We start from the raw sequence: 230,686 nt of genomic DNA, 5'->3' as shown, positions 1-230,686 counted from the left end.
ATGCCGCACTTATCTTTGTCGGTTGCTCGGCCATTATGGCGATGTTCTGCTACTTATTTGTTGTCGGCGATATCAAGCGCTTGGAATTGAAAACAGTTTAATAGAACAAAAACAGGTGCCTCTGATGGGGCACTTGTTATTTAGAATGTATAAGATAAATATTATAAGGGTAATATTATGAGCATGGGTCATAGTCCGGTAGAAAATCCGCTTTATATTAAAGTGCAGGATGCGGATAACGTTGCCATTGTGGTTAATAATAATGGGCTGTGTGCCGGCACCCGGTTTAAATGCGGTCTTGAACTTATTGAGCATGTGCCGCAAGGCCATAAAGTCGCCTTGGTTGATATCCCTAAAGGTGGCGCCATCATTCGCTATGCCGAAGTTATCGGGCTAGCGGTTCGCGATATTGCTCGTGGCGGCTGGATTGATGAGTCATTAGTCGAACTGCCCGCAGCTCCGGCGCTGGAAACCCTCCCTCTTGCCACGGCGGTCCCTGAGCCCCTACCACCACTGGCAGGCTATACTTTCGAGGGCTATCGCAATGCCGATGGCAGTGTCGGCACCAAAAATCTACTCGCGATTACCACCAGCGTGCATTGTGTCGCTGGTGTGGTGGATTATGTGGTCAATATTATTGAGCGCACCCTGCTACCCAAATACCCCAATGTTGATGGTGTGGTCGCCCTGAATCACTTATATGGCTGTGGGGTGGCCATCAATGCACCGGCGGCAGTGGTGCCCATTCGCACCATCCATAATCTGGCACTCAACCCCAATTTTGGCGGTGAAGTGATGGTGGTCGGCCTCGGTTGTGAAAAACTGCAACCCGAGCGGCTGCTGGAAGGCACCCCAGACGTACAAGTTATCTCACTGGATGAGAGCAATATTGTGCGCTTACAGGATGAGAAACACGTCGGCTTCCGCTCCATGGTAGAAGATATTCTGCAAGTGGCTGAAAAGCATTTACAACGCCTAAATCTTCGCCAGCGTGAAACCTGCCCGGCCTCAGAATTGGTGGTCGGAATGCAATGTGGCGGCAGCGATGCTTTCTCTGGCGTGACGGCTAATCCTGCGGTGGGCTATGCCTCTGACTTACTGGTGCGCTGCGGTGCCACTGTCATGTTCTCGGAAGTCACCGAAGTGCGTGATGCCATCCACCTGTTAACCCCACGCGCCATTAATGAGGACGTGGGCAGAAGGCTGCTGGAAGAGATGAAATGGTACGATGACTATCTCGAAACCGGCAAGACTGACCGCAGTGCCAACCCTTCGCCGGGCAACAAAAAAGGCGGGCTGGCTAATGTGGTGGAAAAAGCGCTGGGCTCAATTGCCAAATCAGGTCGCAGCGCCATTGTTGAAGTGTTGTCACCGGGCCAACGCCCCACCAAGCGCGGGTTAATTTTCGCCGCGACACCGGCCAGTGATTTTGTGTGTGGCACCCAACAACTGGCCTCCGGCATTACCGTGCAGGTATTTACCACTGGGCGCGGCACACCTTATGGTCTGGCGGCAGTGCCGGTCATCAAAATGGCAACACGCACTGATCTGGCGAATCGCTGGCATGATTTGATGGATATTGATGCTGGGACGATTGCCACTGGCGATGCCACTATCGAAGAAGTCGGTCAGCAATTATTTGAATTTATTCTGGATATTGCCAGTGACCGCAAACGGACCTGGTCTGATCAATGGGGGCTACGCAATGCGCTGGCAGTGTTTAACCCGGCACCCGTGACCTAAATTATTCTGCATGATTATCAGGCCGGTAATCTACCGGCCTATTTTTCTTCTCTGCGACATCACCCGTGCTATTCCTGCTCACCTAACTGCAAAGCCACATATAGCAACAAGCGATCGTCAAAGTTTGCCAAATCCAACCCTGTCAGCTCAGAAATACGATTTAGCCGATATTCCAAGGTATTGCGATGAATAAACAGTGCTTTTGCCGTAGCGGTGGGCTGCACATTATTACGGAACCAACAGGCCAAGGTGCGGCGCAGCAAACCATTGCTGTCCATCGCCCGCAATTTGGCTAAGGGCAGTGCCAGTTCATTGGCTTGCCAACCGCCGCGTAAACTATCGAGCAAAACCGGTAAAACCAGATCCTGATAATAGTAACTGCGCTGCTCCGGCATTCGCTGTTTCCCCACCGCCATCGTGGTACGGGCGGTGCGATATGAGCGAGCGATGCTGCCGGGGCCGGTGAAAAAATTACCCAAAGAGAGGCGCACCCGCAGGCGACCTCGCTCCGTCATACGCGAAAGCAGCGACTCCATGCGCCGCCGATGATCGACGGCATCCCAACGGCCATGGCTATTCAGTGCCGGTTTCAGCACCACCATTTCAGTCAGGGAGACAATCGCAATCAGATTGTTGCGCTCTGGCGTGGTCAACAAAGTTTGCAGCTCTTGCAATTCCGACATGGCGCTGTCGACACTGAGCTGACCGCTGTCTACGTCCACCACCGCCACAACGCGGGGCTCATTGATATCCACCCCAAGACGCTGCGCCCATTCAATCAGCGCCGGTGATATCTCTTCGGTGCGGATTAGGTTCAAGACTAGCTCTTCGCGCAAGCGGCTATCTTGCGCCAACAAGTGCACCAAGCGCGCCTGTTCCATCATCATTTCCGCCGCCATACACACCAGCTCGCCATACTGACGTAACTGGCCTGGATTCCCCGTCAGACCAATCACTCCGACAATTTCACCCTCAAGGCGCAATGGCAGATTGATACCGGGCTTCACGCCGTGTAATTGGCGCGCGACAGCTTCGTCAATGTCAACAATCCGGCCATGAGACAGTGACAACAGCGCGCCCTCATGTAGCTCACCGAGGCGCTCTTCATCACCGCTGCCAATAATCCGCCCTTTGCCATCCATCACATTAATGTTGGTATCAATGATCTTCATGGTACGAGTGACAATATCCTGGGCTAGCCGGGGGTCGAGATTATAGACGCTCATGAGTAAGACCTCAGTTTAGGCTAATGCACCAGCATATGTGGTCTGTAGTGGGATTACATTGGACAACCGCCCAATTTTGTAGTGCAAGAGAGAGAGTTGAGGCGATGCTCACAAAAATGATAAATCAGGATGAGAATAGCGGGGAAAGAGTGATAACTGGCGGGCATTATCCGCAAACTACCGATAAAGGGATCAGGGCCAGCCAGTGTTAGCCCTGATGGATAAATGACGGTTATAAATAAATGATTATGATTTAGCGGCAGCCATACCAATTGCCAATGTGGCAGCAATATTGCGCGCCGTCATGAATACATTGTCGGCAGCATTATCCAACGCCTGCTCCAAGGTACAAATACTGTAAATCACACTAAATACGGCATCCAGACCATGTTCATACACCACATCCACATCGGCAGTCAGACTACCTGCAATCCCAATCACCGGTTTGTTATAACGTTTGGCTACTCTGGCGACACCGATAGGCACCTTGCCGTGAATGGTTTGGCTATCAATCCGCCCTTCGCCAGTAATCACGAAAGTGGCATCGCGGACTAATGCATCCAGACCAAGGGCATCGGTCACAATATCAATCCCCGGACTTAACGTCGCCCCGCAGAAAGCCAGCAACGCCGCACCTAAGCCCCCAGCCGCTCCCGCACCTTCAACCTGATCAACATCAATATCCAGATAGCGCTTAATAACACTCGCGTAATGCAGCAATCCTTCATCCAGTTGAGTCACCATCGCCGGGGTGGCCCCCTTCTGCCGCCCGAAAATAGCCGAAGCCCCTTCACTGCCGGTCAGTGGATTAGTGACATCACAGGCAACATCGATTTGGCACTGTTTAATCCGCGGATCCAGCCCGGAAATATCAATTGAATCTAGTTCAGATAGCTTCCCGCCGCCGAAACCCATCTGCTTGCCATGCTTGTCTAATAATTTGACACCCAGCGCCTGCACCATCCCCGCGCCACCATCATTGGTCGCACTGCCACCGATTCCGATAATGATATGTTTCACACCCTGATTCAGCGCATTACAAATCAGTTCACCCGTGCCATAAGAGGTGGTTTTCAGTGGGTTGCGTAACTCTGGCGGGACCAGCTCCAGTCCACTGGCCGCAGCCATTTCAATAAATGCAGATTTTTCATCACCGGATATCCCGTAAAAGGCATCAACTTCTTCCCCTAACGGGCCGGTTACATTGACCTTAATGATCCGCCCGGCAGTGGCGGCAACCATAGCTTCTACTGTGCCTTCGCCGCCATCAGCGACCGGCAACTTGATATATTGCGCATCAGGAAACTGGGTACGAAAACCCGCTTCAATCTGCACCGCAACGTCCAACGCGGATAAACTTTCTTTATAAGAGTCCGGAGCGATGACTATTTTCATAAATGATTTAATCTCATGAGCTATCCGATGCCGCACGGGCACCGGCACCACTGATTAACGTGTCACTTCAACTTTAGCCAATTTCTCGTAATAGCAAGCCAATGCACTGTGGTCTGCGGTTCCCAGCCCATCGGCTTTCAATGCTTGCATCATCTCCATGACTGCGGCAGTTAACGGCAATTGTGCGCCGACACCGTGCGAGGTATCCAGGGCGTTAGCCAAATCTTTAATATGCAAATCAATGCGAAAACCCGGTTTGAAGTTACGATCCATCACCATCGGCGCTTTGGCTTCCAGCACGGTACTGCCCGCCAGGCCACCACGGATGGCCTGGAACACCAGATCCGGATTGACACCGGCTTTGGTCGCCAGCACCAAGGCTTCAGACATCGCGGCAATATTCAGCGCCACCACCACCTGATTAGCCAGTTTAGTCACATTACCCGCACCAATATCACCAGTATGAACGACTGAGCCGCCCATGGCTTTCATCACCGCAAAACACTGGTCGAAAACCGCTTTATCGCCACCCACCATCACCGACAAAGTGCCATCGATCGCTTTCGGCTCACCACCACTGACGGGCGCATCCAGCATCGCAATCTGCTTTGCTGCCAGCGCTTCGCTGATTTCGCGGCTGACCAGCGGCGCAATCGAACTCATGTCAATCAGCACCGTACCTGGCTTCGCGCCTTCAATCACGCCATTCTCACCCAATACCACCTCCTTCACATGAGGCGAGTTAGGCAGCATGGTAATAATGATATCGCACTCTGCTGCCAGAGCTTTTGGCGTGGCCGCCGTGCTGGCACCAGCACTGAGCAGCTCATCCAATACCGCCGCATTCCGATCAAGGACAGTTAACGAGTAGCCCGCTTTCAGCAGATTCTTACTCATTGGTTTTCCCATAATTCCTAAACCAATAAAGCCGATTTTCATTTGTCACTCCTCAATTAAGTCGCCAGGCCGTCAATGCGGCGGCACTGAATAGTTAAAACAGGCCGAACATTATTTTTTAAATTTGTCGCACAATGCCTGGGTGGCACTGCGAAATACCCCCAAGTCGCTTCCGACCGCCACAAAAGTTGCGCCCCATTCCAGATAACGGCGAGCATCAGCTTCTACCGGTGCCAGAATGCCGCTCGGCTTACCCTGTGCTTTAGCGCGGTCGAATATATGGCGAATTACTTTTTGCACTTCAGGATGGTTTGGCTGCCCCAAATAACCCAGCGCAGCAGAGAGGTCGCCCGGGCCGACAAAAATGCCATCCACACCATCAACGGCAGCAATAGCATCCAGATTATCCACCCCTTGCTGACTTTCGATTTGCACCAGTACAGTAATGTTGTCGTTAATGGTGGCGAAGTAATCCGGCACAGTGCCGTAATTATTGCCACGATGAGAGACCGAAACACCGCGAATACCTGCTGGCGGATAGCGGGTTGAGGCAACCGCACGAATAGCCTCTTCTTCACTTTCGACAAAAGGAATCAGGAAATTGTAGAAACCGATATCCAGCAACCGCTTGATAATAATGGGTTCATTACAGGGTGCGCGGACAACTGGCGCGCTATTGCTGCCTTTCAGCGCCATTAACTGTGGGATAAATGTCGTGACGTCGTTCGGGGCATGTTCACCATCCAACACTAACCAATCGAAACCCGCCAGACCTAATACCTCGGCGGAAATATGATTTGCCAGCGCGCTCCAGCAACCAATCAAGGTTTGCCCTTGTTGTAGGTTGCGGCGGAACTGATTAGGATAATTTTGGAGACTCATTTTCAATCCTTATTCTACGATTCACGATAATCATTATAGAAACCGCGTTCCAATAAACCATCGGGCAAAAGGACAGGAATAATGAGTTATTAACTTATCGTTATAGGCAAATGCACAATAAAATGCGCCCTGCTTCACAGACTGTGTCATGCTCGTAATGGCATCACTCATTCGGCGCTCTGGATGAGCAAAGGAGTAATGGCAAAGAGTTCACAAAATCTCGCCACAGTAGTGATAAGGTACAGAGTCAGCAGGTGGAGAGTGCTGTGGAGAGTGCTGATGTGTTTTGAGCTATTTGCACAATAGGCTGTGGTCAACCACACTTGCCAGATAAGAAGTTGGAGGAGAGCAACGTGCAACGTGAACAAGTTTTAAGCAGTGCGCTCAATCTGTTAGAGCAGCAAGGGCTGGCAAATACCACGCTGGAGATGCTGGCAAAAGAAGTCTCGGTCGAAGTCAGTGATCTGGCCCGATTTTGGCCTGACCGCGAAGCATTATTGTATGATTGCCTGCGCTATCATGGTCAGCAAATCGATACCTGGCGGCGTCAGTTGCAGTTGGACGAGACATTATCGCCCAAACAGAAGTTGCTAGCGCGCTATCAAACACTGAGTGAGCAAGTGCAAAATCAGCGCTATCCCGGCTGCCTGTTCATTGCTGCGTGCAGTTTCTATCCTGATGATGATCACCCCATTCACCAGTTAGCGGAGCAACAAAAACTCGCTTCATTGCACTATACTGAGGAGCTGTTGCAAGAGATGGATGCTGATGACGCCAGCATGGTGGCACAGCAGATGGAGCTGATTCTGGAAGGTTGCCTGAGTAAGCTGCTGGTTAAGCGCCAATTGGCGGATGTTGAAGTCGCCAAACGCTTGGCTGAAGATGTTTTGGACGTTGCCCAGTGCCGTAAAAATGGTGCGCTAAGCTAGGCTGTGCTGAACAGAGTTTTATGACAATTCCTCGGCATTTTTTCTTTTTTTGCCTGAAAAGAGAGCGATCAGCACAGTTTTAGTGGTTTTAAGCTATAAATCCGTTGACGATCAGCGGCCAATACGGTTTAATGCGCCCCGTTGCCCGGATAGCTCAGTCGGTAGAGCAGGGGATTGAAAATCCCCGTGTCCTTGGTTCGATTCCGAGTCCGGGCACCACATTCAGAGAAACCAGCCTAACAGCTGGTTTTTTGCTTTCTGACGTTTGGACTCTTCATCGAACATGCGTGGTCAAGGGTGGCGAATCTGGAACGCTGCATTCGCTCCCCATGTCGCTACCATCAAGTTGCCATCCGGTGCCAATGCCAAACTCACGGTTCTGCTGCCAGTTGAGCCACGGCTCAACTGATGAAATTCTCGATTCTGATCTATAGTTTAGTCTTCTACACCGACATAAATCTGTACTTCATTCGGGCCTGTGTACAGCTCATAGTCTGATAGATAGCTGCGGGTAATTTCGCTATGCTGTTCAAAATATTTCCACACTCCATCCCAAGCTTCCATAATGGCTTCAGGCATTTCCCCTCTGGCTTCAAAAACCAGATATAAGCCGGGATGTAGAACCACACAACTAAAGTCGGCGTTAGGTCCACTTACCAGCACTCCCGCAGTAGCATCATAATAATCATTCACGTCAGAGGCATAGTTTGAATAAACGCCAACCAGTGGCGTATCAGCCAAACGTCCCGGAATATTATTAGCCAAATTCCTTGTAAAGAAAGTGTTCCATAACTCACCAATTTTTGCCGTTTTTGGTTCGAATTCTTCACTGTTTTGTGTTCTGACACTGATTCCCGACACCAGTTTACGTGAGCAGAGTATTTTTTTAGGTTTCATATTCTTGATCCATTTTTATCATGACTTGAGTTCTTAACAGAAAATACGCGGACGGCGAATTATCTGACCGCCCGCGTGATAATCCATTCAAGCACTACTGAATGAATTATTCCATGTCATCCAGGTACAGGCTTTACTTCTGAAGATTAATAGGGGTTCCAGCCAGGCACTCTTCTATTTTTTCTTCAATAAACTCTTTATTTCGACTCACAAACCAGTGATCCCCATGTACCAGGAACTGCTGGAATGTCGAAGTGGTTTGCTCTTGCCAAGCGGTCATTTCTTCGACTAACGTCACCTCATCCTCAATTGCAGAGAAGACGCTAATCGGACAAGCCAGAGGCTCTCCATCCTTATATTCATAGCTTTCCAACAGCGGCATATCCCGACGCAGACCTGGTAGGATCTGCTTGACGAATTCTAGGTCGTCAATGTAAGTCAGCAAACCGAGGATTTTTTGCTCAGAGTTTGAGGCAATACCACTTTCTCGTAAAGAGTCACGGTTTTTCCAGGTACAGGTTAACTGCGGTGCCATAGTTGCAGAACAGAAGAAATGCACTGGCAACTGTTTGTTGTGAGCTCGCAGTGAACGATAAAGCTCAAACATCACTATCCCACCGAAACTGTGGCCGTAGAAGGCGATATCACCATCCCAGTCCTGCTGCCGCTCATCAACCATCAGACGATCGAAAGCGTCTTCCAGTCCAGTGAGCAACGGCGTCAGATGGGTATGATTTGGTTCTTCCAACCGGTTTTCACGGCCAGGGGATTGAATCGCATATACCTCACAATCCGTTGGCGCGTTATACAGGAAGTGAGCAAACATCGAAGCCCCTGCCCCCATTGGGTGCATCATAAACAACTTGGTTTTCTTCGGTTTTCCCCCGCGATCGCGTTTCAAACGGACGAACCATTCATGGATCACCTCAATATCCTTCTCGGAGGTGATACCAGAAATATCACCGGATGACTGCTGCATTGAGTCGCCTTTTACCAGCTCGTGTCGCAGCTGTTGCGCCAGTTCCAGCAGGCTAGGCCCTTTCACCATCCGCATCAGCGGGTAGTTAATTTCCAGCTTCTGCTGGATCCAGTGACGTAACTGGTTGAGCATCAGTGAATCCAACCCCATGGCTGACAGTGATTTATCCGGCGTCACCTTATCTACAGTGGTACCTAGAATTCGTGCCAGTGCTTCAGTGAGAAGTTGCTTCAGCTCCTGCACTGCCTCACCTTCCGGCATTTCCTGAATTCTTTCTCGTAAACCGGCATGACCATCGCTTTGACCTTTTATTTGCAGCGTCTCATTAGACAATAGATGTGCGAAACGCAGGTCATCGCGCAGGTGATCGAAATGGTCGCGGAAGCGAACCCAGTCAATATTGGCTGCCATGCGAACCACATTGCCATCCAGCAGGATTTGCTCAATTTTCGTCGTGATCTGCTTCACACTCATCGGTACCCATCCCTGTTTCTCCAGCAGGTTCAACAGGGAATCGGCATCTTTCGTCAAGCCTGCAAAGTGGCCCAACACCCCAATATCGATGGCCTGGGCGGTGAGCCCCTGCATTTGACGGTAATGTGTCAATTTATCGACAAAGTTATTCGCTGCGGAATAACAGGTCTGACCGCCAAAGCCAAACACGCCAGCAATGGAAGACAACGACAGGAAGAACTCCAGTTCATCATGCTGCAACGCTTGGTGTAGATTCCAACCACCCAAGGCTTTCGCCGAGAAGGCTGGCATCAGTTCGTCACGCTTTAGATTACCGATCAGCCCGTTTTGCATTACCGCCGCACCGTGAATAACGCCCCCCAAAGGCGCAAACTGCCTGACGTGTTCGACCATATCGCTGACGGCTTGGGCGGAGGAGAGATCCACCTCCGGTAATACCACCTCAACACCTTGTTCACGCAGTTGTTCGATAGCCAGCCGATCTTCTTTGGTTTTCGGACCGCTGCGGCTAGCCAATGCCAGCTTCCGTGCCCCGTGATCTGCCAGCCATTTCGCCAGCACAATCCCCAACCCGCTGGCACCACCGGTGATCAAATAGATTTTCTCCGGAGCCAGTTGTAATTGCAGAGCAGGTAGCGCATCAACTCTGACACCTTCCATTGTCACAACGGTATTTTCCAGTGCGCTGTTTTCCTCCAACGCTGCAGAAAGTTCGGCGATCGGAATGGCAGAATAGATCGGCAACGCCGTCTCGTTGATCAAATGAGTGGTCTCAGCAAAGATTTCTGCGGCTTCATTCGGGCGCTGACTGACAAATGCCTGGATATCCACAGCAAAATAGCTCAGGTTCGATTTTTGGCAACTGATAGTCAGCGCCTCATTTTCCCCTTCGTGTTGGTAATTTAACTGGACAAAACGACCTGTAGATTGCAGGCATCTCAGACTTTGTATCGCACCTTTGCCACTCAGATTGTTCAGCACAATATCGACGCCTAGCTCCTGCGTATCAGCCATAATTTGCTGATAGAAGCCTAGCGTACTGCTGTCATAAATATGCTGGATACCGATGGTGCGTAATTGAGCTCGCCCAACCTCTGTGCTGGCGCTGGCATAGATCTCGGCTTTTGCCCGCTTGGCAAGATGAATACAAGCCAAACCTGTTGGCGTATCGGCTGAATGGATCAGTACCCGCTCACCAGTTTCAACCCGTGCCAAAGTCATTAAGGCGTACCATGCGGTTAAGCTGGCCAGCGGAACTAATGCCGCTTGTTCGAATGATAACGCTACAGGTTTACGCGTCACGTAATGCTCGGCAACCACGGTAACGCCAGCTACGCCATTTGACGTCAGTGCCATCACCTCATCACCTGCCTTAAAGCGACTGACGGCCGAGCCTACTCGGGTAATAACTCCGCTGCATTCCTGACTCAGCGAATGTACTATCGACTCACGATGGCTTAAGGCCGCCGCCTTGATAGCGATTTCAACATCATGATCCTGTAAAGCTGGAGGAGTAAAACGCCGTATTGTAAGTGAACTGATAACGCCAGGAACACTTAACATTGCCTGATAATGCCCGCCGCTGCCTGGCAGCGATTGAGTTGCCTTAGCCTGAGCCTGTTCGGCTTCGACATGCTCCAACCTGCGGCCAAACAGTTTTTCCCCACGAATAGCCAACTCGGTTTCATGGCCGCCGTTATCCGCAGCAGTGATCATCTTGGCAAGAATGCGTAACTCACCTTCGGTAACTTCTCCCAAATCCACCACTTTACAGACAGCGAGCGGATATTCGTTGTTCAGGGTACGGCTCACACCAAAGATCGGCGCCTGTACAAGATTGACCGGTGGGTCTTGCGGAGTAACCCATTCGGAACCACGGTTGATGGTCCAGAGCGTTGGCTGTAACTCGTGCTCAATGATGGCATGATTGATATTGACACTTTTCCAAACTAGCGACTCAATTCGGATAGCTAGATCTTCTTCACCCGACTGGCTCTGCGGCAATAGGTTAACGATGCGTTTCAATGAAGGGTAGCGAGCTTTAATTTCACCAAACGCATTAAGCACCGCCAGCCGTTCATGCAAATCCACTGGCCAGTCGAACGTCGGATTTTCACCTAGCGTAATAACTTTGGCTCCGCACCGTTTCAGCTCATCGGCGAACGCACGATAATGATCCTGACCATCGGCAATCAGCAGAACTTCAGCACCGACCAATGCCGGAGTACTAACCGATTCAACTGGCTGCCAGCGGTATTCATAACAACCACCGTAGGCCATATCTTCTTCATTACGCCGAGAGCCAGCTATATATTTTAATTTAAGCCCAATAATTTGTGCGACAATACTACCCGCCTCATCAAACAGCACCACGTCACATTGCAAATATTTTTCATCAGCTTGATGAATGTTCAGGTAGCTCCATACAACCTCGCCCTGTGCTTTCTGGAAGAAATAATAGCGGTCAATACCCACCGGTAAATAAACGCCCATTTCTTCATCCCCTTCTAAACGTCGAGCGGCAAAAATGGTATGAACTACAGTATCCATCATTGCAGGATGCACATAGTAACGATCGAGGCCGAACTTAAGCATTTCAGGAATGACAATTTTTGCCAATAATTGGCCAGGAGCCGTCCAAATATTTTGGACAGTTTTAAAGGCTGGACCGTAGTTCAACCCACCGCGTTTCGCATTGTTATACATTGGCTGCACAGGCAGGCGATCGGTGATATCCCGCTGTAGATCCGCCAGTAAAATCGCCGGTGCATCAGGCTTTTTATCCAGATAATTCATCACTCCGATGGAGTGTCTGACCCATTCAGCATTAGCTTTATTATCTTGGCTTACCAGCCAATAGCGTCCATTCGTAGCATCCATTTCCAGACTGATTGATAAAGATTCACCCTCCTCCGGTAGGAACAATCCCCTCTCAAACCGGATATCTCTCAGATAGCCAAAGGAATCACCAAATGCTTTATGGCCCGCGGCAAGAGCCAGTTCCAACATGCCAGCACCAGGGAAAAGAACTAAATCGTCCATCCGATGCTCGGTGAGATACGGGTCAGCTTGAGTATCCAGGAATACCTTAAAGGCATGCCAGTTTGGATTGAGGCTAGAGGTATGGTGGCGGATAATATTAGGGTGGATATAGGACTGAAGCCGATGTTCCCTATGCGCTCGACTCTCATTCCAGAAGCTTTTTTCCTGCCAGACATAGTTTGGTAGATCGAAGCCCCGCACCTGGACAAATTTTATACCAGTTCATCGGATAACCGGCAACCTGCAAGGCACCCAATGTTTGTTTCAGGCGTAGCGCTTCATCTTCTTTTCGGCGAATAGACGGGAAAATTTTCGCATTAGAATTCAGTTTGGTGAACAACTCCTGCGCACCGCCGCTCAGAGCAGGGTGTGGCCCAATTTCGATGAAAGTATCGAAACCATCTTCGATCATACGTTGGAGTGCCGGTGAGAAATAAACGGGATCGCGGACGTTTTGGTACCAGTAATCGCTCACCAAATGGAATCCATCCTCCTGCTTGCCGCTAACGGTAGAATAAAGAGAAATCTGTGCTGATGTAGGCTCCAAAGCGTTCAGCGAGGCAATTAACTCTTCTTTAAGCGGTGCCATATGATGGGAGTGGAAAGGTACATCTACCTTCAGGAATCGATGGAAAATATCCTGTTGCCCCAGCTTCTCTGCAATCGCCTCAAGAGGTTCTTTATCGCCAGAAAGCGTGATACTTTCCGGACCGTTAATCGCCGCAATAGAAACTTGCTCCGAAACCTCTGCGATTAATTTTTCTGCCGTCGGCAAATCAACGCCCACGGCCAGCATGACACCTTTACCCGATGCAGCATGTTGCCCACGGCTGCGGTGGAAGATGACCTTCACGGCCTGTTCGAGGGTCAGCGCCCCGGCGGTATAGGCTGCTGCCACTTCGCCAATGGAGTGACCGATAACCCCTTCAGGCTCAACCCCGTTGTGCTTCCATAGTTCGACCAAGGCAATTTGCACCGCAATGATCGCCGGTTGGGCAATACGCGTATCGCTGATGTTCGATTCAGCTTCAGATCGGCTCATTTCTTCTAACAGCGACCAGCCAGCGATATCGACAAAAAGTTTATCGATAGTGGTAATGACATGACGGAATACCGGCTCGGTGTCGATCAATTGACGCCCCATGGCATACCATTGAGGCCCCTGGCCGGTAAAGACAAAGGCCAGGCGTGGTTTGTTGTCCTGAGGTTGTCCGTAAACTACGCCGGACAGTAATTCACCGTTCAGATAAGCGGTAATCTTATCGCTCAAATCCTCTATGCTACGAGTAGCAATGGCAATCCGATGGCGTAAGCTGGAACGGTGTTGACCGGCGTTGAAACAAATATCGTTCAAACTGGCATAAGTGCCGGACAAATAATCCAGGTAGACCTGTAACTGCGCTTTCAGCGCTTCTTCCGTTTGAGCGCTACAGGTAAACAGGTTGACCTCCGGCTGAATATCTTCCGCCTGCCCCAGCCCCAGAATAATCCCGGTATCAGGTACGTACTCTTCCATAACCACGTGGGCATTAGTACCGCCAGCGCCAAAGGAGTTCACACCACCTACGCGCGGGTGGCCGTTTGTTGGTGCAGGCCAACATTGGTTGCAATCCACCACTTTAAGGCGCCAGTTTTCAAAATCGATTTTAGGATTAGGCTTGCTAAAATGCAGGTTTGCCGGGATCTGCTTATGATACAGACTCAGCGCCAGCTTGATAAAACCGGCGACACCTGCGGCCCCCTCAAGGTGCCCAATATTACTTTTTATTGAGCCGATAAGTAACGGTTGTTCCGTTGGGCGTTGGCTAAACATATTAGCAAAGGCTTGGGCTTCCAACGGGTCACCAACGGAGGTACCGGTGCCATGAGCCTCGATATATTGCACCCGTTGCGCAGCTATTCCAGCCTGTTGATAGGCGGTCTGCAACATCGAGGTTTGGGCATCTGGATTAGGTACTGTAAAGCCTGCAGGAGTGAAACCGTCAGAGTTACAGGCAGTCCCACGAACCAAAGCGTAGATTTTGTTGTTGTCAGCTAAGGCTTGGGATAAGGGTTTCAAATAAACCAGACCGACACCTTCGCCACGAACATAGCCGTTACCACTTTCATCAAAGCTTTTACAGGTTCCGTCTGAGCTGAGGAAGTTGCCTTTTGACAGCATCAAGGTCAGTGCTGGATTGATATGAAGGTTAACCCCGCCAGCAATGGCCTGATCGGCTTCCTGATGCCAAATACTCTGGCAAGCCAGATGGATGGCAACCAGAGAGGCCGAGCAGGCAGTATCTAACGATATGCTTGGGCCTTTCAGGTCATAGAAATAGGAGATACGGTTTGCAAGAGAAGTCAACGACGCCCCCATCGCCGACTGTGGACTAATGCGGTAACGGTTATCCGGATCGGCAAGAATATCTCGATAATCGTTGCCGAATAAACCAACATAAACCGCAGTTTTTGAACCACGGAATGTATCCAACCGATCGCCAGAATCCTCTAGTGCCTCAAAAGTCGTCTGTAATAACAAACGTTGCTGCGGATCGATATTCTCCGCTTCCTTAGGAAAAATATTAAAAAACTCATTATCAAATTTATCAATCCCGTTGATAAATCCACCGCGAGCAGTTTTTGTTTTGCCAGTTTTATTGGTATCTGGATCGTAAAATTTATCTTTATTCCAACGTTCGGGAGGAACTTCAGTAATACCATCTACGCCGGTTAATAACATCTCCCATAACTCTCTGTGATTTTTAGTGTTACCCGGCATTCGGCATCCGATTCCGACAATAGCAATAGGTTCTCTCTTCGCAACCATGGTTTAACCTCCCATGAGCAATGTATAGTGTTGATATAATACGGTGATGGTATTATTCAAAGGTTAGTTAGCAAGTAATAGTTAGATTTACAGTTAATTAAAAGCACTGAAATTTAATTATAGATAGTAAAAATAAATCAGCATTATTATTTTCCTTATATTTATACCTTAACTTATTGCATCTTTTTTTAAAAAATATAATTTCACCTATAAATTCAAATAATAAACGTAGTTATGTGAGGTATTTAATGCTTCTGTTAAAAATATAATTTTGCTGTTTATAATAATAGTGATAATTATTAATTTTATATAATAAATGAAACGATTTGATTATATATTATTATTTTATGATGGAAATTAAAATATATAAAAGGTTGAAGTGGTTTACTGAATTTGGCCACCTGAATAGAGGTGATATCATCGCCTCATAGTCGAAACAGGTGACACAATGAACAGAAGTAATAGACGTAATTTTAGCCCTGAGTTCAAACTTGAAGCCAGCTAATTTACTGCATCACTCGGACAGTAATAATGTCGGTTTTCCTCGCGCCTCCCAGACCATGGACAGCGCTTTCGCGGTCAGTGCAGAATCCGGGAAAAATGACATTGCCCAGCCAACCGGTGTACGAGAAAACCGCTCAAGCACAACGGCCAAATAAGCCCAGCGTTTACCCGCCCAGATATCTACACCACGAATGCCATCGAGTCGCTGAACAGCGTGATCCGGCAGGCGATAAAGAAAAGCAAAGTGTTCCCGACTGACGACTCAGTACGAAAAGTCATTTATCTGGTGATCAAATATGTCTCAAAAAATTACGCAGGGATTGAAAATCCCCGTGTCCTTGGTTCGATTATTCGCTCTGCAAGCAGCTCTCACCCCTGCGGGGCCGTCGCCAGCGACGTTCAATCCCGCTGCGTGGGTTGTCCGAGTCCGGGCATCCTATTTAGAGAGACCAGCCTAACAGCTGGTTTTTTGCTTTCTGACGTTTGGACTCTTCATCGAACATGCCTGGTCAGGGGTGGCGAATCTGGAGCACAGCATTCGCTCCCCATGTCGCTACCATCAAGTTGCCATCCGGTGCCAATGCCAAACTCACGGGGCGGCTCAGCAATAGCAGACGGAGTTAAGGAACACGCCATAATGAGAGCAAACCACACAGAATAGAGAGACGTCTTCATAGGCTCGCCTCATGGGAGAAAACTTCTTTTGCTGCGAACAAACCGTTGAGCGCGGCAGGAAAACCCGCATAAACAGCCATTTGGATAATAACTTCAATTATTTCTTGCTGGGAGCAACCAACATTGCGAGCGCCATGAAGATGGACTTTAAGCTGTGGCGTAGCATTCCCCATTGCAGTCAAAGCAGCTACCACCGCAAGCTCTCGGGTTTTGAGGTCGAGCCCTGGCCTTGAATAAATATCACCAAACGGAAACTCAATGAGCAACTGTGCAAAATCAGGGGCGATGTCTTTCAGACTGTTAATCACGCCCTCTCCAGCCTGACCATCTATCTCTTTGAGCTTTGCTAACCCTCGGGTATATCGTTCGTTATTCATGGATTCACTCCTTCAGTTTTTGATGACTGAAGTATATGTTTTGTCCAAAATACTCATCCAATACCATTTATGTGATACCTTTTCGGTATGGATGTGTTTCCTCCACCCCTGATACCAATAGCCGCAGCGTGCCCATCAGCTTGGATTTTCTCGCTTCATGTAAGTGAAATTTACTTTCGCTCCCCATCACCATTTTGTTTGAATGTTGAACTACTCTTAAAAAAAATCAATAAGTAGCACTTTTACACAAGCACGCTATTAACCTATTGGACTAAAACTGTAGATGAGAATCATTTCCATCTAGAGGAGCGATAACATGTCTTTAAATGGTAAAGTGGCGCTGGTGACAGGTGCTGGACAAGGGATCGGTAGAGGGATTGCGCTTCGATTGGCACGTGATGGTGCTGACATTGCATTGGTTGATTTAAAAGATGAAAAAATCAAAGCAGTCGCGGATGAAATTCGCGCGCTAGGGCGCAAAAGCGTGACTTTTAAAGCCGATATTAGTGTACGTGATGAAGTTTTTGCCGCAGTTGACTACGCAGAGAAAGAGCTCGGTGGCTTTGATATCATGGTGAATAACGCCGGTATCAGCCAAACTAAAAACCTGCTGAGTGTTACGCAGGAAGAAGTCGAGAATATATTTAAAATCAACGTTCAAGGTACCCTTTGGGGTATTCAGGCAGCAGCGACAAAATTCAAAGCTCGCCAGCAGAAAGGCAAAATTATCAATGCCTCATCAATTGCCGGTCATGAAGGCTTTGCCCTGCTAGGTATTTATTCTGCTACCAAATTCAGTGTACGAGCACTCACTCAAGCAGCGGCAAAAGAGTTGGCCAGCTTCGGCATTACCGTCAATGCCTATTGTCCCGGAGTGGTCGGGACCGATATGTGGGTGGAGATCGATAAAAGAATGGCCGAAGAAACCGGCGCACCAATTGGCGCAACCTATAAAAAATATGTGGATGGTATTGCACTTGGTCGTGCAGAAACGCCGGAGGATGTCGCAGCCTTTGTTTCATACCTCGCCGGGCCGGATTCTGACTATATGACGGGACAAGCGCCATTAATCGACGGCGGTTTAGTGTTCAGATAATTCAGATCGCATCAGATCATGTTGTGATAAAAACCAGCCATTGGCTGGTTTTTTACGTTTAGCCGCCTACCCCTTCATGGTTAAAAAATGTTCAGCAGCCGCCCGACTATCTGCTAAGTTATCATTTTACGCCCACAGGAAGGAGCATGCCGATGTCCCGTCTTACCGCAAAAGATTTCGCCCCTGAATTGCTCGAACTCTATGACTATTATGCCCACGGCAGGATTACCAAGCGGCAGTTCCTTGAACTCGCGGCAAAATACGCCGTCGGTGGCCTGACAGCCATAACAATTCTGGGCCAACTCAGTCCAAATTATGCGCTGGCTCAGCAAGTTGAGTTCACTGATCCAGATATCATTCCTTCGTATATTACCTACCCCTCACCCAACGGGCACGGTGAAGTACGGGGCTATTTGGTGCGTCCCGCCAAGGCAACTGGCCCTCTTCCTGCGGTGGTCGTTGTCCACGAAAATCGTGGGTTAAATCCGTATATTGAAGATGTAGCCCGCCGCGTAGCGAAAGCTGGCTTTATTGCACTCGCCCCTGATGGGCTCAGTTCTGTAGGTGGCTATCCCGGTAATGATGATAAAGGCCGTGAATTGCAGCAACAGATCGACCCAACCAAACTGATGAATGATTTTTTTGCGGCAATAGAGTTTCTGATGGCGAGTAAAGAAACCACCGGTAAGGTCGGGATTACAGGCTTTTGTTATGGTGGCGGTGTTGCCAATGCCGCCGCAGTGGCTTATCCCGAGCTTGCCGCCGCAGTGCCTTTCTATGGGCGTCAGGCGAAATCAGAAGATGTTCCCCGCATCAAAGCCCCGCTATTACTGCATTACGCCGAATTGGATACCAACATTAATGCCGGTTGGCCCGCTTATGAAGAAGCCCTTAAAGCGGCGGGTAAAACCTATGAAGCCTATATTTATCCGGGGGTAAATCACGGTTTTCACAACGATTCAACGCCGCGCTATGACAAAGCCGCTGCTGACCTTGCTTGGGAGCGCACAATAGCCTGGTTCCAGCATTATTTGGCCTAAACATGAGTTGGGCTGAGCTAGTGTCAATCTCATGGCGTTAGCTCGCCTTTCTGCCGCAGTCAGTATTTTCAATATTAAATGAAGATAATTCCACTTATCGGACGATAAAATTCTACAGAAAACTATCCAATAATCGCCAAACTTGTCAGATTTGAATGTTTTTCATTCTCATTTACTGATGCGGATCAAAATCTCTCATTTTAGCTGTTGATCAAATGATTATTATTATCATTTAATCTATCAACTACAGCTTAATGAGCCGACTATGAATATTGATCTGATGCCGTACCATGCCCGACTAGGGCCGCTGCCTTTTCCCAAGCGCTGGGCAACGATGCCGTGGCGCGACAGCCGACCACTCCCTGCGGAGTCACTCCATGATAGCTGGCAGGCTTTGCTACAAAACGCACTTCCTCGCAATAAACGTTTGCTTTACTTACATATTCCGTTCTGCGCTACTCACTGTACTTTCTGCGGTTTTTACCAAAACCCGCTAAAACCTGACAGTACAGAGCGCTATACAGATTATCTGTTGCGAGAGCTGAGCATGGAGGCCGACAGCCCACTGCTGCAAAGTGGACCGATTCACGCAATCTATTTCGGAGGCGGAACACCAAGCGCACTGTCTGCACAACAATTACATCGAATTATCAGCCAGTTGCGTAAAGCCTTTCCCTTAGCACCCGATTGTGAAATCACCGTTGAAGGGCGAATCTTTAATTTTGACAATGAACGAATTGATGCTTGTCTGGAAGCTGGCGCTAACCGTTTTTCCATTGGAGTTCAAACCTTTAATACTCGAATCCGTCAACGAATGGGGCGTAAAGCAGATCGTGACCAGGCCATTCGCTTTCTGACTGATTTAGCGAGCCGTGATCGCGCAGCCGTCGTCTGTGACCTGATGTTTGGTTTACCTCATCAAACCCCGGAAACCTGGCAGGAAGATTTAGCCATTGTGCGTCAGTTGCCGCTGGATGGCGTTGACCTGTATGCCCTCAACTTGTTGCCAACCACTCCTCTTGCCAAGTCAGTGGAGAATAACCGGGTGGAGCTGCCGACATTGGCACAACAATGTGATTTTTACTGTAGCGGTGCCGATAGCCTTGCACAGGCGGGTTGGCATCAGTTGAGTAACAGCCACTGGGCGCGCACTACCCGTGAGCGCAACCTATATAACTTGTTGATTAAGCAAGGTGCTGATTGCCTCGCACTGGGTAGCGGTGCCGGTGGGTCTTTGCAAGGGCATGCCTATATGCAGCATCGCAGCTTAGATAACTACTACCGATTAATCGATAGCGGGCAAAAGCCCCTGATGATGATGACGCAAGCCAGCGGCGAGCATCCGTGGTGCGCCAAATTACAAAGTGGCATTGAAGTGGGTCGTTTAGATCTGAGCGAATTAGTGGCGAACCCGAATCCTTTGATGCCACTGATCGCGCAGTGGCACCAGTGCCACCTGCTGAAAGATAACAGTTTTTGCTTGCGCCTCACGGATAGTGGGCGTTTTTGGGCCAGCAATATGATGCAGGCACTGCAACACCTTATTCCTTCACTTATCACCGTGGAAAACCACTCATGAATAGCCAATCACCAAATAATAAATTGCCACTCGCCGAGTTCCTTGCCACTCAACCGGACGGCACTCTTGAGCAAATTGCACAGGATTATCAGGTGAGCCCATTGGATGTGGTGCGCGCATTACCGGAACGGATATTGGCTGGAGCAGAGCAGTTTGATCGCGTCTGGGACAGCATGACGGAGTGGGGGGATGTCACCACATTGGTGCATACCGCCGACATTATTCTGGAACACAAAGGCCCATTGCCGAGTGGTTTTCACCGCCATGGCTATTTCAACCTGCGTGATAAGCAAGGCCTCAGCGGCCATATCAGAGCACAAAATTGTCAGGCAATTGCCTTGCTGGAGCGCCCATTTATGGGGATGGCAACCGCATCGGTCCAGTTCTTCAATCAGAAGGGCGAAGTCATGCTGAAAGTGTATGTCGGCCGTGATGAACATCGTCAGCTACGCGCTGATGGACTTGCCGCATTTCATCAATTGGCGCAACAGCTTCAAACAGAGCAACAAGTCGCCGCAAAAACAGCCGAGGAAACACCATGAAACCTTGGCTGATATTCGGCGCCGGTCATGGCGTAGGGGCGCATTTGCTGGCACTGGCAAATCAACATGCCAATGCGCCACTGAATCCTCGTCCCGTCACCCTATTGATACGTCATCCGCAGCACGCTGAAGTGCTGCGCAGTCAGGGTCTGACGGTAGTCTGTGGCGATGCTTGCGATCCGGACGCGGTGCTTGAGGCCTGTAAATTAGCCGGCCCGGAAGCCGCGATTATTTCGACATTGGGTAGCCGCAGTGCCGACTATCAAGGCAATCGGCTGATCATAGATACCGCCGAGAAACTTGGCCTGAAACGCATGCTTTTGGTGACGTCAATTGGCTGCGGTGATAGTTGGCCGACACTCTCTCCTGCGGCCCGGGCTGCTTTCGGTCAGGCGGTGCGTGAAAAATCGCTGGCCGAGAGTTGGTTACAGACCAGTAGCCTGATTTATACCCTGATTCGCCCCGGCGGTTTACTGGATAAGCCCGCGACGGGTAATGCCATCCGTCTGCAAGCTGAGGCTCATGGCATGATCACTCGGGAAGATGTAGCACGTCATATCAGTCAAATGATTGAAGACCCTACAACATATCACCAAATTTACGCGTTAATTGAGCCGGGATTAGCTCGTTAATTAAAAGCAAATTAACAATAAATATGTCTTGATGTAACATTGAGTCATGATTGATAATACTTATCATATTGATAGAGATTATCATTACTGGTTATATGGATAAACAGTTGAATAAGACGCCAATATTGAACGACGAACCTGCTGTCGAGTATCCGACGGCAAGTAAACCTTTGTCTGTCACCAGCGAACAGTTGCTGAGAGGGCATGGTGTGGCCTTTATCGTCCATCAGGGCGAGTGTTATCAACTGCGTCAAACTAAGGCCGGGAAACTGATACTGACTAAATAATACGCATCTAAACCTGAGTGATTGATGTTGCCGTAAACAGCGCATCAAGGCGAGGGGATGATGCTCAATGCAAGCCACCCAGATTCTATAATCAAGGCAGCCAGCAACCTATCTATTTGTTTTTGCATATTAATTTTTGCATAGAAAAATATGGAGAATTGCCGACATGCCTCGTTCCACTTCTGACCGTTTCCGCTGGTCGCCACTCAGTTTGGCAATCGCTTGCGCCCTGCCCCTTGCTGTTCAAGCCGCGGATACTACCACCAGCAGCAAAAAACATGCCACCGACACGATGGTAGTCACTGCTACGGGCAATGAGCGCAGTAGCTTTGAAGCGCCGATGATGGTGACAGTGGTCGAGGCAAACTCACCGACCAGCGAAACCGCCACTTCTGCCGCAGACATGCTACGCAAAATACCGGGACTGACCGTTACCGGAAGTGGCCGTGTTAATGGCCAGGATGTGACCTTGCGCGGCTATGGCAAGCAAGGCGTATTGACGTTGGTTGATGGGATCCGTCAAGGCACTGATACCGGCCATTTGAACTCGACGTTCCTCGATCCCGCGCTAGTCAAACGTGTCGAAGTGGTTCGTGGCCCATCCGCACTGCTCTATGGCAGCGGCGCATTGGGTGGGGTTATTTCTTATGAGACGGTCGATGCTGCGGATTTGCTATCACCGGGCCAAAATACCGGTTATCGCGTATATAGCTCCGCCGCCACGGGCGACCACAGCTTCGGTCTGGGTGCCAGCGCGTTTGGTCGCACTGATGATGTTGATGGCGTTATCTCCTTTGGTACCCGCGATATCGGCAACATCCGCCAGAGTGACGGTTTCAATGCACCCAATGATGAAACCATCAGCAATGTTCTGGCAAAAGGTACCTGGCGCATTGATCAGGTGCAGTCATTGAGCGCAAATCTGCGCTACTACAACAACAATGCGATAGAGCCAAAGAACCCGCAAACCAGCGCGGCGTCTAGCAGCAATGTTCTGACAAACCGCTCAACTATCCAGCGCGATGCACAACTCAGCTACCACCTTAAACCTCTCGATCAAGAATGGTTGAATGCTACGGCGCGGGTTTATTACTCCGAAGTAGAAATCAATGCACGCCCACAAGGTTCCCTTGAAGAGGGGCGCAAGCAGACAACGAAAGGCGGGAAGCTGGAAAACCGTACCCGCCTGTTCACTGACAGTTTTGCCTCACATTTACTGACTTACGGTACTGAAGCCTATAAACAGGAACAGACGCCGGGCGGAGCCACTGAAAGCTTCCCACAAGCAGACATTCGTTTTGGTTCTGGTTGGCTACAAGATGAAATCACTCTGCGCGATCTGCCGGTGTCCATTTTAGCCGGGACTCGCTATGACAACTATCGCGGTAGCAGTGACGGCTACGCTGATGTCGATGCGGATAAATGGTCATCACGCGGTGCGGTTAGCATTATGCCGACTGACTGGTTGATGCTGTTTGGCTCCTACGCCCAAGCATTCCGCGCACCGACCATGGGTGAGATGTATAACGATTCGAAACACTTCTCTATGGGCCCGATGAGGACCAACTATTGGGTGCCAAATCCCAATCTGAAGCCAGAAACCAACGAAACGCAAGAATATGGTTTTGGTTTGCGCTTTAGCAATCTGTTGATGGCCGATGATGACCTGCAATTCAAAGCCAGTTACTTCGATACCAATGCTAAAGACTATATCGATACCAAGGTGAACATGGCAGCCATGACCACCACCTCGGTAAATATCGATCGAGCAAAAATCTGGGGTTGGGATGCCACCATGACTTACCAGACCAGCGTGTTTAGTTGGGATCTGGCCTATAACCGTACCCGCGGAAAAAACCAGAATACCAATGCCTGGCTCGAATCCATTAACCCGGATACCGTCACCAGCACTGTAGATGTTCCGGTGGCCAATAGCGGTTTTGCGGTCGGCTGGATTGCCACCTTTGCTGACCGTTCTCAGCCGTTAAGCACCGGTAAGCGTCAGGCAGGCTATGGCCTCAATGACTTCTATGTCAGCTATAAAGGCCAGGAACAGATGAAAGGTGTGACCACCACCGTGGTACTGGGTAACGCATTTGATAAAGAGTATTACGCGCCACAGGGCGTGCCTCAAGATGGGCGCAACGCTAAGTTTTTCGTGAGTTATCAGTGGTAGTCCAGAGAAAAAAGATAGTCTGAAATATCGCATCCGGTAATCCAATCTGTGGATTACCGGATTATCATTTAACACTGTCACCTGCATATAAAAAATCAATAGAACGAGGAAGTCATTATGAGCAAGTCAATATATGAGCAGTACGTCCAAGCCAAAGCAGATAATCCGGGCAAATATGCGCGCGATTTAGCCACCCTGATGGAGATTTCAGAAGCGGAACTGACCCACAGCCGGGTTGGCCATGATGCTAAACGTTTGCATGCTGATGCTCGCACTCTGCTGGCGGCCTTGGAAGCAGTGGGTGAAGTCAAAGCGATCACCCGCAACACTTATGCAGTACATGAGCAAATGGGCTGCTACGAGAATCAACACCTGAATGGCCATGCCGGATTGATCCTCAACCCGCGTAACCTGGATTTACGTTTGTTCCTCAATCAGTGGGCCAGCGCCTTTACTTTGACAGAAGAAACGCGCCACGGCGTGCGCCATAGCATTCAGTTCTTCGACCATCAGGGTGATGCTTTACATAAAGTGTATGTCACGGAAAAAACTGACATGGCCGCTTGGGATGCACTGCTGGCGAAGTTTATCAGTGCAGAAAACCCAGAATTACAGTTAGAGCCACTGCGTGCCACTGAGGTTACCGAACCGACTGCCACAGATGATGCTGTCGATGCTGAATGGCGTGCCATGACTGATGTGCACCAGTTCTTCCAGTTGCTCAAGCGCAATAATCTGACTCGCCAACAAGCCTTCCGTGCCGTCGGCGATGATCTGGCTTATCAGGTTGATAACAGCTCACTGACGCAACTGCTGCATATCGCACAGCAAGAGCAGAACGAAATCATGATTTTCGTCGGTAACCGCGGTTGTGTGCAAATTTTCACTGGCATGATTGAAAAAGTCACTCCACATCAAGACTGGATTAACGTTTTCAACCAGCGTTTTACGCTACATCTGATCGAAACAGCCATTGCTGAAAGCTGGATTACCCGCAAGCCGACCAAAGACGGATTTGTCACCAGCCTGGAGCTGTTTGCTGCCGATGGCACCCAGTTGGCTCAACTTTATGGTCAGCGTACTGAAGGCCAACCAGAACAAAACCAATGGCGTGAGCAGATTGCTCGCCTAAACAATAAGGATATCGCCGCATGAGACTAAGGTTGCTGTCACTCCCTTTCATTCTGTCACTGAGTGCCTATCTTCTGCCGCTGAATACATTAGCCGCAGAACGTATTGTCACCATTGGTGGCGATGTAACAGAAATCGCCTATGCACTGGGTGCCGGTGGCGAGATTGTGGCCCGTGACAGTACCAGTCTACAACCTCAGGCGGTGCAAAAGCTGCCTGATGTCGGCTATATGCGCATGCTCAATGCCGAAGGGATTCTGGCAATGAAGCCCACCATGCTGCTGGTTAGCGAACTTGCGCAACCTTCACTGGTGCTCAAACAAGTTGCTGACAGTGGTGTGAACGTCGTCACCGTCCCCGGCCAAACAACGCCGGAAAGTGTGGCGGTGAAGATAAATGCAGTTGCCGCGGCACTGCATCAGCAGGAAAAAGGGCAAGAATTGATTAAGGACTATCAGCAACGTTTGGGCGCAGTGAGCAATACGCCGCTGCCAGTCAAAGTGCTGTTCGTCATGAGCCACGGCGGCTTAACGCCAATGGCCGCTGGCCAAAATACCGCCGCCGATGCCATGATCCGTGCTGCGGGGGGCAATAATGCAATGCAAGGCTTCAGCCGCTATCGTCCATTATCGCAAGAAGGTGTTATTGCCAGCGCGCCCGATTTATTGCTGATCACCAGTGACGGCGTGAAAGCACTGGGTGGCAGTGACGGTATCTGGAAATTACCGGGCATGGCTTTAACACCCGCAGGCAAAAATAAACGCCTGTTAGTTGTCGATGATATGGCATTGCTCGGCTTTGGTCTGGAAACACCGCAAGTGCTGGCGCAACTGCGCAAAGGCATGGAACAAGCGCAATGAATTGCCGTGTCCATCCACGCCTGATGCTCGGTATCTTGCTGATGATTCTGATTCTATTAGCGCTCGGCTCGGCCAATATGGGGGCATTAACCCTCTCGTTTCGCACGTTATGGCATGCATCATTAGATGATGCCATGTGGCATATCTGGCTAAATATTCGTCTGCCCCGCGTGCTATTAGCTGTGGTTGTGGGTTGCGCGCTGGCGGTTTCTGGCGCCATCATGCAGGGGTTATTCCGCAACCCGCTGGCCGACCCAGGCCTATTGGGTATTAGCAGCGGCGCGGCCTTGTGTGTCGGGCTGATTATTGTCATGCCATTTAGTCTGCCGCCACTGTTGGCACTTTATAGCCATATGGTGGGAGCCTTTATCGGCAGTCTGGCCATTTCTGCCATTATCTTTACCCTCAGCCGCTGGGGGCATGGCAATTTATCGCGCCTGCTGTTGGCGGGTATCGCGATCAATGCGTTGTGCGGTGCCGCAGTCGGGGTGCTGACTTATATCAGTGATGACCAGCAGTTACGCCAATTCTCCTTATGGAGCATGGGGAGCTTGGGTCAAGCACAATGGTCGACACTTCTGGTCGCCGCATCGTTAATCCTGCCCGCTTGTGTGCTCGGTTTATTACAGGCGCGCCAGTTGAATTTATTGCAGTTAGGGGATGAAGAAGCGCATTACCTTGGCGTCAATGTGCGGCAAGCTAAGCTGCGCTTGCTGTTACTCAGCGCAATATTGATTGGTGCGGCAGTGGCGGTCAGTGGCGTTATCGGTTTTATCGGCCTGGTTGTCCCACATCTTATCCGCATGCGGATTGGCGCTGATCACCGCTGGCTGTTACCCGGTGCTGCACTAGGCGGAGCTTGCTTATTATTGACTGCGGATACATTGGCGCGAACTTTAGTTGCTCCGGCTGAAATGCCTGTCGGGTTGATAACCAGTCTATTGGGTGGGCCTTATTTTCTGTGGCTGATTTTACGTCAGCGGGAGCAACGCAGTGGTTGATATGGCAGGAATGAATAGCGCGGCAATAACATCGACGGCGTTATTAGAAGCAAATCAGCTGTCCTACCAAGTACAGGGGCAAAAGCTGATTAATAACGTTTCACTACAAATTGCCAGCGGTGAAATGGTGGCGATTATCGGGCCAAACGGTGCAGGGAAATCCACATTACTGCGTTTGTTAACCGGCTATCTGACGCCGTCAGATGGCGAGTGTCAGTTGCTGGGGAAAAACCTCAATAGCTGGCAGCCACAAGCATTGGCCCGCACCCGTGCGGTGATGCGCCAATACAGTGATTTGGCGTTTCCATTTAGTGTCAGTGAAGTGATTCAGATGGGACGTGCGCCTTATGGGGCGGCGCAAAACCGGCATGCATTACAAGAAGTGATGGCACAGACGGACTGTTTAGCGCTGGCACAGCGTGACTATCGCGCACTGTCCGGTGGTGAGCAGCAACGAGTACAACTTGCGCGGGTATTAGCACAATTGTGGCAACCCGAACCAACGCCGCGTTGGTTGTTCCTTGACGAACCGACATCCGCATTAGATTTGTATCATCAACAACATACGTTGCGTCTACTGCGTCAGCTCACTCTCCAAGAACCTTTGGCGGTGTGCTGTGTACTGCATGATCTGAATCTGGCGGCACTGTATGCCGATCGTATTTTGTTGCTGGCACAGGGTGAACTCGTTGCCTGCGGCACACCAGAAGAAGTGCTCAACGCCGAAACACTAACCCGCTGGTATCAGGCCGATTTGGGCATTTCACGCCACCCTGAAACTGCCCTGCCACAGATTTATTTGCGCCAATAAATCTGCGTCAAATTAAATGATGCCCAGAGCCAGCCTATGGTTGGTTCTGCTTTTCCAGCACTTGCGGCGATTCAATCTCTGCCAACAGTTCATAAATCGTTTTACCCACTTTTTGCACTGCCCGCTCAATTTCTATCGTCATCGGCTTACTGTAGCTTAAGCGCAAACAATTACGGTATTTTCCCGAGGCCGAACTAATAAGCCCGGCGGCAACCTGCACACCCAGCGGTAACAAGCAGCGATTGAGTCGCTGGCTATCAAATCCGTGCGGCAATTCAACCCATAACATAAAACTCCCCTGCGGCCTGCTCAGGCAAGTATTCGGTGGGAAATATTTCATCACCCAACTGGTCATAATGTCCCGATTACGTTGGTATTGGCGGCGCATCCGGCGCAAGTGCTGCATGTAATGCCCTTGCTTGATAAATTCAGCCATTGCTAATTGAGGCAGAGAGGCGACCCGCCCGGCAGAAATATATTTCATATGCAGCGCTTTATCTAAATAGCGCCCAGGGGCAATCCAACCGATACGCAAACCGGGGGCGACAGTTTTAGAAAAGGAGCTGCACAGCAATACACGCCCATCATCATCAAATGAAGCTATCGTGGGAGGGCGCGGATATTGATACGCCAAAGCACCATAAACATCATCTTCGATAATCGCGATGTCATAGCGCTGGGCGAGTATCAGCAGCGCTTTTTTGCGCTCATCTGGCATATTGTAACCCAGCGGATTATTACATGTCGGTGTAAGCTGAACCGCCTTAATTGGCCATTGATCCAAAGCCATTTCCAACGCTTCCAAACTGATTCCGACCACTGGATCAGTAGGGATCTCAATGACTTTCATACCCATTCCTTTCAAGGTTTGCATCGCACCATGAAAGCTTGGGGAGTCAACAGCAACAATATCACCGGGTTGGCAGACTGCACCCAGTGCCACAGCCAATGCGCCATGGCAGCCAGATGTAATAATGATATTCTCAGCCGATTGATGATTACCACTGTCCAGCATCAAGCGAGCTATTTGCTCACGCAATACCAAGGAGCCATAAATATTGCCATACTCCAGCACTTCTTCACTCTGATGGAGGCTAACGCGGCTTAACAAGCGACTCAGTATTTTAAGCCCCGGAGCAGAAAGATCCGGCGAGCCAGCCCCCAGATAAATAATATTTTCCTGCACACTTCTTTGCAGGAAAGCCAAGGTATTTTCCCACTGAGAGATTTCTACTGGCCGCTGTGCATGGGTGCATGTCGCAGGTAAAGAAGGTAGGTTTGAGCAGCAACGGACGAAATAACCTGATTTCGCTCGCGCTTCGATAAGCAGGCGCTCTTCCAATTGTCGATAAGCCTGCTGGACAGTACTGATGCTGACACCATGTTCGTCACTCAACACTCTGACGGAAGGGAGTCGTTCACCGGCGCTATACAGCCCTTCTTTAATACGCTGACTAAGAATGTCAGCCAGTTGTTGGTAACGAGTCATTGATATCACCTAATCAGTAGTAACCAGTACAGATGGCATTAATTTGCACCATTCAGTTCATATATCTCACATCTGTATGGAAATAATAGTCCTAATTTGCATCTGTAATGTTTTACGCCAAAGCTTCATTCTAATGACTCAGCGACTGACGAGGAGTCATAATGAATAATATAATTGAAAATCAAATAGATGAATGCTGTTCATCAGCCATGCAGGCTGTAAAAAAACGCCGCAATATTTTTATTCGATTGTGGGGAAAAGCATACAGATGTGCATATCAATGGAATGAACGGCGTAAAACAGCCTATACACTGGAGCGATTGAGTTCAGCTCAACTAAAGGACATTGGCCTAAGCCGTGATGACATCAAACGAGATTACAGCCGCCCATTTTGGCGCTAAATGTGACTTGATGGACAAAAACGGGCTGCCCATTCAAATAAAGAGTCTCGTGTTATTACTTTATCCTTAGAGCGGGCAGCTCAGTTTTAAGACTATTATTCCTCATTAGCTTGCCAATATGGTGCTACTGAGGAAGTTGGCTCTAATAAGGTTCAATTTTTTTCTTATCAACTAGATCTGAGAGTGGAAATAGTGAGCACAAATTAATATTGCTTCACTATCTTATTTAGCGCGGATATAAAGAAATCAATATCGTCCAGAGTGTTATACACCGCAAATGAAACTCTGACGGTTTCATTGACGCCAAAGAAAGCCATTAATGGCTGAGCACAATGACGACCGACCTGAACGGCAATTCCGGCCTTATCGAGTGCCAGGCCAATAACTCGCGCGGGAATACCTTCGGCAATAAAACTGACAACTGCGGCTTTTATCGGTGATTGACCTAAAATATAAATAGCAGGCAATAAGGAAAGCTGCTGCGTAAGATAATCTAGTAATTTTTGTTCATGCTGGGCAATAGCTTTAATCCCAAGCTCTTGCAGCCAGGTAATAGCGGCCCCCAATCCGATGATTCCAGCAATATTTGCAGTGCCAGCCTCAAAGCGCCGTGGAGGGTCAACAAAAGTAGATTGTTCAAAGTTAACATCTGCCACCATTCCACCACCACATTGCCATGGCGGCATATTCCGCAGAATATTGCTGCGACCATACAACACGCCAATACCCGTAGGCCCATAAACTTTATGGCCAGAGAAGACATAAAAATCTGAATCTAGCTCTTGCACATCAATGGCGATATGAGGCACTGCCTGGGCACCATCAATCAGTACTATGTTTCTTCTTTTTTGCCCCAATGCCTTTTGTCGTATGCCCTTACTGCTTGAATAATAGCCACTACTGGATTGATGGTACCCAGCACATTTGAGACATGAGAAAGTGCTAAAATCCGCGTGCGATGACTCAGTAATTGTTCAAGAAAACCGGTCTGTAATATCCCATTGTTATCTACCGGCAGAATTTTTAGCTGTGCGCCAATCTCTCGGCATAGCTGTTGCCACGGGATAATATTACTGTGAGGCTCAAGAGCCGAAATCAAGATTTCATCACCTGCATGCAAATATGCCTTCCCCCAACTTGCCGCCACTAAATTAATAGCCTCTGTTGTTCCTTGAGTAAAAACTATTTCATCTACCGACTGAGCATTGAGAAACCCACGGACTTGTTCTCTAACTTGTTCTAACGCTGCGGATACGGGCGGTGAGATCGTATCGTCTCCCCGATGCGTATTTGCATAGTATTCGCTATAATATTTTGTTATTGCATCAATGACCGCCTGTGGTTTTGGACAGGAAGATGCATTATCTAAATAAACTAATGGATGACCATTTAACTGTTGTTTGAGAATGGGAAACTGTCTATAAATAGCATCAACATCCAATATCCCCCCATCTATTTGAGTATTTACCATAAGACACCTCAATATTGTAAATCTGCTTTAATATTTTCACGAAAATCTGTCCTCTCCAATGGATGTGAATTATTATTCATTGTAAAAATGCTAGCTTGATATTAATTAATTTATAGGTACAGAATCATCTTATAATGATTCCAATTATAGTGTTCATTTTTTAATTAGTATGTTTTTATTTTATTTTTTATTTAAATAAAAAATAAAATAAAAACCATCACCAACTATATTATTTAATATAGATAATGATTGTTTAAATAATAAACCCGCTATATAAGCGGGTTGGGTAATTAATGTTTTGATACTAATGCATTAGAAGTCATAACCTACTGTCGCCTGTACCGAGCGCTCTGCCCCCCAGTAGCAGTAAGAAGTGCTGTAACAGGCCGCAACGTATTTCTTATCGGTAATATTATTTACATTCAATTGGACGAATGCCCCCTTCAGTGATGCTGCCCAAGTGCCCAAATCGGCGCGAACCAAAGCATCGCCCAGCGTATAAGAAGGCACACGTAAGGTATTGGCATCATCGGCCCACTGCTTGCCAATATAACGGATACCTGCACCAACATTGATACCGTAGCCCGCCTCATATTGCGCCCACAGTGACGCCGTATTTGACGGCGCTAACACCGGCGTATTGCCATCATTACCATCAATAGCATCTTTGAATTTCACGCGGTTATAGGTGTAGCCCGCAATCACACTTAAACGGTCGTTAATCTGGCTGCGCGCTTCCAACTCCAGCCCCTGTGAATTCACCTTACCTGCTGGCACATAATAGGTCGCCGGAACGGCACGGTTTGCCACATCATTCTGTGTCAGGTCGTATAACGCGGCGGAATAGAGTGAAGAACTGCCCGGCGGCTGATACTTGATACCCACTTCATACTGCTCGCTGGTCATCGGTTTCAGCAGTTTTTGCTGTGCATCTGGGAATAAACTTGGCGTGATGGCTTGGCTGTAACTGACGTAGGGTGAAATGCCGCTATCGAAGCTATACAGTAATGAAGCGCGCCCACTGGCATGTTTATCCGTACGCTCATCACGGGTATTGGCAGTCTTATTAATATTTTCCGTTTTCATCCGATCATAACGACCGGACAAATTCAGATGCCAATTATCCCACTTCATTTCATCTTGCAAATAAATGCCACTCTGCTCATAACGGCGACTTAAATAGGATGAATTGATGCCAGGGGTTGTCAGCAGATAATCGCGGTACAGCGTACTGCCGCCAGAAATACCTGTGTAAGGATTCAATGTGGTGGCAAATGCGCTGTCGCTACGCAGATTATTGCGGAACTTCTGGAAGTCGCCCCCCAACATCACCTTATGCTCGACTGCCGCCGTCGCAAAATTGGCCTGCAATTGGTTATCCACCGCAAATGCATTGAGTGAGGAATCTTCACCAGAGTAATAGCGGTTCATCAGCGTGCGATCGCTATTCCAGCCCCCCTGATAAACCTGTTCTAACTGACTATTAGAGTGGGTATAGCTGGCATTTTGCCGGAAAGACCAGACTTCATCGAACTGGTGCGCAAATTCAGAACTGTAGATTTGCTGCCAACGTTTAAACACATTGTGGTTAGTTTCGCCATCAAAGAAACCGCGACTTAACTTCTGCCCATAAATACTGCCATCCGCAGGAACCGCACTGTGATAACCACCAGAGGGGTCTTTTTGCAAATTTGCGCGTAATAATAATGAGGTATTTTCATCTGGCTGCCACAACAATGACGGAGCAATCGCATAGCGCTCTTCACGCTGATGGTCATACATGGTGTCACTGTTGCGCGTGATACCGGTCAGGCGAAATGCCCAATGCTCGGAAATCGCATCGGTATAATCAAAGGCGACATCTTGCGTATTGTGATTACCCGCCGTCAGACGGAAGTGGCCTTCAGAGGCAAATTGCGGGCGCTTGGATGTCATCATCACTACGCCACCGGGGATACTTTGACCATACAATGCCGAGGACGGGCCTTTGATCACGTCAATGCGCTCAAGAAACCACGGATCGACCTGTAACACATTATAACTGCCGCCATCACTGAGCAGCCGCAGGCCATCAAGGAAGGTATTGTTCACATCCCCGCCATGGAAACCGCGCAAAGCAACAGTGTCATAACGGGTTGCGCCACCAGAAAAACCAGTGAAAACACCGGGCGTATAATTCAGCGCCTGGTTAACCGTCGCCACATTTTGATCATCCATTTGCTGACGGGTAATTACCGACACCGACTGCGCTGTCAGAATTAACGGCTGGTCAGTTTTGGTTGCCCCTTTGGTAGTTTTGGCGGTGTAGCCCGAAGTGGGTAAATCAGCTGCCTGACCGGCTTTGGCCGTGACTTCTATCGTATCGTCAGCCATTGAAGCGAATGGAATAAAAATAGCCAGTGAGCACAAAACAGCAGAACGCTTTATTAAAAAAGCCGAGAACATAGTTATCTTCCCCAGATAATTATCCCCAAAGAACGTGCCGTTATTGGTTGGCGGCAAGTAAGAAGGGTATAGGCATATAAAATAGATGGTGATTAATCAGCGTCCATGCTATTTCCGCAGCGCAAATTCTGTTGTCTGCGAGCCACATATCGTGGGTCCATAAGTGCAGCGCACAATTTATTAAATGAGAGTGTTAATTACAATGATAATTATTATCTTTCTTATTAAATTTAAGATAGTAATTATCAGAGTAAGATTATTCCGTCGCTCAGCGTCTGTGCCACAATAGCTTTCTGCTAGGCTTAACGGCATACCTCTACTTATTAACGGGTTTATTGTGGCACTCACTTTGGGGCTGATAGGTTTTATGGAAAAGAATGGGTACTTGGTTTCACGGCGATATGATCCCCTACAGTTTTTGCTACGAACATGCCCGATACGAGCATCTCTGCGGCTAACATTTCTGCTAATCACACTTATTTTTGCCTCAACAACGGGCGCTGTTTTTGCGGCGACCGCCTCAGATTCCGCGACAGAAAACAGTGACGCACCAGCAAAACCTGCGGTGTCAGTACAATTAATTACCCTGCAAAAACAATTAGATAAACTAAAGCAGAATGTTTCTGTCAGTACATCTGATAACGAGTTGAATGCATTAAAAGAGACATCGTTGGCACTGGTTCGGGATGCCGATATACTGCTTGGGGATCTGAAACCCAAGCGAGAGCAACTGCAAACCCAGTTGGATGTTTTAGGCCCGCCGCCTGCGGCTGGATCATTGGCTGAAACCCCGGTAGTGGCGCAACAGCGCCGAGTATTGAATACCCGTAAAGTCCAGTTGGATGGTCAGAATGACCAAGCTCAGGCCATCAAGACCAATGCAGAGAATCTGGCAACGCAAATTATCGCCTTGCGCCATTCGGCATTAAAGACCCAAATCGCCCTAAACTCCGGCAGTATTCTGGGTGCCAATTTCTGGGCCCCCATCATTAATCCCAATCCAGATGACGATCGGCGGCTGAAAGATTTTATTCAAGAACTGAGTGATGCCTGGAGTGCTGCCTGGGAGCCAGAGTGGCGTTTTGGCACCACAGTATATCTGCTACTGGCGCTGTCTATCAGTGTCTTTGGCTTTAAGTTCCTCGACAGCCTGACCGCCTGGTTCTGTACCAAATGTCTGCCGCCCGGCCCATTGCGCCGCAGTTTTATGGCTTCGGCAACCACGCTTTATACCGTGTTGATTACTGTCACAGTGGCTCAGTGCATCACTCAGACTTTCACCCGCATGCCGGATACATCACCGGTAGTGATGAACTTTTCGCAGGTTTTTGTTCAGTTAATGTTTTTCTCTGCACTGGTGGCCGGTCTTGGGCGAGCATTTTTATCGAATCAGCGCCCCTCATGGCGATTGCCCGCTATTGCTGATGAAGTCGCTGCCTCACTGAAATTATTTCCACCGCTATTAGCCAGCTGCATTATGATTTTTGGTGCGATTGATCAGATGAACAATATGATCAATGTCAGCGTGTCAGGAACCATTTTTGGTAACGGTATATCGGCAATGTTAATGGCACTCACTGCGGCCATTATTCCCTTACGGGCCAACCGAATACGGCGTAATTTGGTGGCAAATGGTGAAAAACCCGAGGCCTATTCCACACTAGCCGGGTTGATTCATTTCGCTATCGGCATGACGGCACTCGCCATATTAGTGTCACTGTTGATGGGCTATATCTCACTGGCAAAATTCTTGAGTTATAAACTGGTATGGAGCTGTTTGGTTCTCTCCTGTTTGTATTTACTGACCCACCTGTGTGTTGATTTAGCCGAGAGTATTTTTTCACCCACCAGCCGTGCCGGTAAGGCGATTAAACAGTCACTGAATATTGACGATCGTCATTTGTCACAAGCCGCCACATTATTATCTGCCACCAGTAAAGTATTGCTGATATCGCTGGCCATTCTTGCTCTGCTTGATGGCACTTTTGGCTCTACCACCCCCATTTCACTGCTACAAAAGGCCGTCGGGCTATTAAGTGGTGAAGGGCTGGAAGAATTGAATATTGTTCCAGCCAATTTACTGAATTCAGTGATTTGTTTGCTGGTCGGATTATATGTGCTGAAAGCGGCGCGCCGTTGGCTAAGTCATGAATTCCTGCCAAAAACCCAGATGGATTCTGGCATAAAAACTTCGGCGGTAACGCTATTCAGTAATATCGGCTATGTGTTGGTCATTCTGTTGACCTTATCGGTGCTGGGTATTCAGTGGAATAAATTAGCCTGGATTGTCAGTGCGCTGTCGGTGGGTATCGGTTTTGGCTTACAAGAGATTGTGAAGAACTTTATTTCCGGCATTATTTTACTGACCGAGCGGCCAGTCAAAGTGGGGGATTTGATCAGTATCAGTGGTGTTGAGGGAGATATTCGCCGCATAAATGTTCGCGCAACCGAAATTCAGCTCAGTGACCGCTCGACAGTCATTGTGCCGAACTCTCAATTAATTTCTCAGAATGTGCGCAACGCCACCATGGCCAATGCCCAAGGGGTGGTGACCATTGCCCTAACCTTCCCGCTGGATTTAGATATTGAACTGGCGCAATCGCTGCTGATAGAGGCTTATAAAGAGCATGAGTCAATATTGGAGACGCCAGAACCGTCGGTGAAATTCAGCCAGTTAAGCCCGGATGGTATTGTGCTCAGTGTCACCGGTTTGGTGCCAAGTCCACGCATGGTCAGCAACACCAAAAGTTCGTTGTTATACAGTATCTTAAAACGCCTCCGCGCATCGGGCGTTTCACTGGCCACCGCAGCACCGGCCCGAGCCACGACGACGGCAAACTAGACTTGAGTGGGCCATCAGTATTATCCGGAAGATAACGCTAATGGCTCCGGTATTATTTATTTGGTTGAACTCGAACTAAACATCTTAGGGTTACGCCCTATCCATTTTAGCGCTGAATCAGATAGCGGATCGTCGGGCCATCCTGCTGAATATCGAGCACGGTATAGCCGTAATTTCGGGCATCCAGCGGGATATTATTGATGGATTGTGGGCAATCACTGATCACTTCCAGAATTTCACCGGGTTTCAATTGCGGCATCGCTTCCAGTGTCGCCACCGCAGGGTATGGGCAAGGTTCGCCCACCATATCCAACCGGTAATCAGGCACAATAGCAGTGCCAGCTGGCGAATGATTAGTCGATGAAATGTTGCTCATGATGGCTCCTTAGCCAGTGTTGATGCGGTTGCTTTCTGTTTGCGGAAGAAGTGCTTTTCCCACCACAACATGGCAGCAAAGGCGATAGCTAGCATCAGGTAAGTCACTAACACCCCCCCCATTGGCCCGAAGGTTTCCAACAGATTAACCTTGTCATAATGGGTCGCCAGCGTTGGGGCAAAATCATCCCAGTAATATGCCAGCAGGGTCGCACCAATAATGTTACCCAACCCTACCCACCAATAGTGAATTTGCCCTTCCACCGCGCGGTACATCCAGCCGGTTTCACAGCCCCCCGCCAGCACAATCCCAAAACCAAACAGCAAACCACCAATGACCGCATTTGGCCCAGCCCATAAAATCTTAGGTGCCACGCCCAGTTGAACATAACTGAAAATGCCAATCGCACTGACCGCCATCCCCAGAATAATGGCCTTGGCCATATGAGTGCGCCCGGTTATCCACAGGTCACGGAACGCGGAGGTAAAGCAAATCTGTGCCCGCTCAATCAGCACGCCAAAACCAATGCCGCACAGCATGGCAATGCCCAGTTTTGGATGGCGGAATAACTCAATCAGTGACCAGCTCAGCGCCAGAACAAATACCACCATGCCGAGACGAAAACGACGCGCCGCCCTGGCGGGATGCTGTGTCAAAGGCGAAGCCGCTGTCACTTTTTGTAATTTCACCGGGATACGAAACAGCGGTAACAGGGTAAATTTGGCGCCAAAGTAGGAGCCCACAGCTGTCGCCAATGCGAAGAACCATGCATGCAGTGAAAATTGCGGAATCCCCGTAAAGAAGGCCGCCAAATTACACCCCATTGCCAGCCGAGCACCAAAACCGGCAATAATACCGCCAACCAGTGCTTGGGCGATGCGAATACCGTGCTGGGGTTTACGCAGCTTCACATTGTTGGCCCACAGCGCAGCAGCAATGCATCCAGCAAACATGCCAATGATCATCATGCCGTCGATGCGATCCAATGGCGTTCCTTCCAGCCCGATAACTTTAAAGTAACCCCACTCCTGCGGATGCGCGCCAAACAGCTGCATCAAATGACCACCCCAGCGAGTAAACTCACCAGTAACAGCCCAAAAAGTGCCGGTCAAACCAAAGTAATAGGTCGATAAAATACCGGCGGCAATGACCGCGGGCAGCGGGGCCCAAAAGCGTATCAAATATTGCGACTTAAACATCTGCCAGCTCACACTGACACCTCCAAAATGTGTGTTGTCACGTGCGATACCGGGGTTTGCGCGGCGACGGGGAAATAGGCCTAATTATAATAAGCCAATTATCTATTCAATGGCGCGAAATGTGTTAATCAAAAGTTAACCAAGGAGGGCCGAATTTACTGCGGATAGCGCTTTGTCGCCTATCATGAGGGTTCATCATCATCTGATGCTTGATAATCCAGCGCCATTGCCATGCGCAAGATGGCAGCAACGGGCTCAAATAAAGGTTCTGGGATGGTATTGCCGCAATCCACATCGCGGTGTAATGCACGCGCCAGCGTAATATTTTCAACCACCGGAATACCCTGCTGCTCCGCCAATTTAACAATCAATGCGGCCCGCTCTCCTTTACCTTTTTCAATCACTATCGGCAGGGGCGCATCGTCAGGATGATAAAACAGGCAAACTGCAAAATGGGTGGGATTACGCACCACGGCAGTGGAACGTTGGACATTTTTAGCGAAGCTGCCACTTTGCACCTCCTGCTGCAACTGCCGCCGTTTCTGTTTGATATGCGGATCGCCATCGCTGTCTTTATGCTCCCTTTTGACTTCTTCATGAGACATTTTTAATTGTTTCATGGTGTTATAGCGCTGAAAGCTATAATCCATCAGAGAAAAAACCACATAACAGGCAATCAATGCCCCCAAAATCCAACTCATTAATGTGGTAAATACCGGGATAGCACAACTACTGCCGCAATAAGCCAAATAACCAAAAGAAGGGGCGTAATGTATTAATAAATAGCCAAAAATCAGGGTTAACACCCCTACTTTCAGTAAAGATTTACTCAGTTCAAATAAACTGTGTAGTGAAAAAAGCTGCTTGGCATTATTGATTGGATTAATGTGCTCGCCTTTAAACTCCACGGCTTTGGTGGCTAATAATGGCCCGACCTGCGCAATACCGGAAAGAATAGTCATTAAAACCAGCGCCCCTCCCAGAATCCCCATAATATGGATAAATACCGCCATACACTGTGTGCCAATCCGCGCTAATGCCATGACAATGGGTTGTTGTAATTGAGCAATGGAACTACGAATGAGTGCTGATGCCTGATCAATTAGCGTATAGCCCGTCAGGAGGAAGTAAGCCACCAGTACCAGCAACTGTATCCCAGAGGTTATCTCCACACTCTTGATTACCTGCCCTTTTTCCCGAGCTTCCTTGAGGCGTTTAGCGGTAGGCTTTTCATTCTTTTCACTGCTCTCTCCGCTCATCAGCAACCTCATTTATCAGTGGGATAAGGGCACTTATCTTCTGTTCGGTCTGATTAATGCCGACCAAATAGTGGTGTAGGGCGTAGGGCAAACTAATCACGAGTAGAAACAGCGCCAATGCACTTTTAATCGGCATCGCCAGAAAGAAAACATTCAGTTGTTGGGACGAGCGATTGATTAATCCTAAAGCTAAATCCGCTAGCACCATCACCAATAGCGCGGGTAATGCAAAATTTAGGCACAGCTCATACATCAGTTGCCATTCACTTTGTAGAAAATGCAGCATTGCTGGTGAGGGCTGAATGCCACTGCCTGCGGGCAAAATGCTATAAGAGCCGTAGAGTGCTGCCAGTACCAGATTGAACCCGCCAGAGATCAGAAACAGTACCGTAAGGAGTTGGGTAAACAACACACCAAAAATCGAGGATTCCATCCCCATACTGGGGTTAAACAGGGTGGACATCGTGGCACCGCGCAAGGTGTCAATCAGGAAGCCCGCCATATCAATGGCCCAAAAAGGTAATGCGGCGACAAAGCCAATCATCACTCCAATCAATAACTCCATGCAAAGTAACCAGAACCATGTGGTGAGACTATCTTGGGGCATCAATGAAGCACTGAAAAACAGCGGTGTGACGGGCAGAGCAATGGCAAAAACCAGGCTATTTCGTAATAGGCCGCTGCCCAAGCTGCGGGCGGTAAACAGAGGCAATATCAATAACATGCCATATGGGCGCATCATCGCCAGCGCCAAAGCACCTAACCAATGCAGAGAATCATGCATATCAAGACCGCATACTGGTGATTTGTAAAAAGGTCTGCTGGGTGTAATTCAGCAATGTCGAGCCCATCCAGTGATAAGTCACCAATAACGTGGCTGATACCGCCAGCAATTTAATCAAAAACTGCAATGTCTGATCTTGTATTTGGGTCAGTGCCTGCAACAAACTGACGACTAACCCGACTACCGATGCCACCAGCACCACTGGCATTGATAGCAGCAAAACAATCCACAAAAGTTGGGTCGCCAGATGAACAACAATGGCATTACTCATTGATGTGCCCTCTGATGATGATTCATAAATAAGATCCCACCAGTTGCCCCAGTAGCAATCCCCAGCCATCAATCAATATAAAAATTAATAACTTAAATGGTAGCGAAATAGTAATGGGGGAGACCATCATCATGCCCATAGCCAGCAAAATATTAGAAACAATCAAATCAATTGCCACAAAAGGCAGATAGAGCAGCAAGCCGATTTTAAAGGCTTCTGTCAGTTGGCTCAGGGTAAACGCAGGCATTAATATCAGCAGTGAATTTGATTTGATGGTATCTCGGTAGCGCTCAGGCCATTTGGTTTGGACTATATCGTTGAAAAAACTGGCCTGTTCGGCATCGGTATTACGTTGTAAAAAATCACGATATGGCCCCAAAGCATGCTCATCAATATGGTGTAGTAAAGGGCCGATTTCAGTCGGTAGTGGCTCATCCTGAAGCCGGGCATGCACATCCAATCCGACCGGAGCCATGATAAAAATGGTCAATACTAACGCCAAACCGTAAATGGCAATATTGGGGGGAACCTGTTGAATACCCAGCGCATTGCGCAGTAATGAAAAGACAATCGATAGCTTGAGAAATGATGTTCCCATTACCATCAGCAGCGGCAGGAGTGACAGAAAGAAAAGCAGGACAATCAATTGAGAGGACGAGTTCAATAGCTCCATAAGCGGTTCCGCAAAAGGCCGGCCTGTTTAGTAAAAAGAATATCGATAGTATTTATCCACTCATCCTTTTCCGCTATCGGGTCATGACCCCAATAACATCAATACCCGTTATCTTTCAAAAATTAAGGAAACAGATTTTGAGTCTTGACCCAAAGTCATGGGGTATGGCTAAACCACTGTTCTATCCTCACCACCAACTCCCCATCACAGTTCAACAAACTGCCACTCCCTACTGGTTGCCCCTGCAACCGAATATTCACTTCGCCGTAGCAGTGAGTTTGGCAGGTCAATGTTTGGCCGACGGCAAGCTGTTTAATATCTCTCAGGGGCAGAGTTAGACGACCAATTTCCATCACCAATGTTTGCGGTAAATCCTCAAGCCTCACTACCTGTGATGCTTGAGGCCTAGCAGCCACATCCAGTTCCAACAGTTGATCAATATCGTCATTAACTTGTTGAATTGTCATTTTATTTCCATCCTCTAACTTGATGTAAATCTGTGGTGACGCCATTTGCCATAGCCAACAGCGCTGTTGGTCTAATTCAGCCGCTGAACTGATTCGGACCCCATCCCCCGGCCTGATTTGCTGCAACTGATGTAGAGACAAACGGCTCCACCCCACCACTAAACCAGCTTGCCACAGTAAGTTATGCTCGGGAGCTGGCTCGCTGCACCAGTGAGACAAAGTTTCGGCTAATGCCGTCAGTGGCCAGCCAAACAACACGCCGCGGAGTTGCTGCCCCTCCAGCTCGAAAGTCAGCACCACCGCCCATTGATTCAATAGCGTCATGGCCCGGGGTGCGGGGTCGTCAATGGTCAGTTCCGGTAGCACGGTTAATAGTGGGCTGGCGGCCCAATGGGCCATGGCGGTCACCAATTCGGGGGCCAGAAAATGGCGGTCATCGGTGGCCAATGAAGATGTCAGCCAGTTATTCCAACAAGATTGGGACAACCAAAAACCGCACTCTGTGGCGGTGTTTCCCGGTGCCCTATAGTGCAATGGTAAATAAACACCCGCCCCATCAACCTGCATCAATGTGACTGAAATATCGGCATTATTTCGCCCGGAACCTATCACTGTACTGAGTTGGCGTAGCTCAGCCGATAACATCCCCAACATGAGTCACCTCCAGTAAACAAGGAAAACCCAATTGATGTAGTTGCCGCTGCCAGCGCGCTTGCATCCGCTGCACACGGTCGATCAGTTCACGGCTGGTATGACTGAGCACAATATGCAAGCCATTGGCGGCTAAACTGACATGGATCTTAGCCCCGCGTAACGGCCCACTGACCAGGTGATATTCCGCCTGCATCAAGCCATCGCCACCGGTACTGGCAACGGCACCGGCCGCCTCCGGCATCGCAGATGAATGAGCCGTCAGGTAGCGAGCAAACTGCTGTTTTTGCTTTTCATTACCTAAGTATTGCGGCTGACTCTCCTTAAAGTAGCGCTCGCCTAGCGGCGGTAATGCTCCCTCAATATCGATTCGTCTCATTTTTTATTAGCATCCGTATTTTTTCCTGTTCCCGCTGATTAATCCTTAACAGCGTCTGTTGTGATTCAATGGCTACCTGCTGTTGCAACTGCTGCTCTGCCAATTCACAGAGTGACTTTTTCAGTTCTCGCTCCGCCTGATAAACCTTATGCTGCAAAGCTCTTTGCTCATTGGCCTGATCAGGAAGTAACTTACCGCGCCAGTCTGTAATCTGTTGTAATTGCAGACATAACTGCTGACGTTGTTGGCGAAAATCGATCATTTGTTGTTGCTGTTGCTGATATATCCGGCGCAGTTCCATCAATTGCCGACGCAACCGGCGCTCTTTGCGTTGCCGCAATATCAACAAGCGCGGCAGCATATCTAGTGCTCGGTTGACGCCCCGAGTACTTGCGCGAGTTGTGCCAATGTATGACCGAGGTCGGCGGGGGTTGTGCACAATGATGAATTCTCCTGTTGCAAGAAGGCACAGATGGCCGGGTAGCGTTGCAGCGCTTCATCAGCGTGTAAGTCTTGCCCTTCCTGATACTCCCCCACCCGCACCAGCAATTCGATCTCCTGATAACAGGCCTGCATTTGGCGCAGTTTTTGTGCCAAAGCCAGATGCGCTGAACTGACAATTTGCGGCATGATACGGCTGACACTGGCGGCAATATCAATGGCCGGATAGTGCCCGGCTCCCGCCAGTTGCCTGGATAACACAATGTGCCCATCCAACAGCGAGCGGGCTTCGTCGGCTACCGGCTCATTCATGTCATCGCCTTCAACCAAAACCGTGTAAAAAGCGGTGATGCTGCCACTGTCACTGTTGCCCGCCCGCTCCAACAATCGAGGCAATGCCGCAAAGACACTGGCGGGGAAACTGCCCATCGCCGGTATCTCACCTGCCGCCAGGCCAATTTCGCGCGCTGCTCTGGCATAGCGCGTCAGAGAGTCGGCCATCAGCAACACTTTTAGCCCACGTTCGCGGAAATACTCCGCTACGGTAGTGGCGGTATAAATACCTTTGAGTCGCTCCAGCGCCGGACGATCCGAGGTTGCCACCACCACCACGGTGCGGGCGCGGGCTTGCGGCGTGAGTACCTGTTCAAGAAATTCCCGCACTTCGCGCCCGCGTTCGCCAATCAAGGCCAACACGGTGATATCTGCGCTACAGCCCGCACATAACATGCTCAGCAAGCTACTTTTCCCCACACCGGCGGCAGCAAAAATACCGATGCGCTGCCCCTCGCCACAACTCAATAGGCCATCAATGGCACGAATACCAGTGGTTAAGAATTGCTGTACCGGCTGACGGGTTAAGGGGTTTGGAGGTGCGGAATCCAGCTCACGCCAATACCCAGCAAGGGGGGGGCCGTCATCGATGGGCACCCCTAAACCATCCAGTACCCTTCCTGCCAAATCAGGACCAACTCTGACGCGGTGGGCATGTCCAAGCGGCGATACCCATTGCCCACATCGCAAACCGGCAGAAGACGCAAATGGGGATAGCAGTGCCGTTTGCTGCTCAATGGCAACCACCTCCGCCAACATATTCGCTGAGGCGATACGGCATAACTCCCCGAGTGCAATACCGGGCAAGTGGGCGCGCAGCAGTGTCGGACCAATATCCAAAATCTGTCCGCGAGACTCCACACCCTCTGGCGGCGAGGAGGTTAAGCACAATTGCTGCTGTAACAGAGGGCCAAGTGTCGCGACATCAGGCAGCTTCATCAAGCTCATCTCCAATAAGCTCAATGGTGCCAGCCACTTTAATGTTCATTTCATCCCCCAGTTCCTGCCATGACAGCACCGGCAGCGCAAAAATATCCCGCTCAATAATTTTGCGCAGAAAGCGCCGCACATCGATGGCGGTCAGCAGGACAGCATCACTGTTTTCAGCATAAGCGCTTTTGATTTTGCCGAGGATCAGCTGCGAGTGCCTATCCCCCAAGGCCGAATAAGTCCCCGCCGATGTCTGGCGAATAGATTCACGAATCAAGTTTTCAGCCCCTTCCCCTAGCCGCAATACCGGCAGCCAAGCTTTGTTTTTACTGAATCGGCCGCACACATGGCGGCGCAGGGCGATTCGCACATATTCAGTCAACATCACACAGTCTTTCTCTTTGGGTGCCCAGGCCACCAGCGCGCCAAAAATGGCGCGTAAATCGCGGATAGAGACATCCTCCTCCACCAGCCGTTGCAGTATTTCCGCCACTTTACCGACCGGCATCTGGCGCTGTAGCTCTTTCACCAGCTCACCGTAGCGCCCTTCCATTGCATCCATCAGATAGCGCGTTTCCTGTACACCGATAAACTCGGCGGTATGCCGCTCAAGCACTCTAGTTAAACAGTGAATGATTCGCTGCTGCCCTTGCGCATAAGGAAGGCCCAAAGTACTGGCATGGCTGCCCTGTTCCGCGGACAACCACTCAAAGGTGCCCATTTTCACCCCCAGAGATTGACTGCGTGTTTCCAGTTGAGCGCTGGGCTGAATCAGCAACAGATCGTCCGGGGGCAATGTCAGTTGCAAGACCTGCTCTTGGTAGACTCGAATCGATAACGTGTTCTCAGCCAATGCCGGATCGCTGCGAACCACCACCTCTGGCAATGGCACCCCCAGATATTCAAACCAGCGCCAGCGCAAGCCATCAATATCGCGGCCCAAGTGGGGATAATGTAAATTGGGGGCGCAATACAGGATTAACGGCACTGCTCCGGGGGTCATGGTATTGGCGGAGGACGATATATTTTCGCCGCTGCTGCTGGCTCCGGCGCTGTACTTCTTTTTGCGATAAAGTAGAAATGCAGGAGCGGCAACCAGTGCCGCCAACGTGATAAAAATCAGGAAAGGGAAACCAGGTAATAGGGCAAAAACAGTCAGAATACCTGCCGCCAGCCACAAGGCATCAGGCTGACGTCCCACCTGCATCACCAAGTCTTTAGCCAAACTCTGTTTATCACTGCCGGGAACGCGGGTCACAATAATCCCAGCCGTAATTGAGATCAGTAACGACGGGATTTGAGCACATAGCCCATCACCGACGGAGAGCACCGCATAAGTGGTCATTGCTTGCTCGGCGGACATATTATGTTGCAGCACGCCGATAGTAATGCCGCCAATAATATTCACCAGAATGACAATTATCCCGGCTATGGCATCCCCTTTAACAAACTTCATTGCCCCGTCCATGGCACCAAATAGACGGCTCTCTTTCTGCACCCGCTCGCGCAATCGGCCCGCTTCGGCTGAGTCAATTACCCCCGCGCGCATATCGCCGTCAATGCTCATCTGCTTGCCGGGCATACCATCCAGTGAAAAGCGCGCGCTCACTTCGGCGACCCGTTCCGAACCTTTGGTAATGACGATAAATTGCACCACAGTGATAATGGTAAAAATAATCAACCCCACCGCCAGATTGCCCCCGACCACAAACTGGCCGAAAGCCTCGACAATCTCGCCAGCATCATGCTGTAGCAGCACTAAGCGCGTGGTACTGATAGTCAGCGCCAACCGATAAAGTGTGGTGATAAGTAATAACGACGGGAAGACTGAGAATTCGAGCGGATCGCGCAAGTAAATCGAGATCATCAACAGGATGACGGAGAATGCCAGATTGATCGCGATCAGCACATCCACCATCACCGTGGGCAGTGGCAAGATCATCATAAAGATCGCCACCAGCAGCATGATCGCTAAAAAGATATCTTGCCGCGCGGTGATCAACATCAAAGCACGCGAAAATGCCGAGCCTCTCATCAGTATTCTCCCGGTAAGCGGCGCAGCAAAGCACGTTGTTGCTGATAAAGCTGAAACCAGAATTCGGCATCGGACGATGCCGGAGGTGAGCAACTGACCATCATGCCCATTTTGAGCAAATAGATGCGCTGAGGTACGCCATTAAAACGTTCGAGCTGCCAACACTTCTGGAGCTGTACGACGTCATCCTGATGATAATGACGATGCTGAACCCCGCATGTCAGCAGCAATCTTGCATTGTGCCACTCAAGAAAAACCAGTTGCGCTCCCATTTGCCACTGCATGCGGGCGGCTAATTGGGTGCAGGGTAATTCTGCCATGCGGATAAACAACTGTAGGTTACGGGTGACCACTAAATCCATTTCCATAGCCCCCCCTTGATATGACTAATTGATAAGCAAACAAAGGGAATAGTAAGGAATCCGCCCGCCAGCCACTATCAGGCGTTGGCCTGAACCCGCGAGCTAAATCGCCAACCATGGGTTTCTACCAAGATTTATCTCGCTAACAATTTATATTTTCAGCAATTTATATTTCGAGCAAGGTCGCCAGAATTTGCCCCTGCTGCTCCTGATCATCGAAACAATCAATAGGCATAAGATTGAATAACTCATAGAACCGGCGAATAAAGTTGCGGCGTGCGCTGACGTCCGAACCCACAATGGCCTCGATACGTGGTTGCAACCAACCACTAAACAACCAGTGCTGGCCAATCACCGCCAGGACTTCACTGAGGATGGTATCCCCCGCCACGCCACAAGCCTTCCCCATCCGGTTACAGTGGTCTTCTAAGCCCAGAAACATCAGTAAGCGGCGCAGTTGATAAAGCGTGGCCGACAAACGCTCGCCGTGCTTCGGGGGCGGTAGACAAGACAATTCAAACGCTATCGCGCGCATCAGCACCCGAACACGCTGTTGGCGTTCTGGCCAGCGGCTGACGCGAGTGAACCACTCAACGATAGAAAACTCATCTTGATAAATACTTTGTGTAAACAGTTGCTTGACGGCACTCAGCTCGCCACTTTTTTGGGTACCCAACTCCAGCAAACCAAATAGTTCGATTTCCCAACCGGCGTCTTCCAGTAGTGGCGCCATTAATTGCGCTAGGCTGCGGCGACGTAATGGATTACCTGTGGTGTGCGCCATCATTGCGGCTAATAACAAGATTTGCTGCCCTGCCGATAAATCCCCCTGGCGTAGCTTGCTGGCCAGCAAAGAGATATCCAGATCCAACGGAATATTGGGTTGCAACAAGTGGTCTGAGCCACCGGATAACTGGGTGATTAGTTTCACCAACAACTGCTGACGGCGTTGGTTTCGCTTTTCGGCTTCAATGGACTTTTGATCTCTTAAACGGGAGCCCAAGCTAAGACCAATTCCCTCCATGGTCTCTTCCAGCGCGGTTTGCCTCACTTCCTCCAATTCCAAACTGGCTAACTGCATGACCGAATGTGCGGGGGTTATTTCGCCTTGCTGCCTCGCCCCCTCCAGAAGATCGCCATGAACGGCAACAACATCAGATATATTATTGGTATTGATCATAAGTGACTTCCGGATGCGGTGGCGGCTCTTGCAGCCAAAGGATAAGTTGCGATAAGTGCTGCTGAAGGGAGAGTGTGAGCTGAAGCAGCGGGGAAGCTAATTGTGCCTGATCTTGCGCCATGCTCTCATCAGCCACGCACTGCACGCGCGCCCCCAAAGCAGAAACCACCGCGGGCAAATGTTGCGGATGAACCCGTAAAACCAACTCATTATGGTGCGCCATTTTTTCTACCTGCGCCCCCAGACGGTCAATCAGAATTTGGCTCACTGATTGCTGGCCAGCCCAAGTGGTCACTACCGATGTAATGGCAGCCAGAATATGCTCCCGGGCTTGGGCGACCAATGAGGATTCCACGCGCTCCGCGGCCACCAACCACGCCACATGCTGTGCCAATACCGCAGTTTCCATATCATGGCGAGCCTGATGTATTAGTTTGTCAGCTTGCTGTTGCGCCAGAGCCAATAGCGCATCTCTTTCAGCTGCCGCAGCATGGACAATTTCAGCCGCCTGCTGTCTGGCATCAGACAGCAGATCCCGACCTTGTACCATGGCCTGCAACTGAGCCGCAGGGATAATCCTGCCTCCTGACAGCGAATAATCGAATTTTTCCACCCGAATATGAAAAGGATTCATAGCAAATGCTCCAGGCGGGTTAACCAACTATCAACCGAAATTGATAGCGCCGACGACAGAGGCAACGCGCGTGGCTGGGGAGGTAAAGAAATAGATAGCGCACGCCAAATCATGCAGTTAGAACGAACCTGATGAGCAAGGCTATGCCCCAGTCGTAAAGCTACATCGGGCAGCGACTGTGGACTTAACTTTGCGGAGAACTGACCCCGATATCCCATCCCCATCAGTTGCTGAATGTCGTCTTCACTCAATAACGGTGAAAGTCCCTGTCGGTAACAGCGAAGGCGCAGATAATCATCACATTGCAAATAAACCAGCCCCAGCGCCACGCAGCGGGCGGATAAGCGCTCGGCCCCGACTATTTGGCACTGTTGTCTCTTATCCAGCACGGCGGGTAATGCTTGCTGGGGAAAATTTCTCAGCCGATTGAGCGCACTATCTAGCACCAAATCCAGCTCGCGGTGGCGACCATAGCGGTAATTGTCTGTTCTGACGCCGACCGCCGCCAACCATAATGGATGAGCAAATTGCGCAGGCCGCCAGGCTAACTGATGCAAATAGCGGATATCGGCGGTTAGAGGTAATATCATCCTGCTCTCCTCACCGCGATTTATCGCCGCAAATACCGTAGCAAACAAGCCATTGATAACCCGACTAACAGCACCAGCAGCAGACCCAATGCTATCTGTACTGTTTTGGCATGGCGTAATAACCACTGCAAACTAGCTTCAGCATGGTTTGGCTGCTGTGGTGCTGAGGCACTGAACCGATAATTGGCGGGCTGCATCACCACACTGATTTGTGAATAATCGATGCCGGGGATCCCATCGCGGATCAAATTCTTGATTTGTGATTGATAGCTCAGCAAGTTGACCTCAGGGGAATATTTGATAAACACTGAAGCGGCATGAGGAACAGTGCTTTTCCCATCGGTAGGCGCGGGCATGGCAATAGTCACATCAGCCCGAATCACCCCGTCCATATGGCTCAGCATGCTTTCTAGTTGCTGCTCTTTCAAATAGACCATCTTGGCTTGTTCCTGCCCGGGCGACGTTACCAACTGATTTGGCGGAAATAATTCATCTACCGAGGTAAATCGTTGACGAGGAAAACCATGTTGGCGCAACAGCTCCACCGCATTGATAAACTGGCTTTTATCGACACTTAGCCCAACCGTCCCGCCCTTTTCTGACTGCTTTTCCGCTTTGATTTGATGCAACATCAATAACGCCAACATCTGATTAGCCTCCCCCTCCGAGAGCCCGGAATACAGCTCCATACCGCAACCTGACAGGGAGAAGACGACCAGTAAGAGCGCTATCGCGCGCTGCATTTTTTTCATTGCATATTAACCAGTTTATTGATGTTCTGACCGACCACTCCAGCAACTTTCGCAGTTAAATCTATGCCCAATGAGGCATGCATCCATTCAGACTGCATAGTGAGCAATTGCTCTGGGGGCATCATGGTTGTCATCGGCTCTGTCTGCTGCATTAACTGAGCAAAGTTAGCGACTTGCTGGGCGTCAACTGGGGGTTTAAATGATGTAAACTGCGCGGCAGTGGCCTTAATGGCATCAATATCCATCGAATGCTCCCTTATCAATAAATTGGATCAATTAACTCTGTTCTGCGGCTGCGGAGTTACCTCTTCATCCGTTGAAGACATTCCTTGTTGCAGCAACGCCAGCATGGTCTGCGCCTCGGTTGACGGCGAGGCCGCCAATAATGCCAACGCTCTATCCTGCTCATTCAGCCCAAACCGCAGCATAGCCTCAAGAATCAAGCGCGGCTGTGGGTCTGGGACTAATTGGGGTAGAGCATTAAGAATATCGCGTGCTTCTTTCAGCACACTGTGGTTGACTCCCGCCAAGGCCGCCTCAACGACTAATTGGCGGCACTGTTTTGAAAGTAAAATCATATTTTGGCAATAATCCCACTGGTCATATCCTTAATATTTTTCATCAAGGCACTACTGAAATTGATATATGAGGAATACTGCTGCATAGCGAATTGCATTTTTAGCATATGTTCGGGATCAGTAGGATTACCGGACACCATCTGACTCTGAAAGTCCTGCCCCATCTTGCTGATACTTTGTGTCAGCTCATTCATTAATGCACTTATATCCATCAGACCCCCTACTCCATCAGCGACCGCATGTGTGACGGGCACTGCTGAAAACGGCGACGAAAACTATCGGAGAAATGAGCGTGATTACTAAAGCCACACTCCATGGCAATATCAGCCACCCGTAACCGGGTAGATAGCAGCAGCTCACAGCCTTTTTTCAAACGTTGATCCAGTAGCCACTGTTTTGCAGACATTCCGAATTTCTCATAGAACAGAAAGTTTAATTTACGCGTCGAAATCCCCAACTCATCGGCATAACGCGAAACAGTCCATGGATTAAGGCGATTCTTCTCAAAAAATTCCAGCAATTCGTTATTCGTGCCAACCATTGATTCCAGTAATCTAGAGAAATAAGTTGGGTCCAATCCTAAACAATAGAGATAAAGAAATCGTAATGATGCATTTCTTTCAATATCAGCCAGCTGTTCAGTGGCACAAATAATATCATCGCTTACGGGTAATATTTTATAACGGTCATATATCTGATACGGCAAGCGGAATTTATTCGATTGCACCATCTTGCTGGCTAAATCCTGATATATAGGTAAAAGATCTATGGAATGACACAAAACTGAGATAAAAGTACTCTGTGAAAATGAAGAGACACTGGCCTGCTCGTTGGTAACCACTAAATTCCCCGCTGGCACACTGTGACATACCCCTTCACTACGTAATATCCCATCTTGCCGAAATAGAATAAACTGTATTGATTTCATAATATTCCTTCCAGTGTCACGATCCTTCTGTAAGATTGACAAATAACACAGTAAGGCGATATCCGGTTTAAACCTTAAATCCTATTAAGACAATTTCAGTGATTCTTCCTCAGGCGATATTGTTGAATTATTCCATTTAGTGAGCAAGTCACAAATTATATCAAATTTAGCTAACTCTTTGATAATCCCTTTCTCATTTGTAGTTAATTTTTCCTCAGCAACCTCTTTTTCATCATTATGATTATTAATCCAAATACCTAAAGCACCAGAAGTAATCACACTCAGCATCGATGAAAATATTGGCGCATAATTTTTTGCGAGCACACATAAACTATTATACACAGTAGGGTGAATAATCACGCCAAGAGTCCCTAAAGAAACCACCATCCCCACACGGACGAAATATGATGTAAAACGCGCGATTTTTTTTGCACTCTCGGGTGAGGCCTGATAATACCGGGCTAAAGTATAAACCGCCTGCTGCATGGCATCACTGCCCATTATCAGTTCATCTTTATTTTTACTGACACAATTCCAGTTATGATAGGCGCAGGCAAGATTAGATACAGATAACATCAGGTTCAGCCCAGTTATTACCGCAATCGGTGTAGTGGCTCCCCCGCTACAGATACTAATTCCAACACTGACGGCAAATGACGCCAGAGAGACCGTCAATTCAACAATATTAATGAAAAATTGTTTTTTGGCTAACTTAACTCTGACATGGTGTAATTCATCTAATTCATTATCCTGGTCATCGCAAAGTTTATTAACTGCAACCTGTATGTCTTCAATATCTTTAGTGATAGATTCAGGCGGCCATAATATAGGCTTTTCACTTTTAACGATTTGAGCAGGCTCTATTATATAGGGAGAACATTCAGGAGGGGAGGTTTGACATTCGGCTATTAGGCTCATAGTTATCCACCTTAAAAATTACTCACATAAAATTGGTTATCTGTTGCAGATGCTGTCTAACAATTGATTGGCTTTTTTAGCCGTCGTTGCATATTCGGTATTAAAATAACTCATTTCGATAGCGGTCTGTAATGCCTCTCTGGCATCAGCGCCTTTATCCAGTGCTAACAAACAAATAGCCATCTGATAAAGTGGCTCAGGATCTTTCGCATCCAAAAGCAGTGCGCAAGCATAAGCCTCCAGCGCCAGCCTAAATTCCTGCTGCATTTGCATGACTGCTGCCAGAGCTAAGTGGAATCGTGGTTCTAATGGGCAACATGATGTAAGCCAAGAGAAATCAGCCATAGCAGCGGCATAATCATCCGCTAACCATGCCTGATAACCTTGAGCATACCGAGTCTGTATCTCTAAAGCCGTCACTTGCTGATGGTCACTCACCCTTTGTGGGCGAATACCCCTCTGGCCTTTTAATTCATTATCTATTTTAGCGAAAGCAGCCTGCATATCATTGAAACTATAATGACTCATTTCATCCCTTGTTCGACTTGCCAGAGCTAACATCAAATAGCAGCCAATCATCACCATCAATATTTTTACTGAATGCGCCTTTTGCAATGAGTAATTTAATTAACCGATGCCGCATTGATTGCAGCATCGGACTAGCAATATTATCAATAATCAACATTCTGACAGTGGACAACTCAGTAATATCGCGCCCTAAACTGCGCAGAAAATTAAAAAGCCTTAAAAAATCACCGGGCAGAGCGCGACTATCACTGACTTCCAGAGAACAAATAATAAATTCATTGTTCTCTATGCGATAAACAATTAGATAGCCATAAAGAGAAAATTCATTGCCTATCTTTATTTTGCTCTTTTCAAAATAGGCAATTTTGACTGTATGGCCTCTATTCGTCAGATACCGTGTTACATCAAGAGGATTAGCACTCATAGATCATAATTTCACAGCCATGGAGATTTGCCCCATCATATTATTAATGGTATTCCCCAAATCCTTCATATTTTGTCGAGATTCGCTTAGCTTATCTAATAACTCGCTAATATTTTTATTATATGTTTGTGCGCCACTGCTTTGCAGATCACTGGTCATGCGAAGCAAGTCCGCACTTCTAGTCATATCTGCCTCAACCCATTTACTACTGCCGGAACTAAATAGCCCAAAGGCTGCACTACCATGTGATGCAATATCACCGACCTTAATACTGGCTACGGCTCCAACACCACTAACAACACCAGAAAGGATAGAACAGACACCACTGGTAATAGCCCCGGAAGCGGTTTTGTCGATCGCCTCACGCTTATTATTCATTGAATTGACTTGAATATCCCAACCTAATACTTGCTGTTTTTGATTATACGTATTAAGTAAGTCCCGCATTTTTTTAAATAGAAGGGTCATTTGGAAAATAATATCTGATAAATCTGACATGATATTTTCAGCATTATTGCCAACGTCGACTTTTCCTTGTGGAGAAATGGCATCTTGCCCTGACATTACTATCTTATCATTGACTGTCATATTCATAATAACCTCGCTATACTAGTGAACCAGCAATTTTCACCTGCAACATACTGTTCTGATGGATGTTATCGCTTAATTTTGTCAATAGGTTTTGTGCATCCTGTGACGTTTCTTTGAGTTGTTTAAGTTGGTGTTGCTTATTTCTCTCAACCCATTCATCCATAAACTGAGTAAAATCCTGATCAAGAATTAACTTTTCGATCTCTTTTTGTAAATGTGAATTTTGTATTTTAAGTTGACCACTATTAATTAACACCGCTGCATTACTGCATTTCTGCATGATCATTAATGGCGAAGTGAAAATATCCTTTAAAATAGTCGTAATAGATTTTTTCATAATAGCTTTAGTACATTGTTTACTTAATTCTTCTGCCGTCAGGGTGACACCTTTTTTGATTGCTTCCTTAAGGACATTTTTCGTCACTTCGGTGACCATTTTTTCTATTCCAGCCTGGGTAAAAGACTTGGTGATGTTATTGACCAACGTCATTTCCGCCTGAATTGCCTGTTTAGCGGCGGCAGAAGCCATCTCACTGGCTTCTACCATCTCGATTTCCATCGCTTTCATTGAGATATCGCGACTAATCTGCTGGCTGACATCCTTACCAAACTGTTCTGCTAACTTGCCAACTTCTTCGCTGGCACCGCGCTTGACGACATCGGTCAGCACTTCGCTGCTCCCCGCTTTCAGTACATCGCCAGCGCCTTTGGTCACAGCTCGCGCCGCATTGATCGCCCGTGCCGCCTGAAACAGGTCAATTACCATGGCAAAGCATTCGAAAGACAATTGAACTTTAGATGCTACATCAATAACTTGCTGACATTTATCCTTCGATGCCCCCAATAACATGGCGGTTTCTGCTGCCGCTTTGACTAAACCTGCGGTGCCTGCCGCCAAATAAGCAACACCTGATGCCATCGCGACTGGATCCCCCGTCAGCACACCTTCGGCGACTTTAAATGCTCCATAGACCACTTCGACTGCACCGATAATCCAATCAAATACAGCATTGAAAATGCCGGCTTTTTTGGCTTTATCGGCCTGTTCAATCGCTTTATCAATTTGTTGTTGGTATTCAGTAACACGCTTATCCCGCAGAAAAGTCTGAACATCTGTCGCCCGTTCCATCTGCTTGCCAATCGACTGGCACAAGTTGGAGAACACCCCAAGGCTCAGATTACCGGCCATCGACATGATGAGCTGCATATCCGTGCTGCCCAACCGATCAAGAGATATGTGGTTTCTGCCCTGTTCTTTGGCATCAGTGCGCGGTAAAGAGGTTAGCAAGCGATCGAGTGCTCCCTGCGCATCTTGCTGGGTGACTCTGGAGGAACTTATATTGGCAGCCATCATGGGAGGTAACCCAGCAATACCCCGCCAATCTGACATTTTTATTGATGATGGCGCCGGAGTTTTATCCGCCATTAGCAGTGCCCAATCATTTTGAGCTGTTACTTTAATTCCGATGGCATCAGACATGTCGTACCTCCAATAATAAAGCCGCTAACCCACGCTCGGCTTGGTGTTGTACTTGAGCCCATTCAGAATGTGAATTGCACCAATTCAATGCCATGCGAAAAGCTTTTTCCGCATAATCTGTATTACCACAAGCCATATAGCACTCAGCTGCCGAGCAAGATGGGCGAGGATCATCTATCTGAATTTGTCCCGCTCGACTAAAGCAATATATTGCCTGATGAAAATCTGCGGTCTGTTGATAACACAACCCTAAGGTCAGCCAATAAGAGAAATTCCAATGATCCAATCTCACTAATAGATTTAACAGACGTTTGGCACTGTCATACTCTCCGCCTTGGCACAATTGCACGGTATATTCATATACCAGAGCCAAATCTTGCGGATCCATTTTGGCTAACATACGCAGGGAGCCACCCCGGCGCATAAAGTTAATAACTTCTTCATTCGGTTGAATATTCATCTCACACCGACCTTACTATCGTGACTGGATTAGCAAAGATTGCGGGCAATCGTCATCAGTAAATCTTTTAAACCTGACTGCAATGTGCTGATGTTATTGGCGCAAACGTTATAACTCTGCATCATTTTCTGTAGCTGTAATTGATCCTGGCTCATGGTATCTGTGGCGCGGTTTTTCTCATTATCGAGTGACGCTTTTACTGCCTGTAATTGGCCTTTATCTAACTCTGGCCCATTCTTTTTTAAATATTGATCAATGCTCATTCCATCAACGGTAATACCGTTCTTCCGCATAAAATCGATGACTGAGTCAGGGAGTGGTTCTTTAGTTTTGTCATCCCCCTTCGCAGCTTTTGCAATAATCTCATCAACTTGATTAGAGATATTCTGTGTATCATTGGCATATTTTGAACGCGCCTGCATACCTTTAAAATTTGCACTAGCCAGATTAGAAAGCACATCAAGAAAAGAATATAAAACCTGAAGTCCTATACTGAAAATATCATCAGCATCATGAACAGCATCTGGCGCAGCATTATTTATGGTGTCCTTGCCTGATGGCTTAGCGGCATAGGTTGAAAAATGCTCAGGTAAATTGATCTGGGTATTAGTTGACATATAGATACTCCTGCATTTCTGGCGAAATGAGTTTTACGGAAGAATGTAACTATTAACTCTCGTTAGAATTGATATTTTTAAGTTGCGTTTCCATTTGTTTAAACTGGAGCTTCATCTGTGAAATACAGATCATCAGCTTAGCTTTTTCTTGTTTAAAACCATTTGGAAAGGCCGAGTTCAGTCGTAACAATGCTTCTCTTGCCTTATCGTCCTGACTCGCACGATCTTTGAGCGTCTCAATATCCTTTTGAAAATTATTAAGTTTTTTTAGATCAGATTCTAACTTCTGATATCGCCACTGTAAGTCACCTAATATAGATTGCATGGGGTTATTATCATTCATATAACACTTCCTTATCTATTCATGGGCCTTAAAATTTATTCTGGCTTAATAGTTAATTATTTTCTTTTATATTTATATTGTAATTTTAAGAAATAGCACCGAGCATGAATTTATTTTTCATAGCGAACAATCAATGTTTCTATGATCGTTTCTGCACTGTCCAATGCCAGCATTAAACTATTTAGTTTTTTATAATCATCAGGTGTTTGCTGGATAGACAATTGGTGGATTATTAATATTTTTTCTTTTATCAATAAAGTTTTTTTCTGTTGGATTGATATAGTTTGATACTTAATACCGTCTTCCAGCTCAGTAATATGTCGCATTGCTTATTTACCTGTCGTTAAAAGTTCATTGGTATTTGTATTAAGCTATTCTCTTTTAATAGTGAAAGCCCCAGCTCTGAGATAAAAATGATTTTATAGCCATTTTGCAGCACCGTTCCTTGCTGCAAACGAGTTCCATTAGCCAGTTGTACAAATTTTGCATGGTTATTCCCGCCATAGCTGGCAATCGCCGCAGGAAGAAGTTGGGTCGTTTGATCTGAGGCGGGGATATTCTGATATCTCACGGGTAATTCGTCAGATTGCGGCCCAGCTAATGTTGCCAGCATCTGTTTAAGTTGCTGCTGTTGCTCAGGTGATAGCACCCCACTAATAACAATGTCTTTAGGACTTTGTGTCATGCTCAGGTAACCTAATAATCCCAACGCTCTCAGGTGCTCAACTAATCGTGGAATTTGTCCATTATGGGAATTAACCACCGTCCAGCCTTTTAACCCGGCAACGGTTGCCAGTGTTTCCTGGACTTTTAACCATTGCCCTCCCATCTCAATTGCGCCATAAAGAATAACATTCCCTGCCGTTTTTCCGGTACGAACCTCAATATTCTGATAGCCATATTGATGTAATACATCACTAACACTGGCCGTAAGATGATCATCACAAACTAACTTATTGCGAAAGATTATCTGATTTCGAACTAAGAAGTTTTGCAGCTGAATGACCGCTGACGATGACGTACAGTGCCCACTCAGCATGACGCTGCCATCTGATAACCAACCTGCTTTTATTCCCTCTAAAGCTGGCTGTTTCAATTGCGTTGATAATTGAGTTGGAATATCGGGGGGAAGGTAAGAAAACAATCGGCTAGATTGCTGTGTAAACCAGAATATAAGCATAACAAACAGAAACAATAGTACAAATGTCACCATGGATAACCATAGCAATAAACGTGCTCCTGAGCGGCGAGGTATTTTTATCTCACTGAGAACATCCGTTTCCTCACCGAGGATCAATGCTAATCCAGCAGCTTCAATCACTTGGCGCAAAGGAATTGGAACCTGCAAATCGTGTTTGAAACCATTAACCCACACAGTCCCAGACACCTGTAGCATTATTTGATTTTTGCTTATTATCAAGGTCAGTACTTGTCCTTGAGATAATGGCAAGAGCACATCACACCCCTGCTCTCCCAGAGTAAATTCTCCCTCTGGTAAGCTCAATTCACGCCCATTCAGCTCGCCACTCAGCAAACGCAGTTTGAATCTGACCGCCATATTATCCCCCTGTGTTAACCGGTACGGCTTTGATTAGAAATAGCCGGACAACACTATGAGATTGTTTATTGGTACTGCGAAACAATCCGCCTAATAAAGGAATATCACCCAATAATGGAATTTTGTTTTGTGATTCAATTTGCTTATCTTGAATGAACCCGCCCAAGAGTAGACTTTGTCCAACACGTAACGTAGCTTGTGTCGAAATATCAGAGTTTTGTACTTCAGGTAACGGTTCATTGCTATTAGTCGATGCTTGCTGTTGACCATCTTGAATATTAAGATTAAGTAGGACCTCTTTTACGCCATCTGCATTAATAACTCTAGGCGTCACTCGCAATAATGAACCCGATGTTATTGACTCCAGTTTTGCCACCTTATCACCTTGCAGCTTGGTATAGAACGTTACATTCTTATCTAATACCGCTTGAATATTGTTTAAGGTAACAACAGAAGGACGGGATAAAACTCTGGCTCGAGAGTTCTGCTGCAATGCACTTAGGCGGACCATAAAGTTTCCAGTGTCACCAATGACAGTCGAGAATCCATCAGTGTTGTTTTTGGTCGAGCCACTATTAAATGAGATACCCGTGCCACCAATAGAGGTAGATGCCGACCAATCGATACCGAGTTGGCTGATATCTCCCGCATCAACATCAATAATAGTTACCGAAATTTCGATTTGAACAGGCCGCTGATCCAATTGTGTAATCAAACTACTATAAAGTGGCATATTAACTTGGCGATCACGGATAATAACGGCGTTTTGCCGGGGATCAGCAGAGAAAAGTGGCATACTGACAGGAGCTTCACCTTGTTCTTTGCCACCCGCTAAGGGCAAACTATTGCCAGCACTCATTTCGCGCAGCACACTAACCAAGCCAGGGAGTTTGACTAATTGATCGCGATATTGATAGCTAGAGTCAGCTGCAGAGGCATATTTAAGCTGGAATACTTTTACCGTTTCTTTATTTTGGCTCTGTTTACGAACTTGTGAAGATAGCATTTTGCTCAGTGTCGTTACCCGCTCAATGCATATAGGCACGCCAGTAACTTCAATTGTACCAAGACGAGAGATTGCCTTTACCGCGCAATTCTTACCCGCAGACACGTTACTACGCTGTAAATATTTGATTAAAGTGGTCGTTGATATTCCATCAGGCGATACAAACTCCTTTCTGATTGATTGTGTTTTGTAGAAGTAGAGTATCTCACCATCGTAGTACCACGTAATATTGTATAACCCTGCTAACTCTGTCAGTATTTGATCGGGTGTTTTATCCAAGATTTTTCCACTAAATTTTTCATTTATTTCAGGGCTAACGATGACAGAGACACCATAATTCGTCCCTAAGTCTTCTAATAAATTTGATACGGTCATACCACGGCTATAGATGAAGAAAGGCTCACCTTGCCATGGGATGGTTTGCCCATAGGCCAGTGGCATAGAAAGCAGTAAGATCAAGCCAGTAATTTCTTTCATGATATAACCTTACCAAGATTATTTTCATTCTCACTTAAGATATTTGATTTAGAAGAATTTATGGAGACAGTCATTGAATTAAAATGCTGAACAACAGCATAAATTTTCTCTAATTTTACTGAAAAATCATGACGCGTATTTTTTATATTATCTCTATCATCAATAGTATATCGGCACCAAAACCACCAATAACCATCTTTAAGCTGTAAAGCGAAATCTTGCGTATCATCAAGAGCCACCAGCATAAGCGTGATATAGCGGATAACTGAATCTGATATCATTTTTTTCTCTATAAAAAAAATTCCCACGCAAATAGAATGGTTATAATCTACAGCTCTGGCTGGAATCTCATTTAATGTAAAGCTCACAGTATTTTTATCTGAGAAATCAATATCTCTGACTAAAGACTGCATTTTCAATATTTCCAGCATTAGCGGTTACTCCTGAAATATCACATACCAATTATCCTTCGTAATTAAACATTCGTTATAGAGCAAAAACCTGATTTACTCTCTTTCTAGAATTAAATGAATCTAAAACGAGTAGTAATCAAATTAGTGTAATTCTTGATATCAAGTTTTGACTGTGGCGTACTGAAAAAAACAGTCAGGTGACTATTATGGAAAAATCATCATCACTCGTCACTCGATTGACACTATTACTGGGCATAGCTTTGATGGCTATTTGGCTAATTTCGACTGCAACGACAGCATTCTTTTCATATGAGAATACGCGCCAGAGATTAGTGAATGAATTAACACAAATGGCCTCCTTACGCGCAGATTTAAGTAACTATCAATTTGAAGGGGCGGAACGGGATGCAACTTCACTTATCAATAACCAGGCAAGCTATCAAGTTGGCTGGCGGCTTCCCATACTCTTCCAACATAATGATGCTAATAGCAATACTCTTATTAACTCAATAACCTGCAATACCCCTCAATCTAAGTACGACCTTCCGATAACACAAGCTTACGGTACTGTTGGACAAACCTATTACCTTGATAGTTTTACAATTAATAGAGAAGAGGGAATTACAATCTTCAAGCCGCGAGAAGTATCCAATGATTATTTGCAGCAGCGACGGAAAGAATTGCTATTACTCCCCATATTCCCAACCCACGATAATGTCTTCTGGGGTATGCCAACTTATACGCCACAAAATGGCTGGCATGTCTCAGTTGCGACATGCAATAAAGCGGGTGCATTAGCAGGATTTTCATTAAAACTGAATGAATTAGTCTCAGACAATCAACCGATAGGGCGGCGAGATATTAATTTATGGTTAGATCAATATGGTGAGTTGCTGCCGATCTCTAAAAAAAATATACCGTCAAATCAGTTATATGAAATTCTTGAACAACTAAAAAATAGTAAGTTACATGATGGTTGGCAACAAACACCTGATTATCTGGTATTGCGGACTCAGCTAAAAGGTCCGGGCTGGCAGCAATTAGTTATTTATCCGCGAGTAGGTTTTGCCTGGGAAGCAGCAAAGCCCGCCTTGCATCAACTCCCATTTGCGCTGGCTATTTTGCTGTTGCTTACCCTCATACTCTTCTTATTACTACGATATTACCTGGCCATTCCTTTACGCAACTTCGTCAATATTATTGGGGCTACCGGCCCACAAGCTATGGAGCCACGTTTACCCATTAAGCGTATGGACGAATTAGGGCATATTGCATGTGCTTACAACAAGTTACTGGATAAATTAAATGAGCAGTACGACACATTAGAAATGAAAGTAAAAGAACGCACACTGGCACTGGCAAAATCAAAACAAGCCGCAGAACAGGCCAATCATCGTAAGAGTGAGCATCTGACAACCATAAGCCATGAAATCCGCACTCCACTCAATGGGGCTTTGGGAGCAATTGAACTATTACAAAATACGCCTCTGACATCAGCGCAAAATCGTTTAGCAGAAACCGCTCGCCAGTGTTCACACTCTTTATTGGCAATCATCAATAATCTTTTGGATTTCTCTCGTATTGAATCAGGCCAATTAGAATTGGCCCAAGAGAAAGCTGCATTATTGCCTTTATTGGATCAGGCAATGTTAGCTATTCACAGCCAAGCCTTGAGTAAACCTATTACTCTTGCGACCTACGTCAGTCCAGAGGTTCCACTGAAACTGATACTGGATGGCCAGCGGCTCAAACAGATTTTGATTAATTTATTGGGTAATGCCGTTAAATTTACCCAGCAGGGTCATATTCATCTCAATGTTGAACGTGAAGACAATCAACTCTGCTTTACCGTGGAAGATACCGGCTGCGGTATTGATTTAGAGCATCAACGCAAGATATTCCGCCCCTTTGTCCAAACCTGTGACCATGGGCAAGGAACCGGTTTAGGGCTCACTATCGCAGATAATCTGGCAAGAATGATGGGAGGGCATATAACACTGCACAGCCAACCTAACTGTGGTAGTCGTTTCGTATTAATCCTACCCTATAGTGGAATAGTGGCAACGGTACCTTTTCAGGGTGAATGTTATGCACCACTCCCCTTACATCTCCAATTATCTGCCTGGGGAATTACCTGCCTACCAGAGAGTGATCAATCGTTAGGTATGCAACAGGTACTCCTGGCTGATAACGAATTAAACTATCTGCCTGGCCGTTTATATACCAAAGTCAAAAAATACCTAGATCTTAAAAATCAGCCAGTATTGCATCAGCAAGAGATAAAACACTGCTTACCGCCACAGCCATGGCAGATGACTATATTATTGGTCGACGATGCAGAAACTAATCGTGACATTGTTGGCATGATGCTACGGGAATTAGGTCATCAGGTCACATTGGCAGAAAGTGGTGAAGTCGCATTGAGTATTGGTCAGACTCAGCGTTTCGATCTGGTGCTGATGGATATACGCATGCCGGGGATGGATGGACTGACAACGACTCGATATTGGCGCGATGATGTGGCTAATAGCGATAATTGCTGCATGATAACGGCGCTGAGCGCAAATGCTAATCCAGACGAAAAAATAAAAGCTTATCAGGCGGGGATGAATCATTATCTCTCGAAACCCGTCACTTTCTGTCAGTTGGCTGAAATATTGGATCTGGCGGCACAATTTCAGCTCGAACGTGGGATTAATCTCACCCCACAGATGTCCATGCATAAACCATTATTAGATATGGCTGATACTTCACTCCGCCTTAAATTATTACAATCACTGCACTTGTTACTGCAACAAGCTAGAGACTCTCTAGAGAGTATTCCCACATTATTAGACCACCTCCACACACTAAAAGGCTGTGCCGGCCAAGCCGGACTCATCGAATTACAAGACGCTACTATTCAACTGGAAATAGCGATAGAAGCTCAGGAAACCATTACACAACAAGATATCACTCGCCTCGACGAGATAATCCATAGGCTGTTTCAGCCCTGGAGTCTTCCCGACTCCATTTAAATCATCAGGTAAAGGAATAACTTTATGAATACTAGATTATTGATTGTCGACGATCATGAGCTAATTATTAATGGGATTAAAAATATGCTCATGACTTACCCCCGTTATCAAATTGTTGGTCAGGTGGAAAATGGGCTGGATGTTTATAACTTATGCCGTCAGACCGAGCCAGACATTGTCATCATTGATTTGGGTCTACCGGGGATGGATGGTCTGGATGTGATTATTCAGCTTCTTCGCCGCTGGCCAACCATGAAGATACTGGCATTAACTGCTCGTCATGAAGAGCACTATGCCAGCAGAACATTAAACAATGGTGCTCTCGGTTATGTGCTAAAGAAAAGCCCACAGCAGATTCTGATGGCCGCAATTCAAACGGTATCCGCAGGCAAGCGCTATATTGACCCAGCACTCAATAGTGATCTGATGAATAAACTGGCCCAAGGTACTGATGCTCATCAACCCGTATTAACGCCGCGGGAGCGCCAAGTTTTAAAACTGATCACTGAGGGCTCTTGTAACCGTATTATTGCTGACCAGCTGTCCATCAGCCAAAAAACGGTTGAAACCCATCGTCTTAATATGATGAAAAAACTGGATGTACACAAAGTTGCCGAGCTGATTCACTGGTCATATCGCCTAGGCTTAAATTAACAATGTCAGCCAATCACCTTCGCACTTATTCTTTATGACACTTAAAAATAAATACCCCCTGTTAGTATTACGCCAACAGGGGGTTTTGGTGGATAGATAAGTTAACGACTAGTTTTCAACTGGTGTCTGTTTCGGTGCAAACAGCGCTTTCTCATAAGCCTTAGCTTTTTTATGATCGAATTGATGTTCCCACTTGGCAATAACCAACACCGCTAATGCATTTCCCACCACATTGAGTGCAGTACGCGCCATATCCAAAATACGGTCTACACCCGCAATAAAGGCTAAGCCCTCTAGCGGAATCCCCACACTGCCTAATGTTGCCAACAAGACAACAAAAGAGACGCCCGGAACACCGGCAATACCTTTCGACGTGACCATTAAAGTCAGGACCAGAATAATCTCTTGCCCGATGGACAGTTCAATACCGTATAGCTGGGCAATAAATATGGCTGCGATACTTTGATATAGCGTGGAGCCATCAAGATTAAATGAATAGCCTGTCGGAACAACAAAACTGGTAATGGATTTAGGCGCGCCGTAGGCCTCCATCTTTTCAATGATTCGTGGTAATACTGTTTCAGAGCTAGCCGTAGAATAGGCCAGAATAAGCTCATCTTTGAGAATTCGAATCAATGTCCAAATTCGCAATTTACACAATCTTGCTACTGTGCCCATAACCACTAAGGCAAAGAAAATAATCGCGGCGTACACCAGAATAACCAACTTGGCGAGCGGGATAAGAGATGCAAAACCAAAATTGGCGACAGTCACCGAGATCAAGCCAAACACCCCGATAGGCGCATAACGCATAATCATGTGTGTAACTTTGAACATGCTTTCAGAGACGGCTTTAAATACATTCAACAGTGGTTCTTTGGTTTCTTTTGGCAATGAAGACAGCCCTAAACCAAACAACACTGAGAAGAAAATAATCGGCAACATGTCGCCTTTCGCCATTGAGGCAAAGACGTTGGCAGGAATCAACGACAAGATGGTGCTCACCAAACTGTGGCTACCACTTTGTACTTGTTCGGTGGTTTTTTCATACTGAGAGATATCGACGACAGTCAGTGCCGACATATCAATGCCGTGCCCTGGCTGGAATACATTCGCCAAGGTAATCCCGACGATAATCGCGACTGTGGTGATAACTTCAAAATAGATGATGGTTTTCAAGCCAATTCGGCCCAATTTCTTAGCATCACCAACACCCGCAATACCGACGATCAAAGTTGAAATAACAATCGGCACAACAATCATTTTAATTAAGCGGATAAAGATATCACCCGCCGGACTTAAAATATTACTCACTAACCATTCTCTTGATTCAATGTGGTTATGTAAAACCGCACCAACCAAAATACCAAGTACCAGCGCAATGAGAATTTGCCAGGCCAGACCTATTTTTACACTTTTCATACCCTAAAAATTCCTCAAAGCATTCCATAAAATGCAAGTTACCAAGCATCTCAAATAGAATACTTAATCATTAAATACGGGGCTATAGTTGATAAAACTTATGGTCCAGCCTCCCGCCAGCCGTCCACGTTTTAAATCAGTATCACTTCCAGGCACTGTTCTGCAACCCTTGTTTACACTCAGCCTACATAACCGCAATGGACAATATCAGCCCCCAAAAACCGTTAATCCGCAGTAAACATTTGTTATTAAAACAGTAAAATATATCCGTAACAAATAGAATTCGAAGTGAAAAGTATAGAAAATGAGCTAAATTAAATTGCCGTATAAATTTTTATTATGTTTTATTTTTTGATGCATTATGTATTCATTCTGTTAATTCAAACTGTCACAATTCTCCTCTTATTTTGGATATTCTGCAACCAAAGCCTATTTTTTAGAGAAAAAATCAGACCACAGATTAAAAAAGTAAAAACATTAAAATGCATATTTATGCCATTAGCATTTTTTATTTTAATATGAATATTTCAAGTTGGAATATATACACATTTTTAATTACCGTGAGATATTAAAATAATACTCTCACTACAGTTGTAAATTGATATATTATTTTTTGGCTAACAACTTATATTGAATTGCATTAATCACCTAAAGTTAATACTTTTCATTACTAAGGCCTACCAATATCCCCTTTTCACACGGAAAATGAGCTGATGAGCACATTTCTTTCCTTTATTGCATAACCACATCGCGTCTCTCCTATCATTAAGATATCGATTCACCACGCAACGCATTAAGTAAGTCACTAAATCAACATCTTTTATGCGTGATCTGTCGCCCAAAAAAGAAACAAAACGGCCTCTCACACTATAATTAACTTTTGATTGACATATTATTAACAATCTCAAGGAGAACTATTATGAGCCAAATACATAAACACCCTATTCCAGCTGCAATTGCAGAGCATGCCCTGATCAACCCAGAACAATATAATCAATACTATCAACAATCTGTGCAGAACCCAGATGAGTTTTGGGGTGAACATGGCAAGATTATTGATTGGATTAAACCGTATAAAACAGTGAAAAATACCTCTTTTGACCCCGGGCATGTCAGTATTCGCTGGTTTGAAGATGGCACACTGAATCTGGCGGCCAACTGCCTTGACCGCCACCTAGCAGAACGTGGTGATCAAACCGCGATTATCTGGGAAGGCGATGACCCAAACCAATCCAAAACTGTCACCTATAAACAGCTTCATCATGATGTATGTCAGTTTGCCAACGTTCTGAAAAAGCTCGGTATCAAGAAAGGTGATGTTGTTGCTATTTATATGCCAATGGTGCCAGAAGCGGCCGTTGCCATGCTGGCGTGTGCACGTATTGGTGCTGTTCACTCTGTGATTTTCGGTGGGTTCTCACCCGATGCAGTGGCTGGCCGTATTATCGACTCTAACTCAAAATTGGTGATTACTGCCGATGAAGGCATTCGTGCTGGTCGTGCAATTCCACTGAAAAAAAATGTCGATGAAGCCCTGAAAAACCCAGCAATTACCAGTATCAAGAATGTCGTCGTATTCCAACGTACCGGCAATGCCAGTTATTGGAAAGATGGACGGGACTTGTGGTGGCATGACCTGACTAAAGAAGCTTCAGCTGATTGTCCTCCAGAAGAAATGAATGCAGAAGACCCGCTATTCATCCTTTATACCTCCGGCTCTACCGGTAAACCCAAAGGGGTATTGCATACCACCGGCGGTTATCTGGTGTATGCCGCACTGACCTTTAAATACGTTTTTGATTACCACCCAGGTGATATTTACTGGTGTACCGCCGATGTTGGCTGGGTTACCGGACACAGCTATCTGCTGTATGGCCCACTGGCTTGCGGTGCGATTACGCTGATGTTTGAAGGTGTGCCCAACTATCCGGGCGTCAATCGTTTGGGTCAGGTTATTGATAAACATCAGGTCAATATTCTGTATACCGCGCCGACGGCTATCCGCGCGTTAATGGCCGAAGGTGATAAAGCCATCGAAGGAACCAAACGCACTTCGCTGCGCATCATGGGATCAGTCGGTGAGCCAATCAACCCGGAAGCATGGGAATGGTATTACAACAAAATCGGTAACAGTAAGTGCCCAATTGTTGATACCTGGTGGCAGACGGAAACCGGTGGTTTCATGATTACCCCACTGCCTGGAGCCACAGAGCTGAAAGCGGGTTCCGCCACACGCCCATTCTTTGGTGTTCAACCTGCGTTAGTTGATAACTTGGGTAACCCACAAGAAGGTGCGGCGGAAGGTAACCTGGTCATAACCGACTCGTGGCCGGGTCAGGCCAGAACACTGTTTGGTGATCATGACCGCTTTGAGCAAACCTACTTCTCTACCTTTAAAGGGATGTATTTCAGTGGTGATGGCGCGCGCCGTGATGAAGATGGCTACTACTGGATAACCGGTCGAGTTGATGATGTGTTGAACGTTTCAGGGCACCGTTTAGGGACGGCTGAAATTGAATCTGCATTAGTCGCACACCCGAAAATTGCAGAAGCTGCGGTAGTTGGGGTGCCTCACAATATTAAAGGGCAGGCAATCTATGCCTATATCACCCTGAATCATGGCGAAGAGCCAACACCAGAGTTGTATACCGAAGTGCGTAATTGGGTACGTAAAGAAATCGGCCCAATCGCGACACCAGATATTCTGCACTGGACTGATTCACTGCCAAAAACGCGTTCGGGCAAGATTATGCGCCGGATCCTGCGCAAAATCGCCGCTGGCGATACCAGCAACTTAGGGGATACCTCAACACTCGCCGATCCGGGTGTCGTAGACAAATTACTGGAAGAAAAACAATCAATGCAAGCACCGTCGTAAATTGTGCCGCCTGCGGGCGGCAACCTTAATTAATGCCTCAAAGGAGAGACTCTGATGAATGACAGCATTTATCAAGAGATTGAAAATAACCCGCGCTTCAAAGAGCTGGTGCAAAAGCGTAGTCGCTTTGCCTGGCTACTGTCGCTAATTACCCTCGCGTTATATGTCGGTTTCATTTTCCTTATTGCTTTCGAACCACAATGGCTCGGCACCCCGCTCTATGCAGGGTCCAGCATTACTCGCGGTATTCCCGTCGGTGTGGGGCTGATTGTTATTTCTTTTGTTCTTACCGGTATTTACGTTATTCGTGCTAATGGCGAGTTTGACCGTCTGACGGCAGAAATTCTTCGTGAGGTGAAGCAATGAAGACTCGCCATTGGTCCGTACTCTCCTTATTGGCTCTGCCTGCGCTGTCACAGGCAGATGCAATTACCGGCGAAGTTCATCGCCAGCCGCTCAATATTCAGGCGATCGTTATGTTCGTTTTGTTTGTTGGCGCAACATTATATATTACCTATTGGGCATCAAAACGTACCCGCTCCCGACAAGACTATTATACTGCTGGCGGGCGTATTACAGGCTTCCAAAATGGTTTGGCGATCGCCGGTGACTTTATGTCTGCGGCATCATTCCTCGGTATTTCCGCATTGGTCTATACCTCCGGTTACGATGGCTTGATTTACTCCATCGGATTCCTTATCGGGTGGCCAATCATTCTATTCTTAATCGCCGAACGCTTGCGTAATCTGGGCCGCTATACTTTTGCCGATGTAGCATCCTACCGGTTGAAACAAAGACCTATCCGTACCTTATCAGCCTGTGGCTCATTAGTGGTTGTGGCCCTGTATCTGATCGCACAAATGGTCGGTGCTGGTAAATTAATCCAGTTATTATTCGGTCTGAACTATCACGTCGCCGTGGTATTAGTTGGTATCCTGATGGTGCTCTACGTGTTGTTTGGCGGTATGTTGGCCACTACATGGGTACAAATAATCAAGGCGGTATTGCTGCTGGCCGGTGCATCCTTTATGGCCATCATGGTCATGAAGTCGGTTAACTTCAACTTCAACACACTATTTAGCGAAGCCGTCAAAGTTCATCCTAAAGGCCTGTCTATCATGAGCCCTGGGGGATTGGTATCAGACCCCATATCCGCACTGTCTCTTGGTCTGGCATTGATGTTTGGTACTGCCGGTTTGCCACATATTCTGATGCGATTCTTCACTGTTAGTGATGCTAAAGAAGCGCGAAAAAGTGTGTTCTATGCCACTGGCTTTATCGGTTACTTCTACATATTGACCTTTATTATTGGATTTGGCGCGATCCTGTTGGTTGGCCCGAACCCTGCCTTTAAAGATGCGGCTGGCGCGTTACTCGGCGGCAACAATATGGCGGCAGTCCATCTGGCTGATGCAGTAGGGGGAAGCTTCTTCCTTGGCTTTATCTCAGCAGTGGCCTTTGCAACTATCCTCGCCGTCGTCGCAGGCCTGACATTGGCCGGTGCATCTGCGGTTTCTCATGACCTTTATGCCAGTGTGATTAAGAAGGGCAAAGCTCATGAGCGCGATGAACTGAGAGTCTCTAAAATTACAGTTATCGTGTTAGGATTCGTTGCTATTGGCTTAGGTATTCTGTTTGAAAAACAAAATATTGCCTTCATGGTAGGTTTGGCATTCTCCATTGCTGCCAGCTGTAACTTCCCCATCATTTTCATCTCGATGTATTGGTCAAAACTGACCACTCGTGGAGCAATGATTGGTGGCTGGCTGGGGCTATTAACCGCCGTTATCCTGATGATTCTGGGCCCAACCATCTGGGTTACTATATTAGGACATGCAAAACCCATCTATCCGTACGAATACCCTGCATTGTTCTCAATGATAGTGGCCTTCGTCGGGATATGGTTCTTCTCCATTACTGATAACTCAGAAGAAGGCCAGCAAGAACGCTTACGCTTTAAAGCACAGTTTGTTCGTTCACAAACCGGCTTGGGCATTTCTCAAAGCAGTTCTCACTAATCGCATTCGCTCTATCAAAGGCCCCTTGGGGCCTTTTTTTATGGTTTTAACCAGTGATCTAACCACGGGAAAACCACCGCTTGCTGCTCTTGATAAAAAACATGCCCCAATGCAGGCCAATTGCGTGTCACCAAGCGGGACTCGGCATTCTGCGAACGCCAAATGGCATGCACTTTGTTATATGCCTGTTCTACCGCATCCGACGGAAATAACTTATCTTTGCCACCATTAAAAAGCAGCATCGGTTTTGGTGCTGCTAAGCTGGCGATATCAGGAAAATCCAACTTATTGGCAATGCCGGGATGGAGCATATAAAAAGCGGATTGCCCGCGGAGCACATTATTGCCCGGAGTCATCAAACCTTGATAGTTACCAAACCACGAGATAGCCGCGGTTGCTGCCACCTTGTCTGACAGTGCGGCCAGTTGCCAAGCGCGATATGCCCCCATAGAAAAGCCCAGAACACCAATGCGCTTCTGGTCAACTGATGGCAATGTTGCTAGGAAATCAACAGTTCGCATATCCTCATAAGCCATAGTGCCAGCTAATGAACGGCCCAAATTAAAGAAATTACTGGCCAAAGCTTGCTGCTGCTCATAGCTCATCGGCCCTCTATCACCCCAGCCAATAGCATCTATGGATAGCACCACATAACCACGCTTTGCTAATTCATCGCCGATAAACTTACCGCTGAAGAATTTGTCCGACCATGCCTGCGCCGAGGCAAGCTGCGCACTATCTCCCCATGGGCGAATCATTTTCTCTTTGCCAATATCAAATTTGGAGCCATGGTCATGCAATAAAACAATCGCGGGATGAGGTCCTTTGGTTTTAGGTGTTAATAGCAACCCCTGCACCCGACTTTCATCAGTGATATTCAAGGCTATTTTTTCTGCAACATAGCTTCCGCGATCTTGCTGATCCAAGTTTTCTGCAGAGAATGCAATTGTTGAGTCGGGAGTGAGTAATGCCTGCCTGAGGATTTTTCTGGTGTCACTCTTCCACAGCGCGAAATCAGTATACTTTCCAGCCAACCATGAGCTTTGGTAAGTCATTTGCTGCTTAAGTTGCGGATAAAATACCGGTAAGTTGTTTTCAGTAATGGCTTCTTTTTGATATGTCACTGAACTTGCCTGGACTGCTGTGCAGCTAAGCATTGCAACCAATACTGCTGTATATGCAAATCGACCAGCATTCATTTAAACCTCATAATCAAAACATCGTTTCAATTTAAGAGTCATGATTTTAAGGGAATAACGTTTTTTTTCTGTGGCTGAGATTATAAAAATGGCAGAAAGATTTAATACGATAACAAAGTCTATTTGACCAGATGCAATTCATCTTTCGTTAAATTTACCACCAAATTGCAGACATAAAAAAAACCCTCTGTGCAGCAGAAGGCTTTCTCTGGTATCCCAAATCCCACATAGCAAAAACCCCACGCTTTTGGCATGGGGTCTCGGCTTGATTTGATACCTGGCAGTGTCCTACTCTCGCATGGGGAGACCCCACACTACCATCGGCGCTACGGCGTTTCACTTCTGAGTTCGGCATGGGGTCAGGTGGGACCACCGCGCTATTGCCGCCAGGTAAATTCTTTTCTACAACTACCGAACTTTAACCCATGTAACTGGTGCTGATACCCAGAGTCGAACTGGGGACCTCACCCTTACCAAGGGTGCGCTCTACCAACTGAGCCATATCAGCACTCTAAATTTGATGCCTGGCAGTGTCCTACTCTCGCATGGGGAGACCCCACACTACCATCGGCGCTACGGCGTTTCACTTCTGAGTTCGGCATGGGTTCAGGTGGTCCCACCGCGCTATGGCCGCCAGGCAAATTCTGTTTTAATCAACCCGCTACACTATAACTCCCATGCAGCCAGCCAATTCAATCTGTAAACGTCGCTGAAAATTAAAATATACTCTCAAATAACCAAAACACCTTCGGTGTTGTAAGGTTAAGCCTCACGGATCATTAGTACTGGTTAGCTCAATGCATCGCTGCACTTACACACCCAGCCTATCAACGTCATAGTCTTTAACGTTCCTTCAGGGGGCTTAAAGCCCCAGGGAAGACTCATCTCGAGGCAAGTTTCCCGCTTAGATGCTTTCAGCGGTTATCTCTTCCGAATTTAGCTACCGGGCAATGCCATTGGCATGACAACCCGAACACCAGTGATTCGTCCACTCCGGTCCTCTCGTACTAGGAGCAGCCCCTCTCAATCTTCCAACGCCCACGGCAGATAGGGACCGAACTGTCTCACGACGTTCTAAACCCAGCTCGCGTACCACTTTAAATGGCGAACAGCCATACCCTTGGGACCTACTTCAGCCCCAGGATGTGATGAGCCGACATCGAGGTGCCAAACACCGCCGTCGATATGAACTCTTGGGCGGTATCAGCCTGTTATCCCCGGAGTACCTTTTATCCGTTGAGCGATGGCCCTTCCATTCAGAACCACCGGATCACTAAGACCTACTTTCGTACCTGCTCGAGCCGTCACTCTCGCAGTCAAGCTAGCTTATGCCTTTGCACTAACCTCACGATGTCCGACCGTGATTAGCTAACCTTCGTGCTCCTCCGTTACTCTTTGGGAGGAGACCGCCCCAGTCAAACTACCCACCAGACACTGTCCTCACCCCGGATTACGGGGCCGAGTTAGAACATCAAACATTAAAGGGTGGTATTTCAAGGTTGGCTCCACGCAGACTGGCGTCCACGCTTCGATGCCTCCCACCTATCCTACACATCAAGGCTCAATGTTCAGTGTCAAGCTATAGTAAAGGTTCACGGGGTCTTTCCGTCTTGCCGCGGGTACACTGCATCTTCACAGCGAGTTCAATTTCACTGAGTCTCGGGTGGAGACAGCCTGGCCATCATTACGCCATTCGTGCAGGTCGGAACTTACCCGACAAGGAATTTCGCTACCTTAGGACCGTTATAGTTACGGCCGCCGTTTACTGGGGCTTCGATCAAGAGCTTCGCCTTGCGGCTGACCCCATCAATTAACCTTCCAGCACCGGGCAGGCGTCACACCGTATACGTCCACTTTCGTGTTTGCACAGTGCTGTGTTTTTATTAAACAGTTGCAGCCAGCTGGTATCTGCGACTGGCTTCGGCTACGAGAGCAAGTCTCTTTACCTAATGCCAGCGTGCCTTCTCCCGAAGTTACGGCACCATTTTGCCTAGTTCCTTCACCCGAGTTCTCTCAAGCGCCTGAGTATTCTCTACCTGACCACCTGTGTCGGTTTGGGGTACGATTCAATGTTACCTGATGCTTAGAGGCTTTTCCTGGAAGCTTGGCATCAACTACTTCTGCACCGTAGTGCATCGTCATCACACCTCAGCGTTGATAAGCAACCGGATTTACCAGGTCACTCCGCCTACATGCTTAAACCGGGACAACCGTCGCCCGGCTAGCCTAGCCTTCTCCGTCCCCCCTTCGCAGTAACACCGAGTACAGGAATATTAACCTGTTTCCCATCGACTACGCTTTTCAGCCTCGCCTTAGGGGTCGACTCACCCTGCCCCGATTAACGTTGGACAGGAACCCTTGGTCTTCCGGCGTGCGGGCTTTTCACCCGCATTATCGTTACTTATGTCAGCATTCGCACTTCTGATACCTCCAGCAGACCTCACAGTCCACCTTCAACGGCTTACAGAACGCTCCCCTACCCAACAACACCTAAGTGTCGCTGCCGCAGCTTCGGTGCATGGTTTAGCCCCGTTACATCTTCCGCGCAGGCCGACTCGACCAGTGAGCTATTACGCTTTCTTTAAATGATGGCTGCTTCTAAGCCAACATCCTGGCTGTCTATGCCTTCCCACATCGTTTCCCACTTAACCATGACTTTGGGACCTTAGCTGGCGGTCTGGGTTGTTTCCCTCTTCACGACGGACGTTAGCACCCGCCGTGTGTCTCCCGTGATAACATTCTTCGGTATTCGGAGTTTGCATCGGTTTGGTAAGTCGGGATGACCCCCTAGCCGAAACAGTGCTCTACCCCCGAAGATGAGTTCACGAGGCGCTACCTAAATAGCTTTCGGGGAGAACCAGCTATCTCCCGGTTTGATTGGCCTTTCACCCCCAGCCACAAGTCATCCGCTAATTTTTCAACATTAGTCGGTTCGGTCCTCCAGTTAGTGTTACCCAACCTTCAACCTGCCCATGGCTAGATCACCGGGTTTCGGGTCTATACCTTGCAACTAGACGCCCAGTTAAGACTCGGTTTCCCTACGGCTCCCCTATTCGGTTAACCTTGCTACAAAATATAAGTCGCTGACCCATTATACAAAAGGTACGCAGTCACACCACGAAGGTGCTCCCACTGCTTGTACGTACACGGTTTCAGGTTCTATTTCACTCCCCTCGCCGGGGTTCTTTTCGCCTTTCCCTCACGGTACTGGTTCACTATCGGTCAGTCAGGAGTATTTAGCCTTGGAGGATGGTCCCCCCATATTCAGACAGGATGTCACGTGTCCCGCCCTACTCATCGAGTTCACAGCAAGTGTATTTTTGTGTACGGGACTATCACCCTGTACCGTGCGACTTTCCAGACGCTTCCACTAACACACAAACTGATTCAGACTCTGGGCTCCTCCCCGTTCGCTCGCCGCTACTGGGGGAATCTCGGTTGATTTCTTTTCCTCGGGGTACTTAGATGTTTCAGTTCCCCCGGTTCGCCTTGCATGGCTATGTATTCACCATGCAATAGTGCAACGAATTGCACTGGGTTTCCCCATTCGGGTATCGTCGGTTGTAACGCTTCATATCAGCTTACCGACGCTTTTCGCAGATTAGCACGCCCTTCATCGCCTCTGACTGCCTAGGCATCCACCGTGTACGCTTAGTCGCTTAACCTCACAACCCGAAGGTGTCTTTCGACAACTTGCGTTGTGATTATTTGAGAGACTCTAATACAGGTTACTCGTTATCTCAGTACATCTACGGAGAGATAAGTTTCAGCTGTATTGTTTCAATTTTCAGCTTGTTCCAGATTGTTAAAGAGCAATATTTCACAACCCACTGCGTCTTGCGACCGCAGTACGTTTTGAAATAGTTTTTTATATGGTGGAGCTAAGCGGGATCGAACCGCTGACCTCCTGCGTGCAAGGCAGGCGCTCTCCCAGCTGAGCTATAGCCCCATATAAAAAGCAGTTTACCTTGTGTTCCAATTCGCTTAGCCGCAGGCGGTTTTAACGTGAGTCACGCAGTGTGCAAACGCACATGAGTAACGCAACGATTAAAAGCGACAAGGATAAGTAGAGTTGGTGGGTCTGAGTGGACTTGAACCACCGACCTCACCCTTATCAGGGGTGCGCTCTAACCACCTGAGCTACAGACCCAACAAGGTACTAAAGCCCGACTAATTTCTCAGCCCGGCCTTATTTGCTCGTTACTTTCTATCAGACAATCTGTGTGGACACTGCGCAATGCGTATCGTTAGGTAAGGAGGTGATCCAACCGCAGGTTCCCCTACGGTTACCTTGTTACGACTTCACCCCAGTCATGAATCACAAAGTGGTAAGCGCCCTCCCGAAGGTTAAGCTACCTACTTCTTTTGCAACCCACTCCCATGGTGTGACGGGCGGTGTGTACAAGGCCCGGGAACGTATTCACCGTAGCATTCTGATCTACGATTACTAGCGATTCCGACTTCATGGAGTCGAGTTGCAGACTCCAATCCGGACTACGACAGACTTTATGTGGTCCGCTTGCTCTCGCGAGTTCGCTTCACTTTGTATCTGCCATTGTAGCACGTGTGTAGCCCTACTCGTAAGGGCCATGATGACTTGACGTCATCCCCACCTTCCTCCGGTTTATCACCGGCAGTCTCCTTTGAGTTCCCACCATGACGTGCTGGCAACAAAGGATAAGGGTTGCGCTCGTTGCGGGACTTAACCCAACATTTCACAACACGAGCTGACGACAGCCATGCAGCACCTGTCTCACAGTTCCCGAAGGCACCTAAGCATCTCTGCTAAGTTCTGTGGATGTCAAGAGTAGGTAAGGTTCTTCGCGTTGCATCGAATTAAACCACATGCTCCACCGCTTGTGCGGGCCCCCGTCAATTCATTTGAGTTTTAACCTTGCGGCCGTACTCCCCAGGCGGTCGACTTAACGCGTTAGCTCCGGAAGCCACGCCTCAAGGGCACAACCTCCAAGTCGACATCGTTTACAGCGTGGACTACCAGGGTATCTAATCCTGTTTGCTCCCCACGCTTTCGCACCTGAGCGTCAGTCTTTGTCCAGGGGGCCGCCTTCGCCACCGGTATTCCTCCAGATCTCTACGCATTTCACCGCTACACCTGGAATTCTACCCCCCTCTACAAGACTCTAGCTTGCCAGTTTCAAATGCAGTTCCCACGTTAAGCGCGGGGATTTCACATCTGACTTAACAAACCGCCTGCGTGCGCTTTACGCCCAGTAATTCCGATTAACGCTTGCACCCTCCGTATTACCGCGGCTGCTGGCACGGAGTTAGCCGGTGCTTCTTCTGCGAGTAACGTCAATGATTGAGCGTATTAAACTCAACCCCTTCCTCCTCGCTGAAAGTGCTTTACAACCCGAAGGCCTTCTTCACACACGCGGCATGGCTGCATCAGGCTTGCGCCCATTGTGCAATATTCCCCACTGCTGCCTCCCGTAGGAGTCTGGACCGTGTCTCAGTTCCAGTGTGGCTGGTCATCCTCTCAGACCAGCTAGGGATCGTCGCCTAGGTGAGCCATTACCCCACCTACTAGCTAATCCCATCTGGGCACATCCGATGGCGTGAGGCCCGAAGGTCCCCCACTTTGCTCTTGCGAGGTCATGCGGTATTAGCTACCGTTTCCAGTAGTTATCCCCCTCCATCAGGCAGTTTCCCAGACATTACTCACCCGTCCGCCGCTCGCCGGCAAAGTAGCAAGCTACTTTCCGCTGCCGCTCGACTTGCATGTGTTAGGCCTGCCGCCAGCGTTCAATCTGAGCCATGATCAAACTCTTCAATTTAAGATTTGTTTGATTTGCTGCTAATAAAAGCAGCGATGCTCAAAGATTACTTTCTGCAAATATGCATTCGAACCGAAGTTCAAATGTGTACTGCTTTGGTCACTCTTCAAGACTTTGATATTTCTTCTGCCTGCCGAAACAGGCTTCGATATCGTCTTGCGAGTGCCCACACAGATTGTCTGATAAATTGTTAAAGAGCAGTGCGTTAGCAACCCGTGGTTGGTAACGCGAGGTGCGCATATTACGCTTTCCTCATTCAGAGTCAACTACTAATTTCGTTGAATTTCTCTGTTCTCTTTGCCGGTCACTTAACTACTTGATTCGTTGTGTGCCGTCTCGATGGATGCGCATTATAGGGAGTCGAATTTTTTGCACAACTCTTTTTTCGCCTTTTTCTACTGTTTGAATACTTTTCACTCCTTACGTGCAGATCTTGGTCGATCCGTTGCATTTTCACGGCGATCCCACCGCCTGATTGGTTGTAATTCCATCAGCAAAGGCTAGTATTGCCGGTAAAGTACTTTCTTATAAAGAGGCTATTACTATGTCCGATGCTATTCGCCCCTATCTTCATCATCTACCCACACTAGGTGAACGCGTCATGGTCGATAGATCCAGTGTGATCATTGGTAAGGTTACTTTGGGTGATGATGTCAGTGTCTGGCCGTTAGTTGCCATTCGTGGTGATGTTCATGAGGTTATCATTGGTGCCCGCTCAAATATTCAGGATGGCAGCGTATTACATGTTACCCATCAGTCTGAGTATAACCCTGAGGGATATCCGCTGATTATTGGCGAAGATGTGACTGTCGGCCATAAAGCCATGCTGCACGGTTGCACTATCGGTAACCGGGTATTAGTGGGAATGGGCTCCATTATATTAGATGGGGCGGTAGTAGAAGATGATGTGATGATTGGCGCAGGTAGTTTAGTGTCTCCTGGAAAACGCTTGGTTAGCGGTCACCTCTATATGGGTAGCCCTGCCAAACAAGTCCGCCCTTTGACTCCAGCGGAAGTGGAAGGTCTACGCTATTCTGCGAGTAACTATGTGCGCTGGAAAGATGACTATCTGACAGAGACGCAATAGAGAGTGATATCTGATGCAGGGAATAGCTCATGCCCTCCCTGCATTGCAGGCTGCTTGCCTGGATTTAATACCCGCCTATCTACCTAATTCATCACGAAGCTGATTCAGCACCGGCGAGATCTCAGGCATCACACCATGCCATAGCTGAAAAGCATGTGCTGCTTGCCCCACCAGCATACCCAAACCATCAGTATAGTTTGTCGCGCCTAACTGCCTGCTCCAGGCTAAAAACGCGGTAATCTCTGCTTGGTAGAACATATCGTAACAACGAGCTTGTGGACTGATAATATCAGTCGGTAAGTTTGGCATTTCACCATGAATCCCTGAGGCTGTCGCATTGATGATTAAATCAAATTGCTGACCACTAAGATCCTGCATTTCTACAGCATCGATCTCGCCCAAATGATGGAATACCTCAGCAAGTTGCTGTGCTCGCGCATAAGTCCGATTAGTGATAACAACTTTGCAGCCATATGAAAGCAGGGGGAGAATTACCCCACGGGCCGCACCACCAGCCCCCACTAATAAAATACGATCAGTGGTTTGGATCAAATGCCGTTGTTGCAGATCACTGAGCAAACCAATACCGTCTGTATTGTCGCCTAATAAGCGCCCATCTTCTAATCGCTTGATAGTATTGACTGCACCCGCCAGTGACGCGCGCTCAGTCAGCTCGTCGCACTTGGCATAAGCTCGCTCTTTGAACGGGGTAGTGATGTTCGCGCCTATCGCCCCATCAGCAAAAAAAGACGTTAATACCTCCTCAAAGGTTTCATGAGGAGCCAATACTTTACCGTATTGATGGTCAATGCCTGTTTGCTCGGCAAAAAGTGCATGGATCCTCGGTGACTTACTGTGCTCAATGGGGTTACCAAACACTGCGAACTTCTGAACCATGCTATTTCCTACCCTTGACGAAATTGCTTACCGGTTAAGGCATCTCTGATTTCTGATGGATTCAAGCGACCACCAACTTGGCCGACAAGTACCGGTAATGAAGGGCCAAATTGCATTCTGACCTCTTCAACCGTACGACAAGGCTCTTGCCCACTTAAATTGGCACTGGTTGAAACCAACGGCTTGCCATATCGCAAGCAAAGTTGCTGTACCAGTGGATGATTACTCACTCTTACCGCCAATGAATCAAAACTACCTGTTAACCAACTTGGTGTCTTAGGATTGGCAGGAATGACCCAAGTGACCGGCCCTGGCCAACAGGAGAAAATCGTTGCTCGCTGCTCATCACTTAATGCCGCATCATCTACATAAGGTTTTAGCTGCTCATAATTGGCTGCAATTAGGATCAAACCTTTCTGCCATGGACGCTGCTTTAACGCTAATAAGGCGTTTACTGCTTTTTCACTATCAGGGTCACAACCTAAACCAAAAACAGCTTCTGTCGGATAGGCGATAACGGCTTCTTGTTGTAATGCCTGCAACACATCGGCAAAAACAGTACTATTTTCTTGTCCACTCACGTTGTTATTACTCACTGACGACTGCCTTCCCACATAGCTTGCTGGCACAAAAACGTTTTACACCTTGCGCCGTTTTCTTTTCCATTAGCAATGGATAGTGGCAATAAGCGCACTCTCCGGCAATGGGTTGCTGATTAATCGTAAACTGACAATCAGGATAACGATTACAGGCATGGAAAATCTTCCCAAACCTAGATTTGCGCTGTAGCAACTTCCCCTGCCCACATTGCGGACAATCAATCGATGTCTCATCCGGTTTATCAATGACTTCGGTATGATCACATTGTGGATATTGGCTACAGCCAATAAACATACCAAAGCGCCCTTGCCGCAACACCATCTCTGAACCACATTCAGGACAATGTTGCCCTTCCAGAACTTTCACGATATGGCCATCAGATTGCGCTTTCAGTGGGCGCATATATTGGCAGTCTGGATAATGTGAACAACCAAGGAATGGGCCATGACCGCCGCTGCGAATGACTAACGCCGATCCACATTCCGGACACGACCCATTATCCTTGGCAGTAACTGTTTTCGTCATAACGCCTTCTATATAAAGTTATTAGCCCGTGATACTACCACTTAGTGCAAATAACCTTCATTGACTTCAAAAAGTAACTCTTCCATCTGCTGATAAGCGCTTTCATAACCCGGTATGTTAAATAGCACCATCAACACCACCCACTTGAGATCCTCCAGATCAATCTCATTCGAATCCAACGCCATAATACGATCGATAACCATCTCACGCGTATCAAGATGTAATACCTGAATTTGTTCAAGAAATAGGATAAAACCACGGCAAGTAACATCCAGACGTTGGGACTCTTCAGCAGTATAGATACGCAATGCTTGCGGATCAGCAGCATAGAGATAAGGTGCTTTCTGCCCTTCTTGCAGGTCAGCGAGAGCCTCTAACCAGTTCAGGGCGTTGTTGATATCCTCACGATAGAAACCAGCTTCAGCAAGATCGTCGGTAATTTTGTCTTGATCAACAAGCATATCCGACTCGTTATGCATATAAGTTTCAAATAAGTAAATTAGAACGTCGAACATGGCCTGCCCTCCTTAATCGGACATAGCCGCCGGGTACAGCTGCGATCCACCCTGCTAACTCCAGCTCGAGCAATTTGCTAACGATATCTGGCACAGGTTGGCCGGCGCGTTCGGCGACGACATCAACGGGTGTCACCTCATCTCCTACGTTAGCCAACACATCGACAAATGGCAATTCAACTTGCCCCTCGGATGAAGAAATAATTACTTTCTCGGGCAATGGTATCCATTGTAATGCACCGCCCACCTGTTCAGCGACCTCGCGGGCAGACCTTGCCAAGTAAGCGCCCTGCTGAATTAACCAATGAACACCTTCACTGGTTGCACTGCCTAAAGGCCCTGGCAAAGCAAAAACATCTCGGCCTTGTTCCATAGCATAGCGGGCAGTAATTAAAGAGCCACTTTTCAACGTTGCTTCAACAACTAATACGGCCGAACTTAGCCCGCTAATTATACGGTTTCTTCTGGGGAAATGAGCCGCGATAGGTAATGCTGTCGTCAAAAACTCTGAGACTAAAACACCACCTTGAGACTCAATTTCTCGGGCTAAATGGTGATGGCGACGTGGGTAAATATTCTCTAAACCACTCCCCAATACAGCGATAGTCTTTCCTTTCACATCCAAGGCCGCCCTATGGCATATTCCGTCAATCCCCATAGCCAAGCCACTAGTAATAGCCAGCCCCATGAGAGCCAGTTCTGAAGCAAAATGCCGCCCCCATTGCTCGCCATAATGGCTAAAGTGGCGACTTCCAACCATGGCAACCTGAGGGTGATAAAGGGCATCAAGTTCACCAGAGGCAAAAATCACGAGTGGCGCAGCTGAAATATGAATTAAGCGAGGTGGATAGTCAGTTTCACCATAGGCCAGTAAGTGGTGGGAAGGGGAGTCCAGCCATCTCAGAGTGGCCTCAATATCATGGGGATTAGCTTGGAAAAATTGCTGACATTGTTGTGAGTTTAATCCGTAAGCCGCTAACCTCCCGGGATGGATATCACCACGGGCAAGCAGCCGCTTGACCAATGCACTGCTTTTTATTGTGCCCAGCCCCTTGACTTTGCTCATCCTGAGCCATATTTCTGCCGCTAGCATATCGTCTCCCTGACTTGCTTTCTAAGCTGATACCGATTTGTTCAATTGGTAGCCGATGCTGTCAATCAGGGCCGGAAATGTCTACAATAGAGATTGAATATCATTCACTACTCGGACGCAGATCTAGATATTTATGTCAGTATTACAAGTATTACATTACCCAGATGACCGGCTGCGCAAAATTGCTGCGCCGGTAAAAGAAGTCAATGGTGAAATCCAGCGTATCGTGGACGACATGTTCGAAACCATGTACGCAGAGGAAGGCATTGGTCTTGCTGCAACACAAGTGGATGTTCACCTGCAAATTATCGTCATCGATGTTTCGGAAAATCGTGACCAACGTCTGGTACTAATTAACCCAGAACTGTTGGAAAAAAGCGGTGAAACCGGCATTGAAGAAGGTTGCCTATCAATTCCTGAGCAACGTGCCTTAGTTCCTCGGGCTGAAAAAGTAAAAATCAGAGCACTGGATCGAGACGGTAAGCCCTTCGAACTGGAAGCCGATGATTTATTAGCAATTTGTATCCAGCATGAAATGGATCACTTGGTGGGTAAACTGTTTGTCGACTATTTGTCACCGCTGAAACGCCAGCGTATCCGCCAAAAGCTGGAGAAAATGGCCAAGTTGAATGCTCGTGCCAACTAACCCCTTCTAATGCAGGAAACCAACGTGTCTGATTCTTTGCGGATTATTTTTGCCGGAACTCCTGACTTTGCAGCGCGCCATTTAGGCGCGTTGTTGTCTTCTCAACATCAGATTGTGGGTGTTTTCACTCAGCCTGATCGCCCGGCTGGCCGAGGCAATAAACTGACTCCAAGCCCGGTTAAGGTACTTGCAGAACAACACGGCATTCCTGTGTTTCAGCCAAAATCATTACGGCCGGAAGAAAACCAACATTTAGTTGCTGATCTTAAAGCCGATATCATGGTCGTGGTTGCCTATGGCTTGATTCTGCCAGCCTCAGTTTTGGCAATGCCGCGGCTAGGCTGTATTAATGTTCATGGTTCTCTGTTACCACGCTGGCGCGGCGCAGCACCCATCCAACGTTCATTATGGGCTGGCGACGCAAAAACCGGTGTAACCATCATGCAGATGGATGTTGGGCTCGATACCGGCGATATGCTGCATAAAATTGAATGTGACATTCAGCCAGAAGATACCAGCGCCACACTGTACGATAAATTGGCGCAGCTTGGTCCCCAGGGCTTATTAGTCACACTGCAACAGCTAGCTGAGGGCTGCGCCCAGCCTGAAGTACAAGATGAAGCACAAGTTACCTATGCAGAAAAACTCAGTAAAGAGGAAGCCAAATTAGATTGGTCACTTTCTGCTGTTCAGTTAGAACGTTGCATTCGTGCCTTTAATCCTTGGCCAGTCAGCTATTTTGTCGTTGATGAACAGCCGGTCAAAGTCTGGCAAGCGCAAGTGCTTGCTGCGGTTGATAATATGGCACCCGGAACTATCATCCATGCGGATAAACATGGCATTCAAGTTGCCACTGCTGAGGGGGTTTTGAATATCACCCAACTGCAACCCGCCGGGAAAAAAGCCATGTCAGCAGCAGACTTATTAAATTCACGACGCGAATGGTTTACACCGGGTAGCCAACTAGCATAATAGCCCAGGTCTAACAGATAGATTTCATCGCCCGATACTTCATCATCGGGCCACTTTCCCTTTATTTGCTGACGTTTGTCGGCTTTTTTGGTTATGAAAAACACATACAATCTCCGCAGCATCGCTGCTAAAGCAATTAGCCAGGTATTGGATCAGGGGCAATCGCTCAGTACTGTTCTGCCTGGGCTACATAAAAGTATTTCCGACAAAGATCGCGCATTGCTGCAGGAGTTGTGTTTTGGCACTTTGCGTGTCCTGCCGCAACTTGAGTGGTGTATCCAGCAGCTAATGGCGCGCCCGATGACCGGAAAACAACGGGTTTTCCATTATCTGATTATGGTGGGGCTTTATCAGCTGATATACACACGCATTCCTCCGCATGCAGCTTTGGCCGAGACGGTGGAAGGCGCTACGGCGCTGAAGCGCCCACAATTGAAAGGGTTAATCAACGGAGTACTGCGCCAGTTCCAGCGTCAACAAGTTGAGTTACTAGAACGAGTAGCAAATAACGATAGCCGCTATCTGCATCCAAGCTGGTTATTAGCACGGATTAAACAGGCTTATCCAGACCAATGGCAGCAGATTTTGGATGCGAATAACCAGAAGCCACCAATGTGGCTGCGGGTAAGTCGGTTACATCATTCGCGTAATGAATATCTAGATCTGTTAAAAAAAGCCAATATCGATGCCCTACCCCATGACGTTTATCCTGATGCCGTTCGCCTGATTACACCTTGCGCGGTTAATGATCTTCCCGGCTTTGAACTTGGCTGGGTAACAGTGCAAGATGCGTCGGCACAAGGTTGTGTTGATCTGCTCGATCCGCAAAATGGTGAGCAGATCCTTGATCTCTGTGCAGCCCCTGGCGGCAAAACAACTCATATCCTGGAAGCTGCACCAAAGGCCCACGTATTGGCAGTTGATATTGATGAGCAGCGTCTTAGCCGGGTTAAAGAAAACTTACAGCGCCTGAAATTAAATGCCGTTGTACGAGTCGGTGATGGGCGAACTCCAGATGCATGGTGCGGCGATCAACAGTTTGATCGGATATTGTTAGATGCGCCCTGCTCCGCAACTGGTGTCATTCGTCGACATCCTGATATCAAATGGTTGCGTCGAGACAGTGATATTGCCGAGTTGGCCCAACTGCAATCTGAGATAATAGAAGCTATCTGGCCTAAACTGAAAAAAGGTGGCGTAATGGTTTATGCTACCTGCTCTATATTGCCCGAAGAGAATCAGCAGCAGATTGCAGCTTTCCTGCAGCGGCATGGTGAAGCTGAGTTGGTTGAAACCGGTACGCTCTCAGCACCAGGTAGACAAAATCTGCCGCACCCTGAGGATGGCGATGGTTTCTTCTATGCGAAGTTGATCAAAAGATAGTCGTGGCTTTGCTGCCTCAAAACCTAATTTCAGTGTGAAACAGAGAACGCTATGAAAATAATTATTCTTGGGGCGGGGCAAGTTGGCGGAACCCTGGCAGAAAATCTGGTGGGCGAGAACAACGACATTACCGTCGTTGATGTCGACTCTGGCCGGCTACGTCAGCTACAAGATAAATTTGACCTTCGAGTGGTACAAGGGCACGGTTCGCATCCTCGAGTTTTGCGGGAGGCCGGGGCCGAAGATGCGGATATGTTGGTTGCAGTAACAAATTCCGACGAAACCAATATGGTTGCCTGCCAAATTGCTTACTCGCTCTTTAATACCCCAAATCGTATCGCGCGTATCCGTTCAGCTGAATATATTCGTGAGGCTGATAAGCTCTTCCTGCCAGAAGCTGTGCCTATTGACCATTTAATCTCGCCAGAACAGCTAGTTATCGATTACATCTATAAATTAATCGAATATCCGGGCGCTTTACAGGTGGTCAACTTTGCCGAGGGAAAAGTGAGTATTGCCGCGGTCAAAGCCTATTATGGCGGGCCATTGGTCGGCAATGCATTATCATCTTTGCGCGAACATATGCCACACATTGATACCCGCGTAGCCGCGATATTCCGCCAAGATAGGCCGATTCGTCCGCAAGGTTCAACAATCATAGAAGCTGGTGATGAAGTATTCTTTGTTGCCGCCTCACAACATATTCGGGCTGTAATGAGTGAATTGCAGCGTCTGGAAAAACCCTATAAGCGCATTATGATTGTCGGTGGGGGTAATGTCGGAGCGGGTTTGGCTCTGCGATTAGAAAAAGATTACAGCGTAAAATTAATTGAACGTGACCAGCAACGCGCGGCTGAATTAGCTGAAATGCTGCATGACACCATCGTATTTTATGGCGATGCATCAGACCAAGAATTACTAGCAGAAGAGCATATTGAGCAGGTTGATGTCTTTATTGCCATTACCAATGACGATGAAGCAAATATTATGTCGGCTATGTTGGCAAAACGCATGGGTGCGAAAAAAGCGATGGTATTAATACAGCGCAGCGCCTATGTCGATCTGGTTCAGGGAAGTGTTATTGATATTGTCATATCACCACAGCAAGCCACTATTTCTGCATTATTAGGCCATGTACGCAAAGCTGATATTGTGAGTGTTTCCTCATTGAGACGTGGTGTAGCAGAAGCAATCGAAGCTATTGCTCATGGTGATGAAAGCACGTCAAAAGTTGTCGGTCGAATGGTAGAAGATATCAAACTGCCGCCTGGTACAACCATTGGCGCTATTGTTCGCGGTGATGAAGTTATTATCGCCAATGGCAATTCAATCATTAAACAGGGCGATCATGTGGTGATGTTTATTACCCACAAGAAATTTGTTCCTGATGTGGAGCGCTTGTTCCAACCCAGTCCATTCTTCTTGTAATCAATAACTATTAAATTAACTTACCAAAGTTATCAATTAAAACTATTCCCATGGGTAATAGGAAAAATTCTCCTATAATTCTGGTTGTATCGAGTTTTATTTAGCTAAGATTAAGTAGTTCATTTTTAAATGGAGCGTTGGTTATGAGTTTTATGAAGGAATTTCGTGAATTTGCCATGCGTGGCAACGTTGTCGACTTAGCGGTCGGGGTCATTATTGGGGCTGCATTCGGTAGAATTGTTTCTTCACTTGTCGCCGATATCATCATGCCACCATTAGGTTTATTACTCGGTGGGGTCGACTTTAAACAATTCCATTTTGTATTACGGGCAGCCGAAGGAACGATACCTGCGGTTGTAATGAATTACGGTATATTTCTTCAGAGCATTTTTGATTTCGTTATCGTAGCTCTCGCTATTTTCTCTGCAGTTAAGCTGATGAACAAACTACGCCGTGAAAAAGCGGAAGAATCCGCAGCACCACCGGCACCAACAGCAGAAGAAACCTTATTGGCAGAAATCCGTGATTTACTAAAAGCACAGCAATCAAAATAATTTCGCTTTGACGGAATGTTAAAAGCCATCAATTTGATGGCTTTTTTATTAAGCTAAAATCAGAAGACCAGTGGTAAAGAATCGATTGATTGCTTACCACTGGCCTCCCAGTTACCCCCTTTTGCATGTTTTTCTTTACGCTGATAACTCCCTTTACCTTTAATATTCTTCTCAATACGCTGTCTGAAGAGTGGGTCATGAAGCAGAGCTTCTAGCGCGTTGTCTTTAATTTTCCCTTTGGTATGCCGATATTTCGTCATAGTATTGCCTCATTTATGAATGTATTGATTAAAAATCCCACGAATAATACTGCTTGTTTGAGCTGATTAAAACTACCCATCTAAAAAATTTAATCTTTGGCTAATTCTTCAGCCGCCCCCTGCTCCAACGCCTCTAAAATCGAGCAATAAGTCGTGGCATGAGTACTCCCGCAACATGCATTACTCAGCCGTTTCAATGATTCGCGCATCTTTTTTAGCTCAGTAATCTTGCTTTCTACATCATGCAAACGAGAATCTACGATTGCCTTTGATTCCTGGCAAGTATGATGTTCAGGATCGACACGGATCGATAGTAATTCAGCGATAGTTTCTAATGTAAAACCAAGCTGTTTCGCATAACGGATAAACCTTAAACGCTGCAAATCCTGCTCACTATAAAGCCTATAGCCTCCCTCTGTTCGCTCGCCATGATCCATCATTCCTTGTTTTTCGTAATAACGAATCGTATCTGGCGTAACATCAGCGAGTTTTGCAAGCTGTCCAATTTTTAACATTTAGTCACTCTCTTTCGACAGCTTATCTGCCAATTTGTATTGATACTCTCTGTGCAGAAACTCGGTACTAAGTCCCGCTTGCTTCAATCTCAATTGCAACAAAGCTAGACGCTTATGTAAATTGGCATAATCATCATGTTGTTCATCTAGTTGTGAGAGTAAATCTGCAATCGTGAGCGCCTCCTGCCTATCCTGTAATTCAGGAGGAAGGTAACCTGCATTCTTCAACAATCTATAGCTTACTCTCAAATCAACGGGAATAAAGGTATCATCATCAAGCAGCAATGGTCTGCCATTTCCCGGCAGGTTATCGAGTTCGCCTCTCTCCTGAGCCTTAATGATATGCCTTTCAGCCCATTCATCAATTAGTCCCATATTGTTCCCTAAGGTTCTGAACCCATAAAATGGGTTAATAGTTAAGATTAATGGATTGATAGATGAAAAATAAGGGGATAAAAGAAAGATACGGAGGATCGAAACTCATGTTACTGAATTATGGACGTAAAAAAACCGGGCAAGCCCGGTTTTTTTACGCGTTTACAGATTACTCTGCAGCAACTACTTCTGCTTGCGATGCAGCACGATCAACTAACTCGATGTAAGCCATCGGTGCGTTGTCGCCTGCACGGAAGCCACACTTCAGAATGCGAGTGTAACCACCGGCGCGGCTCGCGAAACGCGGGCCTAGCTCGTTAAACAGTTTTGCCACGATCTCGTTATCACGAGTACGGGCGAATGCCAGACGACGATTAGCTACGCTGTCGGTCTTGGCAAGAGTAATCAGCGGCTCAACAACGCGACGCAGCTCTTTCGCTTTCGGCAGGGTCGTCTTGATTATCTCATGACGAACCAAAGAGCCGGCCATGTTACGGAACATAGCCTGGCGATGGCTGCTGTTACGGTTCAGTTGACGACCACTCTTACGATGGCGCATGACCTTATCCTTCTCAGTAAAACCTTAACCTGTGATCCGGTTACTCGTTGTCAGCAATGCTAGCCGGTGGCCAATTTTCTAGGCGCATGCCTAAAGAAAGACCACGTGATGCGAGCACGTCTTTAATCTCAGTAAGAGATTTTTTACCCAAGTTCGGCGTTTTCAACAGCTCAACTTCGGTACGCTGTACCAGATCACCGATGTAGTGGATAGCTTCTGCCTTGAGGCAGTTAGCAGAGCGGACAGTCAATTCCAGATCGTCAACAGGGCGCAGCAGGATCGGATCAAACTCTGGCTTCTCTTCTTTAACTTCCGGCTGACGTACATCACGTAGGTCAACGAAAGCTTCAAGCTGTTCAGCCAAGATAGTTGCCGCACGGCGGATCGCCTCTTCAGGATCGATCGTACCATTGGTTTCCATCTCGATAACCAACTTGTCCAGGTCGGTACGCTGTTCTACACGCGCTGCTTCAACATTGTAGGCAATACGCTCTACAGGGCTATAGCATGCGTCTACTAACAGACGACCAATCGGGCGCTCATCTTCTTCCGAATGAATTCGGGCAGAAGCCGGCACATAACCACGACCACGTTGAACTTTGATACGCATGCTAATAGATGCGTTTTCATCGGTCAGGTGGCAGATAACGTGCTGCGGCTTGACGATTTCGACATCACCATCATGGGTGATATCGGCTGCAGTCACAGGGCCAATGCCAGACTTATTCAGGGTAAGAATAACTTCATCTTTACCCTGAACTCTCACCGCCAGCCCTTTCAGGTTGAGCAGGATCTCCAGGATATCTTCCTGTACGCCTTCTTTGGTGCTGTACTCATGCAGTACACCATCAATCTCAACCTCGGTCACCGCGCAACCCGGCATAGATGAAAGCAGAATACGGCGCAGTGCGTTGCCGAGAGTATGGCCAAAGCCACGCTCTAACGGCTCAAGGGTCACCTTGGCGTGCGTCGAACTGACTTGCTCGATATCTACCAGGCGCGGTTTTAGAAACTCTGTCACAGAACCCTGCATTGTGTCCTCTCTTTGGTACTAAGCTTTACTTGGAGTAAAGCTCGACGATCAGGTGTTCGTTAATGTCCGCAGACAGATCAGTACGTTCAGGAATACGTTTGAACACACCTTCCATCTTGACAGCATCAACTTCCAGCCAAGTCGGCTTTTCACGCTGCTCAGCCAGCTCCAAAGCTGCCTTAACACGAGACTGCTTTTTAGCTTTCTCACGGATGCTGACTACGTCATTCGGAGATACCTGATAAGAAGCGATGTTAACAACGCGACCATTTACCATGATAGCTTTATGACTAACCAGCTGACGTGATTCAGCACGAGTTGCGCCAAAGCCCATACGGTAAACTACGTTATCCAGACGGCCTTCCAGCAATTGCAACAGGTTTGCACCGGTGTTGCCTTTCAGACGTGCTGCTTCTTTATAGTAGTTACGGAATTGACGTTCTAGAACACCATAGATACGGCGAACTTTTTGTTTCTCACGTAACTGCACACCGTAGTCAGACAGACGCGGTTTACGCGCACCGTGCTGGCCAGGTGGTTGTTCAATCTTACACTTGGTGTCAATCGCGCGAACGCCAGACTTAAGGAACAGGTCTGTGCCCTCACGACGGCTCAGCTTGAGCTTAGGACCCAAATATCTTGCCATTTTCTCTCTCCAACAAACCTAAAAGCAGCGTTATACGCGGCGCTTTTTCGGCGGACGACAACCGTTATGAGGGATCGGAGTCACATCAGTAATATTAGTGATGCGAAAACCAGCCGCGTTTAACGCACGGATAGTAGACTCACGGCCCGGACCAGGTCCTTTAACCATAACTTCCAGATTCTTGATACCGTATTCTTTCACTGCGTCAGCGCAGCGCTCTGCTGCAACTTGCGCTGCAAACGGAGTAGACTTACGAGATCCACGGAAACCGGAACCACCTGCTGTTGCCCAACCCAATGCGTTACCTTGACGATCTGTAATGGTAACGATGGTGTTGTTGAAAGAAGCATGGATATGAGCCACACCGTCAGAGACTGTCTTTCTTACACGCTTGCGTGCACGAATAGGTGCCTTTGCCATTATTCAATCACCCCGATTATTTCTTGATCGGTTTACGCGGACCCTTACGGGTACGTGCGTTGGTCTTAGTACGCTGACCGCGAACTGGTAGACCACGACGATGACGCAAACCACGATAAGTCCCAAGGTCCATCAGACGCTTGATGCTCAGGGTCACCTCACGACGCAGATCACCTTCTACAACGTACTTGGCAACTTCGTCACGCAGCTTCTCGATTTGCTCTTCAGACAGCTCACTGATCTTAACATTTTCAGCAATACCCGCCGCAACACAGATAGCCTGTGAACGGGTTTTACCGATGCCGTAGATCGCAGTCAAAGCGATAACGGTATGTTTCTGATCAGGAATGTTAATGCCTGCTATACGGGCCACTATGCACTCCTACTATTTTATACAGCAATACCATTCTGAAAAGCCCGTTTTCAGGATACTCAAATAGCATTGCAGTCACATACAAAAGATTGGCTGGCTAATCTAGCCAGCTCAACCCAACTTTGCAAGAAAAATATGCAAGATAATCAGCCTTGACGCTGTTTATGCTTTGGTTCGGCACTGCAGATTACGCGAACGACACCGTTACGCTTAACAATTTTGCAGTTACGACATAATTTCTTGACGGAAGCACGAACTTTCATTTTTACTCTCCGTAACTTCTCAAACATCCCTGAATTAGCGGTTATAGCCTTTCAGGTTTGCTTTCTTCAATGCAGACTCGTACTGACTTGACATCATCAGAGTTTGCACTTGAGCCATAAAGTCCATGATGACCACCACTACGATAAGTAGGGAGGTACCACCAAAGTAAAATGGTACTTTCATCGCGTCACGCATGAACTCCGGGATCAGGCAGATGAAAGTAATATACATCGCACCAATTAAGGTTAGACGCGTCATTACTTTATCGATGTACTTCGCCGTTTGCTCTCCCGGACGAATTCCTGGCACGAATGCACCGGACTTCTTCAGGTTATCTGCTGTTTCACGCGGGTTAAATACCAACGCCGTGTAGAAGAAACAGAAGAAGATGATTGCAGACGCATAGAGTAACACATAAAGCGGCTGTCCCGGCTGCAAATACATCGAAATAGTCGTCAGCCAGTTCCAACCTGTCCCGCCCCCAAACCATGATGCAATCGTGGCAGGGAACAGAATTATGCTGGAAGCGAAGATTGCTGGGATTACCCCGGCCATATTCACTTTCAACGGTAAGTGTGTGCTCTGTGCTGCATAAACACGACGCCCTTGTTGACGTTTAGCATAGTTAACGACGATACGACGCTGACCACGTTCAATGAAAACAACGAAGAAGGTTACTGCAAACACTAATACTGCAACCAACAGCAACAGGAGGAAGTGCAGGTCGCCTTGCCGAGCTTGCTCGATGGTATGGGCTATTGCAGGTGGAAGACCCGCAACAATACCAGCAAAGATTATGATTGAAATACCGTTACCGATACCCCGTTCAGTAATCTGTTCGCCAAGCCACATCAGGAACATTGTCCCGGTGACCAAGCTAACAACAGCGGTAAAATAGAAGGCAAAGCCTGGATTGATTACCAGACCTTGCATCCCAGGCATATTCGGTAGACCGGTAGCAATACCAATCGACTGGAATATCGCCAGTACCAACGTGCCATAGCGGGTATACTGACTAATCTTACGACGGCCAGCCTCCCCCTCTTTCTTTATTTCTGCCAGCGCTGGATGAACCACCGTTAACAGTTGGATAATAATAGATGCCGAAATATACGGCATGATACCCAAGGCAAAGATAGAGGCACGACTGAGAGCACCACCAGAGAACATGTTAAACATTTCAATGATGGTCCCTCTCTGCTGCTCGAGCAATTTAGCAAGCACAGTGGCATCGATACCAGGAATCGGAATAAAAGAGCCGATACGGAAAACAATAAGCGCACCGATAACAAACAAAAGTCTGCGCTTCAGTTCGCCTAATCCGCCTTTAGCACTTTGAAAATCTAATCCTGGTTGCTTAGCCATCTGCTACTTATTCCTCAATTTTACCGCCAGCAGCTTCGATAGCAGCACGAGCGCCTTTGGTGACACGCAGACCACGAAGAGTTACCGCACGAGTGATTTCGCCTGAAAGCATAACTTTCGCGAACTCAATCTGGGTACCAACAACGTTAGCGGCTTTCAGCGTGTTCAGGTCGATTACGTCGCCTTCCACTAAAGCCAGTTCAGACAGACGAACTTCTGCCGTGATCATAGCTTTGCGAGAGGTGAAGCCGAATTTCGGCAAACGACGATATAAAGGCATCTGACCGCCTTCAAAACCACGACGTACGCCACCACCAGAACGTGAGTTCTGACCTTTGTGACCACGACCAGCAGTTTTACCCAGGCCAGAACCGATACCACGACCTACACGCTTCGGCGCATGCTTGGCACCATCAGCCGGAGACAGAGTATTTAAACGCATCTGTTACTCCTCAACTTTAACCATGTAGGAAACCAAGTTGACCATACCACGCACAGCAGGAGTATCCTCACGCTCTACAGTATGACCAATACGACGCAGACCTAAACCGATCAGGGTTGCCTTATGTTTTGGCAAACGACCGATACTGCTTTTTGTTTGAGTTACTTTAATAGTCTTTGCCATGGTTATTTCCCTAGAATTTCTTCGACGGATTTACCACGCTTAGCAGCGACCATTTCTGGGGATTTCATATCTTCTAAAGCAGCGATAGTTGCACGAACCACGTTGATCGGGTTAGTAGAACCATATGCTTTAGCTAATACGTTATGAACCCCTGCAACTTCCAAGACGGCGCGCATTGCACCACCGGCGATGATACCGGTACCTTCAGAAGCTGGTTGCATGAATACACGGGAACCTGTGTGAGCACCTTTTACTGGGTGCTGCAGGGTGCCGTTATCCAAAGCAACATTAATCATAGCGCGACGGGCTTTTTCCATCGCTTTCTGGATCGCTGCCGGAACTTCGCGTGCTTTGCCGTAGCCAAAACCAACGCGACCGTTACCATCACCAACTACTGTCAGTGCGGTAAAGCTGAAAATACGGCCACCTTTTACGGTTTTAGATACGCGGTTTACCGCGATCAGCTTTTCCTGCAGTTCGCCAGCTTGTTTTTCGATGTGAGACATCTTACACCTCTACCTTAGAACTGAAGGCCAGCTTCACGGGCAGCATCTGCCAGTGCCTGGACTCGACCATGATATTGGAAACCGGAACGGTCAAAGGATACTTTCGTGATCCCTTTTTCCAATGCGCGCTCAGCAATAGTTTTGCCTACAGCTGCTGCGGCATCTTTGTTGCCGGCGTACTTCAATTGCTCATTGATAGCTTTTTCTAAAGTAGAAGCTGCTACCAAAATTTCAGAACCGTTTGGTGCGATAACCTGCGCGTAAATATGGCGTGGGGTACGATGTACCACCAGGCGAGTCGCACCCAGTTCTTTGAGCTTGCGGCGTGCGCGGGTCGCACGACGGATACGAGCTGCTTTCTTATCCATAGTGTTACCTTACTTCTTCTTAGCCTCTTTGGTACGCACGACTTCGTCGGCGTAACGGACACCCTTGCCTTTATAAGGCTCAGGACGACGGTAGGCACGCAAATCTGCTGCAACCTGACCAATCACCTGCTTATCAGCGCCTTTCAGCACGATTTCAGTTTGGGTCGGGCATTCGGCAGTGATGCCAGCCGGCAATTCGTGGTCAACGGGGTGAGAGAAGCCTAAAGCTAAATTCACTACGTTGCCTTTAACTGCGGCACGGTAACCTACACCTACCAATTGAAGCTTCTTAGTGAAGCCTTCGGTAACACCAACGACCATTGCATTAAGCAGTGCACGAGTGGTACCCGCTTGGGCCCAACCGTCTACAGCGCCTTCGCGTGGAGCGAAAGTCAGTGTATTTTCTTCTTGCTTAACTTCAACAGCGCTATGGACGGTACGAGTCAGCTCGCCGTTCTTACCCTTTATCGAAATAACCTGACCGTTGAGTTTTACCTCTACGCCGGCAGGAATGACGACGGGTGCTTTTGCAACACGAGACATTCTTTCCTCCCGAATTAAGCTACGTAGCAGATAATCTCGCCACCAAGACCAGCTTGGCGAGCTGCACGATCGGTCATAACACCTTTAGAGGTAGAAATAACAGCGATACCCAAACCGGCCATAACTTTTGGCAGCTCATCTTTTTTCTTATAGATGCGCAGACCTGGACGGCTGATACGTTGAATGCTTTCTACCACTGCCTTGCCCTGGAAATACTTAAGTGCTAATTCCAGTACAGGCTTGGTGTCGCCTTCGACTTTAAAATCTTCAATAAAACCTTCTTCCTTCAGAACGTTGGCAATTGCCACTTTCAGCTTGGAGGAAGGCATGGTGACCGCAACTTTGTTTGCGGCTTGACCGTTACGGATACGGGTCAGCATATCCGCGATCGGATCTTGCATGCTCATCTGTCTTTACTCCCGTGATTCAATTGGTGACAATTACCAGCTAGCCTTTTTAAGGCCCGGGATTTCACCGCGCATTGCGGTTTCACGGACTTTAATACGGCTCAACCCGAACTTCCGCAGGAAACCATGCGGACGACCAGTTTGGTTGCAGCGGTTACGCTGACGGGACGGGCTGGAATCACGCGGCAGAGACTGCAGCTTCAGAACAGCATTCCAACGATCTTCGTCGGATGAGTTCACACCAGAGATAATAGCTTTTAATTCCTCGCGTTGAGCGCGGTATTTGTTAGCTAGTTTCACGCGAACGACTTCGCGTGCTTTCATTGATTGCTTAGCCATCAGTAACCCTACCTTACTTGCGGAATGGGAATTTAAAAGCAGCCAACAATGCACGGCCTTCATCATCGGATTTCGCAGTAGTGGTAATGGTAATATCCAAACCACGTACACGATCGACTTTATCGTAGTCGATTTCCGGGAAGATGATCTGCTCGCGCACACCCATGCTGTAGTTACCACGACCATCGAATGACTTAGCGGACAAGCCACGGAAGTCACGGATACGAGGTACAGCAATGGAAATCAGACGCTCAAAGAATTCCCACATGCGTTCGCCACGCAGGGTTACTTTACAGCCGATCGGATAGCCCTGACGGATTTTGAAGCCTGCAACAGATTTGCGTGCTTTGGTGATAAACGGCTTTTGACCGGAGATTGCTGCCAAGTCAGCTGCTGCATTGTCCAGCAGTTTCTTGTCAGCGATCGCTTCACCAACACCCATGTTCAGGGTGATCTTCTCGACCCGAGGGACTTGCATGACAGAGTTGTAGCCAAACTGAGACATCAGTTGTTTGACCACCTCGTCTTTGTAGTAATCATGCAGTTTCGCCATCGTATTACTCCAAATTACTTGATAGTTTCGCTATTAGATTTAAAGAAACGGACTTTTTTGCCGTCTTCGAATCTAAAGCCTACACGGTCAGCCTTACCGGTTGTCGCGTTGAACAGCGCAATGTTGGAAACTTGAATTGCAGCTTCTTTTTCAACAATGCCGCCTGGTTGGTTCAGGGCCGGAACCGGCTTCTGATGTTTTTTAACCAGGTTGATACCTTCAACAATGACCTTACCAGCAGACAGGACATTCTTTACTTTACCGCGCTTACCTTTGTCTTTCCCGGTTAGCACGATAACTTCGTCATCACGACGGATTTTCGCTGCCATGGTTCGCTCCTTAGAGTACTTCTGGTGCCAGAGAGATAATTTTCATGAACTTCTCATTACGCAGTTCACGAGTTACCGGCCCAAAAATACGCGTGCCGATTGGCTGCTCGCTGTTATTATTTAAAATAACACAAGCGTTACCATCGAAGCGAATGACAGAACCGTCCGGGCGACGTACACCCTTCTTGGTGCGCACCACTACCGCCTTCAGAACATCGCCTTTCTTCACCTTGCCACGAGGAATTGCTTCCTTGATGGTGATCTTGATGATGTCGCCGATGCCTGCGTAGCGACGGTGCGAGCCACCTAGAACCTTGATACACATTACGCGACGTGCACCGGAGTTGTCGGCCACGTTCAGCATAGTCTGTTCTTGGATCATGTTAGTGCTCCGCTAATGTCAACTACTACTTTAGGACCCAGAATAGGTCGTTTAAAAGCCCCAAGAATGAGGGCGCAGCATTATAACACCGCTTCCAGATTATGGGTAGAAAAAATAAACGGCTCACTTTCTGAGCCGTTTATTATGTTCGAGTTGGCTACTCTATTACAGAATCGCTTTCTCTACAACGCGAACAAGTGTCCAAGACTTAGTCTTTGACAATGGACGGCATTCGCGGATTTCAACCACGTCACCGATTCCACATTCATTGTTCTCGTCATGTACATGCAATTTCGTCGTACGACGGATGAATTTCCCGTAAATCGGGTGCTTCACCACACGTTCGATAGCAACAACCATGGATTTCTCCATTTTGTCACTAACTACGCGACCTTGCAGAGTACGGATTTGGTCAGTCATTACGCACCCGCCTTTTCAGTCAGTAAAGTCTTAACACGTGCGATATTACGACGCACTTGTTTCGACAGGTGAGTTTGTTGCAGCTGGCCACTAGCCGCCTGCATGCGCAAATTAAATTGCTCACGCAGCAGGTTGAGCAGCTCAGTGTTCAGCTCTTCAACGCTTTTTTCACGCAGCTCTTGTGCTTTCATTACATCACCGTCTTAGTTACAAAGGTGGTTCCTACAGGCAGTTTCGCTGCAGCGAGCTTAAATGCTTCGCGAGCAGTTTCTTCCGGCACACCAGCCATTTCAAATAAAACTTTTCCTGGCTGGATCAGGGCAACCCAATACTCTACGTTACCCTTACCTTTACCCATACGTACTTCGAGCGGCTTCTCGGTGATCGGTTTGTCCGGGAATACACGGATCCAGACCTTACCTTGACGCTTAATTGCACGTGTCATCGCACGACGGGCTGCTTCGATTTGACGAGCCGTCAGGCGGCAACGGCCACAAGCTTTCAGGCCGAACTCACCGAAGCTAACATCCGTACCTTGCGCAAGGCCACGGTTACGGCCTTTGTGCATCTTACGGAATTTTGTACGCTTTGGTTGTAACATCAGCGATTCTCCTTACTTGCGGCCTTTACGCTGCTGCTTTTTAGGTTGAGCAGCCGGTTCCGGTTGTTCAACAGCAGCCATACCACCCAAGATCTCACCTTTGAAGATCCATACCTTAACGCCGATTACACCATAAGTGGTGTGCGCTTCAGATGTGTTGTAATCGATATCCGCACGCAATGTATGCAACGGAACACGACCTTCACGGTACCATTCGGTACGCGCGATTTCAGCACCGCCAAGGCGGCCGCTTACTTCAACTTTGATACCTTTAGCGCCAAGACGCATTGCGTTCTGTACTGCACGCTTCATAGCCCGACGGAACATAACGCGACGTTCCAGCTGTGAAGTGATGCTGTCAGCAACCAATTTTGCGTCCAGTTCCGGTTTACGGACTTCGGCGATGTTAATCTGTGCAGGAACGCCAGCGATATCCGCTACGACCTTACGCAGTTTTTCGACATCTTCACCTTTCTTACCGATAACGATGCCAGGACGAGCGGTGTGAATAGTCACACGGATGCTCTTCGCTGGACGCTCGATAACGATGCGAGAAACGGAAGCTTTCGCTAATTCCTTAGTCAGGAATTGGCGAACTTTAAAGTCGCTGTCCAGGTTGTCAGCGAATTCTTTGGTATTTGCGTACCAGGTAGAGTTCCAAGCTTTGACAATACCTAGTCGAATACCATTAGGATGTACTTTCTGACCCATTGCTAGTCTCCAGAGTCTCAGCGATCGGACACAACCACAGTAATGTGGCTGGTGCGCTTCAGGATGCGATCTGCACGACCTTTCGCACGCGGCATAATGCGCTTCATGCTAGGGCCTTCGTCTACGAAGATCTTCGTGACTTTCAGATCATCGATGTCAGCGCCATCGTTGTGTTCTGCGTTAGCAATGGCAGACTCTAGTACCTTCTTAACCAAACCAGCAGCTTTCTTGTTGGTGTAGGTTAGAGTTTCCAGAGCTTGCGACACTTTCTTACCGCGAATCAGGTCCGCTACCAAGCGAACCTTCTGAGCAGAAGAACGAGCGTGGCGATGTTTAGCGATAGTTTCCATCTCTTCCTCCTACCTTAGCGCTTTTTAGCCTTTTTATCGGCCGCATGGCCGCGATAAGTACGGGTCGGCGCGAATTCACCCAGTTTGTGACCGACCATTTCATCGGAAACGAATACTGGAACGTGCTGACGACCATTATGGACAGCGATGGTCAAACCGATCATATTTGGAAAGACCGTTGAACGACGGGACCAAGTCCGAATTGGCTTCTTGTCTCCGCTTTCCACCGCTTTCTCTACCTTCTTCAGCAAGTGCAGGTCAATGAAGGGACCTTTCTTGAGAGAACGTGGCATGGCTTATCCTCTAATTATTTTTTACTACGGCGACGTACGATGAACTTATCAGTACGCTTGTTGCTACGGGTCTTCTTACCTTTGGTCTGAACGCCCCACGGGGTTACCGGGTGCTTACCAAAGTTACGACCTTCACCACCACCGTGCGGGTGATCTACTGGGTTCATCGCCGTACCGCGAACGGTAGGACGAATACCACGCCAACGACTGGCACCTGCTTTACCCAGGACACGCAGCATGTGTTCAGCGTTACCGACTTCACCTAAGGTGGCGCGGCAATCAGCCAGAACCTTGCGCATTTCGCCGGAGCGCAGACGCAGAGTAACGTAGGAACCGTCACGAGCAACGATCTGAACGTATGCACCAGCAGAACGAGCCAATTGGCCGCCCTTACCTGGTTTCATTTCTACGTTATGAACCGTTGAACCAACTGGGATGTTACGCATAGGCAGGGTGTTACCTGCTTTAATTGCAGCATCAACGCCAGATTGAATCTGGTCACCAGCTTTCAGGCCTTTAGGCGCTAGGATATAACGGCGTTCGCCGTCTTTGTACAGAACCAGCGCGATATTCGCGGAACGGTTCGGATCGTACTCCAGACGCTCTACCACAGCAGGGATACCATCTTTGTTGCGTTTGAAGTCAACCAGACGATAATGTTGCTTGTGGCCACCACCGATATGACGGGTAGTGATACGGCCATTGTTGTTACGGCCACCGCTTTTGCTTAATTTCTCAAGCAACGGGGCATAAGGCTTACCCTTATGCAACTCCTGGTTAACCACTTTAACAACGTGGCGACGACCCGGAGATGTAGGTTTACATTTAACAATTGCCATTGTTTACTCCTCCGACTTACTCTGCGCCGCCGATGAAGTCCAGATTCTGGCCTTCTTTCAGGGTGACGTAAGCTTTTTTCCAGTCGCTACGACGACCAACACGCTGACCGTGACGCTTACTCTTGCCTTTAACCAGCAAGGTGTTAACGTCTTCGACTTCGACTTCAAACAGTTTCTGCACTGCAGCTTTAATTTCTGCTTTGGTCGCGTCTTTGGCAACTTTGAGAACGATGGTGTTATTCTTTTCCATCGCAGCGGACGCTTTTTCAGATACATGCGGCGCGCGCAGTACTTTCAGCAGACGTTCTTCACGAATCATGCCAGCATCTCCTCAACTTGCTTCACAGCATCAGCAGTCATAACCACTTTGTCGAAGGCGATCAAGCTAACTGGGTCGATACCGGCTACATCGCGAACGTCAACCTTGTACAGGTTGCGAGCTGCCAAGAACAAGTTCTCGTCCAGTTCACTCGTTACGATCAGCACATCTTCCAGAGCCATATCTTTCAATTTCTGCGCCAGCAACTTAGTTTTAGGTGCTTCAACAGAGAATTTTTCGACAATGATCAGACGATCTTGACGTACCAATTCGGACAGAATGCTTTTCAGCGCGCCGCGGTACATCTTTTTATTTACTTTCTGACTGTGGTCCTGAGGCTTCGCAGCAAAGGTCACACCACCTGAACGCCAGATCGGGCTCTTTACAGAACCTGCTCGCGCACGGCCAGTACCTTTCTGGCGCCACGGTTTTTTACCGGAACCAGTTACTTCAGCGCGGGTCTTCTGAGCACGAGTACCTTGACGGGCACCTGCTGCATAAGCAACAACAACCTGATGTACCAGCGCTTCGTTGAAATCACGACCGAAGGTAGTTTCGGAAACAGTCAGCGCGCCTTGCGCGTCTTTCAATACTAATTCCATTGCTATCCCCTTACGCCTTCACAGCTGGTTTAACGATCAGGTTGCCACCGGTAGCGCCCGGTACAGCACCCTTAACCAACAGCAGGTTGCGCTCAGCGTCAACACGTACTACGTCCAGGCTTTGAACAGTTACACGTTCGTCACCCAGGTGGCCAGCCATTTTCTTGCCTTTGAACACTTTGCCCGGAGTCTGGTTTTGACCGATAGAACCCGGAACACGGTGAGACAAGGAGTTACCATGGGTAGCATCTTGGGTACGGAAGTTCCAGCGCTTAACAGTACCGGCAAAACCTTTACCTTTAGACGTACCTGTAACGTCGACTTTCTTAACGTCTGCAAAAATTTCGACGCTAATTTCTTGACCAGCAGTAAATTCTTGACCTTCTGGAAGGCGGAATTCCCACAGACCACGGCCAGCTTCTACGCCAGCTTTAGCGAAATGACCCGCTTCTGGTTTGGTAACGCGGTTAGCTTTTTTAGCACCGGTAGTTACTTGTACAGCACGGTATCCGTCGTTCTCCAGGCTTTTGACCTGAGTTACGCGGTTCGCTTCAATTTCGATAACAGTTACTGGGATTGAAACGCCATCTTCAGTGAAGATACGAGTCATGCCCACTTTTTTACCGACTAAACCAATCATTGTTTCAACCTCTCAATCGCTCAATGACCTGATTAACCCAGGCTGATCTGCACGTCTACACCGGCAGCCAGATCCAGACGCATCAGAGCATCAACGGTTTTCTCGGTTGGCTCAACGATGTCAACCAGACGCTTGTGAGTGCGAATCTCGTACTGATCACGCGCATCTTTATTGACGTGCGGAGAGATCAGAACGGTAAAGCGCTCTTTGCGAGTTGGCAGCGGGATCGGACCACGTACCTGCGCACCAGTGCGCTTGGCAGTCTCGACGATTTCCGCAGTTGATTGATCGATCAAACGATGATCAAACGCTTTCAGGCGGATACGGATTCTTTGGTTCTGCATGAGACCAGAGCTCCAATTATTTATAAACGTAAATGATTACTCCTCGCACCCATTTCGATTGATGGGGGAGTGTAATCGTTCAACATATAACCCCCATATCGGGAGTATTGTTCAGTCACAACACTAGGCTGTAACCGACAGATTAGTTTCAATCTGACCTATCAAGATTAGGTAGGCCCGCGCATTATACGTAAATACCAGCAGGAAGCAAGCTGGTGTTGAAAATCTATGCGAAAACTTACCAGATAATTTAATTGGGGGAGAATAAAGCTAATCGTGAGGGTTTTAGTGAGGAACAATGAGAAAGAGTGAGACCAATATAGCTCTCACTCCTTTGACCAGATACGTTATCGCTGAATAGGCTTATGGGGTCAATCTTTTGCCAACTGGGCCTGAGAGTAATTCTGTATACCCAGGCGGGTAATCAGGCTAAGCTCGGTTTCAAGCCAGTCAATGTGCCCTTCTTCTTCAGCCAGAATCTCTTTCAATAAATCACGGCTAACGTAGTCATGGATAGAGTCCGCATAGGCAATACCTTCACGCAGATCCTTCGCGCCAGCAAGTTCAAGAGCTAAATCAGATTTCAGGATTTCCTCAACATCTTCACCAATGTTCAGTTTACCCAGATCTTGCAAGTTAGGGATGCCTTCGAGGAATAAAATACGTTCGATATACTTATCTGCATGCTTCATTTCATCAATGGATTCGTGATACTCCTTATCATTAAGGCGCATCAGTCCCCAGTTTTTAAACATGCGGGCATGGAGAAAATATTGATTGATAGCAACCAGTTCGTTTCCGAGTAGTTTATTGAGATGTGCAATTATCTTTTTATCGCCTTTCATAGAAATACCCTCCGCTTCCAGTACTAAAAGTGTAGTACCAGATGGCAAAGTGTGGGGAAAACTTATCCCTGCTAACTATTAGGCAACATCATTCATTTCTGGGATGTTAGCGCGCTCCTCGATCAAGATCTCTCTAGCCTGTCGAATGCACTTCCCGCAATCTGTACCTATGGGTACAAGTTGACGCAATTGTTGAATGGTATGTGGATGGTGCTGACGTACGACTTTGCGAATAACTTTGTCAGATATCGCATTACACAGGCAAACATACATAGAATGACTCACTTCTTAACCAATATTTCTAGTGTAAATAAGAATGCGAGTTATTTCAATTAAGATTATGTGTTTTAGACAATAAAAAAGGGCGCCGAAGCGCCCTTTCAACTTAATCAATAAAACAATTAAGCGATAACTTTAGCAACAACACCAGCGCCAACAGTACGGCCGCCTTCACGGATTGCGAAACGCAGGCCGTCGTCCATTGCGATTGGGTGGATCAGAGTCACAACCATGTTCACGTTGTCACCAGGCATTACCATTTCGATGCCTTCTGGCAGTTCGATGGTACCGGTCACGTCAGTTGTACGGAAGTAGAACTGTGGACGGTAGCCTTTGAAGAACGGAGTATGACGACCGCCTTCTTCTTTGCTCAGAATATAAACTTCTGAATCAAAGGTAGTGTGTGGTTTGATTGAGCCTGGTTTAGCCAGAACTTGACCACGTTCGATGTCTTCACGTTTGATACCACGCAGCAGAACACCAACGTTCTCGCCTGCACGACCTTCGTCCAACAGTTTGCGGAACATTTCAACGCCAGTACAAGTAGATTTAACAGTATCTTTGATACCAACGATCTCTACTTCTTCACCAACTTTAACGATACCGCGCTCTACACGACCAGTTACAACAGTACCACGGCCTGAGATAGAGAATACGTCTTCGATAGGCAGCAAGAATGGCTTATCGATAGCACGTTCTGGCAGTGGAATGTAGCTATCCAGTGCTTCAGCCAGTTCAATGATTTTAGCTTCCCACTCAGGAACGCCTTCCAGTGCTTTCAGCGCTGAACCTTTGATTACTGGGATGTCGTCGCCTGGGAAATCGTAAGCAGAAAGAAGTTCACGAACTTCCATTTCTACCAATTCCAACAACTCTTCATCATCAACCATGTCACATTTGTTCATGAATACGATCATGTATGGAACGCCAACCTGACGGCCCAACAGGATGTGCTCACGAGTCTGTGGCATAGGGCCATCAGTTGCAGCAACAACCAGGATCGCGCCGTCCATCTGAGCAGCACCGGTGATCATGTTTTTAACGTAGTCGGCATGCCCTGGGCAGTCAACGTGCGCATAGTGACGAGTCGGGGTGTCATATTCAACGTGAGAAGTGTTGATGGTGATACCACGTGCTTTTTCTTCTGGTGCGTTATCGATCTGATCGAAGGCACGAGCACTACCGCCGTAGGTTTTAGCCAGTACGGTGGTAATTGCAGCTGTCAGGGTAGTTTTACCATGGTCAACGTGGCCGATAGTACCGACGTTTACATGGGGTTTGTTACGTTCAAATTTTTCTTTAGACACGACTATATTCCTTACTCTTGTGCTCTCCCACTGATGAGAGAGCACTGGATCATTGTTTTAAACCCGAAAGCTTATTTGCCACGGGCTTCGATAACGGCTTTAGCGACGTTACTAGGTGCTTCTGCATACTCCAGGAATTCCATAGAGTAAGAAGCACGGCCCTGAGTCTGAGAACGCAGGTCAGTAGCATAACCGAACATTTCAGACAACGGAACCTTGACGCGAACGGTTTTACCGGTAGCAGTATCTTCCATACCTTCGATGATACCGCGACGACGGTTAAGGTCGCCCATTACGTCACCCATGTAATCTTCAGGGGTTTCGACTTCGACCTTCATGATTGGCTCAAGCAGAACTGGTTTAGCTCGTTTGAAACCTTCTTTAAAGGCGATAGAACCGGCTAATTTAAACGCCAATTCTGAGGAGTCAACGTCATGGTAAGAACCGTAATGCAGACGAATTTTAACGTCAACAACCGGATAACCAGCCAGAGGACCGGCTTTCAGTTGTTCCTGGATGCCTTTATCAACAGCAGGGATGAACTCTTTAGGAATAGAACCACCAACGATTTCGTTGACGAATTCATACCCAACGCCACCCGGTGGCAACGGAGACATGTCGATAACAACATGACCGTACTGACCACGACCGCCTGATTGCTTAGCGTGCTTACCTTCCACGTCCTTAACTGTATCGCGGATAGTTTCACGGTATGCAACCTGAGGTTTACCGACGTTTGCTTCCACGTTAAATTCGCGGCGCATACGGTCAACCAGGATATCCAAGTGCAACTCACCCATACCAGCGATGATAGTCTGACCAGATTCTTCGTCAGTCCAAACGCGGAATGATGGATCTTCTTTTGCCAGACGACCCAGAGCCATACCCATTTTTTCTTGGTCGGCTTTGGTTTTTGGTTCAACGGCAACAGAGATTACTGGCTCTGGGAACTCCATACGTTCCAAGATGATCGGATTAGCTGGGTCACACAGAGTGTCACCAGTCGTCACGTCTTTCAGACCAATCGCTGCTGCGATGTCGCCGGCACGAACTTCTTTGATCTCTTCACGTTTGTTAGCGTGCATCTGTACGATACGGCCCAGACGCTCACGCTGTGAACGCACTGAGTTCAGCACGGTGTCACCGGAGTTTACAACACCAGAGTACACGCGGAAGAACGTCAAGTTACCTACAAACGGGTCGGTAGCAATTTTGAATGCCAGTGCAGAGAACGGCTCGTTGTCGTCAGAGTGACGAACTGCCGGAGTATCTTTACCGTCATCCAGAATACCGTTGATAGCTTCAACATCAGTTGGTGCTGGCAGGTATTCGATAACCGCATCCAGCATTGCCTGTACGCCTTTGTTTTTAAACGCAGAACCACAGGTAACCAGGATGATTTCGTTGCGCAGAACGCGTTGACGCAGAGCTTTCTTGATTTCTTCTTCGGTCAGCTCTTCGCCGCCCAAATATTTGTCCATCAGCTCATCTGACGCTTCAGCAGCAGATTCAACCAGATTCTGGTGCCATTCAGCAGCCAGCTCAACCATATCAGCCGGGATCTCTTCGTATTCGAAGGTCACGCCCTGATCAGCTTCGTTCCAGTTGATCGCTTTCATTTTTACCAGGTCGATAATACCGGTAAATTTCTCTTCCGCGCCGATAGCCAGTTGCAATGGAACTGGATTCGCGCCCAGACGAGATTTAATCTGACCAACAACTTTCAGGAAATTCGCACCCATACGGTCCATTTTGTTAACGAACGCGATACGTGGAACTTTATACTTGTTAGCCTGACGCCATACGGTCTCAGACTGTGGCTGAACACCACCAACTGCACAGTAAACCATTACCGCGCCGTCAAGAACACGCATGGAACGTTCTACTTCGATAGTGAAGTCAACGTGCCCAGGGGTGTCAATGATATTGACGTGATGTGGTTCGAACTGTTTAGCCATACCAGACCAGAAGCAGGTAGTAGCTGCAGAAGTAATGGTAATACCACGCTCCTGCTCCTGTTCCATCCAGTCCATGGTGGCTGCGCCGTCATGAACTTCACCGATTTTATGGTTTACACCGGTGTAAAACAGGATACGTTCGGTAGTGGTTGTCTTACCGGCGTCGATGTGAGCGCTGATACCGATATTACGATAGCGCTCAATGGGTGTTTTACGAGCCATTTGATTCCTCTATTCCTAGGGCGTTCATTCGGTTAACCCATGCGGGTTGGCTGTTGAGCGCCCGCATGGTTATTCCCATTTTTTCGTTTAGCCAAGATTGGCGTCTGCGCTGTGCGGCTACTCGCCGTACTGATGTACCGTCTCGTAGCTGCTCGTTGGCATTCGCCTGGTCCTGTCGAAAAAACAGGAATACACAAACTACTACGTGGTAATTACCAGCGGTAGTGGGCGAACGCCTTGTTAGCTTCGGCCATACGGTGAACGTCTTCACGTTTCTTAACAGCAGAACCTTTGTTCTCTGCTGCGTCAGACAGTTCATTCGCCAAGCGCAAAGCCATGGATTTATCACCGCGTTTACGAGCAGCATCAACGATCCAACGCATTGCCAAGGCATTACGACGAACCGGACGAACTTCAACTGGCACCTGATAAGTAGAACCACCAACGCGGCGAGACTTAACTTCGACAGTCGGGCGCACGTTATCCAGAGCTACTTCGAAAGCTTCCAGAAAATCTTTACCAGAACGCTGAGCCAGGGTCTCCAGCGCGGTATAGACGATTGCTTCTGCAGTAGATTTCTTACCATCTACCATCAGGATATTTACAAATTTAGCCAACAGTTCAGATCCGAACTTAGGATCTGGTAAAATTTTACGTTGGCCAATTACACGACGACGTGGCATGGAAATACTCCGTTGTTAATTCAGGGTTGTCCAAAACTCTAAGAGTTTATTTTGACATTAATGTGAAAATGTTTGGCCTTACTTAACGGAGAACCATTAAGCCTTTGGCTTCTTCACGCCGTACTTAGAACGTGATTGCTTACGGTCTTTAACACCTGAGCAGTCAAGCGCGCCGCGAACGGTGTGGTAACGCACACCTGGCAAGTCTTTAACACGACCGCCACGGATCAGGATCACGGAGTGTTCCTGTAGGTTATGACCTTCACCGCCGATGTAGGAGGTGACTTCAAAACCGTTAGTTAAACGCACACGACAAACTTTACGCAGTGCGGAGTTAGGTTTTTTCGGGGTGGTTGTATATACGCGGGTACATACACCACGTTTCTGCGGGCATGCTTCCAGCGCAGGAACGTTGCTTTTAGCAACCTTCATGCTGCGTGGCTTGCGAACCAGCTGGTTAATCGTTGCCATTATTAAAAAAGCTCCTGGTTTTTTGCTTCGTAAACACGTGATAAATCCCCCTCGTTTGCACTACTGGCAGAGAACGAGGACGCAGAATTTTATGGCTGACTATCTAAGGTGTCAAGAAATATACAGCATTGACTGCATTACCATGCCAGTTGTTGCTGATGTTTTAGGGTCAAATCCACGAAGTGAGTATAGCCGATTAGCGAGATTTTGTCTGAAATTTGACCAGACAAGCCGCGCGCAATAACGTCATCTTCCAATACAAATAGCGAAGCTGGGTTATTTAACAATAGCTTAAGACTTTCACTGTTTTTTAAAACCGCCATGACGCCATCTTGCAGAAATAGAATCTCATCTTCGGATGTGACTAATCTCAGCAATGCAGATAAATCGCAGTGATAAGGAGAATGACTGACGGTATACAGCATTATGGCTACCCAAATCCCATTAAAAAGTCAGCACAACATCATAAATTGCCAATTGGTTGCGCAAATTTACCGGAGATAATACCTCAACATCAAGTACCCAATCCGTCATTTTGCTCAATCCGCGTTGCTGCAATGAGGCTTCGCAGATATAACAATTCTCGACATCGTACAGGGGTAGGACACCGAAAGTGGCAATATAGTTTCTGGCGAGAATTTTTTCTGGTTGCTGCTGGGGTAGCAGTTGTAAAACACCATCGGAAATGAAGAATACACCTAAATCTTCACTCAGTGCCGACGTCGCCAGTAAGGCATCTAGCCCTTCTCGGCCTGCAGAGTTGCCGTGAGGGCCTTGGGTGAAAACAAAAGCAATCCGTTTTTTCTTTTCCATTAACTTGGCCATTAGAATTGCACCATGCGGTCGCAGGTTAATGCAGCTTCAGCCAATGATCCCAAGCCACTCAGGGTAAATCCTGGCTGCAGATTAGCGGCTGCCAGATTGAGTTGTTCTGCTTCATGCTGGTCTGTCACACCTCGGCGCAATGCTGCCGCCACACAAACATTCAGCGTAACTGCATGTTCAGCGGCCAGTTTTTGCCATGCACGCACCAAATCAAACTCATCATTCGCCGGCGCGGTCAGTTGGTTGGCATTCAGCACACCTTCACGGTAGAAGAATACGCTGGTTAAAGTATGACCGGCCTGGATAAGAGCTTGCGCAAACTGATAGGCACTGCTTGATTGCTGGGTGCCATATGCAGGCCCGGTAACCATCAGGCAATATTTCGCGACATTTACCTCGGACATTAACGGTCGTGCCCGACGAGATCACCGCTTTTAAACTGGCGAATGTAGAGATAAACCGTGTGCTTAGAGATATTGAGCCGCTCTGCCACCTGATTAATGGCATCTTTGATATCAAAAATCCCTTTTTCGTAAAGATTTAGAACCACCTGACGGTTCTTCGCATTATTGGAAACATTGCGATCGGCATTCACTTCCTCGATGGTGAACTCCAGTGTCTGAGCCACCAGGTCATCAACCGATGAAGCAAAGTTTACTGAGGAAGGGACTTCTTGTGTTTCTGGCGGCATGAAAGTCTGAATGATTTGCGAGAAAGGCACATCCAGATTCATGTTAATGCATAGCAAACCAATCACCCGCTGATCACGATTACGGATAGCAATAGTGACCGACTTCATCAACACCCCGCTTTTGGCGCGCGTGAAATAAGCCCTTGAAACACTGCTGTCGGCACCAGCCATATCGTGCAGCATCCGCAGAGCTAAGTCGGTTATAGGTGAACCAATCTGCCTTCCTGTATGTTCGCCATTAGCAATTCTTACCGCAGAGCTTTTCAGGTCTTCCAGTGAATGCAGGACAATTTCACAGTGGCTGCCAATAAGCATAGCCAAGCCATCAACGATAGCTTCGTATGATTTTAGTATTTCATGGTCCGTCTGACTGAACGGACGTTCATCCAGTAAATCCAGTTCACTGGTTTCGCTACTGAGAAGCGAATTAGACATCGAAGACACCATCCTCTACGTAAAGCCTGTCTCAATATCGTTGGCAGACTAATAACTCAATATCTTAGATTTTAAGTCTAGCAAATATGCCGAGATAAAATCCTTGCGTTTGCGCGTGATATTGACGTTAAGCCCACAAGCTATAAATCGTCAAGTTATCAACGAACAGATGTGCAAATTGCTAGATATACCGCGAAAAAAAACCGCCACGACAAATATCGCGGCGGTTATCAGTATAACCGGGTAACTAAGCTAAATTATTTCTTAGCTTTTGCGTCCGCAGCGGCAGCAGGTTGTTCTTCAGAAGCATCGGCTTTAGGCGCAGCTTTTACATCCAGCAGTTCTACATCGAATACTAAAGTAGAGTTAGCTGGGATGCCAGGGACGCCAGTTTTGCCGTAAGCCAGTTCTGGTGGGATAACCAGAGTGATCTTGCCGCCTTTCTTGATTTGCTTCAGGCCTTCGGTCCAGCCTGGGATAACACCGTCCAGACGGAAGGACAGTGGCTCACCACGTTTGTAGGAGTTATCGAACTCAGTACCATCGGTCAGAGTCCCTTTGTAGTTAACTACAACGGTATCGCTGTCTTTTGGTGCATCACCGGTACCGGCTTTCTCTACTTTGTACAGCAGGCCAGATGCGGTTTTCTTCACATCTTTATCTTTAGCAAAGGTTTCGCGATATTTGGCGCCTTTATCAGCGTTTTCTTTAGCATCTTGCTCCATTTTTGCTTGAGCAGAAGCTTTTACACGCGCTTCAAAACCTTGCAGGGTTTTTTCAATTTCTTCGTCGGTCAGTTTACTTTTGCTAGCAAAAGCATCTTGTACACCGGCGATCAACTGGTCTTTATCCAGTTTAATACCCAGCTTTTCTTGCTCTTTCAGGGAGTTATCCATGTAACGCCCTAATGAAGCACCTAATGCATACGCAGCTTGCTGGTCATCATTCTTAAATGCGCTATTGGTCGTTGCTGCTGCATCAGCGGCTTTAGCTGTTTCTGCAGCAAAGGTCGCAGAGGTATTAAGGGTCAGCGCCATGGTGGTAGCCAGTAGCGTTACTTTAAACAGTGATTTCATCCATTTCTCCATTGGCTTAAGGACACTTACCCCAAGCAACGATTATAAGTGTAACTTGTACTATAACTGTCTGTGCGAACACAAAACAATCTCTATGCTCATGCTATTAAGTGATATTGAGACTTTTTTTACTACAAGAAGTTTCGTTTTATCGATATCTTGACCCTCGCAGAGCAATCATGGGGTTTTACAGGTAGAATCTGCCCTCCCTTACCAATTTCCCGATGACCATCGGGCGGAAAGCGGCCGAAGGGTCTGATTTGCAGTCATGAGAGGTAATTAAGATGGAACAATCCCTGTTTGAACAACGGCTGGAAATGCTGGAAAGCCGTCTGGCATTTCAGGAAGTGACGATTGATGAACTCAATTTGATCGTGACGGAGCATCAGATGGAAATGAGTAAACTGCGGGAGCATTTGCGTCTATTGACCGATAAACTGCGGGCATCCCAGCCTTCAATGCTGGTAGCAGAATCGGATGAAACACCGCCTCCGCACTATTAGCATCATATTGGTAGCATCATATTGGCAGTAAGTGGCGCTGACAGAAAAATCCCGTCGCGCTAATAGCAAAAAGCCAGCCGCAAGGCTGGCTTTTGACTGAGTCCGGTTAACTAACCCGGTCAGATTTTAGTGGCAGCCGCAGCCGCCGCCTTTACCACAACCGCCTTTGCCGTGCTCATGACCGTGCTCACCTTCATCATGGCCATGGCCGCCGCAGCAACCGTCACCATGTTCGTGGTGATGATCATGCTCACCATGTACGTGACCATGTTGCAGCTCTTCTTCTGTTGCTTCGCGGATAGCAACCACTTCAACGTGGAAGTTCAAATCCTGACCCGCCAACATGTGGTTACCATCAACCACTACGTGCTCGTCTTCAACAGCAGTGATTTCTACTGGTACTGGACCTTGATCGGTATCAGCCAGGAAACGCATGCCAACTTCCAACTCGTCAACACCCATGAAGACGTCTTTCGGTACACGCTGCACCAGATTTTCATCATAGCTGCCGTAACCTTCGTCTGCGTTAACACGCACATCAAAGCTGTCACCAGCTTCGTGGCCTTCGAGCGCTTTTTCCAAACCAGCGATCAGGGAACCGTGTCCGTGCAGGTAGTCCAACGGCGCGCTCACCGGAGACTCATCAACTAAAACACCGTCTTCTGTACGTACCTGGTAAGCCAGGCTGACCACCAAGTCTTTTGCTACTTTCATGATATCTCCTACCCTTGGAACAAAAATTGGCACAGATTGTAGCGGAAATATGCACCGCTGTACCCTCCAGCATAAAAAATCGCGCAGGATAACGCTACTCCGGATGGAAAATACCGATCACTTGTTCATTGGCGCGAACATGTTGACTGACTTGTTCATCCGTCTGACGCTGATGGTGACCGCACTTCACACACTCCACCACTTCAACCTGATCTTCACGCCATAAAGCCAGGGTATCCAATGCCTTACATTGAGGACAAACCGCTCCGGCAATAAATCTTTTGCGTGTCTTCGTCTGGCTATTTGAGGTCATTTTATCGTTTTCTCCGCCATTATTCGTATTCATCCCACCCATCTAATTGCCGACTTTCATGCAGCATTTCTCGTTGGAAAATATCTTCCAGCTCACGACGGGCTTCTTTAATTCTGGAAATTTGCGCCACATCGCCATGATGCTGTGGCACCAATTCACGTAACATGCGCATATCAAGACGACGAAAATGTTGTTGCGCCCGATAGGCCTGATGCGGATGCATGCCTAATTCCAGCAATGTTTTTCGCCCCAATTCCAGCGCACTGGAGAAGGTCTCGCGGGTAAAGTCTTTGACCCCGTTTTGCAGCAATTCATGCGCTTCAACACGCCCTCGGGCACGGGCCAGAATGTGCAAATTGGGGAAATGCTGTTGGCACAGATGCACCAACGTCATGGTGTCTTCCGGCTCATTACAGGTAATCACAATGGCTTTGGCTTTCTCTGCCCCGGCGGCCCGCAGCAGCTCCAGCTCGGTGGCATCCCCATAATAGACTTTATAGCCATATTTGCGCATCACACTGACAGCACTGACGTCGCGCTCCAGAACAGTAATGCGCATTTTGTTCGCCATCAGTAAACGACCAATCACCTGACCAAATCGCCCGAAGCCAACAATAATCACCTGCGGATCATTATCTTCAACAAACGGCTTCTCATCACTCTCTTCTTGCGCGTTGTAGCGGCGCACCAGAATGCGGTCGATAAGCTGCATCAGCAGTGGTGTCGTCATCATTGACAGTGTTACCACGACCAGCAGCAAGGCCAGTTGTTCGGCATTCAAAACATGCTGAGAGAAGGCGGCGGAGAATAAGACGAAAGCAAATTCACCGCCCTGACTCAATACCCCGGCAAATTGCAGGCGTACCGAGCGGCGTAAGCCAAATGTCCGGGCCAGCCCATACAGCACCGTGCCTTTGATAAACACTAATGCGACCACACCCAACAAAACATCCAGCAGATGCGTGAAGAGCACGCCAAGATTCAGCGCCATACCAACCGAGATGAAAAATAGCCCGAGCAGCAACCCTTTAAAGGGTTCAATAGCAATTTCCAGTTCGTGTTGGAATTCACTTTCAGCCAGTAAAATACCCGCGATGAATGTCCCTAACGCCATCGATAGGCCCAATGCATCCATAAACAGCGCAGACCCCAGCACCACTAGCAGGGCGGCGGCCGTGAAAACTTCCCGCACGCCAGAGGCCACAATGTAGCGGAACAGAGGGCGCAGCAGATAACGGCCACCTATCAGCATGCCAGCGAAAGCAGCAACTTTGATACCAATTTTCACCCAGTCATTGGCTGCCCCGCCCCCACCCGCCAGGATAGGAATCAGCGCCAATGCTGGGATAACTGCCATGTCCTGGAACAGTAACACCGAGAACCCTAGCTGCCCGCCTTCATTGCGGTTCATCCCTTTTTCCCGCATTAGCTGCAAGGCCATTGCGGTGGAGGACATAGCCAAACCGACACCGCCGATAAGTGCGGCCTGCCAGGCGAATTGGGTGAAATAGAGTAATGCCCCCAGCACTGCGGCCGTTATCACTACCTGACCGGCACCCACACCAAAAATAGAGCGCCGCAACTGCCAGAGTTTAGCTGGGTTCAATTCTAACCCAATGATAAACATCAGGAAGACCACACCGAGCTCGGAGAAGTGGAGGATTTCGTCAACATCACGAATAAAACCTAGCCCCCACGGGCCGATGGCGATGCCGGCAATCAGGTAGCCCAATACCGCGCCGATACCGAGGCGTTGAGCAATAGGAACAGCCACCACAGCGGCAAAGAGAAATAACAAGATAGCGGTGAGTAGCGGCGAGCCTTCCATATATCAGTGCCCTCCCGTCGGCAGCGGTGACTGCAACCACTGCGCATAAGCTTGCGCATGGCTGGCTAAGACTTCCGGCTTTTGACGCCGCGCCCAGTAAATAATCATCGGATTCATCCAATGCATATGGCACATAGCTGCCGTCAATTCGAAAGGCCGCAGAATATCCTCCATCGGGTAGCGATTATATCCCCCCGTCCGATAAGCGCCTTCCGGCTCGCCGGTGGTAATCACCGAACGCCAATATTTCCCCGTCAGGGCATGCCCACCGACACCATTGGCAAAGCCACGCGCCAGCACACGATCCAGCCATTCTTTCAGCAATGCCGGGCAACTGTAGGTATAAAGAGGGTGTTGAAATACAATAATTTGATGTTCACGTAGCAATTGCTGCTCGTGGTGAATATCAATAAAGAAATCCGGATAATGTGCATAGAGATCGTGCACAGTGACATGTTCTAATTGCTGCACCGGTTGCAGTAAAACTCGGTTTGCCACCGAGTCCTGTGATTCCGGATGGGCATACAACAGCAAAACCTTCGGCAGCTGCGACATCATTCCCCTCCAAAGCGTCGTCAGGGTCCGGTTTTTCCGTTACCATGCTCCGCAAAGACTAAAAAAGACTGAAATGGGTACTCTATTACTCTAAATAATTCGAGTTACAGGTAGGTGGCAAGAGTGCGAATCCCCCGGGGCTTACTTGAGTAAGTGACTGGGGCGAGAACGCGCAGCCAACACCCCTGTGGCTTAAAGTATGACGAGTATATACCCTATTAACATACTCTAAACATACGGCACTCTATGATTGTTTTTTCCTCGTTACAAATTCGACGTGGTACTCGCGTCTTGCTGGACAATGCAACAGCAACGATTAATCCTGGCCAAAAGGTCGGGCTGGTCGGCAAAAACGGCTGTGGTAAATCCACTCTGCTGGCGTTGCTCAAAGGCGAATTGAGCGCCGATGGAGGCAATGCCACTTTTCCCAGTAACTGGGCGCTGGCTTGGGTTAACCAAGAGACCCCGGCACTGGATGTACCGGCGATAGAGTATGTTATCGACGGTGACCGCGAATATCGCCAGTTGGAGGCCGAACTTCAGGCCGCCAACGAAAAAAATGACGGCCATGCCATTGCGACGGTGCATGGCAAGCTGGATGCCATCCATGCCTGGACCATTCAGTCGCGTGCCGCCAGTTTGCTACACGGACTGGGCTTTTCTCAAGATCAATTACAACAGCCGGTGCGCTCGTTTTCTGGCGGCTGGCGGATGCGCCTTAATCTGGCGCAGGCGTTGATTTGTCGCTCCGATTTACTGCTGCTGGATGAACCCACCAACCACTTGGATTTGGATGCCGTAATCTGGCTGGAGAAGTGGCTGAAAAACTACTCCGGTACATTGGTGCTGATTTCCCATGACCGCGATTTCCTTGATCCTATTATTGATAAGATTTTACATATTGAACAGCAGACGCTGAATGAATATACCGGTAACTATTCATCCTTCGAACGCCAGCGGGCGACCAAACTGGCACAGCAACAGTCGATGTATCAGCATCAACAAGAGAAAGTGGCGCATCTGCAAAGTTACATTGACCGTTTCCGAGCGCAGGCCACCAAAGCCAAGCAGGCCCAAAGTCGAATTAAAATGCTGGAGCGCATGGAGCTGATTGCGCCCGCTCATGTGGATAATCCATTCCACTTCAGTTTCCGCACTCCCGAGAGCCTGCCTGACCCGCTGCTACGCATGGATAAAGTCAGTGCCGGTTATGGCGACCGCACCATTTTAGAGTCCATCAAACTCAATCTGGTGCCGGGCTCGCGTATTGGTTTGTTAGGCCGTAATGGTGCCGGTAAATCAACGCTAATTAAGCTGTTAGCAGGGACTTTAGAGCCACAAAGTGGTGAAATTGGCCTGTCCAAAGGGATTAAGCTGGGTTATTTCGCCCAACATCAGCTTGAATTCTTACGCGCTGATGAATCACCGCTACAGCATATGAGCCGCCTGGCGCCTAAGGAGCCGGAACAGCAACTGCGTGATTATCTGGGAGGCTACGGTTTTCAGGGCGATCAGGTTACTGACCCGACCGCCCGCTTCTCTGGCGGAGAGAAAGCACGTCTGGTGCTGGCGCTGATTATCTGGCAGCGCCCTAATCTGTTGCTGCTGGATGAACCGACCAACCACCTTGACCTTGATATGCGCCAGGCTCTGACCGAAGCATTAATTGATTTCGAGGGCGCATTGGTGGTGGTCTCTCATGATCGTCATTTATTGCGTTCCACCACCGACGACCTTTATCTGGTGCACGATGGCAAAGTGGAGCAGTTCGACGGTGATCTAGAAGATTATCAACAGTTTCTGGTGGATCTGCAGCGTCAGCAAAGCCAGCAAGATAACCCAACCAAGGAGTTATCTGGCAACAGTGCGCAGCAACGTAAAGATCAAAAACGCCGTGATGCCGAGTTTCGTAGTCAGACCCAGCCACTGCGTAAGCAGATTATGACGCTGGAAAAACAGATGGATAAACTCAGTACAGAACTGACTGCCATCGAAGAGCAATTGGCTGACTCTGCCTTATACGATATTGCCCGTAAGGCGGATTTAACCCAATGTCTACAGCAGCAGACGCAGGTAAAATCCAAACTGGAAGAGACCGAAATGCAGTGGTTGGACGCACAAGAGCAGTTGGAGAATATCACCAAGATATTTGAAGCGGAGTAACTAGCCGCCTTCACCCCTACGGCTTGAAAGACAAAAAGTATCACTTTATTAAGGATAATAAAGTCATGAGCAAAAAGGACATCTCCGTCGTGGTACCCATATTTAACTGTATGGCGTACCTTGCGGAGCTACTCAATTCGCTACGCAATCAGTCAGGTCCATCATTAGAAATCATTGCCGTTAATGATGGTTCGACTGATAACAGCCTTTCGATATTAGAAAATATTGCCCGCCGCGACCGGCGGATAATCATAGTGAATCAGCATAATCAGGGGCTTTCCGTGGCCCGTAACACCGGAATAGCTCGCGCGAGTGGAACCTGGGTGGCATTCGCCGATGGGGATGATTGGCTGGCTCCCAATGCCTTATCTACCTGGCTGGATCAAGCTCAACAGCAGCAACTCGACGTACTGATTGGCAACGGCTATGCATTCAATGCCGCCCCTCAGCAGGCAAAGCGCAGCCCGCTGTTACACAAACAACCGTGGAATCAGGTACTCAGTGGTAAACAATGGATTATCCGCAGTGTCGAACACCATGAATGGCCACATTATGCCTGGTTACAACTGATTCGCCGTGATTTACTCAATACCCACCAGTTGGCATTCATTCCGGGAATGTTACATGAAGATATTCTGTGGACTGCTCAACTGGCATTAGCCGCTCAGCGTGTCGGTTATTGCGCCAATCCATTTTATGGCTACCGCACCAATCCTGAGTCAATCACTCACTCGCCAGCCACTCAAGCTCTGCTCCACCGCGCCAATAGCTATATTCATATTATCAAAGGGCTGGTTGATATTGCCGAAACAGTAGAGCCAACCTTGCGCCACGCACTGTTTCGTCATGCTAATCAGGAAAGTCGTCATTTTTTAGGATTGATGCGTAAACGGCTGCAAGTATCATCGGCTCGCAGCGCGTTGGCTGCCAAGTTCGGTCATTTAGGACTGCACTCCGCCCTGTTCCGCGGCATTGGCAATATACATGAGCTCTGGCTAGCACTGCGTTGTTCACTGATTATCTTGCGCTATGCGCGGCAAAAACATTCATTACCTAAATAGATATTAAATTAACGCTTATTTTTGTTATTACTCAGAAGGTTTTAATGTTTAATAAGGCATAAAACTATTTCTGGGAAGAAGTATAAATGCAGCGCATTTTGGTCATCCGAATTGATTTCCTTGGCGATATGATATGCACCACTGCTTTCTTACATGCACTGAAACAGCGTTGGCCTTTGGCTGAAATTCACGTATTGGCCAATAAATACAATCGGGAAGCACTGTCACGTAACCCCGATGTCAGTGTCGTCCACACTTATGTTTACAGTAAACAATGTGAACGAAATCAAAAGGCAGGAAGGGTTCAGGCCATTTTTGACCGGCTGGCACTGATTTGGCAATTGCGACGTTTGCGCTTTGACTTACTCGTGATCCCGAACGGCGGTATGAACAAAAACAGCATTCAGTTCGCCAAACAATTGAATGTGGTCGATAGCCGCTGGCACACCCTTGCTACCGAGTTTGATGACCGCAATCCTGAGCATGTTGCCAACCGGCCAATTCGCCATGAGGCACTCTCCGGTTTTGCACTGCTGCCCGAGCTAGGGTCAGTGGATATCAATAAACTCAGATTGTTCATCTACCCCGAACCCTCATTGCAAGCAAAATGGCAGGCAGAATTAGGCGAAAAAGTCCGGCCACGTGTTGGGTTATTCGTCTCTAATAAGTCCCCGCAACGGCGCTGGAGTTGGCCAAAGTGGCAACAATTAGCTCTGAATCTTAGCGAGCAGGCCGATATCGTGGTGTTGTATGACCCCAAAGAGCCGCCGAGTGAACAGCAACTGGCGACCATAAAAGGGCGCTATTTGTTAACACCTTCTGTCGATGAGTTTGTTGCGGCGATAAGCCAATTGGATGTGGTTATTTCAGCCGACAGTGCGCCGGTTCATATCAGTTCTGCATTACAGATACCCGTCGTCGCCTTGTTTGAGTCGCGGCCAGAAAAGTATCTGCGCTGGTATCCATTAGTGCGCCATGTGTTATTGCATGCCGGGCCGCAAGTTGAAGACATCACCGTCGATGCCGTCGAAACTGCTGCCCGCACCCTACTGGATAACCAATAAAATCGCGGTCAGAAACAGCGAGTAATGGGCGTTATTGTTGCCGTTAGTTTGGATGCAGACAGCGCGCAAAAAACCGCAGCGTACCGACAGTACGTGAGGATTTTGAGCACTGCTCAAGTTCAAAATAACCAATAAAATAGCCCATTAAGGCCGATAGACTGGCCGATCCCCCAAAATAGTCGCACGGTGCATAATGCGCCGCTGCGGCAGATAATCAGCATTAGCATAGTGTTGAGTGACGCGGTTATCCCAAATCGCGACGTCATCTTGCTGCCAGCGCCAGCGCACCTGGAATTCAGGTTTGGTGGTATGAGCAAAGAGAAAACGCAGCAGTGCATCACTCTCTTTATCACTCAGCTCAACAATTCTAGTGGTGAATCCTTCATTGACGAACAATGCCTGACGCCCACTCACCGGGTGGGTACGTACCACCGGATGCAGCAGCGGCGGATTTTTCTCTTTGGCTAACAGCCAGCGCTGATGCTCTTCTGGCGTTGCACGATGTTTATGCTCGGGGAAAGAGTGGGCGAAATCATGCTCAGCCCGTAACCCCGCCAATAGCTGTTTAAATGGCGCAGAAAGTGCTTCATACGCGGCTATCCCACTGCTCCATACGGTATCCCCGCCAGTGGGGGGTAACTGCTTGGCGGCCAGAATGGCACCCAATGGCGGATTTTCGATGAAGGTCACATCAGTGTGCCAGTTATCATTATCTGGCGGATTATTGTCGTGGGTATCCAATACGATAATTTCTTCACACTCTTTGCTATGTGGATAGACCGGATGAATATGTAAGTCGCCAAAACGGCTAGCCAGCAAACGCTGCTGTATCGGTGTAATCGGCTGATTGCGGAAAAACAGCACCTGATGCTTGAGTAAAGCATGATAGAGCTGCTCAAACTGGCCGTCTCCCAACGGACGAGCGATATTAATATTCTCAACCAAAGCGCCGATATGCGGCCCCAGTGGTGTCACTACCAGACGTTCATTCATTGTTGTGCTCCATACCAAGGCGTTAATCGGCGTTGGATCGCCCGCAAACTTAATTCCATGCCAAAAGCAATAATGGCAATCACACTGATCCCGGCAATCACCACATCAGTGGCGAGAAACTCGCCAGCGGATTGCACCATAAAGCCCAATCCTCGCGTGGCGGCAATTAACTCTGCAGCCACCAGCGTCGACCAACCGACACCCAGCCCAATCCGAATACCCGTTAAGATTTCCGGTAATGCGCTGGGGAGTATCACAAACCATAAGACCTGCCAGCGGCTAGCGCCCAATGCGCGCGCGGCTCTGACCCGAACCTGCGCCACACTACGTACCCCCGCAACGGCGGCCAAAGTAATGGGGGCAAATATCGCCAGATAAATCAGCAGGATTTTTGAGGTTTCACCGATACCAAACCAGATAACCATCAGTGGCAAATAGGCCAAAGGCGGCACTGGGCGATAAATCTCAATGAGCGGGTCCAGCACGCCGCGCACCGTGCTGCTCAGCCCCATGGCAATCCCGGTAGGAACTCCGAGCGCCACGGCGGCTAATAATGCGATCAGGATGCGCCCTAAACTGGCCGCCAGATGCTGCCATAGCGTGGCATCCATAAACCCCTGCGGGCTAGCGATCACTAGTAGCTGATGCAGCACCTGCTGCGGAGCGGGCAAAAATAGTGGGCTGATCAGCTGTAATGCCGTGACTGTCCACCACAGCAATATGACGCTAGCCAGTGTGGCGATACTGAGCCAAAAACCTTTGGCTGCCGGCAAACGGCGAGAGGTTTTTTGGCGGTCAGTCGGTGCTAAGCGCGGTGTATCCAACCCAGCTTGAGGATGCAACGCACCGTCGCGTATCGTACCGTGCAGGCTCATATCATCGCCTCCCGCTGTTGGAAGACTTTGCCCAGCACATATTCGCGACGAGCAATAAATTCTGGGTCAGATTTGATGCTGCGGCAAGCTTCGCCCTCGGCATAGCGCTGACCAAAGTTCAGAGACAGCCGCTCGACCACGCGGCCCGGCCCCGGTGAGAGCAACAACAGTTCACTGGCCAGAAATACCGCTTCTTCAATATCGTGGGTAATCAGCAGAATTTGTTTGCCGCTATCGCGCCAAATAGTCAGCAGCAGTTCTTGCATCTGCTCGCGGGTGAAAGCATCCAGCGCACCAAAAGGCTCATCCAGCAGTAATAAGCGCGGGTCAACCGCCAAAGCTCGTGCTATCCCCACCCGCTGGCGCATCCCGCCAGAGAGTTGCCAAATATAGTGATGTTCAAACCCGGCTAATCCCACCCGATGCAGCATTTTTAGCGCGGTTTCTCGCCGCTGCTGCTTGCTTAAGCCAGCCAGTTGCAGGCCAAATTCGACATTACTGACCACATCGCGCCACGGCAGTAAACCCTCATGCTGGAACACCACTCCCCGCTCGGCACTTGGGCCGTGAACCAGAATATTATCCAGAGTGATGCTGCCAGCTGAAGGCTCCATAAACCCGGCAATCAAATTCAATAATGTGGTTTTGCCACAGCCTGATGGCCCCAATACCACGACCAACTGTCCGGATGCGATTTGTAATGACACATCCTGTAAGGCAGGTTTGCCCTGATATTCGGCCCACAGGCCGTGCACGTTTAGCATGATGGCTCCTAAGACTGCGGTGTTGCCTGAACTTGTTTCACAAAGCGGTCGGTGACGAAATCGCGATAATCACTGGCAACCTGCGGGATTTTGCCTTGCTCTTTCAAGAACGCGGCAGTATCACGGATAGCCTGATCCACTGGCTGGCCCAACTGTGTTATCTGTTGCGCCACCGGTAGGTAAGTATTGCCTTTCACCAATTCCGGCACTTGTTCGGCAGGAACACCACTTAAGCGCGCCAGTTGGCCCAGATGTTCTGCGTTTTTGAGCCATTGTTCTGGTTGCGCCAAATAAGCCCCTTGAGCGGCCAATGCACTGCGGGCAAAGGCGGTCACTACTTCAGGATGTGCTTTGGCGAAGTCTTTACGAACGACCCAAACATCCAGTGTTGGTGCGCCCCACTGACCCACTTGGGCCGAATCGGTCAAGACCGTGCCGGTTTTGGCTAATTCATTCACGGCTGGAGCCCAAACATAGGCACCATCAATGTCTCCCCGTTGCCAGGCAGCGGCGATAGCTGGGGGTTGTAAATTGAGGATAGTGACCTGATCCGGCTTGATACCCCAATGTTTCAGGGCTGCCAGTAAGCTGTAATGGGTGGTCGAGATAAACGGCACGGCAATCCGTTTACCAATCAAATCCTGCGGGTTTTTGATCTCTTTTTTGACCACCAGCGCTTCAGAGCTGCCTAGCTGTGAGGCCAGCAGGAAAACTTCAATCGGAACATTTTGGCTGGCGGCCACCGCCAGTGGGCTGGAACCAATATTGCCAATCTGCACATCACCCGAAGCTAATGCTCTGACCACACTGGAGCCGCTATCAAACTTGCGCCAATCTACGTTGGCCCCAGAAAGCTTGGCAAAGCTGTTATCCGCCTGAGCCACTTTTGCCGGCTCGGCGGACGTCTGGTAAGCCACTGTAACATCAACCGCATGCGCACTGGTCACCACCAGTGACAGAGCCAAGAGTACACCGCCAGATCGTAAGAGACCGCGAGTTGCGGTAGAAGAAAAGGTTATCGCCATGGTTCACTCCGCTCATTTAACTCGGTCATTCGCTATTAGTGCGACCCTGAGCGCACCCGGCGCTCTGAGATGACAGTGATACCTGAAGGAGCAATATGACAAAAGGAATAAAAAAATATTCTTTATTCCCTTATGTGATAAGAAAAATCTGAATGGATAGTCTACAACGTCAAGTTAGAGGGAGATTTCGCCTTTTAAAAATATGCGGGCATCTCCGGCAATCAAGGTGCGATCACCGGCTAACGTGCAGAATAATTCGCCTCCGCGCGCAGATATCTGGCGGGCATGCAGTGACGTTCTTCCCAAGCGAGCCACCCAATAGGGCATCAATGTGCAATGTGCAGAACCCGTCACCGGATCTTCGTTACTACCCAAGCTAAAGTAGCGCGAGACAAAATCAACCTTATCATCGGGATGACCGGGAGCCGTCACAATCACCCCTCGGCCGGTGTAGGCAATCAGCGCGACAATATCGGGCTGTAATTGCTGAACCTGTTGCTCATTCGCCAGCACTACCAGCAGGGATTTGGCTTGCCAAAGCTGCTCAATGTCCACACCGAGTAGCGCTGCTAACTGCGTTGGAATAGCTATCTGCTCGGGAGGTAATGAAGGGAAATCTAGCGACAATCGGCCAAAAACATTGTCATCACGCTTGACATGCAAATCACCACTGGCACTGCGAAAACAGATATCATGCAAAGCGGGGTTAACCAGACTGAACATCACATGTGCCGCCGCCAAGGTGCCGTGGCCACATAAATCCACTTCACGTTCTGGGGTAAACCAACGGATCGCCGATTTATCCCCTTCATCCCACACAAAACTGGTTTCCGGCAAATTAATCTCAGCGGCAATACGTTGCATCTCTGCTGTTGAGAGTGGTTTTTTCAGCAAATAGACCCCAGCGGGATTGCCAGATAGTCCTGCGCCGATAAAAGCATCAACATGAAAATAGTTATAAGCCATCACTTAGCCCCAGTGGTCGACTAATGCCAAATCAATAACACACAGGCTGCCGTCAGCAAGCCCATCGAAATATTAAAGGTAAACCAGGCGCGGCGGCTACGTAACAGGCGGCCAATTAAGGTGCCGAACCCCAGCCAAATAATCCCAGCGACCAAATTCACCATAAACATGCCAAGACTTATCATGACGATAGAATGATTATAGGCCGCTCCCGCCATACTGAAACTGGCGACCGAACCTAATCCCATCAGCCAGGCTTTTGGATTGAGGAATTGCAATAACCAGCCTTGATACAAACGCAACGGTTTTGACGGGGCGACGTTGGTTTCCAACTTTTCGTAGGCCGAAGTGGCAATTTTCCATGCCAACCACAACAGATAGAGGCTACCCAGAATTTTGAGTATTAAGTGAATGGATGGATAGATAAGAATCAGCCCGCCGACCCCAAACGCCACCAACAACAGCATGCTCTGCATACCCAACATAATGCCCAGCATCAACCAGATAGAGCGCATAAAGCCAAAATTGGCCCCGGCAGAGGTCAGTAACATATTGTTCGGACCGGGGGTAATAGCTGCAACCCAAAGAAAACCTATCATTGAAAGAAATAAACTCAGTTCCATGAGACGGGTGCCTCTCACCCAAAATGATGCGCGATATACCCATGAAGCTAACAGTGTGCTATTGATCACACAAGAGCAACTACATGATTTTCATTCACCATATGCATGAAACATTCCGCCCGCTGGTCGGCGCCAGTAATCCACACCTACAAACACTGCTGCCACGGCTGGTCAGGCGGCGCGTACAACTGCAACCTTTTTGGCAGCGGCTGGAATTACCCGATGGGGATTTTGTTGACCTGGCCTGGAGTGAAAACCCTGAGCTGGCGCGCGATAAGCCCAGATTGGTGTTATTCCACGGTCTGGAAGGAAACTTTTACAGCCCCTATGCCCACGGTTTGCTGCGCGCATCTCAGGCCAAAGGCTGGCTGGGTGTAGTAATGCATTTTCGTGGGTGTAGCGGCGAGCCAAATCGTAAGTCTCGTATCTATCATTCCGGTGAAACAGAAGATGCGCGCTTCTTCCTGCGTTGGTTACGGCAAAGCTATGGTCAGGTGCCTACCGCTGCCGTCGGCTTCTCTTTAGGTGGCAATATGCTGGCCTTTTATTTAGCTGAACAGCGGCAAGATAGCCTGTTACAGGCCGCAGTTGTGGTTTCCGCGCCGCTCATGCTTGAACCTTGTGCCAACCGTATGGAGCAAGGATTCTCTCGCGTCTATCAGCGCTACCTATTGAACCAGTTGAAATTAAACGCTACGCGTAAGCTGTTACATTACCCTGGCAGTTTGCCGCTGGATCTGGCGCAGTTAAAAGGATTGCGGCGAATCAGAGATTTCGATGATGTCATTACAGCTAAAATACATGGTTTTAATGATGCAGTGGATTACTATCGCCGTTGCAGCGCGCTGCCGTTATTGCCGCAAATTACCACCCCATTACTGATCATTCACGCCAAAGATGACCCATTCATGACGGCCGAGGTTATCCCCAATCTCCGCGAATTACCGGCCAATATTGATTATCAGTTAACCGAGCATGGCGGCCATGTCGGTTTTGTCGGCGGCTCATTAAAACACCCACAAATGTGGCTGGAACAACGTATTCCAGCCTGGCTTTCCCCTTATCTGGAGCAGCAGTCATGATGATCCCTTGGCAGCAAATCGACAGTGAAACACTGGACAGTTTGCTGGAAGCTTTTGTCCTACGTGAAGGTACTGACTACGGTGAACACGAGCGCTCATTGGCGCAGAAAGTCGAAGATGTTCGCCGCCAGTTGGTCAGTGGTGAAGCGGTATTAGTGTGGTCTGAGTTACACGAAACCATCAATATTATGCCGCGCGGCGCATTTCGTGCTGGAGCAGAAGAGTCCCAATAGCCCTTGCCTTGTCACGCGAGCCTTTAAGTAAAATCAGAGTGACAAGCCGGAGACTTTGCCCTAAAAATAACCATTAACCATAAAAAAACAGGCAATTTCAGCCCGTCCACTGAGTTAACTAACCCCATGGAGTTACAGCTAATATGTCAACTAAACATCCGGTTATAGCCGTTACCGGCTCAAGTGGCGCAGGGACGACAACCACCAGCCTGGCGTTTCGCAAGATTTTTCAGCAATTGAATATCCGCGCGGCGCAAATTGAAGGTGACAGCTTCCATCGCTACACCCGCCCCGAAATGGATGCCGCTATCCGTAAGGCCCGGGATCAAGGTCGGCATATTAGCTATTTTGGCCCAGAGGCCAATGATTTTGGTCAGTTAGAAGAGAGTGTTTCGCAATATGGCGCGTTGGGTACCGGACGCTCACGTAAGTATTTGCACACCTATGATGAAGCGGTGCCCTATAACCAGATTCCCGGCACTTTCACCCCGTGGGAGGCCCTGCCAGAACCCACCGACGTGCTGTTTTATGAAGGTCTGCACGGCGGTGTCGTGACCGAGCATCATGATGTGGCGAAACATGTGGATTTACTGGTCGGCGTGGTGCCAATAGTCAATCTGGAGTGGATTCAAAAACTGGTGCGGGATACTGGCGAACGTGGTCATTCTCGTGAGGCGGTGATGGATTCGGTGGTGCGCTCCATGGACGACTATATCAATTACATTACGCCCCAATTCTCGCGTACCCATATTAACTTCCAGCGCGTGCCCACTGTCGACACTTCCAACCCTTTTGCCGCCAAAGCAATCCCATCGCTGGATGAAAGCTTCGTTGTTATTCATTTTAGAGGCTTGGATCAAATCGATTTCCCTTACTTGCTGGCAATGCTGCAAGGGTCGTTTATATCAAATATCAATACGTTGGTGGTGCCCGGCGGCAAGATGGGGCTGGCAATGGAGCTGATCATGGCTCCGCTGGTTCAGCAACTGTTGGAAGGTAAGAAAATTATTTAATCTTCTACGTACTTGAAGTGGCAACCAATATCTCCGCAGCTTCAAGTACGTAGAGTTTGCTTACGCGATTTCGCGGATTTCAAAACTGTGGGTAATCTTGGCCGCTTTCCCCAACATCAAAGAAACCGAGCAATATTTTTCAGCTGACAGCTCAACCGCCCGCTCAACAATTTTGTCGGTCAAACCTTTGCCACTGACAATAAAGTGCAGGTTGATTTGCGTAAACAAGCGCGGAGCCTCTTCCCGGCGCTGTGAAGTTAACGTCACTTCGCAATCGCGCACATCGTTACGCCCTTTTTGCAAAATAGACACGACATCAATGGCACTACAGCCGCCTGCTGACATTAATAGCATTTCCATTGGGCTTGGTGCTTTGTCTCCGGCATTACCATCCATCAAAACTTGATGACCTGATGCGGATTCACCCAAAAATGTCAGTCCTTCAACCCACTTTACACGTGCCTGCATAACTCTTGCTCCCGGTTAAATTTTCTGATTCAGACTACCCTTTCATTTACAAACTGGCAATGTAACCCGATGTTCATCATGCTGAAGCGATACAACACAAGACAGTAGCTTCATCCTGTGCTACAAACAGAACCGAAAGTGTTGTTTCTAGAATTAAATGGGGTAGTGATCAATACTCAGTGAAGGGTTTCTATCCGGTACGTATCTTGGCTATACCTTTCGGCAGTTGAGCAAATTAATATGCTAAGAGAAAGTGTATTTTATAAGCACGCCGTGCAGGGAACTCTGAGCCCTGTTAAGTTAGGCAGCGATAACAACAGAGGATAACAGCGAATGGTTCTCGGCAAGCCACAAACAGACCCGACTCTCGAATGGTTCCTGTCTCATTGCCATATCCACAAATATCCATCGAAGAGTACGCTAATTCACCAAGGTGAAAAGGCCGAAACGCTTTACTACATCGTGAAAGGCTCCGTTGCGGTGCTTATCAAAGATGAAGAAGGTAAAGAGATGATTCTCTCCTATCTAAACCAAGGGGATTTCATCGGCGAGCTTGGATTATTTGAAGAAGGCCAAGAACGTAGTGCCTGGGTCAGAGCAAAAACCGCCTGTGAAGTGGCTGAAATTTCTTACAAAAAATTCCGTCAGCTGATTCAGGTAAATCCAGATATCTTGATGCGCCTGTCTTCACAAATGGCGAGCCGCCTACAAATTACATCAGAGAAAGTGGGTAACCTCGCCTTCCTTGATGTAACTGGGCGCATTGCACAAACGCTGCTTAATCTGGCAAAACAACCTGATGCCATGACCCACCCAGATGGGATGCAGATTAAAATTACCCGCCAGGAAATTGGTCAAATAGTTGGCTGCTCCCGCGAAACTGTGGGGCGCATACTAAAAATGCTGGAAGATCAAAACCTGATCTCCGCACACGGTAAAACGATTGTCGTTTACGGCACCCGTTAATTCCCCATAAACCAGTGCCGATTACCCTCGGCACTGGTTTTCTTCGCTTGTGTGATTAATAAATTTCTGGGGCCTACATGAAGTGGCAACGGCTTATTTATCATCCTGAAGTTAACTATGCACTCCGCCAAACATTGGTTCTCTGCCTGCCCGCAGCATTGGGCTTTGCCATTGGCGATTTGCGGCTGGGATTAATGTTCTCCCTGATACCCGCATGCTGCAATATTGCCGCGCTAGATACTCCACACCAACATTTTTTCCGACGCCTGATTATTGGCGGCACCATTTTTACCCTGAGTAGCTTCCTAACCCAGCAGTTGCTGATGTGGGATATTCCGTTACCTTGGGTGATGTTGGGGTTGGCGCTCACTCTCGGAGTCTCTGGTGCTATTAGCCCGCTCAATGGCCGCATGTTACCTGCCGCACTGATCGCCGCCATATTCAGCCTCAGCATGGTAGGGCGCGCACCTATTTGGCAGGCACCATTGATGTGTGCGGTGGGGACCCTCTGGTACGGTGGTTTTACCTGGATCTGGTTCCGGCTCTGTAAAGACCAACCCATCCGCGAGCCTCTGAGCCAGCTTTATCGTTTACTGGCTGATTATTGCGATGCTAAATACAGTTTGTTTGACCAGCATCTTGAGCCAGAAAAAGCCATGCCGCCATTGCTCGACAGGCAACAAGCTATAATGGATAAAATTAATCAGCTTTATCAACAATTTAACTTGTTATCGAATGCCACTAAAACTGAGCAAAAGCGGCTAGTGGGCTTGTTCCAGATGGCACTCGATTTGCAGGAGCACATTACTGCGGCACTCAATCAGCCAGAAAAAGTGCAAGAGCTGATTGACCAGAGCCCGATAATTACGGTGCTTCACCGCAATATGGATAATATCTCGGCCCAGATGCGCACCATTGCCGACGATATTCTCTACCACCACCGCGCGAAAGAACATTTCAGTGCTGGCGATGCACTCGTCGAACTCGAAGAAATTGCCCAACAGCATCCAGACAATTCGGTTGCGCAATTCTGCTATTACCACATCAGCCATGTTACCCAGATCCTGAGTGACCGCCGTCCGCAATATGACCGCGACTTGATGGCCAGTCAGTTATCCCAACCTCTCTGGCCAGCATTCGTCAGCTATTTATCGTTTAAATCCAGTCCATTGCGCGATGCCGCCCGCATGGGGGTGACGTTGGCCGCAGGGAGCTACATCGGTACTCTGATCCACTTACCTAAACCTTACTGGATCTTACTCACCGTGATGCTGGTCACGCAAAACGGGTATAACGCCACCAAGATACGTATTCATCACCGTGCCATGGGGACTTTAATTGGGCTGATATTGGCGGCGGGTTTATTGCACTTACAGATGCCGGAAGGGACGACATTGAGCATTATGTTGCTCATCACTTTGCTCGCCAGTCTGGTACAGCGCAAAAACTACGGTTTATCCGTAATCGGCAGAACGATTACTGCGGTGTATATCTTGCAGTTATTGACCGGCGAAGGGGCTGACTTCTTAGTTCCGCGTTTGCTCGACACCTTGATAGGCTGTGCTTTGGCCTTTGCCAGCGCCCTGTGGTTGTGGCCTCAGTGGCAAAGCGGCCTGCTGCGTAAAAATGCCCATCAGGCATTGGAGAAATACCAGAAAATCCTACAATTGTTGCTGACCCCTGACCCGAATATTGGGCAACTGGCCTATGAACGGCTTCAGGTCAATAAAGCCAGTAATGCGGTGCTAAGTTCACTGAACCAGGCCATGCAAGAACCGGGATTTAACTCCAAATACTTGGCTGATATGCGGCTTTGGGCCACTCATAGCGAACTTGTTGTCGGACATATCAATGAAATGACGATCCTGACGCGAGAACATCCGTTAACAGAAGCAACCACCACGGCTGAACATGGTCATAGCCAGATGAGCATTAAACAGGCGCAGGATTACTTGCAGTTATGTGAGATTGCCATTCAGCAATGTCAGCAGCGGCTGGAGTCGGATAACAGTGAGGGGAATAACGATTTTGTCCAAATGCCCGATGTCGATGCTGATACCCAACTCTCTGAGCTGGAACGTAATTTACGTCGAATCTTGTCGCACCTCAGTGTGATGCACACGGTTTCATCGTTGGCCTGGCAGCAACAGCCCCACCACGGTATTTGGCGCAGCCGGAAGTTATAAGATTCTAAAGAGTTAATCAGGTTTAAAAACAAAAAGAGAGGCTAAGCGCCTCTCTTTATTACGATTTCTTGCGCCGTAACTCAGTGCGCATTAACCAAACTGGCGATGGCTGTTGCCAAACGCACCATCCCCTGCTCGATATCCTCCAGCTCAACCACCAGCGAAGGCGCTAAGCGCAACACATCCGGCCCGGCATTAAGGATCATCAAACCATTCGCTGCTGCTGCTGTCAGGAACTCGCGGGCGCGGCCACGGTATTGCGGCGTTAATTCTGCACCAATCAATAGCCCCATGCCACGAATGTCACTGAACACATGATAGCGGCTATTGATGTCTTGTAGAGCTTGCACAAACAGGCCGTGGCGCTGTTCAATGCCATCAAGTACCTCAGGGGTATTAATCACATCTAGCGCAGCCTCTGCGACCGCACAGGCCAGCGGATTGCCACCATAGGTGGTACCGTGGGTACCAACAGCCATGACTGAGGCAATCTCTTCTGTGGTGAGCATCGCGCTGATAGGGAAACCGCCCCCCAGTGCTTTGGCTGTGGTGAGAATATCTGGCGTCACACCATAATACATATAGGTAAACAGCTTACCGCTACGACCCATACCACTTTGCACTTCGTCAAACACCAGCAGAGCTTTATGCTGATCGCACAGCGCACGTACGCCTTGCAGAAATTCTGGAGTGGCCGAGGTTATGCCCCCTTCACCTTGAATTGGCTCAAGTACCACGGCACAAGTGTGGTCATCCATAACTGCTTTTACCGCCGCCAGATCATTGAATGGCACATGGACAATATCCGCCGGTTTTGGGCCAAAACCATCAGAATACTTTGGCTGACCGCCGACAGAAACCGTGAAGAAAGTGCGCCCATGGAAGGCATTGTGGAACGCAATGATTTTGGTTTTATAAGGGCTATGGCGCTCAATGGCATAGTGCCGCGCCAGCTTGAAGGCCGCTTCGTTTGCCTCACCACCGGAATTGGCAAAGAAAACCCGATCAGCGAAGGTGGCATCAATCAGTTTTTTCGCTAAGCGCAATGCTGGTTCATTGGTGAAGACATTGCTGGTATGCCAGAGCGTTTCCCCCTGCTGGTGTAAAGCTTCAACCAGTTTAGGATGACAATGACCGAGGGCAGTTACCGCAATTCCACCTGAAAAATCAATGTATTCGGTACCTTGCTGGTCCCATACACGGCTGCCTTTCCCTTTTACTGGGATAAACTGCGCTGGTGCATAAACAGGCAAAATCACCTGATCGAATGTACTGCGGTCTACTGCTAATTTATCTGCCATTACGCTGTCCACCCTGATAAACCCTTCATCTTTCAAGCGGCAGGGTTGTTGGCTGCCTGCAACTCGAAATCTATTGGGCATAGCTGCCAATTATTGGCATGTGAAAATATAATCACAAAATATGCATAAAAAATCACAATCAGGCAAACAAAAAAATCACTTAATTAGCCATTCTAAATCAACCAACTAATTTTTAAGGAAATTATCCAATAATTGGTGACCTTGCTCGCTGAGAATGCTTTCAGGATGGAACTGTACCCCCTCCAAGGGCAATGTACGATGGCGAATGCCCATAATCTCATCCATAACCCCGTCTTGCTCCGTCCAGGCCGTTACTTCAAAACAGTCAGGCAATGAATCGGGGGCAATAACTAGAGAGTGATAACGGGTCACCGTCAGCGGCTGATTCAAGCCACGGAAAACCCCTTGACCATTATGGCAAATTGCCGTGGTTTTACCGTGCATCACTTGCCGTGCCCGCACAATGCGCGCACCAAAGGCCTGCCCCAGCGCCTGATGGCCCAGACAGACTCCCAATATCGGCAGCTTACCGGCAAAATGATGAATGGCCGCTAACGAGATCCCGGCCTCATTGGGGGTACAGGGGCCGGGAGAAATCACCAAATGTGAAGGCGAGAGTTCTTCAATATCAGTTAATTGCACTTTATCATTACGTTTAACGACTACCTCTGCACCCAATTCACAAAAATATTGGTACAGGTTGTAGGTAAATGAGTCGTAATTATCGATCAATAACAGCATTTCATATCCAAAAAATCAGGTTAACGCTTACGCCCACCCGTAATTGACCCCAGAACACCACGCAAAATTTGTCGGCCCAAATCACGCGCCATACTTTTAGCCGCGGTCTGAACAATACCATCACGTTTCCCGCCACGCGGGCCTGTTGAGCCAAACAGCAAATCATTCAACCCATCCATCAATCCGCCGCCCTTAGGTGCAGATTGCGAAGAGGCAGGAGCTTCTCCTGCCGCCGAGTCGCCTAAGGTCGAGAACCCACCAGCAGATAATTTCTCATACGCCGATTCGCGGTCAACCATCTCTTCGTAGCGGCCATAAAGCGGCGAATGATTGATGGCGTGATTACGTGCGGCGGCATCCAGTGCGCCCATTTTGGATTGCGGAGCAATAACCATAGCGCGCTCAACAATATTGGGCCGCCCTTTCTCATCAAGGAAAGAAATGAGTGCCTCGCCGACACCCAGCTCGGTAATCACCTGCTCAGCACTGAATGCCGGGTTTGCTCGCATGGTTTGTGCCGCCGCTTTCACTGCTTTTTGATCCCGTGGAGTAAAAGCACGCAGCGCATGCTGCACCCGATTGCCCAGTTGGCCGAGGATCTTATCTGGAATATCCAATGGATTTTGTGTCACAAAATAGATGCCGACACCTTTGGAGCGAATCAGCCGCACCACTTGCTCAACTTTATCCACCAGCGCCGTCGGAGCGTCGGTGAACAACAAATGAGCCTCATCAAAGAAAAAGACCAGTTTGGGCTTCTCGACATCCCCCACTTCCGGCAATTGCTCGAAAAGCTCGGCCAGTAACCACAGCAAGAAAATGGCGTATAACTTGGGCTGATTAATCAGCCGATCAGCCGCCAGCAGATTAATAACCCCCTGCCCATTGCTGTCGGTCTGCATTAAATCGTGAATATCCAGCATCGGCTCGCCAAAGAATTGATTAGCACCCTGCTCTTCCAGAGTCAGTAAACCGCGCTGAATTGCACCAATTGAGGCTGGAGTAATATTGCCGTATTGCGTGCGGAACTGTTTCGCGTTGTCGCCCACGAACTGCACGATGGCACGCAAGTCTTTCATATCCAGCAGTAGCAAGCCGTTGTCGTCAGCAATCTTAAAGACCAATTGCAAGACACCGCTTTGCACCTCATTAAGATCAAGCAAGCGCCCCAACAACAGTGGGCCAAGATCAGAAATGGTGGCGCGGATAGGGTGGCCTTTTTCAGCAAAAATATCCCAAGGCACAATGGGGCATGCTTGTGGTTGCCAGTCAGTGATACCCATCGCGGCTAGCCGCGCCAGTAGCTTTTCTAACTCAACCCCCTCAGCGCCAATGCCCGATAAATCGCCTTTTACATCGGCCAGAAATACCGGCACACCAATGCGAGAAAATTGCTCAGCCATTTTTTGTAGGGTGACGGTTTTACCGGTACCGGTCGCCCCAGTAATTAAACCATGGCGGTTTGCCAGTGCCGATAAAATGACTAAATCCTTTGCTGGCTGCGCCTTCGCGATAAGCAGTACTTCACTCATGGTTCTACCCCAAGCTGAGTCAGATATTTGATTATAAGCAACCTATTTGGGTAGACGAGCTAATTTTTGGCGGGGATCGAATATTTACCCAAAGCCATTGGCGTTGCAGGTAGGCAGCAAGTGAACTTATCCCGATGAGCTTACTGAAGTAAGTTATTTGGATAAGTGAGCGTAGCTAACACCCCTGCAACGTCAAGGACGAAAGGTAATTTAAGGTAATAGTTTTGCCGATATAATCGTGATCGGCTTAACCGGCACATTCTGATACGGGCCGGCGTTTTCGGTTGGAACCTGGGAGATTTTCTCTACCACATCCATCCCCTTAACCACTTTACCAAACACGGCATAACCAAAGTCACGTTGACCATGATCGAGGAAAGCATTGTCTGCCACGTTAATGAAAAACTGGCTGGTGGCGCTGTCTTTATCTGCAGTGCGGGCCATTGAGATAGTGCCACGCAAGTTACGCAGGCCATTATCCGCTTCATTTTTAATTGGCGTTTTAGCGGTTTTCTGTTTGAAATCGGCAGTAAACCCCCCGCCCTGAATCATAAAACCGGGAATAACACGGTGGAAAATAGTGTTGTTGTAATAGCCGTTGTTGACGTAATCAACGAAATTTTGTGTTGAAACCGGTGCCTTCTGGCTATTGAGCTCTAACTCAATATTCCCAGCCGACGTTGTTAACAACACATGAGGCTCACCGGCGGCTAAAGCTGCGGGCGCCACGGCGCTTAGGGAACAAAGGGCGACGAAGGTCACTAAAGTACGTTTGAACATTAACGGTTCCTTTCTGTGGGATGCGAACAACGGAAAAGCGCTTTGATTCTAGAGAGCTGACCCGCTCAATGCCACCCATTTACGGATATTTACGTAACAGAATGCGCATTTTCACTGAAAACCTACCGCTTCTGCAGATAAACAGCACCATGGCGATTAATTAGCCAAATTAAACCATACTGCTAATTCCAGACAACAGTTAAATTCTGCTACCAAGATCACGTCTTGCCTATTTTCTTATTTGCTACCTGCCATTTTTGCGAGAAGCATCGCATTTTGTTTTTGGTTAATCGTTAGTCTTTCCCCAAATGAGAGCGCTCTCATTTCTACTTTACTCATTTGGATGCCAAATATGAAAACCTTTAAAATTGCCATTGTTGGTGGCGGTAGCAGCTATACCCCAGAGCTAGTTGATGGATTAATTCAACGTATTGACCAATTGCCGGTCACTGAGCTGGCTTTGGCTGATGTCGAACTGGGCCGTCAAAAAGTGGAAATCATTGCGGCGCTGACCCGAAGAATGCTGGATCGCCATGGCCTGGAACAGGTTAAAGTCAGTGTTCACTTCTCGCTCGATACTGCCATTGAAGGTGCCAGTTTTGTTTTGACCCAATTCCGTGTCGGTCAACTTCCTGCGCGCGCCGCCGATGAGCGCCTCGGGCTGAAATATAATTTGCTGGGTCAGGAAACCACTGGCGTGGGGGGTTTTGCCAAAGCATTACGGACGATTCCGGTGATGCTGGATATTGCGGCTCGAGTGGAAAAACTGGCCCCGGATGCCTGGATAATTAACTTCACCAACCCAGCCGGGATCGTCACTGAGGCGGTAACCCGCTATAGCAAAGCGAAAATTATCGGCCTGTGTAATGTTCCAATCAGCATGCATCATATGATTGCTAATTTGCTGAAAGCACCTTATGAAGATATCCAACTGCGCTTTGCCGGGCTAAACCATATGGTATGGGTGCACGAAGTCCTGCAACAGGGTAAAGATGTCACCGCAGATGTACTGGATATGCTGTGCGACGGTGCTTCGCTGACCATGAATAATATTAAGGAAGCACCATGGCCGCCAGAATTCCTGCGTGCAATGGGGGCTATCCCTTGTCCATACCATCGCTATTTTTACCAAACACAAGATATGCTGGCGGAAGAGATGGCCGCTGCCGCTGAGCGTGGTACCCGCGCAGAACAAGTGATGCAGGTAGAAAAAGAGCTGTTTGATCTGTACGCTGACCCACATCTGGACAGCAAACCTGAACAACTCAGCTTCCGTGGCGGATCATTTTATTCTGAAGTCGCACTGGAACTTATTCGTGCAATTCATAATAATTTAGGTACGCAACTAGTTGTGAATACGACCAACCGCGGTGCAATCCGTGGTTTATCTGATAGCTCAGTAGTAGAGACTAACTGTATCGTTGATGCACAGGGTGCCCACCCACTCACTTTCGGTCCTTTACCGGTTGCTATGCACGGGCTAACCCAGCAAGTAAAAGCTTATGAGCGCCTGACAATTGAAGCAGCGGTACATGGCTGCCGTCGTAGTGCTTTGTTAGCGTTAGTGACTAATCCACTGATTGCTAACGCCAGCATTGCTCAGCCGTTACTGGACGATGTGTTACAGGTAAATAAACCTTACTTGCCTCAGTTCACAGATCTGTAGCGATAAATTAATTATTGTGGCGACCTTTGGATTTTCATGGTCGCCTACTTTTCAAGTTGGGAGTAAAAAATGGTCACACTGGAAGACGTCGCGGTATTAGCCGGAGTTTCCCGCGCTACGGTTTCCCGCGTGGTCAACGGTGATACCAATGTCAAAGCTCTGACTCGCGAAAAAGTAGAACAGGCGGTGGCGGTATTGGGATACAGCCCAAACCCGGCCGCGCGCGCACTGGCCTCCAGCCAAAGTAATACACTCGGATTGGTCACCACCTCATATCGAGGAGGATTTTTTGGTGCGCTGATGGACTTCGTGCAAACCGAAGCTGAATCCCAAGGTAAGCAGCTATTAGTCACTCAAGGACGGGATAATGCCGAGAAGGAGTGGCAAGCTATTCAGCGCCTGTATAACTTACGCTGCGACGGCTTAATTTTGCATGTCCGTTTTCTCAGTGATGAAAGACTGCATCAGCTTGCCGCGGCAGGTAGGTCATTCGTATTATTGGATAGACTGGTTCCCGGCCTTGAAGCTCGCTGTGTCACTTTCGATCATCGCCGCGCCAGCCAAATGGCAACTCAGGTACTTATTGATGCTGGCCATCGTCGCATTGCATGTATCAGTGGTTCTGCACAGCGCCACTCCAGTGAACTGCGCCGTCAGGGTTTTATTGATGCGATGCAACTGGCAGGTTTAGAGCCCGTCGCCTGCGTGGAGGGAGTTTACGATCTGGAAAGTGGCTATCAGCGCGCCGATGAGATCCTCAATCAACCACAGCTACCGACAGCCATCTATTGCTGTAACGAAGAAATGGCCATTGGGGCTTTGCTGGCTATCAATAAGAATCACTTGCAGGTGCCGCAGGATATTTCATTGCTTTGCTATGACAGCGGCGAGCGCGCCCCTTTCGTCAGCCCAGCATTAACCAGTCTGCATTTTCCTATTGTTGAAATGGCGCAATATGCCACGCAATTGCTGATTAATCCGCTGATCCCCACGGCTAATTTCCCGCCCGCCATTATCCTGCGCGATTCAGTGGCCCCGCCCAAAACGGATAATTAAGGTCACGCCGGTTTAGGGAAAGTGGCAAGCAGTGCCTGCCATAAAAGTTATCTTTCAATTCAATTTGTTATATCAGAACGTGACATTCATTTTGGCCCAAAGAGTACGACCCGGCTCATTCAGGGGGGTATTGACGGAATAACCAAATCCGCTGTTACCCGCCAGATTGAGGTGCTCGCTATAGGTTTTGTTTAGAAAGTTATCGATACCCGCACTGACCTTCACTTGCTGAGTGACCTTGTAGGCCACATTCGCTGACAGCACACCAAACCCTGCGCTATCGGCAAAATCTTTACCAACCACATTCCCTTCATTAATCGCAACCCGATGTTGGCTACTGACCAAGCGCCACAATGCAGTGCTGCTCCAGTCTCCGGTTTCGAACGTCAGTCCTAGCCGTGCTTCGAGTGGCGGTATTTGCGGCAATGGGCGGTTATCACTGGTATTTTCCCCCCAGGCATAAGCCAGACTGACATCCGCCTTCCAGTGATCATTGAAAGCATATCCGGCGCCCATTTCACCGCCCATAATGGTCGCATTGATATTGTCCGCCTGACTGATACGCAGGTTATTTGGATCATACTTAAACAGGATAAAATCATTGACCCGGCCCAGATAAGCCGAGACCCAGCCGTTTAACTGCTCGCCGTTATATTGAGCACCGATATCAAGCTGAGTGGTTTTTTCACTTTTTACCCCGTCAAAAGCACTGCTGGAGCCCGCTGGCCCATAGGTCGGAGAAAACAGCTCCCAATAGTCGGGAAAACGTTCAGTATGGCCGACACCGACATACCACATCACCGGTACATCAGACAGATGATGCTCATAGCGCATGAAGCCGGCAGGTAGAGTGGCCGAGCGCGTAGGTTCATTAGCGTGGGTATAATGGGTGACTTGGTGGTGATCAAGGCGCATGCCGGTAATCATTTTATCTTGCTCGCTAGCAGCCCAGGTCAGTTCGCCAAATGCGCCATAGTTATCAAAGCGAGCATCTTTATTCCAATTGCCTTTGTTGTTCTTACGATGGGTGTTGGTTTGTAGGTCAGTGCCAGCTTCCAGCTTCAAGTCTTGCCACAACCAAGTCCCCATCACCCGGCCCCCCATGGTGCGCCGGTCCAGATTGCTGAACATCGCCATCATCGGTGGGGTGCGTAACGTATTGTTATCCATAATATGATTGACATAATTGTAGTAAACTTTAGCTTCAATTTTATCCAGCACGTCCCCAATATTGGATTTTTCAAACCGCGCTCCCAAGCTTTCCCGCAAGAACTGGGAACCGTCCATGCCACGGCCGGCATAGCTGGCCTCGCCATCTCCCTTACCCGCAGTCAGTTCAAGCAAGGTATCGGCGTCCGGTGTCCAGCCCAATGCCACATCGGCATTCCATTTATCCCACTTCGATGGCACTCGCGTACCATTGCCATCTTTATAATTACCGGCTTGGGATTGGTTGCCCAGCATGCGTAAATAACCTTGCTCGTTACCCAAGCTGACATCGAGGTTTTTATCCCACCGGCCATTGGAACCCACCAGCAAGCTGGCATTTCCCTTGAGATTTTCTTGGTCAAAATGGGGTTGTTCCCGCTCAAACAAGATAGTACCAGCAGAGGCTCCCGGCCCCCACAGCACAGATTGCGGCCCTTTCACCACGGTGAGCAGATCAAAGCTTTCGGGTGAAATATAGGATGTCGGCGCATCCATCCTTGATGGGCATGCCCCTAATGTCTCGGCACCGTCGGTTAGAATTTTGATGCGCGAACCAAACATGCCACGGAAAACAACATCACCATTGGTCCCACCATTACGGATTTGTGAAAAACCGGGGATAGTCTTCAGATAGTCCGCGCCATCACTGGCAGGGACTGGCTGACGAGGGGTTTTGGGCGATGTGACGATAACCAGTGGCGAATGCTGAGGGGCAGTAACGGTAATCACGTCAGCATCATTCAGTTTTTTGTCATTGCTATTATTACTCGAATTATTCGTCGCCAGATTATTAGTCACTAAATGCTGATGTTCCGCCGCAAAGGCATTAAGGACAAATACAGAAAGTGCAGAAGTTACTGCGCACGCTAATAATGTTTTTTTATAGATTTTATTCTTGCCAGACATAATTATTCCTTGGGCAATACAAATCACTCCGGCGGGTATTTATCCACACCAGAAAAATGGTTTTTATTTGTTATCGGAGTATCAGGAATAAAAAGCAGGGGGCGCGCGCGGTTGGCTTTCTGAATAGGTGTCTTCAATAATCGGTGAAGAAATAAATAATGGCGGGGATAGCTCGGCGAGCAGCTGCGCACTGCGAATATCAGCTTTGAATGCGGTATTGAGCAATGGCAGGTGAGTCAGTAATACGCAGTATCCACAAGCGGCATGATCCATCATCATGCCGTCATGACTGGCCCCGTGCTGGGTAGCATGGCTGGCTTGAGTACCTTGGTGTGCGGTTTCGCCGTCACTGTGGTGCGTCATCTCCATAGCACCATCACCCATACAACCATCCCCCATAAAGCCATCATCCATAGTCGCTTCAGCTAACATCACTGAAGGAGGATTTTGGTCATAGGAGAGTGCCAGTGAGACGGAAACCACCGGAGCAATGAATAACATGAGAATAGCCGCTATCCCCAGCCAAGCCGAATAGTGCCTTCTTTGATAAAGAGTTTGGCTTAACGACATCCGTGCGCCAATGGTATCTGCACGATAATCGTACTTCTCATCACGATAGGTTCCCTGTATCTCGATGAAAAAATAAATAAGAGGGTTTGTTACTCGCTGTTTTATTAACAGTTTTTATAGATTCTGGCTCATCCACCCGCAGTGAGACTTATACTGGAAGCAACCTTAACACGGGCGTTAATTTAATAGAATTAAGAATCTTTATCATTTGCATGAAGTGGTAATTTGTGACGCCTCACTATTATTCACCATCACATTTCATTCATTACATTAAAAGTTGAATGTAAGTCACAAAAACTCACTATGCCTGTGCTAGGATCCGCGGCCTTAGTACTGAACTGGTTTGAACCATTTTTATGTTTGTTCTTACTATTATCGTCTTAACATTATGCTGACACAGGCCCCATCTATGAATAACAGCAACCGCATTCGACTAACTTGGATCAGTTACTTTTCTTACGCCCTGACAGGTGCGTTAGTTATTGTCACCGGGATGGTGATGGGAAATATCGCAGAGTATTTCAATCTGCCTATTGCCAGTATGAGTAACACATTTACTTTCCTTAACGCGGGCATTTTGATCTCTATTTTCCTTAATGCCTGGTTGATGGAAATCATTCCATTAAAACGTCAGTTGGTGTTTGGCTTTATTCTGATGTTAATTGCCATTGCCGGATTAATGGTCGGCCATAATTTAATGGTCTTCTCAATCAGCATGTTCATCCTCGGGGTGGTCAGCGGGATCACCATGTCGATAGGCACCTTCCTGGTTACCCATATCTACGAAGGGCGGCAGCGCGGGTCACGCCTGCTGTTCACTGACTCATTCTTCAGTATGGCTGGGATGATTTTCCCAGTGGTTGCCGCCATGTTGCTGGCTCGCCATATTGAATGGTACTGGGTCTATGCCTGCATCGGCCTGCTGTATGTGGGTATTTTCGTGCTGACACTGTGCTCTGAGTTCCCGGTACTGGGCCATAAAGGTACCGACCAGAGCAAGCCGGTGGTGAAAGAGAAATGGGGTGTTGGCGTGCTGTTCCTGTCGATTGCCGCACTGTGCTATATCCTTGGGCAGCTCGGCTTCATCCAATGGGTGCCGGAATACGCCACCAAAACCTTCAATATGGATATCAACCAAGCGGGTCAATTGGTCAGTAATTTCTGGATCTCTTACATGATTGGCATGTGGGTATTCAGCTTTATTCTGCGCTTCTTCGACCTGCAACGCATCGTGACGGTGCTGGCTGCTATGGCGACACTGGCGATGTACATGTTTGTCTCCACCAATAACCCAGAGCACCTGAGCTACTACATTCTGGCGTTAGGTTTTGTCTCCAGTGCCATTTACACCACATTAATTACCTTGGGTTCACTGCAAACCAAAGTGTCTTCACCCAAGCTGGTGAACTTCATTCTGACCTGCGGCACCGTTGGGACCATGCTGACTTTCGTGGTTACCGGCCCAATTGTGGCTAACAGTGGTGTTCATGCGGCACTTGCCACCGCCAACGGTCTGTATCTGGCGGTATTTGTGATGTGCCTGATTTTGGGCTTCTTCACCAAGCACCGCAGCCACGGCCATGTGACTCACTGATTTAATGGTTTTATTGCCCTGTGACCCTCGCGGTTACAGGGCATGCTACACGGTTATCCAAAGTTAATATCTATTTGAAGCTAACTACTATTTGAAGTTAATAACTTCCTCTTGCCCCAAATATATCCGGCTCTCTGCTGGTTGCGTCTTGGCGATCACCACTCCGTGACGAATAGAGTAATGCACTGGCACCTGCCGCCGTACCGCATCAAAGCCACTGTCAGCGGGCAGAATAACCAAGTTCGCACTGTTGCCGGGCTGCAAACCATAGTCTGATAAATTCAGTGTTCTGGCACTGTGGGTGGTTATTAAATTCAGCCCGTCATTGATTTGGCTATATCCCATCAGTTGGCAAATATGTAATCCCATATGCAATACCTGCAGCATATTGGCAGTGCCCAGTGGATACCACGGGTCAAACACATCGTCATGACCAAAACAGACATTAATATCCGCAGCCAGCATCTCTTTAACCCGCGTAATACCACGGCGTTTTGGATAGGTGTCAAAGCGCCCTTGCAGATGAATATTGACCAGCGGATTGGCAACAAAATTAATGCCGGACATTTTCAGCAAGCGAAATAGCCGAGAGGCATAAGCGCCATTATAAGAGTGCATCGCCGTAGTGTGGCTGGCAGTTACCCGCGCGCCCATATTTTCCCGGTGTGCTAATGCCGCCACGGTTTCAACAAAACGCGACTGCTCATCATCAATTTCATCGCAATGCACATCCACCAGCCGCTGGTATTTCTGTGCCAGAGCAAAAGCAATATGCAGTGATTCAACGCCATATTCGCGGGTAAATTCGAAGTGAGGAATGGCACCGACCACATCAGCCCCTAGCCGTAGAGCTTCTTCCAACAGTGCTGCGCCATCAGGATAGGAAAGAATCCCCTCTTGTGGGAAGGCGACAATCTGCATATCGACCCATGGGCTAACCTCTTCTTTCACTTCCAACATGGCACTCAGCGCCGTCAAACTGGGATCAGAAACATCAACATGAGTACGGACATGCTGGATCCCATTGGCTATTTGCCATTTCAGTGTTTGCCATGCGCGCTGTTTAACATCTTCACGGGTCAGCAGAGCTTTGCGCTCGGCCCAGCGCTCAATACCCTCAAACAGGGTACCGGACTGGTTCCAGCTTGGCTGACCCGCGGTTTGAGTGGTATCCAGATGAATGTGCGGTTCAATAAACGGCGGTAATGCCAGCCCACCCTGGGCATCCAATATGCCCGCGCCAGCAGTAACTTGCTCTGGCTGCGGCGTAATCGCCGTAATTTTGCCATCGGCAATGGTTAGCTGCCAAAACCCAGCTTGCCCGGCAAGACGCGCATTATTGATAGTGGTTAATAAATGGTTCATTAAACATTGCCCCGCCATAGATGAGTGATTGGCTTTAGCTTACCCGACCTACAGCAACTCGCCCGATTTTCTTTTAATAAAACATCATTCCATAACTGAAACCTTTCAGCTTAAAGATGAATAAAATCCGCCACTTATAAAAAACGTTACAAATCAGCCATATACCTCCTTAGAGGTATATGGAAAGCTAATTGATTTACATCAATAAGTGCGCTGTACGGAAGATTAAGGTGAGGGTAGAAAACTAAAAATTGAGGCAAAAATGAGCAAAGTCAAACTTGCCATCATCGGCAACGGTATGGTCGGCCACCGCTTTATTGAAGACTTACTGGATAAAGCAGATAAAGACCAATTTGAGATAACCGTATTTTGCGAAGAGCCACGCATCGCCTATGACCGGGTACATCTTTCTTCTTACTTCTCCCATCATACTGCTGAAGAACTGTCGCTGGTTCGCGAAGGCTTTTATGAAAAACACGGTGTCAAAGTGCTGGTAGGCGAACGCGCCATTACCATCAATCGCACTGAGAAAGTGATTCACTCTAACAGTGGGCGGACGCTGTATTACGACAAACTGATTATGGCGACCGGTTCTTACCCGTGGATCCCGCCCATTAAGGGGAGCGAAGGACAAGACTGTTTTGTTTATCGCACCATTGAAGACCTGAATGCTATCGAAGCTTGCACCCGTCGTAGTAAACGCGGGGCAGTGATTGGCGGTGGGTTATTGGGATTAGAAGCCGCTGGGGCGCTGAAAAGCCTGGGAGTTGAAACTCATGTTATTGAATTTGCTCCGGTCTTAATGGCAGAGCAGCTTGATCCGATGGGCGGCGACCAACTGCGCCAGAAGATTGAGCGCATGGGTGTGAAAGTTCACACCGGCAAAAACACCCAAGAGATTGTTCATTCTGGCCAAAACAGCCGTAAAACCATGTTGTTTGCCGACGGCACACAACTGGAAGTGGATTTTATCGTCTTCTCCACCGGGATTCGCCCACAAGACAAGCTGGCCCACCAATGCGGTCTAGCCACAGCGCGCCGTGGCGGTATTGCTATTAATGATTATTGCCAGACTTCTGACCCAGATGTCTACGCCATTGGCGAATGCGCCTCATGGCAGGAGCGCACTTTCGGGCTGGTGGCTCCGGGATACAAAATGGCGCAGGTCGCGGCTGACCACTTGCTGGGGCGCGAGAATGCTTTCCGAGGGGCGGATATGAGCGCCAAACTGAAACTGCTGGGCGTTGATGTCGGCGGGATTGGTGATGCGCATGGTCGCACTGAAGGTGCTCGAAGTTATGTCTATCTGGATGAAAGTAAAGAGATTTACAAACGTCTGGTGGTCAGTGCCGACAACAAAACCTTGCTGGGAGCCGTGCTGGTGGGTGATACCAGCGATTACGGCAATCTGCTACAGCTGGCACTGAACAATATCGAGCTGCCAGAAAATCCGGACAGTCTGATTTTACCTGCTCATGCGGGCAGCAAACCGGCGATGGGGGTCGACTCCCTACCGGATAGCGCCCAAATTTGCTCCTGTTTTGACGTCACTAAAGGCGACATTATTCAAGCTGTCGGCCAAGGCTGTCATACCGTGGCGGCGCTGAAATCGGCCACTAAAGCCGGCACTGGCTGCGGTGGCTGTATCCCATTAGTGACCCAAGTCCTGAATGCCGAACTAAGTAAGCAAGGCATTGAAGTTAATCACCATTTATGTGAACACTTTGCTTATTCTCGCCAAGAACTGTATCACCTGATTCGCGTCGAAGGGATTAAAACCTTCGATGCTTTGTTGGCGAAATATGGTAAAGGCTACGGCTGTGAAGTGTGTAAACCGACGGTAGGTTCACTGCTGGCATCATGCTGGAATGACTATATTTTAGCGCCGCAACATACACCATTGCAGGACACCAACGACAACTTCCTCGGCAATATTCAAAAAGACGGCACCTACTCGGTTATCCCACGCTCTCCGGGTGGCGAAATCACGCCTGACGGTCTGCTGGCCATTGGCCGTATCGCCAAACAATATAACTTGTATACCAAGCTGACCGGCTCGCAGCGAGTGGGGATGTTTGGCGCACAAAAAGATGACCTACCGGCTATCTGGGCGCAACTGATTGAAGCGGGATTTGAGACCGGGCATGCCTATGCCAAGGCACTGCGTATGGCGAAAACCTGCGTCGGCAGCACTTGGTGCCGCTTTGGTGTGGGTGACAGCGTTGGCTTTGGTGTTGCGCTGGAACACCGCTTCAAAGGCATTCGTACCCCGCACAAAATGAAATTTGGTGTCTCCGGCTGTACCCGTGAATGTTCTGAAGCACAGGGTAAAGATGTGGGAATCATTGCCACCGAGAATGGCTGGAACCTGTATGTCTGCGGCAACGGCGGTATGAAACCACGTCATGCCGATTTACTGGCAGCGGATCTGGATGAAGAGACTCTGATGCGCTATCTCGACCGCTTTATGATGTTCTACATCCGCACCGCCGATAAGCTGCAACGCACCTCGGTTTGGTTGGAAAGCCTCGAAGGCGGCATTAACTACCTGCGTGCCGTGATTATCGACGACAAACTGGGCATCAACGAGCAGTTAGAAACCGATATTGCCCGCCTGCGCGACAAAGTCACCTGCGAATGGAAAGTCACCGTCGAGAACCCGGCGGCGCAAGTTCGTTTCGCCCACTTTATTAACAGCCCGCTGCGCGACCCGAATGTACAAGTGGTTCGTGAACGTGAACAACATCGCCCAGCACGCCCGGATGAACGCATCCCTGTCCGGGTACTGGAACTGGAGGACAACCAATGAGTCAGTGGATTCCACTTTGCCCATTAAACGACATTTTGCCCGGTAGCGGTGTATGCGGCCTGATTGGCGAGCATCAAGTCGCGGTTTTCCGCCCTTATGCCGACGAACAAGTCTTCGCCATCAGCAATATCGATCCCTTTGCGCAGGCCAGTGTGTTATCGCGCGGATTGATTGCCGAGCATCAAGGTGACCTGTGGGTTGCCAGCCCATTGAAAAAACAGCATTTCCGGCTGCACGATGGCCTATGTATGGAAGATGAAACTCGCTCAGTTGCCCATTATGACGTGCGAGTCCGCGACGGCATTGTGCAAGTTAAAGCTTGATAAATAATGGGAGGATTCGGTCAATCTGGATCCTTAAAAAAAATAACATCAATTATCCCCAAAGATATTGGCGTTGCAGCAAGGCAGCCAACGAGCTAATCCTGATGAGCTTACATAAGTCAGTGATTCGGGTTAGTGAGAGCAGCGAACACCGCTGCGGCGTCAAGAGCAAGGGGGACTGGGATAGAGTATGTATACAGACACCATCAATAAATGTGCAGCCAATGCGGCCCGCATCGTCAAACTGGCCAAAGAAAGTCCGTTAGGCTTTTGGATTGGCTCCGCCATGGCCGGGGCCTATGTTGGCCTCGGTATTATTTTGATTTTCACCCTGGGTAATTTGATCGACCCAGCTTATCGCCCATTAGTGATGGGCGCGACCTTTGGCCTGGCACTGACGTTGGTGATTATCGCCGGTTCTGAGCTATTTACCGGCCACACCATGTTCCTGACTTTTGGCGTCAAAGCGGGCACCATCAAATCCAGCCAGATGTGGGCCGTTTTACCACAAACCTGGCTGGGAAATCTGTTGGGTTCTATTTTTGTCGCCCTGCTCTATTACTACGCCGGTGGCAGTCTACTGTCGGTTGACACCAGTTTGGTCCATAGCGCCGCGCTGGCAAAAACCTCGGCGCCTGCTATGACCTTATTCTTCAAAGGTGTATTATGTAACTGGCTGGTTTGTCTGGCGATCTGGATGGCAATCCGCGTTGAAGGTGCCGCGAAATTTATTGCTATCTGGTGGTGCTTGCTGGCCTTTATTGCCTCAGGTTACGAACACTCCGTCGCCAATATGACGCTGTTCGCACTGTCTTGGTTTGGTCACCATAGTGAGGCTTACACTTTAAGCGGCATTGGTCACAACCTGTTGTGGGTGACACTGGGTAATATCCTGTCTGGCGCGGTATTTATGGGCCTTGGCTACTGGTATGCCACCCCACGCGACCAACGTCCACAGCCTGCGGCAGTCAGCGCGCCACAAGCGGTGAAGCAGTAATTATCCACACGTTCTGAGATATCGCCAGCCCGCAGGAGCTGGTTTTGCCACACAGCGGCCTTAACTTGAAGGATTGCCGATGGACTACTTCCCGATTTTCTGCCAACTGCAACACAAAGCCTGCCTGCTGGTCGGTGGTGGTGAAGTTGCCGAACGTAAAGCCCGCCTGCTGCTGGATGCCGGCGCAGTCGTCACCGTCAATGCTTGCGAATTTACGCCACAGTTTCACGATTGGGCAGATGAGGGGCGGCTTTCATTGGTCTGCGGCGAGTTTGTCCCAGAACTGTTGGCAGAGAAGTGGCTGGTGATTGCGGCCACTGACCAAGTGGCAGTCAATGCATTAGTCTATCAAAGCGCCAACCAACAGCGGGTGTTTTGCAATGTGGTTGATGACCCCAAACGCACTAGTTTTATCATGCCGTCAATCATTGACCGCTCTCCTATCATGGTCGCTATCTCATCCGGCGGCAAAGCACCGGTATTGGCCCGGCTGCTGCGTGAAAAACTTGAAGCCATACTGCCACAACATTTGGGGCAACTGGCGCAACTGGCGGGCAATTTACGTCAGCGAGTGAAACAGCATTTTGCCGCCATGGTTGACCGCCGTCGTTTTTGGGAAAAACTGCTGACTCATGACCGTCTCGCGCAATCCCTGGCGAATGCGGACCAAGTACAAGTCGAGAAACACATCGAGCAATTGTTCAATGCCCCGCTAAGCTCGCGCGGAGAAGTGGTGTTAGTCGGGGCCGGGCCGGGTGATGCCGGGTTGCTGACCTTGAAAGGTTTGCAGCAGATTCAGCAAGCCGATGTGGTGGTGTATGACCGGCTGGTCTCCGATGAAGTGATGAATCTGGTGCGCCGTGATGCCGAGCGTATTTTTGTCGGTAAAGCCTCAGGCCGCCACACTGTACCTCAGGAGCAAATCAATCAAATCCTGTTGCAGCAAGCGCGGCAAGGGAAACGTGTGGTGCGTTTAAAAGGCGGCGATCCATTTATTTTTGGCCGTGGCGGCGAAGAGCTGGAGACACTGGCAGACGACAATATTCCATTTTCCGTAGTGCCGGGCATTACCGCGGCTTCTGGTTGCTCAGCCTACAGCGGTATTCCCCTCACGCACCGAGATCACGCACAAAGTGTACGGCTGATTACCGGTCATGCCAAAAAAGACAGTCAGTTGGATTGGGCTAATTTAGCCGCCGAAAAACAGACATTGGTGTTCTATATGGGGCTATCGCAAGCTGGCGAGATTCAACAGCAATTGATTCAGCACGGCATGCTAGCCACCACCCCGGTTGCTCTGGTTGAGAATGGCACTTCGCGGCATCAGCGGGTGGTCAGCGGCGAACTGAGCCAACTGGCCTTACTTTCCCAGCAGGTGAGCAGCCCAAGCCTGATTATTGTCGGCAGCGTAGTCAGTTTACGTGAAAAACTGAATTGGTTTTCCAGTGCTGAACATGGCAAAACAGAGTTAAAAGAAGCGGTTGAAAGTGTGGGGTAAGCTGAGTTAACGAAGAAGGGGGAGAGCTCCCCCTTCAAATAATTTATTCTATTACAACCGAAATCTACTTATGGATGAGCAACAAAACCAATAGCTTCGTACACTTTCGCCAAAGTATCTTGAGCTCGGGCACGCGCCTTCGCCGCCCCTTCACGCATCACTTCCTGCAAGAAAGCCTCATCTTCACGATAAGTATTGTAACGCGCCTGTAACTCGCTCAGCATGCCAGAAACGGCATCAGCAACCGCACCTTTCAAATGACCATACATTTGGCCTTCAAACTGTGCTTCCAGCTCAGGGATAGACTGACCTGTCACGCCAGACAGGATATCCAACAAGTTAGAAACGCCGGCTTTCTTCTCGGTGTCATAACGAATAACCGCAGGCTCGTCAGAGTCGGTCATTGCGCGCTTAATCTTTTTCACGACTGATTTAGGATCTTCCAGCAATTCGATGACGTTATTACGGTTGTCATCAGATTTTGACATCTTTTTGGTGGGATCCTGCAACGACATCACCCGCGCACCCGCTTTAGGAATAAACGGCTCAGGGATTTTAAAGATATCGCCATACAGATTATTAAAGCGGCCCGCGATATCACGGCTCAGTTCCAGATGCTGTTTCTGGTCTTCGCCCACTGGCACCTGATTGGTCTGATACAGCAAGATATCTGCCGCCATCAATACCGGATAATCGAATAGACCGGCGTTGATGTTTTCGGCATAGCGCGCTGACTTATCTTTAAACTGGGTCATGCGGCTCAGTTCGCCAAAATAGGTATAGCAGTTCAGCGCCCAGCTCAGTTGGGTGTGCTCTGGCACATGAGATTGCACAAAAATGGTACTTTTCTTCGGATCAATACCGCACGCCAGATAGAGCGCTAGAGTGTCCAGCGTTCTCTTTCTCAGCAGAGTAGGATCCTGACGAGCAGTGATGGCATGCAGGTCAACGATGCAATAGATGCAATCATAATCATCTTGCATCTGTACCCACTGACGCAGTGCACCCATGTAATTGCCAATGGTTAATTCGCCGGACGGCTGCGCGCCGCTAAATACGATAGGCTTTATTGATTTATCGGATATAGCTGATTCAGTGGGTTTACTCATTTTATACTTCCTGATCTTTTAAAGATGGCAGCCCGATGGCGGGCAACAAATCGGCAAAGTGCTCCAGCACACAGTCTGGATGACTGGTGGCAATAGCTTCGCCGTAGTTATATCCATAGGTTAACCCAATACTTGGGCAACCCGCCGCCTGCGCGGCCATAATGTCATTACGCGAATCACCAACAAACAGCATTTCACGGGCATGCAAGCCGAGTTTAGCCAGCAACAAATACAGTGGTGCCGGATGAGGTTTCTTCACAACCACATCATCGCCGCCAATGATGACGGAGAAATAATCGGCAATCCCCAGAGACACCAGCAATGGAGCCACAAATGGCGAGGGCTTATTGGTAATCAGCCCCATAGGCAGCCCTTGAGCAGCCAATTGCGCCAAGGTCGCTTTCACTTGTGGGAATAGCTGGCTCCCCTGCTCGACCGTCTTGGCATAATAATGGTCAAACAGCTCGCGTGTATGGGCAACCGCCTGTGTATCAGGCTCACGGCCCGCCCAACGCAAAGCGCGCTCAACTAAAACATCGGCACCATTGCCAATCCAGGTCGACACCAAGTCGGTACCGGCAGCCGGTAAACCTTGGTGCTGCAACGCCATATCAATCGCGCTGGCCAGCCCCGGAGCACTATCAACTAATGTGCCATCCAGATCGAAAGCCACACCGCGGATAGCATCAAATTTAGTCATTGGTAGACATCGCCAATTCACTGCGCATCGCATCAATGACCGCGGCATAATCTGGCTGATTGAAAATAGCCGAGCCCGCGACAAACATATCCGCACCCGCCGCAGCTATCTGGCGAATATTGTCTACTTTCACCCCGCCATCGACTTCCAAACGAATGTCATAACCGCTGTCATCGATGAGTTTGCGCACTTGGCGCAATTTGTTCAGTGTTTCGGGAATGAACGACTGCCCGCCAAAACCGGGATTTACTGACATCAACAAAATGACATCCAGCTTATCCATCACGTAGTCAAGATAGCTCAACGGAGTAGCCGGATTGAACACCAAGCCCGCCTTGCAGCCACTCTCTTTGATGAGCTGCAAAGTACGGTCAACATGTTCAGAAGCTTCAGGATGGAATGAAATATAGGTGGCACCTGCTTTAGCGAAATCCGGGACAATGCGGTCAACCGGCTTCACCATCAAGTGCACATCAATCGGCGCGGTAATACCATAATCACGCAGAGCCTTGCACACCATCGGCCCGATGGTCAGGTTAGGAACGTAATGATTGTCCATCACATCAAAATGTACTACATCAGCGCCGGCGGCCAGTACCTTCGCGGTGTCTTCACCCAGACGGGCAAAATCAGCTGACAGAATCGACGGGGCAATTAAAAACTTTTTCATCCGCTTCTCCAAACTTGTCTCTTTGCTTTATGAAATATCAGCCTTAACGCTAACCCTCTGATTGATAAACATCAACGTTAGGCTTCCTATTTCATAAATCGCTGGGTTTGAATCTTTACCAAGCGGCTGTTTCCGCTCAGCTATACAGCGCCAAAAGCTCATTCACTTTACTACGGCCAAGGATATTACGGCTGATAGTGCGGCGCGCTTTTACCACATGCAGTGACGCCTGATGATACCAATCGCGCGTCAATTCTGTGTCGTGATTAGAAATCAGAACCGGGATCTTGTTTTCTGCTGATAGCTGGTAAGCAAGACGAGCCAGATTCTGTTGATCCGCAAGACCAAAATTATTGGTGTGATATGCCGTAAAATTAGCCGTTGCGGATAATGGCGCATACGGAGGATCGCAATAAACTACCGCCCCATGCACAGCTTTTAATAAGGTTTCCTGATAGTGCTCACAAACAAAAACAGCATTTTGCGATTTTTCAGCAAACCAATATAACTCGGCTTCCGGGAAGTAAGGTTTTTTGTAACGACCAAAAGGCACATTGAATTCACCGCTCAAATTATAACGACACAGGCCGTTATAACAATGGCGATTCAAATAGAGAAACAATAATGCACGGCGATAGGCATTGGTGCTGGCGTTAAACTCTTGACGCAGTAGGTAAAACTGCTCGGAATTATTGAAATCGCCGGTGAATAAAACGCGAGCATCCCGCACGAAGTCATCGGTGCGGTCCTTCACGATATTGTAGAGGTTGATAAGATCGCTGTTGATATCGGCCAGTATGTAAGACTCATACTCGGTGTTAAGAAACACCGAACCCGCACCGACGAATGGCTCTATCAAGCAGTCTCCCGCTGGAAGATGGCGTCGTATGTCATCAACCAGCGGATATTTCCCACCAGCCCATTTTAAAAAAGCGCGGTTTTTCTTCATGCCGTCAGTTAGCTACTTAATAATTCAGAGCCGCAGATTGTACTCTGTTTCAGACAGCACATCAGCGCACAAATAAGAATGATTTATTTTTTAAGGTCTTGCTGTACTTGTTGTACAGGTTTAACCCACGGTTTTTTCGCCTGAACATCGGCTGGTAGTGTCGCAATAGCCCTTTTTGCATCAGCAGAAGAGGCATAGTTGCCACTCACCAAGATGTACCAAGGCTTGCCATCACGTTTAGTTTCATAGACATGATAGTCAGTTAATTTTTGCTGCTTGGCATAGGCATTCAACGTGTCTGAACGGGATGCGCTGCTCAGCTGTATCGTGAAATGGCTGCTCGGTGCATTTTTCAACGTGCTGCTGCTACCAGTAGTACCTGATTTAGCCACTGCCGATGCTGCAGGAGAAACTGCCGTAGTTGGCCCTTTGTGGCTCACTGCGGGTTGCTTAGCCGCCGCTGTAGCCTGTTTCTGCGCTGGATGGGTAATCGTTTCCCGCGCTGCTGGCACTTTAGCTCCTTTCGAGGTCGAAACAGTGGCTGGCGCTGTCGGTAAGGTTGATATCTGGCCGTCATTCATGTTCTGAGACAGAGTATCAACCTGTCCTTGTGTTTGAGAGAGTGCATCAGACATGTTGCCCGGCAATTCGACACGCTGAGTTGGGCTGTTGGCAGAAGCCTGCGGTGCGGCCTCGGTCGGCGTCGGAGATATTGGCGGAACACTGATATCTTGTGGCTGAGCGGTATTTTTCACCCCATTGGCATCATGACCGTCGCTGGCGTTGTTTGCCACACCGGGTTGCGTGTTATTGCCGCTGGTGAGCGAAGCTGAATCTGACAGATTAATATTTCTCGCCGCATCAACATTAGGATTCTGTTGAGATGCTTCATGCTCGGTCGGTGCTTTTAGGGCTGAACCGATAGCAATAATAATCAGCAGCAGCACCAAAATACCGATACCAATCATCATATGTTGGCGCGAAACAGCAAGCTTAGGCCCGGTCGAAGACTTACGGGCACGAGTAGGACGACGGTCACTGCTATCTGGTTTCAGATCGTCTTCCGGCTTTAAATCATCCATCTAAACCCTCCAACTAGAGGCAAAAGCCTACCGCATTTATCATTGCGATCCGGCTGATTGATTTTACTGACTGCAAACAGGCGATACCGCCCGCAGCAAAGGAATATGATATTCTTATGATACAACATCATAGAACTTATGAGCATAGAACTTATAAACAAAGATTTATAAACATGGATTTATAAACACAGATTTACGAGTATCGTACTTATGCCATTTCCTATCACTGGCAATCAGCGATCGACGCCAGCACCATATCATGTGCAATGCCGCTACGGATTTCAGACTTACCTATAGCGGTTGGCAGCACCAAACGAAGCTCACCTGCCAACACTTTTTTATCTCGCATCATGTGCGGCAGATAGGACTCTGGCGTCATTTCCTGTGGCCCGCAGACTGGCAGACCAGCACGTAAAAGTAGCTTTTTGATACGCTCAACATCACTGGCTGAGAACTGGCCCAACCGGTAAGAAGTCTGTGCCGCCATCATCATGCCAGCAGCAACGGCTTCGCCGTGTAGCCAGACGCCATAACCCATTTCAGCCTCTATGGCATGGCCATAAGTATGACCCAAATTGAGTAAAGCGCGCATCCCGCTCTCTTCACGTTCATCGGCGGCAACAACATCGGCTTTTAATTCGCAACAACGACGGATGCAGTAAGCCAAAGCTGACATATCCAGTGCGAGTAAGGCGTCGATATTGGCTTCTAACCAATCGAAGAAAGCTGCATCAAGAATAATGCCGTATTTGATAACTTCAGCCAGCCCGGAAGCAAGCTCACGTGGAGGGAGGGTTTTGAGACAATTAAGGTCAACCACCACCGCTGCTGGCTGGTAGAAAGCACCAATCATGTTCTTGCCCAATGGATGATTCACTGCGGTTTTACCACCGACAGAAGAATCCACTTGAGAAAGTAAAGTGGTAGGAACTTGAATAAAGCGAACGCCGCGCTGATAACAAGCAGCAGCAAAACCGGTCAGGTCGCCTACTACACCGCCACCTAAGGCGACAAGCGTAGTATCACGACCGTGCGGTTTTTCCAGAAGGGCAGAAAATACCTGCTCCAGAACGCTGAGAGATTTATACTGTTCACCATCAGGTAAAATCACCTGATCGACTTTAATGCCGCTTTGTTCCAACACTGCCCGGAGCGAATCCAGATAGAGAGGAGCCAGCGTTTGGTTAGTCACCAGCATTACCTGGTCACCCGCCTTTAGCGGCTTAAAAGAGGCCGGATCATTAAACAATCCAGCAGCGATCGTAATCGGGTAGCTACGCTCCCCTAACGTGACAGTAATCTTCTCCATGTCGCGCCCAGTAACCTTCTTAACTTACGCCCGCGGGCATTAGTAAAATGCTAAAATCAGTTACTTTCCAGCATGTTGATAATCTGGTTAGCAACAACTTTCGCGCTTTGATCGTCAGTGCGGATGGTGACATCTGCAATTTCTTCGTACAACGGATTACGTTCTCTTGCCAGTGCTTCTAACACTTCACGCGGAGGCGAATCAACCTGCAACAACGGACGCTTTTTGTCACGTTGTGTACGGGCTAACTGCTTCTCGATAGTGGTTTCTAAATACACCACCACGCCACGGGCTGACAAACGGTTACGGGTTTCTCTAGATTTAACAGAGCCACCACCGGTTGCCAGAACAATGCCTTGTTTTTCCGTCAGTTCATTAATAACTTTTTCTTCACGATCGCGGAAACCTTCTTCGCCTTCCACGTCGAATACCCAGCCCACGTCAGCTCCGGTACGTCGCTCAATTTCTTGATCAGAGTCGAAAAACTCCATATTGAGTTGCTGAGCTAACTGACGACCAATAGTGCTTTTGCCGGCACCCATAGGCCCAACCAGAAAGATATTGCGTTTCTCTGCCATGTTTTTGGTATTACTAAGACTATTCGTTAATGATAACCCGCCCCGCCAATCAAATTAGCGACGGGACCTAAACTGAAACCTCATGAGCGATAGTGCGAGATCAGACGGAAAATTATCTCAGCACTTCTGGTAGTTTGGCAACCGAATAAATCGTTGTACACGTCGTGGGAGGGAAACCATACGTTTTTATCGGCGTATCAACGTTATTAAAAACCTCGGAGCTCAATTCGGTAACCCTTGTAAGCTAAATCTGACGCAGCGTCAAATTTAGAAGCCTCCTATCACACAAAAAGTTGCAGAAAGTCACCAAGATTGACCTGTTTTCATCAAACAGCATCTCATGAGGCTCAAGCGCTGATTAACCTTGGCGTAATGAAAATTACTAACTCCCGCCGATTTTGCTGTTGAGTATCTTGTTTGAACAGCCCTCCCAGCCAAGGAATATCGGCCAGTATTGGCACTTTATTAACCCCCTGACTGTTTTTCTGCTGGAAAATCCCCCCTAAGACGATAGTTTCACCATCATTTACGGTTATTTGGGTTTTTATTTCCTGCTTATCTATTAGTAATGTTTCACTATCACCACGTTTCATTGCCATCCCGGGCATATTTTGGCTGATTTTCAAGTTTAAAGTAATTTTGCCATTACGCAGTATTTTCGGTGTGACCTCCATCCCTAACACCGCTTCTTTAAATTCGATAGTCGTGGCCCCTTTTTTACCTCCAGAGACAGTATAAGGGATATCAGAGCCCTGCTTGATACTGGCTGTTTGCTGGTGTGAAGTGACCAGCCGTGGACTAGCAATAATATCGACCTGGTTTTCTTGTTCCAGCGCGCTTAACTCCAGTTCTAACAGCCGTCCGCCAATACGGGCAACATTGAATCCTGCACTAACTGCGCTATTTGGCAGTGGCAAATTGACATTAAAATCGCTCATTTTGAGTGAAGTATTTGGCTTCCCTTCCCCCATTCCCCAGCGCACGCCAAGTTCGTGTAGGTTTTCCCGACTGATTGTTACTATATGGGCAGCTAACTGCACTTGCTGTAGAGGCAAATCCATCTCTGCCAGCCAGCTTTTCAATAATGCTAATGAGGCAGGAGTGTCGCGAATTAATAATGTATTTGTACGTTTATCTACCACCACGCTCCCCAGCGGGGATAGCAGCCCTCCCTCGGCAAGATTCAAGCTGTCTGCCACCTCCTCGGCATCCGCATATTGCAAAGCAAGTGTCAGATTACTCAGAGATTCTGGTGCTGCTTTCTGTTTTGCTTGTTGCTGCCTTTGCTCAATATCCTCTTCAGTAAAAACCATCATCACCGCCCCATCGCGCTCAACGGTCAGGCGGCTCATGCGCAAAACGGTGGCCAGCGCTTGCTCCCAAGGGATGTCGACTAATCTCAAACTAAGATTGCCACCGACCTCTGCTGCAATGACTAAATTCAATTGCTGATAATCAGCCAGCGCTTGCAGCACCATAGAAACCGGGGCGTCCTGAAACTCCAATGTGACGGGAGCTCCGCCTTTTGCGCTATGTGAGACGCTACTGATCAGTAATAGGCAAAAGAGCAATAAAATAGGCAGTTGTGAGTACCCAACATTAAGAACAGCAGCCAGCCAGCCCTTAGGGTTGATTGTATGAATATCCATCAGACCAATTCCTTTTAATTCTGATTATTAGAGAAACAGTTAACTCACCGCATTGATAACACCACGGCGTCAGCTAAGCCTGAGCAAGGCTTATCTGGATTGACATACTGTAGGCTCACCTGCCGCGGACCTATGTGAGTAACCCGCCAATGCAGTAGTAACATGGTCTCTACCCTCAACATTTGCCAACTGCCATCTGGCGGTTGCACCCAAGCAGAAGAGTAATTGATGCCGCGAACCGTGCCCTGTAATTGCCAATTAACCAGCTCTTTGCGACCATCATCACAAGACTCCGCAGTAACTTGCTGAAAGGGGTTGCGCCCATTTTCAACCAATGATGGCTCCGCCCACACAATTGAAGCTTGTGTGACCACCACCAGCAATGGCCCCGTGAGCCATCCTCCTTTGCAGTTACTCATTTTCACTCCCTGCGAGATACTCCTTTAGATTGAGTTTCACTGTGAGTACATGGCGATCACGCATAATTGCAATTTGTTGAACCTGAACCGGAGATGAGATTAACGATAACTGGCGCAATAGATGGAGCAGCCCATAAAAATTAACGCGCAAGGTGGCGTGCCACTGCTGATATCCAACAGAATCCACTACCGCTTCGCTTCCTTGCTCAGCTTGCCGCTGCCAGCCAATAACCAACCCGCCATATGGTGCAATCCATTTACCTACTAAATGGGCTATGGAGTGTTGCTGCGGTGATGCTTGTGCGGTGCTTAATGCTGTTATTTGCTGGCGTAAGAGGAACAGGGATGGCAACCGCGCCAATACTGATTGCTGTTGTTCAACCTGTTGTTGATGCTGAGTAATTTCACCGGCGGTAAGCTGCTGTTGTTGCCATTCAGGCCGCAAAATCACGCTATAAACCACCACACCGAGCAACGACAGTAACCCCCATTGGCATAAGCAAAGCTGCCAACCCGGTCTATCTATCCAGCGCTGGAGTTGCTTATTCATCATTATTATTGTCCCCACCCTGCCAGTCAGCTTGTGCCACAAAGCGGAAATTACCGTCATCCTGCTGAGTAATCCGGTGTAAATGCACATTTGCCAACAGCGGCAAGCGAGCTAACTTCACCAAAAAGGTATTAATGGCGGCATAGTCTTGGCTGATCGCCTCAAAAACCAGCTTATCGCCTTGTGGTATGACACTGACTAACCAGCAGCTATCCGGTATTTGCTGTGATAACTGCTGCAATAGTGTTGAATATCGTTGCGCGGGCTGATGCACTTGTTGGTAAAGCTGTAAGCGCCGCTCTGCGTGCTGTAACCGGGCCATAGTTTGCTGCACCTCTTTATGGTGCTGATTTAATGCGGCTTGCTGCTGCAAAAGCCCAGCCAGATTGCCCTGCTGACTAATTTTTACTGTATGGGATTGCATTAATAACCCTCCCACCATAAGGGCCAGGAGAGCACATTGGCACAACCCCGTATTACGCCAAAATCGATAACGCCTTAACTGGTGCCCGGCACGCCATAATGAAAAATTCACCTGATACATCAGTAGTCTGCCGGGCGTAATGCCAGCCCCCCAGCCAGAGTAAATGCCGCGGGTAAGGGAGGTAGCGGAGGTTGATACTGGGTAAATGCAGTAAAGGGCGACCAGCCGATGGTATTTTCAGGTGGCGGTTCATCTATCGTGCTGCTGTAATAAATAGTCGCAAGCGCGCTGCTTTGTTGGGCATAACGAGCATGAAGTTGTGCCAATAAGGCAGTTAATGGATCACTGTCCTTAGACTGACCCCCTCCTACTCCATATTCATCCGAATCAATAGCCACCACACCAAAGTCAAACGGCATATCACTGGATGTAACCCACAACCACTCATTTGCCAAGCGATAAACTAAGCAATATTGCCCTGATAAACCTGCGGCTGTAGCCATATAGCGCAAGGCACAAGGTGTGATATCAATGATGTGTGATGGTAAATTGGCGCGATGTAAACATGTTTGCCATTGCTGGATTTCTGATCGCCGAGCGGCTGTGATTAATAAGTCACCATTAGGTGTGGCTCCGGCCCGATAGTCCAGTGCCAGTTCCTGACTATTCACTGGAAATAATCGACTTGCCGCCGCATTAATATACCCCTCTCGCTCAGGTTCACGCAGCCGTCGGTCCGGGGCAGGAAGTGATTGTTGCAATATGCGCTGTGCGGGCAATGCAATACGTAATGAAATATGTCGCGGTAATTGTTTACGTAATAATTTGAGTTTGTCGCTAACCACGTCTGGCTGTTGTAAAATACCTTCACGCAAAACGCCAGAAGGTAAGTTTTGCGACCACCAATAGCGCAGTTGCCAGCCATAGCGGCGTCTGACAACAGCCAGTGCGCGTATAGCCTCCATTTGAATATCTAGCCCAACCTGCCAATATTGTGAGTACACCTTTGTCGACCTCCGTGTCGAGAGAGAATAAAAGAACGTATCCATGTTCCGGGCTTGCCTTTATACTACGGCGCGGTTGTTTATAAACTGCCCAATTGACATTGAATGGGAAATCTCAGGTGAAGTTCGTAAAGTATCTTTTAATCCTTGCGGTGTGTTGCATTTTACTGGGAGCAGCCTCGATATTTGGTCTGTACAAATATATTGAGCCTCAGCTACCCGATGTTGCCACGCTGAAAGATGTCCGGCTGCAAACACCTATGTTGGTGTATAGCGCCGAAGGCGAATTGATCGCCCAATACGGTGAAAAACGCCGTATCCCGTTGACATTGAAACAAATCCCACCAGAAATGGTGCATGCATTTATTGCTACAGAAGATAGCCGATTCTATGAGCATCACGGTGTGGACCCTGTGGGTATCCTACGTGCGGCCTCTATTGCCATGGTTTCTGGTCGTGCCTCTCAAGGGGCCAGTACCATTACCCAGCAATTGGCTCGAAACTTTTTCTTAAGCCCGGAGCGGACCTTGATGCGTAAAATCAAGGAAGCTTTCCTGGCTATTCGCATTGAACAATTACTCACTAAAGATGAGATTCTTGAGCTGTATCTGAACAAGATTTATCTGGGTTATCGCGCCTATGGTGTTGGTGCTGCGGCACAGGTTTATTTCGGTAAAGATGTTAACGAATTGACGCTCAGCCAGATGGCGATGATTGCCGGGTTGCCAAAAGCACCGTCGACATTCAATCCGCTCTATTCACACGACCGGGCGGTTGCGCGTCGTAATGTCGTGCTGTCGCGCATGCTGGATGAAAAATATATCACTCGGGCCCAATATGATCAGGCCCGCAGTGAAGAACTGGTCGCCAACTACCATGCCCCGCAAATTGCCTTCTCCGCGCCGTATCTGTCTGAAATGGTGCGTCAGGAGATGATTAAGCGTTACGGTGAAAATGCCTATACCGACGGTTATCAGGTCTATACCACTATTACCAGAAAACTCCAGTTAGCGGCCGTTGATTCCTTACGCGCCAATGTGCTGGCTTATGACATGCGCCACGGCTATCGCGGCCCATCTAATGTGTTATGGAAAGTGGGTGAGAATGCCTGGAGCAATGAGCAAATTATTGATTCGCTTAAAACCTTACCGGTCTATGGCCCGCTGTTACCTGCGGTAGTCACCGCAGCGACTCCCGACCAAGCCACGGCTATCTTGGCGGATGGCAGTAGCGTAGCGCTACCAATGGCCGGGATGCGTTGGGCGCGTCCATTTAAATCGGATAATGCTCAAGGGCCGACACCGAAGAAAGTCACGGATGTGGTTCAGCCGGGTCAGCAGATTTGGGTGCGAAAAGTGGATGACAGTTGGTGGTTGGCGCAAGTGCCAGACGTCAACTCGGCCTTGGTTTCTATCGATCCAAACAATGGTGCAATTAAAGCGCTGGTTGGCGGTTTTGACTTTAACCAAAGTAAATTTAACCGTGCAACACAAGCATTGCGTCAGGTCGGTTCGAATATCAAACCATTCCTGTATACCGCGGCGATGGATAAAGGCCTGACGTTGGCAACTATCCTCAACGACCTACCAATCACTCGTTGGGATGCGGGTGCGGGCACAGACTGGCGGCCAAAGAACTCACCACCAACTTATGACGGCCCGATTCGTTTACGCCAAGGTTTAGGTCAATCGAAGAACGTGGTTATGGTGCGAGCCATGCGTGCTATGGGTGTGGATTACGCCGCTGAGTACCTGCAACGCTTTGGTTTCCCGGCACAAAATATTGTGCATTCGGAATCACTGGCATTGGGTTCTGCTTCATTCACCCCATTGCAGCTGGTTCGTGGTTATGCGGTACTGGCAAACGGCGGCTATTTGGTTGACCCGTATTTCATTACCAAAATCACAGATGATGTCGGCAATGTGCTGTTTGAAGAGAAGCCGAAGATTGTCTGTGAAGAGTGTAACTTGCCGGTCATTTACGGTGATACCCAGCGTTCTGTCGTGTTGTCCGACGATAATACGGAGAACGTTGCAACTTCGCAGACCAATAATGCCAGTAACGTCCCAATGCCAGAGCTGGAACAAGTCACGCCAGCGCAAGCGAAGATGAATAGTGATGGGCAATATGCACCACACGTGATCAGCACCCCGCTGGCATTCCTGATACGCGATGCATTGAACTCTAACATCTTCGGGGAACCGGGTTGGATGGGAACAGGCTGGCGCGCAGGGCGCGATTTGAAACGCAAAGATATCGGCGGTAAAACCGGTACCACCAACAATTCGAAAGATGCCTGGTTCTCTGGCTATGGCCCGGATACCGTGACGTCCGTCTGGATTGGCTTTGATGATCATCGCCGTGACTTAGGGCGCAGCACCGCATCAGGGGCAATATCAGATCAGATTTCTGGTGCTGAGGGGGGTGCGAAGACTGCCCAGCCAGCATGGGATGACTTTATGAAAGTGGCTCTGGAAGGGTTGCCGGAAAAACAAGTTCCGCCACCACCAGGGATTGTCAGTGTCGTGATTGATAAACAGACCGGCAAACTCTCCACTGGGGGGCCTGGCAGTCGTTCTGAATACTTTATCGAGGGGACACAGCCCACCGAGTATTCGGTCCATGAGGCCGGAACCACCCTCATGGATAACGGCCAGACGCACGAACTGTTCTGATAATAATGTTGAGTGGCTGCTAATGGCTTAATCGTCACTAGCAGCAAAATAAAAAGCCGGGAGATAATAAAATTCTCCCGGCTTTTTTATATGGGCCAGCTCAATATCAAGTGATGCCTGTTTCATTAAAAAATGCCTGTGCCAGAAACAGCGCACTGACATTACGAGCCTCACTAAAACCGGGCTCATCAAGCAAGGCCATCATATTCGCAATAGGCCAGCGCACTTGTGGCAACGGCTCGGGTTCATCACCCTCCAGGCTTTGTGGATAGAGGTTCTGCGCGATAACAATATTCATCTTGCTGGAAAAATAGGACGGTGCCATTGTCAACTTCCTGAGATAATCAAAACGCTCAGCACCAAAGCCAACTTCTTCCATCAATTCACGATTTGCCGCTTCTAACACACCTTCACCGGGGTCAATCAGCCCTTTAGGGAAGCCCAGCTCATACTCTTCGATGCCAACGGCATATTCACGGATGAGCAATAAGTCATTGCCGATTATCGGCACAATCATGACGGCTTCGCGATTCGATGGCCGCATGCGCTCATAAACTCGCCGCACGCCATTGCTGAACTCCAGATCCACCGCTTCGACAGTAAATAAACGGGAGTGGGCAACCGTATCTATTTTAAGTATTTTAGGTTTTTGCAGGTGTTTCATGATAGCCCCAAATTAAAAACTCACCGCCTACCGGACGCACATCAGGATAATCAGGCTCATATTATGGTCACTTAATAAGCCATTTTTTACCTGTGTGTATTAACCCGAAACTTTATACTGGAATTTATTAGAACTTGATCACATTGTGCGTTAATGAGAACCTTTATCGCAATGTCAGTTAGATATAATTTACCTGTTTTTAACATGGCGGCGAGTTTAGTCAAGATTCAACCGGTTAATTTTCACTCCATCCCAGCTCAATGCACGTTAAAAGTTGTGTTTGAAAATAGGATTATGCTGATATTACCGATGTTTTAGCCTTGCTATCCTTATCGGTCTACGGGCAGTTTAAGAGCACTTGTATTAGGTTATGTGATGAATAATAGCGGCGACAGGCTAATTCACTCAATAACTCTGCTATATGCCTCTGTACTGTGTTTATGCATAAAATGATGCATTCTTTCATAGAGTTGACGTAAGTCAGGGGCGCTCGGATGGGGATGGGATGAGCACAATAGTCTTAATATTGGCCTTACTGTTGACCAGTCTGATCGCAGTAGGCTTGCTGTGGTGGTTCCGATTCCGCCGCACTGCTCCCGTAACCGCAACTCTGCTGTTCGCAAAACCTACTCACCGCAAGCTAACCCCAGAAGAGCGGGTTAATATTGAAAATTACCTGCTAAATCAGCAAGACAAACTTGGGTTCAAACCTCAGTCTAATTTTGATAGCCGCACGCTGACAAACAGCTCGTTTACACCAACAAAGCTCATTCTGACGCCACAAAGCGACAACGTTTACTCGGTGACTCGTGCCATAACCCGCTATGGCGTGGCCAGTGATGAACCCAATAAATGGCGCTATTATCTGGACTCCATTGAAGTCCACCTCCCCGCGTCATGGGAACAATATATTACTCAGGATAATGATGTAGAACTTATCCAAACTCAGACTATCCCGCTAGTTATCTCCCTTAACGGGCATACCCTTAAAAATCACCAGTCTGAGAATGTCTACCAGCCTATTTTGCCTTCTGTCGTACAAAATGCGTCAATTCGCAAAGCAGATAGCGAACACATCGAACTACTGAATATCCGAAAAGAAACACCGGAAGAGTATGCTTTGCATGGTTCGAATGGTTTAAAAGAGGCCGGCGCAATCTGTTTGGCGCTGTTATTACTCTTTTTCGCCCTGACTGGCCCGGCGGTCACGCTCCCTTGGCTAATCATTGTGGCGGCCACGTTAACGGGTTGGGCCTGCTGGAATATGTTCAGCCCGCTGTCTGAAAAAGATTTGCGCGAAGTCCACTGTTTAAGCGGCACACCAAAGCGCTGGGGATTATTCGGGGAGTCGAATCAGAGTCAGATGAACAATATCTCGCTCGGGATTGTTGACCTCATTTATCCTGCCCATTGGGGGCCCTACTTTGCTCATGACCTGGGCAAAAAAACCAATATTGATATCTACCTCAATCGTCAGGTGGTCCGTCAGGGGCCGTTCCTGTCGCTGCATGACGAAATGAAGCATTTTCCATTGCAGCGTTGGGGCAAAAACCTGACGCTCATTGCTGGCTCGCTGCTGGTGATGGCGCTATTACTGATTTATGTGCCACTTGGCCTGCCACTGAAATTAAGTGTCGCGTGGCTACAAGGAGCGCAAAGCCAACAGGTCACCAGTGTTGAAGCTTTGGAAAAAATGCCATTACGCATTGGGGATATGCTGAAAGCGCAAGGCACCGGTATGTGCTATGTCCCGCCGAATAGCCAAAACCCGCACAGCTTTGTTTTTACGCCTTTTGATTGTTCCGGTATCTATTGGAACAATGCTGCCCCGCTGCCGCAACCCGAGTCAGAAACCATTGAAAAGGCCGCGGCACTGGTTGCTACCGTCAATCAGCAGTTGCATCCACAAGGTACTGATACCAACGTCAACCCACAACTGGCGACCGCCATTGAGAAATCCGGGATGATTCTGTTGGATAATTTCGCCGATATCGTGCTGAAAACACAAGATTTATGCGGTAGTGATAGTGACTGCGTCCGGCTAAAAAATGCGCTGGTTAATCTGGGGAATGCCAAGAATTGGTCTGGGCTGGTCAAACGGGCACAATCTGGCACATTGAAAGGCATGAATGTACTGCTACGCCCAGTGAGTGCTGATACGCTGGAAAATCTGGTAAAAACGGCAACCTCTTCATTTGTTTACCGTGAAACGCATTTGGCGACTGAAGCATTAAACAGCCCGCCACCAGGTGGTTTTTTGATAACCAGCGACGAAGGCAAACAGCTTGTAAACCACCCTGTGCCTGCGGTTCCACTGTTTGATTACAGTGCTCTGGAGCAATGGCGAGAATTACAGCGACTCTCTGGCCTGCTGCTCAATACCCCCTTTAAAGCCGAGGGCATCATCACCAATATCACCACTGATGCTAACGGCACGCGCCACATCGCGTTACACAGTGAGCCCGATATCGTCACCCTTGGCCGTTATCTGGGTACCAGCTTATTGCTGTTGGTACTGATTGTCTGTTTAGTGGTGAACACCACATTGTTAATTCAGCGCATACTGAAAAATCGTAGCCGTATGGATAATATTCAACGCTATTATGATACTTGCTTTAACCAAACCATCACTCCTGCGCCTTTCCTGCGTTAGCACTCTTTCATTTTCTGCCAGTCATACACCATGCCCACACCTTCGGGTATGCGCACTGTAACTTTGCTATGCTAGGCTAACGTGATAGATGGGTGCTTATCAGGTATCACTGCTGATTTGTTGCCCGCATTCTGTGTCATCAGCATTATTTAATATTGTGATTGTGGAGTCGCTATGCCCCCTGAATTTAATTGGCAAGAAATTGATACCGTGCTGCTGGATATGGATGGCACTCTGCTGGATTTAGAGTTCGACAGCCATTTCTGGTTAAAGCAGGTGCCGGAAACACTTAGCCAACATCGGGGGATCCCGCTGGATCAGGCACATAAGATTATTCATGATGAATATCTCGCCGTGCAACATACCTTAAATTGGTATTGCTTCGATTACTGGAGTGAACGGCTGGATTTGGATATTTATGCCATGACCACCCAAGCAGGTAGCCGGGTTCGCTTGCGTCAGGATACTAAGCCATTTTTAGCCAGTTTACGCGAGCGTGGCCTGCAAACAATTTTGCTCACTAATGCCCACCCACATAGTCTGGCGGTAAAAATTGAGCATACGGCCCTCGACCAGCACCTTGATTTATTACTTTCCACCCATACATTTGGTTATCCGAAGGAAGATCAACGACTGTGGCAAGCTGTCACGCAGCATACCGGGCTGAATCCTGCCAGAACCTTATTTGTCGATGACAGTGAGAAGATTCTGGATGCCGCGCGCACCTTTGGTATCCGCTATTGTCTGGGGATAGAAAACCCAGACTCCAGCTGTGCTGATAAAGCATTTCACAGCCATCCTGCAATCAATGACTATCGTAAGCTGTTGCCTGCATTACAGTTACGATAAGAATGAAGTGACGTGGATGAAACAGCGAGAATGTTTATGAAGGATAAAACCCCCCCTGACGAATCGGTTCGGCTGGACAAATGGCTTTGGGCTGCCCGGTTTTATAAAACCAGAGCGATAGCGCGGGAAATGGTGGATGGCGGTAAAGTTCATTACAACGGCCAGCGCGGTAAACCGAGCAAACTGGTTGAGCTGAATGCTGAAATTCGTCTACGTCAGGGCAATGACGAGCGCACCGTGCGGGTCTTGGCGCTAAATAGCCAGCGCCGTGGAGCCAATGAAGCACAAGCATTATATGAAGAGACCGCGACCAGCATTGCTAACCGCGAGAAAGTGGCGCAGGCACGTAAATTGAATGCCCTGACCATGCCACATCCGGATAGGCGACCGGATAAAAAAGAGCGTCGCAACCTGATCAAATTTAAACAAGGCGAGCCAGAATAAACCCAGTATGGCGGGTTTAAACGGCGGCCAATATGAGAGAAAACTATGTCTAATCACGACCAATTACACCGCTATGTGTTTACTAATCATGCTGTGCGCGGTGAACTGGTTTCAGTCAATGAAACCTACCAGCAGGTATTAGCCAACCATGATTACCCACCCGCGGTACAAAAACTGTTGGGCGAAATGTTGGTCGCGACCAGTCTGTTGACCGCCACCCTTAAATTTGATGGTGATATCACTGTGCAATTGCAGGGCGGTGACGGTCCAGTCTCACTGGCAGTGATTAACGGCAATAACCAACAAGAAATGCGCGGTGTCGCCCGCTATAAAGGCGAAATCAGCGCTGAAAGCACATTGAAAGAGATGGTGGGCAATGGCTATCTGGTGATAACCATTACACCGGCAAAAGGTGAGCGCTATCAGGGTGTTGTCGCCTTAGAAGGTGACACCATCGCTGCTTGCCTGGAAAACTACTTCATGCAATCTGAACAGCTGCCTACCCGCCTGTTTATCCGCACCGGCAGTGTAGAAGGCAAAGCAGCGGCAGCCGGTATGCTGCTGCAAGTTCTGCCAGCGCAGGAGCGCAATGAAGATGAATTTGATCATCTGGCGCAGCTGACCACCACCATTAAGGCCGAAGAGCTATTTACGCTGCCAGCCAATGAAGTGCTGTATCGTTTATACCATCAAGAAGAAGTCACGTTATATGAGCCGCAGAATGTCAGCTTCCGTTGCACCTGTTCTCGTGAGCGTTGTGCTGATGCATTAGTAACGTTATCTGAAGATGACATTAAAGAAATGCTCGAGCAGGATGGCAACATTGACATGCATTGTGAGTATTGCGGCAATCACTACCTGTTTGATGCCGTCGATATCGCCACTTTAAAAAGCGGTAATAGTTCTTCTTCAGAACAAATCCATTAATTCCTGTAATACATGGTTGGGTGCTGACACGTGCCCAGCCATTCCTTCTCGCGTTTCACTCTTGCTACAATCCGTGTTCTATCTCTCATAACTTAGCGAAAAATAGGCCATATATTAAAATCTTTGATAGCTATCGCTGTTAATCAGGGATGAGGATTTACAATCGCTGGTAGAAAATTGACGATCCAGGAGTTATGACATGAGTGTTAAAGGAATTACCCCGCAGGAGCTCGCCGCCTATGGCATCCATAACGTCAGCGAGATTGTTTACAACCCTAGCTATGATTTACTGTTCCAGGAAGAGACCAAACCCACGCTGGAAGGATACGAGCGCGGAACCCTCACCACCACAGGAGCAATAGCGGTCGATACCGGTATCTTTACCGGCCGCTCACCAAAAGATAAATATATTGTCCGTGATGATATCACCCGAGATACCGTGTGGTGGGCTGATCAGGGCAAAGGCAAGAATGATAACAAACCTCTGAGCCAAGAGACTTGGAACCACCTGAAAGGGTTGGTCACCGAGCAACTGTCAGGCAAACGTCTGTTTGTTGTTGATACATTCTGCGGTGCTAATGCCGATACACGTCTACAAGTCCGCTTCGTCACTGAAGTCGCTTGGCAAGCGCATTTCGTTAAAAACATGTTTATCCGCCCATCAGATGAAGAACTGGCCCATTTCGAGCCCGATTTTATCGTCATGAATGGCGCTAAATGCACTAACCCGAACTGGAAAGAGCAAGGTCTGAATTCAGAGAACTTTGTGGCCTTTAACCTGACAGAACGTATGCAGCTGATTGGCGGCACATGGTATGGCGGCGAAATGAAGAAAGGTATGTTCTCAATGATGAACTACCTGCTGCCGCTGAAAGGCATTGCATCTATGCACTGCTCCGCCAACGTCGGTGAAAAAGGCGATGTCGCTATCTTCTTCGGCTTGTCCGGTACCGGTAAAACCACCTTGTCCACAGATCCGAAACGTAAATTGATCGGTGATGACGAACACGGCTGGGATGATGACGGGGTATTTAACTTTGAAGGCGGCTGCTACGCCAAAACCATCAAGTTATCCGAAGAAGCAGAACCCGACATTTATCATGCAATTAAACGTGATGCTCTGTTGGAAAACGTGGTAGTGCTAGCCGATGGCACTGTTGATTTCAACGACGGTTCTAAAACTGAAAACACCCGTGTTTCTTATCCGATTTACCACATCGAAAATATCGTTAAGCCGGTCTCTAAAGCAGGCCATGCCACCAAGGTTATTTTCCTGACTGCCGATGCCTTTGGCGTATTGCCGCCAGTATCACGCCTGACGGCCAATCAAACCCAGTATCACTTCCTGTCTGGCTTTACCGCCAAACTCGCCGGTACTGAGCGCGGTGTCACCGAGCCAACACCTACATTCTCTGCCTGTTTTGGCGCAGCATTCTTGTCGCTGCACCCAACGCAATATGCAGAAGTGCTGGTTAAACGTATGCAAGCGGTCGGCGCACAGGCCTATCTGGTCAACACTGGCTGGAATGGAACTGGCAAACGTATTTCCATCAAGGATACCCGTGGCATTATCGACGCCATTCTGAATGGCGAGATTGATAAAGCAGAAACCTTCACCTTACCAATCTTTGATCTGGCCGTGCCAACATCATTACCGGGCGTGAACCCAGATATCCTCGACCCACGTGACACTTATGCCGATGTCGCGCAGTGGCAAGAGAAGGCCGAAGATTTGGCGAAGCGTTTTACCACTAACTTTGATAAATATACCGATACCCCAGCAGGGGCTGCGCTGGTCAGTGCAGGGCCGAAGATCTAAGTTAGATTGAGGTTGGTTATATTGCGAGGGGCACAGTTGTGCCCCTTTTGTTTTTTCTGCGGAAGTCGATTTAGTATTTTGGTGATGAGGGGGGGGGATTGGGGATTAGTTCGGTAGCCTGATTCGGTTGACATAAGATTGGCAACAACCTTCTCTCCGCTGTCTCAACCGGTCAAGGGTGTGCGCTCACACACCCTTGACCGGTTGAGACTCATGAAGCTCAGCAAACACCGATGCCTTAACAACCGAACTAACCACAAACTAAATATCACCCATTCCCCACTACCGCAGGCAATCTCGGCTTCACATCTAACGGCAATGGAATATATGCCCGGATCCGTAACCCACCGCGCTCACTGGTACCAATATCCAACGAACCGGCGTGTGCATCGATAATTCGCTGTACAATCGCCAGCCCCAGCCCGGTACCACTGGTGCTACGTGCGCTATCGCCACGGACAAAAGGCTGGAACAGATGCTTCAAATCTTCCGGCTTAATACCGGGGCCATCATCTTCAACCTGGAACCAAGCCCGCTGAAGCTCGGTGCCACTGCTCACTTTTATCCAGCCATTACCGTAACGCGCGGCATTCACCACCATATTCGCCAAGGCGCGCTTAATCGATAGCGGATGAATATCTACTATGACTTCACCTTCGCATAGATCGGTTTCAATCACCCGCTCATAGCCACTTTCGGCAGCAATCACCTCACCCAACACCGCATTAAGATCACTCGGTTCGGTCGGCATCTCCTGCCCAGTGCGTAGATAATCAATAAACTGCTCAATAATGGCATTGCACTCTTCAATGTCTTTATTGATAGATTCGGACAGATAACCGTCGGCTTCACTCATCATTTCAGTCGCCAGACGGATACGGGTCAATGGGGTACGCAAGTCATGGCTGACCCCGGCCATAAGCAGGGTTCGGTCATCTGCCAGCAGCTTCACGCCAGCCGCCATTTGGTTAAATGCCCGGGTGACCGAACGTACCTCCGAAGCACCATATTCTCGCAATGGCGGCGGAATAATGCCCTTCCCGACCTGCAAAGCTGCATGTTCCAGCTCCACCAAGGGCCGATTCTGAATACGGATAAACAGCCAGGCACCGCCAACGGCCAGCAGCATAATGGCTAGGGTATAGCGGAACAGGGGCGAGAAATCGCCCTGATGAATTTCAGTTAATGGTACTCGTACCCAGATATCCGGCGACAACCACGTCTTTAGCCAGACAACCGGCGAGTTTTTATTAACTTCGACACGAACATCCGTTGGCCCACCTAACTGCTGGGCCATTTGGTCACTGAGAAATTTGTAATGCTGTGCCCAACGCAGGCCACTTTCCTCTGCCGCAGCATTGGTATATAGCGAAATCCCCAATTCACGGTAAATCTCACGCCGAAACGCCGGCGGGACTTCAAGCAGCGTGCCATCTTCCAGTTGCAGCCGGTCAGTCATCAGCATACGAACTTCATACGCCAACACTTTGTTGAACTGCTGCAAGCTGGGCAAAATGGCGAAATTCAGCACCACCAAATACGTAGTGACCAAGCTGACAAACAGCAAGGTCACAATCAATAATAAGGTTCGGGCAAATGAGCTACGTGGAGAAAAGCGCCATCGCCTCATGCTTTACTGCCGTCCGGTACAAATACGTAGCCCAAGCCCCAAACGGTCTGGATATAGCGCGGATGTGCCGGATCTTCTTCTACCATGCGGCGCAGACGTGAAATCTGCACGTCGATAGAACGCTCCATTGCACTGTATTCACGACCACGCGCCAGATTCATCAGCTTATCGCGGGATAATGGCTCACGCGGGTGACTAACCAGCGCTTTCAACACCGCAAATTCACCACTGGTCAATGGCATAGGTTCGTCTTCACGGAACATTTCACGGGTACCGAGGTTCAGTTTGAACTTGCCAAAAGCAATCACGGCTTCTTCTTGTGAAGGTGCGCCCGGCAGTTCATTAGCCTGACGGCGTAACACGGCGCGGATACGAGCCAGCAGTTCGCGAGGGTTAAATGGCTTAGGAATATAATCGTCTGCACCAATTTCCAACCCAACAATGCGGTCTACTTCTTCCCCTTTCGCCGTCACCATAATGATAGGCATAGGGTTACTTTGACTGCGCAGGCGGCGACAGATAGACAAACCATCTTCACCCGGCAACATGAGGTCGAGCACCATCAGGTGGAAAGACTCACGGGTTAACAAGCGATCCATCTGTTCAGCATTGGCAACACTGCGCACCTGGAAACCTTGCTCTGTCAGGTAACGTTCCAACAGCGCACGCAGGCGCATATCGTCATCAACGACCAGAATCTTGTGATTCTCTTGCATTTTATTACTCCCAAAGGCCGTATTGCCCGAATCTGCACATTGTTAGAAAAACTCACTCTAACAGACAGCTATTTATGGTATATATTCTAGTCGAAATTGTTACAAAGCTTATTGTTGTGCCTAATTATCAACACTTTCGTCAAATGGACGGTAGCGAATCTCTAAAATCCAGTAGGTCGCTTCACCATTTGGCGTCTGAACCGTCACCTCATCATCCACCTGTTTGCCAATTAAGGCACGGGCCACCGGTGAATCGATAGAAATCCATTTTTTTGCCGGATCGAACTCATCTGGGCCGACCAAGCGGAAGATGCGCTGCTCTTCTACTTCATTTTCTACCCGCACCCAAGCGCCGAAATAGACTTTCCCTTCCTGACGCGGGTCTGGGTCAACGATTTTCAGCACTTCAAGACGTTTGGTCAGAAAGCGCACCCGGCGATCAATTTCCCGCAGGCGCTTCTTACCATAGATATATTCGGCATTTTCCGAACGGTCGCCCATTGCTGCCGCTTCAGAGACCGCTTGAGTCACCACTGGCCGCTCTTCACGCCACAGATAATGCAGCTCACGATCCAGCGCCTGCCAGCCTTCGCGGGTAATGTAGTTGCTTTTAGCCATAAAATTATCCAGTTATCCCTTTCGGATAGATGCCTCTACTATACCCTATGTTTTTACCGATAAGTTCAGGTTAGCTCAAGCCCAATGAGCGCTCTACTGGCAATTTATCCGGGCAATCCGTATAACTATCCTCTGCCATTTTTCCTACTCACTAATTGATATCAGACTTATGAATGAACAACTGAGCCGCATTATTGCAAGCGAACTACAGGCGCGACCGGAGCAAGTTGCCTCCGCAATACGTCTGCTGGATGAAGGTAATACCGTGCCCTTTATTTCACGGTATCGTAAGGAAGTTACCGGCGGGTTGGATGATACCCAGCTGCGCCAGTTGGAAAGCCGTTTGGGGTACCTGCGCGAACTGGAAGACCGCCGCCAAACCATTCTTAAATCAATTGAAGATCAGGGCAAGCTCACCGAGCAGCTGGCCGGTGCGATTAATGGCACCATGAGTAAAACTGAGCTGGAAGATTTATACCTTCCTTATAAGCCCAAGCGCCGCACCCGTGGGCAGATTGCTATTGAAGCAGGTCTGGAACCTTTGGCTGACAGCCTATGGAATGACCCGCAGCAAGACCCAGAACAGGTGGCCCAGGCCTATATTGATGCTGATAAAGGCGTGGCCGATACCAAAGCGGCACTGGATGGTGCGCGCTATATCTTGATGGAGCGTTTTGCTGAAGACGCCACTTTGCTGGCGAAAGTGCGCCAGTACTTGTGGAAAAATGCTCATCTGGTAGCAAAAGTGGTGGAAGGCAAAGAGCAGGAAGGCGCTAAATTCCGCGATTACTTTGACCACCATGAACCTATCGCCCAAGTCCCTTCTCACCGCGCCTTAGCAATGTTCCGTGGCCGCAATGAAGGTGTGCTGCAACTGGCGCTGAATCCTGATCCGCAGTTTGACGAGCCGCCTCGTGAAAGTCAGGGCGAACAGATCATTATTAATCATCTGGATTTGCGGTTGAATAACGCACCAGCAGACACTTGGCGTAAAGCGGTGGTCAACTGGACATGGCGGATCAAAGTACTGCTGCATCTGGAAACCGAGCTAATGAGCACCCTGCGTGAGCGGGCTGAAGATGAAGCAATCAATGTGTTCGCCCGTAATATGCAAGATTTGCTGATGGCAGCACCGGCAGGGATGCGCGCAACCATGGGCCTCGATCCCGGCCTACGTACTGGGGTGAAAGTGGCGGTGGTTGACGCTACCGGCAAGCTGGTTGCCTTCGATACCATCTACCCTCATACCGGGCAGGCAGCCAAGGCCGCAGCCGTAGTGGCCGCCCTGTGCATCAAGCATCAGGTTGAATTGGTGGCTATCGGTAACGGCACGGCATCGCGGGAAACCGAGCGTTTCTTTGCCGAACTGCAACAGCAGTATCCGGCGGTGACGGCGCAAAAAGTGATTGTCAGTGAAGCCGGGGCGTCGGTTTACTCCGCTTCGGAGCTAGCCGCGCTAGAGTTCCCAGATCTGGATGTTTCTATCCGTGGTGCAGTTTCTATTGCCCGTCGGTTGCAAGATCCTCTGGCTGAGCTGGTTAAAATCGATCCAAAATCCATTGGGGTCGGCCAATATCAACATGATGTCAGCCAAAGCCAATTGGCGAAAAAGCTCGATGCCGTGGTAGAAGACTGCGTGAACGCCGTGGGCGTGGATTTAAATACGGCGTCCGTCCCTTTGTTGACTCGAGTGGCCGGTTTAACCCGCATGATGGCGCAGAATATTGTTAACTGGCGTGATGAGAATGGTCGTTTCCATAACCGCGAGCAATTACTGAAAGTCAGCCGTCTGGGGCCAAAAGCCTTCGAGCAGTGTGCCGGTTTCTTACGTATCAATCACGGGGATAATCCACTAGACGCATCCACGGTGCATCCAGAAGCCTATCCGGTCGTCGAGCGCATTTTGGCGGCAACTGAGCAAGCTTTGCAGGACTTAATGGGCAATGCTGCGGCCTTACGCAACCTTAATGCACGTGACTTCACCACCGAGCGTTTTGGTGTGCCAACCGTCACCGATATCTTGCGTGAGCTGGAAAAACCGGGCCGCGACCCACGTCCTGAATTTAAAACTGCCACCTTTGCCGAAGGCGTTGAAACACTGAATGACCTGACGCCGGGGATGATCCTCGAAGGCTCGGTCACAAACGTGACGAACTTTGGGGCTTTTGTGGATATTGGCGTCCATCAGGATGGTCTGGTGCATATCTCGTCACTGGCAGATAAGTTTGTCGATGACCCACACAAGGTGGTGAAAGCCGGTGATATCGTCAAAGTTAAAGTGATGGAAGTGGATTTACAGCGCAAACGTATTGCGCTGACCATGCGCCTGGATGAACAACCGGGTGAAGGGGGTTCGCGGCGGGGTAATGGCGGCGAGAACCGCGCCAGTGCCAATAATGATAATCGTGGCGCCAGCCGCCCACGGAATAACGCTAACAATGACGCCAATAACCGCCCACCAGCCAAAGGGCGGGTGGACAGCAACTCAGGCGGGAACAGCGCCATGAGTGACGCGCTGGCTGCGGCGTTTAAAAAACGCTGATAACTTAGCTTAGGGCCACATGCTGTGGCCCTTTCTTTATTAAACTGCCCGCTTTTCTCATATTTTTTTCTTCTATAAAATTGTAAAATTATTTTTTAAATTAATTAGCACGAGATTCTTTTCTTCTCCGATGTCTCAGGCAAAACAAGCAATAATCTTGACTCATTTAACATTATATTTAACATGACGACTTATTGAGTTTGTTATTACTGTTAGTTTATAAATAATTACGATAATCGGCCGTGGATTAATTAAAACCTGAATGTTATTTGATTCAAATCATAGTGAAGTGATTATGTTAATAATCGGTATTTTACAATAAATACATCGAGTTATACCCAATAGACTTCGAGTTGCAGATAGTCCGCAACAGCAGGAACCCAAGGAGTTGAGATAACTCAATGACTTGGATTAGTGATAGTCACCCACACTCCGGTAGTCTTAAAGATGACCGATTTAAAAGAAACATCCAGTTAACTGATTTAACTCATCATTCTCATTTGCGATCACGCCAATTTGGTGGTAAAACAAGCGTAAATAGAAATCAGACTCATTAATTATAAAAATTAAACCGTAATGAATACTTACTTTTGAGTATTTGACCCCAGTTGAATATGAAAATGGTTCTTACTATTATTATTTCACTCATTACGTCTTAGCATAACATTATTCTGAATTCTGGTACGCCATTAACCAACACCCTGAAATTTAAAGTGTAAAGGGTAATTTTCAAGAGGCTTTTATGCATCTTATTCCACAGCGTTCCTACAAAATTATTGGTTTCTCACCTGAAATTAGCCCGGCTTATCGGCAGAAATTATTATCTCTGGGTATGTTACCCGGCTCTTCATTTAATGTGGTTCGCCTTGCGCCATTAGGTGACCCCATTCAGATAGAAGCCCGTCGGGTCAGCCTGGTGGTACGTAAAAAAGATTTAGATCTGCTGACCCTCGACCTGCAACCCTAACACGACAGGTCAATTTCTTATTCTGGCTGCCGGGTGATGGATAAAAATCGCCCCGCACCGTCTGATTTTAATTTATTGATATCACGTTGGATCATGAAAGCACTCACAATCGGCCTTATCGGCAACCCCAATGCGGGTAAAACCACTCTTTTCAACCAGTTAACTGGCGCTCGTCAACGCGTTGGGAATTGGGCCGGAGTCACGGTTGAGCGCAAAGAAGGTCATTTTAATACCCCGCAGCATCAGGTGACCTTAGTTGACTTGCCGGGGACTTACTCGCTGACGACGATTTCTGAGCAAACGTCGCTGGATGAGCAAATTGCCTGCCACTATATTTTGAGTGGCGAGGCTGACCTGCTGATTAACGTGATTGATGCCGCCAATCTGGAGCGCAATCTCTACCTGACACTGCAACTCATCGAGCTAGGTATCCCCTGCATTGTGGCACTCAACATGCTGGATATTGCTAAAAGCCAGCATATTGATATTGATATCGCGGCCCTCTCTCAACAGCTAGGTTGCCCAGTAATTCCGCTGGTTTCTACCCGTGGACAGGGTATCAATGAATTAAAAGCCAGTATCGATGAGTTTCAGCCCGTGACCTTTAAAGCGCTGGTTAACTACCCGCCAGTGCTGCTGCATGAAGTGGATAAACTGGTACAGAACATGCCGGATTCTTGGCCTATCCAGCAGCGCCGCTGGCTGGCACTGCAAATTCTGGAAGGAGATATCTACAGTCTGGCGCGCGCTGGTATAGCGCCGTCACAGGTTGAGTTGGCGCGTGAGAATCTGCGACAAAATCAGCACGAAGATCCCGAATTGGTGATCGCCGATGCTCGCTATCAAAGCATCGCCCGTATCTGCGATATCGTCGGCAACTCACAGCAAGCAGAGCCAAACCGCCTGACCCAAGCACTGGATAAAGTAATTCTGAACCGCTGGTTAGGGGTGCCGATTTTCCTGTTTGTTATGTATTTAATGTTCGTATTGGCCATCAACATTGGTGGCGCACTGCAACCTATATTTGATATTGGCTCTGCCGCTATCTTTATCCAAGGGCTGCAATGGGTCGGTTATACCCTGCATTTCCCGCAGTGGCTGACTATCTTCCTCGCCCAAGGTGTTGGGGGCGGTATTAACACCGTGCTGCCACTGGTGCCGCAAATTGGCATGATGTACCTGTTCCTCTCCTTTTTGGAGGACTCCGGCTATATGGCCCGTGCGGCATTCGTGATGGACCGGCTGATGCAGGCGTTAGGGTTGCCGGGTAAATCATTTGTGCCACTGATTGTTGGCTTCGGCTGCAATGTGCCTTCGATTATGGGGGCGCGCACCTTGGATGCCCAACGCGAACGGCTGATTACTATCATGATGGCCCCCTTTATGTCCTGTGGTGCACGGCTGGCCATTTTCGCGGTATTTGCTGCGGCATTCTTCGGCCAGGACGGAGCCAGCATCGTTTTCTCACTCTATTTACTCGGTATTGCCGTGGCAATCCTCACCGGCTTGGTACTGAAATACACCATCATGCGCGGTGAAGCCTCTCCTTTTGTGATGGAATTGCCGGTTTACCATGTGCCACATCTGAAGAGCTTGTTACTGCAAACCTGGCAGCGACTGAAAGGCTTTGTTCTACGGGCGGGGAAAGTCATTGTCATCGCCAGTATTTTCATTGGTGGCCTAAATAGTTTCTCTTTCAGTGGCAAAGCGGTCGATAGCATCAATGACTCGGCACTCGCCTCTGTCAGTAAAGTGCTCACCCCGTTACTGACCCCAATGGGGGTTCATGAGGATAACTGGCAAGCGACGGTGGGGTTAGTCACCGGTGCCATGGCCAAAGAAGTGGTGGTGGGGACACTGAATACCCTCTATACCGCTGAGCAGATTAAAAATGAACCCTTTGATGCCGAGAGCTTCAATTTACTGGGTGAATTAGCCGGTGCGGTTGATAAAACCTGGCAGGGATTAAAAGATACCTTTAGCCTCAGTGTGCTCTCTAACCCGATTGAAGCCAGTAAAGGGGATGGCGAAATGGCGGCGGGTTCAATGGGGATGATGAGCAGCAAGTTCGGTTCCAGTATTTCGGCCTATAGCTATCTTATTTTCGTGCTGTTGTATGTGCCCTGTGTCTCGGTCATGGGGGCAATTGCGCGCGAAACCAGCCGTGGCTGGATGACGTTCTCGATACTGTGGGGGTTGAATGTGGCTTATTCGCTGGCGACCTTGTTCTATCAAGCCGCCACTTTCCGTGACCACCCGCAGCAGAGTTTAGGCATTATCGCGTTGGTGATTATCATCAATGCGGTGATCTTGTTTGGCTTACGCCGCGCACGTAGCCGGGTCACTGTGAGATTACAAAACAGTGCGCCCGCCAGCTGTTGTCAAAGCTCGAGCGGTGACTGCCACTAATGGCTAAATACCCTTGGCAGAGTGATCAATAGGAGGAGCTACATGGCAAGCCTACTGCAATTGCGTGATGCAATCGCCCTCAGTGGCAGTGCTGACGCAACTCAGCTTAGTCATCAATTAGCGATGCCACTGCCTCTGGTTGAGGCCATGTTAGAACGGCTGACAGCTATGGGTAAGATTGAACGCATTGAGCAGGATAATAGCGGATGTCTTACCGGCAGTTGTAAGAGCTGCCCAGAGGGACAGAATCATTGCAGTACCGTGGTTTACCAACTGAAATAGCCTCATTAAAACGGAAAAGAGATGCGTTGAGCATCTCTTTATATTTATCTTACTTATCATTGGCGTGACCCTAGCCACGCTAGGTAAAAACGAATGCTTATTTATAGACATCCGCATCGGCATCAAATTTCTTCTTCTCACGCTCAGCGATAATTACATAATACTTACCGCCTTTTTCATCCGCCATTTTTGATAGCTCTTCTTTCACGTCCATTGGCGATGTAGCTTCACCTGAAGTCGTTATTGTGCCAATTTTTTCATAGTTTTTTGCTTCTTCTTTGGTAATTTCTTTTGCCGCCATTGCGCCAAAAGAAACGCCCGACACCACCAGAGCGACTGCCAGATTTTTTAATAAAGTCATGCCAAGTACCTCTCAAATAAATGGATAATGTGTGTAAAGCCATCTTAATTATTAAACAAATTTAATAATTAGCCATTTAATAGCCGATTAAATTCATCCACTTTATCTTTTTCAGCGTTTTCTTACTTTTGGTACACACCCCAGAAAATACTGAACAGCAGGTATCAGGCTTGATTCTGTTGCGAGAAATCTAAAATTAATTTTGAAAAATCATCCGGATGGGAAACAAAGGGAGCATGGGCCGCGCCTTTCATCACGACGGACTGAGTCTCTGGCCATGCACTGTCTAACAATGAAGCTACTTTGCGCGGGACTAACCCATCCAGATAACCATAAATTCGCAAGAAGGGGACTGTGCATATTGCCAGACCCTGGCGTAAATCAGCCGTGCGCAAAATTTCCAGCCCGCCGGTCAAGACATCGACTTCCGGCATTTGATGTTGCAGCACCACGGCTTTCAACAGGCGAGCATCCTGACGTGCGCTTTCGGTGCCCAGCGTTTGTAATGCCAAAAAACGCTCTACCGTGCGCTGGAAATCCTCACTGAGTTGTTGCTCGAACCCAGCCAACACTTCTGGCCGAATCCCCGGCCACTCAGCATGAGCAGTAAAACACGGAGAAGAAGAGACCGTTATCAGCCCCTGAACACGTTCTGGGTGACTTAAGGCTATCTGACTGGCCACTAACCCGCCCATCGACCAGCCCAGCCACAAAGCCTGTGGTGGCGCTTGCTGTAATACGATGTCGGCCATGTCAGTCAACGACATCGCAGAGAAGCCTTTACTGCGCCCATAGCCGGGGAGGTCGACTAAGTGCAGGCGAAAATGCGGCGCAAGTCTGTCAATTATGCAATGCCATACCCCCGCATTCAGCCCCCATCCGTGCAGCAACACAAGATCGCGACTACCTTCGCCGCAGATGTTCCAATAAAGTTGTTTCATGCGTTAGTATCCTGTCGCCTTAGCCCTTCATCAAGGAAGATGTCTATGCTAACAATCGCCAGCCAGTGTTGGCTATGCCAGCAGCCGTTATATCACCCAAAGCACGGTATTTGTTGCTACTGCCGCCGCCATCTGCCCTCATTGCCGCCCTGCTGTCCTTGCTGCGGCTTGCCGAGTCATAACCGTGTTTTGCTTTGTGGCCGCTGCCTTGGCAACCCACCGCCTTGGAGTAGCATCACTTTTGTTAGCGATTACGCGCCCCCATTGAATCAGTTGATAAAACGGTTAAAATTTAGCGGCGTAGCCCCACTGGCACCGGTACTGGCACGTTTATTATTACTGCGCTGGCTCGATAACTGGCGCATGGGCAAGGTCATCAAACCGGACAGAATCATCAGTGTGCCGCTCCACCGCTGGCGTTGCTGGCGGCGTGGCTATAACCAGACAGATCTGTTAGCTCGGCCACTGGCACACTGGCTTGGCTGTCACTATAGCAATATGACCTTACAGCGCATTCGTGCAACACCCGCTCAGCAGCAATTGACTGCCGCCGCACGACGTAAAAATATGCGTGGAGCTTTTCGCTGTATGGAGACCGTTCGCGGCCAACATATTGCTCTGCTAGATGATGTCGTGACCACTGGCAGTACACTGAATGAGATCGCCAAGCTACTATGGGCTCAGGGGATTGCCTCATTACAGGTTTGGTGTATCTGCCGAACCTTGTAGTCACCCTAACAATGGGCGTATTATAACCGACAAGAATAGTCAACTATTGAGCAGATGCCATGATCACAATAACAGACGCAGCACAATCTCATTTTGCCAAACTGTTGGCAAACCAAGAAGAAGGCACCCAAATCCGCGTATTTGTTATCAACCCCGGTACGCCAACCGCTGAATGCGGTGTGTCTTATTGCCCACCGGATGCTGTTGAAGCAACAGATACCGAACTGAAGTTTGAGCAGTTGTCGGCCTATGTCGATGAACTCAGTGTCCCTTATCTGGAAGACGCTGAAATTGACTTCGTGACTGACCAGCTAGGTTCTCAGCTCACCCTGAAAGCCCCGAATGCCAAAATGCGCAAAGTGGACGACAATGCGCCGCTGATGGAGCGGGTTGAGTATGTTCTGCAATCGCAGATTAACCCACAATTGGCGGGTCACGGTGGTCGTGTCACCTTGATGGAAATCACGCCGGATGCGTTGGCTATCCTGCAATTTGGTGGCGGTTGTAACGGTTGCTCCATGGTCGATGTGACCCTGAAAGAAGGCATCGAGAAAGAGCTGTTGCAGAAATTCCCAGAATTGAAGGGCGTGAGAGATTTGACCGAGCATCAGCGTGGCGAGCACTCTTACTACTAATTATTAGCCTTCGTCCTTGGCGTTACAGCGGTGTTAGCTGCACTCACGCACCCGAATCACTGACCTGTGTCAGCTCATCGGGATGTGTTCGCTGGCTGCCTTGCTGTAACACCAATGACTTTGGCTAATCTCTTTCTTCTGATCTGGCGACAGCGGTGTTAGCTGCACTCGCGCACCCGAATCACTGACCTGTGTCAGCTCATCGGGATTTGTTCGCTGGCTGCCTTGCTGTAACACCAATGACTTTGGCTAATCTCTTTCTTCTGACTTGGCGACAGCGGTGTTAACTGCACTCGCGCACCCGAATCACTGACCTGTGTCAGCTCATCGGGATTTGTTCGCTGGCTGCCTTGCTGTAACACCAATGACTTTGGCTAATCTCTTTCTTCTGACTTGGCAACAGCGGTGTTAGCTGCACTCACGCACCCGAATCACTGACCTGTGTCAGCTCATCGGGATTTGTTCGTTTGCTGCCTTGCTGTAACACCAATGATTTTGGCTAATCTCTTTTGGCTGACAAGATGATATGCAAAACAAAGGGGAAGCGCCGCTAAGTGCGATTGCCCTTTCACTTGTTAATCAAAAAATTAGGCCAATATTACCCAGCCGAAACGTTCTTGCGCCGCTTATCCAAATCTTTCAATAAGCGATTAACCTGGCTGTCAGCAAACATCTCTTCCAATGTTGCCGTCAGCTTACGCCGCCAGTTTGGGTATTCATCACTGGTTCCGGGAATATTGACCGGCGCTGCCATGTCCAGCCAATCTTCCGGCTGCAAGCCCAGTAGTGCGCTGGCGCTATCTGCAACATAACGTTGCAATCCGCGGTTAAGAACCGGGCTCATTGCCAGCAACGACGCCTTATGGCCCACTTTCTTCGGCACGCAATCATAATGATGCAGCCCTTCCAGCAAGCCTTGCTTCGCCCGTTCTCTATCAAGATAAAGCTGCTTCAATATCTGTTGGTCTGGATATAACCCCAGCTTATTCCCCAACGTCAAATCATCACTTTGCCAATAACCGCGCAGTGTCGGCAGGTCATGGGTGGTGATGGTTGCCATCGCCTGTACCGGATAAGATTGCGGTGCACGGAAGGTATTCTCACTGTCATGCTCGAAATAGAGCACCTTGTAGGAATACACCCCGCTGTCGCGCAACTTGCCAACAATCTCTACCGGAACCGTGCCCAAATCTTCGCCAATCACCATGCAGTGATGACGCTGACTCTCCAAAGCCAGTATTGCCAGCAAATCATCCACCGGATATTTGACATAGGCTCCCTGGTCGGCAGTTTGCCCATAGGGAATCCACCATAAGCGCAATACCGCCATCACATGGTCAATGCGCAGAGCTCCGCAACTGGTCATGTTGGCGCGCAGCAAATCAATGAAAGGCTGATAAGCACGAGCGACCATGACGTGAGGGTCCATCGGTGGCAAGCCCCAGTTCTGGCCCAGCGGCCCTAAAATATCAGGCGGCGCACCCACGGACGCTTTAAGGCAATACAGCTCGCGGTCACACCAGGTTTCAGCGCCACCTTCCGCCACACCCACCGCCAAATCACGATACAAACCCAGTGGCATTTTTCGTGCCTGACTGGCGCGGAAGCAATCATCAAACTGGCTGGCGGCCAGCCACTGCAACCACAGATAGAAATTCACTTCATCAGCATATTCACGGCAAAATTCAGCCACTGCACTGCTATGCCCGTCACGATATTTTTCCGGCCACACCGGCCAGCCCCACATCATCGGGTCATTTTTGCTCAAATGAGCATGCAAGGCATCAAAAGCGGCTTGTTGATGCAGGCTCGTGCCCCCTTGCTCAACAAACTTATGAAATGCCAGCACCCGTGCATCTTTTGCTTTACGGGCGGTAAACAGCGGGAATGCCAAACGTAAAGCCGTTAATTTGAGTTGCATAACCTGCGGATAATCGACCCAGTCACTGGCCCGAATGTTGGCCAGCACACCTTGAGTCTCAGGCTGATGCCACCAGAGCTGCGCGGCTTCACTGTGTTGAAATTCATCCACACTATTTACGTCGATATAAATCACATTCAGCCAGCGCCTTGATGACGGGCTATAAGGGCTGGCACTTTGTGGATTGGCCGGATACAACGCGTGAATCGGGTTAAGCCCGATAAAAGCACCGCCACGCTCTCCGACCTGTTCCAGCATCTGGTTTAAGTCGCCAAAGTCACCAATACCCCAGTTGTGTTCTGAGCGCAGGGTATAGAGCTGCACGCAAGCTCCCCACAGCTTTTTCCCTGCCAGCAGTGCATCTGGCTCATAGCAACGTTTCGGGGCGACGATAACCGAACACTGCCACTGTTGTAAGCCCTGCTCCAACACTAAACGGTGATAACCTTGTGGTAAGGATGCTGGCAGTGTCAGTGTTTTTTTCGCACTGATACGCCCTTGATGTAAATCACCTTTTTCAGTCTGCAACTGCCAGTGATAATCACCCGAACCCGCCATTGGTAACTGCATCGGGCTGCCAAAAGTAAAGACTTTCACTACCGGTAATGGTGCTTTTTCTGTCTGAGTATCATGGGGCACATTCAAGCGCCCCATCGCCGCCAATAATTGCTGCTTAGTTTCCGGCAAAATAGCTTGCGGCTTACCATGCGCATTAATATAGCTGGCGGATATCCCTGCCAGTGTCGCTGCTTGATCGAGCGATTTACGATCCATGCAGTCTTCTCCTTAACGTTTGGCTTGCCAGATTCGCTGTTGGTAATCACGAATTGAACGGTCAGAACTGAACATTCCTACCCGTGCAGTGTTAAGAATGGTACGGCGGGTCCATTCGTCTTTATCGCGGTACAGGGCATCGATTTGTTTCTGCGCCTGACAATATGAAGCAAAATCAGCCAGTACCAGATAAGGGTCACCCCCTTCCAGCAAGCTATGCAACATCATGTCAAAGGCATGTTTATCACCATCGCTGAACGCCCCACTGGCTAACTCATCCAGAATGCTTTTCAGGTGTGCATCAGTTTTCAGGTATTTTTGCGGCTTATAACCTTTCGCCAGAATAGCTTTTACTTGCTCAACCGTGTTGCCGAAAATAAAGATATTCTCGTCACCCACCTGCTCAGCAATTTCTACGTTGGCACCGTCTAAGGTACCCACCGTCAATGCGCCATTCAGTGCCAATTTCATGTTACCAGTACCAGAGGCTTCTTTACCGGCGGTCGAAATCTGCTCGGACACATCGGCCGCTGGGATCATCAATTCTGCGACTGAAACCCGGTAGTCAGGGATAAAGACCACCTTCAGACGATCTTTCACGATCGGATCGTTATTGATCTTCTCAGCCGCCTGATTAATAGCATAAATAATGTTCTTGGCTAAATAGTAACCCGGCGCTGCTTTCGCACCAAACAGGAATACGCGCGGTGCAATATCCAACTGCGGATTGTCACGAATTTGACGATACAGCGAAAGAATATGCAACAGATTCAAATGCTGACGCTTATATTCATGCAACCGCTTAATCTGCACATCAAAGATGGCATTCGGGTTAATGGTGATCCCCATAACACGTTGAATATATTCAGCGAGCTTAACTTTGTTGTCATATTTAATCTGCTGATAGCGTTGGCAAAAATCCTTATCTTCAGCAAAAGACTCAAGCCCGGCTAATGCATCTAAATTATTCGCCCATTCCACTTTTAAAGTGTCATCAATCAAAGTAGAAAGTGCGGGGTTACATTGCTTCAACCAGCGGCGCGGGGTAATACCATTAGTAACATTGTGGAATTTATTTGGCCATAATTGATAGTATTCCGGGAACAGATCTTTGATAACCAGATCTGAGTGCAGCTGTGCGACACCGTTGACAGCAAAGCCGCTGACCACACACAGATTGGCCATGCGCACTTGCTTGTTATGGTGTACTGCCAGCTTAGCCCACACCTCGTCATTTCCCGGCCATTGCTTATCGACCAACTTTTTAAACTGCACATTGATCTGCTTGATGATGACAAAATGGCGAGGCAACAGGCTGCGGACCAGTCTCTCATCCCAGCACTCAAGGGCTTCTGGCATCAGGGTATGGTTAGTATAGGCGAAGGTTTTGCTGGTAATGGCCCAAGCGGCATCCCAATCCAGTTGATGCTCATCCAGCAGCACCCGCAACATTTCAGGGATAGCGATAGTTGGGTGAGTATCATTCAGCTGAATCACTTCGTAGTCTGGCAACTCAGCCAGCTTACGGCCCGCCAGATGATGCTTACGCAAGATGTCGGCAACAGAACAAGCACACTGGAAATATTGCTGCATCAGGCGCAGGCGCTTACCGGCCAGATGGTTGTCATTCGGATACAACACTTTGGTCAGCTTTTCTGCTTCAACACCATTTTTCTCTGCAAGCAGGAATTTACCGTCATTAAAGTTAGTTAAATCAAATGGATGTTGATGGGTGGCTTGCCATAAACGCAGAGGTTGCGTGACACCATTGCGAAAGCCCAATACCGGTAAATCCCAAGCTTCACCGCGAATAGTAAAATCTGGACGCCATAACTGGCGGCCATCAGCTTGTTTCTCCAGCTTGCCACCAAAACCGACATCAACAGCCAGTGCAGCATTGTGCCGGAACCACGGGTAGCTCTCGCGCTGCCAGTTGTCTGGCGCTTCTTGCTGTTTACATTCACTGAAAGATTGGCGGAACAGGCCGTATTGATAATTCAGGCCATAACCGGTAGCCGGCTGCTCAACCGTCGCCATTGAATCAAGGAAACAAGCCGCAAGACGCCCCAAGCCACCATTGCCCAATGCCGGGTCAGTTTCCTGCTCCAGCAGGTCACTGAGATTAACTTGCTGCTCCGCTAGCAGAGCCTCCACTTGGTCATACCATCCCAGGTTAATCAGGTTATTTGCCGTTAAACGACCAATTAAAAACTCCATCGAAATGTAGTTAACATGGCGCTGTATTTTTTTGGCTTTACCTGGTGCTGGCTGAGCCGACAATTGTTCGGCTAAGGCTGCGCTGACAGCTTCCCACCATTGGTGTTGGGTCATTTGCTGAGCGGAGGTTAAGCCAAAGCGCTGCCACTGGCGGGTCAGTGCGGCCAGAAAATCGTCCTTTTTAAGCATAGGCTGTGACATAGGGAAGTCTCTATCCTGTGAGTGGGGTAATTTTACCCTTATCCTGCCAATGAGAACGGACAAGAGCATCATCCTGCTAGGGGATTAGCTGGGGATGAGTCGCAGGGCGTAGCTAAAATTGTGATCCGGTGCAACTTACAGCCATAGGAAACATTAACTCTATTGCAATAATATGGCCGTTATCAGACCTTAGCAGTGCTGATTAATTACGAGGCTAAAAATAATTACTCTTATGAATGCCTGTAACATTTCACTACAAATGGACATATCAATCGTCAGGACGTCTTCTCACCGGATCTCTTTTAAACCGGACACAGCATGCTGATTCCATCGAAACTGAGCCGCCCGGTACGGCTGCAAAATACCGTGATACGCGACCGCTTGTTGGTTAAGTTATCAGGTGTCGCAAACTATCGTCTGACATTAATAAATTGCCCGGCTGGGTACGGCAAAACAACCTTAATCGCTCAGTGGGCCGCAGATCAATCAAATCTCGGTTGGTATTCTCTGGATGAAAGCGACAATCAGCCAGAGCGTTTCGCAACCTACCTGATCGCCGCCATACAATTGGCGACCGGCGGCCATTGCAGTAAAAGTGAAGCACTCAGCCAAAAACATCAATACGCCAGCCTTTCTGCGCTGTTTGCACAACTATTTATCGAGCTTTCCGATTGGCATGGCCCGCTTTATCTGGTCATTGATGATTTTCATCTGATCACCAATGATGCCATTCATGAAGCTATGCGTTTCTTCCTGCGCCATCAGCCGGAAAATTTAACGCTGATCTTGCTGTCCCGCACCTTGCCACCATTGGGTATTGCTAACCTGCGGGTGCGCGACCAACTGTTAGAGTTGGGGATGCAGCAACTGGCATTTAATCATCAGGAAGCGCAACAATTTTTTGACTGCCGTCTGCCTGTGCCACTGGAGCAAGGGGATAGCAGCCGCCTGTGTGATGAAGTTGAAGGCTGGGCGACCGCCCTGCAACTGATTGCGCTCTCCTCGCGTCAGCCCAACTCCTCGGCGCAAAAATCGGCAAAACGTCTGGCCGGACTGAATGCCAGCCATTTGTCGGATTATCTGGTCGATGAAGTGTTGGATCAGGTTGATAGTGATTACCGCGCCTTCCTACTGCGCTGCTCAGTATTGCGTTCTATGAATGATGCTCTGATTGTACGCCTGACCGGTGAAGATAATGGTCAACAGCGGCTGGAAGAGTTAGAGCGCCAAGGGCTATTTATTCACCGCATGGATGACAGTGGTGAATGGTTCTGTTTCCATCCATTATTTGCCACTTTCCTGCGCCAGCGCTGCCAATGGGAATTGGCACTGGAACTGCCGGATTTACACCATGCGGCAGCTGAGGGTTGGATGGCGCTGGGTTATCCGGCTGAAGCTATCCATCATGCACTGGCCGCGGGCGATGTCGGCATGCTGCGTGATATTTTACTGCAACATGCCTGGACGCTATTTAATCACAGTGAGTTGGCACTACTGGAGCAATGTCTGGTCGCCCTGCCCTATTCGCTATTGGTGCAAAACCCTGAACTGGCCTTGCTACAGGCTTGGCTGGCACAGAGCCAGCACCGCTATGGCGAGGTCAATACACTGCTAGAGCGCGCAGAATCAGCCATGCAGGAACGAAAAATTCCTATCGATGAGATTTTACGTGCAGAGTTTGATGCGCTACGCGCCCAAGTCGCTATCAATGCCGGTAAGCCGGATGAAGCTGAAAAGCTGGCAACGGATGCCCTGAAGTACCTGCCGATGGCGAATTTTTACAGCCGGATTGTTGCCACCTCGGTGACTGGGGAAGTTCACCATTGCAAAGGGGAACTCAGCCGGGCGCTGCCGATGATGCAACAAACTGAGCAAATGGCCCGTCGGCACGAAGCCTATCACTATGCTTTATGGGCGTTATTGCAACAAAGCGAGATTCTTATTGCGCAAGGGTTCCTGCAAGCCGCCTATGAAACACAAGATAAAGCCTTTGATTTGATTCATGAACAGCATCTTGAGCAGTTGCCAATGCATGAATTCTTACTGCGTATTCGCTCTCAAATTTTATGGTCGTGGTCGCGACTAGATGAGGCCGAAGAAGCGGCACGTAAAGGTATCGAAATTCTGGTCAACTACCAGCCACAGCAGCAATTACAGTGTCTGGCGATGCTGGCAAAATGTTCGCTGGCCCGAGGGGATCTGGATAATGCCAATATGTATATTCAGCGCTGCGAAGCATTGCAACATGGCAGCCAGTATCATCTCGACTGGATAACCAATGCTGATAAACCACGGGTTATTCACTGGCAAATGACCGGAGATAAAGTCGCCGCAGCCAACTGGCTACGTCAGGCAGAAAAACCCGGCATGGCTGATAACCACTTTTTGCAGGGCCAGTGGCGCAATATTGCCCGGATACAGATTATGTTGGGCCGATATAATGAAGCAGAAGTGGTGCTGGAAGAACTGAATGAAAATGCCCGCCGCTTGCGTTTAACCAGTGACCTTAATCGTAATCTATTGTTAAGTAACATTCTTTACTGGCAAACCGAACGTAAAAGTGAAGCACAAAAAGCGCTGATTGAGTCACTGTCATTAGCCAATCGCACCGGTTTTATTAGCCACTTTGTGATTGAAGGTGAAGCAATGGCACAACAGCTGCGGCAACTGATTCAGCTAAATGCATTGCCCGAGCTGGAACAGCATCGTGCCCAGCGCATCCTAAAAGACATTAATCAGCATCATCGGCACAAGTTCGCCCATTTTGATGAGATCTTCGTCGATAAGTTGCTGACTCACCCACAAGTGCCAGAGCTTATCCGCACCAGCCCGCTAACCCAACGCGAATGGCAGGTGCTGGGGCTGATTTACTCTGGCTACAGTAATGATCAAATCGCGGGTGAGCTAGAGGTGGCGGCCACCACCATAAAAACACACATACGTAATTTGTATCAAAAACTGGGGGTCGCCCATCGGCAGGAAGCCGTGCAGCAAGCACAGCGATTATTACAAATGATGGGGTATGTTTAAGTTGCAGGGCGAATACGCCCTGCTTTTTATCTGTTCTATAATGATGAGCTGGCTCTCTAGGTTAGGATATTTTCGCTCATATCAATGATCTTTTCACAATATTCACGAAGAATATTAATATTACTTATCTCTCTATTAATTCTTTCGCTTTCTATTTTCGCTTCCCTACCCACAAAATAATTCCCTTCTTCCCTCAATGCATTAACAATCAAATCAATATATTTTATTCTTTTTTCTGGATTATTAGGATCGTGTATTTTAGTAATTATATTTCTTTTGATAGCATCTAAATCATTAGAAATTAAAATAACCTGTTCCTGATCAAATGCAATATCAATTTCATTATGATAAAGTAACTCTGCATTCTTCAACATATCGCTTAAATGTTGAGACGTGGATGCTGTACTTCCCTCACCTGAGGTTATTTCAACCGCCATCATTCTTATGATGTTGTCACATTGAATTAATAGATTTAATTTTTTTATCTCTGTTAATATTGGTTCAATATAAATACGCCGATCCTGTCGATCATAATGCGGGTAGTCCCCTTTTAGGATAGTATTTAATTTATTATCAATATTTGTCATTGCTTTAGTGAGTTCAGAATATGGACAAAGGGTAAAGTGACTATTAATCTTGAAGTTACTAGCACTTGCATTTATTTGTGCACCATATTCAGCACGGGCATTCATTATTAATTGATGACCAACCTCTTTTAGGGATATATCTAATCGACAATGACCATCAACTCGAAAAATAAACCGTTCAATCTCACTGGTGTAGAGGTTAGTCATCAGAGTAGCATTATAACTTTTCTTATCATATTCATTAGCAACTGACCACTCATCAAAAAGTTTAATTAATTCATTCTTAATGAAAGCTTCTTTAGTTATTTCGCTATATGCTTTACAATTTTCAGAGGTAGAATTACCATTGTTTACTTTATCAGTCACTTCATAAATATTAAATGCTGAGTTTTTTATTATCTCTTCATCCGCTATTGTGAGCCAATACTGTTCAGGTTCTATTCTTAAAAACTTACCGCTACAAACGATCTCCAGGCTTTTTATCTTCTTATCATTGTTTTCGTAATGAATGAAAAAACTCATATTGCTTTTCAACTCAGCTGGCAATATTTTATCAAAAATAGTTAATATTTCCATTGGGCTATATGTTAGATGATTTTCATATAGGTGCCTATTCAGGTCAGATAGTGCATGACTTTTTGTATCAAGAAATAATAATTTCCTTACGAAATCTATAATCGCCTCTTTAATCGTCAATTGAGGTTTAAACGTCTCTGGACTATTTTGAAGGGAATTTATGTCATTAATATTTAACTTGTGGTTAGCAAAATACCCGGTTGTTATATCACCCATAATAAGTGCCTCTGAATCTATTTCAGATAAGACTACCCTTCACATCTAAAAATTCTTTTGTAAACTCGCTTAATTTATAAAATAGAAACATAGAGTGTGATAAACATAACCCTATATAACTTGTTGGTTTTTATTAACCAAAAATCGCTTACAATGACGTATAAATATGACTCATCTGCATTAGGGCAAAAAAATGGAGCAGTTTGAAACAATTAGCGTTGAGCAAGCGCATACCCGTTTGAAAGAAAACCAGGTCGTTTTAGTTGATATCCGCGATCCACAAAGTTACGAGGCAGGCCACGCACCAGAAGCATTCCATCTGACCAACAGCAGTTTACATACCTTTATGCAGCAAACCGACTTTGAACAACCGGTGATGGTGATGTGTTATCACGGAAACAGCAGCAAAGGCGCGGCTCAGTATCTACTCCAGCAAGGCTTTGAGGCAGTTTATAGCATTGATGGTGGGTTTGAAGCTTGGGCCAAAAACTATCCGCAAGAAATCATTCGTGAAAATGCCTGATCTTTATTGTTCGTTTATGCGCAGCTATTCGCAACGAACAAACAAATTATGATATTTTTAAGTACTTTGGTCGTATTCAGAATATCTATACCCAAAGTCATTGCAGTTGCGGGAAGGTAGCAAGTCAGTGATTAGAGTAACCGAGACCAGCCAATACAGCTGCAACTTGAAAGATGATGGGCATAGGCGGTAATAAAATATGATTCGTGTAATCGCAATATCTAATCTACGTCTGGCGCAGGCTTTTGTTGACTATATGGCCACCCGTAATGTGGCACTGGAAGTTCGGCCCGATACTCAGGGAGCTGAAATTTGGCTCGCTGACGACGAGCAATTGTCCTTGGTGCAACACGAATTAGAGCAGTTTTTACTGGACCCTCTCAATCCGCGCTATCAGGCGGCCAGTTGGCAATCGGGCAATCTGCACTCTAATTTGCCTTACCAGCGCTTTTCCTATCTCCAAACTATTCGTAGCCAGGCCGGGCCATTAACTCTGAGTGTCATGGTGCTGTGTATTGCCATCTATATTCTGATGCAAATGGTCGGTGATGCCGCAGTGATGTCTTGGTTGGCGTGGCCACGCGATAGCAGTCAATATCTGCAAATCTGGCGTTGGGTCAGCCATGCTTTATTGCACTTTTCACTGCTGCATATCCTGTTTAATCTGATGTGGTGGTGGTATCTCGCCGGGCAGATGGAAAAACGACTTGGCACCGGCAAGTTGCTGGTATTAACTATTGTTTCTGCCTTATTTAGTGGTTGGGGGCAATCACTGTTTAGTGGTGTGAATTTCGGCGGTCTTTCTGGGGTGGTCTATGCCTTAATGGGCTATGTCTGGCTGACCGGCGAACGCGCACCCGAGCGCGGTATCTCACTGCCGCGTGGTTTGATGGCTTTCTCTGTTCTCTGGCTGGTTGCCGGATATTTCGATATTTTAGGTCTGTCGATTGCCAATGCAGCGCATGTTTCAGGTCTGATTATTGGGCTACTGATGGCATTTTGGGATACGCGTAATAGCGCGAAAACCGCACAATAACTGCCTGGAACAACCAGGCGCATTAGGGGATTACCGTGAAGCAAACGCAGCGACATGATGCGATTATTGAATTGGTACGCCAGCAGGGTTACGTCAGCACTGAAGAGCTAGTGGAACATTTTGCCGTTAGCCCGCAAACCATCCGACGCGATTTGAATGATTTGGCAGATCAAAACAAAATTCACCGCCATCATGGTGGGGCGGCACTACCTTCCAGCTCAGTCAATGCGGCTTATAACGATCGTAAAGTGATGTGGTCGGAAGAAAAAGCGCGTATTGCCCAGCGCGTTGCCAGCCAGATCCCCGATGGCGCGACATTATTTATTGATATCGGTACCACGCCAGAGGCGGTCGCTCATGCCCTAATGAATCATAAGGGTCTGCGAGTGGTCACTAACAATCTGAATGTTGCCACCTTGCTCACAGCAAAAGAGGATTTCCGGCTGATTTTAGCCGGTGGTGAAGTCCGTACCCGCGATGGTGGGATTATCGGCGAAGCCACACTGGATTTCATTTCTCAATTCCGTCTTGATTACGGCATCCTCGGTATCAGCGGTATCGACATGGACGGCTCCCTGCTAGAGTTTGATTACCATGAAGTGCGGACCAAACGGGCGATTATCGAAAACTCCCGCTGTGTGATGCTGGTAACCGACCATTCCAAGTTTGGCCGTAATGCGATGGTGAATCTGGGGAATATGAATTTGATCGACTATCTGTTTACTGATCAATTGCCACCCGCCAGTGTGATGAAGATTATTGAGCAGCATGAAGTTCAATTAGAACTTTGCTGAAGCTTTAGTTTTCATATTAGTAAAGTTCAGATTATTGTTTCGGTTGATAATCGTTCAGTGGTCATCTTACTTTCATCACCTCAACCGAGCAGGAGGGCAAGCCGGCCCTCCTGCACCTGCGGCTTGCGCGAAATATTGCCCTACGGGTAAACCTTCTGCGTCTTTCGGGCTAACGAGCCAGCGCGATTCGCATCCATGCTCAAGCGCGCTTTTCGCGGGCGTCCATGCCCGCTCACTCTACCCTCCATCCTTGTCGGCAATATTCCTGATTGCGCTCAATATCAAAATCCAAAAACCAGGGTTTTGACCTTAATATTTAAAAGCACATTTGAGCAGCCGAGTGAAGAATGTAACTAGGGCAACCCGCCATGGACGGCGGGTTGAGGCGTCGTGAGCAGGGATGCGAATAAAGCCGTCCCGCCAGAGAAATGATGAATCGAGGGCACCCACGAAGTGGGCTAGCGATACGTGCGTAGGCGCGGGATTGTTAAGGGTGTGCGCTCACACACCCTTGACCGGTTGAGGCGGCGGAGATTAAGTGGACCATGAAGCTTTAACAACCGAACCGTTCACTAATCTCAATTCCAATTCCAATCCCCCCACATCTTGATAACAAAACTGTTACCTCCATCACGGGGGAATGTTTTTTTTTGGTTAACTCTTGGCTTGTTTGTTGGTTTTTGATTACAATCGTGAGCGAAAACGAACATTAAAGAGCTGTTTCGAACATCCGGAGGGAGTAAGCATGGAAACCAAAGACTTGATCGTGATCGGTGGCGGTATTAACGGTGCTGGCATCGCAGCGGATGCTGCAGGGCGTGGCCTGTCCGTTCTGCTGCTGGAAGCGCAAGACTTGGCCTGTGCTACGTCTTCCGCTAGCTCTAAACTTATCCACGGTGGCTTACGCTATCTGGAACATTATGAATTCCGTCTGGTGAGTGAAGCGCTGGCTGAACGTGAAGTCTTGCTGAAACTGGCTCCGCATATCGCCTTCCCAATGCGCTTTCGCCTACCTCATCAGCCCCATCTGCGCCCGGCGTGGATGATTCGTACCGGTTTATTCTTGTACGATCATCTCGGCAAACGTACCAGCCTGCCAGCCAGTAAAGGGCTGCGTTTTGGGCCAGAATCAGTATTGAAGCCAGAACTGGTGCGCGGTTTCGAATATTCTGACTGCTGGGTAGATGATGCCCGCTTAGTGGTATTGAATGCGCAAGAAGTGGTTGAGCGCGGTGGAGAAGTCCGTACTCGCACCAAAGTGACCCGCGCCTGGCGTGAACAAGGCCTGTGGATGGTTGAAGCCATTGATGTGAATACCGGCAAGACCTTTACTTGGCGGGCCAAAGGCTTGGTCAATGCCACCGGCCCATGGGTCAAACAGTTCTTTGATGACGGCCTGAAGCTGAAATCGCCGTATGGCATTCGCCTGATTAAAGGCAGCCATATTGTCGTCCCACGGGTTCACAATCAGCCGCAAGCTTATATTTTACAAAATGAAGATCACCGCATTGTCTTCGTCATTCCATGGTTGGATGAGTATTCCATCATCGGCACCACCGACGTGGAATATCACGGCGACCCGAAAGAGGTGAAAATTGACGACCAGGAAATTGATTATCTGCTTAAAGTGTATAACGACCACTTTAAAAAGCAGCTGGGCCGTGACGATATTGTCTGGACATACTCGGGTGTCCGTCCGCTGTGTGATGATGAGTCAGATTCACCGCAAGCAGTTACCCGCGACTACACACTGGATGTCGCTGATGAAGGCGGCAAAGCGCCACTGCTGTCCGTGTTTGGCGGCAAGCTGACCACCTATCGCAAGCTGGCGGAACACGCCTTGGAAAAACTGTCTGGTTATTACCCAAATGTCGGCCCTGCGTGGACGAAAACCGGCTCGCTACCGGGTGGGGATATTGGTGGCAACCGTGACAACTATACCGTGCAGTTGCGCCATCGTTATAACTGGTTACCAGAAGCTCTGGCACGTCGCTATACCCGCACTTATGGCAGCCACAGTGAGCTTATTCTAGCTGATGCCACCAGCATTGAGAGCTTGGGTGAGCACTTCGGTCATGGCTTATATGAAGCTGAATTACGCTATTTGGTCGAAAAAGAGTGGGTTGTCGAGCTCGATGATGCAATCTGGCGTCGTACCAAACTGGGCATGACCTTGGATGAGGCGCAAAAACAGCGTGTTGCTCAGTGGCTGGCAGCCGCGCAAGCAGAGAAACAGCAAACTCTTTCGCTGGTTTCCTGATAACACTGCGTTTTACCCTTCAACTAAAAACCCCCTCTTAGAGGGGGTTTTCTTGGCTCAATACTTATCTTAATTACAGTCGGATAGGCTTAATATGCCAAATCTCATCGGCATACTCTTCGATGGTCCGGTCTGAAGAGAAATACCCCATATTGGCAATGTTGAGCAACGTTTTGCGCGTCCATTCATCAGGGTGGCGATAAAGCGCATCGACTTTCTCTTGAGTATCCACATAGCTGCGATAATCAGCCAGCAATTGATAGTGATCCCCCAGATTGACCAGTGAATCAAACAGACTGGTATAGCGATTAGGCTCTTCCGGGCTGAAAGCTCCGGTCGCAATCTGTGTCAATGCCAGATGCAATTCTGGGTCGTCATCGTAATATTTCCGTGGGTTATAACCACTCTTCCGCAGCGCCTCGACCTGCTCGGTGGTGTTACCGAAGATAAAGATATTATCCTCGCCCACATGCTCAAGGATCTCGACATTGGCCCCATCCAAGGTACCAATAGTGAGCGCCCCATTGAGTGCAAACTTCATATTACTGGTACCCGAAGCCTCGGTACCCGCCAGCGAGATCTGTTCAGAGAGATCCGCCGCTGGAATGATCAACTGCGCCAAACTGACACTGTAGTTTGGGATAAACACCACTTTCAGCAGATTATTAATCCGCGGATCATTGTTGATCACCTTGGCTACATCATTGATCAGCCGAATGATTTGTTTAGCATTGTAATAAGCAGAAGCCGCTTTACCGGCAAAAATTACCACTCTTGGCACCCATTTTTCATCTGGTGCTTCAAGAATGCGGTTATAGCGGGTGATGACATGCAGCACATTCAGCAGTTGCCGTTTGTACTCATGGATACGTTTGATTTGCACATCAAATAGCGCCGCTGGGTTCACCACAATATTTAGCTTTTCAGCAATATAGGTCGCCAACCGTTTTTTATTCTCCAACTTGGCTTTTTGCAGCGCCTGTAAGAAGCTCGGGTAGTCGAGATTCTTCGTCAATTCACTCAGTTGGTCCAAATCAGTTCGCCAGTTATGGCCGATAGTCTCATCCAATACCGTCGCCAATGGTCGGTTAGCCAGCCCTAACCAGCGCCGCGGCGTTACCCCGTTGGTTTTATTACAGAAACGGTTAGGGAAGATGCGGGCAAAATCAGCAAATAACGACTGCACCATCAATTCGGAGTGTAGGGCAGAAACGCCGTTAACTTTATGGCTGGCAATCACCGCGAGCCACGCCATGCGTACCCGTCGGCCATTACTCTCATCAATGATCGACACCCGCGACAGCAGGCCAGGTTCGTTTGGATACTGTTCCTGCACCAGCTTGAGGAAATGGTCATTGATATCAAAGATAATTTGTAGATGCCGTGGCAGGATTTTGCCGATCATATCGATTGGCCACGTTTCCAGGGCTTCGCTCATTAGCGTGTGGTTGGTGTAAGAGAAAACTTGCTGCACCACATCCCAAGCATCCATCCAGCTAAACTTATGCTCGTCAATCAACAAGCGCATCATTTCAGGGATAGAGAGCACCGGGTGAGTATCATTCAGGTGAATAGCAATCTTATCGGCCAGATTGTCGAATGTCTGGTGCATCGTCCAATGGCGGCTGAGGATATCCTGCACCGTCGCGGAAACTAAAAAGTACTCTTGCCGTAAACGCAATTCGCGCCCGGAGTAAGTCGAGTCATCGGGGTATAGCACCCGCGATACGTTTTCTGAATGGTTTTTATCTTCAACCGCAGCAAAGTAATCGCCCTGATTAAATTTACCCAGATTGATTTCATTACTGGCCTGCGCAGACCATAAGCGCAATGTATTAGTCGCGTCTGTATCAAAACCAGGAATGATTTGATCATAGGCACAGGCGAGAATTTCTTCGGTTTCCAGCCAGCGGGTTTTACTGCCCTCCTGCTGAATACGCCCACCAAAACGCACTTTATAACGAGTATTGTGCCGTGGGAATTCCCAGGCATTGCCATATTCCAGCCAGTTATCCGGCGACTCCATCTGTTGCCCATTAACTATTTTCTGGCTGAACATGCCATATTCGTAGCGGATACCATAGCCACGACCCGGCAGGGCCAAGGTTGCCAGAGAATCCAGGAAACAGGCCGCCAGACGCCCTAACCCACCATTGCCTAAGCCGGGATCGTTTTCCTCTTGTAGCAATTCAGATAGATTAAGGCCCATCTCATCCAATGCTTGCTCGATATCTTCATAAATCCCCATCGATAACAGTGCATTAGAGAGAGTTCTCCCCAATAAGAATTCCATCGACAGATAATAAACCTGCCGGACATCTTGTGATAATTGCGCGCGATTAGAGCGCAGCCAGCGTTCGACCATCCGGTCACGCACAGCAAATAGCGTCGCATTCAGCCAATCATGCTGAGTCGCAATAGAAGGATCTTTGCCAACAATAAACATCAATTTGTAAGCAATAGAGTGTTTCAGCGCATCCACACTGACTACGGGTGAGGTATAACTGAACGGTGATGTCATAGCGGTTTTCCCAATTCGTGGTTACAAGCCATCGTATTTCTAACCAACCAGCAATTAAAGACGCCGATAAAGTGACAGATATTCTGCCGCTGCTACTTGCCAACCAAAGTCCAATCCCATCGCGTGGCGCTGAACATGGCGCCAATGTTTTGGCCGGCTCCACAGCACAAAAGCACGGCGTATCGCCTGCACTAATGCCTGGGCATCGCATTCATCAAACACAAACCCCGAGGCGCTGCCATCTGCCAGATTTTCTAGCGCGCAATCCACCACGGTATCTGCCAACCCGCCCGTACGCCGGACCAGTGGCAAAGTGCCATATTTCAAACCATACAACTGTGTTAACCCACAAGGCTCAAAACGGCTAGGTACCAGAATCACATCGGCACCGGCAATAATTCGGTGAGAAAATGCCTCGTGATAGCCAATTTGTACCCCAACCTGACCGGAGTAATCTGCCGCTGCTGCCAAAAACTCCTCTTGTAGAATGGCATCTCCAGCTCCCAGCACGGCCAGTTGCCCGCCCAATTTCAATAAATCTGGCAAAGCCTCTAGCACTAAATCCAACCCTTTTTGCGCCGTTAACCTGCTGACAACAGCAAAAACAGGTTTCTTCTCTGTCACCTCCAACCCCATCGTGGTTTGCAGATGCACTTTATTTACCGCTTTCTTTTGCAGGTTTTCTGCGTCATAGCGGGCATGCAACAAGGCGTCAGTCTGCGGGTCCCAAATGTCACTATCGACACCATTGAGGATACCCGTCAACCGCCCTTGGCTCGCTCGTTCTTGCAGTAACCCTTCCATACCATAGCCAAAAGCGGGTTGAGTAATTTCCTTGGCATAAGTCGGGCTGACCGTGGTGACATGGTCAGCAAAGAACAACCCGGCTTTCAGATAGGAAATTTGGCCATAAAACTCTAATCCGTACATTTGAAAGAATGCGGCGGGCAGTTGTAACTCGGCCAGATGCTTGCCAGAAAACAGCCCCTGATAAGCCAAATTATGGACGGTAAATACGGATCGTGCAGGGCGGCCACGGGCGGCAAGATAAGCACAGGCTAGCCCAGCATGCCAATCGTGGGCATGTACAACCTCGGGACGCCAGTAACCATCAAGCCCACAAGCCAGTTCACAAGCCATCCACCCCAGTAGTGCAAAACGACGATAATTATCGGCGTAAGAGTGCAAAGATTGGTCGTGATAAGGGCTACCGGCTCGATCATAAAGGCCCGGAGCATCAATCAGATAAATACCAATCCCCTGGTAATGCCCATAACGTAAAGAGACACGGCCAGCAAAGGTATCAATCTCCCTGACTAACACGGTGTCAGGAATACCGCGGCGCAAATCAGGGAAACCGGGCAGCATGACCCTAACATCAGCCCCTTCAGCAATTTGGGCGGCAGGTAAAGCACCAACAACGTCAGCCAATCCACCGGTTTTCAATAAGGGGAACAGCTCGGAACATACATGTAAGACCCGCATTATCACTCCTAATTATACCCTGCTTAATTGAAGTGGCAGGGTTGTTAGCTTCGTTCGCTCACCCGTTACCTGTGTAAGCTCATCGGGATTCGTTCACTTGCTGCCTACCTGCCACTCCAATGGCTTGGGGTATAAAAAACTAATCTGATAAATGAAATAGCTCTATTTTGCTGCTAATTTCGCCAGCATATCGCGGGTCACTAACACCACTCCGCCCTCTGAACGGTAAAAACGGGCGCTGTCTTCATCCGCATTCTCCCCAATAACCATCCCTTCAGGAATATGACAGGCTCGGTCAATAATGCAACGGCGTAAACGACATGAGCGCCCAATATGAACATCTGGCAACAACACCGAGGAATCAATAGTACAGAACGAATTCACCCGAACCCTCGGGAATAGCACTGAATGCACCACTACCGAACCTGAAACAATGCAGCCACCAGACACCAGCGAGTTCATGGTCATGCCATGACTACCAGAGCGGTCTTGCACAAATTTGGCGGGAGGCAGCGGCTCCATATGAGTGCGAATTGGCCAGTCGCGGTCATACATATCCAGTTCAGGGGTCACCGAAGCTAAATCAAGGTTAGCGCGCCAATAGGCGTCTAACGTCCCAACATCACGCCAATAAGGCGGCAATTCATGATTGGATGTCACACAGGAAAGATCAAACGGATGCGCGTAAGCGACTCTTTGCTCAGTGAGCTTTGGTATTAAATCTTTACCAAAATCATGGCTGGATTCCGGTGTATTCCGGTCTTCTTCTAATAATTTAAACAGATAGTCGGCATTGAAAATATAGATGCCCATACTCGCTAAAGCCATATCCGGACGGCCCGGCATCGCCGGAGGAGCCTGTGGCTTTTCAAAGAACTCGGTTATCTGATAATTCTCATCCACTTCCATGACCCCAAACTCATTGGCTTCTTTAATTGGCACCGGAATACAAGCGACGGTACATTCTCCCCCCTTCTCCACATGGTCAATTAACATGCGCGAGTAATCCATTTTGTAAATGTGATCACCGGCCAGAATGACAATATATTTGGCGTTATAGCGGCGAATAATGTCCAGATTCTGATAAACCGCATCCGCCGTGCCTCTATACCACTGCTCAGAACTACTGCGTTGCTGGGCGGGCAGTAAATCAACAAACTCGTTCATCTCCTCATTGAGGAATGACCAGCCACGTTGAATATGCTGAACCAGAGTATGGGATTGATACTGAGTAATAACACCGATACGACGGATACCGGAATTCAGGCTATTAGACAGGGCAAAATCGATAATGCGGTATTTACCGCCAAAATGTACCGCAGGTTTAGCCCGCTTATCGGTCAGATCTTTCAGTCGTGTACCGCGCCCTCCCGCCAAAATCAGAGCTACAGATTGATTCGGTAATAGTCTGGCTAACATCAGCGGGTCTTTATTTTCATACTTAACCATGAATACTCCTTAAGATTTCTGTGCAAGCACGCAAACGGCATAGGCAGATCCGTTCCATACAGTTAACGGTTCCGTATGCTCTGACGGCTCAAAAGGAGGAACCACCACCCATTCCCCCACAGGTAAATGCATTTCACACCTTTGGTCAGTCGCATTAATGACGACCAACCAGCGCTGAGATAACAGGATTTGTAGTTGTTTCTGACAGCCCTGCTCCCAAGCTGTATCACTCAGCGCTTGCCCCTGACAATCTAGCCACTGCACATTGCCATCACCTTCCCGCCACCATGTGTCTTTAATCAGGGCGGGGATTTGCTGGCGTAACCGAATCAATTCGGCAGTAAATGCCATCAATGAAGTATCCGCGCTCCCCCAATCAAGCCAGGTGAGGATGTTATTTTGACAATACGCATTGTTGTTGCCTTGCTGGCTATGACCATGCTCGTCACCAGCCAGTAACATCGGCGTTCCCTGTGAGAGTAACAAGGTGGTTAATAATGCCCGCTGGCAAGCTTTGCGCCGCTGCCAGATAGCTTCATTCGCCACCAAACCTTCACTACCAAAATTATTACTAAGATTGTTATCGCTGCCATCACGATTTTCTTCGCCATTGATTTGATTGTGTTTTTGGTTAAAACACAGCAAATCGAGCAAAGTAAAACCATCGTGGGCGGTAATTTGATTGATGCTGGCAGAAGGAGAACGATCCCGTTGTTCAAACAGGCCGCTTGATGCCGCAAAATGCTGGGCGAATTGCCCCAGCCGTAAATCATCCCGCAGCCAAAAACGGCGCATCGCATCGCGATATTGGTCATTCCACTCACTGAAACCGGTAGGGAAATTACCCAGTTGGTAGCCCCCCAAACCAATATCCCAAGGCTCCGCAATCATTTTGCAAGTACTGAGCCGCTCATCAGCAGCGAGTGCGGCAAAAAAGGGCGCATGTTGATCAAAAGCCGGAGTGCGGCCCAGAACCGTGCCCAAATCAAAACGGAAACCATCAATGTGGCAGCTATCCACCCAATGCCGTAAGCATTCAATGACCCACTGCATCACATAGGGCTGACTGAGCCGCAGCGCATTACCGCAGCCGGTCATGTTGTCGTATTCACCTTCAGGGGTAAGCCAGTAGTAACTGGCATTGTCGATCCCACGCTGGCACAGCGTCGGGCCAAAAACATCCAGCTCGGCACTGTGGTTGAACACCACATCCAGAATCACCTCAATACCCGCTTTATGCAGCGCCTTAACTGCATCGCGCAATTCTCGTAAGGGAGAGACGCCCTCACGACCAGAGGCATAATCCGGATCTACGGCATAAGGGGCCAACACGTTATAGCCCCAGTAATTACTCAATCCCATCTTCTGCAACCGCGGCTCATCAACATGAAATTGCACCGGCAACAGTTCCAGCGTGGTAATACCCAGTTTTTTCAAATAGCTGATCATCACCGGGTGGGCCAGAGCCGCATAAGTACCGCGCAAGTCAGCTGGAATATCTGGGTGTAATTGGGTTAAGCCGCGGACATGAGCTTCATAAATAACAGTATTTCCCCAAGGAATGGCGGGTGAACGATCACCCTGCCAGTCGTATTGTTCGTGCACCACAATACATTTAGGGACGATGGCAGCAGTATCCTGCTCATCGGGTTGGTTAACCCCACCATTCAAACTTGGGTCATCCCTCACTTTACGATCTAACGCGTGAGCGCAGGGATCGATCAGTAATTTATTAGGATTAAAACGATGCCCTTTTTGCGGATCAAATGGCCCGCTAACTCGGTAACCATAGCGCTGCCCCGGTTTTCCTCCCGGCAGATAACCGTGCCAGATATCCCCGTTACGGGCGGGTAATGGGATGCGCAACTCTTGGTTGTTGTCATCAAACAAGCACAGTTCGACCTGCTCAGCATTAGCCGAAAATAGCGTAAAATTTATCCCGGCCCCATCAAAGTGAGCACCGGGTGGTGTCGGGGAGCCACTGGTCAAACGGGTCATCCTACCCCTCCCGCAACAAGTAAATAGTCGCCAGCGGCGGTAGGGTCAGCAGCAAGGAGTGAGCGTGATTATGGCTGCCGACAGGATGGCTCTGAATTCCGCCTTGGTTGCCCAGATTACTGCCACGATAAAACTCTGAATCAGAGTTCAGAACTTCACGATAATGCCCGCCATGTGGAATACCCACACGGTAGTTATAACGAGGGACTGGCGTGAAATTACTGATAGCAATCAACTCGTTACCTTTTGCATCACGGCGCAGGAAGGCAAAGACCGAGTTTTCATGGTCATCAACCACCAGCCACTCAAAGCCTTCAGGTTGGTAATCCAGCTCGTATAATGGCGCATGTTTCTGATAGCAATGGTTAAGGTCACGCACCAGCCGCTGTACCCCTTTGTGCCAACCATTCTCATCATCCAGCAGATGCCAATCCAAACTGCTATCGAAGTTCCACTCACGCCCCTGGGCAAATTCACATCCCATAAACAGCAATTTCTTACCCGGATGCGCCCACATAAAGGCGTAATAAGCACGTAAATTAGCAAATTTCTGCCATGCGTCTCCCGGCATGCGGTCGAGTACCGAGCGCTTACCATGGACCACTTCATCGTGAGAAATAGGCAGAATAAAGTTTTCGGTATAGGCGTACAACATACCGAAAGTCATTAAATTATGATGATATTTGCGGTGAACGGGGTCGCATTGCATGTAATTGAGCGTGTCATGCATCCAGCCCATATTCCATTTGTAGTTAAAGCCCAATCCGCCAGCATCTGGTGGCAATGTCACCCCTGGGAAATCAGTAGACTCCTCAGCCATGGTCACACCGCCGGGCCGCTCAACACCGATGGTATGGTTGGTGTAGCGCAAGAAGGCGATAGCCTCCAGATTTTCTCGCCCGCCGTAGTAGTTCGGCACCCATTGCCCTTCGGCACGGCTGTAATCGCGGTAAATCATTGAGGCGACAGCATCAATGCGCAAAGCATCGATACCAAAACGCTCCATCCAATAGAAGGCATTGCCCGCCAAATAGTTACGAACTTCATTGCGGCCATAGTTGTAAATCAGGGTATTCCAGTCTTGATGGTAGCCTTCGCGCGGATCAGCATATTCATACAAAGCAGTGCCGTCGAAAGTCGATAAACCATGCTCATCACTAGGGAAATGACCGGGAACCCAGTCAAGAATGACGTTAATCCCTGCGTCATGGAATTTGGCAACGAACTCTTTGAAATCCTGCGGTGTCCCAAAACGGCGGGTCGGTGCATATAGCCCCAGCGGCTGGTAACCCCAACTGCCATCAAACGGATGCTCGTTAATCGGCAGTAATTCCACATGGGTAAAGCCCATGTATTTAACATATTCAACCAGTTGGTCGGCTAATTCACTGTAACTGAGCCAGAAGTTATTCTCGGTATGACGACGCCATGAGCCAAGGTGCACTTCATAGATAGAAACCGGCGAGCGCAAGTCATTGGCTTTTTGCCGTTTAGGGGTATTTTCCACCACATCGGGCAACGGGCTAACCAATGATGCCGTTTCTGGCCGCATCTGAGCTTCAAAGGCATAAGGGTCGGCTTTTAACCGCACATGGCCATTGCTGTCAATTATTTCAAACTTATACAATTGCCCCGCCTGAACTCCGGGCAAGAAAAGCTCCCAAATACCATTTTCACGCCGTAATCGCATCGGATGGCGGCGACCATCCCAAAAGTTGAATTCACCGACCACGGAAACCCGCTGGGCATTCGGGGCCCAAACGGCAAAACTCACGCCCGGAACATCATCAAGGCTCATCAAATGTGCGCCTAAACGTTCATAAGGACGTAAATGAGTACCTTCGGCCAGTAACCAAGTATCAATATCCTGCAACAACGTACCGAATCGGTAAGGATCATCAATAAGTTGGGTGCTTTCAGGCCAGGTAACGGCTAATTGATAACGAAATAGGTTTTTACGGCGAGGAAGTTTGGCAATAAAAAAGCCACGCGGATCCTCACAAGTAAATTGAGCCAGATGACGCCCGGTTTTGCTGTCGACCAACCAGACCTCTTTGGCATCTGGTAGCAGTGCACAGACTTGCAATCCCTGAGCAGTTTGGTGCATCCCCAAAACGGAGAAAGGATCGGCGTAATGGCCGGAAATAATTTGATTAATCACCTGACGGTCGGGAAGTACTGACATATCTTCTTCCTTTGATTAATAACACAATTTTATGACAAAATTTGAACAAAAGTATCAAAATTCGACATTTAATCATGCAATCCATTTAATGTACGAGACATGATCAAGGTCAATAAATGGATCTAATGCCTTAACCCGTTTTTCTGGTAATAGCGCGTAGTCTTCAAACTTTTCTCATCCAAACTATAAGCATAGTCAATGGGTGACAAAAAAATTGGCTTATGATTAATGAAATTTTTTCTCGCGTGGATTCAGAGAAAAAAAGGCATTTATAGTGCACAAAAAGGACGTGAATGGCGGAAAAACCCTTGGTCGAAACCTAAAACCAGGGTCGATTACATCAATGATGAGAAAAATGCTCAAAATAGGGAACTGAGCCGCTGTTTGCCATCTCCATGCCTTTTTTACTTAAAAGGGGCGGCAGTTAAAATTTTCCGCGACAGAATGTAGGTACAATAGCGGCAAGAATGAGCACTGGTGGTTATCAACATGGGCGTTAGCCAGGTCGAACTGATTTTTTCCCTTTTACAACAGATGTGTGTGTATCTGGTTATTGCTTATCTGTTGAGTAAAACACCGCTTTTTATCCCCTTAATGCAGGTTACCATTAGGTTGCCCCATAAACTGGTGTGCTACCTCACGTTTTCCATGTTTTGTATCATGGGTACCTATTTTGGTCTGCACATTGAAGATTCCATCGCGAATACCCGCGCCATAGGTGCAGTGCTGGGTGGCGTGCTAGGTGGCCCATCCGTTGGTTTTTTGGTAGGGCTGACCGGCGGGTTACATCGCTATTCAATGGGCGGAATGACGGCCACCGCCTGTATGTTATCTACCGTGGCTGAAGGGCTATTGGGCGGTTTTCTCCACAGCTATTTGATTCGTAGAAACCGCCTCGATCTGTTGTTCCAGCCGCTGGTTGTCGCGGGAATTACCTTGGTGGCTGAAGTCCTGCAAATGCTGATTATCCTGGCCGTCGCCCGCCCATTCACCGAGGCTGTCGAACTGGTAGAAAACATTGCCTTGCCGATGATGATCACTAACACCATCGGTGCTGCCATGTTTATGCGAATTTTATTAGACCGGCGAGCTATTTTCGAAAAGTACACCACCGCATTCTCGGCAAAAGCATTGCAAATTGCTGCACGAGCGGAGGGGCTACTTCGGTACGGTTTTGACCAGCAAAACAGCATGCGGGTAGCGCGTATCTTGTATGAAGAACTGGGCGTTGGTGCCGTCGCCATTACTGACCGCGAGAAGCTGCTCGCCTTTATCGGCACCGGTTCTGACCACCATCGGGTGGGCAGCGCAATTACCTCAGAGCACACCCACCGGGCGATTGAACTCAATCAAGTGGTCTACGCCGACGGCAATGCCGTGCCCTATACCTGCTCAATTTCCCCCACTTGTAAGCTGGGTTCGACCTTGGTTATTCCATTACGTGGCGAAGAGCATCGGGTGATTGGCAGCATCAAATTGTATGAACCCAAAAGTAAATTGTTTTCCAGTATTAACCGCACATTGGGTGAAGGTATTGCTCACCTACTGTCGGCCCAGATTTTGGCCGGTGAGTTTGAACAACAAAAGCAGCTACTGGCACAATCTGAAATCAAATTACTCCACGCGCAGGTTAATCCCCATTTCCTGTTTAATGCCCTGAATACGCTATCCGTGGTGATCCGACGCAACCCTGACCATGCCCGTAAACTGGTGCTTTCTCTGTCAACATTCTTCCGCAAAAACCTCAAACGCAGCAACGATGTCGTCACGCTGAGTGATGAAATTGAGCATGTAAATGCTTATCTGGAAATAGAAAAAGCGCGTTTTGCTGATCGCCTGAGTGTCGATATTTCATTGCCCGATGAGTTAATGGATGCACGGTTACCGGCTTTTTCCCTGCAGCCGGTGGTCGAAAATGCCATAAAACATGGCATATCGCAGATGTTCAGCAATGGACAAATTACGTTGCATGGCAAGCTAGATGACAATGTGCTGGTGCTGGAGGTTGAGGACAACGCCGGGTTATATCAGCCACGCCCCAATGGCGATGGGCTGGGTATGAATCTGGTGGATCGGCGGATTAAAGTGCGCTATGGCCATGAATATGGCGTGACGGTGATAAGTAAGGCCGAGGAATTCACCCGCATAATCATTAAATTACCTTTTATTACCGCCAGTGAGAGTTAACATTCAGAGACTAGGCTGACCGCGGCGGGCGATACTCACCATATTCAACACCGCGGATGACCGCTCATGTCGCCGCCATGCCAAGGTAATTTTGGTTTTTAACAGGCTGTCGTCAATTTCATGATAAGTCACATTATTGGCCTGAATCGCCGTCAAGGAGCGAGGAACCAGAGTGAAGCCAAATCCGGCAGAAACCATCCCAATTGCCGAGACCATCTGAGGCGATTGTTGCCCCAAAGTAGGCTGAAATCCTGCGCGATAACAGGCACCAATAATGGCATCAAACAATCCGGGGCCCACTTCTCGCGGGAAAATAATCAGTTTTTCATGCTGTAGCGCTTGCAGGTTAATGACCGGGCTACCCTGTAAAGGATGGTTATGTGGTAGTACCAGCAACATATCTTCCTCCACCAGCACCTTGCAGGTAAATTCATTACTGGCATCACAGGGCTGGCGGATAAAAGCCACATCAATGTGCTCATTATGCAAATCACTCATTAATACCGGCATCGTCTCTTCACTGGGTGACAATATCACCTCTGGATATTTGTCCCGATAAGCATGAAGTAACCGCAGTACCAGGGGCTGAAAAGCCGTCGAACTGGCAAACCCCACTCGCAACCGACCCGTTTCTCCTCGCGCAATACTTTTTGCCCGCTCTGTCGCTTCGTCCGTGAGGGTCAATATATGACAGGCATCGGCATAGAAAGCCTTCCCTGCTTCTGTCAGTTCAACACCGCGAGTGAGTCGGCGCAGCAGCGGCGCCCCTATTTCTCGTTCCAGTTTTTGAATTTGCTGACTGAGCGGCGGCTGAGAGATACCCAACTTTTCAGCCGCCCGGGTAAAGTGCCGAGCAGATGCTACTGCGACAAAGTATCGAAGATAACGTAATTCCATATATTTTTGATATCAATAAAGTGAGATACCTATATTGGTACTTATGTTCTTTCAGCGTCAACCTTATATATAAATATAATTTATGTTACGGGTAAACGGAGAAGGATATGTCTCAATCAATCACACCACATTGCTCATGTACTCAAGAGGTTGCAGAAAGCTTTATTGCGTATAAAGAAACACATCCTGAGTGCATAATTTATCAAACATCACTCATGAGCGCGCTAATTAGTGGCGTTTACGAAGGCCATATCACTATGGCCGAGTTGCTTAAGCATGGCGACTTTGGATTAGGAACATTTAACAATCTTGATGGTGAGCTGGTTGCATTAAACAGCAAAATTTATCAATTACGATCTGATGGTAGCGCCCGTGCGGCACAGCCGGAGCAGAAAACACCGTTTGCAGTAATGACATTTTTCCAGCCGACAGAAACACGCAATTTCGAACACAAAATGAGTCGCGAACAACTTCACCGCGTGATTAATGACGTCGCCGAATCAGACAATCTGTTTTGCGCACTGCGCATTGATGGCAAGTTCAGCCATGTTGAAACTCGCACTGTTCCCTGCCAGCAGCGCCCTTATAAGCCGATGCTTGAAGCTATTGCGCAGCAACCCACATTCGAGTTTGAACACTGCAATGGCACCATTATCGGTTTTCGTAGCCCGAACTACACCCAAGGTATTAATGTGGCGGGCTATCACGAACATTTTATTACTGACGACCGCAGTGGCGGCGGCCATGTGCTGGATTTCCAATTGGAAAACGGCATTCTGACATTTGGTACCGTCGCCAAATTAGTTATCGATCTGCCACAAGAGCCTGATTTTCTCCAAGCCAACCTCTCCCCTCTGAATCTCAACAATGCCATCCGTGCCGTAGAGAGCTAACGAGCTGTAATTATTAAATAAACAATAACTTATGGTTAATCTGATAATACAAAGGACACAAAATCATGAAGAATGAGCCCAATATTCTGGCCTGGAAATGCGGTGCCGATCTGGTGGTAAATCATTTAGAACAGCAAGGTGTGAAGCAGGTCTTCGGCATTCCGGGCGCTAAAATCGATCGAGTCTTTGATTCACTGGAAGATTCCAGCATCAAGACCATCGTGGTGCGTCACGAAGCCAATGCTGCCTTTATGGCTGGTGCCGTGGGCCGTCTGACCGGTAAAGCTGGTGTCGCGCTGGTCACATCTGGCCCAGGTTGTGCCAATCTGGTGACGGGGCTGGCCACGGCCACCTCTGAGGGAGACCCAGTGGTGGCATTAGGGGGTGCAGTCAAACGAGCTGATAGCCTGAAAATAACCCACCAAAGCATGGATACCGTGAGTATTTTCCGCCCGGTCACTAAGTTTAGTGCCGAAGTCACCGCCTCAGCAGCGCTTTCTGAGGTGCTGGGCAATGCGTTTAGAACCGCTGAATTTGGTCGACCAGGGGCCGCCTTTGTTAGCCTGCCGCAAGATATTCTCAATAAACCTATCACCAGCCATGCGCTGATTCGTCAAATATGCCCGCAAAGTGGCAGTGCACCGCGCGATGAAATCATTGCTGCCGCCAATTTACTCAATCAAGCTAAAAACCCCATTTTGCTACTCGGTTTGATGGCAAGCCAACCGGCAAATGCACAAGCCATACGCCGCCTACTTCGCCACAGTAAAATCCCGGTGACCAGCACCTATCAAGCCGCAGGGGTGGTTGACCAAGCACATTTCGACCATTTTGCCGGTCGGGTAGGATTATTTAATAATCAGGCGGGCGATAAGCTGCTACAGCAAGCCGATTTGATTATGACCATCGGCTACAGCCCGGTGGAGTACGACCCGGCACTGTGGAATAACGGCCATGCAACCTTAATACATATGGATATTTTACCCGCCGAGATAGATGCAGCTTATCAGCCAGAAAAAGAACTGCTGGGCGATATTGCTGCCACCGTGGATGCCCTCAATGAGTTGATAAGCGGCCCGATAATTTTGACCTCACAAACCCAGGTGATACTGGCCGATCGCGCACGCCAACGGCGAGATTTGGCTAACCGGGCCAGCCATATGAGCGGCTTTGCTATTCATCCCCTGCGTCTGGTACGAGCCATGCAGGATATCGTCAACAGCGACGTCACTCTTTGTGTTGATATGGGGAGTTTTCATATCTGGATTGCCCGCTATCTTTACAGCTTCCGTAGCCGTCAAATTTTGATGTCCAATGGTCAGCAGACTATGGGGGTGGCGCTGCCCTGGGCCATTGCGGCGGCACTGGTCAATCCACAGCAAAAAGTGGTTTCTATCTCTGGGGATGGGGGCTTTATGCAATCAAGCATGGAGCTGGAGACCGCAGTGCGACTGAAAAGTAATTTGCTGCATATCATTTGGGTCGATAACGGCTACAACATGGTGGAAATTCAAGAGCAGAAGAAATATCACCGGCCATCAGGAGTCAACTTTGGCCCCATCGATTTTAAAATGTATGCAGAATCCTTTGGCGCAGCCGGTTTTGCCGTGGAGTCCGCCGATGAACTCACCCATAAATTACATCTGGCGATGGATGTGCAAGGCCCGGCTGTCATCGCCATCCCAGTGGACTATTCAGACAATCATCGTTTGATGGAAGAGCTGAATATCAGTCAGTTGCTGTAAATGGATGAAATAAAAAAAGCCCTGACCACAAGATCAAGGCTTTATCATCACGGTTTGGATTACTGATTACATCAGGATCCGCAGCATACGGCGCAGTGGTTCTGCCGCGCCCCACAGCAGCTGGTCACCCACGGTAAAGGCGGAGAGATATTCTGGCCCCATATTCAGCTTACGCAAGCGGCCCACAGGGGTATTTAAGGTTCCGGTGACTGCCGCTGGCGTCAGTTCACGCATGCTCAGCTCGCGATCATTTGGAATAACACGTACCCAGTCATTGTGAGTTGCCAGTAATTGCTCGATTTCTGGCAATGGTACGTCTTTTTTCAGCTTCAGCGTGAAAGCCTGGCTATGACAACGCAGTGCGCCGATACGGACACACAGGCCATCAACCGGGATCACCGTGCCAGAATTCAGAATTTTATTAGTCTCGGCCTGACCTTTCCATTCTTCACGGCTCTGGCCGTTATCCAGCGCCTTGTCGATCCATGGGATCAAGCTGCCGGCCAGTGGCACACCAAAATTGTCAGTCGGTAACGTGCCGCTGCGGGTCGCCGCCGTCACTTTACGTTCGATATCCAGAATGGCAGAAGCCGGGTCTTGCAACTCTTTAGCCACCCCCGCATGCAGCATGCCCATTTGGGTCAGCAACTCACGCATATGGCGCGCGCCGCCACCGGATGCCGCTTGATAGGTCGCAACAGATGCCCATTCAACCAAATCATTGGCAAACAAACCACCCAGTGACATCAGCATCAGGCTAACGGTACAGTTACCACCGGCGAAAGTCTTAATACCTTTATCTAGCCCCTGCTGAATAACGCTGTGGTTAACTGGGTCCAGAATAATAATCGCGTCATCCCGCATACGCAGAGAAGAAGCGGCGTCAATCCAGTAACCTTGCCAGCCAGTTTCTCGCAGCTTTGGATAAATTTCGTTGGTATAATCTCCCCCTTGGCAAGTGATGATAATATCTAATGCACTCAGCGCATCAATATCATAAGCATCTTGTAATGTGCCTTGCTGGCCCGTGAAAGCCGGAGCAGCTTGACCATGCTGAGAGGTAGAGAAAAAGACTGGGCGGATGCCGTCAAAGTCGCGTTCTTCAATCATGCGCTGCATGAGGACTGAGCCGACCATACCGCGCCAGCCGATAAAACCAACGTTTTTCATGTTTACTGCCCTGCCTTGGAAGGTGACACCGATTAATGGATGTCTATCTTGCATCGCTGCACGTTATAGACGGCAAGCTGACGAACACAGACCTGATACCACCTTACAAAATATGGACAAAGTGGCAAGTTAAATTATTCGATACCAGAATGATTCAAAGCAATCTTCCTAATATGTGACTTTGACTGGCCGGAAACGCCAGTCGTTTAGACCCTTTTTGAGGTAAAAATGACAGAGATGATTGCGGCAACTGTGTTGCTGTTTTTGATTATGGACCCGTTAGGAAACTTACCGATTTTCATGTCGGTGCTCAAGCATCTGGAACCTAAACGGCGGCGGGTGGTATTGATCCGCGAATTGCTTATTGCCCTAATATTGATGCTAATTTTCCTGTTCGCCGGGGAAAAGATTCTGGCATTCCTCAATCTCCGCACGGAAACCGTGTCGATATCGGGCGGTATCATTTTGTTCTTAATCGCTATTAAGATGATTTTCCCCTCCCCTGAAAGTAATGTGACCGGGTTATCGGCAGGAGAAGAGCCGTTCTTGGTTCCGTTGGCTATTCCATTAGTGGCTGGCCCCTCGATTCTGGCCACCCTGATGCTACTATCGCATCAGTATCCTAATCAGCTCAGCCACTTGGTGCTGGCATTGATGATTGCCTGGGGCTTATCTGCCGCCATTTTATTGATGTCGAATCTGTTCCTGCGTTTGCTTGGCAGTAAAGGGGTCAGCGCATTAGAACGGCTGATGGGATTAATTTTGGTGATGCTATCAACGCAGATGTTTTTGGATGGCGTGCGGGCATATTTAATGAAGTGATTTTCACGAGGGCATTTAGTGCATTATTGAGCCGTTCGACTGACATGAGATTGGCAATGACTTCACCTCCAATGCCTTAACCGACAAAGAGTGCGGGCATGCACTCTTTGCTGATTAACATATAAGGCTGCGGGAAACGAGTGATCACTAAATGAATATTATTTCCCCAATGCCGAAACACACCGCGCGACCACCTCATCAATATCTGCATCAATATCCACACAGATAACATCCGGTTCTTCTGCTCCCGGCTCTTCAAGAGCTTCAAACTGGCTTTTCAATAGGTCGGTAGGCATGAAATGACCGGAGCGGGCTTTTAGCCTCCCCATGATCACATCGAAACTGCCTTTCAGATATAAAAATACCATTTCTGGATTGCCTTCCCGCAGGCGGTCGCGATAGCGGCGTTTCAGCGCAGAACAGACAATAATGCCGGTTTCATTCTTATGATTCAGGCTATAAGCCGCATCGCTCAGGCGCTCCAGCCACGGCATCCGATCTTCATCATTTAGCGGATGCCCACTGCCCATCTTCTGAATATTGGCGCGGGGATGCAGGTCATCACCATCAATAAATTTGGCATGGATTCGCCGAGCCACTGCTTCTCCTACAGTGGTTTTACCGCTACCTGATACACCCATCACGATAATGCTACGTCCTGCCATAATTTTGATCTCTATCTCAGAATGGGAATTTTACTGTTCGCTATGGTTCCGTATTTTACCATGTTACCGGTATCATGATACCGGTAACAAATAGAGATGTGACTTTTATCACAAAGGATAGAACATCATTATAGAACTCAATCGCGCAATCACGCTGGCCGGAAAAGGCTGACTGCAAACTATAACTAAAAGCGATATGCCCCCCTACGGCTTCAAGGGCGCAGGGGTACCCTAAGTAAGCGGAGAAATACTATGCCATTAGTCATTGTCGCGGTTGGCGTTGCCATGCTGCTGTTACTGATGATTCGTTTCAAACTCAACGGATTTATTTCCCTGATACTGGTCGCGCTGGCGGTCGGTGTCATGCAAGGAATGCCTGTCGATAAAGTGGTCGGCTCAATCAAAGCGGGGGTTGGTGGCACGCTAGGTAGCCTGGCGCTGATTATGGGCTTCGGTGCCATGCTCGGTAAATTACTGGCTGACTGCGGTGGCGCACAACGTATTGCCACCACCTTAATTGATAAATTTGGTAAAAAACACATCCAGTGGGCAGTGGTACTGACCGGTTTTACTGTCGGTTTTGCCCTGTTCTATGAAGTTGGCTTCGTGCTGTTGTTGCCGCTGGTATTCAGCATCGCCGCTTCAGCCCGCATTCCATTACTGTATGTGGGTGTTCCGATGGCCGCCGCGCTGTCTGTCACCCACGGTTTCCTGCCACCTCACCCCGGCCCAACCGCTATCGCGACTATTTTCCACGCCGATATGGGCAAGACCTTGCTGTATGGGACGTTGTTAGCCATCCCGACAGTTATTCTGGCAGGCCCGGTATTTGCTCATTTCCTGAAAGGAATTGATAAGCCAGTCCCTGAAGGGCTGTACAACCCAAAAACTTTCACCGATGAAGAGATGCCGAGCTTTGGGGTCAGTGTCAGCACTGCGTTGGTGCCCGTTATTTTGATGGCATTGCGAGCAGTGGCGGAAATGATTCTGCCCAAAGGCCACCCGATTCTCTCTTATGCCGAGTTCTTCGGCGACCCGGTAATTGCGACCCTGATTGCAGTGTTAATTGCCATTTTCACCTTTGGCTTAAACCGTGGCCGTTCAATGGAATCTGTCATGGATACCGTGACCGACTCCATAAAAATCATCGCGATGATGCTGTTGGTTATCGGTGGTGGCGGTGCTTTCAAGCAGGTATTAGTCGACAGTGGCGTTGACCACTACATTGCCAGCATGATGAATAGCAGCGGTCTATCACCAATTCTGATGGCATGGTCAATTGCAGCCGTGTTACGTATCGCTCTGGGTTCGGCGACAGTTGCCGCCATTACTGCCGGCGGTATTGTCGCACCGTTAATCGCCACCACAGGAGCCAGCCCTGAGTTGATGGTTATTGCCGTGGGTTCCGGTAGCGTGATTTTCTCTCACGTCAACGATCCGGGTTTCTGGCTGTTCAAGGAGTATTTCAACCTGACGATTGTCGAAACCTTTAAGTCATGGTCAGTGTTGGAAACCATCATTTCAGTCTGCGGCTTAGTTGGCTGCTTGCTGTTAGCGACGGTGATTTAAATACTGCCGCCGGGGAGGATGGTGAAACCGACGTCAACCATCTTGGGTGTTACCACCTCTCCGCGCAACCGAGCCAGCAAGCGCTCAGCACCAATTTGCCCCATTCTCTCGCGTGGGGTCAGCACACTGGCCAGTTTCGGCACCATCGACTGGCCAATATCATGACCATGGAAACCGGCTATCGCCATATCCTGTGGAATAGATAGCCCCTGACGCTGACATTCAAATACCGCGCCAATTGCCAAGTCATCATTGGTACAGAAAATACTGTCGATCTGCGGATAACTGACCTGTGCCGCGCGCAATAGCTCGGCACCTGCGGAATAGGATGAGGAGCGGCTGGTCATCACACTCATGGGTTCCAAACCGGACTCACGCATTGCCTGCTCATAACCTTGCTGCTTAATCACCGTACGCTCATCCTGACGCGCGCCAAAATACACCACGTATCGATGGCCTTTGGCGATAATTTGTTGAGTCATCTGCCGCGCCGCTTCGAAGTTGTTAAAACCCACTGCCAAATCAATGCAAGGTGAAGTGCAATCCATCAGCTCAATAACAGGAATACCCGCGACCTCAATCATTTTTAATGTGCGGGCCGTGTGGTGGCGTTCGGAGAGGATCAAGCCATCAATATTGTAAGAGAGTAACGAGGTCAAACGCTGCTCTTCGCGCTCTTTCTGATAGCCGTAATGCGCCAACATCGTCTGATAACCATGAGCATCTGTCACACTCTCAATGCCGCGCAACACTTCGGCGAAAACCTGATTAGTTAATGACGGTAATAAGACGCCAATAGCATGGCTGGTCGCATTGGAGAGGATATCGGGAGCACGATTGGGAATATAGCCAAGTTCATCTAACGCCAGTGCAATTTTTTCCTGCAAAAGTGCAGAAACTTGCTCCGGATTGCGCAAATAGCGGCTGACAGTCATTTTAGTGACGCCAACCATATCGGCAACATCTTGTAGCACTGGCCTTTTTTTCTTCATTATCAATGAACTGAGGCAGAGTAAACGATGGGCTATTCTAGCAAAGAAAAGGGTATTACGCGACGCGCATACCCTTTTTACTGAGGTCGATCAAACTTAAACTGGCGGTAAATCAAACAACAAGATTTCACTGTCTTCATCTGCATGAATAGAAAGCGCAGCTTCATCCCAGATAGCAAAGGCATCGCTGGTGCCTGCACGGTGGCCATTGATAGACACATTGCCGCGCACAACTTGTATCCAGATGCGGCGCTCTGCCTGAATCTGATAAATTGACTGCTCTTCACGTTTCAGTGCCCAGCGCCATAAAGTCATGTCCTGGAACACTTTCAGTGACCCATCACGAGCATCGGGTGATAGCACAAGTTGTCGCCCTTGCGGGATATCAAACATCTGCTGCTCGTAGCGTGGTTCCAAACCCGTCTTATTCGGGATAATCCAAATCTGGTACAGATGCAGCGGCTGATCATCACGACCATTATATTCTGAGTGGCGGATACCAGTGCCCGCACTCATGATCTGGAATTCACCCGCATGAATCTGTTCTTTGTTACCCATACTGTCTTGATGCTCAACAGTACCAGACAATACATAAGTCAGGATTTCCATATCTTTATGTGGATGGGTACCAAAACCCTGGCCTGCGTCGATAACATCTTCGTTAATCACCCGCAGCGCGGAGAACCCCATAAATTCAGGGTCATAATAATCAGCGAATGAGAAAGTATGCCAGCTATCCAGCCAGCCGTGATTAGCATGGCCACGTTCTTCTGCTTTGCGTAAATAGATCATGTTCAGTTCTCCTCAACGTTTTCTTTAGTCTAGATATCGCTGGAGAATATGAAAGCGCAAAAAACTCACTCCTCTGTTCAAAAAATTCGACTAATTGATAAGTTAAAAGACAAATGATTTGAATTTGAAGTCATTAGAGAGAGAAAACATGATGAGTTCTGAGAGATACGTGCCTTCAAGCAAAAGCCTGACAAGGTAAATCATGAAGAATAGGCAAAAAAAAAGCCAGCACCCGGCTGGCTAAGTAAACACTGGAAGCAATGTGAGCAATGTCGTGCCTTCATAATGCGAACACCTAAACTTTGATGCCTCATCGGAAAGCACGACAATGATAATCATTATCACTCTCACTTGTAAAGTGTTTTTTTTAGCCACTTGCAATATTATTGACTCCGGTAAATAAATTGATATTTTATTAGGTAATTCAAACAGTAAGAGTAAGGTTATGTTTATGAAAAATGTGCAGATACGTCATGTGGAAACCTCTGATTATCCAGCCTTACAGCAGCTATTTTCTCATCCACAGGTTTATCGCGACACATTACAGCTCCCCCTGCCATCACAAGAGATGTGGGCCAAAAAGATCAAAGAGATGCCTGCAGGCATGCATAATCTGGTGGCATGTATTGATGAGAAAATTGTCGGTCAGCTAACTGTTGAAGCCAATCAGCGGGCTCGCCGCCGCCATGTAGCGACTTTTGGTATTGCTGTGGATGCGCATTGTTGTGGGAAAGGTGTTGGTAGTGCATTAATGGCAGCCATGATCGATTTATGTGATAACTGGCTGAATATACAACGTATTGAGCTAACCGTTTTTGTCGATAATACTGCGGCTATCTCTCTGTATCGTAAATTTGGCTTTGAAATCGAAGGTACCAGCCCACATTTTGCTTTCCGAGACGGCCAGTTTGTTGATGCATACCATATGGGCCGAATCAAAATATCAAGTTAATCAGTAGGGGATAGCATACAAGTGCTACCCCCACTGTTATTGGGATATCTCAGTAAGCAGGTTGATAGCCAATAAAAGCACCTAGCACCTAGCACCTAGCACCTAGCACCTAGCACCTAGCAGTCTCAAGAATGAGGATAGTTAAATACCCGCCGTTTCTTTGATATAACGCCGAGCTTTCACTGCATATTCAAATGGGTTAGCAATCGCTGGGTCTTGCTCTGCTTCGACCACCATCCAACCTTGATAACCTCTTTCATCCAGCAGCTTAAACACCGGCTTGAAGTCAATAACGCCATCACCGGGCACGGTAAACGTCCCCTTCTTCACGCCATCAAGGAAACTAAGCCTTTTGGCCTTAACTTCTGCGACAACCTCATCGCGCACATCTTTCAGATGGACATGATTAATACGCGGTAAGTATTTCTCTAGAATAGCTAGCATGGCTTCTTGGCTACCCTCGGAGTAATAGGCATGACCAGTATCAAATAGTAGGTAAACATCATCATTAACCATACTCATGTAGCGATCAATTTCTTCGCTGGTTTGGATACCTGTTCCCATATGGTGATGTAAGCACACCTGCATCCCTTTCGTGGCCGCGATTTTGGCTAACTCATTATAGCCATCGGCAACACGCTGCCATTCAATGTCAGTAAAGTAAGGTTTCTCTTCAAATACCGCTTTTGTCGTTCCCTGAATACTTTTACTTTGTTCGGAGCAACCAATCACTTTTGCACCCATTGCATGGAGGAAATTCATATGATTAGTGAATTCATCAATGGTTTTTGCGCGCTGGTCATCGGCAAAGAATGTGCTGAACCAAGCATTACAAATTTGTATACCACGCAGTTCAAGCATAGGTTTCAGTATGTTAGGATCTCGTGGATATTTACTGCCAACTTCACTGCCGGTAAATCCAGCCAGTGCCATTTCACTGATACATTGTTGGAAAGTATTTTCTTTGCCTAAATCTGGCATATCGTCATTCGTCCAACCAATAGGAGCGATTGCCAACTTCACACGATCTTTATTCATAATAAACCTCTGCGATACATCCAATTTATACAGATGAATACAATTAAAAGGTGATTAATTGCCCGTCCTTTAATACAAGAAATAGCCTTTATCTAAATAATATTTATTTTAAATAGTGCTTAATGCTCAGGTCATTATGTTGCGTTATTGACTCAGCAACTCGCGTTCAATGCGTTCACGAGTCGCAACAGCCTGATGCACCATTTTTTCTGGATAACCAAAAAGAGAAGTCGCAATAATCGATTCACCGCCGACTTTAAATGTGCGATTAGCAAAATCCATATCGCGTAATGTTTGAAACAGTGCCGAGAAATCGACTTCTCCTTCCCCGATACCCACATGTTGATGAATAACGGCATCGACCCCCGGCGGGTTCACAATATATCGGCAATGTTTAGTGTGATTCATCGTATCGGCAATCAATACATGTGAAAGATCGTCGCCAGCATATTTCAACATTCCAGCCACATCCCCTTTGCCTTTATCGTAGAAAAAGGTATGGGGCACGCTATACAGGTATTTCACATTATCACTGCGCAGTGATTTCACTAAATCTGCGGTTTCATTATTCTCTTCGCAAAAATCCCATGGATGAGATTGAATCTCTACCCGAATACCTTCCCGCTCAATAATTGGCAATAATTCTTCCATGGAGCGATACCACATCTCTTCACAAACCTCAGGTTCATTTGGATCGCCAGAAAGCTCGGTATTGATTACGGAAACGCCCATTTCGACTGCAATTTCAATCATTCTCTTCCAATTGGTTACTGCTGCCTGTCGCCGAGCTTCCAGTGGCCCAGCCCAGCGATATACCACAATGAAAGATGATATTTCGACCCCGGTTTCTTTTAGTGCTTTCTTATATTCAGCAACAACTTCACGGCCCGCCTTGGGATGTTTATAAAACGGGTTAAGCTGTGGATGCGGTGACTGCTCAATATAGTCATATCCCCATTCCGCAACTTGGCGAACCATATTAGTGATACCCAAGTCTTTAATGACATCAACATCAAATGCAATCTTCATAGCGCTCCCGGTTTTACGTGAGATGCGGGCCAGCCCGATTGGCAACAGAAAATAGGGCTATGCGACAGCTTGATAACTGGCGCACAGGAAGCAAAGCCCAATGTTATTTGTTATAAAAAGCAGGTCGTTGCGGCAAACTAACAGGAACAATCTCGCCATTTTCTTGCGCCGCAATACAGGCATCAGCAGTAACCGCAGCAGCAAAGCCATCCCATGCAGAAGGCCCGGTGAGTTTTTCAGCCAGAACATCGTTGATAAAGGCTTGCAACTCAACGTCGTAGGCATCAATAAAGCGATCTTTCCAGTCGGTAAGAATTTCATGTGATAGCCGCGCTTCACTGCGCAGTAATACTGAAGATGGCTCAGGTAATTTTGCTATGCCAATATCCCCGACCACCTCACATTGAATGTCATAGCCATATTGGCAATTTACAAAGATCTCTACATCAATGCGAGTCCCTTTCACCGTTTCAAATAACACGACTTGTGGGTCTCTCAGATGGGCCTTGGCATGCTTAGCTTTGCGCGGGAAAACAACTTGTACGGAAACGTAATCATCATCCAATAGCCAGCGTAGTACATCGATTTCATGAATTAAGGTGTCCGTGATAGCCATGCTTGTCGTGTAGTTTTCACCGACTCTTGGATTACGGTGAGCGCAATGCAACATTAATGGATCACCAATTTTCCCACTGGTAATGACATCTTTCAGCGCGCGATAGCCTTGATCATAAGGGCGCATAAACCCGACTTGAACCAATCGTTTACCTTGCGCAGCCTCGGCTTCTACAATGCGTTTACAGCCTTCAGCGGTTACGGCTAACGGTTTTTCACAAAAAACATATTTACCCGCAGCGACTGCAGCCAGAACAAACTCTTCGTGGCTTGGTCCCCAAGAGGTGACTAACACTGCATCCACTTCTTTCGCATTAATGACTTCATAGCCATCAGCATAAACATTTGCTTCGATACCAAGGTCGCGAATAACTTTGGTGGCGTGTTCGCGATTGATATCGGTTACGGCGACGACCCGGCTGCCCTGTAACACCTTGCTACAGCGGCGAATATGATCCTGACCAATAGCACCCGTTCCGATCACGCCAATATTTAACGACATATTATTTCCCTCATGAAGTTTCGGTTTGCAGGCAATACCTGCTCGTTTTACGACTTCACATCCAGATCAAATGCAATGAGTGCTAGTAATCACGGGCTTTAGCGATATTTTGCTCCAGCACCCGAACCACCGCGTCCGTCCTTTCACTTTCAGACACCTGAGCAACCCCAACTCGCCACCAACTCAGGTACTTATGCACCATAGTTTTTGGCAGGACTTTTATGTCGATCAAGGTTGAAATCGTCTGCAAGCGGGCATCTGCCAATGCATCGATAAGTTGCTGCTCAGTGGAAACACGGTATGTCTTACAGCCATAGGCGGCTGCTAACATAGCAAAATCAACCGGGACAAAATCACCGTCTAGTTGGCCGGTTTCTTGATTACGGAAACGGAACTCAGTGGCATAGCTGTCCATGCCATGTTCCATCTGGAGATTATTAATGCAGCCATTGGTCATGTTATCGAACAATACGACGTTAATTTTGCAGCGCTCCTGGATAGATGTGACCAACTCGGAGTGCAACATCATAAAAGCACCGTCACCAACCAATGAATAAACTTCACGTTCAGGTTCAGCCAGTTTCACACCTAGTGCAGCACTGACTTCATAACCCATACATGAGTAGCCATATTCAACGTGGTAGCCATTACTCCCTTTGGTCCGCCACACCCGCTGCAAATCACCCGGTAAGCTGCCCGCAGCTGCAACAATGACAGCATCTTGAGGTAACTGATTATTAAGCACTCCCAACACTTGGCTTTGCGTCAGGAAAGAGCCGGTTTTATTGATAAATTCAGCGAAGACTTGTTCACGATTTAAATGGTCATTAATTTCAGGAGTGAAATCATCAGCATTGTATTCCACTTGATAGACTCGCTGAGTCTCAGCTAACTGTTCAGCACGCATCCGGGCAATTTCACCGCCCCAGTTGGCCTGATAGCCTGTATTGCCGAGTTGCTGATGTAATGCTGACAATGCTTCCCGTGCATCAGCCAATAATTGCAGACCATCCAGTTTACCCGCATCAAAAGCACTGACATTAATATTGAGGAATGAGACATCTGGGTTCTGGAATAGCCATTTAGATGATGTGGTAAAATCGGTATAACGGGTGCCGACGCCAATGACTAAGTCAGCCTGCTTTGCCAATGTGTTAGCCGCCAAACAACCGGTTTCGCCAATACCGCCAAGATTCAATTCATGCTCGGAGCTGATAGTCCCTTTGCCAGCTTGTGTTTCTACCCATGGCAAACCAAAACACTCAGCAAATCGTTGCAATGCCTGACCTGCTTGCGAGTATTTTACCCCGCCACCACACACTAAAATCGGTCTATGCTTTGAAGTTAGCAAAGCAATAGCATCTGCTAGCATTACGGCACTGGCAGGCCGCCGATCAAGGCGATGAATTCGTTTTTGGAAGAAGTAATCAGGATAATCATAAGCTTCAGCCTGGACATCTTGCGGTAAACAAAGTGTCACTGCGCCAGTCTCTGCAGGATCGGTCAGTACTCGCATCGCATTAATGCACGCACTCATCAGTTGTTCCGGCCGAGTAATACGATCCCAATATTTACTCACCGGTTTGAATGCATCATTGGTACTGATACTCAGGTCGTGAGATTGTTCAATTTGCTGTAATACTGGGTCCGGTTGACGTGATGCAAACACATCGCCAGGAAGGAGCAGTAGCGGGATACGGTTGGCTGTTGCAGTTGCTGCGGCAGTAATCATGTTGGCGCTGCCAGGCCCTACAGATGATGTACAAGCATAAATTTGCTGACGCAATTTCTGTTTAGCAAATCCGGTGGCAGCATGAGCCATTCCTTGCTCATTTCGCCCCTGATGGACCACTAACCCACCACAATCTTGTTCCAATGCCTGCCCGATACCCAGCACATTACCATGGCCAAAAATAGCAAAAATCCCTTTGATAAATTTGATTTCCTGACCATCAACTTGCAGGTATTGATTGTCCAAAAACCGGACTAATGCCTGTGCCGTGGTTAGCCGAATCTTATTCATTTATCCATCCTTTGCTTGGTTTGTGCGACACCATGGTGACTGAGGTACTTTCAGCCCTCGGGATACGGTTGTCGGAGCGAAGAGGCTGGCTTGTTAGCTTCCGCGATGCTGACGACAGTTAGGTGAAACATAGCTGGGATTATAAACAAATATTTTTTTCATAAAATCACATTACAGAAGAAACATTTCATTCTGCGATGAAGATCAAATAATCAGGCAAACAGTGAAACAATAAAAAGCTTGTCGAGCGGGCTGAATTGGCGCCAATTTCATCTGACAAAATATACATATAATTTATTGATATAATTATATTAAATTGATAATAAATATCGGCCATACCCCCTAAAAAAGTTATCAATAACCGACTTAATTCATTGGTGTAAGTCCTATTTTCATGCGTGATATAAGGCTTTTAGCCGTGTCACATAACCGGGGAATAAATTTCATTTAATCTTGAAATTGAAATATTTATTCCTCATACTGATTTCAGAAACGTTATTACAGATACATTTCATCGGTCATTGTCGGGGTTTGAATTAATACAGAAGGAAATGGGGATGGGTACACAACACAAAGTGCTGGACGTCATATGTATCGGGCGAATTGCCGTTGATTTTTATGGACAACAGATTGGATCCCGGCTGGAAGATACCAGCACATTTGCCAAATATTTGGGCGGGTCATCAGGTAATGTTGCCTATGGAACGGCAATCCAAGGCTTGAAATCAGGGATGTTGGCACGTGTCGGTGATGAACATATGGGCCGCTTCCTGCGCGAGGAATTACAGCGTGTTGGGGCCGATACCCGTTTTCTTATTACAGATAAACAGCGCCTAACCGCTCTGGTTATTCTGGGTATTAAAGATCAAGAGACATTCCCCCTGATCTTCTACCGTGAAAACTGCGCAGATATGGCGCTTACGCCAGATGATATTGATGAGTCTTATATTGCGTCATCACGCGCGCTGGCTATCACCGGTACACATCTTTCTCATCCAAATACGCGCGCCGCAGTGCTAAAAGCATTGGAATATGCTCATAAGCATGGTCTGCGAACAGCCCTGGACATTGATTATCGCCCAGTATTATGGGGCTTAACCTCTCTGGGTGACGGTGAAACACGTTTCATTGAATCAGAAAAAGTGACTCAGGAATTGCAGGAAGTTCTGCATCATTTCAATTTGATTGTCGGTACCGAAGAAGAATTCCATATTGCCGGTGGTAGTACCGATACACTGACTGCTTTGCAAAATGTACGCAAAGCGACACCGGCGACACTGGTCTGTAAGCGCGGCGCACAGGGCTGCTCAGTATTTGAAGCAGAGATTCCCAACAGTTGGGAGCAGGTCAAATTACATTCTGGCGTTCGTGTTGAAGTTCTCAATGTACTGGGGGCGGGTGATGCATTCATGTCTGGTTTGCTGCGCGGTTACCTTAATGATGAGGGCTGGGAGCAAGCTTGCCGCTATGCCAATGCTTGTGGCGCGCTGGTTGTTTCACGTCATGGCTGTGCACCGGCGATGCCAACTAAAATTGAATTAGATGACTATCTCAGCCGCGAGCATGCAGTTCCACGCCCTGATCGTGATGCCCACCTTAACCATTTACACCGGGTGACCACTCGTAAACAGCAGTGGCCGGAGCTTTGTGTGTTTGCTTTTGATCACCGGAAACAGCTGGCCGATATGGCTCGTGATGCGGGTGTTAGTGAAGAGCGCATTCCCAAACTTAAAACATTGTTGCTGCAAGCAGCTCAGCAGGCAGCCCAAGAGTCTGGGCTGGAGCATAAAAGTGGCATTCTGGCAGATACGACATACGGGCAGGAAGCCCTCAATACCATTACAGGTCAAGGATGGTGGATAGGCCGCCCAATTGAACAGCCAAGTTCAAGACCATTACGGCTCGAGCATGGCAATATTGGGTCCCAACTTATCGATTGGCCGCTAGAACATGTTGTAAAGTGTTTGGTTTTTTATCATCCCAAAGACAGCGCAGAGTTGCGCCAACAGCAAGATGAACTGATCCTGGATGTTTACCATGGATGCTGCAAATCAGGGCATGAACTGCTGTTAGAAGTCATTTTACCTGAAGACAATAAAGATAAAGATGAACGCTATTATATTGAAAATATGGCTCATTTCTATCAGTTGGGTATTCAGCCAGATTGGTGGAAGTTGCCACCTCTTAGTGCTGAAAACTGGCAACAAGTTGGTAAGTTGATTGAAACTCAGGATCCTTATTGCCGAGGCGTATTAATTCTGGGGTTGGATTCTCCTGAAGCCATATTAAAAGCGGGTTTTGCCGCGGCAGCACAAGCTCCCTGGGTTAAAGGTTTTGCCGTTGGTCGAACTATCTTCGGTCAGGCATCACGCCATTGGCTGCAAGGTGAGTTAAATGATGCTGAGCTCATCTCACAAGTGAAACAAAATTATCAAACGCTGATAGGTTATTGGCGAGACTATCGTCCGGTAGCCTAACGATAAAACAGTCTCAATGGCGCTGGTGTAGGAACATATCGGTGCCATTGTGCTGCCATCTGCGCTGTTTATTCCTCATTAGCCTGAAAAAATCCTGATTTTTGTCAAACTTAATAAAGTAATATCTTTAGGTTATAGGCATTTCCTTTAATATGCCTTGGTGGGCTGATTCAAGTTGCAATGAAATAAAAACAAATGCCAATATCAGTAAATGAAATTTTCCAACCACCTGTTAGAATACTTGATAGACATACCCAAAGAACTTGGCGTTGCAGATAAGTAGCAAACAAACTCATTCCGATGAACTTACTCAGGTAAGTAAGTTGGCGAGTGAAATGTAGCTGACACTGTTGTGACTTCAAGTACGAAGGGGATAACCCGAATTTTCCTCTGCCGTGGGCCTTAATGGATGAATAACCCGACTCAACTTTCATTGTTACAAGACCAAATTCGTCATCGCTATGAGACGCTAAGCAAGCGCTTAAAACAAGTTGCTCGTTATATATTGGATAACAGTAATAGCATTGCCTTTGATACGGTTGCTTCCATTGCGGCTCAAGCCAGTGTGCCACCATCAACCTTAATTCGGTTTGCCAATGCCTTTGGTTTCAGTGGCTTCAATGAAATGAAACAGGTATTCCGTCAGCACTTGATGGAAGAGACCGTCAACTATACCGAACGGGCACGGTTATTCCGCCAAACCTCAACCGATGGCAATACTGCCCCAGAAAAACCGGCTGAAATACTGAATGTATTTACCATGGTCAATGCACAAGCTTTGCAACAGTTGGCCGTGCAAACCAGTGCCGAGCAATTAGACAGAGCCGTTGAGTTATTGAACAACGCAGAAAATATCTATGTGATTGGCCTACGCCGCTCTTTCAGCGTGGCTTCCTACCTGACTTATGCATTGCGTCATCTGGAACGCCGGGCTTTCCTGATTGATGGGCTGGGAGGAATGTTTGCGGAACAATTGAGTATGGTGAAACCTAAAGATGTGGTTATCGCCATCAGCTACTCGCCTTATGCACAAGAAGCTTTAGAACTGGTGGAGTTAGGTGCGAAAAGTGGAGCTCAACAGATTGCGATTACGGATAGCCAGGTCAGCCCATTAGCAGCGTTTAGTGATGTGTGTTTTGTGGTGCGCGAAGCCCAAGTTGATGGATTCCGTTCACAGGTTGCTTCTATGTGCCTGGCGCAAACTCTTGCCGTCTCTTTAGCACTGAATAACGCAAAAGAGTAAAACTTCAGATAAGTCTTTCGGGCATCAACCTCGAGAATCTATTAAATGGGTAGGATCCAACCTACCCATTTAATTCATAATCTAATCATTACTCTCAAAAAGTGACTTACTCTTACTTTTTGCCTACCACTACTGGGTATTGATCACTGTTAATCCACGCATGATCTTTTTCCCAAGTAAACTTCCATAGCCGCACTGGCCCCGCCATAACATTTAAGTAATAGCTGTCATAACCTGCCAATGTTGCCACTGGATGGTAACCCTTAGGGACTTTTACCACGTCACGGTTATAGACTGGCATACATTCATCCAGTGAACGATCGTCGGTATAGACTCGCTGCATACAGAAACCTTGCTCTGGGTTCAGCCGGTGATAATAGGTTTCTTCCAAATAAGTTTCATCGGTTGCATTTTCCTGATCATGCTTGTGGCTTGGGTATGAACTGGTATTCCCTTCATCGGTATACACTTCAACCACCAGCAAACTGTCTGCTGGTTCATTATCAGGCAAAATATTATGTACCAAGCGCTGGTTACGACCCTTACCTCGCCGTTCCACACCGACATCTGCTGGAGTAATAAGACGAGAAGGCAGATGACCATGACCAGGAGCACGACAGACGGCCAGTTCTAAATCAGTTTCTGCCACAACGTTGACATGATCATGGTGTGGGACATAAACAGAGTATGGCGGTGTTCGTTCAAATGGGCTCATGCGTTTGCCAACATTAGGATATTCAGCGCGTTGCGTTGAAATTGAAGCAATCCCGGCAACTAATACCAGACAGAGTTCATTATTGGCACTGTCCAGATTCAGCGTTTTTCCAGCGGCAAGGCGATAGACATCAAACCCAACAAAACGCCAACCCGCATTCTCTGGCGAAATATGCTGAATACGCCCATCCGCATCCGGTGACTGACATTTGGCAAGCAGTGAAGACATAATGACTCTCCTGTTAACAACATGAAATTATGCTAGTGAACACCGCAAGCAACATTAGCCCAGTGTTGGCATACTATATTCAGAAACTGTCTGCTGACCTGTTGGCCAGCGGGCAGTTGTTGTTTTCATCCGCGTATAAAAACGCACACCATCCGTGCCATGAACATTCAATGCCCCGAATACAGAGCGCTTCCAACCACCAAAACTATGAAAAGCCATAGGGACCGGAACCGGCACATTGACACCGACCATCCCAGCCTGAACTTCATGCACAAACTGCCGAGCAAAGTGGCCACTACTCGTGAAAATTGCACTCCCATTACCAAATTCATGGCTATTCACGGTATTAATTGCCGTTTGATAATCAGAAACTCTGACTATTCCCAGCACTGGCCCAAAGATCTCTTCCCGGTAAATCTTCATATCTGGGGTGACATGATCAAACAGCGTACCGCCGACATAGTATCCCTGCTCATGACCTGCAACCTTATAATTGCGGCCATCTGTGATTAACGTCGCACCTTCTTTAACGCCTTGATCAATATACCCAAGGACTTTTTTCTGATGAGCTGCTGAAATTAATGGCCCCATTTCATTTTCTTCCCCGCCTTGCTGCATGCCAGGGCCGACACGTAAGCGAGCAATAAGAGGCTTTAGCTTTTCAATGAGTTTATCTGCCGTGCTATCGCCGACAACTACAGCAATTGGCAGTGCCATGCAACGTTCACCCGCAGACCCAAATGCTCCGCCCATTAGGGCATTTACAGTCGCATCAAGATCGGCATCAGGCATAATAATTGCTTGATTTTTTGCCGCCCCGAAAGCTTGAACGCGCTTACCATGGGCACTGGCAGTGGTATAAATATGTTCGGCAACAGTAGAAGAACCAACAAAACTTACCGCTTGAATTCGTGGATCAGTGCAAAGTTGGGCAGCACTTTCATTTGAGCAGTGAATAACATTGAATACACCATCAGGCAGCCCAGCTTCGGTCAGTAATTCGGCTAGGCGCACAGAAGCAGAAGGGTCTAGGGCTGGCGGCTTCAGAATAAAGGTGTTGCCGCAAGTTAATGCAACTGGGAACATCCACATTGGTACCATTGCTGGGAAGTTAAACGGTGTTATTCCAGCCACAACCCCCAAAGGTTGCATCATCGAGAAGCTATCAACACCGGTGCCGACATCTGCGGAATATTCACCTTTTAATAAGTGTGGAATACCACAAGCAAACTCGACGACCTCTAGGCCACGAGTGATTTCACCCAATGCATCGGAATAGACTTTACCGTGCTCACGAACAATTAACTCTGCCAATTCATCCCGGTGCTGTTCAATCAGCGCCTTGAAGTTGAACATAATGCGGGCACGGCGCAGAGGGGTAGTACGTGACCAGGCGGCAAACGCCTCATGTGCTACACCGATAGCCTGATGCACTTCCTCAGCGGTACTTTGCGTAACCTGGCCTTCAACTTTACCGTTGGCTGGATTATGAATATCGGCTGTCTGGTGGCTAGAACTCAGACAATTCTTCCCGCCAATAAAGTTACTCACAATTTTCATGTCTCACCCTCTTCTTAATAGCGGCTATCGCAAGGGTCATTGAAAATGGCTCTATGCCAGACACCTAACGGAACATGCGCTCAATCAGTAAGGGTTATCTTGTGGTAGAGCCAAGATAGCCCGCAAGGCGACCAGCCGCCAAAAAGGCGAAAAACCAGCCGATATGCAGACTCTATGCTATTGAAAAAAAAGTTTCAAATAACTTTCTTTAGAAATTTTGTTTTGTGCGATGCATCGCAAGTTCCTGCAAGCGGCTAACACGGACATAAAAATACTCAGAACATCTACGCAATATACTCATCCATCTGCATTTTCTGGATTTTACATCCTATAAAAGCTGTTAATGTAAAAAAAACCAGTGTGTTCAGGTGCCTTTCCGTCGCCTTAAATAGCTATTACAAGATTTTTTACTGCTTGATATTTGAGCTGGATCGAAAAATTAATGTTTCGTTATTTAATAAAAATGAAATGGATGTTCTTATTAAAATCAGTATGCACGTTACTTCAATCCAACTCTTGCCCTGCTTATTTCTCTCAACAGGTTAATGCAGCAGGTTGGCGACAAGGGACACTAAACGGAGTTTTTATGGCATATCAACAAAAAAGGAATACCGGTTATGTGTTGCGGATCTGCGGCATTGCCGCTCTCGGTGGCATCTTATTCGGCTATGACACCGCAGTCATTTCAGGTGCAATAGATTCACTGAAAAGTTACTTCAACCTTAGCCCGGCAGAAACGGGTTGGGCAGTTTCTAATGTTGTTATCGGTTGTGTCATTGGTGCGTTTATCTCTGGCCCAATTGCTGGTCGCTGGGGGCGCAAAAAAGCTCTTATGCTGGCAGCCGCTCTCTTCACTATTTCTGCCATTGGAGCAGCACTGGCGACGACGTTCACCGTCTTTGTTATCTATCGAATTATCGGTGGATTAGCCGTTGGATTGGCTTCGACGGTTTCCCCAATGTATATGTCTGAAGTTTCGCCCAAAGATATGCGTGGGCGAGCACTGAGTATGCAGCAGTTTGCCATTGTATTTGGGCAAATTGTCATCTTTTACGTTAACTATAAAATTGCCAGTCAGGCCACAGAGCTGTGGCTCATTGAATATGGTTGGCGCTGGATGATTGGCTCGGCAGTTATTCCCTGCGCGCTATTTTGCATCTTTGTTTTCTTTATTCCTGAATCTCCGCGCTGGAGTGTCATGGTCGGCCGAGAAGACCAGGCATTGGCTATGCTCACCAAGGTTTCTAATGCCAACCATGCTCAAAATGTATTGAGCGAGATAAAAGCCTCGCTGGCACAAGATAGGCAACAACATAAGAATCGGTTGAACTATGGTGATTACAGAGTACGTTTTATTATTTTTGTCGGTTGCATGCTGGCAATGCTGCAACAGGTAACTGGCGTCAACGTCATGATGTATTACGCCCCGGTGGTGTTGAAAGTGGTCACCGGTAATATGCAAGAGGCACTATTCCAAACGATCTGGCTTGGTGTACTTCAACTGGTTGGCTCGGTTATTGGTGCAATATTGATGGATCGTATGGGCCGTTTACCACTGATGCGCTTTGGTACCATTGGCACCATTCTCGGGTTATTGATCACATCCTTCGCCCTCTACAACCAGTCGACTGGCTATCTGGCACTGTTTGGCATGTTGTTCTTTATGATCTTCTACGCTCTTTCATGGGGTGTTGGGACTTGGGTGCTAATTTCTGAAATATTCCCCAACCGGATGCGGGCGCAAGGCATGAGTATTGCTGTTGGCTGCATGTGGGTCGCTAACTTCGCTGTCTCACAAAGCTTCCCAATGATGAATGACCAGCCTTACCTTTCATCTCAATTCCACGGTGCCTTCCCAATGTGGATTTTCGCTATCTGCTGCTTGTTCAGTTATTGGTTTATCTGCCGCTTTGTACCTGAAACCAAAGGGGTGGCATTGGAACACATGGAAGAAGCGATGCTGGCAAAAAGATCGAAACAACCTCTATCAACAGCAGTACCGGTGAT

219 protein-coding genes, 4 tRNA genes, 4 rRNA genes and 2 pseudogenes (2 of these 229 running past the window's edge) are annotated in these 230,686 nt (G+C 48.3%); 71 read left to right on the top strand and 158 right to left on the bottom strand.

The genetic code is table 11. From position 1 onward, the window contains the following. Nucleotides 1–101 carry the final stretch of an MFS transporter gene (locus tag N0H69_RS01840; RefSeq protein ID WP_050110961.1) on the top strand. It extends 1,231 nt beyond the left edge of the window, so 101 of the gene's 1,332 nt are visible here — the last part of the coding sequence; the start codon falls outside the window, past its left edge; its stop codon occupies nucleotides 99–101. Between the two features lie 76 nt (nucleotides 102–177). Continuing rightward, on the top strand, nucleotides 178–1,743 hold the full coding sequence (garD, locus tag N0H69_RS01835; protein ID WP_050152035.1) for a galactarate dehydratase: 1,566 nt from the start codon (nucleotides 178–180) through the stop codon (nucleotides 1,741–1,743). Between the two features lie 68 nt (nucleotides 1,744–1,811). Here the strand turns inward: garD and N0H69_RS01830 are convergent, their stop codons facing one another. The 4 genes from N0H69_RS01830 to garL all read right to left on the bottom strand — a co-directional run bounded on the left by N0H69_RS01830 (nucleotide 1,812) and on the right by garL (nucleotide 6,143). After that, nucleotides 1,812–2,969, bottom strand: a complete 1,158-nt coding sequence (locus tag N0H69_RS01830) for a CdaR family transcriptional regulator (protein WP_050110959.1) — start codon at nucleotides 2,967–2,969, stop codon at nucleotides 1,812–1,814. A gap of 246 nt (nucleotides 2,970–3,215) precedes the next feature. After that, on the bottom strand, nucleotides 3,216–4,364 hold the full coding sequence (locus N0H69_RS01825; RefSeq protein WP_050110958.1) for a glycerate kinase: 1,149 nt from the start codon (nucleotides 4,362–4,364) through the stop codon (nucleotides 3,216–3,218). Between the two features lie 54 nt (nucleotides 4,365–4,418). Continuing rightward, the gene (gene garR / locus N0H69_RS01820; protein WP_050110957.1) at nucleotides 4,419–5,303 is read right to left on the bottom strand and encodes a 2-hydroxy-3-oxopropionate reductase; all 885 of its coding nucleotides are present in this window, start codon (nucleotides 5,301–5,303) and stop codon (nucleotides 4,419–4,421) included. A gap of 69 nt (nucleotides 5,304–5,372) precedes the next feature. Next, nucleotides 5,373–6,143 (bottom strand): 2-dehydro-3-deoxyglucarate aldolase, encoded by a 771-nt coding sequence (gene garL / locus N0H69_RS01815; protein WP_050110956.1) that lies wholly within the window; start codon nucleotides 6,141–6,143, stop codon nucleotides 5,373–5,375. Between the two features lie 353 nt (nucleotides 6,144–6,496). Between garL and N0H69_RS01810 the strand changes: the two genes are divergently transcribed. Both N0H69_RS01810 and N0H69_RS01805 read left to right on the top strand, forming a co-directional pair. After that, the gene (locus tag N0H69_RS01810) at nucleotides 6,497–7,072 is read left to right on the top strand and encodes a transcriptional regulator (RefSeq protein ID WP_050110954.1); all 576 of its coding nucleotides are present in this window, start codon (nucleotides 6,497–6,499) and stop codon (nucleotides 7,070–7,072) included. A 143-nt stretch (nucleotides 7,073–7,215) separates the two neighbouring features. After that, a tRNA-Phe gene (locus tag N0H69_RS01805) sits at nucleotides 7,216–7,291 on the top strand. A gap of 216 nt (nucleotides 7,292–7,507) precedes the next feature. Here the strand turns inward: N0H69_RS01805 and N0H69_RS01800 are convergent. The 4 genes and pseudogenes from N0H69_RS01800 to N0H69_RS01785 all read right to left on the bottom strand — a co-directional run. After that, the gene (locus N0H69_RS01800; protein ID WP_050111237.1) at nucleotides 7,508–7,969 is read right to left on the bottom strand and encodes a GyrI-like domain-containing protein; all 462 of its coding nucleotides are present in this window, start codon (nucleotides 7,967–7,969) and stop codon (nucleotides 7,508–7,510) included. A 133-nt stretch (nucleotides 7,970–8,102) separates the two neighbouring features. Next, entirely contained in the window at nucleotides 8,103–12,665 is a 4,563-nt protein-coding gene (locus N0H69_RS01795; protein WP_072077730.1) for an SDR family NAD(P)-dependent oxidoreductase, read from the bottom strand. Beyond that, complete coding sequence (locus tag N0H69_RS01790; RefSeq protein ID WP_072077731.1) at nucleotides 12,610–15,273, bottom strand: type I polyketide synthase; 2,664 nt, start codon at nucleotides 15,271–15,273, stop codon at nucleotides 12,610–12,612. Before N0H69_RS01790 ends, N0H69_RS01795 begins: the two co-directional genes overlap by 56 nt. 535 nt (nucleotides 15,274–15,808) lie before the next feature. After that, nucleotides 15,809–15,955: pseudogene (locus tag N0H69_RS01785) on the bottom strand (IS3 family transposase); the annotation flags it as partial. Between N0H69_RS01785 and N0H69_RS01780 the strand changes: the two are divergent. Beyond that, a pseudogene (locus N0H69_RS01780) lies at nucleotides 15,947–16,090 on the top strand (transposase); the annotation flags it as partial. The pseudogenes N0H69_RS01785 and N0H69_RS01780 sit on opposite strands and share 9 nt — an antisense overlap. 358 nt (nucleotides 16,091–16,448) lie before the next feature. On the opposite strand, the gene N0H69_RS01775 reads toward N0H69_RS01780, so the two are convergent. After that, nucleotides 16,449–16,829 (bottom strand): carboxymuconolactone decarboxylase family protein, encoded by a 381-nt coding sequence (locus tag N0H69_RS01775; RefSeq protein ID WP_050110503.1) that lies wholly within the window; start codon nucleotides 16,827–16,829, stop codon nucleotides 16,449–16,451. Between the two features lie 316 nt (nucleotides 16,830–17,145). Here N0H69_RS01775 and N0H69_RS01770 point away from each other — a divergent pair, with 316 nt between their 5' ends. The 11 genes from N0H69_RS01770 to N0H69_RS01720 all read left to right on the top strand — a co-directional run bounded on the left by N0H69_RS01770 (nucleotide 17,146) and on the right by N0H69_RS01720 (nucleotide 27,984). Beyond that, nucleotides 17,146–17,925 carry an acetoin reductase gene (locus N0H69_RS01770; RefSeq protein ID WP_050110505.1) on the top strand — a complete coding sequence of 260 codons (780 nt, stop codon included), beginning with the start codon at nucleotides 17,146–17,148 and terminating at the stop codon, nucleotides 17,923–17,925. Between the two features lie 152 nt (nucleotides 17,926–18,077). Next, nucleotides 18,078–18,965 carry a YghX family hydrolase gene (yghX, locus tag N0H69_RS01765; protein ID WP_050110507.1) on the top strand — a complete coding sequence of 296 codons (888 nt, stop codon included), beginning with the start codon at nucleotides 18,078–18,080 and terminating at the stop codon, nucleotides 18,963–18,965. Between the two features lie 265 nt (nucleotides 18,966–19,230). Beyond that, complete coding sequence (gene hutW, locus N0H69_RS01760; RefSeq protein WP_050152360.1) at nucleotides 19,231–20,544, top strand: heme anaerobic degradation radical SAM methyltransferase ChuW/HutW; 1,314 nt, start codon at nucleotides 19,231–19,233, stop codon at nucleotides 20,542–20,544. Continuing rightward, the gene (gene hutX, locus N0H69_RS01755) at nucleotides 20,541–21,086 is read left to right on the top strand and encodes a heme utilization cystosolic carrier protein HutX (RefSeq protein WP_050110510.1); all 546 of its coding nucleotides are present in this window, start codon (nucleotides 20,541–20,543) and stop codon (nucleotides 21,084–21,086) included. Before hutW ends, hutX begins: the two co-directional genes overlap by 4 nt. Continuing rightward, complete coding sequence (locus tag N0H69_RS01750; protein WP_050110511.1) at nucleotides 21,083–21,718, top strand: SDR family oxidoreductase; 636 nt, start codon at nucleotides 21,083–21,085, stop codon at nucleotides 21,716–21,718. Before hutX ends, N0H69_RS01750 begins: the two co-directional genes overlap by 4 nt. A gap of 95 nt (nucleotides 21,719–21,813) precedes the next feature. After that, nucleotides 21,814–22,005 (top strand): hemin uptake protein HemP, encoded by a 192-nt coding sequence (gene hemP, locus N0H69_RS01745; protein ID WP_050110512.1) that lies wholly within the window; start codon nucleotides 21,814–21,816, stop codon nucleotides 22,003–22,005. A gap of 166 nt (nucleotides 22,006–22,171) precedes the next feature. After that, nucleotides 22,172–24,181, top strand: a complete 2,010-nt coding sequence (locus tag N0H69_RS01740) for a TonB-dependent hemoglobin/transferrin/lactoferrin family receptor (RefSeq protein ID WP_050152361.1) — start codon at nucleotides 22,172–22,174, stop codon at nucleotides 24,179–24,181. A gap of 117 nt (nucleotides 24,182–24,298) precedes the next feature. Then, the gene (locus tag N0H69_RS01735; RefSeq protein ID WP_050121775.1) at nucleotides 24,299–25,336 is read left to right on the top strand and encodes a hemin-degrading factor; all 1,038 of its coding nucleotides are present in this window, start codon (nucleotides 24,299–24,301) and stop codon (nucleotides 25,334–25,336) included. Then, on the top strand, nucleotides 25,333–26,172 hold the full coding sequence (locus N0H69_RS01730) for a heme/hemin ABC transporter substrate-binding protein (RefSeq protein WP_050152362.1): 840 nt from the start codon (nucleotides 25,333–25,335) through the stop codon (nucleotides 26,170–26,172). The genes N0H69_RS01735 and N0H69_RS01730 overlap by 4 nt, the downstream gene beginning before the upstream one ends. After that, nucleotides 26,169–27,173, top strand: a complete 1,005-nt coding sequence (locus N0H69_RS01725; RefSeq protein WP_050110516.1) for a FecCD family ABC transporter permease — start codon at nucleotides 26,169–26,171, stop codon at nucleotides 27,171–27,173. The genes N0H69_RS01730 and N0H69_RS01725 overlap by 4 nt, the downstream gene beginning before the upstream one ends. 10 nt (nucleotides 27,174–27,183) lie before the next feature. After that, nucleotides 27,184–27,984 (top strand): heme ABC transporter ATP-binding protein, encoded by an 801-nt coding sequence (locus N0H69_RS01720; protein ID WP_050152388.1) that lies wholly within the window; start codon nucleotides 27,184–27,186, stop codon nucleotides 27,982–27,984. 34 nt (nucleotides 27,985–28,018) lie between these two features. Here N0H69_RS01720 and N0H69_RS01715 read toward each other — a convergent pair whose 3' ends face one another. Beyond that, nucleotides 28,019–29,473, bottom strand: a complete 1,455-nt coding sequence (locus N0H69_RS01715; protein ID WP_050152363.1) for an aminotransferase-like domain-containing protein — start codon at nucleotides 29,471–29,473, stop codon at nucleotides 28,019–28,021. Between the two features lie 161 nt (nucleotides 29,474–29,634). On the opposite strand from N0H69_RS01715, the gene N0H69_RS01710 reads away from it, so the two are divergent. Continuing rightward, a complete protein-coding gene (locus tag N0H69_RS01710; protein ID WP_050152364.1) occupies nucleotides 29,635–29,874 on the top strand; it encodes a DUF1127 domain-containing protein in 240 nt (79 codons plus the stop codon). 203 nt (nucleotides 29,875–30,077) lie between these two features. Here the strand turns inward: N0H69_RS01710 and N0H69_RS01705 are convergent, their stop codons facing one another. The 3 genes from N0H69_RS01705 to N0H69_RS01695 form a co-directional block, all read right to left on the bottom strand. After that, a complete protein-coding gene (locus tag N0H69_RS01705) occupies nucleotides 30,078–30,683 on the bottom strand; it encodes an aminotransferase class V-fold PLP-dependent enzyme (protein ID WP_235897464.1) in 606 nt (201 codons plus the stop codon). 23 nt (nucleotides 30,684–30,706) lie between these two features. Further along, nucleotides 30,707–31,345: an aminotransferase class V-fold PLP-dependent enzyme gene (locus N0H69_RS01700; RefSeq protein WP_253272128.1), complete on the bottom strand. Its 639-nt coding sequence runs from the start codon at nucleotides 31,343–31,345 to the stop codon at nucleotides 30,707–30,709. Between the two features lie 312 nt (nucleotides 31,346–31,657). Next, nucleotides 31,658–33,790, bottom strand: coding sequence for a TonB-dependent siderophore receptor (locus N0H69_RS01695; RefSeq protein WP_050152365.1), 2,133 nt, complete (start codon nucleotides 33,788–33,790; stop codon nucleotides 31,658–31,660). Between the two features lie 337 nt (nucleotides 33,791–34,127). Here N0H69_RS01695 and N0H69_RS01690 point away from each other — a divergent pair, with 337 nt between their 5' ends. After that, complete coding sequence (locus N0H69_RS01690) at nucleotides 34,128–36,632, top strand: DUF3772 domain-containing protein (protein WP_172665482.1); 2,505 nt, start codon at nucleotides 34,128–34,130, stop codon at nucleotides 36,630–36,632. 106 nt (nucleotides 36,633–36,738) lie between these two features. Here N0H69_RS01690 and yedF read toward each other — a convergent pair whose 3' ends face one another. The 32 genes from yedF to N0H69_RS01530 all read right to left on the bottom strand — a co-directional run bounded on the left by yedF (nucleotide 36,739) and on the right by N0H69_RS01530 (nucleotide 60,287). After that, nucleotides 36,739–37,008, bottom strand: coding sequence for a sulfurtransferase-like selenium metabolism protein YedF (yedF, locus tag N0H69_RS01685; protein WP_050152366.1), 270 nt, complete (start codon nucleotides 37,006–37,008; stop codon nucleotides 36,739–36,741). Then, the gene (yedE, locus tag N0H69_RS01680; protein WP_050152367.1) at nucleotides 37,005–38,219 is read right to left on the bottom strand and encodes a selenium metabolism membrane protein YedE/FdhT; all 1,215 of its coding nucleotides are present in this window, start codon (nucleotides 38,217–38,219) and stop codon (nucleotides 37,005–37,007) included. The genes yedF and yedE overlap by 4 nt, the downstream gene beginning before the upstream one ends. A 170-nt stretch (nucleotides 38,220–38,389) precedes the next feature. Further along, on the bottom strand, nucleotides 38,390–39,466 hold the full coding sequence (locus N0H69_RS01675; protein WP_050152368.1) for an EscU/YscU/HrcU family type III secretion system export apparatus switch protein: 1,077 nt from the start codon (nucleotides 39,464–39,466) through the stop codon (nucleotides 38,390–38,392). After that, nucleotides 39,447–40,250, bottom strand: a complete 804-nt coding sequence (gene sctT / locus N0H69_RS01670) for a type III secretion system export apparatus subunit SctT (RefSeq protein ID WP_050152369.1) — start codon at nucleotides 40,248–40,250, stop codon at nucleotides 39,447–39,449. The genes N0H69_RS01675 and sctT overlap by 20 nt, the downstream gene beginning before the upstream one ends. Before the next feature lies 1 nt (nucleotide 40,251). Then, nucleotides 40,252–40,521, bottom strand: coding sequence for an EscS/YscS/HrcS family type III secretion system export apparatus protein (locus N0H69_RS01665; RefSeq protein ID WP_004706952.1), 270 nt, complete (start codon nucleotides 40,519–40,521; stop codon nucleotides 40,252–40,254). A gap of 22 nt (nucleotides 40,522–40,543) precedes the next feature. Further along, on the bottom strand, nucleotides 40,544–41,194 hold the full coding sequence (gene sctR / locus N0H69_RS01660; RefSeq protein WP_050152370.1) for a type III secretion system export apparatus subunit SctR: 651 nt from the start codon (nucleotides 41,192–41,194) through the stop codon (nucleotides 40,544–40,546). Nucleotides 41,195–41,349: 155 nt separating this feature from the next. Then, on the bottom strand, nucleotides 41,350–42,315 hold the full coding sequence (locus N0H69_RS01655) for a YscQ/HrcQ family type III secretion apparatus protein (RefSeq protein ID WP_050152371.1): 966 nt from the start codon (nucleotides 42,313–42,315) through the stop codon (nucleotides 41,350–41,352). Then, nucleotides 42,293–42,691 carry a hypothetical protein gene (locus tag N0H69_RS01650; RefSeq protein WP_050110527.1) on the bottom strand — a complete coding sequence of 133 codons (399 nt, stop codon included), beginning with the start codon at nucleotides 42,689–42,691 and terminating at the stop codon, nucleotides 42,293–42,295. The genes N0H69_RS01655 and N0H69_RS01650 overlap by 23 nt, the downstream gene beginning before the upstream one ends. Next, nucleotides 42,672–43,052 carry a type III secretion protein gene (locus tag N0H69_RS01645; protein WP_134957255.1) on the bottom strand — a complete coding sequence of 127 codons (381 nt, stop codon included), beginning with the start codon at nucleotides 43,050–43,052 and terminating at the stop codon, nucleotides 42,672–42,674. Before N0H69_RS01645 ends, N0H69_RS01650 begins: the two co-directional genes overlap by 20 nt. A gap of 2 nt (nucleotides 43,053–43,054) precedes the next feature. Further along, the gene (locus N0H69_RS01640; protein ID WP_050152372.1) at nucleotides 43,055–44,404 is read right to left on the bottom strand and encodes an EscN/YscN/HrcN family type III secretion system ATPase; all 1,350 of its coding nucleotides are present in this window, start codon (nucleotides 44,402–44,404) and stop codon (nucleotides 43,055–43,057) included. Next, nucleotides 44,391–46,430: an EscV/YscV/HrcV family type III secretion system export apparatus protein gene (locus N0H69_RS01635; RefSeq protein ID WP_050152373.1), complete on the bottom strand. Its 2,040-nt coding sequence runs from the start codon at nucleotides 46,428–46,430 to the stop codon at nucleotides 44,391–44,393. Before N0H69_RS01635 ends, N0H69_RS01640 begins: the two co-directional genes overlap by 14 nt. Continuing rightward, a complete protein-coding gene (locus tag N0H69_RS01630) occupies nucleotides 46,430–46,798 on the bottom strand; it encodes a type III secretion system protein (RefSeq protein ID WP_050152374.1) in 369 nt (122 codons plus the stop codon). Before N0H69_RS01630 ends, N0H69_RS01635 begins: the two co-directional genes overlap by 1 nt. 160 nt (nucleotides 46,799–46,958) lie before the next feature. Continuing rightward, complete coding sequence (locus N0H69_RS01625) at nucleotides 46,959–47,972, bottom strand: TyeA family type III secretion system gatekeeper subunit (protein ID WP_050121789.1); 1,014 nt, start codon at nucleotides 47,970–47,972, stop codon at nucleotides 46,959–46,961. Further along, on the bottom strand, nucleotides 47,956–48,606 hold the full coding sequence (gene sctL / locus N0H69_RS01620) for a type III secretion system stator protein SctL (protein WP_050136407.1): 651 nt from the start codon (nucleotides 48,604–48,606) through the stop codon (nucleotides 47,956–47,958). The genes N0H69_RS01625 and sctL overlap by 17 nt, the downstream gene beginning before the upstream one ends. Beyond that, nucleotides 48,603–49,196 (bottom strand): type III secretion system domain-containing protein, encoded by a 594-nt coding sequence (locus N0H69_RS01615; RefSeq protein ID WP_050121791.1) that lies wholly within the window; start codon nucleotides 49,194–49,196, stop codon nucleotides 48,603–48,605. The genes sctL and N0H69_RS01615 overlap by 4 nt, the downstream gene beginning before the upstream one ends. A 20-nt stretch (nucleotides 49,197–49,216) precedes the next feature. After that, a complete protein-coding gene (ssaJ, locus tag N0H69_RS01610; protein WP_050152376.1) occupies nucleotides 49,217–49,948 on the bottom strand; it encodes an EscJ/YscJ/HrcJ family type III secretion inner membrane ring protein SsaJ in 732 nt (243 codons plus the stop codon). Beyond that, complete coding sequence (gene sctI / locus N0H69_RS01605) at nucleotides 49,945–50,193, bottom strand: type III secretion system inner rod subunit SctI (protein ID WP_050152377.1); 249 nt, start codon at nucleotides 50,191–50,193, stop codon at nucleotides 49,945–49,947. The genes ssaJ and sctI overlap by 4 nt, the downstream gene beginning before the upstream one ends. 27 nt (nucleotides 50,194–50,220) lie before the next feature. Continuing rightward, nucleotides 50,221–50,526, bottom strand: coding sequence for an EscG/YscG/SsaH family type III secretion system needle protein co-chaperone (locus N0H69_RS01600; protein WP_050136400.1), 306 nt, complete (start codon nucleotides 50,524–50,526; stop codon nucleotides 50,221–50,223). Beyond that, complete coding sequence (gene sctF / locus N0H69_RS01595; protein ID WP_050110547.1) at nucleotides 50,523–50,738, bottom strand: type III secretion system needle filament subunit SctF; 216 nt, start codon at nucleotides 50,736–50,738, stop codon at nucleotides 50,523–50,525. Before sctF ends, N0H69_RS01600 begins: the two co-directional genes overlap by 4 nt. An 8-nt stretch (nucleotides 50,739–50,746) precedes the next feature. Beyond that, entirely contained in the window at nucleotides 50,747–51,454 is a 708-nt protein-coding gene (locus N0H69_RS01590) for a helix-turn-helix transcriptional regulator (RefSeq protein ID WP_050110549.1), read from the bottom strand. 84 nt (nucleotides 51,455–51,538) lie between these two features. Then, a complete protein-coding gene (locus N0H69_RS01585; protein WP_050152378.1) occupies nucleotides 51,539–52,372 on the bottom strand; it encodes a hypothetical protein in 834 nt (277 codons plus the stop codon). Between the two features lie 36 nt (nucleotides 52,373–52,408). After that, a complete protein-coding gene (locus N0H69_RS01580) occupies nucleotides 52,409–52,900 on the bottom strand; it encodes a tetratricopeptide repeat protein (RefSeq protein ID WP_080990567.1) in 492 nt (163 codons plus the stop codon). Between the two features lies 1 nt (nucleotide 52,901). Continuing rightward, nucleotides 52,902–53,324, bottom strand: a complete 423-nt coding sequence (sseE, locus tag N0H69_RS01575; RefSeq protein WP_050136398.1) for a type III secretion system effector protein SseE — start codon at nucleotides 53,322–53,324, stop codon at nucleotides 52,902–52,904. A gap of 3 nt (nucleotides 53,325–53,327) precedes the next feature. After that, on the bottom strand, nucleotides 53,328–53,918 hold the full coding sequence (gene sseD / locus N0H69_RS01570) for a type III secretion system translocon protein SseD (RefSeq protein ID WP_050152379.1): 591 nt from the start codon (nucleotides 53,916–53,918) through the stop codon (nucleotides 53,328–53,330). Between the two features lie 10 nt (nucleotides 53,919–53,928). Further along, nucleotides 53,929–55,395 (bottom strand): type III secretion system translocon subunit SseC family protein, encoded by a 1,467-nt coding sequence (gene sctE / locus N0H69_RS01565; protein ID WP_050152380.1) that lies wholly within the window; start codon nucleotides 55,393–55,395, stop codon nucleotides 53,929–53,931. Continuing rightward, nucleotides 55,388–55,855, bottom strand: a complete 468-nt coding sequence (locus N0H69_RS01560; RefSeq protein WP_050152381.1) for a SycD/LcrH family type III secretion system chaperone — start codon at nucleotides 55,853–55,855, stop codon at nucleotides 55,388–55,390. The genes sctE and N0H69_RS01560 overlap by 8 nt, the downstream gene beginning before the upstream one ends. Before the next feature lie 29 nt (nucleotides 55,856–55,884). Beyond that, a complete protein-coding gene (gene sseB / locus N0H69_RS01555; RefSeq protein WP_050110561.1) occupies nucleotides 55,885–56,472 on the bottom strand; it encodes a type III secretion system translocon protein SseB in 588 nt (195 codons plus the stop codon). 52 nt (nucleotides 56,473–56,524) lie between these two features. Further along, nucleotides 56,525–56,815, bottom strand: a complete 291-nt coding sequence (locus N0H69_RS01550) for a chromosome partitioning protein ParA (RefSeq protein WP_050152382.1) — start codon at nucleotides 56,813–56,815, stop codon at nucleotides 56,525–56,527. Nucleotides 56,816–56,925: 110 nt separating this feature from the next. Further along, nucleotides 56,926–57,141, bottom strand: a complete 216-nt coding sequence (locus tag N0H69_RS01545; RefSeq protein ID WP_050152383.1) for an EscE/YscE/SsaE family type III secretion system needle protein co-chaperone — start codon at nucleotides 57,139–57,141, stop codon at nucleotides 56,926–56,928. Nucleotides 57,142–57,158: 17 nt separating this feature from the next. Then, nucleotides 57,159–58,373 (bottom strand): type III secretion system inner membrane ring subunit SctD, encoded by a 1,215-nt coding sequence (gene sctD, locus N0H69_RS01540; protein WP_050152384.1) that lies wholly within the window; start codon nucleotides 58,371–58,373, stop codon nucleotides 57,159–57,161. Nucleotide 58,374: 1 nt separating this feature from the next. Further along, a complete protein-coding gene (locus tag N0H69_RS01535; protein ID WP_050121803.1) occupies nucleotides 58,375–59,856 on the bottom strand; it encodes an EscC/YscC/HrcC family type III secretion system outer membrane ring protein in 1,482 nt (493 codons plus the stop codon). After that, complete coding sequence (locus N0H69_RS01530) at nucleotides 59,853–60,287, bottom strand: hypothetical protein (RefSeq protein ID WP_050152385.1); 435 nt, start codon at nucleotides 60,285–60,287, stop codon at nucleotides 59,853–59,855. The genes N0H69_RS01535 and N0H69_RS01530 overlap by 4 nt, the downstream gene beginning before the upstream one ends. 188 nt (nucleotides 60,288–60,475) lie before the next feature. Here N0H69_RS01530 and N0H69_RS01525 point away from each other — a divergent pair, with 188 nt between their 5' ends. Together N0H69_RS01525 and N0H69_RS01520 are read left to right on the top strand one after the other, a co-directional pair. Further along, entirely contained in the window at nucleotides 60,476–63,286 is a 2,811-nt protein-coding gene (locus N0H69_RS01525; RefSeq protein WP_050152386.1) for a two component system sensor kinase, read from the top strand. Nucleotides 63,287–63,310: 24 nt separating this feature from the next. Continuing rightward, a complete protein-coding gene (locus N0H69_RS01520) occupies nucleotides 63,311–63,940 on the top strand; it encodes a two component system response regulator (protein WP_050152387.1) in 630 nt (209 codons plus the stop codon). 108 nt (nucleotides 63,941–64,048) lie between these two features. Here the strand turns inward: N0H69_RS01520 and gltP are convergent, their stop codons facing one another. Further along, complete coding sequence (gene gltP, locus N0H69_RS01515; protein WP_050110572.1) at nucleotides 64,049–65,362, bottom strand: glutamate/aspartate:proton symporter GltP; 1,314 nt, start codon at nucleotides 65,360–65,362, stop codon at nucleotides 64,049–64,051. 919 nt (nucleotides 65,363–66,281) lie between these two features. Between gltP and acs the strand changes: the two genes are divergently transcribed. Genes acs through actP form a run of 3 tightly spaced genes read left to right on the top strand, consistent with a single transcriptional unit; the run spans nucleotide 66,282 to nucleotide 70,258 of the window. Further along, a complete protein-coding gene (gene acs, locus N0H69_RS01510; protein WP_050110574.1) occupies nucleotides 66,282–68,240 on the top strand; it encodes an acetate--CoA ligase in 1,959 nt (652 codons plus the stop codon). A 54-nt stretch (nucleotides 68,241–68,294) separates the two neighbouring features. Next, nucleotides 68,295–68,606 carry a DUF485 domain-containing protein gene (locus N0H69_RS01505; protein WP_050110575.1) on the top strand — a complete coding sequence of 104 codons (312 nt, stop codon included), beginning with the start codon at nucleotides 68,295–68,297 and terminating at the stop codon, nucleotides 68,604–68,606. Next, on the top strand, nucleotides 68,603–70,258 hold the full coding sequence (gene actP / locus N0H69_RS01500) for a cation/acetate symporter ActP (protein WP_050110576.1): 1,656 nt from the start codon (nucleotides 68,603–68,605) through the stop codon (nucleotides 70,256–70,258). The genes N0H69_RS01505 and actP overlap by 4 nt, the downstream gene beginning before the upstream one ends. 38 nt (nucleotides 70,259–70,296) lie before the next feature. Here actP and N0H69_RS01495 read toward each other — a convergent pair whose 3' ends face one another. From N0H69_RS01495 to N0H69_RS01455, 9 genes are all read right to left on the bottom strand, one after another. Further along, the gene (locus N0H69_RS01495) at nucleotides 70,297–71,313 is read right to left on the bottom strand and encodes a dienelactone hydrolase family protein (RefSeq protein WP_172665483.1); all 1,017 of its coding nucleotides are present in this window, start codon (nucleotides 71,311–71,313) and stop codon (nucleotides 70,297–70,299) included. 419 nt (nucleotides 71,314–71,732) lie between these two features. Continuing rightward, nucleotides 71,733–71,848: ribosomal RNA gene (rrf, locus tag N0H69_RS01490) — 5S ribosomal RNA — on the bottom strand. A 41-nt stretch (nucleotides 71,849–71,889) separates the two neighbouring features. After that, nucleotides 71,890–71,965 (bottom strand) — tRNA-Thr (locus N0H69_RS01485). 14 nt (nucleotides 71,966–71,979) lie between these two features. Continuing rightward, nucleotides 71,980–72,095, bottom strand: a 5S ribosomal RNA gene (gene rrf / locus N0H69_RS01480). Nucleotides 72,096–72,215: 120 nt separating this feature from the next. Continuing rightward, nucleotides 72,216–75,122, bottom strand: a 23S ribosomal RNA gene (locus N0H69_RS01475). 208 nt (nucleotides 75,123–75,330) lie between these two features. Continuing rightward, nucleotides 75,331–75,406: transfer RNA gene (locus N0H69_RS01470), tRNA-Ala, on the bottom strand. Between the two features lie 124 nt (nucleotides 75,407–75,530). After that, nucleotides 75,531–75,607 (bottom strand) — tRNA-Ile (locus tag N0H69_RS01465). Nucleotides 75,608–75,709: 102 nt separating this feature from the next. Beyond that, nucleotides 75,710–77,252, bottom strand: a 16S ribosomal RNA gene (locus tag N0H69_RS01460). Together the 16S, 23S and 5S rRNA genes with 3 tRNA genes alongside form the textbook arrangement of a ribosomal RNA operon. A 99-nt stretch (nucleotides 77,253–77,351) precedes the next feature. Beyond that, on the bottom strand, nucleotides 77,352–77,492 hold the full coding sequence (locus N0H69_RS01455; RefSeq protein ID WP_162928760.1) for a hypothetical protein: 141 nt from the start codon (nucleotides 77,490–77,492) through the stop codon (nucleotides 77,352–77,354). Nucleotides 77,493–77,796: 304 nt separating this feature from the next. Between N0H69_RS01455 and N0H69_RS01450 the strand changes: the two genes are divergently transcribed. Beyond that, nucleotides 77,797–78,339 (top strand): gamma carbonic anhydrase family protein, encoded by a 543-nt coding sequence (locus N0H69_RS01450; RefSeq protein WP_050152329.1) that lies wholly within the window; start codon nucleotides 77,797–77,799, stop codon nucleotides 78,337–78,339. A gap of 75 nt (nucleotides 78,340–78,414) precedes the next feature. On the opposite strand, the gene aroE is transcribed toward N0H69_RS01450, so the two are convergent. From aroE to dprA, 5 genes are read right to left on the bottom strand one after another with little or no spacing between them, the layout of a single operon-like run. Further along, a complete protein-coding gene (aroE, locus tag N0H69_RS01445) occupies nucleotides 78,415–79,236 on the bottom strand; it encodes a shikimate dehydrogenase (RefSeq protein ID WP_050152330.1) in 822 nt (273 codons plus the stop codon). An 8-nt stretch (nucleotides 79,237–79,244) separates the two neighbouring features. After that, entirely contained in the window at nucleotides 79,245–79,817 is a 573-nt protein-coding gene (tsaC, locus tag N0H69_RS01440) for an L-threonylcarbamoyladenylate synthase type 1 TsaC (RefSeq protein WP_050136161.1), read from the bottom strand. A gap of 7 nt (nucleotides 79,818–79,824) precedes the next feature. Further along, a complete protein-coding gene (locus N0H69_RS01435; protein ID WP_050110027.1) occupies nucleotides 79,825–80,361 on the bottom strand; it encodes a DNA topoisomerase family protein in 537 nt (178 codons plus the stop codon). Nucleotides 80,362–80,402: 41 nt separating this feature from the next. After that, on the bottom strand, nucleotides 80,403–80,876 hold the full coding sequence (locus N0H69_RS01430) for a DUF494 family protein (RefSeq protein WP_050110026.1): 474 nt from the start codon (nucleotides 80,874–80,876) through the stop codon (nucleotides 80,403–80,405). Then, nucleotides 80,848–81,969, bottom strand: coding sequence for a DNA-protecting protein DprA (dprA, locus tag N0H69_RS01425; RefSeq protein WP_050136087.1), 1,122 nt, complete (start codon nucleotides 81,967–81,969; stop codon nucleotides 80,848–80,850). Before dprA ends, N0H69_RS01430 begins: the two co-directional genes overlap by 29 nt. 133 nt (nucleotides 81,970–82,102) lie before the next feature. Between dprA and def the strand changes: the two genes are divergently transcribed. From def to mscL, 5 genes are all read left to right on the top strand, one after another. Further along, nucleotides 82,103–82,615, top strand: coding sequence for a peptide deformylase (gene def / locus N0H69_RS01420; RefSeq protein WP_050110024.1), 513 nt, complete (start codon nucleotides 82,103–82,105; stop codon nucleotides 82,613–82,615). Between the two features lie 24 nt (nucleotides 82,616–82,639). Next, nucleotides 82,640–83,587 carry a methionyl-tRNA formyltransferase gene (gene fmt / locus N0H69_RS01415; RefSeq protein ID WP_050123764.1) on the top strand — a complete coding sequence of 316 codons (948 nt, stop codon included), beginning with the start codon at nucleotides 82,640–82,642 and terminating at the stop codon, nucleotides 83,585–83,587. 93 nt (nucleotides 83,588–83,680) lie between these two features. Beyond that, nucleotides 83,681–84,970, top strand: a complete 1,290-nt coding sequence (gene rsmB, locus N0H69_RS01410) for a 16S rRNA (cytosine(967)-C(5))-methyltransferase RsmB (protein ID WP_050152331.1) — start codon at nucleotides 83,681–83,683, stop codon at nucleotides 84,968–84,970. A gap of 51 nt (nucleotides 84,971–85,021) precedes the next feature. Continuing rightward, on the top strand, nucleotides 85,022–86,398 hold the full coding sequence (trkA, locus tag N0H69_RS01405; protein WP_050099603.1) for a Trk system potassium transporter TrkA: 1,377 nt from the start codon (nucleotides 85,022–85,024) through the stop codon (nucleotides 86,396–86,398). Nucleotides 86,399–86,541: 143 nt separating this feature from the next. Beyond that, nucleotides 86,542–86,952: a large-conductance mechanosensitive channel protein MscL gene (gene mscL, locus N0H69_RS01400; RefSeq protein ID WP_050110021.1), complete on the top strand. Its 411-nt coding sequence runs from the start codon at nucleotides 86,542–86,544 to the stop codon at nucleotides 86,950–86,952. Between the two features lie 59 nt (nucleotides 86,953–87,011). On the opposite strand, the gene N0H69_RS01395 is transcribed toward mscL, so the two are convergent. The 42 genes from N0H69_RS01395 to fkpA all read right to left on the bottom strand — a co-directional run bounded on the left by N0H69_RS01395 (nucleotide 87,012) and on the right by fkpA (nucleotide 110,725). After that, complete coding sequence (locus N0H69_RS01395) at nucleotides 87,012–87,212, bottom strand: alternative ribosome-rescue factor A (protein WP_050136090.1); 201 nt, start codon at nucleotides 87,210–87,212, stop codon at nucleotides 87,012–87,014. A gap of 89 nt (nucleotides 87,213–87,301) precedes the next feature. Continuing rightward, complete coding sequence (gene zntR, locus N0H69_RS01390) at nucleotides 87,302–87,727, bottom strand: Zn(2+)-responsive transcriptional regulator (protein WP_050152332.1); 426 nt, start codon at nucleotides 87,725–87,727, stop codon at nucleotides 87,302–87,304. Continuing rightward, nucleotides 87,728–88,102 (bottom strand): DnaJ family domain-containing protein, encoded by a 375-nt coding sequence (locus tag N0H69_RS01385; protein WP_050110018.1) that lies wholly within the window; start codon nucleotides 88,100–88,102, stop codon nucleotides 87,728–87,730. Nucleotides 88,103–88,271: 169 nt separating this feature from the next. Then, a complete protein-coding gene (gene rplQ / locus N0H69_RS01380; protein WP_004391407.1) occupies nucleotides 88,272–88,661 on the bottom strand; it encodes a 50S ribosomal protein L17 in 390 nt (129 codons plus the stop codon). 40 nt (nucleotides 88,662–88,701) lie between these two features. Beyond that, complete coding sequence (locus tag N0H69_RS01375) at nucleotides 88,702–89,694, bottom strand: DNA-directed RNA polymerase subunit alpha (protein WP_004709232.1); 993 nt, start codon at nucleotides 89,692–89,694, stop codon at nucleotides 88,702–88,704. 25 nt (nucleotides 89,695–89,719) lie between these two features. Continuing rightward, on the bottom strand, nucleotides 89,720–90,340 hold the full coding sequence (gene rpsD / locus N0H69_RS01370) for a 30S ribosomal protein S4 (RefSeq protein WP_002218949.1): 621 nt from the start codon (nucleotides 90,338–90,340) through the stop codon (nucleotides 89,720–89,722). A gap of 30 nt (nucleotides 90,341–90,370) precedes the next feature. Then, nucleotides 90,371–90,760, bottom strand: coding sequence for a 30S ribosomal protein S11 (rpsK, locus tag N0H69_RS01365; protein WP_004709234.1), 390 nt, complete (start codon nucleotides 90,758–90,760; stop codon nucleotides 90,371–90,373). Nucleotides 90,761–90,776: 16 nt separating this feature from the next. Beyond that, nucleotides 90,777–91,133: a 30S ribosomal protein S13 gene (gene rpsM, locus N0H69_RS01360; RefSeq protein ID WP_004702348.1), complete on the bottom strand. Its 357-nt coding sequence runs from the start codon at nucleotides 91,131–91,133 to the stop codon at nucleotides 90,777–90,779. Nucleotides 91,134–91,279: 146 nt separating this feature from the next. Continuing rightward, entirely contained in the window at nucleotides 91,280–91,396 is a 117-nt protein-coding gene (gene rpmJ, locus N0H69_RS01355; protein WP_002227352.1) for a 50S ribosomal protein L36, read from the bottom strand. 34 nt (nucleotides 91,397–91,430) lie between these two features. Further along, nucleotides 91,431–92,762: a preprotein translocase subunit SecY gene (gene secY, locus N0H69_RS01350; protein ID WP_002213344.1), complete on the bottom strand. Its 1,332-nt coding sequence runs from the start codon at nucleotides 92,760–92,762 to the stop codon at nucleotides 91,431–91,433. 7 nt (nucleotides 92,763–92,769) lie between these two features. Next, nucleotides 92,770–93,204 carry a 50S ribosomal protein L15 gene (gene rplO / locus N0H69_RS01345; RefSeq protein WP_004709236.1) on the bottom strand — a complete coding sequence of 145 codons (435 nt, stop codon included), beginning with the start codon at nucleotides 93,202–93,204 and terminating at the stop codon, nucleotides 92,770–92,772. 3 nt (nucleotides 93,205–93,207) lie between these two features. Further along, nucleotides 93,208–93,387 carry a 50S ribosomal protein L30 gene (rpmD, locus tag N0H69_RS01340; protein ID WP_002213339.1) on the bottom strand — a complete coding sequence of 60 codons (180 nt, stop codon included), beginning with the start codon at nucleotides 93,385–93,387 and terminating at the stop codon, nucleotides 93,208–93,210. Nucleotides 93,388–93,389: 2 nt separating this feature from the next. Next, nucleotides 93,390–93,893 carry a 30S ribosomal protein S5 gene (gene rpsE, locus N0H69_RS01335; RefSeq protein ID WP_004391412.1) on the bottom strand — a complete coding sequence of 168 codons (504 nt, stop codon included), beginning with the start codon at nucleotides 93,891–93,893 and terminating at the stop codon, nucleotides 93,390–93,392. A gap of 14 nt (nucleotides 93,894–93,907) precedes the next feature. Continuing rightward, the gene (gene rplR / locus N0H69_RS01330; RefSeq protein ID WP_050110017.1) at nucleotides 93,908–94,261 is read right to left on the bottom strand and encodes a 50S ribosomal protein L18; all 354 of its coding nucleotides are present in this window, start codon (nucleotides 94,259–94,261) and stop codon (nucleotides 93,908–93,910) included. Nucleotides 94,262–94,270: 9 nt separating this feature from the next. After that, nucleotides 94,271–94,804, bottom strand: a complete 534-nt coding sequence (gene rplF / locus N0H69_RS01325) for a 50S ribosomal protein L6 (protein ID WP_004391415.1) — start codon at nucleotides 94,802–94,804, stop codon at nucleotides 94,271–94,273. Between the two features lie 14 nt (nucleotides 94,805–94,818). Next, a complete protein-coding gene (rpsH, locus tag N0H69_RS01320; protein ID WP_004709239.1) occupies nucleotides 94,819–95,211 on the bottom strand; it encodes a 30S ribosomal protein S8 in 393 nt (130 codons plus the stop codon). A gap of 33 nt (nucleotides 95,212–95,244) precedes the next feature. Beyond that, nucleotides 95,245–95,550 (bottom strand): 30S ribosomal protein S14, encoded by a 306-nt coding sequence (rpsN, locus tag N0H69_RS01315; protein WP_004391418.1) that lies wholly within the window; start codon nucleotides 95,548–95,550, stop codon nucleotides 95,245–95,247. 13 nt (nucleotides 95,551–95,563) lie between these two features. Beyond that, nucleotides 95,564–96,103, bottom strand: coding sequence for a 50S ribosomal protein L5 (gene rplE, locus N0H69_RS01310; RefSeq protein WP_050110016.1), 540 nt, complete (start codon nucleotides 96,101–96,103; stop codon nucleotides 95,564–95,566). A gap of 14 nt (nucleotides 96,104–96,117) precedes the next feature. Continuing rightward, a complete protein-coding gene (gene rplX / locus N0H69_RS01305; protein WP_004709242.1) occupies nucleotides 96,118–96,432 on the bottom strand; it encodes a 50S ribosomal protein L24 in 315 nt (104 codons plus the stop codon). A gap of 10 nt (nucleotides 96,433–96,442) precedes the next feature. Beyond that, complete coding sequence (gene rplN / locus N0H69_RS01300) at nucleotides 96,443–96,814, bottom strand: 50S ribosomal protein L14 (protein WP_002213325.1); 372 nt, start codon at nucleotides 96,812–96,814, stop codon at nucleotides 96,443–96,445. A gap of 165 nt (nucleotides 96,815–96,979) precedes the next feature. Continuing rightward, nucleotides 96,980–97,234, bottom strand: a complete 255-nt coding sequence (gene rpsQ / locus N0H69_RS01295; RefSeq protein ID WP_002228135.1) for a 30S ribosomal protein S17 — start codon at nucleotides 97,232–97,234, stop codon at nucleotides 96,980–96,982. Next, the gene (gene rpmC, locus N0H69_RS01290; RefSeq protein WP_005159843.1) at nucleotides 97,234–97,425 is read right to left on the bottom strand and encodes a 50S ribosomal protein L29; all 192 of its coding nucleotides are present in this window, start codon (nucleotides 97,423–97,425) and stop codon (nucleotides 97,234–97,236) included. Before rpmC ends, rpsQ begins: the two co-directional genes overlap by 1 nt. Next, nucleotides 97,425–97,835, bottom strand: a complete 411-nt coding sequence (gene rplP / locus N0H69_RS01285; protein ID WP_002218940.1) for a 50S ribosomal protein L16 — start codon at nucleotides 97,833–97,835, stop codon at nucleotides 97,425–97,427. The genes rpmC and rplP overlap by 1 nt, the downstream gene beginning before the upstream one ends. Nucleotides 97,836–97,847: 12 nt before the next feature. After that, nucleotides 97,848–98,546, bottom strand: coding sequence for a 30S ribosomal protein S3 (gene rpsC, locus N0H69_RS01280; protein WP_002221644.1), 699 nt, complete (start codon nucleotides 98,544–98,546; stop codon nucleotides 97,848–97,850). Nucleotides 98,547–98,563: 17 nt separating this feature from the next. Further along, nucleotides 98,564–98,896 carry a 50S ribosomal protein L22 gene (gene rplV, locus N0H69_RS01275; RefSeq protein ID WP_002223844.1) on the bottom strand — a complete coding sequence of 111 codons (333 nt, stop codon included), beginning with the start codon at nucleotides 98,894–98,896 and terminating at the stop codon, nucleotides 98,564–98,566. 14 nt (nucleotides 98,897–98,910) lie between these two features. Continuing rightward, a complete protein-coding gene (gene rpsS, locus N0H69_RS01270; protein WP_002213430.1) occupies nucleotides 98,911–99,189 on the bottom strand; it encodes a 30S ribosomal protein S19 in 279 nt (92 codons plus the stop codon). Nucleotides 99,190–99,203: 14 nt separating this feature from the next. Then, nucleotides 99,204–100,028, bottom strand: a complete 825-nt coding sequence (rplB, locus tag N0H69_RS01265) for a 50S ribosomal protein L2 (protein WP_004391424.1) — start codon at nucleotides 100,026–100,028, stop codon at nucleotides 99,204–99,206. A gap of 16 nt (nucleotides 100,029–100,044) precedes the next feature. Continuing rightward, a complete protein-coding gene (gene rplW / locus N0H69_RS01260) occupies nucleotides 100,045–100,347 on the bottom strand; it encodes a 50S ribosomal protein L23 (RefSeq protein ID WP_005159841.1) in 303 nt (100 codons plus the stop codon). Then, nucleotides 100,344–100,949 (bottom strand): 50S ribosomal protein L4, encoded by a 606-nt coding sequence (gene rplD, locus N0H69_RS01255; protein WP_004709248.1) that lies wholly within the window; start codon nucleotides 100,947–100,949, stop codon nucleotides 100,344–100,346. The genes rplW and rplD overlap by 4 nt, the downstream gene beginning before the upstream one ends. Before the next feature lie 10 nt (nucleotides 100,950–100,959). Then, the gene (rplC, locus tag N0H69_RS01250; RefSeq protein WP_004709250.1) at nucleotides 100,960–101,589 is read right to left on the bottom strand and encodes a 50S ribosomal protein L3; all 630 of its coding nucleotides are present in this window, start codon (nucleotides 101,587–101,589) and stop codon (nucleotides 100,960–100,962) included. A gap of 32 nt (nucleotides 101,590–101,621) precedes the next feature. Next, nucleotides 101,622–101,933 (bottom strand): 30S ribosomal protein S10, encoded by a 312-nt coding sequence (gene rpsJ / locus N0H69_RS01245; protein WP_001181005.1) that lies wholly within the window; start codon nucleotides 101,931–101,933, stop codon nucleotides 101,622–101,624. Nucleotides 101,934–102,304: 371 nt separating this feature from the next. Then, nucleotides 102,305–102,778, bottom strand: a complete 474-nt coding sequence (bfr, locus tag N0H69_RS01240) for a bacterioferritin (protein WP_050110015.1) — start codon at nucleotides 102,776–102,778, stop codon at nucleotides 102,305–102,307. Between the two features lie 78 nt (nucleotides 102,779–102,856). Beyond that, complete coding sequence (gene bfd / locus N0H69_RS01235; protein WP_032911071.1) at nucleotides 102,857–103,051, bottom strand: bacterioferritin-associated ferredoxin; 195 nt, start codon at nucleotides 103,049–103,051, stop codon at nucleotides 102,857–102,859. A 128-nt stretch (nucleotides 103,052–103,179) separates the two neighbouring features. Then, nucleotides 103,180–104,364, bottom strand: coding sequence for an elongation factor Tu (tuf, locus tag N0H69_RS01230; RefSeq protein WP_050110014.1), 1,185 nt, complete (start codon nucleotides 104,362–104,364; stop codon nucleotides 103,180–103,182). Between the two features lie 71 nt (nucleotides 104,365–104,435). Further along, on the bottom strand, nucleotides 104,436–106,544 hold the full coding sequence (fusA, locus tag N0H69_RS01225; protein WP_050110013.1) for an elongation factor G: 2,109 nt from the start codon (nucleotides 106,542–106,544) through the stop codon (nucleotides 104,436–104,438). Between the two features lie 212 nt (nucleotides 106,545–106,756). Further along, nucleotides 106,757–107,227 carry a 30S ribosomal protein S7 gene (gene rpsG / locus N0H69_RS01220; RefSeq protein ID WP_002212324.1) on the bottom strand — a complete coding sequence of 157 codons (471 nt, stop codon included), beginning with the start codon at nucleotides 107,225–107,227 and terminating at the stop codon, nucleotides 106,757–106,759. Between the two features lie 96 nt (nucleotides 107,228–107,323). After that, on the bottom strand, nucleotides 107,324–107,698 hold the full coding sequence (gene rpsL, locus N0H69_RS01215) for a 30S ribosomal protein S12 (protein ID WP_002212323.1): 375 nt from the start codon (nucleotides 107,696–107,698) through the stop codon (nucleotides 107,324–107,326). Between the two features lie 137 nt (nucleotides 107,699–107,835). Further along, nucleotides 107,836–108,123, bottom strand: a complete 288-nt coding sequence (gene tusB, locus N0H69_RS01210; protein ID WP_050110012.1) for a sulfurtransferase complex subunit TusB — start codon at nucleotides 108,121–108,123, stop codon at nucleotides 107,836–107,838. 19 nt (nucleotides 108,124–108,142) lie between these two features. After that, nucleotides 108,143–108,511, bottom strand: a complete 369-nt coding sequence (gene tusC / locus N0H69_RS01205) for a sulfurtransferase complex subunit TusC (RefSeq protein WP_050152352.1) — start codon at nucleotides 108,509–108,511, stop codon at nucleotides 108,143–108,145. 11 nt (nucleotides 108,512–108,522) lie between these two features. Continuing rightward, a complete protein-coding gene (gene tusD, locus N0H69_RS01200; protein ID WP_050110011.1) occupies nucleotides 108,523–108,927 on the bottom strand; it encodes a sulfurtransferase complex subunit TusD in 405 nt (134 codons plus the stop codon). Continuing rightward, nucleotides 108,927–109,649: a helix-turn-helix transcriptional regulator gene (locus tag N0H69_RS01195; RefSeq protein WP_005174644.1), complete on the bottom strand. Its 723-nt coding sequence runs from the start codon at nucleotides 109,647–109,649 to the stop codon at nucleotides 108,927–108,929. The genes tusD and N0H69_RS01195 overlap by 1 nt, the downstream gene beginning before the upstream one ends. 257 nt (nucleotides 109,650–109,906) lie before the next feature. Beyond that, nucleotides 109,907–110,725, bottom strand: a complete 819-nt coding sequence (gene fkpA, locus N0H69_RS01190) for an FKBP-type peptidyl-prolyl cis-trans isomerase (protein WP_050110010.1) — start codon at nucleotides 110,723–110,725, stop codon at nucleotides 109,907–109,909. 284 nt (nucleotides 110,726–111,009) lie between these two features. Here fkpA and N0H69_RS01185 point away from each other — a divergent pair, with 284 nt between their 5' ends. Continuing rightward, on the top strand, nucleotides 111,010–111,228 hold the full coding sequence (locus N0H69_RS01185; protein ID WP_004709265.1) for a protein SlyX: 219 nt from the start codon (nucleotides 111,010–111,012) through the stop codon (nucleotides 111,226–111,228). Nucleotides 111,229–111,354: 126 nt separating this feature from the next. Here N0H69_RS01185 and slyD read toward each other — a convergent pair whose 3' ends face one another. The 4 genes from slyD to kefG all read right to left on the bottom strand — a co-directional run bounded on the left by slyD (nucleotide 111,355) and on the right by kefG (nucleotide 114,638). Further along, entirely contained in the window at nucleotides 111,355–111,942 is a 588-nt protein-coding gene (gene slyD, locus N0H69_RS01180; protein WP_004709267.1) for a peptidylprolyl isomerase, read from the bottom strand. Between the two features lie 94 nt (nucleotides 111,943–112,036). Further along, on the bottom strand, nucleotides 112,037–112,255 hold the full coding sequence (locus tag N0H69_RS01175; protein ID WP_050110033.1) for a YheV family putative zinc ribbon protein: 219 nt from the start codon (nucleotides 112,253–112,255) through the stop codon (nucleotides 112,037–112,039). Between the two features lie 19 nt (nucleotides 112,256–112,274). Continuing rightward, nucleotides 112,275–114,083: a glutathione-regulated potassium-efflux system protein KefB gene (gene kefB, locus N0H69_RS01170; protein WP_050110008.1), complete on the bottom strand. Its 1,809-nt coding sequence runs from the start codon at nucleotides 114,081–114,083 to the stop codon at nucleotides 112,275–112,277. A gap of 3 nt (nucleotides 114,084–114,086) precedes the next feature. Then, nucleotides 114,087–114,638 carry a glutathione-regulated potassium-efflux system ancillary protein KefG gene (kefG, locus tag N0H69_RS01165; protein WP_050110007.1) on the bottom strand — a complete coding sequence of 184 codons (552 nt, stop codon included), beginning with the start codon at nucleotides 114,636–114,638 and terminating at the stop codon, nucleotides 114,087–114,089. A 246-nt stretch (nucleotides 114,639–114,884) separates the two neighbouring features. Here kefG and N0H69_RS01160 point away from each other — a divergent pair, with 246 nt between their 5' ends. The 3 genes from N0H69_RS01160 (at nucleotide 114,885) to N0H69_RS01150 (ending at nucleotide 118,926) form a co-directional block, all read left to right on the top strand. Then, a complete protein-coding gene (locus N0H69_RS01160; protein WP_050110006.1) occupies nucleotides 114,885–116,801 on the top strand; it encodes an ABC transporter ATP-binding protein in 1,917 nt (638 codons plus the stop codon). Between the two features lie 65 nt (nucleotides 116,802–116,866). Beyond that, the gene (locus tag N0H69_RS01155; protein WP_050152334.1) at nucleotides 116,867–117,862 is read left to right on the top strand and encodes a glycosyltransferase; all 996 of its coding nucleotides are present in this window, start codon (nucleotides 116,867–116,869) and stop codon (nucleotides 117,860–117,862) included. An 86-nt stretch (nucleotides 117,863–117,948) separates the two neighbouring features. Next, a complete protein-coding gene (locus tag N0H69_RS01150; protein ID WP_050152335.1) occupies nucleotides 117,949–118,926 on the top strand; it encodes a glycosyltransferase family 9 protein in 978 nt (325 codons plus the stop codon). Nucleotides 118,927–119,070: 144 nt separating this feature from the next. Here the strand turns inward: N0H69_RS01150 and tauD are convergent, their stop codons facing one another. The 6 genes from tauD to N0H69_RS01120 all read right to left on the bottom strand — a co-directional run bounded on the left by tauD (nucleotide 119,071) and on the right by N0H69_RS01120 (nucleotide 124,172). Continuing rightward, nucleotides 119,071–119,919 (bottom strand): taurine dioxygenase, encoded by an 849-nt coding sequence (gene tauD, locus N0H69_RS01145; RefSeq protein WP_050152336.1) that lies wholly within the window; start codon nucleotides 119,917–119,919, stop codon nucleotides 119,071–119,073. Then, the gene (gene tauC / locus N0H69_RS01140; RefSeq protein ID WP_050110003.1) at nucleotides 119,916–120,794 is read right to left on the bottom strand and encodes a taurine ABC transporter permease TauC; all 879 of its coding nucleotides are present in this window, start codon (nucleotides 120,792–120,794) and stop codon (nucleotides 119,916–119,918) included. Before tauC ends, tauD begins: the two co-directional genes overlap by 4 nt. Then, the gene (gene tauB / locus N0H69_RS01135; protein ID WP_050152337.1) at nucleotides 120,791–121,558 is read right to left on the bottom strand and encodes a taurine ABC transporter ATP-binding subunit; all 768 of its coding nucleotides are present in this window, start codon (nucleotides 121,556–121,558) and stop codon (nucleotides 120,791–120,793) included. The genes tauC and tauB overlap by 4 nt, the downstream gene beginning before the upstream one ends. 8 nt (nucleotides 121,559–121,566) lie before the next feature. Next, nucleotides 121,567–122,583: a taurine ABC transporter substrate-binding protein gene (gene tauA / locus N0H69_RS01130; RefSeq protein ID WP_050123755.1), complete on the bottom strand. Its 1,017-nt coding sequence runs from the start codon at nucleotides 122,581–122,583 to the stop codon at nucleotides 121,567–121,569. A 174-nt stretch (nucleotides 122,584–122,757) separates the two neighbouring features. Next, on the bottom strand, nucleotides 122,758–123,549 hold the full coding sequence (locus tag N0H69_RS01125; protein ID WP_050110000.1) for a PhzF family protein: 792 nt from the start codon (nucleotides 123,547–123,549) through the stop codon (nucleotides 122,758–122,760). 20 nt (nucleotides 123,550–123,569) lie between these two features. Continuing rightward, on the bottom strand, nucleotides 123,570–124,172 hold the full coding sequence (locus N0H69_RS01120) for a LysE family translocator (protein ID WP_050123752.1): 603 nt from the start codon (nucleotides 124,170–124,172) through the stop codon (nucleotides 123,570–123,572). Between the two features lie 101 nt (nucleotides 124,173–124,273). Here N0H69_RS01120 and N0H69_RS01115 point away from each other — a divergent pair, with 101 nt between their 5' ends. The 3 genes from N0H69_RS01115 (at nucleotide 124,274) to N0H69_RS01105 (ending at nucleotide 126,500) form a co-directional block, all read left to right on the top strand. Next, nucleotides 124,274–125,254: a hydrolase gene (locus N0H69_RS01115; protein WP_050136165.1), complete on the top strand. Its 981-nt coding sequence runs from the start codon at nucleotides 124,274–124,276 to the stop codon at nucleotides 125,252–125,254. Further along, entirely contained in the window at nucleotides 125,251–125,487 is a 237-nt protein-coding gene (locus tag N0H69_RS01110) for a YheU family protein (protein WP_050136107.1), read from the top strand. The genes N0H69_RS01115 and N0H69_RS01110 overlap by 4 nt, the downstream gene beginning before the upstream one ends. A gap of 143 nt (nucleotides 125,488–125,630) precedes the next feature. After that, nucleotides 125,631–126,500 (top strand): phosphoribulokinase, encoded by an 870-nt coding sequence (locus N0H69_RS01105; RefSeq protein ID WP_004709290.1) that lies wholly within the window; start codon nucleotides 125,631–125,633, stop codon nucleotides 126,498–126,500. Nucleotides 126,501–126,560: 60 nt separating this feature from the next. On the opposite strand, the gene N0H69_RS01100 is transcribed toward N0H69_RS01105, so the two are convergent. After that, the gene (locus N0H69_RS01100) at nucleotides 126,561–126,968 is read right to left on the bottom strand and encodes an OsmC family protein (RefSeq protein WP_004709292.1); all 408 of its coding nucleotides are present in this window, start codon (nucleotides 126,966–126,968) and stop codon (nucleotides 126,561–126,563) included. Nucleotides 126,969–127,301: 333 nt separating this feature from the next. Here N0H69_RS01100 and crp point away from each other — a divergent pair, with 333 nt between their 5' ends. Further along, entirely contained in the window at nucleotides 127,302–127,934 is a 633-nt protein-coding gene (gene crp, locus N0H69_RS01095; protein ID WP_005186183.1) for a cAMP-activated global transcriptional regulator CRP, read from the top strand. Nucleotides 127,935–128,011: 77 nt separating this feature from the next. Further along, entirely contained in the window at nucleotides 128,012–130,120 is a 2,109-nt protein-coding gene (locus tag N0H69_RS01090; protein ID WP_050152338.1) for a YccS/YhfK family putative transporter, read from the top strand. A gap of 80 nt (nucleotides 130,121–130,200) precedes the next feature. On the opposite strand, the gene argD is transcribed toward N0H69_RS01090, so the two are convergent. The 4 genes from argD to ppiA form a co-directional block, all read right to left on the bottom strand. Then, on the bottom strand, nucleotides 130,201–131,421 hold the full coding sequence (argD, locus tag N0H69_RS01085; protein WP_050152339.1) for a bifunctional acetylornithine/succinyldiaminopimelate transaminase: 1,221 nt from the start codon (nucleotides 131,419–131,421) through the stop codon (nucleotides 130,201–130,203). Between the two features lie 186 nt (nucleotides 131,422–131,607). Next, entirely contained in the window at nucleotides 131,608–132,183 is a 576-nt protein-coding gene (locus N0H69_RS01080) for an aminodeoxychorismate synthase component II (RefSeq protein ID WP_050109995.1), read from the bottom strand. Between the two features lie 20 nt (nucleotides 132,184–132,203). Then, nucleotides 132,204–133,715, bottom strand: coding sequence for a helicase HerA-like domain-containing protein (locus tag N0H69_RS01075; protein ID WP_050152340.1), 1,512 nt, complete (start codon nucleotides 133,713–133,715; stop codon nucleotides 132,204–132,206). Between the two features lie 210 nt (nucleotides 133,716–133,925). Further along, nucleotides 133,926–134,495: a peptidylprolyl isomerase A gene (ppiA, locus tag N0H69_RS01070; protein ID WP_050109993.1), complete on the bottom strand. Its 570-nt coding sequence runs from the start codon at nucleotides 134,493–134,495 to the stop codon at nucleotides 133,926–133,928. 352 nt (nucleotides 134,496–134,847) lie between these two features. Here ppiA and N0H69_RS01065 point away from each other — a divergent pair, with 352 nt between their 5' ends. Both N0H69_RS01065 and N0H69_RS01060 read left to right on the top strand, forming a co-directional pair. Further along, on the top strand, nucleotides 134,848–136,161 hold the full coding sequence (locus tag N0H69_RS01065; protein WP_050109992.1) for a 6-phospho-beta-glucosidase: 1,314 nt from the start codon (nucleotides 134,848–134,850) through the stop codon (nucleotides 136,159–136,161). Nucleotides 136,162–136,230: 69 nt separating this feature from the next. Further along, nucleotides 136,231–137,217, top strand: coding sequence for a LacI family DNA-binding transcriptional regulator (locus N0H69_RS01060; protein ID WP_050123746.1), 987 nt, complete (start codon nucleotides 136,231–136,233; stop codon nucleotides 137,215–137,217). Nucleotides 137,218–137,289: 72 nt separating this feature from the next. Here the strand turns inward: N0H69_RS01060 and N0H69_RS01055 are convergent, their stop codons facing one another. Next, the gene (locus N0H69_RS01055) at nucleotides 137,290–139,335 is read right to left on the bottom strand and encodes a TonB-dependent copper receptor (protein WP_080994267.1); all 2,046 of its coding nucleotides are present in this window, start codon (nucleotides 139,333–139,335) and stop codon (nucleotides 137,290–137,292) included. A 78-nt stretch (nucleotides 139,336–139,413) separates the two neighbouring features. Then, nucleotides 139,414–139,902 carry a DUF2946 domain-containing protein gene (locus N0H69_RS01050; protein ID WP_050152342.1) on the bottom strand — a complete coding sequence of 163 codons (489 nt, stop codon included), beginning with the start codon at nucleotides 139,900–139,902 and terminating at the stop codon, nucleotides 139,414–139,416. Nucleotides 139,903–140,311: 409 nt separating this feature from the next. Here N0H69_RS01050 and tsgA point away from each other — a divergent pair, with 409 nt between their 5' ends. Next, a complete protein-coding gene (gene tsgA, locus N0H69_RS01045) occupies nucleotides 140,312–141,496 on the top strand; it encodes an MFS transporter TsgA (protein WP_050109988.1) in 1,185 nt (394 codons plus the stop codon). Nucleotides 141,497–141,583: 87 nt separating this feature from the next. Here tsgA and N0H69_RS01040 read toward each other — a convergent pair whose 3' ends face one another. Beyond that, nucleotides 141,584–142,879 carry a cytosine deaminase gene (locus N0H69_RS01040; RefSeq protein ID WP_050152343.1) on the bottom strand — a complete coding sequence of 432 codons (1,296 nt, stop codon included), beginning with the start codon at nucleotides 142,877–142,879 and terminating at the stop codon, nucleotides 141,584–141,586. 244 nt (nucleotides 142,880–143,123) lie between these two features. Here N0H69_RS01040 and nirB point away from each other — a divergent pair, with 244 nt between their 5' ends. From nirB to cysG, 4 genes are all read left to right on the top strand, one after another. Next, the gene (gene nirB / locus N0H69_RS01035; RefSeq protein ID WP_050152344.1) at nucleotides 143,124–145,670 is read left to right on the top strand and encodes a nitrite reductase large subunit NirB; all 2,547 of its coding nucleotides are present in this window, start codon (nucleotides 143,124–143,126) and stop codon (nucleotides 145,668–145,670) included. Further along, a complete protein-coding gene (nirD, locus tag N0H69_RS01030) occupies nucleotides 145,667–145,993 on the top strand; it encodes a nitrite reductase small subunit NirD (RefSeq protein WP_050123740.1) in 327 nt (108 codons plus the stop codon). Before nirB ends, nirD begins: the two co-directional genes overlap by 4 nt. Before the next feature lie 190 nt (nucleotides 145,994–146,183). After that, a complete protein-coding gene (gene nirC / locus N0H69_RS01025; protein ID WP_050152345.1) occupies nucleotides 146,184–146,990 on the top strand; it encodes a nitrite transporter NirC in 807 nt (268 codons plus the stop codon). A 79-nt stretch (nucleotides 146,991–147,069) separates the two neighbouring features. Continuing rightward, a complete protein-coding gene (cysG, locus tag N0H69_RS01020; RefSeq protein ID WP_050123738.1) occupies nucleotides 147,070–148,488 on the top strand; it encodes a siroheme synthase CysG in 1,419 nt (472 codons plus the stop codon). Nucleotides 148,489–148,556: 68 nt separating this feature from the next. Here the strand turns inward: cysG and trpS are convergent, their stop codons facing one another. The 12 genes from trpS to pilM all read right to left on the bottom strand — a co-directional run bounded on the left by trpS (nucleotide 148,557) and on the right by pilM (nucleotide 158,931). After that, entirely contained in the window at nucleotides 148,557–149,597 is a 1,041-nt protein-coding gene (trpS, locus tag N0H69_RS01015) for a tryptophan--tRNA ligase (protein ID WP_050109982.1), read from the bottom strand. A 1-nt stretch (nucleotide 149,598) separates the two neighbouring features. Beyond that, nucleotides 149,599–150,297 (bottom strand): phosphoglycolate phosphatase, encoded by a 699-nt coding sequence (locus N0H69_RS01010; RefSeq protein ID WP_050109981.1) that lies wholly within the window; start codon nucleotides 150,295–150,297, stop codon nucleotides 149,599–149,601. Next, nucleotides 150,290–150,967: a ribulose-phosphate 3-epimerase gene (gene rpe, locus N0H69_RS01005; RefSeq protein WP_050147173.1), complete on the bottom strand. Its 678-nt coding sequence runs from the start codon at nucleotides 150,965–150,967 to the stop codon at nucleotides 150,290–150,292. The genes N0H69_RS01010 and rpe overlap by 8 nt, the downstream gene beginning before the upstream one ends. A gap of 136 nt (nucleotides 150,968–151,103) precedes the next feature. Beyond that, nucleotides 151,104–151,916, bottom strand: a complete 813-nt coding sequence (dam, locus tag N0H69_RS01000) for an adenine-specific DNA-methyltransferase (protein WP_050109979.1) — start codon at nucleotides 151,914–151,916, stop codon at nucleotides 151,104–151,106. A gap of 83 nt (nucleotides 151,917–151,999) precedes the next feature. Beyond that, nucleotides 152,000–152,998 carry an SPOR domain-containing protein gene (locus N0H69_RS00995; RefSeq protein ID WP_050123735.1) on the bottom strand — a complete coding sequence of 333 codons (999 nt, stop codon included), beginning with the start codon at nucleotides 152,996–152,998 and terminating at the stop codon, nucleotides 152,000–152,002. A gap of 223 nt (nucleotides 152,999–153,221) precedes the next feature. Next, nucleotides 153,222–154,307 (bottom strand): 3-dehydroquinate synthase, encoded by a 1,086-nt coding sequence (gene aroB / locus N0H69_RS00990; RefSeq protein ID WP_050109977.1) that lies wholly within the window; start codon nucleotides 154,305–154,307, stop codon nucleotides 153,222–153,224. A 56-nt stretch (nucleotides 154,308–154,363) separates the two neighbouring features. Further along, nucleotides 154,364–154,885 carry a shikimate kinase AroK gene (gene aroK, locus N0H69_RS00985; RefSeq protein WP_005271698.1) on the bottom strand — a complete coding sequence of 174 codons (522 nt, stop codon included), beginning with the start codon at nucleotides 154,883–154,885 and terminating at the stop codon, nucleotides 154,364–154,366. Nucleotides 154,886–155,232: 347 nt separating this feature from the next. Further along, nucleotides 155,233–156,534 carry a DNA uptake porin HofQ gene (gene hofQ, locus N0H69_RS00980; RefSeq protein ID WP_216594552.1) on the bottom strand — a complete coding sequence of 434 codons (1,302 nt, stop codon included), beginning with the start codon at nucleotides 156,532–156,534 and terminating at the stop codon, nucleotides 155,233–155,235. Between the two features lie 44 nt (nucleotides 156,535–156,578). Beyond that, nucleotides 156,579–156,953 carry a hypothetical protein gene (locus tag N0H69_RS00975; RefSeq protein ID WP_050152346.1) on the bottom strand — a complete coding sequence of 125 codons (375 nt, stop codon included), beginning with the start codon at nucleotides 156,951–156,953 and terminating at the stop codon, nucleotides 156,579–156,581. Beyond that, complete coding sequence (locus N0H69_RS00970; RefSeq protein WP_050152354.1) at nucleotides 156,946–157,503, bottom strand: hypothetical protein; 558 nt, start codon at nucleotides 157,501–157,503, stop codon at nucleotides 156,946–156,948. Before N0H69_RS00970 ends, N0H69_RS00975 begins: the two co-directional genes overlap by 8 nt. Continuing rightward, the gene (locus N0H69_RS00965; RefSeq protein ID WP_253272120.1) at nucleotides 157,496–157,927 is read right to left on the bottom strand and encodes a PilN domain-containing protein; all 432 of its coding nucleotides are present in this window, start codon (nucleotides 157,925–157,927) and stop codon (nucleotides 157,496–157,498) included. The genes N0H69_RS00970 and N0H69_RS00965 overlap by 8 nt, the downstream gene beginning before the upstream one ends. A 119-nt stretch (nucleotides 157,928–158,046) precedes the next feature. After that, nucleotides 158,047–158,931, bottom strand: coding sequence for a type IV pilus biogenesis protein PilM (pilM, locus tag N0H69_RS00960; protein ID WP_050136129.1), 885 nt, complete (start codon nucleotides 158,929–158,931; stop codon nucleotides 158,047–158,049). A 119-nt stretch (nucleotides 158,932–159,050) separates the two neighbouring features. Between pilM and mrcA the strand changes: the two genes are divergently transcribed. After that, on the top strand, nucleotides 159,051–161,606 hold the full coding sequence (gene mrcA, locus N0H69_RS00955) for a peptidoglycan glycosyltransferase/peptidoglycan DD-transpeptidase MrcA (RefSeq protein ID WP_050152348.1): 2,556 nt from the start codon (nucleotides 159,051–159,053) through the stop codon (nucleotides 161,604–161,606). Nucleotides 161,607–161,712: 106 nt separating this feature from the next. On the opposite strand, the gene nudE is transcribed toward mrcA, so the two are convergent. Continuing rightward, nucleotides 161,713–162,270 carry an ADP compounds hydrolase NudE gene (nudE, locus tag N0H69_RS00950; protein WP_050123726.1) on the bottom strand — a complete coding sequence of 186 codons (558 nt, stop codon included), beginning with the start codon at nucleotides 162,268–162,270 and terminating at the stop codon, nucleotides 161,713–161,715. 505 nt (nucleotides 162,271–162,775) lie between these two features. Here nudE and N0H69_RS00945 point away from each other — a divergent pair. The 5 genes from N0H69_RS00945 (at nucleotide 162,776) to pckA (ending at nucleotide 168,962) form a co-directional block, all read left to right on the top strand. Beyond that, entirely contained in the window at nucleotides 162,776–164,923 is a 2,148-nt protein-coding gene (locus tag N0H69_RS00945) for an intracellular growth attenuator family protein (protein WP_050152349.1), read from the top strand. 174 nt (nucleotides 164,924–165,097) lie between these two features. Then, nucleotides 165,098–165,772, top strand: coding sequence for a GMP/IMP nucleotidase (gene yrfG, locus N0H69_RS00940; RefSeq protein ID WP_050109969.1), 675 nt, complete (start codon nucleotides 165,098–165,100; stop codon nucleotides 165,770–165,772). Nucleotides 165,773–165,808: 36 nt separating this feature from the next. Next, entirely contained in the window at nucleotides 165,809–166,216 is a 408-nt protein-coding gene (hslR, locus tag N0H69_RS00935; protein WP_050110030.1) for a ribosome-associated heat shock protein Hsp15, read from the top strand. A 45-nt stretch (nucleotides 166,217–166,261) separates the two neighbouring features. Next, nucleotides 166,262–167,143 carry an Hsp33 family molecular chaperone HslO gene (gene hslO / locus N0H69_RS00930; RefSeq protein WP_050109968.1) on the top strand — a complete coding sequence of 294 codons (882 nt, stop codon included), beginning with the start codon at nucleotides 166,262–166,264 and terminating at the stop codon, nucleotides 167,141–167,143. A 199-nt stretch (nucleotides 167,144–167,342) separates the two neighbouring features. Then, nucleotides 167,343–168,962: a phosphoenolpyruvate carboxykinase (ATP) gene (gene pckA, locus N0H69_RS00925; RefSeq protein ID WP_050109967.1), complete on the top strand. Its 1,620-nt coding sequence runs from the start codon at nucleotides 167,343–167,345 to the stop codon at nucleotides 168,960–168,962. A gap of 268 nt (nucleotides 168,963–169,230) precedes the next feature. Here the strand turns inward: pckA and envZ are convergent, their stop codons facing one another. The 3 genes from envZ to greB form a co-directional block, all read right to left on the bottom strand. Further along, the gene (gene envZ, locus N0H69_RS00920) at nucleotides 169,231–170,592 is read right to left on the bottom strand and encodes a two-component system sensor histidine kinase EnvZ (protein WP_050111077.1); all 1,362 of its coding nucleotides are present in this window, start codon (nucleotides 170,590–170,592) and stop codon (nucleotides 169,231–169,233) included. Further along, on the bottom strand, nucleotides 170,589–171,308 hold the full coding sequence (gene ompR, locus N0H69_RS00915; protein WP_004709363.1) for an osmolarity response regulator transcription factor OmpR: 720 nt from the start codon (nucleotides 171,306–171,308) through the stop codon (nucleotides 170,589–170,591). Before ompR ends, envZ begins: the two co-directional genes overlap by 4 nt. Nucleotides 171,309–171,428: 120 nt before the next feature. Continuing rightward, nucleotides 171,429–171,926 (bottom strand): transcription elongation factor GreB, encoded by a 498-nt coding sequence (gene greB / locus N0H69_RS00910; RefSeq protein WP_050099545.1) that lies wholly within the window; start codon nucleotides 171,924–171,926, stop codon nucleotides 171,429–171,431. 169 nt (nucleotides 171,927–172,095) lie between these two features. Between greB and N0H69_RS00905 the strand changes: the two genes are divergently transcribed. The 4 genes from N0H69_RS00905 (at nucleotide 172,096) to N0H69_RS00890 (ending at nucleotide 178,126) form a co-directional block, all read left to right on the top strand. Continuing rightward, complete coding sequence (locus tag N0H69_RS00905; RefSeq protein WP_050152350.1) at nucleotides 172,096–174,468, top strand: Tex family protein; 2,373 nt, start codon at nucleotides 172,096–172,098, stop codon at nucleotides 174,466–174,468. Between the two features lie 742 nt (nucleotides 174,469–175,210). Beyond that, nucleotides 175,211–175,435, top strand: a complete 225-nt coding sequence (feoA, locus tag N0H69_RS00900; protein WP_004709369.1) for a ferrous iron transporter A — start codon at nucleotides 175,211–175,213, stop codon at nucleotides 175,433–175,435. A 93-nt stretch (nucleotides 175,436–175,528) separates the two neighbouring features. Further along, entirely contained in the window at nucleotides 175,529–177,844 is a 2,316-nt protein-coding gene (gene feoB / locus N0H69_RS00895) for a Fe(2+) transporter permease subunit FeoB (RefSeq protein ID WP_050152355.1), read from the top strand. A 42-nt stretch (nucleotides 177,845–177,886) separates the two neighbouring features. Further along, nucleotides 177,887–178,126 carry a FeoC-like transcriptional regulator gene (locus N0H69_RS00890; protein WP_050111080.1) on the top strand — a complete coding sequence of 80 codons (240 nt, stop codon included), beginning with the start codon at nucleotides 177,887–177,889 and terminating at the stop codon, nucleotides 178,124–178,126. Between the two features lie 97 nt (nucleotides 178,127–178,223). On the opposite strand, the gene N0H69_RS00885 is transcribed toward N0H69_RS00890, so the two are convergent. Further along, entirely contained in the window at nucleotides 178,224–178,487 is a 264-nt protein-coding gene (locus N0H69_RS00885) for a YdgH/BhsA/McbA-like domain containing protein (protein ID WP_050111081.1), read from the bottom strand. A 164-nt stretch (nucleotides 178,488–178,651) separates the two neighbouring features. Then, nucleotides 178,652–179,428, bottom strand: coding sequence for a pimeloyl-ACP methyl ester esterase BioH (bioH, locus tag N0H69_RS00880; RefSeq protein ID WP_050111082.1), 777 nt, complete (start codon nucleotides 179,426–179,428; stop codon nucleotides 178,652–178,654). Between the two features lie 45 nt (nucleotides 179,429–179,473). Between bioH and gntX the strand changes: the two genes are divergently transcribed. Then, on the top strand, nucleotides 179,474–180,157 hold the full coding sequence (gene gntX, locus N0H69_RS00875) for a DNA utilization protein GntX (RefSeq protein WP_050152351.1): 684 nt from the start codon (nucleotides 179,474–179,476) through the stop codon (nucleotides 180,155–180,157). A gap of 59 nt (nucleotides 180,158–180,216) precedes the next feature. Continuing rightward, nucleotides 180,217–180,792, top strand: a complete 576-nt coding sequence (gene nfuA, locus N0H69_RS00870; protein WP_050099539.1) for a Fe-S biogenesis protein NfuA — start codon at nucleotides 180,217–180,219, stop codon at nucleotides 180,790–180,792. 194 nt (nucleotides 180,793–180,986) lie between these two features. On the opposite strand, the gene N0H69_RS00865 is transcribed toward nfuA, so the two are convergent. The 3 genes from N0H69_RS00865 to malP form a co-directional block, all read right to left on the bottom strand. After that, on the bottom strand, nucleotides 180,987–181,154 hold the full coding sequence (locus N0H69_RS00865) for a hypothetical protein (protein WP_179210443.1): 168 nt from the start codon (nucleotides 181,152–181,154) through the stop codon (nucleotides 180,987–180,989). 236 nt (nucleotides 181,155–181,390) lie between these two features. After that, a complete protein-coding gene (gene malQ / locus N0H69_RS00860) occupies nucleotides 181,391–183,487 on the bottom strand; it encodes a 4-alpha-glucanotransferase (protein WP_050123721.1) in 2,097 nt (698 codons plus the stop codon). Nucleotides 183,488–183,499: 12 nt separating this feature from the next. Further along, nucleotides 183,500–185,905, bottom strand: a complete 2,406-nt coding sequence (malP, locus tag N0H69_RS00855) for a maltodextrin phosphorylase (protein ID WP_050111085.1) — start codon at nucleotides 185,903–185,905, stop codon at nucleotides 183,500–183,502. A gap of 318 nt (nucleotides 185,906–186,223) precedes the next feature. Between malP and malT the strand changes: the two genes are divergently transcribed. Beyond that, nucleotides 186,224–188,935, top strand: coding sequence for an HTH-type transcriptional regulator MalT (gene malT, locus N0H69_RS00850; protein WP_050146053.1), 2,712 nt, complete (start codon nucleotides 186,224–186,226; stop codon nucleotides 188,933–188,935). A 56-nt stretch (nucleotides 188,936–188,991) separates the two neighbouring features. On the opposite strand, the gene N0H69_RS00845 is transcribed toward malT, so the two are convergent. Further along, the gene (locus N0H69_RS00845) at nucleotides 188,992–190,314 is read right to left on the bottom strand and encodes a hypothetical protein (protein ID WP_050152326.1); all 1,323 of its coding nucleotides are present in this window, start codon (nucleotides 190,312–190,314) and stop codon (nucleotides 188,992–188,994) included. A gap of 193 nt (nucleotides 190,315–190,507) precedes the next feature. Between N0H69_RS00845 and glpE the strand changes: the two genes are divergently transcribed. From glpE to glpD, 4 genes are all read left to right on the top strand, one after another. Beyond that, nucleotides 190,508–190,837: a thiosulfate sulfurtransferase GlpE gene (glpE, locus tag N0H69_RS00840; protein ID WP_050123717.1), complete on the top strand. Its 330-nt coding sequence runs from the start codon at nucleotides 190,508–190,510 to the stop codon at nucleotides 190,835–190,837. 199 nt (nucleotides 190,838–191,036) lie between these two features. Beyond that, the gene (gene glpG / locus N0H69_RS00835) at nucleotides 191,037–191,873 is read left to right on the top strand and encodes a rhomboid family intramembrane serine protease GlpG (protein ID WP_050111090.1); all 837 of its coding nucleotides are present in this window, start codon (nucleotides 191,037–191,039) and stop codon (nucleotides 191,871–191,873) included. A gap of 35 nt (nucleotides 191,874–191,908) precedes the next feature. Beyond that, the gene (locus N0H69_RS00830; RefSeq protein ID WP_050099532.1) at nucleotides 191,909–192,667 is read left to right on the top strand and encodes a DeoR/GlpR family transcriptional regulator; all 759 of its coding nucleotides are present in this window, start codon (nucleotides 191,909–191,911) and stop codon (nucleotides 192,665–192,667) included. Nucleotides 192,668–193,412: 745 nt separating this feature from the next. After that, a complete protein-coding gene (glpD, locus tag N0H69_RS00825; RefSeq protein WP_050135307.1) occupies nucleotides 193,413–194,927 on the top strand; it encodes a glycerol-3-phosphate dehydrogenase in 1,515 nt (504 codons plus the stop codon). 73 nt (nucleotides 194,928–195,000) lie between these two features. On the opposite strand, the gene glgP is transcribed toward glpD, so the two are convergent. The 5 genes from glgP to glgB form a co-directional block, all read right to left on the bottom strand. Further along, the gene (gene glgP / locus N0H69_RS00820; protein WP_050110647.1) at nucleotides 195,001–197,448 is read right to left on the bottom strand and encodes a glycogen phosphorylase; all 2,448 of its coding nucleotides are present in this window, start codon (nucleotides 197,446–197,448) and stop codon (nucleotides 195,001–195,003) included. Between the two features lie 54 nt (nucleotides 197,449–197,502). Then, nucleotides 197,503–198,933: a glycogen synthase GlgA gene (gene glgA / locus N0H69_RS00815; protein ID WP_050123713.1), complete on the bottom strand. Its 1,431-nt coding sequence runs from the start codon at nucleotides 198,931–198,933 to the stop codon at nucleotides 197,503–197,505. A gap of 162 nt (nucleotides 198,934–199,095) precedes the next feature. Then, complete coding sequence (gene glgC, locus N0H69_RS00810; protein ID WP_050110651.1) at nucleotides 199,096–200,382, bottom strand: glucose-1-phosphate adenylyltransferase; 1,287 nt, start codon at nucleotides 200,380–200,382, stop codon at nucleotides 199,096–199,098. A gap of 9 nt (nucleotides 200,383–200,391) precedes the next feature. Then, nucleotides 200,392–202,380, bottom strand: coding sequence for a glycogen debranching protein GlgX (gene glgX / locus N0H69_RS00805; protein ID WP_050152325.1), 1,989 nt, complete (start codon nucleotides 202,378–202,380; stop codon nucleotides 200,392–200,394). A 1-nt stretch (nucleotide 202,381) separates the two neighbouring features. After that, nucleotides 202,382–204,565, bottom strand: a complete 2,184-nt coding sequence (glgB, locus tag N0H69_RS00800) for a 1,4-alpha-glucan branching protein GlgB (protein ID WP_050152324.1) — start codon at nucleotides 204,563–204,565, stop codon at nucleotides 202,382–202,384. 489 nt (nucleotides 204,566–205,054) lie between these two features. On the opposite strand from glgB, the gene N0H69_RS00795 reads away from it, so the two are divergent. Continuing rightward, entirely contained in the window at nucleotides 205,055–206,752 is a 1,698-nt protein-coding gene (locus tag N0H69_RS00795) for a sensor histidine kinase (protein ID WP_050110659.1), read from the top strand. Between the two features lie 3 nt (nucleotides 206,753–206,755). Here the strand turns inward: N0H69_RS00795 and N0H69_RS00790 are convergent, their stop codons facing one another. After that, nucleotides 206,756–207,649 carry a LysR substrate-binding domain-containing protein gene (locus N0H69_RS00790; RefSeq protein WP_050123708.1) on the bottom strand — a complete coding sequence of 298 codons (894 nt, stop codon included), beginning with the start codon at nucleotides 207,647–207,649 and terminating at the stop codon, nucleotides 206,756–206,758. Nucleotides 207,650–207,756: 107 nt separating this feature from the next. On the opposite strand from N0H69_RS00790, the gene budA reads away from it, so the two are divergent. Both budA and alsS read left to right on the top strand, forming a co-directional pair. Beyond that, a complete protein-coding gene (budA, locus tag N0H69_RS00785) occupies nucleotides 207,757–208,542 on the top strand; it encodes an acetolactate decarboxylase (protein WP_050146048.1) in 786 nt (261 codons plus the stop codon). Between the two features lie 65 nt (nucleotides 208,543–208,607). After that, nucleotides 208,608–210,287: an acetolactate synthase AlsS gene (alsS, locus tag N0H69_RS00780; RefSeq protein ID WP_050152323.1), complete on the top strand. Its 1,680-nt coding sequence runs from the start codon at nucleotides 208,608–208,610 to the stop codon at nucleotides 210,285–210,287. Nucleotides 210,288–210,353: 66 nt separating this feature from the next. Here alsS and asd read toward each other — a convergent pair whose 3' ends face one another. Further along, complete coding sequence (asd, locus tag N0H69_RS00775; RefSeq protein ID WP_050110666.1) at nucleotides 210,354–211,457, bottom strand: aspartate-semialdehyde dehydrogenase; 1,104 nt, start codon at nucleotides 211,455–211,457, stop codon at nucleotides 210,354–210,356. Between the two features lie 228 nt (nucleotides 211,458–211,685). Here asd and N0H69_RS00770 point away from each other — a divergent pair, with 228 nt between their 5' ends. Continuing rightward, nucleotides 211,686–212,279: a YhgN family NAAT transporter gene (locus N0H69_RS00770; RefSeq protein WP_032911111.1), complete on the top strand. Its 594-nt coding sequence runs from the start codon at nucleotides 211,686–211,688 to the stop codon at nucleotides 212,277–212,279. 158 nt (nucleotides 212,280–212,437) lie between these two features. Here the strand turns inward: N0H69_RS00770 and N0H69_RS00765 are convergent, their stop codons facing one another. Further along, on the bottom strand, nucleotides 212,438–212,944 hold the full coding sequence (locus N0H69_RS00765) for a gluconokinase (RefSeq protein ID WP_050110668.1): 507 nt from the start codon (nucleotides 212,942–212,944) through the stop codon (nucleotides 212,438–212,440). Nucleotides 212,945–213,196: 252 nt separating this feature from the next. Between N0H69_RS00765 and gntT the strand changes: the two genes are divergently transcribed. Next, complete coding sequence (gene gntT, locus N0H69_RS00760; protein ID WP_050110670.1) at nucleotides 213,197–214,513, top strand: gluconate transporter; 1,317 nt, start codon at nucleotides 213,197–213,199, stop codon at nucleotides 214,511–214,513. Here gntT and gntR read toward each other — a convergent pair. After that, the gene (gene gntR / locus N0H69_RS00755; protein WP_050123705.1) at nucleotides 214,510–215,505 is read right to left on the bottom strand and encodes a gluconate operon transcriptional repressor GntR; all 996 of its coding nucleotides are present in this window, start codon (nucleotides 215,503–215,505) and stop codon (nucleotides 214,510–214,512) included. The genes gntT and gntR overlap by 4 nt on opposite strands. 96 nt (nucleotides 215,506–215,601) lie before the next feature. After that, nucleotides 215,602–216,297, bottom strand: coding sequence for a pirin family protein (locus N0H69_RS00750; protein ID WP_005174799.1), 696 nt, complete (start codon nucleotides 216,295–216,297; stop codon nucleotides 215,602–215,604). Between the two features lie 451 nt (nucleotides 216,298–216,748). Here N0H69_RS00750 and N0H69_RS00745 point away from each other — a divergent pair, with 451 nt between their 5' ends. Next, the gene (locus N0H69_RS00745) at nucleotides 216,749–217,249 is read left to right on the top strand and encodes a GNAT family N-acetyltransferase (RefSeq protein ID WP_050110675.1); all 501 of its coding nucleotides are present in this window, start codon (nucleotides 216,749–216,751) and stop codon (nucleotides 217,247–217,249) included. Nucleotides 217,250–217,390: 141 nt separating this feature from the next. Here the strand turns inward: N0H69_RS00745 and iolE are convergent, their stop codons facing one another. From iolE to iolD, 4 genes are all read right to left on the bottom strand, one after another. Continuing rightward, a complete protein-coding gene (iolE, locus tag N0H69_RS00740) occupies nucleotides 217,391–218,287 on the bottom strand; it encodes a myo-inosose-2 dehydratase (protein ID WP_050123704.1) in 897 nt (298 codons plus the stop codon). 144 nt (nucleotides 218,288–218,431) lie between these two features. Next, nucleotides 218,432–219,316: a sugar phosphate isomerase/epimerase family protein gene (locus N0H69_RS00735; protein WP_050110680.1), complete on the bottom strand. Its 885-nt coding sequence runs from the start codon at nucleotides 219,314–219,316 to the stop codon at nucleotides 218,432–218,434. Nucleotides 219,317–219,419: 103 nt separating this feature from the next. Beyond that, entirely contained in the window at nucleotides 219,420–220,433 is a 1,014-nt protein-coding gene (iolG, locus tag N0H69_RS00730) for a bifunctional inositol 2-dehydrogenase/D-chiro-inositol 1-dehydrogenase (RefSeq protein ID WP_050110682.1), read from the bottom strand. 82 nt (nucleotides 220,434–220,515) lie between these two features. Beyond that, complete coding sequence (gene iolD, locus N0H69_RS00725; RefSeq protein ID WP_050152322.1) at nucleotides 220,516–222,456, bottom strand: 3D-(3,5/4)-trihydroxycyclohexane-1,2-dione acylhydrolase (decyclizing); 1,941 nt, start codon at nucleotides 222,454–222,456, stop codon at nucleotides 220,516–220,518. Between the two features lie 557 nt (nucleotides 222,457–223,013). On the opposite strand from iolD, the gene N0H69_RS00720 reads away from it, so the two are divergent. Together N0H69_RS00720 and N0H69_RS00715 are read left to right on the top strand one after the other, a co-directional pair. Then, nucleotides 223,014–224,933 carry a bifunctional 5-dehydro-2-deoxygluconokinase/5-dehydro-2-deoxyphosphogluconate aldolase gene (locus N0H69_RS00720; protein ID WP_050152321.1) on the top strand — a complete coding sequence of 640 codons (1,920 nt, stop codon included), beginning with the start codon at nucleotides 223,014–223,016 and terminating at the stop codon, nucleotides 224,931–224,933. A 409-nt stretch (nucleotides 224,934–225,342) separates the two neighbouring features. Further along, complete coding sequence (locus N0H69_RS00715; RefSeq protein ID WP_004707148.1) at nucleotides 225,343–226,176, top strand: MurR/RpiR family transcriptional regulator; 834 nt, start codon at nucleotides 225,343–225,345, stop codon at nucleotides 226,174–226,176. A gap of 112 nt (nucleotides 226,177–226,288) precedes the next feature. On the opposite strand, the gene iolB is transcribed toward N0H69_RS00715, so the two are convergent. Further along, complete coding sequence (gene iolB / locus N0H69_RS00710) at nucleotides 226,289–227,119, bottom strand: 5-deoxy-glucuronate isomerase (protein ID WP_050152320.1); 831 nt, start codon at nucleotides 227,117–227,119, stop codon at nucleotides 226,289–226,291. A gap of 54 nt (nucleotides 227,120–227,173) precedes the next feature. Next, the gene (locus N0H69_RS00705) at nucleotides 227,174–228,679 is read right to left on the bottom strand and encodes a CoA-acylating methylmalonate-semialdehyde dehydrogenase (RefSeq protein WP_050152319.1); all 1,506 of its coding nucleotides are present in this window, start codon (nucleotides 228,677–228,679) and stop codon (nucleotides 227,174–227,176) included. A 586-nt stretch (nucleotides 228,680–229,265) separates the two neighbouring features. Here N0H69_RS00705 and N0H69_RS00700 point away from each other — a divergent pair. Further along, nucleotides 229,266–230,686, top strand: partial view of a sugar porter family MFS transporter gene (locus N0H69_RS00700; protein ID WP_050152318.1) — the 5' portion only. The gene runs 19 nt beyond the window's last position; the window shows 1,421 of its 1,440 coding nt (coding positions 1–1,421); its start codon is at nucleotides 229,266–229,268; the stop codon falls past the right edge of the window.

This window comes from Yersinia alsatica, from assembly GCF_025133195.1.
In the GTDB taxonomy this organism is placed as follows: domain Bacteria; phylum Pseudomonadota; class Gammaproteobacteria; order Enterobacterales; family Enterobacteriaceae; genus Yersinia; species Yersinia alsatica.
This window is presented reverse-complemented; position numbering and strand designations above follow the sequence as displayed.

Bases quoted from the DNA above. Each gene is read 5' to 3' on its own strand.
- N0H69_RS01580 (WP_080990567.1), bottom strand. From the start codon at position 52,900: ATGAGTCATTATAGTTTCAATGATATGCAGGCTGCTTTCGCTAAAATA.
- N0H69_RS01650 (WP_050110527.1), bottom strand. From the start codon at position 42,691: ATGAGACGAATCGATATTGAGGGAGCATTACCGCCGCTAGGCGAGCGC.
- N0H69_RS01125 (WP_050110000.1), bottom strand. From the start codon at position 123,549: ATGGCTTATAACTATTTTCATGTTGATGCTTTTATCGGCGCAGGACTA.
- N0H69_RS01710 (WP_050152364.1), top strand. From the start codon at position 29,635: ATGAATAATATAATTGAAAATCAAATAGATGAATGCTGTTCATCAGCC.
- N0H69_RS01050 (WP_050152342.1), bottom strand. From the start codon at position 139,902: ATGTCGTTAAGCCAAACTCTTTATCAAAGAAGGCACTATTCGGCTTGG.
- N0H69_RS01080 (WP_050109995.1), bottom strand. From the start codon at position 132,183: ATGCTGTTATTGATCGATAATTACGACTCATTTACCTACAACCTGTAC.
- N0H69_RS01430 (WP_050110026.1), bottom strand. From the start codon at position 80,876: ATGTTCGACGTTCTAATTTACTTATTTGAAACTTATATGCATAACGAG.
- ompR (WP_004709363.1), bottom strand. From the start codon at position 171,308: ATGCAAGAGAATCACAAGATTCTGGTCGTTGATGACGATATGCGCCTG.
- tauC (WP_050110003.1), bottom strand. From the start codon at position 120,794: ATGAGCCTGCACGGTACGATACGCGACGGTGCGTTGCATCCTCAAGCT.
- glgP (WP_050110647.1), bottom strand. From the start codon at position 197,448: ATGACATCACCGTTCAGTTATACCTCACCCGTAGTCAGTGTGGATGCG.
- sseB (WP_050110561.1), bottom strand. From the start codon at position 56,472: ATGTCAACTAATACCCAGATCAATTTACCTGAGCATTTTTCAACCTAT.
- N0H69_RS01520 (WP_050152387.1), top strand. From the start codon at position 63,311: ATGAATACTAGATTATTGATTGTCGACGATCATGAGCTAATTATTAAT.
- kefB (WP_050110008.1), bottom strand. From the start codon at position 114,083: ATGGAAGGCTCGCCGCTACTCACCGCTATCTTGTTATTTCTCTTTGCC.
- hslR (WP_050110030.1), top strand. From the start codon at position 165,809: ATGAAGGATAAAACCCCCCCTGACGAATCGGTTCGGCTGGACAAATGG.
- feoB (WP_050152355.1), top strand. From the start codon at position 175,529: ATGAAAGCACTCACAATCGGCCTTATCGGCAACCCCAATGCGGGTAAA.
- rpsK (WP_004709234.1), bottom strand. From the start codon at position 90,760: ATGGCAAAGGCACCTATTCGTGCACGCAAGCGTGTAAGAAAGACAGTC.
- N0H69_RS01545 (WP_050152383.1), bottom strand. From the start codon at position 57,141: ATGCGACATATTACTGAGCTGGAAGACGGTATTAAGTATCAAACTATA.
- N0H69_RS01675 (WP_050152368.1), bottom strand. From the start codon at position 39,466: ATGAGCGGAGAGAGCAGTGAAAAGAATGAAAAGCCTACCGCTAAACGC.
- nirD (WP_050123740.1), top strand. From the start codon at position 145,667: ATGAGTCAGTGGATTCCACTTTGCCCATTAAACGACATTTTGCCCGGT.
- aroK (WP_005271698.1), bottom strand. From the start codon at position 154,885: ATGGCAGAGAAACGCAATATCTTTCTGGTTGGGCCTATGGGTGCCGGC.
- rpsN (WP_004391418.1), bottom strand. From the start codon at position 95,550: ATGGCTAAGCAATCAATGAAAGCACGCGAAGTCGTTCGCGTGAAACTA.
- N0H69_RS01665 (WP_004706952.1), bottom strand. From the start codon at position 40,521: ATGAGTAATGCCATTGTTGTTCATCTGGCGACCCAACTTTTGTGGATT.
- gltP (WP_050110572.1), bottom strand. From the start codon at position 65,362: ATGAAAAGTGTAAAAATAGGTCTGGCCTGGCAAATTCTCATTGCGCTG.
- N0H69_RS00845 (WP_050152326.1), bottom strand. From the start codon at position 190,314: ATGGGTGATATAACAACCGGGTATTTTGCTAACCACAAGTTAAATATT.
- N0H69_RS01750 (WP_050110511.1), top strand. From the start codon at position 21,083: ATGAAACCTTGGCTGATATTCGGCGCCGGTCATGGCGTAGGGGCGCAT.
- N0H69_RS00975 (WP_050152346.1), bottom strand. From the start codon at position 156,953: ATGAGTAACTGCAAAGGAGGATGGCTCACGGGGCCATTGCTGGTGGTG.
- malT (WP_050146053.1), top strand. From the start codon at position 186,224: ATGCTGATTCCATCGAAACTGAGCCGCCCGGTACGGCTGCAAAATACC.
- nudE (WP_050123726.1), bottom strand. From the start codon at position 162,270: ATGAAACACCTGCAAAAACCTAAAATACTTAAAATAGATACGGTTGCC.
- crp (WP_005186183.1), top strand. From the start codon at position 127,302: ATGGTTCTCGGCAAGCCACAAACAGACCCGACTCTCGAATGGTTCCTG.
- iolG (WP_050110682.1), bottom strand. From the start codon at position 220,433: ATGTCGTTAAATATTGGCGTGATCGGAACGGGTGCTATTGGTCAGGAT.
- N0H69_RS01040 (WP_050152343.1), bottom strand. From the start codon at position 142,879: ATGGCGGGGCAATGTTTAATGAACCATTTATTAACCACTATCAATAAT.
- nirC (WP_050152345.1), top strand. From the start codon at position 146,184: ATGTATACAGACACCATCAATAAATGTGCAGCCAATGCGGCCCGCATC.
- zntR (WP_050152332.1), bottom strand. From the start codon at position 87,727: ATGTTAAAAATTGGACAGCTTGCAAAACTCGCTGATGTTACGCCAGAT.
- def (WP_050110024.1), top strand. From the start codon at position 82,103: ATGTCAGTATTACAAGTATTACATTACCCAGATGACCGGCTGCGCAAA.
- N0H69_RS01590 (WP_050110549.1), bottom strand. From the start codon at position 51,454: ATGAAATCAATACAGTTTATTCTATTTCGGCAAGATGGGATATTACGT.
- rplX (WP_004709242.1), bottom strand. From the start codon at position 96,432: ATGGCAGCGAAAATCCGTCGTGATGACGAAGTTATCGTGCTAACCGGG.
- N0H69_RS01740 (WP_050152361.1), top strand. From the start codon at position 22,172: ATGCCTCGTTCCACTTCTGACCGTTTCCGCTGGTCGCCACTCAGTTTG.
- rplB (WP_004391424.1), bottom strand. From the start codon at position 100,028: ATGGCAATTGTTAAATGTAAACCTACATCTCCGGGTCGTCGCCACGTT.
- nfuA (WP_050099539.1), top strand. From the start codon at position 180,217: ATGATCACAATAACAGACGCAGCACAATCTCATTTTGCCAAACTGTTG.
- N0H69_RS01600 (WP_050136400.1), bottom strand. From the start codon at position 50,526: ATGATTTTACTTTCAAAACAGTGCCGCCAATTAGTCGTTGAGGCGGCC.
- N0H69_RS01195 (WP_005174644.1), bottom strand. From the start codon at position 109,649: ATGTCTAATTCGCTTCTCAGTAGCGAAACCAGTGAACTGGATTTACTG.
- rplV (WP_002223844.1), bottom strand. From the start codon at position 98,896: ATGGAAACTATCGCTAAACATCGCCACGCTCGTTCTTCTGCTCAGAAG.
- rpsJ (WP_001181005.1), bottom strand. From the start codon at position 101,933: ATGCAGAACCAAAGAATCCGTATCCGCCTGAAAGCGTTTGATCATCGT.
- N0H69_RS00965 (WP_253272120.1), bottom strand. From the start codon at position 157,927: ATGCAATCCCATACAGTAAAAATTAGTCAGCAGGGCAATCTGGCTGGG.
- N0H69_RS01450 (WP_050152329.1), top strand. From the start codon at position 77,797: ATGTCCGATGCTATTCGCCCCTATCTTCATCATCTACCCACACTAGGT.
- rpmD (WP_002213339.1), bottom strand. From the start codon at position 93,387: ATGGCAAAGACTATTAAAGTAACTCAAACAAAAAGCAGTATCGGTCGT.
- sseE (WP_050136398.1), bottom strand. From the start codon at position 53,324: ATGAGTGCTAATCCTCTTGATGTAACACGGTATCTGACGAATAGAGGC.
- fusA (WP_050110013.1), bottom strand. From the start codon at position 106,544: ATGGCTCGTAAAACACCCATTGAGCGCTATCGTAATATCGGTATCAGC.
- rpsE (WP_004391412.1), bottom strand. From the start codon at position 93,893: ATGTCTCACATCGAAAAACAAGCTGGCGAACTGCAGGAAAAGCTGATC.
- rpsQ (WP_002228135.1), bottom strand. From the start codon at position 97,234: ATGACTGACCAAATCCGTACTCTGCAAGGTCGCGTAGTTAGTGACAAA.
- N0H69_RS01120 (WP_050123752.1), bottom strand. From the start codon at position 124,172: ATGGAACTGAGTTTATTTCTTTCAATGATAGGTTTTCTTTGGGTTGCA.
- sctD (WP_050152384.1), bottom strand. From the start codon at position 58,373: ATGGCGGTCAGATTCAAACTGCGTTTGCTGAGTGGCGAGCTGAATGGG.
- rplR (WP_050110017.1), bottom strand. From the start codon at position 94,261: ATGGATAAGAAAGCAGCTCGTATCCGTCGTGCGACCCGCGCACGCCGC.
- rpsH (WP_004709239.1), bottom strand. From the start codon at position 95,211: ATGAGCATGCAAGATCCGATCGCGGATATGCTGACCCGTATCCGTAAC.
- N0H69_RS01645 (WP_134957255.1), bottom strand. From the start codon at position 43,052: ATGCTGCCGCGCTTGTTGATATTGCGGCAACGCAAAGAGCGCCGGTTG.
- rplO (WP_004709236.1), bottom strand. From the start codon at position 93,204: ATGCGTTTAAATACTCTGTCTCCGGCTGATGGTGCCAAGCATGCGCCG.
- dam (WP_050109979.1), bottom strand. From the start codon at position 151,916: ATGAAGAAAAACCGCGCTTTTTTAAAATGGGCTGGTGGGAAATATCCG.
- gntX (WP_050152351.1), top strand. From the start codon at position 179,474: ATGCTAACAATCGCCAGCCAGTGTTGGCTATGCCAGCAGCCGTTATAT.
- rplC (WP_004709250.1), bottom strand. From the start codon at position 101,589: ATGATTGGTTTAGTCGGTAAAAAAGTGGGCATGACTCGTATCTTCACT.
- bfd (WP_032911071.1), bottom strand. From the start codon at position 103,051: ATGTATGTTTGCCTGTGTAATGCGATATCTGACAAAGTTATTCGCAAA.
- ppiA (WP_050109993.1), bottom strand. From the start codon at position 134,495: ATGTTCAAACGTACTTTAGTGACCTTCGTCGCCCTTTGTTCCCTAAGC.
- rpmC (WP_005159843.1), bottom strand. From the start codon at position 97,425: ATGAAAGCACAAGAGCTGCGTGAAAAAAGCGTTGAAGAGCTGAACACT.
- N0H69_RS00995 (WP_050123735.1), bottom strand. From the start codon at position 152,998: ATGGATGATTTAAAGCCGGAAGACGATCTGAAACCAGATAGCAGTGAC.
- actP (WP_050110576.1), top strand. From the start codon at position 68,603: ATGAAGACTCGCCATTGGTCCGTACTCTCCTTATTGGCTCTGCCTGCG.
- N0H69_RS01825 (WP_050110958.1), bottom strand. From the start codon at position 4,364: ATGAAAATAGTCATCGCTCCGGACTCTTATAAAGAAAGTTTATCCGCG.
- N0H69_RS01530 (WP_050152385.1), bottom strand. From the start codon at position 60,287: ATGCTGGAAATATTGAAAATGCAGTCTTTAGTCAGAGATATTGATTTC.
- secY (WP_002213344.1), bottom strand. From the start codon at position 92,762: ATGGCTAAGCAACCAGGATTAGATTTTCAAAGTGCTAAAGGCGGATTA.
- N0H69_RS01535 (WP_050121803.1), bottom strand. From the start codon at position 59,856: ATGAAAGAAATTACTGGCTTGATCTTACTGCTTTCTATGCCACTGGCC.
- rplP (WP_002218940.1), bottom strand. From the start codon at position 97,835: ATGTTACAACCAAAGCGTACAAAATTCCGTAAGATGCACAAAGGCCGT.
- rpsD (WP_002218949.1), bottom strand. From the start codon at position 90,340: ATGGCAAGATATTTGGGTCCTAAGCTCAAGCTGAGCCGTCGTGAGGGC.
- trkA (WP_050099603.1), top strand. From the start codon at position 85,022: ATGAAAATAATTATTCTTGGGGCGGGGCAAGTTGGCGGAACCCTGGCA.
- glpE (WP_050123717.1), top strand. From the start codon at position 190,508: ATGGAGCAGTTTGAAACAATTAGCGTTGAGCAAGCGCATACCCGTTTG.
- asd (WP_050110666.1), bottom strand. From the start codon at position 211,457: ATGAAAAACGTTGGTTTTATCGGCTGGCGCGGTATGGTCGGCTCAGTC.
- N0H69_RS01155 (WP_050152334.1), top strand. From the start codon at position 116,867: ATGAGCAAAAAGGACATCTCCGTCGTGGTACCCATATTTAACTGTATG.
- rpe (WP_050147173.1), bottom strand. From the start codon at position 150,967: ATGAAAAAGTTTTTAATTGCCCCGTCGATTCTGTCAGCTGATTTTGCC.
- N0H69_RS00905 (WP_050152350.1), top strand. From the start codon at position 172,096: ATGAATGAACAACTGAGCCGCATTATTGCAAGCGAACTACAGGCGCGA.
- rplQ (WP_004391407.1), bottom strand. From the start codon at position 88,661: ATGCGCCATCGTAAGAGTGGTCGTCAACTGAACCGTAACAGCAGCCAT.
- N0H69_RS01455 (WP_162928760.1), bottom strand. From the start codon at position 77,492: ATGCGCACCTCGCGTTACCAACCACGGGTTGCTAACGCACTGCTCTTT.
- tusB (WP_050110012.1), bottom strand. From the start codon at position 108,123: ATGCTGTATACCGTCAGTCATTCTCCTTATCACTGCGATTTATCTGCA.
- N0H69_RS01700 (WP_253272128.1), bottom strand. From the start codon at position 31,345: ATGGTAAATACTCAAATAGATGGGGGGATATTGGATGTTGATGCTATT.
- rpsG (WP_002212324.1), bottom strand. From the start codon at position 107,227: ATGCCACGTCGTCGTGTAATTGGCCAACGTAAAATTTTACCAGATCCT.
- N0H69_RS01435 (WP_050110027.1), bottom strand. From the start codon at position 80,361: ATGACGAAAACAGTTACTGCCAAGGATAATGGGTCGTGTCCGGAATGT.
- N0H69_RS01075 (WP_050152340.1), bottom strand. From the start codon at position 133,715: ATGAGTGAAGTACTGCTTATCGCGAAGGCGCAGCCAGCAAAGGATTTA.
- N0H69_RS00720 (WP_050152321.1), top strand. From the start codon at position 223,014: ATGGGTACACAACACAAAGTGCTGGACGTCATATGTATCGGGCGAATT.
- N0H69_RS01770 (WP_050110505.1), top strand. From the start codon at position 17,146: ATGTCTTTAAATGGTAAAGTGGCGCTGGTGACAGGTGCTGGACAAGGG.
- trpS (WP_050109982.1), bottom strand. From the start codon at position 149,597: ATGAGTAAACCCACTGAATCAGCTATATCCGATAAATCAATAAAGCCT.
- fkpA (WP_050110010.1), bottom strand. From the start codon at position 110,725: ATGAAATCACTGTTTAAAGTAACGCTACTGGCTACCACCATGGCGCTG.
- N0H69_RS01505 (WP_050110575.1), top strand. From the start codon at position 68,295: ATGAATGACAGCATTTATCAAGAGATTGAAAATAACCCGCGCTTCAAA.
- N0H69_RS01800 (WP_050111237.1), bottom strand. From the start codon at position 7,969: ATGAAACCTAAAAAAATACTCTGCTCACGTAAACTGGTGTCGGGAATC.
- N0H69_RS01065 (WP_050109992.1), top strand. From the start codon at position 134,848: ATGAAAACCTTTAAAATTGCCATTGTTGGTGGCGGTAGCAGCTATACC.
- rpsS (WP_002213430.1), bottom strand. From the start codon at position 99,189: ATGCCACGTTCTCTCAAGAAAGGTCCCTTCATTGACCTGCACTTGCTG.
- garR (WP_050110957.1), bottom strand. From the start codon at position 5,303: ATGAAAATCGGCTTTATTGGTTTAGGAATTATGGGAAAACCAATGAGT.
- yghX (WP_050110507.1), top strand. From the start codon at position 18,078: ATGTCCCGTCTTACCGCAAAAGATTTCGCCCCTGAATTGCTCGAACTC.
- acs (WP_050110574.1), top strand. From the start codon at position 66,282: ATGAGCCAAATACATAAACACCCTATTCCAGCTGCAATTGCAGAGCAT.
- aroB (WP_050109977.1), bottom strand. From the start codon at position 154,307: ATGGAGAAGATTACTGTCACGTTAGGGGAGCGTAGCTACCCGATTACG.
- rplF (WP_004391415.1), bottom strand. From the start codon at position 94,804: ATGTCTCGTGTTGCAAAAGCACCCGTCGTCATTCCTGCCGGCGTAGAG.
- N0H69_RS01150 (WP_050152335.1), top strand. From the start codon at position 117,949: ATGCAGCGCATTTTGGTCATCCGAATTGATTTCCTTGGCGATATGATA.
- rsmB (WP_050152331.1), top strand. From the start codon at position 83,681: ATGAAAAACACATACAATCTCCGCAGCATCGCTGCTAAAGCAATTAGC.
- N0H69_RS01185 (WP_004709265.1), top strand. From the start codon at position 111,010: ATGGAACAATCCCTGTTTGAACAACGGCTGGAAATGCTGGAAAGCCGT.
- N0H69_RS01615 (WP_050121791.1), bottom strand. From the start codon at position 49,196: ATGATATTACCTCTAACCGCCGATATCCGCTATTTGCATCAGTTAGCC.
- N0H69_RS01100 (WP_004709292.1), bottom strand. From the start codon at position 126,968: ATGCAGGCACGTGTAAAGTGGGTTGAAGGACTGACATTTTTGGGTGAA.
- glgA (WP_050123713.1), bottom strand. From the start codon at position 198,933: ATGCGGGTCTTACATGTATGTTCCGAGCTGTTCCCCTTATTGAAAACC.
- hslO (WP_050109968.1), top strand. From the start codon at position 166,262: ATGTCTAATCACGACCAATTACACCGCTATGTGTTTACTAATCATGCT.
- budA (WP_050146048.1), top strand. From the start codon at position 207,757: ATGTCTCAATCAATCACACCACATTGCTCATGTACTCAAGAGGTTGCA.
- N0H69_RS01115 (WP_050136165.1), top strand. From the start codon at position 124,274: ATGCATGAAACATTCCGCCCGCTGGTCGGCGCCAGTAATCCACACCTA.
- nirB (WP_050152344.1), top strand. From the start codon at position 143,124: ATGAGCAAAGTCAAACTTGCCATCATCGGCAACGGTATGGTCGGCCAC.
- sctE (WP_050152380.1), bottom strand. From the start codon at position 55,395: ATGTCTGATGCCATCGGAATTAAAGTAACAGCTCAAAATGATTGGGCA.
- N0H69_RS01525 (WP_050152386.1), top strand. From the start codon at position 60,476: ATGGAAAAATCATCATCACTCGTCACTCGATTGACACTATTACTGGGC.
- N0H69_RS01060 (WP_050123746.1), top strand. From the start codon at position 136,231: ATGGTCACACTGGAAGACGTCGCGGTATTAGCCGGAGTTTCCCGCGCT.
- N0H69_RS01730 (WP_050152362.1), top strand. From the start codon at position 25,333: ATGAGACTAAGGTTGCTGTCACTCCCTTTCATTCTGTCACTGAGTGCC.
- gntR (WP_050123705.1), bottom strand. From the start codon at position 215,505: ATGAAGAAAAAAAGGCCAGTGCTACAAGATGTTGCCGATATGGTTGGC.
- N0H69_RS01640 (WP_050152372.1), bottom strand. From the start codon at position 44,404: ATGAAGCTGCCTGATGTCGCGACACTTGGCCCTCTGTTACAGCAGCAA.
- rplW (WP_005159841.1), bottom strand. From the start codon at position 100,347: ATGATTCGTGAAGAACGTCTGCTGAAAGTACTGCGCGCGCCGCATGTA.
- N0H69_RS01110 (WP_050136107.1), top strand. From the start codon at position 125,251: ATGATGATCCCTTGGCAGCAAATCGACAGTGAAACACTGGACAGTTTG.
- tusD (WP_050110011.1), bottom strand. From the start codon at position 108,927: ATGTCCGAGGTAAATGTCGCGAAATATTGCCTGATGGTTACCGGGCCT.
- tauA (WP_050123755.1), bottom strand. From the start codon at position 122,583: ATGGCGATAACCTTTTCTTCTACCGCAACTCGCGGTCTCTTACGATCT.
- N0H69_RS00770 (WP_032911111.1), top strand. From the start codon at position 211,686: ATGACAGAGATGATTGCGGCAACTGTGTTGCTGTTTTTGATTATGGAC.
- N0H69_RS00745 (WP_050110675.1), top strand. From the start codon at position 216,749: ATGAAAAATGTGCAGATACGTCATGTGGAAACCTCTGATTATCCAGCC.
- glpG (WP_050111090.1), top strand. From the start codon at position 191,037: ATGATTCGTGTAATCGCAATATCTAATCTACGTCTGGCGCAGGCTTTT.
- rpsL (WP_002212323.1), bottom strand. From the start codon at position 107,698: ATGGCAACGATTAACCAGCTGGTTCGCAAGCCACGCAGCATGAAGGTT.
- feoA (WP_004709369.1), top strand. From the start codon at position 175,211: ATGCATCTTATTCCACAGCGTTCCTACAAAATTATTGGTTTCTCACCT.
- garD (WP_050152035.1), top strand. From the start codon at position 178: ATGAGCATGGGTCATAGTCCGGTAGAAAATCCGCTTTATATTAAAGTG.
- N0H69_RS00885 (WP_050111081.1), bottom strand. From the start codon at position 178,487: ATGACTTTATTAAAAAATCTGGCAGTCGCTCTGGTGGTGTCGGGCGTT.
- N0H69_RS01630 (WP_050152374.1), bottom strand. From the start codon at position 46,798: ATGGAAATGGATTTAGTGGTCACCCGTAACCTACAGTTGTTTATCCGC.
- N0H69_RS00790 (WP_050123708.1), bottom strand. From the start codon at position 207,649: ATGGAATTACGTTATCTTCGATACTTTGTCGCAGTAGCATCTGCTCGG.
- sctF (WP_050110547.1), bottom strand. From the start codon at position 50,738: ATGGATATAAGTGCATTAATGAATGAGCTGACACAAAGTATCAGCAAG.
- N0H69_RS01585 (WP_050152378.1), bottom strand. From the start codon at position 52,372: ATGAGCCTAATAGCCGAATGTCAAACCTCCCCTCCTGAATGTTCTCCC.
- N0H69_RS01385 (WP_050110018.1), bottom strand. From the start codon at position 88,102: ATGGGACTAATTGATGAATGGGCTGAAAGGCATATCATTAAGGCTCAG.
- glgB (WP_050152324.1), bottom strand. From the start codon at position 204,565: ATGTCAGTACTTCCCGACCGTCAGGTGATTAATCAAATTATTTCCGGC.
- dprA (WP_050136087.1), bottom strand. From the start codon at position 81,969: ATGCTAGCGGCAGAAATATGGCTCAGGATGAGCAAAGTCAAGGGGCTG.
- sctR (WP_050152370.1), bottom strand. From the start codon at position 41,194: ATGGAGCTATTGAACTCGTCCTCTCAATTGATTGTCCTGCTTTTCTTT.
- N0H69_RS01655 (WP_050152371.1), bottom strand. From the start codon at position 42,315: ATGTTGGGGATGTTATCGGCTGAGCTACGCCAACTCAGTACAGTGATA.
- N0H69_RS01695 (WP_050152365.1), bottom strand. From the start codon at position 33,790: ATGTTCTCGGCTTTTTTAATAAAGCGTTCTGCTGTTTTGTGCTCACTG.
- N0H69_RS01105 (WP_004709290.1), top strand. From the start codon at position 125,631: ATGTCAACTAAACATCCGGTTATAGCCGTTACCGGCTCAAGTGGCGCA.
- bfr (WP_050110015.1), bottom strand. From the start codon at position 102,778: ATGAAAGGCGATAAAAAGATAATTGCACATCTCAATAAACTACTCGGA.
- sseD (WP_050152379.1), bottom strand. From the start codon at position 53,918: ATGAATATGACAGTCAATGATAAGATAGTAATGTCAGGGCAAGATGCC.
- N0H69_RS01550 (WP_050152382.1), bottom strand. From the start codon at position 56,815: ATGAATGATAATAACCCCATGCAATCTATATTAGGTGACTTACAGTGG.
- kefG (WP_050110007.1), bottom strand. From the start codon at position 114,638: ATGTCGCAGCTGCCGAAGGTTTTGCTGTTGTATGCCCATCCGGAATCA.
- N0H69_RS01830 (WP_050110959.1), bottom strand. From the start codon at position 2,969: ATGAGCGTCTATAATCTCGACCCCCGGCTAGCCCAGGATATTGTCACT.
- N0H69_RS00945 (WP_050152349.1), top strand. From the start codon at position 162,776: ATGAGCACAATAGTCTTAATATTGGCCTTACTGTTGACCAGTCTGATC.
- N0H69_RS01625 (WP_050121789.1), bottom strand. From the start codon at position 47,972: ATGATCAATACCAATAATATATCTGATGTTGTTGCCGTTCATGGCGAT.
- greB (WP_050099545.1), bottom strand. From the start codon at position 171,926: ATGGCTAAAAGCAACTACATTACCCGCGAAGGCTGGCAGGCGCTGGAT.
- N0H69_RS01720 (WP_050152388.1), top strand. From the start codon at position 27,184: ATGAATAGCGCGGCAATAACATCGACGGCGTTATTAGAAGCAAATCAG.
- N0H69_RS01560 (WP_050152381.1), bottom strand. From the start codon at position 55,855: ATGAATATTCAACCGAATGAAGAAGTTATTAACTTTATGCGCCGGGGT.
- bioH (WP_050111082.1), bottom strand. From the start codon at position 179,428: ATGAAACAACTTTATTGGAACATCTGCGGCGAAGGTAGTCGCGATCTT.
- N0H69_RS00715 (WP_004707148.1), top strand. From the start codon at position 225,343: ATGAATAACCCGACTCAACTTTCATTGTTACAAGACCAAATTCGTCAT.
- pckA (WP_050109967.1), top strand. From the start codon at position 167,343: ATGAGTGTTAAAGGAATTACCCCGCAGGAGCTCGCCGCCTATGGCATC.
- N0H69_RS00750 (WP_005174799.1), bottom strand. From the start codon at position 216,297: ATGATCTATTTACGCAAAGCAGAAGAACGTGGCCATGCTAATCACGGC.
- hofQ (WP_216594552.1), bottom strand. From the start codon at position 156,534: ATGGATATTCATACAATCAACCCTAAGGGCTGGCTGGCTGCTGTTCTT.
- hutW (WP_050152360.1), top strand. From the start codon at position 19,231: ATGAATATTGATCTGATGCCGTACCATGCCCGACTAGGGCCGCTGCCT.
- rpmJ (WP_002227352.1), bottom strand. From the start codon at position 91,396: ATGAAAGTTCGTGCTTCCGTCAAGAAATTATGTCGTAACTGCAAAATT.
- tusC (WP_050152352.1), bottom strand. From the start codon at position 108,511: ATGGAAAAGAAAAAACGGATTGCTTTTGTTTTCACCCAAGGCCCTCAC.
- malQ (WP_050123721.1), bottom strand. From the start codon at position 183,487: ATGGATCGTAAATCGCTCGATCAAGCAGCGACACTGGCAGGGATATCC.
- N0H69_RS00735 (WP_050110680.1), bottom strand. From the start codon at position 219,316: ATGAAGATTGCATTTGATGTTGATGTCATTAAAGACTTGGGTATCACT.
- garL (WP_050110956.1), bottom strand. From the start codon at position 6,143: ATGAGTCTCCAAAATTATCCTAATCAGTTCCGCCGCAACCTACAACAA.
- glgX (WP_050152325.1), bottom strand. From the start codon at position 202,380: ATGACCCGTTTGACCAGTGGCTCCCCGACACCACCCGGTGCTCACTTT.
- tauB (WP_050152337.1), bottom strand. From the start codon at position 121,558: ATGCTAAACGTGCACGGCCTGTGGGCCGAATATCAGGGCAAACCTGCC.
- N0H69_RS01090 (WP_050152338.1), top strand. From the start codon at position 128,012: ATGAAGTGGCAACGGCTTATTTATCATCCTGAAGTTAACTATGCACTC.
- rplN (WP_002213325.1), bottom strand. From the start codon at position 96,814: ATGATCCAAGAACAGACTATGCTGAACGTGGCCGACAACTCCGGTGCA.
- N0H69_RS01160 (WP_050110006.1), top strand. From the start codon at position 114,885: ATGATTGTTTTTTCCTCGTTACAAATTCGACGTGGTACTCGCGTCTTG.
- glgC (WP_050110651.1), bottom strand. From the start codon at position 200,382: ATGGTTAAGTATGAAAATAAAGACCCGCTGATGTTAGCCAGACTATTA.
- hutX (WP_050110510.1), top strand. From the start codon at position 20,541: ATGAATAGCCAATCACCAAATAATAAATTGCCACTCGCCGAGTTCCTT.
- N0H69_RS01495 (WP_172665483.1), bottom strand. From the start codon at position 71,313: ATGACTTACCAAAGCTCATGGTTGGCTGGAAAGTATACTGATTTCGCG.
- rplD (WP_004709248.1), bottom strand. From the start codon at position 100,949: ATGGAATTAGTATTGAAAGACGCGCAAGGCGCGCTGACTGTTTCCGAA.
- gntT (WP_050110670.1), top strand. From the start codon at position 213,197: ATGCCATTAGTCATTGTCGCGGTTGGCGTTGCCATGCTGCTGTTACTG.
- cysG (WP_050123738.1), top strand. From the start codon at position 147,070: ATGGACTACTTCCCGATTTTCTGCCAACTGCAACACAAAGCCTGCCTG.
- N0H69_RS01790 (WP_072077731.1), bottom strand. From the start codon at position 15,273: ATGGTTGCGAAGAGAGAACCTATTGCTATTGTCGGAATCGGATGCCGA.
- tsgA (WP_050109988.1), top strand. From the start codon at position 140,312: ATGAATAACAGCAACCGCATTCGACTAACTTGGATCAGTTACTTTTCT.
- sctT (WP_050152369.1), bottom strand. From the start codon at position 40,250: ATGCATGATTCTCTGCATTGGTTAGGTGCTTTGGCGCTGGCGATGATG.
- iolB (WP_050152320.1), bottom strand. From the start codon at position 227,119: ATGTCTTCACTGCTTGCCAAATGTCAGTCACCGGATGCGGATGGGCGT.
- N0H69_RS01735 (WP_050121775.1), top strand. From the start codon at position 24,299: ATGAGCAAGTCAATATATGAGCAGTACGTCCAAGCCAAAGCAGATAAT.
- N0H69_RS01715 (WP_050152363.1), bottom strand. From the start codon at position 29,473: ATGACTCGTTACCAACAACTGGCTGACATTCTTAGTCAGCGTATTAAA.
- rplE (WP_050110016.1), bottom strand. From the start codon at position 96,103: ATGGCGAAACTGCATGATTACTACAAAGACGAGGTGGTCAAACAACTG.
- iolD (WP_050152322.1), bottom strand. From the start codon at position 222,456: ATGAATAAGATTCGGCTAACCACGGCACAGGCATTAGTCCGGTTTTTG.
- mscL (WP_050110021.1), top strand. From the start codon at position 86,542: ATGAGTTTTATGAAGGAATTTCGTGAATTTGCCATGCGTGGCAACGTT.
- yedF (WP_050152366.1), bottom strand. From the start codon at position 37,008: ATGAGCAACATTTCATCGACTAATCATTCGCCAGCTGGCACTGCTATT.
- envZ (WP_050111077.1), bottom strand. From the start codon at position 170,592: ATGAGGCGATGGCGCTTTTCTCCACGTAGCTCATTTGCCCGAACCTTA.
- argD (WP_050152339.1), bottom strand. From the start codon at position 131,421: ATGGCAGATAAATTAGCAGTAGACCGCAGTACATTCGATCAGGTGATT.
- N0H69_RS01775 (WP_050110503.1), bottom strand. From the start codon at position 16,829: ATGAATAACGAACGATATACCCGAGGGTTAGCAAAGCTCAAAGAGATA.
- N0H69_RS01175 (WP_050110033.1), bottom strand. From the start codon at position 112,255: ATGACCTCAAATAGCCAGACGAAGACACGCAAAAGATTTATTGCCGGA.
- N0H69_RS00890 (WP_050111080.1), top strand. From the start codon at position 177,887: ATGGCAAGCCTACTGCAATTGCGTGATGCAATCGCCCTCAGTGGCAGT.
- N0H69_RS00705 (WP_050152319.1), bottom strand. From the start codon at position 228,679: ATGAAAATTGTGAGTAACTTTATTGGCGGGAAGAATTGTCTGAGTTCT.
- aroE (WP_050152330.1), bottom strand. From the start codon at position 79,236: ATGGTTCAGAAGTTCGCAGTGTTTGGTAACCCCATTGAGCACAGTAAG.
- N0H69_RS00765 (WP_050110668.1), bottom strand. From the start codon at position 212,944: ATGGCAGGACGTAGCATTATCGTGATGGGTGTATCAGGTAGCGGTAAA.
- slyD (WP_004709267.1), bottom strand. From the start codon at position 111,942: ATGAAAGTAGCAAAAGACTTGGTGGTCAGCCTGGCTTACCAGGTACGT.
- iolE (WP_050123704.1), bottom strand. From the start codon at position 218,287: ATGAATAAAGATCGTGTGAAGTTGGCAATCGCTCCTATTGGTTGGACG.
- N0H69_RS00795 (WP_050110659.1), top strand. From the start codon at position 205,055: ATGGGCGTTAGCCAGGTCGAACTGATTTTTTCCCTTTTACAACAGATG.
- N0H69_RS01395 (WP_050136090.1), bottom strand. From the start codon at position 87,212: ATGACGAAATATCGGCATACCAAAGGGAAAATTAAAGACAACGCGCTA.
- sctL (WP_050136407.1), bottom strand. From the start codon at position 48,606: ATGAATCCTTTTCATATTCGGGTGGAAAAATTCGATTATTCGCTGTCA.
- N0H69_RS00970 (WP_050152354.1), bottom strand. From the start codon at position 157,503: ATGAATAAGCAACTCCAGCGCTGGATAGATAGACCGGGTTGGCAGCTT.
- glpD (WP_050135307.1), top strand. From the start codon at position 193,413: ATGGAAACCAAAGACTTGATCGTGATCGGTGGCGGTATTAACGGTGCT.
- ssaJ (WP_050152376.1), bottom strand. From the start codon at position 49,948: ATGAAAAAAATGCAGCGCGCGATAGCGCTCTTACTGGTCGTCTTCTCC.
- sctI (WP_050152377.1), bottom strand. From the start codon at position 50,193: ATGGATATTGATGCCATTAAGGCCACTGCCGCGCAGTTTACATCATTT.
- malP (WP_050111085.1), bottom strand. From the start codon at position 185,905: ATGTCACAGCCTATGCTTAAAAAGGACGATTTTCTGGCCGCACTGACC.
- N0H69_RS01375 (WP_004709232.1), bottom strand. From the start codon at position 89,694: ATGCAGGGTTCTGTGACAGAGTTTCTAAAACCGCGCCTGGTAGATATC.
- tauD (WP_050152336.1), bottom strand. From the start codon at position 119,919: ATGAATGAACGTCTGGTAGTGACACCACTGGGGCCGCATATCGGCGCT.
- yrfG (WP_050109969.1), top strand. From the start codon at position 165,098: ATGCCCCCTGAATTTAATTGGCAAGAAATTGATACCGTGCTGCTGGAT.
- rpsC (WP_002221644.1), bottom strand. From the start codon at position 98,546: ATGGGTCAGAAAGTACATCCTAATGGTATTCGACTAGGTATTGTCAAA.
- N0H69_RS01725 (WP_050110516.1), top strand. From the start codon at position 26,169: ATGAATTGCCGTGTCCATCCACGCCTGATGCTCGGTATCTTGCTGATG.
- N0H69_RS01635 (WP_050152373.1), bottom strand. From the start codon at position 46,430: ATGAGAGGCTCGGCATTTTCGCGTGCTTTGATGTTGATCACCGCGCGG.
- N0H69_RS01010 (WP_050109981.1), bottom strand. From the start codon at position 150,297: ATGACTAAATTTGATGCTATCCGCGGTGTGGCTTTCGATCTGGATGGC.
- hemP (WP_050110512.1), top strand. From the start codon at position 21,814: ATGGATAAACAGTTGAATAAGACGCCAATATTGAACGACGAACCTGCT.
- alsS (WP_050152323.1), top strand. From the start codon at position 208,608: ATGAAGAATGAGCCCAATATTCTGGCCTGGAAATGCGGTGCCGATCTG.